This is a genomic window from Arthrobacter sp. 05L421, from assembly GCF_056397785.1.
Genome location: NZ_JBFTOC010000002.1, coordinates 168323 through 399008 on the forward strand (window position 1 = coordinate 168323; position 230686 = coordinate 399008).

The following is a 230686-nucleotide window of genomic DNA, read 5'->3' on the forward strand; positions in this document are numbered from 1 at the left end:
GCCGCGCACGTTGGCACCGGCGTCACGGGGCACACCACCGGCAAGGTCACCTCCCTGCACCGCCTCGTCTACACCGAACTTGCCGGCCGGCACGGACGGGACGTCGCCGGGATGTATGGGCAGGCCAACCAGGCCGCGATCGAGCACATTGCGCGCATCGTGGCGGAGGAGGGCATCGAATGCGACTTCCGCAGGGTGTCCAACTACACCTACGCAGAATCCGACGACGCCGTTGCCCGGGTTCGCGACGAGGCCGCCTTGGCCGCGCGGCTCGGCCTTCCTTCAGTCTTTACCTCAGAGACGCCGCTGCCGTTCGCTGTCCGGGGCGCAGTCCGGTTCGATGGCCAGGCGCAGCTTCACGCGGTGAAGTACCTTCAGGGCCTCGCCCGCGCAGTGGACGGGGGGCGGAAGCCACGTGCTGGAGGACTCGCGTGTCACCTCGGTCCGCGATGGTGTGCCCGGCGTCGTCGAGACCGGGCACGGCATGGTAAGGGCGCGCGAGGTGATCATTGCCACCAACGTGCCTATTGGCGGCGGAAGTCTGTTTGCGGAACGCTGCTACCTGCACCGCTCCTACATCGTTGCGTGCCTGGCGCCGGCAACGCCCCTGGACGGGACCTTTATCAGCGTCGACGAGCCGATGCGCTCAATCCTGGCGATCGACGTCGACGGTTCCCACTACGTTCTCACGGGCGGCGAAGGCCACCGGGCCGCCGAGAGCGCCGATGCCGGCGTCCGGTACCGCCGCCTCGCGGCGTTTTCCCGTGAGCGCCTCGGCACCGGGGAGACGAGCTTCCGCTGGTCCACGCAGGACGCCATGTCCGTCGACGGGTTGCCCTATGCCGGGACTCTGACCCCGACGGCGGCCCACGTTCATGTAATCACCGGGCTGCGCAAGTGGGGCCTTACCAACGGCACCGCCGCGGCGCTGGTCTTAGCCGACACCCTGTCGGGGCGGCACAACCCTTGGGCGGCGGTCTTCGACACCAACCGCTCTACTGCGGACGGCCCGGCCCCTGGGAGCAGTCCAGAGTCGGAACATGGATACCAACCGGACCTGGCATCCCAAGCGGACCAGGCAGCCGATGCCCAGCAGCCGGACCAGGCGACCGTCGCCGGGCTGCGCCCCGGCGACGGGGCCGTAGTGGAGATCGACGGCGAAATGACCGCCGTCTACGCCGATCCCGCTGGGGAGCTCCAAGCCGTTTCGGCCATCTGCACGCATCTGGGCTGCACAGTCGCGTTCAACGCGGACGACTCGACGTGGGACTGCCCTTGCCACGGCTCACGGTTTGCCGCGGACGGGACGGTCATCCAGGGCCCGGCTGCGGCGAACCTGGCGCCGAGACGCGCACCCTCCCGCACGGCCACAGCTGTGGCCGGCCCACCCCGCAGCCCTGCGGAATCTCCGCGCGGCTGACTGCCCGCCTGGCTAAACCGCCCGAGACGGCAGAGGACGCGGCCCCGTCATGCCCCCGCCGGGGTTTCGGCGCATGAGGCGGGGCAACCGGCCACCGGGTCCGGGCTTGCCCGGCGGAGCCGTTCCAGTTCGACGACGTCCCGCCCGAAGGAATAGGCCAACAGACCAAGCGCAGTGCCCAGGACCATGGCTCCCAGCGACGGAGGAACGCCGGGCAACAGGGCGAACAACAGGGCTGCGGGCTGGGCGGCCCCGATGACCCTGCGGACGGTGCTGGACGGCAGCGGGTTATTCAGGGACGGCCGGAACCAGGCAGCTGCGAGGAACGCGTAGTACATCAGGCCGATGCCCAGGGGCCACAGGCCAAATGTTCCCGCCGCCGTGCAGGACAGCACCAGAACAAGCGCGGCGTCAGTATCCGAATCCAGCTGTGCACCCTCGACCGTGGCTGACCCCGTCAACCGGGCCACCCGTCCATCCACGGCATCGAGCAGGAATGCTGCCGTGCCCAGCACAACCACCAGAGAGCTTGTTCCGGTTCCGGCGATCAAGCCGACCACCGTTTCGGCAGCACAGCAGGCCACGATGGTGGCCCTGCCCAGGGTGACCCGGTCCGCGGGCGTGGAAAATTGGGGTTTCCGCCGCAGAACGGAGCCCGCGGCCCGAAGGATCACCGCAGCGCCCGCCGCCAGGGCCAGGAACCAGAGGGGAGGATCGGTGAAGAGCGCCGGGCCGAGCGAGGCCCAGACCACGAGATAGGCAGCTAGGGCGGTCCCCGCATCCGCGGCGGCACGGCGGGCGCCCGCTGATCCCTGGCTTGCTCGCCCTGCTGCCCCGGGCGGCGTGTCTGCGGACACGTCCGAAGTCTGGCCCGTAGGCATGCCTGTGGCAGCCGGGCCTGTAGCTGTCCCGCCCTCTTGTTGCGTGCCCTGTGTTATCGACTTCAGCCTGAACCCCCCCGCCCACATGCTAGCAAGTCCGCTGTTCCGGCCTTTCACTGTCGGGGCATTTTCACTGCGGGGACGGGGCACGGCTCGGAGGCGTTCGGCGCCCGGCCCGGGCGAAGCCTACTGCCGCCAGAACGGCCCCGGCGCCTTCGGCCACTGCGCTAAGGGACTTCTCGAAGAACCAGATGGGCTCGTACATGGCGGGAAATGGCCCGAACGCCGGAATATCCACATAGCGGTACGCCACCACTGCGATGAAGGCACTGAACGCAACAACGAACGCGACGGCGTAGGCGGCCCGGCTTCCGCGCAGCAGGACATACAACCCGGACAGCACGGCCGCGGCCGCTTCCAGCAGGAAAAGATTGCCCTGGCCGATCCCCGCCGGATTCCCCGCCTGATAGCCCGGGGCCAGGTGGATGTGGACCGCGGCGTCTATGAACAAGGCAGCGGCCGTGAGGATGCGCAAGATCATCCCGGTTCCGCGGGCCCGCTGGGACTTTTTGGGGCTTTGGGCGCTCATCTGACGATCGCTCATTTGACGATCAGCGTCCCGTGCATGTTCGGATGGAAGGTGCAATGGTACGGATAGGACCCCGGCGTCGTCGGTGCGGTGAAGGTGGCCGTGCCACCGCCTTTGACCTCCGCATCAAACGCTGCGCCTTCGTCAGCCGTGACTGTATGCGGAGCGGTGTCCATGTTGGTTACTGTAACCGACGCGCCCGGCGTCACGGTCAGCGGGTCGCCGTAGGCGAAGTCCTTGATGGTGATCGTGGCGGCGGCCGTGCCCGCAGTCGGGCCGCCGCCGTAGACGGCGTCCGGTGGTGGCGCCGACGTCGACGCCGGTGTTCCGCTTCCGCCGGCGCACCCGCCGGTCCCCACCAGGATCAGAACCAACCATAGCGACCGCAGCTTCCGGCGAGCATTCATAGCGCACCACCCCGAGCATCTTGTGAAAAAGAGCCGATGAACGTACTAGTCTCATTGTGCTCCTACCCGGCGCGAATGGTGCAAGATCACCTTGAAACCCCGGACGCGGGAGATAGCGTAGTCACTGGCATGCATTCCATAGCCGCGGGAGGAAGATTTGCGTGAAGAGTGAAAGCAAGAAGTCCTGGTCCGCATCGATCACCGTGCTCATTGCCTTTGCGGCGAACGTTTTGGTGGCGGTGGCCAAGACCGGGGCCGCGCTCATCACCGGCTCGGCGTCCATGACTGCCGAGGCTGCCCACTCCTGGGCCGACACCGGCAACCAGGTCTTCCTGCTCATCGCCGAACGGAAGGCCGCGAGGAAACGGGACAAGGCCCACCCCATGGGCTACGGGCGCGAGGCCTACGTGTGGTCCATGATCGCCGCCTTTGGCTTGTTTACAGCCGGGGCGGTGGTGTCGGTGATGCACGGCATCCAGCAACTGCTCACCCCGGAACCCGCGGCAGACTATGCGATCGCCTACGTGGTGCTGACGTTCGCGTTTGTCTTTGAGGGCGTGTCCTTCATCCAGGCGTTCAGGCAGACCCGGAAGGCGGCCCGCGAGCTGGACCGGAAAACCCTCGAACAGGTCCTCAAGAGTTCCGATCCCACGCTGCGCGCAGTCTTTGCCGAGGACGGGGCTGCGCTGATCGGCCTGCTCATCGCGTTCGCCGGGATCTTCCTGCACCAGGTCACGGGGTCATCCGTGCCGGACGCCGTGGGATCTATTCTCGTGGGTATCCTGCTGGCAGCGGTCGCCGTCGTGCTGATCGATCGGAACCGCCGCTTCCTGGTGGGGCAGGCCGTGACCAGCGATATTGAGGGCTCCATGGCCCGCCGATTGCTGGAGCACCCCGAGATAGAGCGCATCACCTACCTGCATCTTGAGTATGTCGGCCCGCGCAAGCTTTACGTCGTGGCGGCAGTGGACATGCTGGGGGATCTTCGTGAACACGACGTCGCCGTGGCCCTGCGCCGGGTAGAACGCGAGCTTGAGGACCACGAAACCGTCGAGGAAGCCGTCCTGACACTCGCCACCGCGGACGAGCCCTCGTTGGTCTTCCCAGCCGCTTCAGGAGACCGCTGACTCAACCGCCGACACCGTTCGCCGGCGCGTCCATTCCGGCCAGTGCCTGCAGCCGCGCCCCCGAGACCAGCAGCGCCTCGAGAACGGGGGACGGGCTGGGACTGGCCAGGAGGAAGCCCTGCCCCATGTCGCAACCGAGGGAGCGCAACAGATCCAACTGTCCGGCGTCCTCGATGCCTTCGGCGATGACAGCCAGGTTCAGCTTCCGGGCCACTTCCAGGATCCCCTCGAGCATCGCTGCGGCCGGGGCGTCGCCAGGCAACCCGGAGAGGAAGGCGCGGTCGATCTTGAGAATGTCCGCAGGCAGCGCCGCGAGCGTGCTGAGCGAAGAGAACCCGGTCCCGAAGTCGTCGATTGCGATCCGGACGCCGAAGCTCTTGAGCCGGTTGAGGGCCGCGACCCCGCCGTCGGCGTTGGTGGCCAGGGCAGATTCGGTGACCTCGAGGATCACCTTGCCCGCCTGCGAAGCGGGGTGGGTCAGAATGCGCTCAAGAGCATCAAGGTTCCGGTCGCTGGATAACTGAAGCGTGGAGAGATTGACCGAGACCCAGAGGTCGGCGGGGGTGCCAGGGGAGCGGCGCCAGCCGGCGACGTGACGGCTTGCCGTCTCCAGCACCCAGCAGCCGATCGGGCCAATCTCGCCGGTTTCCTCGGCAAGGGGGATGAACTCTGCCGGCCCCAGCCTGCCCAGGGTCGGGTGTTCCCACCGGACCAAGGCCTCGACCCCGGCGATCTCACCGGTGCCCAGATTGACCACGGGCTGGTAGTCGAGGCGCAGCTGTCCCGCCTGCACCGCCGTGGCAAGGTCCGCCCGGAGGGCGGCACGGTAGGTCATTTCGTCGTAGCCCCGGGCGTCGAAGAGCTGGTAGCGGCCTTTGCCGCCGTGCTTGGCCATATACATGGCGAAATCGGCCTGCCGCATCAGCTCGGCAGGATCTGCAGTTGCGCCGCTCCGCTGGGCGGCGCCCATGCTGACGGACACCAAGAGCTGGACCTCATCGATGCTGAAAGGCTTGCGTAGCGCGTCCTGGATACGCACAGCGACGTCGTCCGTCGCCGCGCCGCCGTCGTCCATGACGACGATCGCGAATTCGTCCCCTCCCAGCCGGGCAACGAGGTCATGGGAGCGCACGCAGGCCCGCAGGCGTTGGGCCAGCTGCATAAGCAACACGTCCCCGCCTTCATGGCCCAGCGAGTCGTTGACGTCTTTGAAGTCGTCGACGTCGATGATCAACAGGCCTTCGCGCTGGTCGCTGCGCCTGTTGCCAGTAAGTTCCGTGGCTTCCGGCGCAGCAGCTCCGTGGCCAAAGACGGCGGCGAGACATTCGGTGAGGACGGCCCGGTTGGCCAGTCCCGTCAGCGGATCGTGCGTGGCGCGGAAGGTCAGTTCCAGGTGGTTGTCATGCACCGTGGCGGCCATGGAATTGAAGGCCCCGGCCAGTTGGCCCAGTTCGTCGTTGCGGACAACCTTAATCCGGTGGCTGTAGTCACCGGATTGCAGCTTCACGACCCCACGGTGCAGCCCCTCCAAGGGGCGCATCAGGTACTTGGTCATCCGCCGGCGAAATAAGAACACGCCGCCCACGGCCAGCGCAAAGAGGGCTATGCGGCCGGTCGACACCATCTGCTGGAGCTGGGCAGCACGGCTGACGCCGTCGTCGAGCGCATCGAGCGAGGCGCGGCGGACGTCGGCCAGCAACGTGCGGGCCCTCGCGCCGGATGCAGCAAATGCCGGCGCCTCCGCCACGCGGTTGCCATGGAGACTGGCCACCTGGCTTCCCCAAAGTCCGTGCGCGGACAGGCCCTCCTCCTAGGCGGTCCGGGCTTCGAGAACTGTGGCCCGCATGCCGTACTCCTCCGGCAGGATTCCTGCGGCAGCATTGAACTGGGCTGAGACGTCCTCTTGCTGCTGCAAAAAGGACCGCGTCTCGACGGACCCCGCGGACAACAGCTGGAGCCCGGCTTGTTCGTGGGCATCCATGCCGGTCCGCAGCTCGGCGACAGCCTCCGACTCGAGGCGCTGCTGTGCGGCGGCGTGCTGGATCTGATCCGTGACCACACGGACCCCGAAGACTGTTAAGGCGACCCCGGCGATCAGGGCCACGAGTATAAGCACGAAGGCCCTGGACCATTCTCGCTGCAGGCTCCCTGGGCGTGCGGGCCTCCCGGTCCGCGTCCGCCGGCCGGTCGTTCCTTCATCCGGCACTGCCGCCCCGGCGTCAGAACGTCCCGGTGAATTGGCGGCCGACGGCAACGCAGCAACAGGGTCCGCCAACCCGCTGTTGGAGTTACGCGTCATCACAGCCTCCGGCCACGTGCCGGCACTCGCCGCATCGTCCATCAGGAGCGTAGCTGAACCAGCCCCGGTGGGTCATGTCCTGCGGTCCCACGACACTATTGTGAAGCATGTGACAGCAGTGTATTCGGCGGGCGGCCGACACAGTAGCGCAGGGGCCGGGCTCACCCCGGGTTGAGCCTTCTGCAGGGGTTAGCTAAGGCAGTCGGCGCAGTACGCGTGGCCGGCCTTCTCTTTTGCCAGCTGGGACCGGTGCCGCACGAGGAAACAGGAATAGCAGGTGAACTCATCCTCTTTTTGCGGAATGACCGTGACGGTCAGTTCCTCGCCGGAAAGATCTGCTCCCGGAAGTTCTACGCCTTCGGAGGTATCGGCCTCGTCGAGTTCACGGACAACGCTGCGGGCGTCAGGCGCATTCGCTGAACGGAGCGCCTCCAGGGAAGCGTTGCGTGATTCCGCAACGTCGGAGCGTACTTCGTCATAATCGGTTGCCACCTGGTGGTACTCATTTCAGTTGCTGGGCGTGTTATTCAGTGTCAATACCGGATCTCCGGATCTCCGGGATTGAACGGTACAGCATGACGCCGTGTAAATGCTGGGGACCGAGGGAGTCGCGGCAGTGACTCTCGCGACACCCACAGACGGCCGGCCGCGGCACTTCCCTTCCCGCTTCGTTCGCCACTGGTCACCGGGACGACATGTGCCGTTAATTTGCGTGCCCTAGCCTGATTCTTTAGGGACCATCCAATCTGGGCTCCAGCCGCTCCATCCGCACCACCCGTCGGGAGGGATTCACCATGGCCGATATCGCTGCAGTACTGGGACGGCTCACGCAGGACGAACTCAACGAACTGCGGTCCCTTGGCCCCAGCGGGCACCTGACCCGGCGCCTTACCGACGCGATTGACCGAGCGGCCGGCGGCCCTGGGGCCGGCCGCGGCTACTACGTCCCCAACGGGAGCGTCAGTTCCACCGGAGGACCCCACGTAATCCTGCGCAGCGATGTTTCGGGCTGGCTTTTCGGGCCTGCCCAGCCGGCCTAACCGTACGGCGGCGAGCACGGCCCTCGCCCTGTCTACGCCAGGTTCTCCTTCCAGCCCGGCCCGGGAAGGGCCATACTGGCCCAAAGGGAGGGGGCCGGAGTGCGGATTCTGATGGTCGAGGATGAGCATGCCCTGGCGGAAACAGTCCGCCGCGGACTGAAGAACGAGGGCTTCGTGGTCGACGTCGCGCACGACGGCGTGCGCGGCCTCTCGGCGGCGCTGGAGAACGAGTACGATGCCATCCTCCTGGACCTCATGCTGCCCCGGATGAACGGCTACGACGTCTTGAAGGAAATGCGGCAACGCAAAGTCTGGACCCCGGTTCTGATGCTCACGGCCAAGGATGGCGAATACGACCAGACCGATGCCTTCGACCTCGGAGCTGACGACTATCTCACGAAGCCGTTCAGCTTCCTGGTGCTGGTGGCCCGGATCCGGGCGCTGATCCGGCGCGGAGCGCCAGCCCGGCCAGTGATCATGACGCTTGGGACCTTGTCGCTGGACCCCGTCAGCCACAGTGTGCACCGCGGCGACACCCTCATCAGCCTCACGGCCAGGGAGTATGGGCTCCTGCACTACTTGATGCGCCGGCACGACCAAATCGTCTCAAAGGCGGAGATTCTGCAAAACGTCTGGGACCCGGCTTTCGAAGGCGCGAACAACGTTGTGGAGGTCTATATCGGCTACCTTCGGCGGAAAATCGACGTCCCGTTTGGGCTCCACAGCCTGACCACCGTTCGTGGTATGGGCTATTTGCTCAGCGCCGACCCGATTCCTGAACCCCATGCCGCCGGGACTCGCGAGGCGTGAGGTCCGCCGGTTCTGCCGGTTCCGAACGGGGAAAGGCGATCTCAAACCGGCAGTGACCCGCTGGTCCGTCCGTCGGACGGATGCTCCCGTGATGGGCCGCCACAATTCCCGCCGCGATGGCCAGGCCCAGTCCGCTGCCGCCGCCTTCCCGGGAGCGGCTGCCGTCGAGCCGGACAAAGCGTTCGAAGATCCGCTCCCGATCCGCCTCAGGGATGGGGTCGCCGTCGTTGTCGACCGTGATGATGACCCGGTCCCCGACGGTGCGCAGGTCCACCGCGATCCGGGAAAGGGCGTGGCGGTCGGCATTGTCCAGGACATTACGCAGGACCTGGGTGAGCCGGCGAGCGTCGCCGCGGATCCGAGCCGGAACGAGTTCCACCGAAATCTCGTTCCGGCTGGTGGACCGCAGCCGGCGGATCTCCTGGTCCAACACGTCGTCAAGGTCGACGTCCTTCTGCTCCACCTTCAGGCCGCCGTCATTGGCCTTGGCCAGCGTCAGCAGGTCCTCGACGAGGAAGCTCATTCGGGTCGTCTCCTCGGTGAGGACATCCTTCATCTGCAGCCACATCGCCCCGGTTGGGTCCGCAGCCGCGATCTCGATTCCGGCCCGCAGCGTGGCCAGCGGGCTGCGCAGCTCGTGGCTGGCGTCCGAGACGAACCTGCGCTGTTCAGTGTCCGAGGCCTGCAGCCGGTCCAGCATCGTGTTCATGGTTAGCGCCAGGGCTTGGAGTTCATCGTTGGTGGGCGGCACATCGACGCGCCCGTCCAGCCGCTCGGCGTTGATCCGGGCCACCTGGCCACGGATCCGTTCCACCTGGCGCAGGGATCGCCCCACGAGGAGCCACACGGACCCGGCCACGGTAAGCAGCAGCAGCGGCGTGGCTCCCAGCATGAACCACGCAACCGTGGAAATGGTGTCCGCCTGTATCTGAGACGCCTGGGCCACAACCACCGTATAGCTCAGTGTGCCCGTCCGCGCTCCCACGGTGACGATGTGATAGTCGTCGTTGTCGCCGATGCTCGGAAGGCCTGAGACATCCTGCGTCATGGTCTGGCCCGGGCTGGGCCGCTGGGCTGACAGCGGCGTGCTGGCGACCTCGGCATCCGAGGCAGCCAATACGTACCCCCCGGTATCCAATACTTGGACGAACTGGCCCGCATGCGCCGTATCAATGATGTAGGCGCGGGCATCCGCGACGTCCATATCCTCCATTTCGGCGACCACATCGAGGGCCTTCTGCCGGGCTGCGCCGTCGCTGGACCTGGCCAGGGATGCCTGCAGCAGGATCAGGAGGAGCACGCCGCCAAGCAGCAGCGCCACGGCAACGACGCCGACGGCGACCGCCGTTGATTGCTTCCGCACGCCCCAGCGAATCTCGCCGCTGCCGGGACGGCCGGACGTGGCTCGTGTGCCCAGTGCCATGTTCCAAGAATGCGCCCATGCGCGGATCAGGACAACCACCGTGCCAGCATCGCCGCCACCTGGCGCCCGTCCCATAGCCGGAGGCACCCCGGATCGGCCCATCGGCGCACCGTCCACTCGGGGAGAGGCCGCTCTCAGTCTCTTCTCAGCGGTATGCGGGACAGTGGGAACAGGCCGCCGAAGACCGGCCAGCGGAGGCCACGGAGCCGTCCGTACCGAGTTTCCGGCCGCACGCTCTCCTCAACCAGCGTGCGGCCGGATACTACCGCGTCATAGCGGCGCAATTGGCGGCCACCACAGCCACTTTCCGGCCCGTCATGCCCATAAGCCGAGGGCGGACCGCTCATAGCCGGGGCATCACCCGGAGCCAGAGGAACTGCTGGGCGCGCAGGAGGAGTCCCGCGTCCAGGCGCAGGTGGGCGCCGGTCAGGATGTCAACGGCTTCGGCCGCGAAGCCGGAGAGCGTCACCCCTTGCACCTCCTGGGGGCCGTCGCTGAAGTTGGCCAGCACGAGGACCAGCGTTCCATCTCCCGGACGCTGGTACCCCAGAACGCCAGGGTTGTTCGTGGCGAACCCGACCAGCTTGGTGCCGGCTAGCTCCGGCGTCGCGGACCGCACGGAAATCATCCGGCGCAGCCCGGTGTAGACCGCGCCGGCGGGGGTTTCCTGATCCGCGCGTTGGGCATAGCGCGACGCGGGATAGTGGGGCCGGTGCACCCAGCGGCTGTCACTTCCGTGACCGTCCTCAACGGCGTAGTGGTAGTCGTTGGACTGTCCAACTTCGTCGCCAAGATACAGCAGCGGGATGCCCCCGGTGCTGAAGGCCACCGAATGGGCCAGCAGGATGCGGTTCACCGCCGCGGTTGCGCCACTTTCCAGCCCGCACAGCGACGCGGTGGTGCCGGAAATCCGGCAGTCGCCGGTGCGGGGGTTGTCCTGAAAGGGCACGCCACGGGCGAAGCTTCCGGGGAAACGGTTGACGTAGAAGGAGTTGAGGAACCGCCGGTGCTCGAAGGCATCGATGCCAAGCTCGGCGGCATCCTCATCCGCAAAGGTCCAGCCGATGTCGTCGTGGCTGCGGACGTAGTTCACCCAGGACGTGCCCTCCGGGACATTGTGGCGTCGCTCCAGGGCCTGGGTGAGCAGCGAAACGTCGCGGGTGGCCAACGCCTCCCAGATCAGGGCCATCTGCAGGGGGTTGTAGGAGAGCTGGCACTCGGCGGGGTCGATGTACCGGGCCACCTCATCGGGGTGGACGATCGCCTCGGATTTGAACAGCAGCGACGGCGCGGCCAGCCGGCATACGGCATTGAAGGCCTGCAGCAGCGTGTGGGCTTCGGGCAGGTTTTCACAGGGGGTGCCCAGCTCCTTCCAGATGAAGGCGACGGCGTCCATCCGAAGTATGTTCACGCCCTGGTTGGCCAGGAACAGCATCTCAGCGGCCATGGCCCGGAAGACGTCCGGGTTGGAGTAGTTCAGGTCCCATTGGTACGTGTGGAAGGAGGTCCAGACCCACCGTCCGTCGGGTATTTCAATGAAGGAGCCGGGGTGGTCGTCCGGAAAGATTTCGCGCACGGTTTGCTCGAACGCGTCCGGCATCGACCGGTCCGGGAAGATCCAGTAGTAGTCGCTGTACGCCGGGTTGCCCATGGCCGCTTTCCGGGCCCATTCGTGCTCATCGGAGGTGTGGTTGAAGATGAAATCGACGACGAGGCTGATGCCGTTCGCCCGCAGCTCGGCGGCAAGCTCACGCAGCTGCTGCATGGTGCCCAGCTGCGGGTTGACGTCCCGGTAACTGGAGACGGCGTAGCCGCCGTCGGAATGGGGTTCGGGGGCCAGGAACAGCGGCATCAGGTGCAGATAGGTGAGGCCCAGTTCCTTGAAATAGGGGATCCGGGCGTGGACCCCCGCCAGATCTTCGGCATACCGGTCGACATAGCAGACACCGCCGAGCATGGTGTTGGCCTGGAACCAGCCACTGTTGTGTTCCCGGTCGGCGTCGAGGCTCTTGAGCTCGGACGGCCTCTCGGCCCACGAGCGGGCCGACTGCATCACGAGGTCCGTGAGCTGATCCAGCCAATCGTGCCGTGCGCTGTAGAGATCGTGGAACAAACGGAACAAGGCCGGGAAGTGGCGGTCGAAGCGCTCTTCGAAGGCGGCCCGGTCCGGTCCGGCCCACCCGATGCCCGTGCCCGACGCCAGGGCCCGGAGCACATGCCGGCGGGCCTCGTTAGCTACCCCGTCAGTTACAAGGGCGGGTTCAACCATGGAGCGTCTCCTTCGATGAACTTCGGTCCTCGACGGCGCGACGACAGTTCACATCCTTGCAGACGCACGGATGGCTGCCCAGCACGGCCGGTGTGTTTCGGCGCGGAAAAGCAGTCGACAGCGGATGCTGCCGATTTTGTGGGTGGGAAGGTCTATAGGCTGGCGTGATGACCGGTTCCGTTGATCTCCTGCCCACGTTGCTGGGCGTCGGGCTCCTGATGCTGGTCACTGTGGTCCTGCTGGCGGTTTTCCGGATCCCGCACCGGACCGCGGCGGCGCTGGCCATCCTTCGCGGGGCTGCGCAACTGGCCGTCATTAGCCTGGTACTGGGCAGTGTCATCACCAGTCCGGTCTGGGTCAGCGCCGCACTTCTCGTGATGTTCTCGGTGGCAACCGTGACGGCCGCACGACGGCTGGGGTGGACTTGGGCCCGCCTGGCCACGGTGGGTGGCTCCATGGCGGCGGGCATCCTGGTGACCTTGGCGATCGTCTTCGGCACGGGCGCAATCGCGTTCACGCCCCGATACGCGCTGGCCATCGGAGGGATCGTGATCGGCAACGCGATGACCATTGCCACACTGGCCGGCCGGCACTTTGCCGAGTCCGTGAATGAACACTGGGATGAAGTTGAGGCGTGGCTTGCTCTAGGAGCGACGCGGCGCCAATCGACATTGGAGCTGGCACGGCGCGCTGTCTATTCAGCCCTCATCCCCTCGACCGACCAGACCAAGACTACGGGCCTTGTCACCCTTCCCGGCGCGTTCGTGGGTGCGATCTTCGGCGGGCTTTCACCCTTGGAAGCGGGCCGCTTCCAGATCGTCGTGCTCGCCTCGATCATGGCGGCAGGGTCCATCACCGCCGTCGTCCTGATCGAGATCATCGCACCGGTGAGGGTGCGTCCGGCCCGACCCCGCTAGGGTCCGCACCGTGGCCCGTCCTCTCTAGGCGGGCACCCGGATGACGAGGGGGTCCATGGCCTGGCCGTCGGCGTACTGGCCGTCGAACAATTCCGAACCGGCCTGGGATACGGCCACCTCGACGCGCTCCCAGACCAGAAACCCTTCCATGTTGCGGGGCGCGGCAGTACGCAGGGTGCCGACGTCCGAGCGGTCCTTCCCGCCGCCGTCGCCCGTGCTGATCGACAGGACCCCGTGCCCGGCCGTGAACTCGACCCATGGATCCAAGAGTCGGACGAACATCATTCCGTGGTGTCCGGCGACGCGGACGTCGCCGCGGAACCGGAGGACGCCGGTGCCGCTGGCGGGATCGTACTCGGAACCGGCTGGTGCGAAACAGAACTCGCCGGACGCGGTCACCGTGGCGCCGTCGGCCGCGGAAACCGCACCGTCAGGGAGTCCCGAAATGTAATCCATGAAGCTGCGCTTGATGCCCCAGGTCAGGCCCGGCAGGGGGAGCGGAGCGGGGGAAGCGGACGCTGATGTCACGTAGGTTCTCCTGGGCTGTCGGGCGGATCTACGTCCGAGCCTAGTCGGGGATCCGCGCGGGGCTGAACTGTTGCACCGTTGCCGCTTCATCCGGCGTATTTCACTGACGGCGTAGGCACTCCAGGACTACAGCCGGGGCGGCGGTGGTTGACTTGGATGAGTACCGGCAACCAGGAGGTGCACAGTGGCCGCGTCCATCAGTAGGGTATCCGGATCCGATGTGTCCGAAGACCCGCTGGATTCCTATTCCGCAACGGTCATCCGCGTGGCCGAGGCTGTCACACAGCACGTCGCAGCGCTGGAAATGACCGGCAACGGGCGCAACGGCAGGCTCCGGGTCGGCGCGGGTTCGGCCGTACTGTTCACCACCGACGGATATCTGCTCACCAACGCCCACGTGGTGGGCGGCGCCCAGTCCGGCCACGCGGTTTTCGCCGACGGCACCGCCACTGCTGTTGACGTGGTGGGCGCCGACCCGCTGTCCGATCTTGCGGTGGTCCATGGCAGGGCCCCTACGGCTGCACCGGCGGAAATGGGCGACGCCGAGTCCCTTCGGGTCGGCCAGTTGGTCATCGCCGTGGGCAATCCGCTCGGGCTCGCCGGCTCCGTCACCGCCGGGGTGGTAAGCGGGCTGGGCCGTTCCATCCCCGTTTGGTCCGGACGAAGCCGGCGCGTGATCGAGGACGTCATCCAGACCGACGCGGCCCTCAACCCCGGCAGTTCCGGCGGTGCGCTGGCGGACGCCCGCGGGCGGATCGTCGGTATCAACACAGCCGTGGCAGGAGTCGGCCTCGGACTGGCTGTTCCCATCAACGCCACGTCCAGGCGCATCATCGCTTCGCTGCTCAAGGACGGCCGTGTCCGCCGGGCCTACCTGGGTCTGGTGAACACTCCGATCCAGCTGCAGCCAAGCGCCGTCGTCCGGACAGGGCGCAGGGAGGGGCTGCTGGTGGTCGAAGTCCTCCCAGGTTCGCCCGCCGAACGCGCCGGGCTGCGGGCCGGTGACATCCTCCTGAAGGTCGGGCCGATGTACGTGTCCAACGCCGAGAGTCTTCAGAAACTGCTGTTCGCCGAAGCGATCGGGGAGCCTCTGGAGCTTGCCGTGCTCCGTGACGGCTCGGACCTGCGGCTGGTGGCGGTGCCCGCGGAGATGACCGACAACCAGTAGGGAATTCCAGCCCAGACATGGCGATTCCGCCCGCTGAATAACTCCAGCCAGGGCCGAATTCCTGCCCCGCTAAACTACTTGGATCCAAATTGCGGCGGCCTGCGGAATTACTCGTTTGGCGCCTCAAATACCTGCCCGCCGCTCCACGTCCTTACGCAACGGTACTGACCCCTGTACGCGTCTTTCTTTGGGCGAGAGATCGGGTACCGGCACGCCTTGTTGCGCCCAGCGGGGGCGTGCCACGGTGTCATTGGAAGCCGGAGGAAACCGGGTCTCAGTAAGGCCTTGTTTCATTGTTGCTCTGGCTCTTCGCAGACGATTGAGTTCGTTTTACCTGGGGAAATCGGAGAACATCGTGGGTAACCCAACGGAAATTACACCCTCCATTTCGGTCCGCCTATTCGGATCATTCGAAGTACGCCGTGACGGCGCGGCGCTTACCGCCGCTGACATGGGGGGCTGCAAACCCCGGCACATTCTGGAAATTCTGCTGCTGAACCTTGGTACGCCGGTGTCCAAGACCCGCCTCATCGATCTTCTTTGGGGCGCCGGCGCGAGTGACGGCTCCGTGGCGACGCTGGAAAGCTATATCAGCGGTATCCGGCGCGCCATCCAGCCAGGCCAGACCAAGACCGGTCCGCTCCGCACGGCCAATAGTGGCTACGTCCTGGACCCCACCCTCGTGGATCTTGATCTGTTCCGGTTCCGTGGACTGGTCCGCGACGCCAGTGAGCTGCTTCCGGATGAGGCGTATCCTCTGATGCTCGAGGCCCTCGAGATCTCTGCCGAGCCGCTGCTCGGGTTCGAACTTGCCTCTGACTGGGCAGAAGAGGCGCGCGCACGCCATGCCGCGGAGAAGGTGGCGCTGCAGATCCTCGCGGCCGAAACGGCGGCCCTGCTGAACAAACCGGACGAAGCCGTCAATCTGGTTCAGGCCGCCATTCGGGCGGAACCCCTGAACGAGCGGGCCTGGACAGTTCTGGTGACAGCCTATGAACAGGCCGGCCTGCCGGCGGAAGGCCTGGCGGCCTATGACCGGTGCCGCAGGCTCTTTGACCGCGACCTTGGCTGCACCCCCGGCCCGGCCCTGCAAGAGGCACATCTGCGGCTCCTGCGGCAGCGCGCGGAAGGTAACTCCGAACTCTCCGAGGTCTTGGCGGCGTTGCTTTATCTGGGGGAGCGGTTGAACGGTCCAAAGAGCCGACAGCTGCCGGCGGCGGAATCGCGGCGCATGCATGAGAACGCCGGGCGGGTGCTTGATTCCTTCCTCCAGCGCGTCCGGGCCGCGGTTTGACCCCCTGCATCCCGCGCTCCGGCGGGCCGGCCGCTCCAGTTTGAGGACCCGCGCCGCCGGCACCGCCTGAACGAGGAGTTAGCTTCGTCACGTGGCCGTGATTCTAGGGAAATTCCACTGGGTAGGGCCCCATACTGGGAATGACCCTGGCGGGCAGTCCCACCGCCGGACGTGAGGAGGGCCCATGGAAACCTTGAAGAAAGTCGTCACGAACGAGTATTTCCCCGCAGCTGCAGTGCTGTCCGGGGTCATCCTGTTCTGGATCCTAGGCTTCTTCGGCGGGCTGTCCCTCCTAAGCACCCGCCAGTCCCCGGTGACCACCCTGACCTGGATGATGTTCGTCTATGCCGCAGCGGTCCTGTCGCCCCTAGCGGGGCTTGTTGCCGCCATCGACCTCGTTCGTCGGTGGCTGCGGAACCGGCAGGCGAGCACGGCGGAAACCGCCTAGCCTGCCGCGCCTAGATTTCCGCGCTGCCCTGCGCGCCTAGCCGGCACCGGACGCAGCGCGAAGCGGACGCTGGGCCGCTGCCGGGTATCTCCGGCTACTCGAAGCGGGACGGATCGCCCATGCCCCGCCGCACGACTTCCGCGACGCCGCTGGAGAAGTCGATGACCGTGGTTGGCTCAGCACCGCAGTCGCCGGAATCGATCACGGCATCCACGACGTGGTCTAGGCGCTCCTTGATCTCCCAGCCCTGCGTAAGAGGTTCTTCCTCATCCGGAAGCAGCAGTGTGCTGGACAGCAGCGGTTCGCCGAGCTCAGCGAGAAGTGCCTGGACCACATGGTTGTCCGGGATGCGCACGCCGACTGTTTTCTTCTTTGGGTGCAGTAGCCGCTTGGGGACCTCCCGGGTGGCGGGCAGAATAAAGGTGTAGCTGCCCGGCGTGACGGCCTTGATGCTCCGGAAAACGTCGTTGTCGATCTGGACGAGCTGGCCCAACTGAGCGAAGTCCTTGCAGACCAGCGTGAAGTGGTGCTTGCTGTCGAGGTTTCGGATGCTCCTGATTCGGTCCAGTGCCTCCCGGCTTCCCAGCTGCGCGCCGAGCGCATAGCAGGAGTCGGTGGGGTAGGCGATCAGGCCACCTGAGCGAACGATTTCCACCGCCTGGTGGATGGAACGCGCCTGGGGGTTCTCGGGGTGCACATCGAAGTATCTCGCCATGGGTCGAGCTTACGCCCGGGGTGGCCCTCCCGCTGGCGGCCCCGTCCGACTTCACGGCCGCCTGTTCATTTCGGCGCGCTCACAGTTGCTCGTCGTGGTGGATCCGTTCGCCGAGTTGCCGCAGCGGCTCCCCGCTGCCGCTCCACTGCTGGGCGATGAATTCCGCGGCGATGGACACGGCCGTTTCCTCGGGCGTGCGGGCGCCCAAATCAAGGCCCACGGGACTGTGGAGCTTCGACAATTCGGCCTCGCCCAATCCCGCCTCGCGCAGCCGAGCCATCCTGTCCTCGTGCGTGCGCCTGGATCCCATGGCGCCGATGAAGGCTACTGGGCTGCCGCGCAGCGCCACCTCCAGGACGGGGATATCGAACTTCGGATCGTGGGTCAGGACGCACAGCACGGCCCGGGAATCCAGCAGTCCCTGGGCGAACTGGTCGCTCAGATACCGGTGTGGCCACGCGTTGACCACCTCGGCGGCGTCGGGGAACCTCACGGGGGTGGCGAAAACGGACCGCGCATCGCAGACGGTTACCCGGTACCCCAGGAAAGCGCCCAGCCGGGCCAGCGCCGCGGCGAAGTCAATGGCACCGAAGACGATCATGCGTGGCGGGGGCGCGTAGCTCGCGAAGAAGACGCGCATGCCGGTGTCGAGCCGCTCGCCGTCAACGCCGTAGTGCAGGATGCCCGTCCGCCCGGCCGCCAGGAGGCCCTGGGTGTCGTCGCCGACGGCGCGGTTAGTCCGGTCCGAGCCCAGGTCGCCTTCGCAGCCAACAGGTCTGACGATGAGGTGGCGCCCCACGCGGTCGGCATCTGGGTGTTCGATGACCGTGGCGACCCCCACGCGGCGCCCGGCGGCGATGTCCTGCGCGACGGCGGCGAGTTCGGCAAAGCGGCGCTGGGAGACGGGTTCAACGAAGATGTCGATGATTCCGCCGCAGGTCAGGCCCACGGCGTAGGCATCGTCGTCGCTGATCCCGTAGCGCACCAGGGCCGGCTCGCCGTCGTCCTTGACTTGGGTGGCCAGCTCATACACGGCACCTTCGACGCAGCCGCCGGAGACGGAGCCCACGGCCTCGCCGTCGGCCGTCACCAGCATGGCGGCGCCGGGGAGCCGGGGTGCCGACTTGAAAGTACTCACGACCGTGGCCAGGCCTGCGGTGGCACCCCTCCGCCAGTCAGGCAACATGGCCGCCAGGACATCGCGCATAGTCGCTCCTCAGAGCCTGCCGCACAGCCGGAGCATCCGGAACGCTGAACGCCGGCCGGCCCAGTAGGCGATGCACGCCACGACGGCGACGACACCGAGGACTTTCACCGGGCTGGACAGCTGCTCCGCCGCGATTCCCTTGGCCAGGCTCAGCGCATCCAGGCTGCCGCCCGGCGCGGCCGACGCCGGCATTGGCTCCGGGACAGCCGCCGGGACAGACGCCGGCACCGGCTCCGGGACAGCCGCCGGGACCGCTTCGGCTGGTGCTTCCGGGACTGGAGGTGTTCCCTCTGCCAGCATGGCCTGGAGGTTATTCGCGAAGAGGGACATCGTCTGTTCCGTGACGCTCCCGATCACCCCTTTGCCCATGGCCGCGGCCTTCCCGGACAGCGCGAGATCTGCGCTGACGGACCCCCGCGTGGCCGCGCCGTCTTCGGCCAGCGTCAGGGTGACGGTGGCCTCGGCGGTGCCCTGTCCGCGGGTTTCCTGGGCCTTGCCGCCAAGGACGGCGCGGTGTTCCGAGGCGTTTCTTTCAATGACGTTCAGCAGGCCCTTGTATTGCATCGTGACCGGGCCCAGCTTTACCGTCATGCCCACTTGGTAGGCGTCCTCCGAGAGCTTGTTCAGGATCTTGGCCCCGGGGAGGCATCCGGCCACCCTTTCAACGTCCATCAGTGTGTCCCACACCTGGCTTATCGGTGCGACCACCGAGAAGGTGCTGTCAATTTGCATGCGCTGGTTCCTTGCCTCTCGCTCGTCCGTGCCGCTGGCCCGGTTGCTTGCCGTCACCCCGAATTGCGGCTGTCAGCTCGGCCAACGCCTGGTAGCTGTGGCCGCTGACGAATGCGTCGCAGTAGGGCAGTGCTGCTGCCATGCCGCCCACCAAGGGCTGGTACTGCGGGGCCGCCTTCCGCGGATTTACCCAAATGATCCTGTGGGCGAGCCGGCGCAGGCGGGCCATTTGCGCCGCGACTTGTTCCGGATCTTCGGACGCCCAGCCGTCCGAAAACACCACCACCACGGCGCCCCGCGCCAGTCCGCGGCGGCCGTGCTCGTCGACGAAGCGCCGGAGGCATTCGGCGATCCGGGTTCCGCTGGCCCAGTCGGGCGCGGCGACGGCGGCGCGGGCCAGAGCCTGGTCCGCATCGCGCAGGGCCAGTTGCCGCGTAAGCCTGGTCAACCTCGTGGAGAAAACGAAGGCTTCGGCCCCTGCCCCGGTCACAGCGCCCTGCAACAGGGAGATGAAGACGCGCGCGTAGGGCTCCATCGATCCGGAAACATCGCACAGCAGCACCAGTTTGCGGCGTTGCTTGCGCCGGCGGGCGTACAGCAGCAGTGGGGCGTCGGTTCCGGAGCGCCGGGCAGTGCGAACCGTCGCCCGGACGTCCAGGCTCGCTGTGCTGTGTGCCGATGTGCGTGTGCGGCGGCTCAGGCGCAGCGGTGTCGCCAGCTGCAGCGCCGCAGCCAGCCGCCGCACCTCAGCCACTTCATCGGCAGAGAGCTCTGCAAAGGAAGTCACATTAAGGTGTTCGTCCCCGGAAACCATGGCCAGGACGGCATCCCGATCGGCGCGGAGGCCCTGGGCCGAGCTGTCCCGGCCGGGGAAGGCCACGCGCGGATGCCGGCGCGTCCCCTCGGCCGCGCCCCCCTCCCGGGTGCCAGGCGCCGCGGGCCGGGTCTGCGGCTGCGGCTGCGGTGTGGGCGGCGCCGGCAGTGCCGGGCGGGCCACCCGGCCCGGTTGAGCCGCGCTGGCATTTGGGCCGAACACGGCGGCGAAGACGGCATCAAACAAGGGCACCTGTCCGCGCGCGGACACGAGCACCACGCGGCAGGTCCAGTACAGCTGCTCAAGCTGGGCAGGGGGGATCAGGTGGAGCGCCTCGGCCAGCCGTGCGGCCCGGTCCGGCGACGTAGCAAGCCCAGCCCTCCGGATTGCTGTGACGAACGCGGCGGACAAGGCTGCTGCCTCGACTCGCGGCGGCCGATCGGTGGCGCTGCTGGTTTGGGCGGGCCCGTGGTCTTCAGCCATCGTTGCCCTCCACGAGCCAGGCCGCGCCGCGGGAGCCGACGAGTTCGAGGTCATCGCGGTTCTTGACGATGGAGCCCCACGTTTGCTCGGTAATGCCGGGCTCGATCCGTGCCACCCCAAGCACAGCCAGGGCCGAGACCCAGTCGATTGCCTCAGATATGCCCGGGGGCTTGGCGAGGTCCAGTGTGCGCAGCCGGGTGATGACGGACGCGGCCTGGAGCGCCAACGGGCCGCTGCTGGCGGGAACCCGACGGCGCACGATCTCGGCGATCCGTGCCGGTCCGGGGTAGTCGATCCAGTGGTATAGGCAGCGGCGGGTCAGGGCGTCATGAAGGTCCCGCGTCCGGTTGGAAGTGAGGATCACGATGGGCGGATGGGCGGCGCGGATTGTGCCCAGCTCCGGGATGGTGACGGCGGATTCCGCCAGCAGTTCAAACGTGAAGGCCTCGAATTCGGCGTCGGCGCGGTCGATCTCATCCAGGAGCAGCACGGCAGGCCGCGGGCCGGGATGCTCCAGCGCCTGCAGGAGCGGCCGCCGCAAAAGGTACTGGGGAGCGAAGAGGTCAGTTTCCGTGACCTCGGTATCGCGGACTTCGGCCAGCCGGATGCCGAGCAACTGGCGTTGGTGGTTCCATTCATAGAGGGCCTCACCGGCGTCGATTCCCTCGTAGCACTGCAGCCGGTACAGCGGGGTGTCGAGGAGTTCGGCCAGCGCCTTCGCGGCCTCCGTTTTCCCGACTCCCGCCTCGCCCTCGAGCAGGATGGGCTGCGGCAGGCGGACGGCCAGGAACAGGGCCGTTGCCAGCCCGGCATCGGCCAGGTAGTTGGTGCGGTCCAGCGCGGCCATCAGCGACCCCACATCCGGGACCCGGCGCCGGACGTCCTCCTCCGCGCCGGCCCGCGCCGCCGTCGTCATACGGCCCCCTGCAGCCCGTCAAGCAGGCGCCGGTAGTCTTCCTCGGTGTCCACGTCCAAGGGGATGGGACCGGGTGTGCGGACCTCGACGACGTCGTCCGTCCGCTGTTCGAGGAGCTTCCAGACTGCTTTGTCCCCGTGCAGGGCGGCCAGATCCGGCAGCAGGCGCCGGGCAAACGCAAGGGGGTGGCCCACGCCGTCGTCGTAGCGGCACACCGCGATGCCGCCTACGGCAGCAGGAGCGGCGCCGGCCGAAGGGGCGCCGTAACCGGGCTGGAGGGCGCCGAGCACGGCCCGGACACTCGCCGCCCGGACACCGGGCTGATCGCCGAGCAACAGGACCACGGCGTCGGTATCCGGATGCAGGGCCGCGAGCGCCGTCGCGATCGAGGACGCGCACCCGTCGCCGAAGTCCGGGTTGAGCACCACATCGCAGCCCCTGGTGTCGACGGTGCGCCCTACCTCGGCCGCCGCGCCGCCCAGGGCCAGCACCGTCTGGCCGAAGGGGCAGTCCCGGGCAGTCGCCAGGACGGCACCGAGCAGGACCCCCGTGCCGTAGGGCAGGAGCTGCTTGGGCTGGCCCAGGCGCCTGGACGCCCCAGCGGCCAGGATGATTCCCGCAATCCGGGGCTCGGGGCTTCCGGCCGGCCTCAGCGATTCAGGTCGCGAGTGCATAGCGCTCCGGATCCTTGCGGAAGGCGGCCCGGCAGCCGGGGGAGCAGAAGTAGACCGTGACCCCGTGGTGTTCCAGGTGCAGGGACGACTTGAGGGCCGGGACGGACATGCCGCATACCGGGTCGACCGCGCTCGCCGGCCCTGAGTCCGTGGGCCCTGACTCCGTGGGCGCCTCCATGCCTGCGGGCGTGGTGGCAGCGTCCGCCGCTAGGGGCGGGGACGCGCGCCTTGCCTTGGACCGTTCACCAACCAGCTGGGCCAGGATTGAAAGCGCGATCTCCCCGGGAGTCCGGGCACCGAGCTGCAACCCGGCCGGCGTGAAAACCCGCGCCCGCCGGGCGTCGTCGACGTCGAGCGATTCCAGGACGGCGGCGCCGCGGGTTTCGCTGGCCACGAGGGCAACGTAGGGGACACCCGCGCGCAGGGCCGCCTCCAGCGCACCCTCTTCCGCTTTTCCGTGCGAGGCGACGATCAGTGCCGCGTCATCGCCGCGCGGATCGGCGGATTCGCCGTCCGTCAGTTCAACTTCGAGGCCGACGCCGGAACCGAGCGTCGCCAGGGCCTGCGCCACCGGCGTCGTACCCACCACCAGGACCCGGGGCGCCGGAATCCGCGGCTGGAGGAAGATCTCGATCGCCCCGCCGCTGAGGCAGGGGTTGGAGACCTCGACGGCGCCCTCTTCCGCGGTGAGGGACGGTTCCCCGGGCAGCACGCGCAACAGGAGCGGTTCCTGGGAGGCGAGGACCTGCAGGCTGTATTCGCGCACCGATGCCTCGACGCAGTTCCCGCCCACAAAGCCCTGGATCTCCCCGGTGGGCAGCACCAGGGCCGTGTCCCCGGCGTGCGCGCTCGTCGGACGCTGGGCACGGACCACCGTGGCGTGGACAAACGGCTCGCGGCGGCTGGCGAGTTCATCGGCCCTGGCGGCCAGGGTCTCTGCGATGGTGGGCATCAGATCGGCGGCCTGGCCCGGCCCTGCATGGCGGCCCAGACGCGGGCCGGGGTGCAGGGCATGTCCATGTGGGTGACGCCGAACGGCGCCAGGGCATCGACGACGGCGTTGACGATCGCCGGCGGGGAGCCGACGGTGGCGGACTCGCCGATGCCCTTCGCCCCGATCGGGTGATGCGGGGACGGGGTGACCGTGAATCCGGTTTCCCAGTCCGGCACTTCCATGGCCGTGGGGATCAGGTAGTCCATGAAGGACCCGGCGAGGCAGTTGCCGGCCTCGTCGAACTCGATGATCTCCATCAGCGCCATGCCGACGCCGTCCGTCAGACCGCCGTGCACCTGGCCTTCGATGATCATCGGGTTGATCCTCGTGCCACAGTCATCCACCGCCACGAAGCGCCGCACCTTGACCTGACCCGTGCCGGGGTCGACATCTACGACGCAGATGTAGGCGCCGAACGGGAAAGTGAGGTTTGGCGGGTCGTAGGTGACTTCCGCGTCGAGGTTGCCGTCCACACCCTCGGGCAAGGCAACGGTGCCATGGGCGCCCATGGCGATCTCGGCGATGGTCTTGCCGACGCTGGGATCGCCCTTGACGAACCAGCGGCCCTTTTCCCACTCGAGGTCCTCGGGTCGGGTTTCAAGCATGGCCCCGGCGATCAGCTTCGCCTTCTCACGCACCTTCCGCGCGACGAGGGCCACGGCGCCGCCGCTGACCGGCGTCGAGCGGCTTCCGTAGGTGCCCAAGCCGAACGGGGTCTGGTCCGTATCCCCGTGGACCACCTCGATGTCCTCCGGCGGGATGCCGAGTTCCTCAGCCACGATCTGGGCGAAGGTGGTCTCGTGGCCCTGGCCCTGGCTCTGCACCGAGATGCGGACCACGGCCTTCCCGGTGGGGTGCACCCGCAGTTCGGCGCCGTCGGCCATGCCGAGGCCAACAATGTCGAAGTGCTTCCGCGGGCCGGCCCCCACCACTTCCGTGAAGAAGGCCACGCCGATGCCCATGAGTTCCCCGCGTTCGCGTTTTTCGGCCTGCTCGCGGCGGAGGTCCTCGTACCCGGCGAGCTGCATCGAGAGGCGCATGGCGGCCTCGTAGTCGCCTGAGTCGTAGACCCAGCCGGTCTTGTTGGCATAGGGGAACTGCTCCGGCTTGATGAAGTTCTTGAGCCGCAGCTCCGCCGGGTCCATGTCCAGCTTGCGGGCCAGGACGTCCACCATCCGCTCCACCAGGTAGACGGCCTCGGTGACGCGGAACGAGCACGCGTAGGCCACCCCGCCGGGTGCCTTGTTGGTGTAGACGCCGGTGACGGAGCAGTAGGCGGCCTTGAGGTCGTAACTGCCGGTGAAGATGGAGAAGAATCCGGCCGGGTTCTTGGTGGGCTGGGCGGTGGCGTTGAACGCGCCGTGGTCGGCCAGCACATGGGTGCGCAGGGCCAGGATCTTGCCCTCCTTGGTCGCCGCGATTTCGCCCTGCATGATGTAGTCCCGGGCGAACGAGGTCGACATCAGGTTCTCGGAGCGATCCTCCACCCATTTGACCGGACGCCCGGAAACGATCGAGCCGACGACGGCGAGGATGTAGCCGGGATAAATCCCGACCTTGTTGCCGAAACCCCCGCCGATATCGGGGGAGACGATCCGGATTTTGTGCTCGGGGATGCCGGCCACAATCGCGAACAAGGTCCGGTGCGCGTGCGGGGCCTGGGTGGTCTCGTAGAGGGTCAGCTTGCCGTTGACGGCGTCGAAATCCGCGACGGCGCCGCATGTCTCCATCGGTGCGGGGTGGACCCGGGGGTACACCACCTCCTGGCTGACCACGACGTCGGCGGCGGCGAACACCGCATCGGTTTCGGCTTTGTCGCCAATCTCCCAGTCGAAGATCCGGTTGTCCGTTCTGCCGTCGATCTCGTCGCGGATCACCGGCGCGTCCGGGTCAAGGGCCTTGCGGGCGTCCACCAGCGGGGGAAGCACATCGTATTCGACGTCGATCAGCTCCAGCGCGTCCCGGGCGGCGTAGCGGTCCTCGGCCACCACAAACGCTACTTCCTGGCCCTGGAACCGGACTTTGTCGGTGACCAGCACGGCCTGGACGTCCGCGGAGAGCGTCGGTGCCCACGCCAGCTTCAAGCCCAGGAGGTCCTTGCCGGTGATGACTGCCACGACTTTGGGATGCGCCAGGGCGTTAGTGGTGTCGATGGACACAAGCCGGGCGTGCGCCACCGGAGCGCGCAGGATGGCGCCGTGCAGCATCCCCGGCAGCACGATGTCATCCAGGTAGTGGCCCTTGCCGCGCACGAAGCGCGGGTCTTCCTTCCGCTGGATACGGCCGTAGCCGATCGGGCGGTCCTCGTCGCCGGCGGCCGGGTTTGACGGCCGGTCATGGATGACAGTCATGCCTTCACCTCCGTGCCTGTCTCCGCTGTCTCTGCCCCGACATCCGGGACGCCGGTGTCGGTGCCGTCCAGGCCGGTGGCGGCAGAACGGTCGGCGGCGGGTGCGTCGTCCAGGCCGGTGCCGACGGGATGGGCGGCCGCCCACTGCACCGAACGGACAATCGTGGCGTAGCCCGTGCACCGGCAGATCTGCCCGGAAATGGCCCGCCGGATCTCGGCGTCGTCCGGGTGCGGATTCTTATCAAGGAGCGCGCGTGCCGTGAGCATCATCCCCGGGGTGCAGAAGCCGCACTGCAACCCGTGCTCCTCCATGAAGCCCTGCTGGACGGGGTCGAGGGTGCCGCCCGTGGCCAGTCCCTCAACGGTCCGGATGTCGTGCCCCGCGGCCATGGCGGCCAGGACAGTGCAGGACTTCACGGGCTGTCCGTCCATCAGGACCACACACGTCCCGCAGTTGCTCGTGTCGCATCCCCAGTGCGTACCGGTGAGGCCCAGGACCTCGCGGATGTAATGGACCAGGAGCACCCGGGGCTCGATCTCGCTGGTGACGTCGTTGCCGTTGACGGTCATGCTGATCTGCATCGGCTTCAGCCTTCCTGCATCTGGGCGGCGCGGGCACAGGCCCGCCGCAGCACCCTTTGGGTGAGCTCATCGGCGAGGTGCCGCTTGTAGTCGATCGGGCCGCGCTGGTCCGCCACCGGATCGCAGGCCGCCGCGGCCAGCCTGCCGGCCTCTGCGAACAGTTCCTCGTCCGGACGCCTGCCGCGGAGCGCCGCGGCGGCATCGGACACCAGGTGGTCAAGGCCCAGCGCCGTGAGTCCGACGGCGGCGTCGTCGACGGTCCCGTCCGCGGCGAGGGTGACTGCGGCGCCGGCGGCACCGACTGCCCAGTCCCCGACCCGGCGTTCGACCTTTTCATAGGCGCTGCCCGTGCGGGGCCGGATGCCGAACCTGAGTTCGCAGAGCAGCTCATCCTGCCCGACCGCGGTTTCGTAAGGTCCGCGGTGGAACTCGGACATGGGCAGGATGCGCTCGCCGCGTGGCCCGCGGATCACCGCCTGGGCGGCAAGGACATCACAAACGGTGGAGAGGTCCTCGGCGGGGTCGGCCTGGCAGAGCGAGCCGCCTATGGTGCCGCGGTTGCGTACCACGGGGTCGGCGATCACCAGTTCGGCGTCCCGCACAATGGGGAACAGCGCGGCGACCTCCTCCGACTCAAGCAAAGTGGTGTGGCGCGTCAGGGCGCCGACCCGTAGCTTGTTGCCGTCACGGAGGATGAAATCGAGCTCGTAGAGGTCATTGATGTCGATCAGCCATTCGGGCCGGGAGAGGCGAAGCTTCATCATCGGCAGGAGGCTGTGGCCGCCGGCCACCACCCGGGATTCGGGGCCGTACCGGGCGAGAAGTTCCAGCGCGTTGTCCACGCTGGTGGCGCGGACGTAGTCAAATGGAGCCGGAATCTGCATAGTCCCTACCTCACTCCGAACGACCGGCGGCGTGGTGCAGCGGCAGCGTAGCGCCGGATTGAGGTCAGTCTTGCCCCGGCCTGAGTGGGCTGTCAATATCGTCATAAGCGAAAGGTTATGAAGCCGTGGCGATGACATTGGGACAGTTGCGGACGTTCGCCCTGGTGGCCAAGCTGGGCTCTCTCCACGCGGCCGCTGTCCACCTCGGAGTCAGCGAACCGGCCGTTTCGACAGCGCTTGCCGCCCTCAGGCAGGATCTGGGTGATCCGCTCTTCGTGCGCGCCCACGGCGGGATCGCGCTGACTCCCGGGGGCCGGGCCCTCGCCGAACACGCCCAGGACATCGTGGGACTGGCGGACCGGGCCCGGTGGGAGGTGGCCCACGCTCAGACCGAGACCGGTCGCCTGAAAATCGTGGCCACGGCGCCGTTTGCCGAGCACGCGGCTGGCCGCCTGCTGGACCTGTTCACCCGCCGGGTCCCCGGCGCCTCCGTCGATGTTGTGGTGGAGGAGGCCGAGGACATTGCCCCGCTGATGCTGGAACGCGTCTATGACATCGCCTTCGGAGCCAGGCCCCCCGTCCGCAATGGTTCTGCCAACGTCGGCATCGACTCCGTCCCGTTCCTGCGGTACCAGCGGATCGTCGTGGCGGCCGCCGGGCATCCGCTCGCCGCCCTGCACGGACCGGTGGCGCTGGCCGAACTGCTGCGCCGGCCGTGGTTTGCCGGTCCCGCCGGCATCCAGGCGGCCAGCGAGGAGGGCCGCTGGTTGGCGTCCCAGGCAGTGGCGCCGGAGATCGTCCGGCTGAGCAGCGAGACGGAGGCCCTCGCCGCCGTCAGGGCGGGCGAGGGAACCATGCTGGCGCTGGGCCATATTGTCCGGACTGAAATCCGCAGCGGATCCCTGGCCCGTGTCCCGGTGACCGGAACGCCGATTTCCGGGCTCTGGTGGGCCAGTACGCTGGACCGCCGCCGGGCCACCACCATGGCGCGGACCCTGCAGAGGTTTGCCGGCACCGCCGATGCCACCGCGGCCATGGTGGCCCCCGGCGGTTCACGGGGGCTGGAACGGCGGGGGTCCAAGTTCCACGTTGCACTCTGGAGCTGAGGCGCCTCCCGCTGTGTCGCCTGCCGCTGTGTCGCGTTGCGAAACGCCGGGCCGGGTGCTACCCCTTGAGGGTTAGGCGATCCATTCACCCCGCGAGAAGGAGTAGCAATGACGTTGTCCCGAGACGAAGACAGCTCGCTGCGGCATTGGAGCAGCCGTCTGATTCAGGCGCTGCAGATCCTCGACCTGGAAGTCGACCACGAAAAGATCGTCCAGGTCGCCGAAGAATCCGTCAAAGCCGTCGGTCCTCACGCAGACGCCATCAGCGCGTTCATCGTGGGCTACGCGGCGGGCACCGCGTCCACCAACGGCCGCAAGGGCACGCAGGAGGCCGTACACGCCGCGTCCAACAAAGTCATTGAGCTCTGCGAGCACGGCGAGTCCGGCGGCCCGGATGAGGAAGGCTGGGCCAAGAGGGCCCAATAACCAAGAGGGCACAGTAACGCGGCCACGCTGTAGGCCCGCCCCGCCAGCACGGGACATGCTCCACGGTTGGGTTCAGGGATGGACAGATTGGTGTTATGTCCAGTCGCCGGGGCCGGGGTTGGGCATGTCCCGTGGCCCCGCCCCGCGCCGGCGTGTGCCTAGAGTTGTGTGCCTGGTGTTGTGAGCCTAGGGTGAGGCCACCCCGGCGGGGACCGTTGCCGCGCCCTCGGGCGTCTGGTCCAGGCTCGGCTCAAACCGGACGATGACCGCCTTTGAGACCGGTGTGTTGCTGCCCTCGGCCGTATGGTTCAGCGGCACCAGCACGTTGGCCTCAGGGTAATAGGCAGCCGCGCAGCCGCGTGCGGTGGGAAACGACACCACGCGGAACTTGCGCAGCACGCGTTCCTCGCCGTCGTCGTGCACGCCGTGGACGTCCACGTCCTGCCCGTCGGCCAGACCGAGTTCGGCGATGTCGTCCGGGTTCACAAAGACCACATGGCGGCCCTTCTTGATGCCGCGGTAGCGGTCGTTGTGCGAGTAGATAGTGGTGTTGAACTGGTCGTGGGAGCGCATGCTCTGCAGGATCAGGGTTCCCTCCGGCCGTTGAACAAGTTCCAGATCGTTGACAGTCAGCACCGCCTTGCCGGTCGGCGTGGGGAAGGTGCGGGAATCGCGGGGACCATTGGCGAGGATAAACCCGCCTTCCTGCCGGATCCGCTGGTTGTAGTCCTTGCAGCCGCCCACGACCCGCGAAATGTGATCGCGGATGAGGTCGTAGTTCTTCTCATAGCCGTCCCAGTCGGCCTTGATTTTGTCGCCCACCAGGAGTTTGCCCATCCGGCTCACGATGGCGGGCTCCGAGAGCAGATGATGGGAAACGGGCTCAACGCTTCCCCAGGACGGGTGCACGGCGCAGACGGTGTCTTCCACGGAAACGAACTGGGGCCCGGATTCCTGGATGTCGATCTCGGTCCGGCCCATCGTAGGGAGGATTAGCGCCTCGCGGCCCGTCACAGTGTGCGAGAGGTTCAGCTTGGTCGAGATCTGGACTGTCATGTCCGTGTTCTGCATGGCAGCCACGGCGGCATTGGTGTCCGAGATGGCCCCCACCAGGTTGCCGCCCAGGGCGACGAAGACCTTGATCTCGCCCGCGCGCATTTTATTGATGGTCTCGACGGCGTCCGTGCCGTGCTCGCGGGGCGGTTCGAAGTCGAACTCCTTGCCGAGGGCGTCCATGAAGGACTGCGGCATCTGCTCCCAGATGCCCATGGTGCGGTCGCCCTGCACATTGCTGTGCCCGCGGATGGGGGAGGCGCCGGCGCCCGGCTTGCCGATGTTGCCGCGCAGCAGCAGGAGGTTGATGATCTCCTTGATGGTGGCGACACCCTTCTTCTGCTGCGTGATGCCCATGGCCCAGGTGATGATGACTTTCTCGGCCTTGAGGTAGCGGGCGGCGAGCTCATCGATGTCCTCGCTGCGCAGGCCCGTGGCTTCGAGCACCGTGCGCTCATCCAGCTGGGCGAGGTGCTCCTTAAGCTCTTCGAGTCCCTCGCAGTGTTCGGCCAGGAAGGCGTGGTCCAGGACGCTCCCGGGGTTCTTGGCTTCGGCGTCGAGCACCCGCTTGGACACAGCCTGCAGCAGGGCCATGTCGCCGCCGATCCGGATCTGGAGGAACTGGTCCGCGATCTGGGTGCCGTTGCCAATAACGCCCTTGACCTCCTGCGGGTTCTTGTAGCGGCGCAGGCCGGCCTCGGGAAGGGGATTGACGGCCACGATCTCGCCGCCGTTGTTCTTACACGCCTCGAGTTCGGTCATCATCCGGGGGTGGTTGGTGCCCGGGTTCTGGCCCATGACGATGATCAGGTCGGCTTGGGCGTAGTCGTCGAAACTGACTGTGGCCTTGCCGATGCCGATGGTCTGGCCCATTGCCCAGCCCGAGGATTCGTGGCACATGTTGGAGCAGTCCGGCAGGTTATTGGTGCCGTAGCCGCGGACCATCAGCTGGTAGAGGAAGGCGGCCTCGTTCGACGTCCGGCCGCTGGTATAGAACGCCGCCTGATCGGGGGAGTCCAGCCCCTTGAGCTTGTCGGTCACAAGCCGGAGCGCTTCGTCCCAGCTGACCGCCTTGTAGTGGTCCTCGCCGGCGGCTTTGTATACCGGTTCGGTAAGCCGGCCCTGCATTCCAAGCCAGTACTCGGACCGGCTGCGCAGTTCGCTGACGGAATTCTCGGCCCAGAAAGTTCCGGGGACCACCACCGGAGTCGCCTCCCAGGTCACAGCCTTGGCCCCGTTCTCGCAGAACTCGAACGCCTTGCGGTGGTGCGGATCCGGCCACGCGCAGCTCGGGCAGTCGAAGCCGTCCTTCTGGTTCATCGCCATGACGGTCTTGCGGGTCCGGTTCAGGCCCATCTGTTCGATGGCCGGCTTCATGGAGTGGTACACGCCTGGGACACCGGCGGCCCAGCTCTTGGGCCCGTCCGCTACAACGAGGTCTTTCTCGGACGGTTCCTCGATCTGAGGAGTCTTGCGAGTCACGTGAACTTCCCTTCTGCAAGCACCGTCCGGAGGGGACGGCGTGCTGATCTGCTGCCACTATGCACAATACCGTCAGGCCTATCAGCTTGATCGGACCGCCGCAAGCAATTGGCTGGCCCGCTCAGGTACCACGCCCCACCCGTACGCACCCCTCCCGAGTATCGTCCTCGCGCTTTTCAGGTAGCCGTTACTCGTGTTCCCGCTGCTGAAGCCGTGTGTTCTAGGGGTGGAAGGTCTCAGTGGGGAAAACCAAGCGGAGTCAAGGGGCGTTAGCCCTGCGGCATACGGGTTCTTCGTTGCGTTCGGCCGCCTTCAGGCGGAGCCGAAGGGATCCGTCCTGACTTCAATGGGCTCGATCAACAGCTGAAAAATCATGTGAATACTGGGGGAAGCGTCATGAAAAAAATTTGTGCCGACCGACTGCTTGGTAGAGAGTCGATCCACGTTTACGGGGCTGCAGCGAAAGCCTTGTTCCAAGGCCGAACCATCCTGGTCACGGGCGCCGGGGGTTCCATCGGTTCGGAGATTGTCCGTCAGATGCTCATGCTGGAAGTAGCGAAGGTCTACTGCATAGATAACGACGAGTTCGCGCTCTACAACCTGCAAATGGACCTGGAAGGCATGGCATTGCTGGACGATGACGTCTACCGGCTGGCCGACATACGCGATGAGCAGTTGATGCGGCGCATCATGCAGGAGGTCCGTCCAGACGCGGTGTTCCACGCCGCAGCGCACAAGCACCTGCCGCTCTTGGAGCGGGCACCCGAAGCGGCCGTCAAGACAAATGTCTTTGGGACCCAGTCCGTAGTGCGTGCCGCAATAGCCGCAGGCGTGGACAGGGTTGTCAACATAAGCACGGACAAGGCGGCGAATCCGACATCGGCGTTGGGATGGTCCAAGCGTCTCGCGGAGCACGTCGCCGACAAGTACGCCGACACCTCGGCGACCAAAGTGGCAAGTGTCCGCTTTGGAAATGTATTGGGCAGCCGAGGCTCATTTCTGCCCACGCTCATGACGCAAATTGAAACAGGACAGACGATCCGGATCACCGATCCCGCTGTCGCACGCTACTTCATGACCATCCCAGAGGCGGCCGGCCTGGTGATCGAAGCCGCCTGCCTGGCCGCCGGCGGGGAAACGTACGTGTTGGACATGGGTGCGCCGGTGCGGATCGAGTCGCTGCTGCGCCGGTATGTCGAATTGGTTGACTGCCCGATGCCTGAAATTGAGTACACCGGGCTCCGCCCCGGCGAAAAGATGTCCGAGGAACTTTTCGACCAGCGCGAGACCCACCATGCCACGCCTCATCCGCGCATTTTGAAGGTCGACGTCGGAGCGTATCCGATTGACCATGCACTGGCACTCCTTCGCGAGCTCGTCGACCACGGCGCCCACCCTGCACTCGTTCGCGAGGCGCTCGAATTCAATACTGCCGGAAAGGTAAACGATGGACTGGACAGCTTCGCTTCTAGCGCTCTTGGCACTGCCCCTTCTGGCAGTCTTAGTTGACGCTGTCGGAGCGGCCCGCAGCAGCCGCTTCGGAACTGGGCATCGGGAAGCTGGCAGCGCCTCACTTGAGGGTCTGTCCTTCGATGTACTTGTTCCCATTTACGGTGATATCCGGTATTTGACCAACGTCGACTTTCTCGACAGTTACGGGCGTCAAGTCATCCTCTGCACGACCTCCGGCGAAACCGACGATTTCCGGCAATCGCTGGAGGAAATAGCGGCGAACCACGGTTTCCGGGTATTTCACAGCGATTACGTTCCTCCGTCGGCCGGCACCAGGCGCCGGACCGGCGGAACAGTCCGCGACCGCGTCATCAGGGACGCGCTGGGATCTGCCGTGGAAGCTGACTATGTGGTGTGTCTGGATGCGGACTCGACGTCGGTCCGGCCGCTGTCTGAACTGGTGGGTGAGCTTCGAAGGCGCGGCGACGATGTCGCTTCAATTGAGCTGGTGCCGCAGGAGGAGGGCTCCGCCCTGGTCCAGTTGCAGCGGCATGAGTACCGGCTGGCAATGCGCCTCCGGTTCGTCATGCCATGGCTTCTAAGTGGCGCATGCCACGCCGGAACAGCATCTGCGATGCGGGCCATCATGGCGCAGCATTCACTCTTCTTCCAGGGCAATGATGTTGAGACAGGTTTGCTCGGCGAGCGTCTCGGATACCGCATGACCCACATTCCTTTCGCCGTGAACACGGACGTTCCCGCATCGTTGCGGGCCTGGTGGCGGCAACGCCTTGCCTGGGCGGGCGGGGAATTCCGTTTGTATATTGTGAACATCCGTTTCTGCTTCTGGCATCCATTCTTCTGGGCATACGGGAGTGTTGTGCTCTTTGCATTTCTCGTTCTTCGGTGGGAAGCGCTCGTTCATCCCGGGCTGTCGCTGCTGGCCGCGGCCACTCTCTATTTCGGCATGGTCTATGCCATTCATTGGAAAGGGCGCAATCGCTGGCTTTTGCTGATGCCCTTCTACACGCTTGCCACCAGTCTGATCATCCTTCCGCTCGGTGTGGTCTGGTACTTTGCCATGGCAATTCCAGAGAGGAACTTCGGACTCATCAGGTTCCATCGCGGCGCCGTGGGTTCCCATGCGCCAGGTCAGCCCCGCAAAGCCGTGGGCGTGGCCGGCGCATAGCCAGGGCGCCGCTGCCGCGGGCGCTCACAGGAGGTTCGTGGCACAATCCACGAGCCTCCTGTGAGCGTCATCCGGCCAGCGCTTGCACCCGTGCGCACCCCTTATACCAACACCGTCTTGGCGCTCGCTGAGAGCCTGCTGTACTCCGGCTGTAGGTAGCAGGGGTCAAAAATTCGAGTCCTCGAGGGGTAGCGGTTACCCGTCTGTTATCCGCCGCCGGCCCTTGCGGTCAGTACCCCCCGCGCGGGCTGCCTCGCCGCCGTCGGCCGCCGGGCGGGTATCCCAACGCGTCGGAGCGGGTACCCGCAGCGCGTGAGCCAAGTGGTCGGAACCCCCGGAAATCAACGGACCGCGGTCCGGAACGCAAGGTGCCGGCTGCTCCCAGTTTTCTCCAAGGAATCACCAAGCACTGTTGCACCATCACTCACTCTAAGAGGCAGGTGTGCAATGAATTTGTTTGCAAGCAGGAAGGTCGGCGGCCAAAGACGAGTCTTTAGCCGCCCAACCCGCGCAGTAGCCGCAGGAACAGCGATGACGCTGCTCACTTTCGTCGGGCTCACTACAACGGCGCTGGGCGCCAGCGCCGCGCCGGCGCCCGTCGGCGCAGGCTTCACCGTCACCGCAGCCGACTTGGCCTTCATCCTCAAGCAGATCAAGATCGCCGAGGCACACGTCGCGAATACGACGTCGGCCACCGGCCCTTGCGGGGCGCTTATCGGAAGAGGCCCTAACCAGATCCCCGATGCCCTTACCTCGTACGGACTCCGCACGGTTGACGGCTCCTGCAACAACCTGATCAAGGGCCGCGAAACATTCGGGGCCGCCGACCAGCTTTTCCCGCGTCACACGACGCCGTCGTTCAACACAGCGGATGGTGTCCCTGCCGGGTTCGGCCCCGCCGGTACGTCCTCGTACGCCCAGAAGTCGGGCAATGTGTTCGACTCCCAGCCCCGCCAAATCAGTAACCTGATCGTGGACCAGACGTCCACTAATCCGGCCGCCGTGGCCGCTGCCGGGTTCCCGGTCCGGACCCAAGGCAACCCAGGGTTGTTCCCCTGCACCACCGATCCTGACCCCCTGGCGGCTCCGCCGGTCGAGGCTGTGCCGGCCGGCTGCGTCCCCACGGGCCACACACTGTTCATCCCCAACGTCACCACCGACGTTGGACTCTCCCCGCCCTACAACTCCTTGTTCACGCTGTTCGGCCAGTTCTTCGACCACGGTGTGGACCAGACGGTCAAGGGCGGCGGAACGGTGTTCGTTCCGCTCAAGGCCGACGATCCGCTGATTACAGTCGGACCCGACGGCAAGGCCGGAACCGGCGATGAAGTGGCTCCCAACAGCCCGAACGCGTTCATGGTCCTTACCCGGGCCCAGAACCAGCCGGGCGCGGATGGCGTCCTCGGTACCGCAGATGACGTCCAGGAAGCCGCCAACACGGACTCGCCGTACGTGGACCAGTCCCAGACGTACACGTCCCACCCCTCGCACCAGGTGTTCCTGCGGGAATACATCAACAACACCGCCGGCAGGCCGGTCGCAACCGGCAAGCTGCTCGGCGGTCCTGCCGGTCCCACCGCCGGCGGCATGGCCACGTGGGCGGGCGTCAAGGCGCAGGCAGCGATCTTCCTGGGCCTCAAGCTCGAGGACAAGGATGTCACCAACATTCCGATGATCGCCGCGGATCCGTACGGCAAGTTCATCCCGGGCCCCGCGCGCGGTCTGCCGCAGTACGTCACCCTGACCGGCTTGGTTGAGGGCGACACGGCTAACCCCGTTCCGGTACCGGCGAACGTGCGGTACTTCGATACCCCGTTCCTGACCGACATCGCGCACAACGCCGATCCGTCGCCGCAGGACACGGACCACAACCCTGCCACGCCGCCTGTCGCGCCCACTCCGGACGCTGACACCACGGCCTCGGCGGATTTTGCGAACCAGCCCGCCGGGACTTACGACGACGAAATGCTCAATGCGCACTTCTGTGCCGGTGACGGCCGCGTCAACGAGAACATCGGCCTGACCACCATCCACCAGGTGTTCCACTCGGAGCACGACCGCCTGGTGGCGGATATCGAGAACACCCTCACCAACGACACCTCAGCCACCGGCGTTGCCGCGCTTGCGGAGTGGAAGCTGACTGCGGGTGCTAACGGTTGGAACGGCGAACGCCTGTTCCAGGCGGCCCGGTTCGTCACGGAGATGGAATACCAGCACCTGGTCTTCGAGGAGTTCGGCCGCAAGGTCCAACCCGCGATCCAGCCCTTCCACGTCTACCACACGGACATCAACCCGGCCATCAGGGCGGAGTTCGCCCACGCGGTCTACCGCTTCGGCCACTCCATGCTGACCGAGACCATCTCCCGCACCAACGCGGACGGCAGCGACAACTCCATCTCCCTGCTTAAAGGATTCCTGAACCCGCCCGAGTACACCAACGGCGGATCGGCGGGGTCCCTGACCTCGGAAGAAGCCGCGGGCAGCATCGTCATGGGCATGAGCGACCAGGTCGGCAACGAACTCGATGAGTTCGTGACCGGCACGCTGCGCAACAACCTGCTGGGTCTTCCCCTGGACCTGGCGACGATCAACATGACCCGTGCACGTTCCGAAGGCGTCCCGCCGCTCAATGAGCTGCGCCGCCAGATCAACGAGTCCACGGGCGACGCCCAACTGGCTCCCTACACGAGCTGGGCCGACTTCGGGCAGAACCTCAAGCACCCCGAATCGCTGATCAACTTTGTTGCCGCCTACGGCACCTACCCGACCATCACCAGCGAAACCACGCTGGCGGGCAAGCGGGCAGCAGCCAAGGCAATCGTTGATCCCGGCACCTTGGCATCTCCTCCCACGGCTGACATGTCCGACTTCATGAACAGTGCCGGTCCGTGGGCCACCCAGGAGACCGGGCTGAACAAGGTCGACCTCTGGGTCGGCGGGCTGGCGGAGAAGACTAACCTCTTCGGCGGCCTCCTGGGCAGCACTTTCAACTACGTGTTCGAGAACCAGATGACCGACCTGCAGAACGGTGACCGCCTTTACTACCTGGCGCGCACACCCGGCATGAACCTGCGGTCTCAGCTGGAGAGCAACTCCTTCGCGGAGATGATCATGCGCAACACCGACGCGCACTCGCTCAAGGCAGATGCTTTCGGCACAGCCGACTGCAAGTTCCAGCTCGGCAACCTGGCTGGTACGCCGGCGGGGTATACGACATCGGGGGCCACGGTCGCCGATGACCCAGCCAGCGAGTGCAAGGAGAACCTGCTGCTCCTGCGCAAGCCGGACGGCACCATCCAGTACATGGAGAAGAACACGGTAGATCCCAGCGGCATTAACGGCCAGTCCGTATACAACGGCACGGCCAACGCTGACCGGGTCACCGGCGGCAACGACAACGACACGTTCCTCGGCAACGAGGGCAACGACGTCATTGAGGGCAACGGTGGCGACGACATCGCACTCGGCGGCGACGGCAACGACCGGATCACGGATCTGTCCGGCGCCGACGTCCTCAAGGGCGGTCCGGGCAACGACTACCTCAACTCCGGTATCGGTGATGACATCATGATGGGCGGCGACGGCCAGGACTTCACCAACGGCGGCGCCAACGACAACGAAACCTTTGCCGGCGAAGGAAACGACTTCGTGCAGTCCGGTGACGGTGCCGATGCGACGTTCGGTGACGGCGGCGATGACTGGATCCAGGGCGGTTCCGGCCAGGACCTGCTGATCGGCGACCACGGCGCACCGTTCTTCGACGACCCGGCCCAGACGAAGCCCGGAAACGACATCTTCGTCGGACAGGTTGGCGAGAATGACTACGACGCCGAAGGCGGCGACGACATCATGACGTCCAACGCGGCGATCGACCGCTACGCCGGTGCTGCCGGTTTCGACTGGGCCACGCACCAGTACGACACTGTCGCCGCCGACGACGACATGAAGATCAACAACAACCTGGTCGGACTCCCGCTTCCTGTCGTGGTCAACCGCGACCGCTGGCAGGAAGTGGAGGCCAACTCCGGTTCCAAGTTCGACGATGTCATCCGAGGCGACGACGCAGTGCCCAGCACCGTAGGTGGTGCAGGCTTCAGTGGCTGCGACGTCCTCGACCAGACGGGCATCAACCGGATCGCCGGCCTGGGGGCCATTCTCCCCGCGCCGACCACCCCGCTTGCACCCGTGGCTGCACTCTCACCGATGGGCGTCTGCCCGCTAACCGGTCCGGTCTGGGGTGACGGCAACATCATCATCGGCGGCCTTGGCAGCGACAAGCTCGAGGGCCGCGGCGGCAACGACGTGCTCGACGGTGACCGGTACCTGAAGATCCGCATCAGCGTGCGGGACGACGCAGGCACGGAGATCGGTACCACCGACCTCATGGAACGCCCGTACCAGACGGGTAACCCGCAGACCCTGGCGGCTGCAGTAGCAGCCGGCGTCGTCAACCCGGGGAACCTGGTGGCTGTCCGCGAAATCGTGACCCCCACCGCCCTCGAAACCACGGGCAACCGGGACGTCGCGATCTTCTCCGGACCCCGGGCCAACTACACCATCACCACGACTGGCGGCACCGGCACCATTGGTTCGGCTGGCTCGACTACCACGGTGGTGGACAACGTCGGAATTGACGGCACGGACACGATCCGCAACATCGAGTTCCTGCAGTTCTCCGATACCGTTCTGCCCAACGCCCCGGTTATCGGGACGGCAGCCGCCGGCCCCGGGCAGGCAACGGTGCGCTGGACGGCCCCGACCGTCGGCATTGCCGACACCTTCTCCGTGAAGGTGCTCGACGTGACGACAGACCCGGCCGGCGTCCAGGTCGGTGCGCTGCGCACCGCTCCGGCGGGCGCCACCAGCCTGGTGGTGACGGGTCTGACGAACGGATCCCAGTACCGGTTCCAGGTGCTGGCCAGCAACGCCCTCGGTGACAGCCCGTTCTCGGCACTCTCCAACACAGTGAGCCCGACGACGGCGACCGCACCGGGAGCGCCCACCATCGGGACGGCCACGGCCGGGAACGCCTCGGCGACCCTGACCTGGACCGCACCGGCATCCAACGGCGGATCCGCCATCACCGGTTACACCGTGCGGGCCTTCGCCGGGACCGTCCTGGCACGCACGCAGGCGGTCACCGGAAACGTCGGAACCGTCGTCGTGACAGGCCTTACCAACGGGACGGCGTACACGTTCGACGTCGCCGCCATCAACACGGTGGGTACGGGCGGATTCTCGGCCCGCACCGCAGCGGTGACACCACGTACCGAATTCGTGGCTCCCACCCTCACCGCGCGGTCCCCTGCGCCGGGGGCATTGTCGGTCAGCCAGGGCGCCAACGTGACGGCAACGTTTAGTGAACCGGTGACGGGAGTTACGGGAACGAACTTCCAACTGCGGCAGGGCACCACGGCGATCGCCGCCGTCGTCTCCTACGATTCGCTGACCCGCGTCGCGACGCTCAACCCGGTGGCAACGCTGCCGGCAGACCGCGTCTACACCGTGACCGTCTCCGGCGTCCGTGACCTTGCGGGCAACACGATGGCGACGAGCACGTGGACGTTCACGTCGGGGCCTCTTCCTGTCATCACCTCATCGACCCCCGCTGCGGGAGCCACAGGGGTGCTGCGGAACAGCAACACGACGGTGACGTTCAGTGAGTCCATCACCGGGTTCGCCGCTGCAGGCAGTGTCCGGATCGTCCGGGCCTCGACGGGAGTCGACATCGCGGTCGCGGTGACTTACAACGCCACGACCAGGGTGCTGACAATCAACCCGAGTGCCACGCTCCTTGCCGGCACGCAGTACAGGGTCATCATCACCGGTGGCACCACCCGGATCCGCGATCTGGCAGGCAACCCGTTGCCCAGCCGTTCGTGGACGTTCACCACGGGATCAGCACTGTAGCAGCAGTGTGAGAACGCCGGCTGGCGGACCCTCAGCGGCCCGCCAGCCGGCTTCCTCAAGTCTTCGAAATTCATTTTGGACACTGTATTCAGCTCTATTGCCCACTTGGAGGGGCCATGACTACACGACGAGAGATCTTCAAACTGGGCGCTGTCGGCGCCCTCGGCCTTGCCGGCTTCAAAGGCGGCGACGACGACGTCCCGACGACGGGCACTGCCGCGCCGGCCGGGACACCGGTCACGGCCAGCCTTCTTGCACCCCAGAACATGCCTGTTCCCTATGCCGGAGTGTTTCGCCGCCCGCCGGAGCTGGTCCCTTTTCAGACGGGCTTCGACGACGGCGACCCGGCCCGTCCGTTCGCCCGGTATGCCCTCACCCAGAAACTCGGCCAGGCCCAGTTCGTGCCCGGCCTGAACACCACCGTCGCGGGCTACAACGGCATCTTCCCGGGCCCCACCATCCGGGCCACCCAGGGCACCCGGATCGAGGTGCGGATCCGCAACGCGCTGCCGGCCGCAGGGCTCCTGCAACCCGCCCGCTTTGATACCGTCACCCACCTGCACGGCTCGGCGTCGCTGCCGCAGTACGACGGATACGCCAACGACATCACCGTCCCGGGAAACGTCAAGAACTACCATTACCCAAACTTTCAGACGGCACGGACCCTCTGGTACCACGACCATAAGCACCACATCACCGCCCAGAACGTGTATTCGGGGCTCGCGGCCTTCTATCCGCTATCCGACAAATTTGAGCGTGCGCAACTGCCTCAGGGGGAATTCGACGTACCGCTCATGATTTCGGACGCCATGTTTAACGCCGATGGCTCCCTGGCATACAACGACAACGACGTGAAGGGCCTGTGGGGCGATGTCATCATGGTCAACGGCGTGCCGTGGCCCACCATGAAGGTCAAGCCCCGGATCTACCGCTTCCGGGTGCTCGACGCCTCGATTTCGCGGTCCTATCGGCCCACGCTCTCCACCGGAGACCCCGTCTACGTGGTGGGCACCGACGCCGGTATGACGCCCAAAGTGGAAGCCGTGAAATCGTGGCGGCAGGGCACGGCGGAACGCTATGAAGTACTAATCGACTTTCGGAAATACCGGACAGGCCAGCTGATAGAACTGCGCAACCTCAGCAACAAGAACAACATCGACTTCGCCAACACCAACAAAATCATGCGCTTCCAGGTAGTGGCCGATTCCGGGTCCGGGGCCGGCTCCATTTCCAGTATTCCGGCAACTCTGGACGACGGCGGCTCCGTCAACGCGTCCAAGGGCGGCATCCCCACTATGAGCCTCACTCCGGCAATGGCGAAGGCGAAGCGCGAACTGAGATTTTTCCGGGACCACGGACAGTGGACCGTCAACGGCGTCACGTGGGCCGATGTGGAGAAGTCCGGGTTTACCAAGCTGTTTGGCAACCCCCAACCATTCGACATTGAGCAATGGACCATCATCAACGCATCCGGCGGCTGGTTCCATCCGGTGCACATCCACCTCATTGACGCCAAAATTATCGCCAGGAACACCAACGGCGGCCAGCCGTTTGCCTGGGAGAAGGGCCCCAAGGATGTCTTCTACGCTGGCGAGAACGAGTCCGTCACCGCCCTCATGCAGTTCGACACGGGTACCGGCGGGGGTGGTCGCTACATGATCCACTGCCACAACCTGGTCCACGAGGACCACGACATGATGGTGCAGTTCTCCGTCGGCGACCTGCGGACCAACGACCCCATCACTTCGGATCCACCGGTCCTGGACACCGCTGCTCCGGACGCCTTCCCGCCGGTGTACCGGCCCGGGCTGCCGGCGGGGACCTGAGATGGGCCGCGTTGGGACGCTGGGCGCGGCGGCCCTGCTCGTGCTGGCGCTGAGCGCCTGCACGGGCGGAACACCGTCGCCGGCACCGCCCGTGCCTAACGCCGCGGCCGTTCAGAGCGCGGCGCCCGTCTCGCTGGAGACCGGGACAGACGTAGGCAACGGCCGCCCCGCCGTGAGCAACGACGGGCTGATGGTGCGGCGCCGCGCGGTCATTGCCATCCACCCCACCGCGGGCGGAAAGCCGGGCGCACCGCGCGCACGGCTCGAGCAGACCGCGGCTGCCAGCCGCATCGTCCTTTCCGACATCCCCCCGGACGTGCTCGAACCAGCGATCCTGGAGCATCTCGCACCGGAATTGATCCTGGCGCTTCCGGCCGGAAGCACGGGCGAGGACGCGGAGAAGCTGGCCGAGCTCGCCTTCGGCCCGGAGGGCAGCTACCCCGGCGTGGAGCATGTCCACGTCGCGTCAGTCCTGGTCCACGACCTCCAGTTCAGCGTCGCTGCCGCCGATCCGGCAGCCGTGGCCAGGTCCGTTGCCGCGGAGGGCATCCTCTCGGACGCGCTCGGGAACTACGGCACCATCCTGGACAAGGCGGCCTTGAAGGTTACCTATACGGGACCGCTGCTCAGCGACTTGCTGGTGGAATCCGTGCGGATCGGCATGGCCCGCGGCGCCGGCGTCAAGCCAGCGGACGTGACCTTGGCTCCCCGTTCGGCCACGGGCGAGGGAGTGGACATGTCCCTCGAGCCGGAACCGGCACCCGAGCCTGAACCGTCGGCGGAGGATGGCGGAACGCACTCGCACGACGCCGGCAGCGGCAGCGGCGACGCCACAGCAACGACCCCGGGTTCTGCGGAATCCGGGCACTGACCGCACCAGTGGCCGGCCGGAGCAAGGGGAACGCTACCGGCCGGCCACGAGTGTGTCCCGGATCTCGCGGCGCAGAATCTTGCCGATCAGCGAACGCGGCAGCTCGTCCATCACGGCAACGCGGCGCGGCACCTTGTAGGCGGCCAAGCTCTCCCGGGCGAACGCCAGTAGCGCCTCCGGGTCGATGCCGGCACCCGCGGACGCCACGACGGCGGCCACCACGTCTTCGCCGCCGCCGGGGCGGGGCAGACCCACCACGCACACGTCCTTGACGCCGGGGAATTCGGAGAGGACGTCCTCGACTTCCGTGGGGGAGACGTTGAAACCTCCCGTGATGATGAGTTCCTTGAGCCGGTCCCGGACAGTCACAAAACCATCCTTGTCCACCGTGACAATGTCCCCCGTGCGGAACCAGCCGCCTTCCAGCAGCGCTTCCTCTGTCTCCTGCGGCCGGTTCCAGTAACCGGCAAAAACCTGCGGACCCCGGATCAGGAGCTCCCCCTCCGCGCCGGGGGCACAGCCCAGGAGAACGTTCCGCGGGTCCACCACGCGGATGTCGGTCAGGGGAAACGGGACCCCCACAGTTCCCGGTTTCCGGCTGGGCCCGAAGGGGTTGCCCAGGGCGATGGGCGAGGTTTCCGTCAGTCCGTAGCCCTCGATCAGGAAGCCCCCGGTCGCGTTCTCCCACCTCTCCACTGTCGCCGTTGGCAGGTTCATCGCCCCCGAGATGGAAAACCGGATGCTGTCCAGCGCGATACCGCGCTCGGCGGCGGCTGCGGCGATCCGGTCGTAGATCGGCGGCACCGCCGGCAGAAACGTTGCAGGGGACTTCTTGTGCGCCTTCAGTACGAGGTCGACGTCGAACTTGGGGAACAGCACCAGCCTGGCACCAATGCTCAAGGCAAACGTCATGCACAGCGTCAGACCGTACGCGTGGAACATGGGCAGCACCGCGTACACAGTTTCCCGGCCGTCCTTGAGCCCGGGCACCCACGCGCGGCCCTGCGCGGCATTGGCCTGCAGATTGGCATGGGTCAGCATGGCGCCTTTCGGCTGGCCCGTGGTGCCGCTGGTGTATTGGATGACGGCCAGGTCGCCGGCGGCCGGACGCGGATGCCGTTTTTTCAGCGCGCCGGCGGCAAGGAGTTCTTTCCAGGCCAGCACGGTCCGGCGCGCCGGCTGCGCCACGGGCCTCGGCGGGTGCTTGCCGGCTGCCAAGGCGGCCCGGGCGGCGCGGGCTGCCGGCACGGGGAGTCGCAACGCCATCCGTTGCAGAAACGGCATCGCCGGGATCAGCTCAACTGAGACGATGCTGTGCAGCCCGACGTCGGCCGGCAGCTGACGAACCTTGTCAACGGCCTTGTCCCAGACTATGGCGACGGTAGCGCCGTGGTCCTCGAATTGATGGCGTAGTTCACGGTCTGTATATAAGGGATTGTGTTCGACGACGACGGCGCCCAGGCGCAGCGCCGCGTGGAAGGCGATGATGTGCTGCGGGCAGTTCGGCAGGACCAGCGCCACCCGGTCACCGGCCCGGACGCCGAGCGCCTTCAGGCCCGCGGCCGCCCTGCTGATGGCGGTCCCCAGTTCTCGGTAGCTGGTGCACGCGCCGAAGAATTCCAGCGCGGTCTTGTTCCCGTAGCGCCGGACGGACGAGTCCAAGAGGTCGACAAGGGACCCTTCGGGGAGCTTGAGGTCGGCCGGAACTCCGGGGCTGTAGTGGCGGATCCAGGGGCGGCCGGGACGCAGAGGCCCCGCGGATCTGGTGCTCATGGTGTGTCCTTGCCACTGGGCTGGGTTGGGCTGGGCTGGGTGGGCTGGGTTGGGCTGGCTGGGTCCGGCTCCCGGCCCCGGGCCCCGCAGGGCCCGCCAAGAAATCCTACCGGCGAAATCCCACCGGCGCGGCCCCACACGGACGAGCGTCGCCGGCGAGGGCCGCAGTGGTGGCGCGCCGTGAGTACGGGGAGGTGACTTTCGGCCCTTGGCACCCGGCAGGCCCGGGCGGAGGCTGGGGCGTACACCGCGAGCCGCAGGTCCGCACACTTCAGGGCCGCGCTGTTCCACATGCTTGCGCAATTCCACATGCTACGCAATGTAAGAGGTCCTCGGGAGCGCCATGAAGTACCAGCAGCCGACCCTGAAGTTCCGGGGTCCCTCCGACTCCGGGACGATCGACACAGGAAGTATCGACACAGGAAGTATCGACACAGGGGACCTGCGATGAACTCCGACGGCGTCACCCGGACCACCCTGTTGAAGGAGATCCACGATCTGGCCCGGCCGCTGAAAACCGACCGTGATCTTAACGGCCTCGTTCGGCGCGCTGCCGAGTGCCGTTTCGTAGCCATCGGCGAAGCGTCCCACGGCACCCACGAGTTCTACACCTGGCGCGACACCCTCAGCAGGAGGCTGATCGCGGAGGAAGGCTATAACTGGATCGGGGTGGAAGGGGACTGGCCCGACTGCTGGCGCATCAACCGCTGGGTCCGCGGCCAGGAGGGGAAGGACCAGGGCGTCCACGCGCTGCTGGCCGGTTTCGAACGCTGGCCGACCTGGATGTGGGCCAACGAGGAAGTCGCGGCGTTCCTGGACTGGCTGCGCGGCTGGAACGCAGGCCGGCCCCTGGATAAGCGTGTCGGCTTCTACGGACTGGATGTCTACTCGCTCTGGGATTCGCTCCGCGAAATCATCGGCTGGCTGCAGGAGAACGATCCCGACGCCGTGCCCACAGCCGAGCGGGCCTGGCAGTGCTTCCTGCCCCACCACGAGGACCCGCACCAGTACGCCTGGAGCACGCGGCTGGTGCCGCAGTCCTGCGAGCCCGACGTCGTGGCCCTCCTGACCGAGGTCAGGAACCGGGCCTTCAGCCCCGGACCCCATGAGGAGGACGCCTTCGACGCCGTCCAGAACGCCGAAGTGGCGGCCAACGCGGAGCACTACTACCGCATCATGGTCCGGGGTGACCGGCAGTCCTGGAATGTCCGCGACCACCACATGGCGGACACCATCGACCGGGTCAGCAGGCATCTCGGAGCGGCGTCGAAAGGCCTGGTCTGGGAACACAACACGCACATCGGTGATGCCCGGGCCACCGACATGGCGCAGGACGGCCTGGTCAACGTCGGGCAGCTGCTGCGCGAACGCCACGCGGGCGAAGGGGTGCTGCTTGTTGGCTTCGCAGCCCACCGCGGCTCCGTGCTCGCCTCTGACGGGTGGGGCCGCCCGGAGCGCATCCTTACGGTGCCGGCGGCACATCCGGGCAGCCACGAAGACTTCCTGCATCAGGCCCTCGGCGTGCCGTCCGTGCTGGAGTTCGGCGACGACCGGACCGGGCCATGGCTGTCGACATGGCTCGGGCACCGGGCGATCGGCGTCGTCTATCACCCCGAGAGGGAAGCCGGGAACTACGTTCCGACCCGGATGGGGGAGCGCTACGATGCCCTCATCTGGCTTGAACGCACCAATGCACTGCGTCCGGTGCACCACGAGGGGCCGCCCAAGGAACCGGAGTTCGAGACCGAGCCCACCGGATTCTAGTCCGGTGTCGATTCCAAGAAGGCAGGAGCCAGGATGGGCAAGCCAATCGTCGTCGGTTTCAACGGGTCTGCGGGCAGCGAGGCCGCGGTGGCCTGGCACGGACCGACCCCGGACTGGCGGGAAGCCCCTGTCCGCAGAGGGGGCTTTTCCCGGCTGCCCAACGGATGGGAGGATGATGCCGTGGACCCCTTCTTCAATTTCGTCACTCACTTCTGGTGGCTCGTCTTTCCCCTGAGCGGACTGGCCGGCGGATGGGCGCGCTCTTGGTCCAAAGCAGCCGAACGCCGGCACCGGCGCCGTGTGGAGCTCTACACGCTCAAGAACCAAGCGGCGCAGGCCGAGCAGGCAAGCAAGGACGATGTGCTTGCCCTCATGAAGGCGCACGACGCCGTCAACCGGCGTTGGCTGGACTACGAACTCGACGTGGGAAAGCTGATCGACTTTCCGGTCATGACGGATGTCCGGGAGCCCCTCACGGTGGCTTTCCTGCGGGCCAAGCGTGAGGCCGACGGTCTGCGCCCCGCCGCCCCCGGAGAAGTCAGGACCGCCGCAAGGCTCGCGGAGTACCGGGCAGCCGTGACCAGTTTTGAACTGGCATTCGACGTCGCCGAGCGGGAAGCCAAGCGGATCAGGGACAGCAAGTTCACCGGGCCGGAACGCCAGCGGCTGGAGACTGCCCGGAAGCTCCTGCGGATCGCCTCAGACGCGGCCGCGACTCCTGCCGAGCGCCAGACGGCGTACAGGCGCGCCCGCCGGGAACTCGACGGGCTCATCGTGTTGCCGGAGGCCACGCTCGCTGCGCTTGAGGAAAAAATCGCTTCGATGCTCGACGCCGGCCCGGCACCGGAGGTCCGCCGGACCGTCTAGGGCCGCCGTGAGTCGGGGCGAAGCCCGCCACGCCCGCTGTGAAACGCGTCGCACCGCCACCATGAATGTTGCGTGCCGTACCGGGGACCGGAATTTAGGGTCTTCTGGCATGTTTTGCCCTGCCGTCTTTCCCACGTACCATCGATAAGGTTTCAAGCTGCTTAAGTGACCACTGCGAGTCCGGAGAGTCATCGGAGAAACGCGGTGTTCATCCGGCATGGGGGATGTGGAACTGCTGACCATGGACACTGCAGATTGGGCAACAGGTGGAAATCACCGTAATGGTGGCGCTAGTGATATCGCTGGCGCTGTTCTTCGACTTCACGAACGGATTTCATGACACCGCGAACGCCATGGCTACGCCCATCGCGACCGGCGCCATCAAACCGAAAACAGCGGTTGCCCTCGCGGCGGTGCTAAACCTCGTGGGAGCGTTCCTCTCCACGGAAGTCGCCAAGACCGTTTCCGGCGGCATCATCAAGGAAGGCGCGGACGGTGTCCAGATAACCCCGGACATCATCTTCGCCGGCCTGATGGGCGCCATTCTCTGGAACATGGTCACCTGGCTCAAGGGCCTGCCGTCCAGTTCCTCGCACGCGCTCTTCGGCGGCCTGATTGGGGCTGCGATCGCCGGCATTGGCATCCACTCGATCAATTTCGAGTCGCTCATGCAGAAGGTCATTCTTCCCGCGATTTTTGCGCCTGTCATCGCCGGCGCCGTGGCGTACCTGTGCACGAGGCTGGCCTACGCGCTTACCTCCCGGCACGACCCGGAAACCGGGGACAAGCTCACGCAGAAGCGCGGCGGATTCAGGACCGGCCAGATCTTCACGTCCAGCCTCGTTGCACTCGCGCACGGGACCAACGACGCCCAGAAAACCATGGGGATCATCACCCTGGTCCTGATCTCTGCCGGCACCCAGCCCGCCGGCTCCGGACCGCAGTTCTGGGTCATCGCCTGCTGTGCCTTCGCCATCGCGATCGGCACCTACTCCGGCGGCTGGCGGATCATTCGCACCATGGGCTCCGGCCTTACCGAAGTCAAGCCTGCCCAGGGGTTCGCGGCCGAAGCCAGCACCGCCAGTGCCATTCTGGCCTCGTCGCACCTGGGCTTCGCCCTCTCCACCACGCAGGTGGCCTCCGGTTCGGTCATCGGCTCCGGAATGGGACGCCGCGGCACCACCGTGCGGTGGGGCACCGCGGGCAAGATTGCGCTCGGCTGGCTATTCACACTCCCCGCAGCCGGCATCGTGGGTGCACTGACTGCAATGCTCGTTCAGACCGGAGTCATTGGTGTGATCATCGCGGCCGTGGCCGGCACCGCCGCAGTGGCCTATATGTTCGTGCATGCACGCAAATCCCACGTTGGCCACCACAATGCCGTCCAAATCGAGGAAGTCGGCCAGGCCGTGCAGTTCCGTAAGAAGAAGTCCACCGCCAAGGCCATCAAGAATTCCGCCGTCAACGCGATCAAGAACGGGAGCGCCAAGCGATGAAGTGGTTGGAACTGTTCACCGTGGCCGGTGCCACGCTTCTGTCCGCGGTGACCGTCGTCGTCCTCTATGCCCTGGGTGTCCGGCTGACGGCCATCGCGGGCGACATCCGGAACTCTCCGGCGTCGTGGACCCGACCGCTCGCTTACGCCTGCTTCGCCGTGTGTGGGGTTGCCGTCCTCTTCGGGCTCTACTTGATCATTCCTTACTTCCACAAGTAAGCCGCCGCCTGCAGGCCGGTCGGGTCGTCCGCGCTGTTCGGCTGTCCCTTGCAGGGGTGAGGCCGTGCGTCGGGGGATGGGAACCGGGCACGGCATTGGCTAGGCTGGGGCCATGGTGAGCTTCCAGTACTTTGTGGCCTCCTCCCTCGACGGGTATATCGCCACCGATAAGGATGATCTGGCCTGGTTGCTCCAGTTCGACGGATTTGACGGCGGGCAGGAGAGCTACGACGCCTTCATCGCCGACGTCGGCTGTATCGTTATGGGCGGCGAGACCTACGCCTGGCTTCGGGAACACGAACCCGGCACTTGGCCCTATCCGGGCACGCCCTGCTGGGTCTTCACCCACCACGAACACTCAGCCCCCACGGGCGCCAATGTCACGTTCGTGCGCGGGGCCGTCGGCGAGTTCGTGGACGACCTCAAGGGCGACGCCGGCGGCCGAAACATCTGGGTTGTGGGCGGAGGCGCCCTGGCAGCGCAGTTCGCGGACGCCCGGCTGCTGGACGAACTGATTGTCTCGGTCATCCCCGTGGTTTTGGGCAGCGGCAAGCCGTTACTGCCGATGAGAGGGCCGACGCCGCCGCTGGAGCTGACGTCGTCGCGCACCTTGGGCCGGGGCATCGTGGAACTGCGGTACCGCTTCCCGGACCGGACCTAGCCGGGTCCGGAACCCCAAGCCGTGCGAGCCCCTAGGGCGCGATGTCGCGGATAAGGTTCGTGATCCGGGCGGTAGAGAGCCGGCGGCCGTGCTCGTCGGTCATCACGATCTCGTGAGTGGCGAGGGTCCGGCCGAGGTGGATGGCCGTGCAGGTGCCGGTGACGGTGCCCTCGGAGATCGCCCGGTGGTGTGTCGCCCCGACCTCAATCCCCAGAGCCTGCCGGTTGGGACCCGCGTGCATTCCCGCAGCGAAGGAACCCAGGGTTTCGGCGAGGACCACGTGGGCCCCGCCGTGCAGGATGCCGGCCACTTGGGTGTTCCCCTCCACCGGCATGGTGGCCACAGTGCGTTCCGGACTCATTTCAAGGAAGTGGATCCCCATCTTCACCACGAGGGCCCCGACGCCGTATTGGCCCAGCCAATCGTGCATTTCCTCGGGAACCCCGGCCGCCGCGAGCTCGGCCGCGTAAGGGCCGGGCGTGAAATTGTCCATCATGGGAACTAGGCTGGCACCTGTGAGCGAAACTACCAAACCGGCCCTTGCCCCCTTTGCAGCAGCTGCCCCCCTTTCTGCGGACACTGCCGCAGTCCTTCTCCCGGCAACTGAGCCGGAATCAACGCTTGCGGCCAAGCCCGCCCGAAAATCCGGCCGGGCCGCGGCATCGGTTTCCGCCACCGAGGCTCCCGTAATTCCCATCACGAACCAGCCGCGCCTACTCGTGCTGGACGGACATTCCATGGCGTTCCGGGCGTTCTTCGCCCTGCCCGCAGACAAGTTTTCCACCGCCACGGGGCAGCACACGAACGCGATCCACGGCTTCACCTCCATGCTGATCAACCTGATCAAGGAGCAAAAGCCCACCCACGTGGCCGTGGCGTTCGACGTCTCCGACGACACGACCCACCGCAAGGCCGAGTACAGCGAGTACAAGGGCGGCCGCAATGAGACGCCCCGGGAAATGAGCGGCCAGATCGACCTGATCGACAAGGTCATGGGCGCGTGGGGCATCAAGACCATCAAGATGCCCGGCTGGGAAGCTGACGACATCCTGGCTACCCTCGCCGCCATGGGGGAAAAGGCAGGTTACGAGGTGCTGCTGGTCTCCGGTGACCGCGATGCCTTCCAGCTCATTACTGACAACGTTTTTGTGCTGTACCCCAGGAAAGGCGTCAGCGATATTCCCCGGATGGACGCGGACGCCATCCAGGAGAAGTATTTCGTCAGCCCCGCCCAGTACTCGGACCTCGCCGCCCTGGTGGGGGAGTCCGCGGACAACCTCCCCGGCGTGCCCGGCGTCGGTCCCAAGACGGCAGCCAAATGGATCAACCTCTACGGCGGTCTTGAGGGGGTCCTGGAGAACCTCGACGCGATCGGCGGCAAGGTGGGGGACTCCCTCCGCGAATACGTTGAGGACGTCAAGCGCAACCGCCGGCTCAACAGGCTTCACACCGATCTCGACCTGCCCGTCACACTGGACGAGCTCGCGGACCCACGGCCGGACCAGGCCGCCCTTGAGGAGCTGTTCGACACCCTCGAATTCAAGACCATCCGTACCCGGCTCTTTGCCCTCTACGGCAGTGAAGTTACGGAGGCCGAGCGGGAAAGCCTCGACATCCCGGACTTCGTGATCCCGGCGGACGCAGCCGAGCTCGGCGCCTTCCTCGCGGCCGGTGCCGGCCAGCGCTCCGCCGTGGCGGTCGACCTTGTGCCTGGCCGGATCGGCGACGACGCCGCCGCGGTGGCGATCGTCCGCGATCACGCCGGCGTTTACATCGACCTGGCCAGCCAGGACGCCGAAGCCGAAAACGTCCTGGCCGCCTGGCTGCGTGACGCCCAAGCGCCGAAGGTCGTGCACGGGTTCAAGGCTGCCCTGAAGGCACTGACCGCCCGCGGCCTGGAACTGGAGGGCGTGGTGGATGACACCTCCATCTCCGGCTACCTCATCCAGCCCGACCGCCGCAGCTACGAGCTCGCGGAGCTGGCGCAGCATCACCTCAACATCGCCGTTTCCACCGAGGCCGCCAAGGAAGGCCAGCTTGAGCTGGCGTTCGACGGCGACGACGCCGCCGCCGCCGGCGCGCTGGTCCACGTCGCCGCCGTCGTCCAGGCCCTGAGCCGTTACTTCGAAGCAGAACTGAAGGAACGCAAAGCCCAGGACCTGCTGACCACCCTTGAACTTCCCGTCAGCCGGGTGCTGGCCGACATGGAACTCGCGGGAATCGCCATCGACATGCCACGCATGGATGAGCAGCTCTCGGACCTTGCCAAGGTGATCGAGAACGCCCAGGAGCTTGCCTTCGCCGCGATCGGCCACGAGGTCAACCTCGGATCGCCGAAGCAGCTCCAGACCGTGCTGTTCGACGAGCTCCAGTTGCCGAAAACCAAGAAAATCAAGTCCGGCTACACCACCGATGCCGCCTCGCTCAAGAACCTGCTGGAAAAGACCGGGCACGAATTCCTGGTCCAGCTGATGGCACACCGCGAGTCGTCGAAGCTGCGCCAGATGCTGGAGTCGCTGAAGAAGTCCGTCACGGAAGACGGCCGAATCCACACCACCTACGCGCAGAACGTCGCTGCTACCGGCCGGATCTCCTCCAACAACCCCAACCTGCAGAACATCCCCATCCGCAGCGAGGAAGGCCGGCGGGTCCGCGGCATCTTTGTGGTCAGCGAGGGCTACGAGTGCCTGCTTTCCGCGGACTACTCGCAGATCGAAATGCGCATCATGGCCCACCTCTCGGGCGACGCCGGGTTGATCCAGGCCTACAAGGACGGCGAGGACCTGCACCGCTTCGTGGGCTCGAACATCTTCCATGTGCCCACAGACCAGGTGACCAGTGCCATGCGTTCCAAGGTCAAGGCGATGTCCTATGGCCTTGCATACGGCCTGACGTCGTTCGGCTTGTCCAAGCAGCTGGAGATCTCTGTTGACGAGGCACGGAACCTCATGAAGGAGTACTTCGACCGGTTCGGCGCCGTCCGGGACTACCTCCGCGGCGTGGTGGACCAGGCCCGGATCGACGGCTACACCGCCACCATCGAGGGGCGCCGGCGTTACCTCCCGGATCTGACCAGCACCGACCGGCAGCTGCGGGAGAACGCGGAGCGCATTGCGCTGAACTCGCCAATCCAGGGGTCGGCCGCTGACATCATCAAGCGCGCCATGCTGGGAGTGCACGCCGAACTGGCGGCCCGGGGCCTCAAGTCGCGCATGCTGCTGCAGGTCCATGATGAACTCGTCCTCGAAGTCGCCACGGGCGAGCGTGAGGCCGTCGAGAAGCTCGTGACGGAGCAGATGGGCTTGGCCGCGGATCTCAGCGTTCCGCTGGACGTCCAGATCGGCCTCGGCTCAAGCTGGTACGAGGCGGGGCACTAACGTTTACCGGTTCCGGCGCCGCCGGGACCTCAGGATTCGTAGGATTCTCAGGGGGAGAAGCACGTGGCAGAAAAGTACGAGCTCAGGCGGTTCCGCGCGGTCGAAAAAGACTTGGCGGATTACGCGCAGGGCACCGCGTGGCTGCGGGGAGTCGGGATCGGCTTCTATGACGAGCCGCGCAAGGACGACTTCGTGGACAAGATCATGGCCATGTATCTCGTGGACAACCGTGAGATGACCGGCGTCTACCAGGCCGCCGGCGTCGCTGCCCACTCGCTGGCGGCCGAGGTCCCGGTGGCGACTTTCGCCACCCTGCGCAAGGACCTGAACCTCGGCTACGGCCGGCAGTTGGAAGCCCACCTCGTCACGGCCGTCACTGTCCGCGGGACCCACCGCCGCCAGGGGCTGCTCCGGCGGATGATGACCGAGGACCTTGCCGCGGCGAAGGCGGACGGCGTCGCACTTGCGGCACTCACTGCCTCGGAGGCCTCGATCTACGGGCGGTTCGGTTACGGTGTGGCCACCTTCGAGCGCAGCGTGAAAGTTGATACCGGGCCGCGCTTCCGCCTGCGCCATGTGCCGGTCGGTTCCGTGGAGATTGCCGACCGCAAAGTCCTCCTGGAGCTTGCCCCGGAGGTCTTCGGGCGGGCCCACGGTTCTATGCCCGGATCGATCTCGCGGCAGGAAGCGTACCGGCTGCGGTCCTCGGGCATGCTCGGGCGCGACGGCGGGGAGGACGAGGCCATCCGATGCGCCCTGCACTACGACGCGGCGGGCACCGTGGACGGTTACGTCTCCTATAAGTTCGCCGGCTGGGACACCAAGCCGTACACCATGGAGATCGTTGACCTCGTGGCGGCGACCGACGCCGCGTACCTGGAACTGTGGCAGTTCCTCGGCAGCATCGACCTCGTAGATCGGATCAGCTGGCAGGAAGCGCCGGTGGACGACCCCCTGACCTGGGCGCTGGAGGACCCGCGCTGCGTCGAGTCCTCGGACCACCGGGACATGCTGTGGCTGCGCGTCCTGGACGCGGCCCGGGTGCTGGGGGCCCGCCGCTACTCCGCCGACGGGACCGTCGTTCTTGCCGTACGCGACAGCCTCGGCTTCGCGGCCGGCACCTTCGCCCTCACGGTCTCGGGGGGAGAGGCCACTGTGACGCCGGCTCCGGAGGCTGAGCCGGACCTGTCGCTGGACGTTGCGGATCTCGGCTCCATCTACCTGGGCGCCGTCTGTCCCGTGACCCTGGAAGCCGCCGGCCGGATCACCGAGCACACTGCGGGGGCGGCGCTGACAGCGCGGCTCATGTTCGCCGTCGAACGCTCACCGCACTGCCCCACGCACTTCTAGGCCTCCGGCCCGACTCCAACCGGCACCGGCGGCGGCGGTCGGGGCGCCGGTCGGGGCGCGAACTGCCCCGGGCGCTTTGACCGGCCTTCGCGGAAACGACTAGACTAAACGGGCGTGCACTACGTGCGCGCATCTATAATCCACAAAATCAGGATGACCCGGCGGAACACTTGCTGTGACGCCGTGTGCTTGGCCTGCATTCCATAATGCCGGCGAAGCGGTTTGCCTGACCGACTAACTATCCACAACGGAGCCCCTACTACATGACCATCACCTCCACCGAGAAGCCCGGTACCCCCGTAGTCGCCATTAACGACATCGGTACCGCTGAGGACTTCCTCGCAGCTGTCGACGCCACCATCAAGTACTTCAACGACGGAGACCTCGTCGAAGGTACCGTCGTCAAGGTCGACCGCGACGAAGTTCTGCTCGACATCGGTTACAAGACCGAAGGTGTCATTCCCTCCCGCGAGCTTTCCATCAAGCACGACGTTGACCCCGGAGACGTCGTCTCCGTTGGCGATCAGGTCGAAGCCCTGGTGCTCACCAAGGAAGACAAAGAAGGCCGCCTGATCCTCTCCAAGAAGCGTGCTCAGTACGAGCGTGCCTGGGGCGACATCGAGAAGGTCAAGGAAGAAGACGGTGTTGTCACCGGTACCGTCATCGAGGTTGTCAAGGGTGGTCTTATCCTCGACATCGGTCTGCGCGGCTTCCTGCCCGCATCCCTCGTCGAGATGCGCCGTGTGCGCGACCTCGCTCCGTACATCGGTCAGCAGATCGAAGCCAAGATCATCGAGCTGGACAAGAACCGCAACAACGTTGTTCTTTCCCGCCGTGCATGGCTCGAGCAGACCCAGTCCGAGGTCCGCTCCACGTTCCTCAACAAGCTGGAAAAGGGCCAGGTTCGTCCCGGCGTCGTTTCCTCCATCGTCAACTTCGGTGCCTTCGTGGACCTGGGCGGCGTAGACGGCCTGGTTCACGTTTCCGAGCTGTCCTGGAAGCACATCGACCACCCGTCCGAGGTTGTCGAAGTTGGCCAGGAAGTCACCGTCGAGGTTCTCGAGGTCGACCTGGACCGCGAGCGCGTCTCCCTGTCGCTCAAGGCTACGCAGGAAGATCCGTGGCAGACCTTCGCCCGCACCCACGCCCTCGGCCAGGTTGTTCCGGGTAAGGTCACCAAGCTGGTTCCGTTCGGCGCGTTCGTTCGCGTTGAAGACGGCATCGAAGGCCTGGTCCACATCTCCGAGCTCGCCGTGCGCCACGTTGAGCTGGCCGAGCAGGTTGTCTCCGTTGGCGACGAGCTGTTCGTCAAGGTCATCGACATCGACCTCGAGCGCCGCCGCATCTCGCTCTCCCTCAAGCAGGCCAACGAGGGCGTCGACGCCGACAGCACCGAATTCGATCCGGCACTCTACGGCATGGCCGCAGAGTACGACGAAGAGGGCAACTACAAGTACCCGGAGGGCTTCGACCCGGAGTCCAACGAGTGGCTTGAAGGCTACGAGAACCAGCGCTCCGCCTGGGAGCAGCAGTACGCTGACGCCCAGACCCGCTGGGAAGCACACAAGAAGCAGGTTGCCCAGCACGCTGCCGACGACGCTGCAGCTGCAACGTCCGGCGAGAGCGATTCCGGCACCACCAGCTACTCCTCCGAACCGGCTGCAACCGAGACCGGTGCAGGCACGCTTGCTTCGGACGAGGCTCTTGCCGCTCTGCGCGAGAAGCTGACCGGCAACTAATTGCCCAAGTTTCTCACGGAGTCCGCTCCCTGAGGCCAGGCAGTTTGTAGCTTGAAGGTGGCCGTCCCCTCGGGGGCGGCCACCTTTTTTTGTGTGGATCGTGTCTTTGTGGGGATCGGGGTGCGGACATGCGCCGCGGCTGGCCTCACCACCGTACATGCTCATTCTTGAGGCCCACGCCCGGGGGACATACCCATTTTTGGAGCCCGTCCGTGGGCACAGGTGCATTACGCTCAGTCATCGCCCCGGGCGCGGGACATGTCCACTGATCGGCGGCCCGCACTATGCCCTGGCGCAGGACATGCCCCGCAGCCGCCCTGACCTCCGGACATGCGCCGCGGCTGCCCTCACCACCGGACATGCTCATTCTTGAGGCCCCCTCCCGGGGGACATGCCCATTTTTGGAGCCCGCCCGTGGGCATAGTTGGATTGGGCCCGGTACTGGCCCCGGGCGCGGGACATGTCCAGTGCTGGGAGGCCTGCGGCGAGGCGGGGTGCGGGCTCCTTGACGGCAGCCCGGCGTTGAGCGCAAACTCGGGAGGTTGAGATATTCGCCAACGATGATGAGGGGACTTCCATGGCTGATACTTCAGAGGCTGTTGAATCACAAAACACAGTCAGAGCTGCGGGTCCGTGGCCGCGGGGCATCGGTGCCGTCACCTTGTTTGTCGAAGACTTGGCCACCACGAAGGGCTTCTATGAGGCCGTCTTCGGGTTGCCGCTCGTTTTCGAGGACGACGCCTCTGCTGTCTTCAAGTTCGAGAACACGTTGATAAACCTGCTCGACGTCTCCGAAGCTCCCGAGCTCATCCGACCAGCCGCAGTGGCCAGCGCAGATTCCGGTGCCCGAATGCAGTTCACCATCGCAGTGGACGATGTCGACGCCATGTGTGCCGAGTTGGCGCGCCGCGGCGTCGAACTGCTCAACGGCCCAATGGACCGGCCCTGGGGTATCCGCACCGCTTGGTTCCGCGACCCTGCCGGATTCATCTGGGAAATTGCCCACTAGAAGTTGGCCCAGACTGACCGCTTAGGTTCGCGCGACGGGCATGTCCATTGCTGGGTGGCTTGGGACGGACATAAGAGGAATGGGCGCAGTGCGAGCAGCTACCGGTGGCATGTCCAGTCCTCGATCTGAGCCCGGGACTCGCTCTGGGGCTTGGGACTGGGCGCGGGAGGGCATGTCCACTGCTGGGTGCGTGGGATGGGCATAGGGGAAACGGGCGCAGTGCTCGCAGTCACCGGAGGGCATGTCCAGTGGAGAGAGGCGAGTCCGGCCCCCGGATGCCATGCCGTCAGCGCAGCGGGATCGTGCCTTTGACCGGCACCGTATCCGTCTCGGAGGCCGCACCGGTCACTAGTTCGGCGCCTGCGGATTTCAGCAGTGCGAGGGCACCCACATTGCCGGCCGTGGTTTCGGCCACCAGGACGGCTGCCCCTGCGGCCGCGGCCCGATCCTTCACAAGGCGCAGCGACTCGCGGCCCACGCCACGGCCACGGAAGCTCCGCGCGAGCCAGATGCCGGTTTCCAGCGCCCCGCCGCGAGCCCCACCAGCACCAACCCGGGCCCCACCAGCACCAACCCCAGCCCCGCCGCCAGCCCCACCAGCACCAATCCCAGCCACCCCAGCCCCGCCGGCAACCGCCCCTGGTGGCTCCGCGTCCGTCCGCCTCAGCCGGATGGACCCTGCCAGTTGCCCGTCGCAGCTGATGGCCCAGCTCTTCTGACCCGCGGGACCGTCCAGTCCGGCTGCGGCGGCGCGGTGGAATTCGCGGAACCAACTGATCCGGTCGGTGTTCCAGCCGGGGGTCGTACCCAGCGGCGGGGTGACCTCGTCGGCGTCGGCGTCCCGCAGCGCAAGTTCTAGAAGCTGCTCAAGAAGGGCTTCGCTGACGTCAAGCAGGGCGACCGCGGGCACGGGCTCAGCTGATGGGGACATCGATCCACTCCGTTTCTCCGGGCACCAGCGATGCGCTGCCGGCTGACATCGCGGCCACGCGGTCCGCGGCCCGGGCCAGTTCTTCCGGATCATCCGGCAGCGCCAGCCTCAGGACAGTAGTCTGCGCCTCGTAACGGGTTTCGGCCATGACATACCCCGCGGCGCGCAGATCATTCTCCAGCCGCCCGGCCACGGCGTGCTGCACCGGCACCGAACAGATTCGCAGCCGGCGGCGCCGCACGAGAGGCGCGAGCTCCAGCGCCCCAGAAACGGATTCGGAATAAGCGCGCACCAGGCCGCCGGCGCCCAAAAGAATGCCGCCGAAATAGCGCACCACGATCGCGGCGGCGTCGCTGAGGTCGGCGACGCCGGGCGCGGTCTCCCGCTTCAGCAGCGCTTCGAGCATGGGGAGGCCAGCGGTACCGGACGGCTCGCCGTCGTCGTTGGACCGCTGCACGTCCCGGTCGGGACCGAGCACGAAGGCGAAGCAGTGGTGCCGTGCGTCATGGAATTCCCGGCGCAGGCGGGCAAGGGCGGCTCGGGCGGCGTCCTCGTCCGGAGTGCGGGCCAGGACGGTGATGAACCGGGACCGCTTGACCTCGATTTCGTGGCGGAATTCGGACCCCGCGGCGAGGGTGGTGTAAATGGCCGTCCTGCTCTCGGGGGTTTCCGCCGCATCTGCCACCGGTTCAGTTTAGTCTGGTGAGGTGTTGAAGATCGGGTTGACCGGCGGAATCGCCTCGGGGAAGTCCATGGTGGCTTCGCGCCTGAGGGAGCTGGGCGCAGTGCTTGTCGACGCCGACGCACTGGCCCGTGAGGTGGTGGAGCCAGGCACGCCCGGGCTGGCAAGCGTGGCCGCCGCCTTTGGCGCTGCCACACTGACGCCGGACGGCCGGCTCGACCGCCCCCGGCTGGGTGCCCTGGTCTTCGGCGATCCGGAGCGTCTGGCCGTGCTCAATGGGATCATCCACCCCTTGGTGCGGGAGCGCGCCGCAGCGATCGTTGCCGCCGCCCCGGCCGGCGCCGTCGTAGTCCAGGACATCCCGCTGCTGGTCGAAACCGGACAAGGGAGGAACTTCCACCTGGTGGTCGTGGTGGATGCCCCGGACGACGTCCGGATCCAACGCATGGCCGAACACCGCAACATGAGCATCGAGGAGGCGCGCGCCCGGATGAGCGCCCAGGCGGCCCGCGAGGACAGGCTCGCCGCGGCGGACGTCGTGCTGGAGAACTGCGGCACCCCCGAGGAACTCAGGCACGCGGTCGACGCGCTGTGGGGGCAGCGGCTGACGCCGTTCGCGGTGAACCTCAAGGAACTGAGGATTGCCCCGCGGACGGAAGGGCCGGTCCTCGCCCCTGCCGATCCCGCCTGGGCCGCACAGGCCGGCCGGCTGATAGCCCGGCTGCAGACAGTGGTTCCGCGTGATGTCCTGGCCGTGGACCACATCGGGTCCACGGCCGTCCCGGGCCTGGACGCCAAAGATGTGATCGACCTCCAGCTGAGCGTCCGCGACCTCGACGCCGCGGACCGGATCGCGCCGCTGCTGGCCAACGCAGGCTTCCCGCGCTGGCCCGGCATCATCGCCGACAACCCCAAGCCAGCTCACCCGGACCCCGCCGACTGGGGCAAACGGCTGCACGGCAACGCCGATCCCGGCCGGCCCGTGAATCTTCACCTCCGCGCGGCCGGCTCCCCGGGCTGGCGGTACGCCCTGTGCTTCCGCGACTGGCTCCGCGCCGATGCCGCGGCCCGGGCGGACTATGTCGCCGAGAAGAGGCGGGTGGCGGGGCTGCACGAGACGGACAGGTCCACTGCCGGCTACGCGGCCGACAAGGAGGGCTGGTTCACGGGCTACGCCGCGCCCCGGATGGAGGCGTGGGTGCAGCGCACGGGATGGGAGCCGCCGTCGTACCCGGATGATGAGCGGGCGGCCGACGACGAGCGGGCGGACGGCAGCGGTGCCACCGGCGGCGCTGTCAGCCCAGGTACTGCCCAAAGCTGAATCAGGACATCCTGTCGCAGCCCGGCGGTAGATTAGGTACATGAGTCTTGCCCAGGAAATCAACCGTGTCGTGGCGCCCTTTGAGGTCATCAGCGAGTTCCAACCGGCGGGTGACCAGCCGGCCGCCATCGCCGAACTGACCGAGCGCATCAAGAACGGCGAAAAAGACGTCGTGCTGCTCGGCGCCACCGGTACCGGTAAGAGCGCGACGACGGCCTGGCTGATCGAGCAGGTCCAGCGTCCCACCTTGGTGATGGTGCAGAACAAGACGCTCGCCGCGCAGCTGGCCAACGAATTCCGGGAACTGCTGCCGAACAACGCGGTGGAGTACTTCGTCTCCTACTACGACTACTACCAGCCCGAGGCCTACGTCGCCCAGACGGACACCTTCATCGAGAAGGACTCCTCCGTCAACGAGGAAGTCGAACGGCTCCGGCACTCCGCCACCAACGCGCTGCTGACCCGCCGCGACGTGATCGTGGTGGCTACCGTCTCCTGCATCTACGGTCTGGGCACCCCGGAAGAATACATCGCCGGCATGGTGACCCTCCGCAGGGGCGCGGAGATGAACCGCGACGACCTGCTCCGCAAATTCGTCTCCATGCAGTACACCCGCAACGACATGGACTTCCACCGCGGCACGTTCCGGGTGCGCGGCGACACCGTGGAAATCATCCCGATGTATGAAGAACTGGCAATCCGGATCGAGTTCTTCGGGGATGAGATCGAGAACATCCAGACTCTTCACCCATTGACCGGCGAAGTGCTCCGGGACGAGACCGAAATGTACGTCTTCCCCGCCTCCCACTACGTCGCCGGGCCGGAGCGGATGGGCCGGGCCATCAAGAGGATCGAAGACGAACTGGCCGAGCGCCTCGCGGTGCTGGAAAGCCAGAACAAGCTGGTCGAGGCCCAACGGCTCCGGATGCGTACCACCTATGACCTGGAAATGATGCAGCAGATGGGGTTCTGCAACGGCATCGAGAACTATTCCTCGCACATTGACGGCCGCGCCCGCGGGACAGCGCCGCACTGCCTCATCGATTACTTCCCGGACGACTTCCTCCTGGTGATTGACGAATCCCACGTCACCGTCCCGCAGATCGGCGCCATGTACGAGGGCGACATGTCCCGCAAGCGCAACCTCGTGGACCACGGCTTCCGGTTGCCCTCGGCGATGGACAACCGCCCGCTCAAGTGGGACGAGTTCCAGGACCGGGTGGGCCAGACGGTCTACCTCTCAGCCACTCCGGGCAAGTACGAACTCGGCAAGTCCGACGGCTTCGTCCAGCAGATCATTCGCCCCACCGGCCTGATCGACCCCGAGGTCGTCGTGAAGCCCACGAAAGGCCAGATCGATGACCTCTTGGGGGAGATCCGGACCCGCACCGCGAAGAACGAACGAGTCCTGGTCACCACCTTGACCAAGCGGATGGCCGAGGACCTCACGGACTACCTGCTGGGCCATGGCGTGAAGGTGGAGTACCTGCACTCCGACGTCGACACCCTGCGCCGCGTGGAACTCCTGCGCGAACTACGCATGGGCGTCTTCGACGTCCTGGTCGGCATCAACCTGCTCCGTGAAGGCCTCGACCTCCCGGAGGTGTCGCTGGTCAGCATCCTGGACGCGGACAAGGAAGGCTTCCTGCGCTCCTCGACGTCCCTGATCCAGACCATCGGCCGTGCCGCCCGCAACGTGTCCGGCCAGGTGCACATGTACGCGGACCGGATCACCGACTCGATGGCCCATGCCATCGACGAGACGAACCGCCGCCGCGCCATCCAGGTTGCCTACAACACGGAGAAGGGGATCGATCCCCAGCCGCTTCGGAAGAAAATCGCGGACATCACCGACCAGCTGGCCAAGGAAGATGCCGACACCCGCGAGCTGCTGGCCGCGGCCGGCAAGAACCGCGGCAAGGGCAAGGGCGCCGCGCACATCCGCGCGGATGGCCTTGCGGCCGCGCCGGCGGAGGACCTCGTTGGCCTAATCGAGCAGCTGACCGAACAGATGCACGCCGCGGCCGGGGAGCTGCAGTTTGAGCTCGCCGCCCGGCTCCGCGACGAGGTGGGGGAATTGAAGAAGGAACTGCGGCAAATGCAATCCGCTGGGCACGCCTAGGGTAAACTCGGACAAACGTAGGGGAGTATCCCAAGCGCTACGATCGTCAACACGCACGGCTACGATGCCGCGCCGGGCGTAGCGGGCAGCCAGGCGGCGTCATGCGCCAGCGGTCGGAGAGACTTACACCGCTGAGCTGTACCCTACGAAAGGTATTTCCTCGTGCCCGAGCTTCCCCTATGGTTTGAGATCGGCTCGTTTGTCGTCCTCGGCGTCATCCTTGCCATCGACCTGCTGATGGTCCTCAAACGCCCGCATGAGCCCTCCATGAAAGAAGCCGGGTTGTGGGTTGCGTTCTACGTGGCCTTGGCCTTGGTCTTCGCCGGGGCCATGTTCGCCTTTACCGGCCCGGAATTCGGCGGCCAGTTCATCGCCGGCTGGGTGACGGAATACAGCCTGAGCATCGATAACCTGTTCGTCTTCATCATCATCATGGCGCGCTTCTCGGTACCGCGTAAGTACCAGCAGGAGGTGCTCATGGTGGGCATCATCATCGCCCTCATCCTCCGCGGCATATTCATCATGCTCGGCGCCATCGTGATCGAGCAGTTCAGCTGGGTCTTCTACATCTTCGGCGCCTTCCTGCTCTGGACCGCCTGGAAGCAGGCCCAGGACGAGGGCGAGGACGAGGAAGACAAGGAAAACCCGCTGATCGCCCGGATCCGAAGGGTCCTGCCGATGTCCGAGAAGTTCGACGGCGGCAAGCTCCGCACCGTCGTCGACGGCAAGAAGGTCTTCACCCCGATGCTGATCGTCTTCGTGACCATCGGCATGACCGACCTGCTCTTCGCCGTCGATTCCATTCCGGCCATCTTCGGCCTCACCCAGAGCGCCTTCATCGTGTTCACCGCGAACATCTTCGCCCTGATGGGGCTGCGGCAGCTGTACTTCCTGCTCGGCGGCCTCATGAACCGGCTCATCTACCTCAAGCACGCCCTGTCCGTCATCCTGGCGTTCATCGGCGTGAAGCTGGTCCTGCACGCCATGCACGTCAACGAGCTGCCCTTCATCAACGGCGGCCAGCACATTGAATGGGCGCCGGAGATCCCCACATACGTCTCGCTCGGGGTGATCATCGGCACCATCGTCATCGCGGTGGTCGCCAGCCTGATCAGCTCCAAAGCGTCCAAGTCCAAGTTGGACGCCCGGCTGGAAGAAGACTCCCGCAAGAGCCTGAGCGACGTCGACTAGCACCGCCACGTCGATTCTCAGCCGGGGTTCCCGGCAGCGCACAGCAAGCCCCAAACAAGTACGGCGCTGGACCCTCGCGGGTCCAGCGCCGTACTTGTTTGGGCTGGCCGCCCTTAGTTCAGAGGAGTCGTGGCCAGGTCAGCGGCGGGCGGAACGGGCCATGCCCAGCAGCCGCCCGAAGATCGCCTCGCCGTCGTCCGCGATGCCGTCATGGTGGAATTCGCCGGTCTCCCACACGTGCAGGCCCCGGACGGCGGCTGCTGTTTCCAGGGAGAGCTCGCGGTCCACGTAGATGTCGTCCGTATAGACGGCCGCGGCGACGGGAACGGAATTCAGCGCCAGTCGCTCCGGATCGTACAGCGGAGCCCAGTCGTCCTTTTCCGCGAGGAGCCGGGCCACATCCTTTAGCGGGCGCAAGGCGGGGTCCTGCTCGAAGTACCAGGGGTAGACCATTTCCCCGGTCAGGAGCGGCTCAGCGGCGTCGGGATGGAACTCCGGGAACTCCTCCAGCACGCGCCAGGCGGCCCAGTTGGTGGCCTCCGCCTGGCCATAGATGGACTCGTGCATGAGCGCGTACAAGGGGTTCGCGGCCCGGGATGCGAGGCCCCGAACCTGTTCCAGGAAGGCGTCCGAGAGGCGGTCGCCGTCGGGGGTGGCCACGAAGGCGTCTTCGAGCAGGTGGTGCAGCGCGTCCACCCGGGTGTTGCCGCCCAGGAACGAACCCACCATCTGGAACCGTTCCACGGTGAGCCGGCCGCCGTCGGGCAGGAACTCCTCCGTGTCCCGCAGGTGCCTGGCGATCCGGGTAATGGCATCCCGGTCCTCGGGGTACCAGCCAAAATACTCGGCGTTCCTGGCCGCGACACGCCGAAACGTCGCGCGGTACACACGCTCCGCGGCGCCGCCCAGCGGGGCCAGGCCGCCCGTCACGAGCACCTCGCGCAGCCCCTCGGGGGCGAACGACAGGTAGCTGAGCGCGCAGAACCCGCCGTAGCTCTGGCCGTAGATGGTCCAAGGGGCGGACCCCAGGGCGGCCCTGATGGCCTCGGCGTCGGCGACGATCGAGTCGGCGCGGAAGTGCGTCAAGTAGCGGGCCTGGTCCGCGTCGGTGCCGCGCAGGGGCAACGTGTTGCGGTCCACGGCCGAGGACAGGCCGGTGCCGCGCTGGTCCAGCATGAGGATCCTGAAGTCCCTCGCGGCGGCCTTGCTCCAGCCGCCCAGGGACGGGAACCGGTTGCCACGGCCGCCGGGACCACCCTGCAGGAAGAGCAGCCAGGGAAGCTCGGCGGCGTCTTCCTCGCTGTGTTCCGTGGAGACATACTCACGGGCGAACACCGAAATGGTCTCGCCGCGGCGCCCCGCCTCGCTGAAGTGGTCCAAGGGGACCTGGAAGTAGTGTTCAGCGGTCCGCATTCCACGGTAGGTGTGGCGTGCTCGGACGCTGTGACGGGCGCTGCGCGGGGCGTCGGACGCAGCCTCCAGGAGGGAGGCTCCCATGAGCCCTGTCAGCGGAAGATCAGCCACGGTTGGCCGCCTCGCGGGAACCGGCGGGGGAGGCTGTGCCGGAAACTGGGCGGCCGCCGCCGAATGCTGCCAGCGCCGGTCCGGCCAGTCGGAACGTGGACCATTCCTCCATGGGGGCGGCGCCAAGCTTCTTGTAGAACTGGATGGAGGGCTCGTTCCAGTCCAGGACACTCCATTCGACGCGCGCATAACCGCGGTCGACGGCGGTCGCGGCCAGATACTGCAGGAGGGCCTTCCCGTGGCCCTCGCCGCGGGCCTCCGGCCTGACGTAGAGGTCCTCCAGGTAGATCCCGTGGACGCCTTCCCACGTGGAGTAGTTCAGGAACCAGAGAGCGAATCCCCGCACCTCGCCGGCCGCGTTCTCCGCCATGGTGGCGAAGACCCTCGGATTCTCGCCGAAGAGGGCCTCGGTGAGCAGCTCCGGGGTGTTCCGGACGGCCTCCGGTTCCTTCTCGTAGAGGGCGAGGTCGTGGATCATCTGCAAGATGGCAGGGACGTCAAGAGGCGCGGCAGGCCGGATTACACTCATTATTCGAGTTTACTCGCGGCGCGAACCGTCCCCGGGCCGCCACCCCCCGTCTAGAGGCGGTTAACGTCCGTGACGCGGACGACGGCGGTCCCGGACTCGTCCGAGGCTGCCAAGTCCACCTCGGCGGAGATGCCCCAGTCGTGGTTCCGGGCCGGATCGTCAAAGATTTGCCGGACCTTCCACACACCGGGTTCCTCGGTGATGATCAGCAGCCCGGGGCCGCGGGCGTCCGGTCCGGTGCCGATGTCGTTGTGTTCGTCGAAGTAGTCATCCAGGACGTCCTCCCAGCGCTCCGCGTCCCAGCCGGAACCGGCGTCGAGCTCGCCCAGGGCGGTGGCGGCCTCATCGGCGAACAGTTCCACGCGGCGGAACATCTCGTTGCGCACCATCACCCGGAAGGCCCGGATGTTGGAGGTCAGCGACGGCGGCGGGGGCGGGGGAGCGTCGTGCGGTGTGGGCGCCGCGCCGGACGTCAGTTCTTCCCATTCGTCGAGCAGGCTGGAGTCCACCTGGCGGACCAATTCGCCCAGCCAGGCGATAAGGTCCTCGAGGTCCTCCCGGAGGGCGTCCTGCGGGACAGTCTGGCGGAGCGCCTTGAAACCGTCGGCGAGGTAGCGCAGCACGATCCCCTCCGAGCGGGCCAGGCCGTAGAACTGGACGAATTCGCCGAAATTCATGGCGCGCTCGTACATGTCCCGGACCACGGACTTGGGCGCGAGCTCGAAGTCGCCGACCCAAGGCGCGGCCTTGCGGTAGACATCGAAGGCCTCGCCGAGGATCTCCGCGAGCGGCTGCGGGTAGGTGACCTCCTCGAGCATCGCCATCCTCTGGTCGTACTCGATGCCGTCGGCCTTCATCGCCGCGATGGCTTCGCCGCGTGCCTTCTTCTGCTGTGCGGTCAGGATCTGGCGCGGCTTCTCCAGGGTCGCCTCGATCACGGACACAACGTCCAGGGCGTACGACGGCGACTCCGGGTCCAGCAGTTCCAGTGCGGCGAGGGCGAACGGGGACAGGGGCTGGTTGAGGGCAAAGTTGGCCTGCAGGTGGACGGTGAGCCGGACCGTGCGGCCGTCCGGCCCCTGCTCCTGCGGCGGGATTCGCTCCACGACGCCGGCGGCGAGCAGCTCGCGGTAGATGCCCAGGGCCTTCTTCATAAGGCGCAGCTGGGCCGGGCGGGTTTCGTGGTTTTCGGTGAGCAGGCGGCGGGCTGCCTGGAAGGGGTCGCCGGGGCGTTCCATGAGGTTCATGAGCATCGCGTGCGTCACGGTGAAACTCGACGTGAGCGGATCGGGAACAGACTCGACCAGCCGCTTGTAGGTCGGCTCGCCCCAGGACACGAAACCTTCCGGTGGCTTCTTCTTGACCACCTGGCGCAGCTTCTTCTGGTCGTCGCCGAACTTGGCGGTGGCCTTGGCCATCGCCTTTACGTTCTCCGTCACGTGCTCCGGGGCCTGGACCACCACGGTCCCGGAGGTGTCGTAGCCGGCGCGTCCGGCCCGGCCGGCGATCTGGTGGAATTCGCGGGAGTTCAGCAGCCGGGTGCGGACGCCGTCGTACTTGCTCAGGGCCGTGAGCAGCACGGTGCGGATGGGCACGTTGATGCCGACCCCCAGGGTGTCCGTGCCACAGATGACCTTCAGCAGGCCGGCCTGGGCAAGCTGTTCGACCAGCCGGCGGTACTTCGGCAGCATGCCGGCGTGGTGGACGCCGATGCCGTGCCGGACCAGCCGGTTGAGGGTTTTGCCGAAGCCCGCGGCGAAGCGGAACCCGGCGATGAGCTCGGCAATCTTGTCCTTTTCCTCGCGGGTGCAGACGTTGATGCTCATCAGGTTCTGGGCCCGGTCGATCGCTTCGACCTGGCTGAAATGGACCACGTAGACCGGGACCTGCTTGGTGGCGAGCAGTTCCTCAAGGGTCTCGTGGACCGGGGTCTGCTCGTAGTAGTAGTGCAGCGGAATGGGTCGTTCTGCGGAACTGACCGTGGTGGTCGCGCGGCCGGTCAGGTTGCGGAGGCCGTCCTCGAAACGGCTGACATCGCCGAGGGTCGCTGACATCAGCAGGAACTGCGCCTGGGGCAGTTCCAGCAGCGGCACTTGCCACGCCCAGCCGCGCTGCGGGTCCGAGTAGAAGTGGAATTCGTCCATGATGACGGCCCCGAGTTGGGCCGCCGCACCTTCGCGCAGGGCGATGTTGGCAAGGATTTCAGCGGTGCAGCAGATGATCGGGGCGTCCTGGTTGACGCCGGAGTCGCCGGTGATCATGCCGACGTTGTCCGCACCGAAGATCTCGCAGAGGGCGAAGAACTTTTCCGAGACGAGGGCCTTGATCGGGGCGGTGTAGTAACTGCGTTGCCCGCGGGCCATGGCCTGGAAGTGCGCGGCGATGGCCACGAGGGATTTTCCGGATCCGGTCGGCGTGGCCAGGATGACGTTGGAACCGGCGGCCAGCTCCATCACGGCCTCGTCCTGGGCGGTGTAGAGGGCAAGGCCGCGGGTCTCGGTCCACTCGACAAACCGGGTGTAGAGCTCGTCCGGGTCCAGGGCCGTCCTGCCGGGGACTCGGGCGGCCGGGGCGGGGAGCTGATCAACGAGTTTCATTGCTGTCCAGCTTAGTGCCCGCGGTGTGCCCGCGGCACCGGCGGGAGCCTGCGCCACACGCAGCGACTGTAGGCCTCCTTGGCTGGCCTACGGGGCGGGGCTAGGCTTCGGGTAGGACGACTTTGCCCGGAACTGGAGGCGCCATGAAGTGGGATCCCGAGAAATATGTGCAGTTCGGGGATTACCGGGACAGGCCATTTTTTGACCTGACGGGGCGGATTCACGCCGAAGCCCCGCGGCACGTCGTGGACCTCGGCTGCGGTCCCGGCAACCTGACCGCGACGCTCGCGGACCGGTGGCCGGGCGCCCAGGTGGTGGGCCTGGATTCTTCGCCGGAAATGCTGGCCACTTCGAAGGATTACGCCGCCGCGGCGGCCAATCTGTCGTACGAACTGGCCGACATCGCGCACTGGCTGCCGTCCGGAGACACGGACGTGGTGGTCACCAACGCCGCCTTGCAGTGGGTGCCCGGGCACCGGAAGATGTTGCCCGCATGGCTCGATGCCCTCAAGCCGGGCGCCTGGTTCGCACTTCAGGTGCCGGGGAACTTCAACGCCCCGTCCCACACCCTGATGCGGGAACTGGCCGAGTCCCCGGCCTGGGCGGGGCGGCTCGCCGGGGTTCTGCGCCACGAAGACGTGGTGGGGGAAGCGGCGGAATACCTGGAGATCATGCTGGACGCTGGTTGCGCCGCCGACGCCTGGGAGACCACCTACCTGCAGCTGCTCCCGGGCGCCCACCCCGTTTTGGACTGGGTCCGCGGCACTGGACTCAGGCCGGTCCTCGCGGCCCTCCCCGAGGACGAGGCCAGGGAGTTCGAGGCCGAATATTCGGCGCGGCTGGACGAGGCGTATCCAGCGGGCCGGCACGGGACCGTCTTCCCGTTCCGGCGCACGTTCGCGGTGGCGCAAAAAACCGGGTGAGCGGCGTGTCTGTAGCATGACACGAAGCACTCCGGAATGGGGCTTACAATGACGTGGCGGTATGGGGGCAGCCGTTAGGCTGATTCCATTCCGGGCCCTGGGCTAGTTATGGAGGTTCGGTGCTTATAGGCCTGATGTCGCGGCTGCTGTCCGCGCACAAGGGGAGCGTGCTGGCCATCGCTGTGCTGCAGCTCGTCCAAGCCACTGCCAACCTGCTCCTGCCCACCCTGAACGCCGCGATCATCGACGACGGCATCATCGGCGGGGACCACGGGGAAATCCTCCATCTCGGCGGCTGGATGGCCGGAATCGCCGCCGTTCAGGTGATCACGGCCATCGCGGCCGGTTATTTGGGCGCCGTCGTCGCCATGGAGATCGGCGGCCAACTGCGGCAGGAACTTTTCGCGAAGGTGCAGTCCTTCTCCTCCCAGGAGGTCAGCGCCTTCGGTGCGCCCAGCCTCGTCACCCGGGCCACCAACGACGTCGCCCAGATCCAAAACCTGGCCATCTTGGTTTTCATCATGCTGATTGCCGCACCAGCGATCTTCGTCGGCGGCATCGTGCTGGCCGTGCACCAGGATGTTGTGCTGTCCTGGATCGTGGTGGTGGTGATCCCGGTCCTCACGGTGATCATGACAGTGATCGTGCGCCGCCTGATTCCCCTGTACCGGCAAGGCCAGGGGCTCCTTGACCGGATCGGCCGGGTGCTGCGCGAACAGATCATCGGCGCCAATGTCATCCGCGGCTTCGTCCGGCAGGACCACGAAATCCGCCGCTTCGATGAAGCGAACAAGGACCTCACCCGGAACAACCTGAAATCCGCCCTCCTGGTCGCCGCCATGATGCCGATGATCATGTTCGTGGTCAACCTGTCTTCCGTGTTCGTGGTGTGGTTTGGCGGCCACCGGATCGACGCCGGCGAAATGCGGCTCGGGGCGCTCACGGCGTTTATCGCCTACATCCTGCAGATCCTGATTGCCATCATGATGGCGATGTACGTCTTCATGACCGCCCCCCGGGCGGCGGCGTGCGCCGAGCGGATCCGCGAGGTGCTGGACACGCAACCGGCCATCGCGGATCCGGTCGCCCCCGCTGGCAGCGCCCCTGCCGGCCAGATACCTCCTTCCGGCGGCACTGTCGAATTCCGGAACGTGTCCTTCGCCTATCCCGGCGCCGAAGCGCCCGTGCTGGACGGCGTCTCGTTCACCGCCAGGGCCGGGACCACGACGGCGATCATCGGGGCGACCGGCAGCGGCAAGACGACGCTCCTGAACCTGCTTCCCCGCTTCCTTGACGCGACCGCCGGCGGGATCAGCATCGGCGGGCGCAACGTGCGGGCCATGCCGCTGGAGGCCCTGCGGGACCTCATCGCGATGGTCCCGCAGCAGTCCTATCTCTTCACTGGCACGGTCGCGGATAACCTCCGGCTCGGCTCGCCCGCCGCGGACGAGCCCGAATTGTTGCAGGCGCTCGAGGCTGCCCAGGCCGCCGACTTTGTCCGCGCCCTGCCATTAGGTCTCGAAGCGCCCGTGAGCCAGGGCGGCACCAACTTCTCCGGCGGCGAACGGCAACGCCTGTGCATCGCGCGGGCACTGCTCAAGAAGGCCCCCGTCTACCTGTTCGACGACAGCTTCTCAGCCCTGGACTACGGAACCGACGTCAGGCTCCGCGCGGCCATCGAGCCTCTGTTGCGCTCGGCCACCGTGCTGATCGTGGCCGAACGGGTGTCAACCATTGTGGACGCCGGGCTGATCCTCGTTCTGGAGGACGGCCGAGTCGTCGCTCAGGGGACGCACAGCGAGCTCATGGAGTCCTCGCCCAGCTACCAGGAAATTGCCGATTCCCAGCTGGTCCTGGAGGAAACCCCGTGAGCCGCGGCGGGGCACACCGCGCCGGGACCGCTGCTGGGCCCGGCGTCCCGGAACGCATCAAGTGGCCCACCGCCGCACGGCTGCTGCGCCTGCTCCTGCCGCTGAGATGGCGGATGGCCGGTGTCATCGCCGCCACCTGTGCGTTCGTGACACTCAACGTTGCGGCCCCGAAAGTCCTGGGCGACGCCACCGACGTCGTCGTCGCGGGCTTCCTGGGCGGCTCCCTCGACGAGCAAGCCCTGGCCGAGCGTCTACTGGCGGTCTCTGCCATGTACGTTGGGGCGTCGCTGTTCAGCTGGATCCAGGGCAGCCTGACCGCCACGGCGGTGCAGCGCCTCAGCTACGGGCTCCGCGGCTCCGTGGAGCAAAAACTCCACCTGCTGCCGTCCAGCCATTTCGAGGAGCAGCGCCGCGGCGACGTGCTCAGCCGGGCCACGAACGACGTCGACAATATCTCCCAGGCGCTCAACCAGCTCCTGAATCAGCTGATCATGTCCATCCTCATGCTCTCCGCCGCACTCGCCATGATGCTGTGGCTCTCGCCCCTGCTGGCATTGATCGCTGTCCTGTCGGTACCGGTGTCCACGGCCATCACCGTGCTCGTGGCCCGGCACTCCCAGGCCCACTTCAAGGAGCAGTGGAGCAGCACGGGGGCACTGAACGCCCAGCTCGAAGAGTTCTTCACCGGGCACGAAGTGGTCAAGGCGTTCGGCCGGAAGGAGGCCTCGGCGGAGAGCTTCCGGGAGTGCAATGACAAGCTCACGCGATCGAGCACCCGCGCCCAGTACTTGTCCGGCATCGTGCAGCCGCTGTTGATGTTTGTCGCCAACCTCAACTACATTGCGGTGGCCGTTGTGGGGGCGCTCCAGGTCACCGCGGGGGCGATGACCATCGGCGGCATCCAGGCCTTCGTCCAGTTCTCCCGCCTCTTCAGCCAGCCCGTGGGCCAGATCGGCGGAATGCTGAACCTCATGCAATCCTGCCTGGCCTCGGCCGAGCGCGTGTTTGAGCTGCTCGATGCTCCGGAAATCCCGCCGGACAGTGCCGTGCCGGCCGTTTCGGCCAACGGCGCCGGGAAGCTTCACCGCGCCGCCGCCCCGCGAAAACTCCACGTCCCGCGCAAATCCACCAATGGGCGCAAAACCCGTGCCCCGGGCAGGTCCCAAATCCCAACGAACTGGGGCGCTGTGGCGGGCCGGGTCACGTTCGAGCACGTCAGCTTCGGTTACAGCCCCGGCACCCCCGTAGTGAAGGACCTCTCCTTCACAGTGGAGCCGGGACAGACTGTGGCAATCGTGGGACACACCGGGGCCGGCAAAACCACCGTGGTCAACCTCCTGATGCGGTTCTACGAACTCGACTCCGGGCGGATCATGGTGGACTCGACCGACATCGCCACCATCCCGCGGGACGAGCTCCGCAGCGCCTTCGGCACCGTCCTGCAGGATGCCTGGCTGTTCACTGGCAGCATCCGGGAGAACATCGAATACGGCCGGCCCGGTGCCACCGAGGCCGACATCGTGGCGGCGGCCCGCGCCAGCCACGTGGACCAGTTCGTCAGGTCCCTTCCGGCCGGCTACGGCACGATGCTCGGCAACGACGGCGACTCGCTGAGCCGGGGCCAGCGCCAGCTCGTCTCGATCGCGCGGGCGCAGATCGCCGGGCGCAGCATCCTGGTCCTGGACGAGGCGACGAGTTCCGTTGACAGCCGCACCGAGGTGCAGATCCGGCATGCGATGGAGCGGCTGCGGGAAGGTCACACGAGCTTCGTGATCGCGCACCGTTTGTCCACGGTGCGGGACGCTGATCTAATTCTCGTCATGGACCACGGACGAATCGTTGAACACGGGACTCATCAGCAGTTGATGGCCAGGCTCGGACTCTACAAGGATCTGTACGAGGCGCAGTTCGCCGGTCGCGAACAGGTCCCGGCCGTCCAGGAGGCGGAACAGTGAGTCCCGCGGATACCGCGGGGGAGCGTTTTCCCGGTGCCTGGCGGCCCAATCCTGCCAGCTCCGTGCCCCTCTTCGAACAGCTCCGGCTATACGTGATTGAACGCGCCGACAACGGCACCCTCGCGCCGGGCACCAGGCTTCCGGCGGTGCGGAGCCTCGCCGGCGAACTTGGCGTGGCACCCCACACCGTGGCGCGGGCCTACAAGGAGCTCGAGGCCGCCGGCGTCGTGGTGACGCGGGGCCGGAACGGCACAGTTGTGTGTGCCCGCGATGCGGCCTGGAGCTCGCTGTCCGCCGCAGCCGCCGAGTTCGCCGCGGCTGCCAAAGCCCAGGGCGCGAGTTTCGCCGAGGCTGTGCAATTGCTGGCCGCCGCTTACGACCGCCAGTAGCACATCCGGCGCTGCCCCTGACGCGCGGAATAGTTTTTCGAAGAAGTTTTCGATTAGCATTAGATTCGTGCCTAAAGCTGTAGCTGAAGATCCAGCCGTTGAAGTCCATTCCGCCGTCGAGTCGCTGGCAGCCCGGGATGCCGCCCTGTCCCGCCCCGTCGTGAAGCGTCCAGACATGACGCGACTGGTGGTCAAGGGCGCCCGCGAGCACAACCTGCGCAACGTGGACCTGGACCTGCCGCGCGATGCCATGATCGTGTTCACCGGCCTGTCCGGCTCCGGCAAGTCCTCCCTCGCCTTCGACACCATCTTCGCCGAGGGCCAACGCCGCTACGTCGAGTCGCTCTCCGCCTATGCCCGGCAGTTCCTGGGCCAGGTGGACAAGCCCGACGTCGACTTCATCGAGGGCCTTTCGCCGGCGGTCTCCATCGACCAGAAGTCCACGAGCAAGAACCCGCGCTCCACTGTGGGCACCATCACCGAGATCTACGACTACATGCGCCTGCTGTGGGCCCGCGTGGGCCGGCCGTATTGCCCCGTCTGCGGGGAGCTGGTGACCAAGCAGACTCCGCAGCAGATCGTGGACCAGCTGCTCGAACTCCCGGACGGCACACGCTTCCAGGTGCTGGCCCCCGTGGTCCGCGGCCGCAAGGGCGAATTCGTGGACCTCTTCAAGGAACTCACCGCCAAGGGCTACTCGCGGGCCCGTGTGGACGGCGAGCTGGTGCACCTGAGCGATCCGCCGAAGCTGGGCAAGCAGTTCAAGCACACCATCGAAGTGGTGGTAGACCGCCTGGTGGTCAAGGACGGCATCAGCCAGCGCCTGACCGACTCCGTCGAAACCGCCCTCGGCCTGGCGGAGGGCCGCATTTTGGCCGAATTCGTTGACCTCGACGCGGACGACCCCGAGCGGATCCGGGCGTTCTCCGAACACCTCGCCTGCCCCAACGAGCACCCCCTGGCGATCGACGAGATCGAGCCCCGCTCCTTCTCGTTCAACAACCCTTTCGGCGCCTGCAGCGCGTGCAGCGGCATCGGCACCAAGCTGGAAGTCGATGAGGAACTCCTGATCCCCAACCCGGAGCTCTCGCTCTCCGAGGGCGCCATCGCGCCGTGGTCCCTGGGCACCGCCACCACGGAGTACTGGAACCGGCTGCTGGCCGGCCTCGCGGACGAGCTCGGGTTCTCCATGACGACTCCGTGGGAGAAGCTCGACGCCGACGTCCGGCAGACAGTCCTGCACGGCAAGGACCACAAGGTGGTGGTGCAGTACCGCAACCGCTTCGGCCGGGAACGCAAGTACAGCACCGGTTTTGAGGGCGTCGTCCAGTACGTCCACCGCAAGCATGGCGAGACCGATTCGGACTCTGCGCGCGACCGCTACGAGGAGTACATGCGCCAGGTCCCATGCCCGGCCTGCAACGGCGCACGGCTAAACCCGGCCTCCCTCTCGGTGCTGATCAACGGCAAGTCAATCGCCGAGGTCGCCGCGCTGCCGATGCGAGACTGCGCAGACTTCCTCGACAACCTCGTCCTCACCGGCCGCGAAGCCCAGATCGCCCACCAGGTCCTCAAGGAAATCCAGGCCCGGCTGACCTTCCTCCTCGACGTCGGACTTGAATACCTGAACCTGGAACGACCCTCCGGCACCCTGTCCGGCGGCGAGGCCCAGCGCATCCGGCTGGCCACCCAGATCGGCTCCGGCCTCGTGGGCGTGCTCTACGTCCTCGACGAGCCCTCAATCGGCCTGCACCAGCGGGACAACCGCCGCCTGATCGAGACCCTGACCCGGCTCCGGGACCTCGGCAACACCCTGATCGTGGTGGAGCATGACGAGGACACCATCCAGGAGGCCGACTGGGTAGTGGACATCGGGCCGGGCGCCGGCGAGCACGGCGGCATGGTGGTCCATTCCGGCTCCTACCAAGACCTGCTAAAAAATACGGCCTCGCTGACCGGTGACTACCTCTCGGGCCGGAAGAAAATCGAGATCCCCAAAAAGCGGCGCAAGTACGACAAGAAGCGCGAGCTCAAGGTGGTCGGGGCCAAGGAAAACAACCTCCTGAACATCGATGCCAGCTTCCCGCTGGGCCTCTTCACCGCCGTCACCGGCGTCAGCGGCTCAGGCAAGTCCACCCTGGTGAACGAGATCCTGTACAAAGTGCTCGCCAACAAGCTCAACGGCGCCAAGCAGGTGGCCGGCCGGCACAAGTCCGTTCAGGGCCTCGAGCACCTGGACAAGGTGGTGCACGTCGACCAGAGCCCCATCGGACGAACCCCGCGCTCGAACCCGGCCACCTACACCGGCGTGTTCGACCACATCCGGAAGCTCTTCGCCGAGACCACCGAGGCCAAGGTCCGCGGCTACCTGCCGGGCCGGTTCTCCTTCAACGTCAAGGGCGGCCGCTGCGAGGCGTGCTCCGGCGATGGCACGCTGAAGATCGAGATGAACTTCCTGCCGGACGTCTACGTCCCTTGTGAGGTCTGCCACGGCGCCCGGTACAACCGAGAAACCCTGGAGGTGCACTACAAGGGCAAGACCATCGCGGACGTGCTGAACATGCCCATCGAGGAAGGGGCCGAGTTCTTCGCGGCCTTCTCACCGATCGCGCGGCACCTCAACACGCTCGTCGACGTCGGCCTTGGCTACGTCCGGCTGGGCCAGCCCGCCACCACGCTCTCCGGCGGCGAGGCGCAGCGCGTGAAGCTCGCGGCCGAGCTCCAGAAACGCTCCAACGGCCGCAGCGTCTACGTCTTGGATGAGCCCACCACAGGCCTGCACTTCGAAGACATCCGCAAGCTCCTCATGGTGCTGCAGGGCCTCGTGGAGAAGGGCAACACGGTGATCACGATCGAACACAACCTCGATGTCATCAAGAGCGCGGACTGGATCGTGGACCTGGGCCCCGACGGCGGCTCGGGCGGCGGCCGGGTGATCGCCTCCGGAACGCCGGAGCAGGTGGCCAAGTCGAGCGAAAGCTACACGGCAACGTTCCTCGCCGAGCTCCTCGCCTGACCACCCGCCGGGGACCGTGCGGGCGGGAGAGAGAACATGCTTTCGCCCGCACGCGTCCCGCCCGCACGGGAATGCCTTCCCCCGACGAACCCGCCTGATGTATTCCTGAACGAGTATGCGAATTTCTGGCATCTCCACACTCGTGAGAAACTAAGCCGGTGACGCATACAACAGTGCCCGTGATCTTCGACCTTGACGGCACTCTTGTCGATCCCGCCGGGGGGATTACGGGCGGAATCGCCGCGGCCCTCACCGAGCTTGGCCTGCCGGTTCCGGACCCGTCCCGGATGGACGCCATGATCGGGCCCAAGCTCAGCCACTCCCTCACGGAAATCGCCGGCGTCCCGGCCGCACTGCTGGCAGACGCAATCCGGATCTATCGCGCGCACTACGTTTCCACCGGCATCGCGCAGAGCCGGCTGTACCCGGGCATCCGCGACCTCCTCGAGGACCTCGTGGCCGCGGGACGCCCCATTGCCGTTGCCACGCAGAAGCCGGAAGGCCTCGCCCGCACCGTCCTGGCGCACCACGGGATCGCCGGGCTCTTCCACAGCATCCGGGGCTCCGCCGCCGACGAGGCCGGCCCGGGGGCGGGCCCTGCTACCGAAGGCTCTGGCCCCGAAGGCGCTGTACCTGAAGGCAAAGCCGATATCGTCGCTGCCGCCCTTTCTGACCTGGCTTCGGGGAACCCTGAGGCCGCCGGCCGTGCCGTCATGGTGGGGGACCGGGCGCAGGACGTGGCCGGGGCCGCTGCGAACGGACTGGACTGCATCGGCGTAGGCTGGGGTTTTGCGCCCGACGGCGAACTGCACACGGCTGGTGCCATCGAGGTCGTGCACAACACCACGGCGCTTCACGCGACGATCAACAGACTCTCCGAACGCCCGGGGACCCCAGCCCTGAACGAGGTGCACACCGATGGCAATGTTTGACGCAATCCGCTGGACCACGCGCGGGCTCATATCCTCCACGTGCCGTCCCACGGTCATCGGCCTGGAAAACGTGCCCACGGACGGACCGTTCATCGTGGCCCCGAACCATCTCTCCTTCCTGGACAGCGTGATCGTCCAGGCACTCATGCCGCGGCCCGTGGCCTTCTTCGCGAAGGCCGAATACTTCACCACCGGCGGCGTCAAGGGCAAGGCCATGAAGTCCTTCTTCGAGGCCGTGGGTTCCATTCCGGTGGAACGCGGCGAGCAGGCTGCGAGCGTGCAGGCACTGAAGACGCTGCTGGACATCCTTGACTCCGGCAGGGGCGTGGGCATTTATCCCGAGGGTACGCGCTCCCGCGACGGCATCCTGTACCGCGGCCGCACCGGCGTCGGCTGGCTGGCCCTCACCACGGGCGCGCCCGTGATCCCGGTGGGCCTGATCGGCACCGAACACCTGCAGCCTGCGGACAGCAAGTCCGTCAAACCGCAGCACTTCACCATGAAGGTGGGCGAGCCGCTGTATTTCGAGAAGACCGGACCGGACCACTCCCTGCCGGCCCGCCGCCAGGTCACGGACCGCATCATGGACGCGATCGCGGAGCTGAGCGGCCAGGAACGCTCCACGAGCTACAACCAGAGCAAATCGGCCGAATAGCGCACCACTCTGCTCTCCGCAGGGCGGGTGCCACGGCACCTCCGGCGGCTCAGTAGACTTGATGTGTGGCAGATCCAGCGAGTTACCGACCCCAGACGGGTGAAATTCCGACCAATCCGGGCGTGTACCGCTTCCGCGATCCGCACGGCCGGGTCATCTACGTCGGCAAGGCCAAGAACCTCCGTTCCCGGCTGAATACGTACTTCGCCAACCCCGCCGGGCTTCTGCCCAAAACCTACGCGATGGTGCACACGGCCAGCAGCGTCGAATGGACTGTGGTGGGCAGCGAGCTCGAATCGCTGCAGCTGGAATATACCTGGATCAAGGAATTCACGCCCCGCTTCAACGTGATGTTCCGGGACGACAAGACCTACCCGTACCTGGCCGTCACGATGGGGGAGAAGTATCCGCGCGTCCAGGTGCTGCGTGGCGAGCGGCGCAAGGGGACCCGGTATTTCGGCCCGTACACCGCCGGCGCGATCCGGGACACCATGGACACCCTGCTGCGCGTATTCCCGGTGCGCAGCTGCAGCCCCGGGGTGCTGAAGCGCGCCCAAGCCAGCGGCCGGCCCTGCCTGCTCGGCTACATCGACAAATGTTCCGCGCCCTGCGTCGGCCGGATCTCCGCCGAGGACCACCGCGCCCTTGCCGAGGACTTCTGCACCTTCATGGGCGGCGAAGCCAAACCCTTCGTCAACCGGCTGGAACGGGAGATGGCCGCGGCAGTTGCCGAGCTCGACTACGAACGCGCGGCCCGGATTCGGGATGACATCGTGGCGCTGAAGAAAGTCTTCGAACGTAACGCCGTGGTCCTCGCCGAGGGCACGGACGCCGACGTCTTCGCCCTGCACGAAGACGAGCTCGAGGCGGCCGTCCAGGTCTTCCACGTCCGCGGAGGCCGGATCCGCGGCCAGCGCGGCTGGGTGGTGGAAAAAGTCGAGGACTCCACCACCCCGGAACTGGTCGAACATCTGCTCCAGCAGGTCTACGGTGAGGAAGCCGGGCTCCAGGGCAGGCTGCCCCGGGAAGTCCTGGTGCCCACCGAACCCAGCAACGCCCCGGAGCTCGCGCAATGGCTCAGCGGCCTGCGCGGGGCCCGGGTGGACGTCCGGGTACCCCAGCGCGGCGACAAGGCGGCCCTCATGTCCACAGTCCGTGAGAACGCCGAGCACGCGCTCAAGCTCCACAAGTCCCGGCGCGCCGGCGACCTCACCATGCGCTCCCAGGCCCTGCAGGAAATCCAGGAAGCCCTCGAGCTGCCCGTGGCGCTGCTGCGGATCGAGTGCTTCGACATCTCGCACGTCCAAGGCACCAACGTGGTCGGCTCCATGGTGGTGGTGGAGGACGGCCTGCCGAAGAAGTCCGAGTACCGGAAGTTCGCCGTAACCGGAGCCGCCGCCACCGATGACACTGCGGCCATGCATGATGTGCTGACCCGCCGGTTCCGGCACTATCTCCAAGAGAAAGACGAGCAGGCTGCAGCCGCGGCCAAACCGGCACACCAGGCCGCGCTGGACGCGGCAGCCGCCGCGGCGATCGCAGACTCCACCACGCCCGCGCCGCGGAGCAAGTTCGCCTACCCGCCCAACCTCGTCGTCGTCGACGGCGGCAAACCGCAGGTCAATGCGGCGGCCCGGGCGCTGGCAGAGCTCGGCATCGAGGACGTCTATGTGGTCGGCCTGGCCAAACGGCTCGAAGAAGTGTGGCTGCCGGAGAGCGATTTCCCGGTGATCCTGCCGCGCGCCTCCGCCGGCCTGTATCTGCTGCAGCGGATCCGCGACGAGGCCCACCGCTTCGCCATCACCTTCCACCGGCAAAAGCGTGGCAAGGCCATGACGGCCTCGGCGCTGGACAGCGTGCCCGGGCTGGGGGAGTCGAAACGCAAGGCCCTCCTGGCCGAGTTCGGCTCCGTGAAGAGCATCAAGGCTGCCACGGAGGAAGAACTCACCGGCGCCAAGGGGATCGGTCCGTCCCTGGCCGCCGCAATCGTCCGGCACTTCAATGCCGACGACGGCGACGCCGCCACAGTTCCCGCCATCAACATGACCACCGGTGAAATCCTCGACGCTTAGCTAGCGCCGCCAAACTTAGCTAGGGTAAAGACTTGGGAAACGTCCTGGCCGCGGCATCACCGCGGCCCGGGCGCAAACCTGATCGGAACAGCAAATCGCACAGGCAGAGATGGGGCTTCACTGATGGCAGAGTCGACGGCAGGATCCGAGACGGATGCGGACGGCATGACGCCCGTTAAACCCGTCGAGGCGGAACTGCTCGTAGTGACCGGAATGTCGGGAGCCGGCCGGAGCACTGCCTCGGACGCCCTTGAGGACCATGGCTGGTACGTCGTGGAAAACCTGCCGCCGCAGATGCTCGGCACGCTCGCCGAACTCGTCTCGCGGACACCGCACTCGATGTCCAAGCTCGCCGTCGTGATGGACGTCAGGAGCAAGGAACTGTTCGTGGACATGCGCGCGGCCCTCCGCGCCCTGGAAGCCACCGGCGTGACCTTCCGCGTGCTCTTCCTCGACGCTAGCGACGACGTCCTCGTGCGCCGCTTCGAGCAGGGCCGCAGGCCCCACCCGCTGCAGGGCGGCGGCCGGATCCTCGATGGCATCGCGGCGGAACGCGAACTTGTCCGGGAACTGAAGGACACCGCGGACATCGTCCTGGATACCTCCTCCCTCAACGTCCACGGTCTCGCAACCGCGATCACCGAGCTTTTCAGCGAGACCGGGCCGGTGGCGCTGCGGCTGAATGTCATGAGCTTCGGCTTCAAGTACGGGCTGCCGGTGGACGCCAACTTCGTGGCCGATGCACGCTTCATCCCCAACCCGCACTGGGTGCCCCAGCTGCGCCCGCACACCGGGCTGGACAAGGACGTCAGCGACTACGTGCTGGAAGCCGCGGGCGTCAGCGACTTCGTGGAACGCTACGTCCTGGCCCTGGAACCGGTTCTGGACGGGTACCGGCGGGAGAACAAGCACTACGCGACCATCGCCGTCGGCTGCACCGGCGGCAAGCACCGCTCCGTCGCGGTCGCCGTCGAGCTCTCACGGAGGCTGGCGCAATATCCGCGCGTCACCGTGACGACGACGCACCGGGACCTGGGCCGCGAGTAATGGCGCTGCTGACCGGCCCGCTGCCCCTTGTCCCGCCCGCCAGCGCGGCATTCGCCAGCCAGCAGGACAAGGGCCCCTCCGTCGTCGCGCTCGGCGGCGGCCACGGCCTCTCCGCCTCCCTGTCTGCCCTGCGGCTGCTGACTTCCGAGCTCACCGCGATCGTCACGGTCGCGGACGACGGAGGATCCTCCGGCCGGCTCCGTGAAGAGTACGGCGTCCTGCCGCCGGGCGATCTCCGCATGGCCTTGTCCGCGCTGTGCGATGACACCGACTGGGGCCGCACGTGGCGCGACGTCATGCAGCACCGTTTCGCCCCCGGTGCGGGCCGGGGCGGGTCCCTCGATGAGCATGCCATGGGCAACCTCCTGATTGTCACGCTCTGGGAGCTCCTGGGCGACACCGTTGCGGGCCTGAAATGGGCCGGCGCCCTGCTCGGCGCGCGCGGCGAGGTCCTGCCGATGTCCAGCGTGCCGCTGACCATCGAGGGCCAGATCCGGGTTACCGCCCCGGACGGCACCACAGCACTGCAGACGCTCAGCGGCCAGGCCAAGTGCGCGGTGGCAGGGTCCCTGGAACACGTCCGGCTCCTGCCGGAGAACGCTCCGGCATGCACGGAGGCGCTGACGGCGATCGAGCTGGCCGACTGGGTGATCCTCGGGCCGGGTTCCTGGTACACGTCCGTGCTGCCGCACCTGCTGCTGCCCGAAATGCGAGAGGCCCTCTGCCACACAGCCGCCCGCCGCTGCCTGACGATGAACCTCGCCACGGACACCAAAGAGACCGCCGGCATGACCGCCGCCGATCACCTCCGGGTGCTGCGCGAGTACGCGCCGGAGTTCACAATCGACGTCATCCTGGCCGACCCGGCGTCGGTCCAGGACCTGCCCGACTTCAAGGCGGCGGCAGGAATGCTCGGTGCCGAGGTGGTCTTGGGTAAAGTGGGGGCGTCTGGTCGCCGTCCGGTCCACGATCCGTTGCGGCTGGCGACGGCGTACCACGATATTTTCGGGAACAGTTAGGAAAGGTGCCATGGCACTGACAGCATCAGTCAAGGAAGAACTTTCCCGTCTGGATATTAAGAAGTCCTCGGTCCGCAAGGCCGAGGTATCGGCCATGCTCCGCTTCGCCGGCGGGCTGCACATCATCTCGGGCCGGATTGTGATCGAGGCTGAAGTCGACCTCGCCTCGACCGCCCGGCGGCTGCGCGCGGCAATCGCCGAGGTGTACGGCCACCAGAGCGAGATCATCGTCGTCTCCGGCGGCGGCCTGCGCCGCGGCAGCCGCTACGTGGTGCGCGTGGTCCGCGACGGTGAGGCCCTGGCCCGCCAGACCGGACTCCTGGACGCCCGCGGACGTCCCGTGCGGGGCCTTCCGTCAGTAGTGGTGAACGGCTCCGCCTCGGACGCCGAGGCCGTCTGGCGCGGCGCCTTCCTGGCGCACGGCTCGCTCACCGAGCCAGGCCGCTCCTCGGCCATGGAAGTCACGTGCCCCGGCCCCGAATCGGCCCTTGCCCTCGTCGGCGCCGCCCGCCGCCTCGGTATCCAGGCCAAGGCCCGCGAGGTCAGGGGAGTGGACCGTGTGGTGATCCGGGACGGCGACACGATCGCCGCGCTGCTGACCCGGATGGGCGCCCACGACGCGCTCATGGTCTGGGAGGAACGCCGCATGCGCAAGGAAGTCCGCGCCACGGCGAACCGGCTCGCCAACTTCGACGACGCCAACCTGCGCCGTTCCGCGCAGGCCGCCGTCGCCGCCGGTGCCCGCGTGGACCGTGCCTTGGAGATCCTTGGCGACGATGTCCCGGACCACCTCAAGTACGCAGGCGAGCTCCGGGTCGCGCATAAGCAGGCCAGCCTGGACGAACTTGGCCGCCTGGCCGACCCCGTCATGACCAAGGACGCCATCGCCGGCCGGATCCGCAGGCTCCTGGCCATGGCGGACAAGCGGGCCCAGGACCTCGGCATCCCGGGCACGGAAGCCAATGTGACGCCGGAGATGCTCGACGACTAGCCCGCCCCTAGAATCAACCCCGACCCTGAAATCACCACAGATAAATGCCGGGAATGGAAATACCCGGGAGCCGCGGCGGGTTGTTGCCGTTGGATCCCACCGTAAACTTCCGGATGCCCCGCATCCGGATGCACAATCCGAGAGTTACCGAACCGGACAACCCGTCCACGACATTGGAGGATTTTGTGACCGAGTACGTACTGCCACAGCTCGACTATGACTACGCAGCGCTGGAACCGCACATCTCCGCGAAAATCATGGAGCTGCACCACAGCAAGCACCACGCCGCCTATGTGACCGGCGCCAACAACGCCCTCGCCCAGCTGGCCGAGGCGCGCGAAAAGGGCGACTTCGCCAACATCAACCGCCTCTCCAAGGACCTCGCGTTCCACACCGGCGGCCACATCAACCACTCCGTCTTCTGGAAGAACCTCTCGCCGGACGGTGGCGCCAAGCCCGAAGGCGAGCTCGCTGCGGCCATCGACGACGCGTTCGGCTCGTTCGACGCGTTCCGTGCCCAGTTCAGCGCCGCGGCGCTGGGCCTGCAGGGCTCCGGCTGGGGCTTCCTGGCGTACGAGCCCATCGGCGGCAACCTGGTCATCGAGCAGCTCTATGATCAGCAGGGCAACGTCGCACTCGGCACCACCCCGCTGCTGATGCTGGACATGTGGGAGCACGCCTTCTACCTGGACTACGTCAACGTCAAGGCCGACTACGTCAAGGCCTTCTGGAACATCGTGAACTGGGCCGACGTCGCCAAGCGCTTCGACGCCGCCCGCAAGAACGCGACGGGTCTCATTACCCTCTAAGCGGTGACGGAAGCGACTTCCGTTTGTAACAAACCTCACATTACGGGCGCTTTGGCCCGAAATGTGGACGGACTGCCCCTGCACTTGCGGGGGCAGTCCCGGTTAAACGTAAGATGGATCACGGAAGGCGGTTAGCCTTCAGCAATGTGGCTGGTCGCCCTCCGATCTGGTAATTATCTCTGCCCAATGGCGTGCGGGATCTGTTAGTTGGCTTGAACGCCTTCTCAACTAGTCGTGCTCGCAGGAGCACCAAGGAGACTGAAAACGTGACGACCCGTATTGGCATCAACGGCTTTGGCCGTATCGGCCGCAACTACTTCCGCGCCGCCCTCGCACAGGGCGCAGATCTTGAGATCGTTGCGGTCAACGACCTCACCAGCCCTGAAGCCCTCGCTCACCTCCTCAAGTACGACTCCGTGGGCGGCCGCCTGGCCGAAACCATTGAGGTCAAGGACGGCAACATCGTCGTCGACGGCAACATCATCAAGGTCCTCGCCGAGCGCGATCCGGCGAAGCTGCCTTGGGGCGAGCTCGGCGTCGACATCGTCATCGAGTCCACCGGCTTCTTCACGAAGGCCGCCGATGCGCAGAAGCACATCGACGCCGGCGCCAAGAAGGTCCTGATCTCCGCCCCCGCGTCGGATGAGGACATCACGATCGTGATGGGCGTCAACGACGGCCTGTACGACAGCGCGACGCACCACATCATCTCCAACGCCTCCTGCACCACCAACTGCCTCGGCCCGCTGGCCAAGGTCATCAACGAGGCCTTCGGCATCGAGCGTGGCCTGATGACCACTATCCACGCCTACACGGCCGACCAGAACCTGCAGGACGGCCCGCACAAGGATCTCCGCCGCGCCCGCGCCGCCGCCATCAACATGGTGCCCACCTCCACGGGTGCCGCCAAGGCAATCGGCCTGGTCCTGCCGGAGCTCAAGGGCAAGCTCGACGGCTACGCCATCCGCGTGCCCGTGCCCACCGGCTCCGCCACGGACCTGACCGTCACGGTCTCCCGCGAGACTACCGTCGCTGAAGTCAACGCCGCCCTCAAGGCAGCGTCCGAGACCGACGAACTCCGGGGCCTGCTGACCTACACCGACGAGCCGATTGTCTCCTCGGACATCGTCGGCGACCCGGCGTCGTCCATCTTCGATTCGGGCCTGACCAAGGTGATCGGCGACCAGGTCAAGGTTGTGTCCTGGTATGACAATGAATGGGGCTACTCCAACCGCCTCGTGGACCTCACGGAGCTTGTCGCGTCCAAGCTGGGCTAGGGTAAGACTCATGACATTCCACACCCTCAACGAACTGATCGCTGATGGTGTCCGCGGGCGGTACGTTCTGGTCAGAAGCGACCTGAACGTGCCGCTCGACGGCTCTACAGTGACTGACGACGGCCGCATCAAGGCCTCCCTGCCAGTGCTGGCGAAGCTCACGGACGCCGGTGCCCGCGTGCTGGTCACAGCACACCTGGGCCGCCCCAAGGGCGCCCCGGAGGAGAAGTACTCGCTCAAGCCCGCGGCCGCCCGGCTGGCCGAGCTCGCCGGTTTCAAGGTCTCGCTTGCCGGCGACACCGTCGGCGAGTCGGCCAAGGAACTGTCCGCCGCGCTGCAGGACGGCGAAGCGCTGGTCCTGGAGAACGTGCGCTTCGACGCGCGCGAGACCTCCAAGGCCGACGCCGAACGCGGCGCCCTCGCGGACGAGCTCGTCGCCCTCACCGGTGACAACGGCGCCTTCGTCGATGACGCCTTCGGTGCCGTGCACCGCAAGCACGCCAGCGTGTACGACGTCGCGACGCGGCTGCCGTCCTACCAGGGCGACCTGGTCCGCACGGAGGTCGAGGTGCTGCGCAAGCTCACCACCGACACCCAGCGGCCCTACGTCGTGGTCCTCGGCGGTTCCAAGGTCTCCGATAAGCTCGCTGTCATCGATAACCTCCTGGGTAAGGCGGACACGATCCTGGTGGGCGGCGGCATGCTGTTCACGTTCCTCGCCGCCGCGGGCCACAAGGTCGCGGCCAGCCTGCTCGAAGAAGACCAGATCCCGGTGGTCCAGGACTACCTGAAGCGGGCCGCGGACGCCGGTACCGAGTTCGTCGTGCCCACCGACGTTGTGGTGGCGGCCAAGTTCGCGGCCGACGCCGAGCACGAGACCGTCGCAGCTGACGCCATCGAGTCGAGCAGCTTCGGGCCCCAGGGCATCGGGCTGGACATCGGGCCGGTATCGGCAGCGGCTTTCGCGAAACGGATCAAAGGCGCCAAGACGGTGTTCTGGAACGGTCCCATGGGCGTGTTCGAATTCGCGGCCTTCGCCGCTGGTACCCGGGCCATCGCACAGGCGCTGACGGAGACGGACGCGTTCACGGTGGTTGGCGGCGGCGACTCCGCGGCTGCGGTCCGGACCCTCGGCTTCGCCGATGACCAGTTCGGCCACATTTCCACCGGCGGCGGCGCCAGCCTGGAGTACCTTGAAGGCAAGGAACTCCCCGGCCTGAGCGTCCTGGACCGTTAGAAGCACAGGTCGTTAGAAGCGCCGGCCGTTAGAAGCACAGGCAGTTAGCAGCAGCGGCCGCCAGTAGCGGCCGCCAGGCCATCGAGCCGGCAGGGTGCCCTCCGCAAGGAACCGGGTACCCTGCCGGCTGCTCTCATACAACAAGAACTTTTGGAGATCACGTGACCACGTCAACCAACGGTAAATTCGACCGCAAGCCCTTCATCGCCGGGAACTGGAAGATGAACATGGACCACGTCCAGGGCATCACCCTCCTGCAGAAGCTCGCGTGGACCCTGTCCGACGCCAAGCACGACTACAGCCGGGTGGAGGTCGCCGTCTTCCCGCCGTTCACGGGTCTCCGCGGCGTGCAGACTCTGGTCCAGGGCGACGAGCTCGCCGTCGTCTATGGCGGCCAGGACCTCTCCCAGTTCGACTCCGGCGCCTACACGGGCGATATCTCCGGGCAGTTCCTGGCCAAGCTCGGCTGCACTTACGCACTGGTTGGCCACAGCGAACGCCGCACCATCCACAACGAGTCCGACACCGTGCTCAACGCCAAGACCCAAGCCGCCTTCCGGCACGGCCTCACCCCCGTCCTCTGCGTCGGCGAAGGCCTCGAGATCCGGCAGGCCGGCACCCACGTGGACCACACGCTCGCCGAGCTCCGCGCCGGCGTCGAAGGCCTCACCCCGGAGCAGGCTGCCGAGCTCGTTGTCGCCTACGAGCCCGTCTGGGCCATCGGCACCGGCGAAGTTGCCGGCCCGGAAGACGCGCAGGAAATGTGTGCTGCCATCCGTGCGGAACTGTCCACCCTCTTCGGAGCCGACGTCGCTGCCAAGACCCGCCTGCTCTACGGCGGCTCGGTCAAGGCGAACAACGCCGCCTCGATCCTGAAGGAACGCGACGTCGACGGCTTGCTGGTCGGCGGTGCCAGCCTGGACGCTGCCGAGTTTGCTAATATTGTCAGGTTCGAGAGTCACCTGTTGACGGATTAGTCCGGACACAGCCTGACCCCCGTAATCCAATTCTTCTGAAAGGCCGTCGTGGACGTTCTTCATGTCATTCTGCAGGTCCTCCTGGGCATCACCAGCCTCCTGCTGACGTTGCTCATCCTGCTCCATAAGGGACGCGGAGGCGGCCTGTCCGACATGTTCGGCGGCGGCATGAGCTCGGGGCTGAGTTCCTCCGGTGTTGCCGAGCGGAACCTCAACCGGTTCACGGTCATCCTGGGCATCACCTGGGCGGTCGTGATCATCGCCCTCGGCCTGCTCATGCGGTTCAGCACGGGCGCCGATTCGTAGGACGCCCGTCCGAAAAACTCCACAAGGGGTCCTTAAGGCCCTCCCGGCATCGGGAACTCCCAACCTAAACTGGCGTCTTGCACACGTCCGCCAGCCAAGTAGCCAGGAGTTCCCGATGCTGCATTCTGCTTCCGGATTCAAAGGAATCCGTGTGGGCGCCACCGAAGGGGCGACTCCCCGCCATGAGCCACTGAACGGGGCCGGCGTACGCCAGCCCCGTATTCGTGTCTCCTTCCGGTGCGCCAAGGGCCATGAAACCACGCTTGTTTTCGCGCAACTGCCGGAGGAGCAGATCCCGGGAGTCTGGGACTGCCGGCGCTGCGGCGGGACCGCAACCCGCGACGAAACCAAGTTTGCGCTCGAGGATGCGCCGATGGAGGGCTTCAAGACCCACCTGGAATACGTTAAAGAACGGCGCTCCAGCCAGGACGCCGAAGACGTGCTAGCTGGAGCGCTGGAACGGCTACGCGCCCGACGGTCCCTTCCGGACTAGCTGTTCCGGGACCCGTGACGCCGCGTTCTCGTCAATCAGCCACAGGGTTTGCCGGCGGCCGCGCGGGCCAGCCGCGGGAACCTGCACGGGATTGGCGCCGGCCAGCGCCAGCCCCACGGCGCCGGCCTTGTCGTCACCGGCCACCACCATCCACACCTCTAATGCCGTATTGATCGCCGGCAACGTCAGGGACACCCGCGCCGGCGGCGGCTTGGGGGAGTTGTGGACCCCGACGACGGTCAACTCCTTCTCCCGGATACCAGCATGTTCAGGGAACAGCGACGCGACGTGCGCGTCCGGCCCCACGCCGAGGAGGACGATGTCCAGGCGGGGGAGCCGCGCCGGATTTTCCGGCCTGTCATCGGACATGTCCGCGGCGTGTTCGGCGGCCGCAGCCTCAGCGAGGCGGCGCGCATAGTCCGCTGCAGCTTCATCCGGGCTGTCGAAGTCATCGGTGGAACCAGGCACGTGGACGCGCTCCGGATCAACATTGATGTGGGCCAAGAGAGCGTCATGGGCCTGGCGGGCGTTGCGTTCGGCGTCGTCGGACGCTACGAAGCGCTCGTCACCCCACCAGAAGTTCACCTTTGACCAGTCGACGGCCGGCGCCGCCGGCGATTCAGCGACTGCCTTGAGCGAGCCGATGCCCATTGTGCCCCCGGTAAGCACCACCGTGGCCTCGCCGTGCCGGTCCTGGATATCCACAAGCTTGGTGATAAGGCGGGCAGCGATCGCAGCCATCAGGACGGTCGAGTCAGGATGGATGCTTACTCTCGGGTCAGCGCTCACTGGGACGGACACTCCTTAGATTGGTACGTGGGAGTCCCATAGTAATCACTTCGCCGAAGACTTCGTCCGGATCCAGGCGGCGTAGTTCTTCGGCCAGACAGTCCTTGAGGCTGCGACGCGGCAGTGAGATCCGCTGCGCCGGCTGGCCGGGCTGCGTCAGTTCCGCAATGGTGAGCCCGGGCCGGAAGAGCTGGATGTCGCCGCCAGGCCGGGTCAGCCGGACGCGGCGGATCCCGGTTCCGGCCGGATCCGCCACGATCGTGACGGGGACGTCCAGGGCCAGGGTGAGCCAGGCCGCGAGCAGCACCGTGCTGGGGGAGTCCGAGGCACCCTCGACGGCGACGGCCGTCACCGGCGAGTCGTCCACCTGGTCCAGGACCGCGGCCAGCTGGATGCGCCAGTTGGTCAGGCGGGTCCAGGCGAGGTCCGTGTCGCCGGCCTTGTAGGTGCGGCGGATGTTTTCCAGCGCCGCGACCGGGTCTGATTCGTTGGCCGAATCGGTGATCCGGCGGTGCGCGATGCTCCCGACCGAAGTCTGGCACGCATTCCTGGGGGCGCCATGCGGCCACCAGGCCACGATCGGTGCGTCCGGGAGCAGCAGGGCCGCCACAAGGGATTCGCTTTCCTCGGCGAGTTCGCCGTAGCCGCGCAGCAGGATGACCTCGGAAGCCCCGGCGTCGCCGCCGACGCGGATCTGGGCGTCCAGCCGGGTCGGGGCCGAGGCCCCGGCGTCGGCGAGGACGATTATCCGGCACGGGTGTTCCCGGCTGGCCTCGTTGGCGGCCTCAATGGCCTCCTCCTCGAGCCCGGAGCGGGTGACCACCACAAGGGTCAGCACCCGGCCCAGGGCAATCACGCCGCCCTGCTCGCGCAGGGCCATGATCTTCTTGGAAATCTTGGAGGTGGTGGTGTCGGGAAGATCTACGATCATGGCCTTCTCCAGGTTCGTCCGTCGCGGGCAAGGAGCTCGTCGGCGGAGGCGGGGCCCCAGCTGCCGGGAGCATAGGGCTGGGGCTGTTCGTCGAGGCCGGCCCAGTATTCCTCGAACGGGTCCAGGATCTTCCAGGACAGCTCAACTTCCTGGTGCCGGGGGAACAGCGGCGGCTCTCCCAGGAGCACATCCAGGATCAGGCGTTCGTAGGCTTCGGGACTGGACTCGGTGAAGGAGTGGCCGTAGCCGAAGTCCATGGTGACATCGCGGACCTCCATCTGGGTGCCCGGGACCTTGGACCCGAACCGGATCGTGGCGCCTTCATCGGGCTGGACCCGGATTACTACGGCGTTCTGGCCGAAGTCGTCCTCGCCGTGGTCGGTGAAGAGCAGGTTCGGCGCGCGCTTGAACACGACGGCGATCTCCGTCACCCGGCGGCCGAGCCGCTTCCCCGCGCGCAGGTAGAACGGCGCTCCGGACCAGCGCCGGGTGTTGATGTCCACCCGGATCGCGGCGAACGTCTCGGTCTTGGAATCGGCCGGGATGCCCTCTTCCTCCAGGTACCCCAGGACTTTCTCGCCGCCCTGCCAGCCGCCGGTGAACTGCCCGCGGGCGGAGTGGGTGGAGAGGTCATCGGGGAGCCGGACGGCGGCGAGGACCTTTTCCTTCTCGGCCCGCAGGTCGTCGGCGTTGAAGGAGATCGGCTCCTCCATGGCCGTCAGCGCCAGGAGCTGGAGCAGGTGGTTCTGGATGACGTCGCGAGCCGCGCCCACGCCGTCGTAGTAGCCTGCCCGGCCGCCGGTGCCGATGTCCTCGGCCATGGTGATCTGGACGTGGTCCACATAGTTGGCGTTCCAGAGCGGCTCGAAGAGCTGGTTCGCGAAACGCAGTGCCAGGATATTCTGCACCGTCTCCTTGCCCAGATAGTGGTCGATCCGGAAGACAGCGTCCGGCGGGAACACCGATTCGACGATGTCGTTCAGCTGCCGGGCCGACTCGAGGTCGTGCCCGAACGGCTTTTCAATAACGACGCGGCGCCAGTTATCGCCCGATGCCTGGGCCAACCCGTGCTTGGAGAGCTGGCGGCAGACCTGCTCGAACGCCTTCGGGGGAATCGAGAGGTAGAACGCGTGGTTGCCCCGCGTCCCACGGTGTTCGTCGAGCTCATCGATCGTCTCGCCGAGCCGCTTGAACGCGTCGTCGTCGTCGAACTCGCCCTGCACGAAGCGGATGCCCTCGGAGAGCTGCTTCCAGACCGTCTCATCGAACGGCGTGCGCGCGTAGGCCTTGACCGACTTCAGGACCTCCGCGGCGAAGTCCTCGTTCTCCCACTGCCGGCGGGCAAAGCCCACCAGGGCAAAGCTCGGCGGCAACAGCCCGCGGTTGGCGAGGTCGTACACGGCCGGCATCAGCTTCTTGCGGGCGAGGTCACCGGTTACCCCGAACAGGACCAGCGACGACGGCCCGGCAATACGGTTTAGACGGCGGTCACGGGGGTCCCGGAGCGGATTGCGCCTCCGGCCGGCCGTGTTCCTGCCGCCGTTGTTGGTTTCTGGCATGGTTGCGTGGGTGCCTTAGCTTTCAGTGGTGGATGCTGCCTGGCCGGCAAGGGACGTGACGAGCTCCTGGAGCTGCTTCACACCCGCAGGGCGGTCGGTCAGGTGCAACCGGAGGACCGGGCGGCCGTGTTCGGACAGGACCTGGGCGTCGCCTGCGGCCTGCGCCGAGATCAGCTTGCCGAACGTGAAGGGCCGGTCCGGGATGGCGAGGTCCGTCGCGGAGGCGGCCGTGACCTGCAGGAAGACGCCGATTGCGGGGCCACCCTTGTGGAACTGGCCGGTGGAGTGCAGGAACCGGGGACCCCAGCCGAACGTGACCGGGCGCCCGGTGACAGCAGCCAGTTCGTCGCGGACACCTTCGAGGCTGGCGTAGGCGAGCCGGTCGAAATAGGCCTGGACGCTGAGGTAGCTGTCCGGGCCGAGTTCGGCGAGCAGGGCGCTGACGGCTTCTGCCGCCGTGGCGGCGCCGCCGAGCCATTCCCCGCCGCGGACCTCGATGGCGCCGTCGGTGAAGTTCGCCGGCGTCGGCTCGGGCTGAGCGTCCAGTAGGCCGCGTGCGGCGATCTTGGCTGCCTCGACGTCAGGCTGGTCGTACGGGTTGATGCCCAGCAGCCGGCCGGCCACGACGGTGGCGAACTCCCACACCATCATCTGGGTGGCCAGGCCGCCCGCAATGGCGACCTCGTTCTCGCCGAGCTCCACGTCGGCATCTGCCGCGACGAGCCGGACGACGAGGACATCGGGAGCGCCAAGGGTGGCCTCCGGGGAGGCAGGGCCCGCGACGACCGGCAGCACTCCGGTGCCGAGCTTGCCGGTGGATTCGGCGATGAGCTGTTCGGCCCAGTCGGCGAAGCCCACGATCCCGGACCCGTCCTCCGCGATGACGATCTTGTTGCGCAAAGGGTTGGTGCCGCCCAGGGCGGTGCCCAGGGCGAGGCCGATGTTGTCCTGCGAGTCTTCATTGAGGATCTCGGCTGCTTCCTCCGCTTCATCCAGGAACGCCTGGATGTCCACTCCGGCCAGCCCGGAGGGGACCAGACCGAAGGCGGTCAGGGCCGAGAAGCGGCCGCCGACGTTGGGGTCGGCGTTGAAGACGGCGCGGTAGCCGGCTTCCCTGGAGGCCTTGTCCAGCGGGGAACCCGGATCGGTGACGATGATGATGCGGCTCTTCGCGTCGATCCCGGCATCGGTGAATGCCTGCTCGAAGACCCGGCGCTGGGAATCGGTTTCCACGGTGGAGCCGGACTTGGACGAAACGACGATGGCCGTTTCGTCCAGCCGGTCCGCCAGCGCAGCACTGACCTGTTCGGGGTCGGTGCTGTCAAGAACAGTCAGCTCGACGCCAGCGGTGCCCGCGATGACTTCAGGCGCCAGCGAGGAGCCGCCCATGCCGCAAAGGACGATCCGCGTAACACCGTCGGCCTTCAGCGCCTCGCGGAGTGCCAGAATCCCGCTGACCAGCGGCTGGGAGACGGTAGCCGCCTCGACCCAGCCCAGCCGGACGGCGGCTTCCTGCTCTGCGTCCGGACCCCACAGGGTGTGGTCCTTCGCGAAGATCCGGGTGGCAATGCGGTCCTCCAGCAGTGCCGGGAGGTGCTGCTCATGGGCCTGGCGGGCTGCGCCGGTGGCGTCGTAGCTGAGTGTGCTCATGATGTTTTAGGAAGCCTTCCGTGCAGAGGCCAGGGCGCCGTCGACGTCACCCAGCAGTTCCTTCCAGCTGGCCACGAACTTGTCCAGGCCTTCGGATTCGAGCAGTGCAACGACTTCGTTGTAGGAAATCCCGAGGGCATCGAGGGAGTTCAGTGTGGCGTTGGCGTCGTCGTAGCCGCGGGTGACGGTGTCGCCCGTGACGGTGCCGTGGTCAAACGTGGCGTCGAGGGTCTTCTCCGGCATGGTGTTCACGACGCCGGGCGCGACGAGTTCCGTGACGTAGAGGGTGTCCGGGTAGGCCGGGTCCTTAACGCCGGTGGAGGCCCAGAGGGGGCGCTGCGGCAGGGCGCCGGCCTCGGCCAGGAGGGCCCAGCGCTCGGTGGAGAAGAGCTCCTCGTACACCTGGTAGGCCAGGCGGGCGTTGGCCAGGCCGGCCTTGCCCTTCAGTGCCTTGGCCTCGTCGGTGCCGATGGCGTTGAGGCGCTTGTCGATTTCGGCATCGACGCGGGAGACGAAGAAGGACGCGACCGAGTGGATCTTGGACAGGTCGTGGCCGTTGTCCTTGGCCTGTTCGAGGCCGGACTGGAAGGCGTTGATCACGGCGCGGTAGCGTTCCAGCGAGAAGATCAGGGTCACGTTGACGCTGATGCCCTCGGCCAGGGTGGCCGTGATGGCCTCAAGGCCTTCAAGGGTTGCCGGGATCTTGATCAGGACGTTGTCCTTGTTGACCTTCTTGTACAGGTGCTTCGCTTCGGCGATGGTGCCGGCCGTGTCCCAGGCCAGGCGGGGGTCCACCTCGATGGACACGCGGCCGTCGACACCCTTGGTGGCCGCGGCGACGGGAGCGAACAGGTCGCAGGCGTCGGCCACGTCGGTAGTGGTGATTTCGAAGACGGTCTCTTCAACGGTGGCGCCGGCGGCGGCCTGGGCGGCGATGACGGCGTCATAGTCCGTGCCGGCGGTGATGGCGGCGTGGAAGATGGACGGGTTGGTGGTGACGCCAACGACGTTCTTCTCTTCGATGAGCTTGCGCAGGGTGCCTGTGTCCAGGCGGCCGCGGGAGAGGTCATCGAGCCAGATCGAGACGCCGGCGTCGGAGAGCTGCTGTGTGGGGGTAGTCATTTCATAACTCCTGGAAATCATGGTTCCGGGGGCACAATGTCCCCCGGAACCGTGGTGGTGGATCAGTTGGTGAGGCTGGCCAGGGATTCCTTGGCGGCGGCGGCGACTGCTTCTGCGGTGATGCCGAATTCCTGGAAGAGCCGCTTGTAGTCCGCGGACGCGCCGAAGTGTTCCAGGGAGACGGAACGGCCGGCGTCGCCGACGAATTCCTTCCAGCCCAGGGCCAGTCCGGCCTCGACCGAGACGCGCGCCTTCACGGCGGGGGGCAGCACGGCGTCGCGGTAGGCGGCGTCCTGCTTGTTGAACCACTCCACGCAGGGCATCGAGACCACACGGGTGGGGATGCCCTCGGCCTGCAGGGCTTCGCGGGCGTTGACGGCCAGCTGGACCTCGGAGCCGGTGCCGATCAGGATGACCTGCGATTCGACGGTGTTGCCGTCCTTGGATGCCTCGGCCAGGACGTAGCCGCCCTTTTCGACGCCGGCAGTGGAGCCGAAGGTGTCGCCGTCGGCCTGGCCGGTGCCGCGGGCCCAGGTGGGGATGTTCTGCCGGGTCAGGACGATCCCGGCGGGGTTTTCGTGGTTTTCCAGCATGGCCTTCCAGGCCGCAGCGACCTCGTTCGCGTCTCCCGGGCGGACGACGTCCAGACCGGGGATGGCCCGCAGGGATGCGAGCTGCTCGACGGGCTGGTGCGTGGGGCCGTCCTCGCCCAGGCCGATCGAGTCGTGCGTCCAGACGTAGAGCGAGGGCACGCCCATGAGGGCACCGAGCCGGATCGCGGGGCGCTGGTAGTCGGAGAAGATCAGGAACGTGCCGGAGAACGCCCGGGTCCGCCCGTGCAGGGAGATGCCGTTCACGATCGAGGCGGCGGCGTGCTCGCGGATGCCGAAGTGAAGCACCCGGCCGTAGGGGTTGCCCTTCCACGCGGCGGTGGACCGGGATGTGGGGATGAACGAGGGCGAGCCCTCGATCGTGGTGTTGTTCGACTCCGCGAGGTCGGCGGAGCCGCCCCAGAGTTCGGGCATGACCGGGCCGATCGCGTTCAGGACCTTCCCGGACGCGGCCCGGGTGGAGACGTCCTTGCCGGCTTCGAAGACCGGCAGGGCGGCCTCGAACTCGCCCGGGAGTTTCTTGGCCTCGACGCGTTCGAGCAGGGCCGCGGCCTCGGGGTTGGCCCCCTGCCACGCCTCGAACGAGGCCTGCCACTCGGTGCGGGCCGCGGCGCCGCGGTCCTGGACGGCGCGGGCGTGGGCCAGGACGTCCTCATCGACCTGGAAGGCGCGTTCCGGGTCGAAGCCCAGGACCTTCTTCAGCGCGGCGACTTCCTCGGCGCCCAGGGCCGAGCCGTGGATCTTGCCGGTGTTCTGCTTCTTCGGTGCCGGGTACCCGATGATGGTCCGCAGCGAGATGATCGAGGGCTTGCCGGTTTCGGCCTTCGCGGCCAGCAGCGCGGCGTGCAGCTCGGCGACGTCCTCCTTGTATTCGCCGGTCCGGGTCCAGTCGACCCGCTGGGTGTGCCAGCCGTAGGCCCCGTAGCGGGCCAGGACGTCCTCGGTGAACGCCACGTCGGTGTCGTCCTCGATCGAGATGTGGTTCTCGTCGTAAATCACCACGAGGTTGCCCAGCTCCTGGTGCCCGGCGAGGGAAGAGGCCTCGGAGGTCACGCCTTCCTGCAGGTCGCCGTCGGAGGCGATCACCCAGATGGTGTGGTCGAACGGGCTCGTGCCGGCGGGAGCGTCGGCATCGAAAAGACCGCGCATGCGGCGCTGGGAATACGCGAAGCCGACCGCGGACGCCAGGCCCTGGCCCAGCGGGCCGGTGGTGATCTCCACACCCTTGGTGTGCTTGTATTCCGGGTGGCCCGGAGTCAACGAGCCCCAGGTCCGCAGCGCCTCCAGGTCCTTCAGCTCCAGCCCGTAGCCGGAGAGGAACAGCTGGATGTACAGGGTCAGGGACGTGTGCCCGGGGGACAGGACGAACCGGTCACGGCCCAGCCAGTCCGGGTTCGCCGGATCGTGCCGCATCAGCTTCTGGAACAACAGGTACGCGGCCGGAGCCAGACTCATTGCCGTCCCCGGGTGGCCGTTCCCGACCTTCTCCACCGCATCCGCGGCCAGCACCCGGACGGTGTCCACGGCGCGCTGGTCCAAGGTGGTCCATGACAGTTCTTGCTCTTCCAAATGTGGCACGAAAACCGGGCCCCTCTCTGTGCTGACAGCCGGCGGTACGCTCTATTTCCCGCCCCGGGCACAGTTCGGTGCCCGCTGCGGTTCGTACCAGCCGTTCACCATCGAAACGTTGATCTATCATTCAGACGCAGATGCAGAGCCGCCTGTTCCGGCAATTGCCTTATGCGTGCCCGTGTGCGCTGATCTAAGGACAGCCTAGTCCCATTCCACTTTGTGGTCAGCGTATATCTCACCAATTGGACGGGATTTCGCCTATATGAATCACCGTCCGCCGCTGCGCCGGTGAGGACGCGTTTACACGCTGGAATCATGGGCGCGCCCCGGCGGCTCTGTTGCCCGGAGCTCCACGGTATGATTGGTGGTGGCCTTCGACTGGGGCAAAGACACGGGCGCGCGCCGAGCGTGGCTCCCGCTCTGCAGCCAAGCGTGTTGCGAAATCCACCCGGGGCTGCCCAGCCAGACAGAACTGCACAGCCAGACAGAACAGAGTGACTGCCACCGTGAGCACAACTAATACGCCGCTGAACGCCTCCCCGGTCTCGGGAAGAACGGGCTTCGGCCGCAAAGCCAAGGCCTATCTGGCGCTCACGAAACCCCGCGTCATCGAGCTTCTGCTCGTCAGTACGCTGCCCACCATGATCTATGCCGAACGGGGCTTCCCGTCGATCGCCCTGATTCTGGCGACGCTTGTGGGAGGGGCATTCGCGGCAGGCTCCGCTGGGGCCTTCAACTGTTACATCGACCGCGACATCGACAAGCTCATGCACCGCACGGAGAATCGGCCGCTGGTCACCGGAGAGGTCACTCCCCGGGAAGCACTGATCTTCTCCTGGCTGCTGGGCGCTGCGGCGATCGCCATCCTCTGGTTCGGGGCCAACCCGCTCGCCGCGTGGCTGGGACTGGGCGCCATCGTCTTCTACGTGGTCATCTACACCATGATCCTCAAGCGACGCACGGCCCAGAACATTGTCTGGGGCGGTGCCGCCGGGTGTTTCCCGGTACTGATTGCCTGGGCAGCCGTCACCAACACCGTCGAGTGGCCCGCCGTCGTGCTGTTCATGGTGATCTTCCTCTGGACACCGCCGCACTACTGGCCGCTGTCGATGCGCTACGGCGAGGACTACCGCAACGCCAACGTGCCCATGCTGGGCGCAATCGCCGGCGCAAAAGTGGTCTCGGTGCAGGTGGTCCTCTACGCGTGGGCCATGGTGGCGTGTTCGCTGCTGATGATCCCCGCCGGCGGCGCCGGCTGGGTCTACACCGTGACCGCCGTCGCGGCCGGTGCCTGGTTCCTGTACGAATCGCACGCCCTGTACAACCGCGCCCAGGCAGGCGACGTGTCCAACAAGGGAGCCATGAAGGTCTTCCACGGCTCCATCAGCTACCTGACGCTGCTCTTCATTGCCCTGGCCGTCGACCCGTTCGTCGGCTCGGCCATCATGGGCGGCTAAGACGTCCCTATTATCTATCCGACGCTCCCTCACCAGTGGTGGGGGAGCGTCAGCCGTATCAGCGCGATGGTCCGTTCGGCCAGGGGATATCCTGACGAACCGACCTGTCAACACAGGCAACACCGGAACAGGCAACACCGGACCAGCAACATGACCCCAGGGGAGCCAGTGATCAACCGCAGCGATGTACTGAAGGCAGAGAGCCGCATCAGCGGCTACGTGCGGCGCACGCCTTTGCTCCGCGGGGGACGGCTGCAGCCCCTCTCTGGTTAAAATGCGAGTTCCTGCAGCACACCGGTGTTTTCAAGGCCCGCGGCGCGTTCAACCGGCTCCTCGCTGCCCGGGAGCGCGGGGAACTTGACCCCGGGGTCGGGGTGGTGGCGGCGTCGGGCGGCAACGCGGGCCTGGCCAATGCCTATGCCGCGGCGGCGCTCGGCGTTCCGGCAACAGTGTTCGTGCCGGAGAACGCCCCGCGCGTGAAAGTGCAGCGCCTTCTCGGGTACGACGCGACGGTCCGGCAGGTCGGCGCCGAGTACGCGGAGGCTTTCGCCGCGGCCATGGAATATGTGGAAGAAACCGGCGCCCTGTTCTGCCATGCGTACGACCAACTCGAAATCGCGGCCGGCGCGGGCACCGTCGCCGAAGAGATCCTCCAGGACGAGCCCAGCATCGACACGATCGTGGTCGCCGTCGGCGGCGGAGGCCTGTACGCGGGAGTCGCGGCGGCGGCCGAAGGGCGGGCACGCGTCGTCGCGGTTGAACCTTTCAACATCCCCACCCTGCACGCCGCCCTGGCCGCCGGCCACCCCGTCGATGTGGCCGTTTCAGGAGTCGCCGCGGATTCCCTGGGTGCCCGGCGGGTGGGCGAGATCGCCTTCAACATTGCCTCGCTCGTCCCTCCGACCTCCGTCCTGGTGGACGATGCCGCCATCGTCGCCGCCCGGTCGCAGTTGTGGAACGACTACCGGATCCCTGCCGAATACGGCGCGGCGGCGGCGCTTGCCGCTCTCACCTCAGGGGCGTACACGCCCGGCGAAGGGGAACGCGTGGCGGTGATCGTCTGTGGGGCGAACACCGATGTTTGCACGCTGGAGGACCATCCCGACGCCGTCACAGCTGGCGAACCTGCCTAGTCCGCGGACTTCTCCCGGCTCGGCCTCGTTGAAGCCTGCCGGGAAACGGGGCCGCTGCCGGCCTCCCGCTGGTCCCCGCCCTGATGCTCGCGCTGGTCCCGCTGGTCCGCGGCGGAGTAACGCCGGTCGAAGCGTTCCCGCGCGATCCTTCCCAGCCTTTCGACGGTGTGCCAACTGGCCACCGCGATGAGCAGCGTCAACGCGATGGCCGACACCGCGACGAGCGGCGGCAGATCGGCCGTCGAGCCGCCATTGAGCCAGAGAATGATGGGGTAGTTCCACAGGTACGCGGCGTAGGACACGGTGCCCAGCATCTGCGCCGGGCGCGTCCATTTCGGCATCCCTGCTACGCGCGAGGCGGCCAGGGCGACCAAAACGGCTGAGGCAGCCATAGCAAGCGGGCCGCCAATGAGGATGAAGACCGGCGTCTCGTTCGCCTTGGGGAAAAAGATCAGCGAGGCCAGGACGGCGACGGAGCCAAGCAGCGCCGCACACCTGAGACGGCGGCCGGCGAACAAGCTGAACACATGGACCCTGTAAAGCCGCAGGGCCGCTCCGACGATCAGGCCCAGGCCCCACGTCGTAGGCAGTGCGTAGACCAGTGCGTGGAGTTGCGGGGCCAGGGCCGCCATCGCCAGCACGCTTGCGGACATGAGGAAAAGGGCGACGGCGGCAGAGAAGCCAATCAGCCGGCCCTGTCGGTGGCGCCGCAGGGCGAGCACCAGCAGCGCCGGCCAGATCAGGTAGAACTGTTCCTCTACTGCCAGGGTCCAGAGCGGTCCGATGGCCATGCTGACGTCGAAAGGCAGGGGCAGGTCCTTGAGGTAGCCAAGGCCGGCAAGGACGGTGTAGCCAACGATTCCCTTGGTTCGGTCCCCAAGGAAGTCGGTGGCCAATTCGACGATCGCGTACACGCCCAAGAGGGAGACGAGTGCCGGCACCAGCCGGAAGGCCCTGTGGGCATAGAAACGGCCGTAGCGAATTTTTCGGTGCCGTTCAATGTCCCGGACGAGCACATTGGTGATCAAGTACCCGCTCAGCACGAAGAAGGCAATGACGCCAACAATGCCGGCGCCTTGAAATATGGCAGGCCAGGAATGTCCCAGCAGGACGGCGCCTACTGCAGCACCGCGTAGCACGTCCAGGCCGTCAAGCCGTGGGCGCGGTGCAGTTTGTTGGGCCGCCTTGGCGGGCCTTTCGCCGACTAGTATCGCCACTTATCCTCCGGTGCCTCTATCTGGCCAGTTCCGATTCCAGTTGCATTAAGGCAAAACCGAGCCGTCCTACTTTCCATGAATGCGATTGCGGCGCCACTCTTGCGCCGTCTCAAAGTATCCCCGACTGGGCTGGACGAAACCTGACCCCGGCCGCCAAGCGGACCGCCAACCAGACCCGCGGATCCGCGGCCGGCGTACCGGCGATCGGCTGCCCTTCCAGGCAGTAGGGCGAAGGGATACAAGTTCCAGTATTCCCAAAGTTCCCCCCGCCCGACAAGTGACCGGCCAGTAACTATTAGTCGAATAGTGGGAGAAATTGTGCCTTCTGGACTCCGCGGGGGCTTCCTCCGGGCCCGGCAGGGGTGACCCAGGCCGGGCTCGTGTTCCTGCCCTCGGCAGCCTTCAGCGTCATCGGAAACATCGTCAGCGGAACGCTTTCGAAATGCTTCGGGCCACGAGTCCCGGCCGTTCTCGGATTGCTGTCGATGGTTGCCAGTGTGCCGTCCGGGCAGGCGGGCACCGCGAGTGCGGTCTTCAACACCTGCCGCCAGGTCGGCGGGGCTGTGGCCATCGCCGTGTTCGGTGCCCTGATCGCCGATCGGGGCACTTTTGTTCGCGGCATGCAGATCAGCTCCACCATCACGGCCTCACTCCTCTTCCTGGCGGCCATGGCACGCCTGTTCCTCCGCCCGCCGGCAGCTTCTGCCGTGTGATCAGAGGTTGTGGGCCAGCAGCTCGAGGCCGATCACCAGAAGGCTCAGCACAACCTCGGCGAACATGATGGCGGCCTTGTGATGGAGCGGAATTTCGAGGCGCCGGATCGCGAGGAATCCGACGACGCCTAGAGAGACAACGAGCACCACAACCGCCCACCCGAGAGCAGCCGCCGTCGTCACTAGCCCAAAGCCTGCCGCCGCCAGCAGAAGCAGCGGGGTCACTAGAACGCCGAGACCGCCCGCGCTGACCGCCATCATATGGTGCAGTTCTTCACCGGTGGGGAGCTTGGAATGGACAGTCAGGTGGCTCAGGAGGTCGGCGACGAAAATCCCCAGCAGGGACCCGATCACCACGATGCTGAGGGTGGCCGCCGCGGCCGCGGGCGTGGTCTCGTCCGCGTGGCTCCGAAGCGCCAGCACCACTGCCAGGCTCGTGAAGATGATGTAGACGCGCTCTTTGAGGCTCGCCGCGCGTTGGCGGGCTGAGGGTGACGGGGTCACGGTCGGTTCTGTCGCTTGCATCAGGGAAGGCCTTCCGGTCTGCGTCACGGGAACGAACACCAAAAGCCCACCGCCGCGACGATCCATGTCCATGCCATCCCATAGTCCACCCGGAAATCCCGTCAAGGCCAGCCCCCGTGACGTGCTACAGGTACAGACGTTCGTTGCCGCGGCGCCCGGACCCGCGCGCAGACAACAAACGCGGGGTCACTTGCGGCCCATTCCGACGCTCCGGATGGGCGGTAAGTGACCCCGCGTTGTTTTGATCAGCGGTGCTGCGGCGGGCTAGTCCACCGGGCTGTAGCGGGCGAGGTCCGCGGCGTTGGTGGCCGCGCTCATCAGCAGGGCCGCCGCCAGCATGTGCGCGCCGACGAGCAGCGCCGGGATGCCGTTGTAGTACTGCGTGAAGCCGATGACGGCCTGAAGCACTGTGACGCCCAGGAGCATGAACACCGCCGAGCGGAACGGGCCCTGGATCCGGCCGCGGACCACGAGGAATACCGCGAACAGCGCCCCGGCGGTCACCAGGTAGGCGGGCACAGCATGGATGTGCGCGAACAGGTCCCAGTCGAGATCGTTGCGCGGGGCGTTCGCGTCGCCGGCGTGCGGGCCGGCGCCGGTCACCACTACGCCGAGGCAGACGGCGACGGCAGAGAGAAGCGCGACGGCGGTCATCGCCGGACGCGCAGCGCCCGGCAGGGCGGGAAGTTGCACGGTCCTGGCCTTGCCGGTCCGGCCGTAGGCCCGGTTCACCAACAGGGTCGCGAGGACCACGAGCGCCATGGAAACGAGGAAGTGCAGGCCCACAACCCACGGGTTCAGCTGGGTCAGGACCGTGATGCCGCCGATGACGGCCTGGGCCGGGATGCTCGCGAGCAGGCCGAGGGCCAGCAGGAAGAGGTCCCGGCGTTCCTTGCGGAGGTTCCAGAGGTAGACGAGCATCATCACAGCGACGGCTGCCAGCGCGAACGTCAGGAGCCGGTTACCGAATTCAATGATTCCGTGGAACCCCATTTCCGGCGTGGTCGCCAGGGATCCTTCCGTGCAGCGCGGCCAGGTGGGGCAGCCGAGGCCCGAGGCGGTCAGCCGCACGGCGCCGCCGGTCACTACCAGCACGATCTGGCCGATCAGGGACAACACAGCCAGCCGCCTGATCGTCTTGTCTACGCTGACTGGCAGCCGGGAGGTGATTCCGGAGACGATCCGGGGAGTGCGTGACGCCGTGCTCACAGTTTTCTCAATTCCACTTGAACCAACGGGTTGCTGCGCCGCCGGCGATCGCCGTCCAGAGCAGCAGGACAAGCACGGCGGCACCATTGACGCTGCCGTGCAGGAAGGCATCCCTTAGCGCCTGGCCCAGCGCGCCGGAGGGGAGGAAATGCACGATGGCCTGCGCCAGCGCGGGGAGCCGTTCGGCCGGGATGACGATTCCGCCGAGCGCGCCGAGGAGGATCCAGAGCAGGTTGGTGATGGCCAGGGTCGCCTCCGGCCGGACTGTCCCGGCGACCAGGAGCCCGAGTGCGGTGAAGGCTGCGGCCCCGAGCACCAGGATGGCGAGGCCGGGCAGCCAGCCGGCGGGGTTGGGCTGCCAACCCAGCATGAGGGCCGCCGCTGTCACGATGAGCACCTGCAGGAACAGGACGGCCAGGACGGCCAGGACCTTCCCCGCAATCAGTCCGGTGCGGCCCAGGGGAGTGGTGGAAAGAAAGCGCAGGACCCCGTAACGGCGGTCGAAGCCGGTGGCGATGCCCTGCCCGGTGAAAGCGGTGGACATGGCGCACAGGGCCAGGATGCCAGGCACGGCGACGTTGATGCGGCTCGAACCGAGTCCGTCCAGCAGCGGCGTCACGGTCAGGCCGACCATCGCCAGCAGCGGCAGCACGATCGCGAGGATCAGCTGCTCGCCGTTTCTGACCATGGTGACGGTTTCGTACTGCCCCTGCAGCAGGATGCGGCGCAACAAGGAAGCGGGGGCGCTGCCATGCGCGGTACGGGGCGCGCTGGCGCGGTGTGCGCTTTCCAGCGGGGCGCCACCTGTTACGCGGGTCATCGGATCTCCCTTCCGGAGATGTCCAAAAAGACGTCCTCGAGGCTGCGGGCTTCAAGGCTCAGGGAGCTGGGCATGATCCCGCGCGCGGCCCACCATGCGGTGATCGCGGCGAGGTCGGCGGGGGTCAGTGCGCCGGTCGCGGCGTAACTGCCGGCCCGCGCCTCGGTGACGTCGACGCCGTCAGGCAGCACGCCGGTGAAGTCCAGTCCGGGTTCGGTTTCGAACAGAAGGGTGCGGATGTGCTGCGCCGGGTCGCCGGCGGGCAGCTGGTGCCGCAGGAGCTCGGCGACAGTGCCCTCGGCCACGTTACGGCCGGCGTCGATGATGTAGACGTAGTCCGCGAGGCGTTGGGCGTCGTCCATCAGGTGTGTCGTCAGGATGATGCCCATGCCGCTGTTCCGCAGCTCGGAGATGAGGTCGAAGACCATTTGGCGGGACTGCGGGTCCAGGCCGGCGCTCGGCTCGTCAAGGAAAAGCACCTCCGGATTGCCCACCAGCGCCGCGGCAAGGGCGAGGCGCTGTTTCTGGCCGCCGGACAGGCGCCGCACATTGGTGCGGCTGAAGGTGTCGATCCCCAGTCGTCCAATGAGTTCATCTACCGGCCACGGGTCCTGGTACATGCCGGCGATGTGCCGGAGCAGGGGGATGGGCCGGGCCGACGGCGGCAGGCCGCCGTCCTGCAGCATGACCCCCACGCGGGCGCGGAGCCCAGCGCCGGCCGAATCCGGGTCCTGGCCCAGTAGGCTGATGGTGCCGGCAGTGCGCTTCTGGAGCCCCTGGGCGCATTCGATGGTGGTGGTCTTGCCGGCGCCGTTGGCACCGAGCAGGGCCGTGACCTGGCCGCGTTCGGCCATGAGGGAAAGGCCGCTGACCACGCGCAGCATCTTGCCGTCGAGGGTGGGCAGTGGACCAACATCCTTGACAAGCCCGTTGATGGTCAGAACGGGGGATTCGGGAGATCGCACCACAGCATTCTACGCGATGTAGTACGTCGGCTTCCCGGAGGGGGCCCCGCAGGCAAGCCATGCCTTACTGGAATGCCGGAGTAAATTACGACATGATTGTGTTGTGTATTCCATGAGTTCCTCTGCGTCCGCAGCCCCGTCAGCGCGCGGCGCCACGCGCGTCGGGTCCGCCTGGGCGCACGTGGCGGCCGTACCCGACGTCGTTCCCGCGGCCGCCGGCACCCACACCCACGACGCGGAAGAGCGCACGCGTGACCGCGTCCTGAACGCGGTGCTGGAGCATGGACCCATTAGCGCCACCGAACTCGGCGACCTCCTGGGCTTCACCCCCGCTGCCGTGCGCCGCCACCTCGACCACCTCGCGCGCAGCGGAGTGATCGAGGTCAAGCGGGTTGCCCGAGCCGGAGCCGGCGCCGGCCGGCCCGCCCGCCGCTACGTCCTGAGCTCCCAGGGCCAGTCGACCCTGGGCAACGACTACCTCGACATCGCCTCCGTCGCACTACGGCGCCTCAGCGAGGCCGCCGGCCCCGAGGCGGTGCGGGAGTTCGCCGTCGAGCGGTTCGCCGATATGGAGCGCCGCTACGCACCCGAGATCGAGCAGGCCGGACCGGACATCACGGCCCGCGCCCAGGCTCTCTCCGAGGCGCTGAGCCGAGACGGTTTCGTGGCCTCGGCGCAGTCACTTGTGGCCAAAGCGCCGTTGCCGGCCGCGCTCTCCAGCGTCCAGCTCTGCCAAGGGCACTGCCCCATCCAGCACCTGGCTGCCCAGTTCCCCGTGTTCTGCGACGTGGAGACGGAAATGTTTGCCCGGCTGGTCGGCGTCGATGTGCGCCGGCTATCCACCCTGGCGCGCGGCGGCCACGTCTGCACCACCCACATACCTACGGGCCGTCCGGCCGCCGTCGGGACTCCCGGTCCCGCAGCCCCGGTCAACCCGGACGAAGTATCCAACCATCTCCAAGAAAGGCCGTGATGACGGACCAACTATCAGAGAAAAAGGTTGCTGACTCTACTGTGATTTCGGAGATTCTGGAAAAGAATCCCGAGCTCCACGGAATCGGCACGTATGAGTACGGCTGGGCCGACAAGAACGACGTCGGCGCCAACGCCCGCCGCGGCATCAATGAAGACGTTGTTCGCGACATTTCGGCCAAGAAGAGCGAACCGGAATGGATGCTCGACCTCCGCCTCAAGGGCCTGAAGTACTTCGACCGCAAGCCCATGCCCACCTGGGGCGCGGACCTGTCCGGCATCGATTTCGACAACATCAAGTACTTCGTGCGCTCCACCGAGAAACAGGCCGCAACCTGGGAAGACCTCCCCGAGGACATCCGGAACACGTACGAGAAGCTGGGCATCCCGGAAGCCGAGCGCAGCCGCCTCGTCTCCGGCGTCGCCGCCCAGTACGAGTCTGAGGTTGTCTACCACCAGATCCGCGAGGACCTGGAACAGCAGGGCGTCATCTTCCTGGACACGGACACCGCGCTGCGCGAACACCCGGAGATCTTCCAGGAATACTTCGGCACCATCATCCCGGTGGGCGACAACAAATTTGCCTCGCTGAACACGGCTGTCTGGTCCGGCGGTTCGTTCGTGTACGTGCCCAAGGGCGTCCACGTGGACATCCCGCTGCAGGCCTACTTCCGCATCAACACGGAAAACATGGGCCAGTTCGAGCGCACGCTGATCATCGCGGACGAAGACTCCTACGTCCACTACATCGAAGGCTGCACAGCGCCGATCTACACCTCGGACTCGCTGCACTCCGCCGTCGTGGAAATCATCGTGAAGAAGGGCGCCCGCGTCCGCTACACGACCATCCAGAACTGGTCCACGAACGTGTACAACCTGGTCACGAAGCGCGCCATCTGCGAAGAGGGCGCCACGATGGAGTGGATCGATGGCAACATCGGCTCCAAGGTCACCATGAAGTACCCGGCCGTCTACCTCGTGGGCGAAGGCGCCAAGGGCGAGACCCTGTCCATCGCGTTCGCCGGCGAAGGCCAGCACCAGGACACCGGTTCCAAGATGGTCCATATCGCGCCCAACACCAAGAGCTCGATCGTCTCCAAGTCCGTGGCCCGCGGCGGCGGCCGTGCCGCCTACCGCGGCCTGGTCCAGGTCCGCGAAGGCGCCAAGCACTCGGCCAACACGGTCCGCTGTGACGCACTGCTGGTGGACACCATCAGCCGGTCGGACACGTACCCGTACATCGATATCCGCGAGGACGACGTCACCATGGGCCACGAGGCCACGGTCTCGCGCGTCAGTGAAGAGCAGCTGTTCTACCTGATGTCCCGCGGCATGCGCGAAGACGAGGCCATGGCGATGATCGTCCGCGGCTTCATCGAGCCGATTGCCCGCGAACTGCCGATGGAATACGCCCTCGAGCTGAACCGACTGATTGAACTGCAGATGGAAGGATCGGTCGGTTAATGACTGACATCACTACTGAAAAGGCCCGCGTCGGCGCGCCCTCAGCCCAGCCGTTCATCAACGGTTTCACCGAGGAGGGCGAAAGCCTTTCACCGCTGAACGCGGCCGAGTCCAAGTCGCCGCTGGCCGGCGAAGCCGTCAAGCGCCACTCGCACGGCGGCGGCGTCGGTGTTCCGGACAGCTCACGCGCCGGCCGCCTGACCTCCTACAAGCTGGCGGACTTCAAGCCGCTGACCGGCATGGAAGAGGACTGGCGGTTCACCCCGCTCAAGCGCCTCCGCGGCCTGCACACCGAGGTCCTCAACGGTGCCGCGCCGTCCGTGAGCGTCACGGCGCCGGACAGCGTCAGGGTCGAGACGGTCGGCCGCGACGACCGCCGGATCGGTTCCGCCGCCATCCCGGAGGACCGCGTCTCCGCGAACGCCTGGGAGAACTTCGCCGAGGCCACCGTCATCACGGTCCCGTCCGAGGTCCAGGTGGACGGGGAGGTCAGCGTACTGCTGACCGGCCAGGGCACCGAGGCTTCCGCGCAGCACATCGTGATCGTTGCGGAGAAGTTCTCCAAGTCCGTCGTCGTCCTGGACCACCAGGGCACCGCCGTCGTCTCGGAAAACGTCGAAATCCTCGTGGAGGACGGCGCGCAGCTGACCGTCATCTCGCTCCAGGAGTGGAACGACGACGCCGTGCACGCCTCCTCCCAGCAGGTCAAGCTCGGCCGCGACGCCAAGTTCAAGCACATCGTCGTCAGCCTCGGCGGCGACCTTGTGCGCGTCACGCCCTCGGCACGCTTCACTGCACCGGGCGCCGAAGTGGAACTGTTCGGCCTGTACTTCGCCGACGCCGGCCAGCACCTCGAGCAGCGCCTGTTCGTGGACCACGCGGTGGCCAACTGCAAGTCCAACGTCCTGTACAAGGGCGCCCTGCAGGGCCGCAACGCACACACCGTGTGGGTGGGTGACGTTCTGATCCGCAAGGAAGCAGAAGGCACCGACACTTACGAGGCCAACCGCAACCTGGTCCTGACCGACGGTGCCCGCGCCGATTCCGTGCCGAACCTTGAGATCGAGACCGGCCTGATCGCCGGCGCCGGCCACGCCAGCGCCACCGGTCGATTCGATGACCAGCACCTGTTCTACCTGATGGCCCGTGGCATCCCGGAAGACGTGGCCCGCCGCCTGGTGGTCCGCGGATTCCTGAACGAGATCATCCAGAAGATCCACGTGCCGGCCATCGAAGAGCGCCTCACGGAAGCCGTCGAGCGCGAGCTTGCGGCAACGGACAACTAGTGCGCAGCACTAGAGAACACGGAATAGATCAATGACTGAACAGCCAAAGGGCGAGCTAGTCTGCAACGCCAGCGAGATCCAACTCAAGCAGGCGCTGCGGATCCTGATCGACGACTACCCCGTAGCGATCGTGAAGGACTCGATGGGGGAGATCCACGCCATCGGCGACACGTGCTCGCACGCGGACATCTCCCTCTCCGAAGGAGAAGTCGAAGGCTGCAAGATCGAGTGCTGGGGCCACGGTTCCCAGTTCGACCTGCGCAGCGGCGAGCCGCTGCAGCTGCCAGCCTATGATCCTGTTCCAGTGTTTGCCGTGACCGTCCTGGATGACGAGGTCTACGTGGACTTCACCAACGTCCTGAACGGCGCCGAGGCTCCAAACTTCAGCTAGCTGCCTGCAGCCGGCAACTCGCACAAGAAAACTTATCGCCAAGAAACGCACGGTGCCGGAGGGCACGGTGCAGAGGAGAACAAGACATATGTCGACTCTTGAGATCAAGGACCTGCACGTCAGCATTGACACCGAGCAGGGCACGAAGGAAATCCTGAAGGGCGTCAGCCTGACCATCAGGACCGGCGAGACGCACGCCATCATGGGCCCGAACGGTTCCGGCAAGTCCACGCTGGCGTCCACCATCGCCGGGCACCCGCGCTACAACGTCACCTCCGGCACCATCACCCTCGACGGTGAGGACGTCCTCGCGATGAGCGTCGACGAGCGCGCCCGCGCCGGGATGTTCCTTGCCATGCAGTACCCCGTCGAGGTCCCGGGCGTGAGCATGACTAACTTCCTGCGCACCGCCAAGACCGCGATCGACGGCGAAGCGCCGAAGCTGCGGACCTGGACCAAGGACGTCAAGGCGGCCATGGCGCAGCTGCGCATCGACGCCGACTTCACCCAGCGCAACGTCAACGAAGGCTTCTCCGGCGGCGAAAAGAAGCGCGTCGAGATCCTCCAGCTGGAGCTCTTCAAGCCGAAGTTCGCCATCCTCGACGAGACCGACTCCGGCCTCGACGTCGACGCGCTCAAGGTTGTCTCCGAGGGCGTCAACCGCGCGCACGGCGAAGGCAACATGGGCACCCTGCTCATCACGCACTACACCCGGATCCTGCGCTACATCAAGCCGGACTTCGTGCACGTGTTCGTCGATGGCCAGGTTGTGGAAGAGGGCGGCCCGGAGCTCGCCGACCGCCTCGAAGAAGAAGGCTATGACCGCTACGCCACCGGCGCAGGGGCGGCCACGATCGCTGCCGCCTCGGCTGCAGCCCAGGCCTAGTTAGGACTCCGCGATGACCGAACTCAATGTGGCCCGCACGGGCCTCGAGGATGTCGAAGAGGCGCTCAAGGATGTGATCGACCCGGAACTCGGGGTCAACATCGTTGATCTGGGCCTGCTGTACGGTCTGAAGTACTCAGACGACGACGGCGCCCTGCTGATCGATATGACGCTCACCACCGCCGCCTGCCCGCTCACCGATGTCATCGAGGAGCAGGTCGGCAAGGCCCTGGACGGGGTCGTCGATGAATGGCGGCTCAACTGGGTGTGGATGCCGCCGTGGGGTCCGGAACGGATCACCGAGGACGGGCGCGACCAGATGCGCGCCCTGGGCTTCAACATCTAAGCTCCTTACGCATAGCTACGCACCGACGGGCCGGCACGGCCCGGGATGCGAACGACGGCGGCCCCACCTCACCGAGGCGGGGCCGCCGTCGTCTTGCCTTCTGGCGTTCCCTGATGGCGGTTCCCTTAACAGCGTGGCGGTGGTCTGATAAAGACAACAAGTCCACGCGGCCACAAGCAGCAGATCCGGCACACAGTCGAACAGGAGGCGCACCGGAATGGATGCCACTGCAGCCACTGCAGCATCGCGGCCCTCCGGCGCGGGCGGGGACTTCGTGGTTGTTGAGGACAGCGGCGAATTCTCCTACTACCGCTCCAAGGAAGCCCTCCTCGCCGACTTTGAATATGTCGGCGAGGCCCGGTGCATCATTGACCGCAGCGCCACCACGTTCAGGCTCGAGCTGGACGAGCACCGCCACCTGCGGATGGGACCGCCCCTGGGGTCCGTGGAATTCCATTGGCTGCGCCAGGCCCTGGCCGACGCCCGCGACGTGCATCCGGAGGTTCACCGGCTCCAACGCGCCGAATCGGCCGGGCTCGCCGGGCTGGTGGCCGGACTGTTCGAGACCCTGCAGCTGGAACGCGGAACGGATGCTGAGTTGGGGCTATGGAGCCTGGACATCGATGGGCTTGCGACGCGGCGCAATGCACTGGACGACGTCGACCGCCTCCTGGCCGGGAATCACCAACTGGACACGGTCCGGGTGACCGATCCGTTCGGGCACGAGTACCGTCCGGTGTGGCATCCGAAGCACCGGCACCTGGGCCACGCCGGATTCCTGAACTACGTCGAAGTCCCGGTCCAGCGCTGGCCGCGACGCGGATGAGGCCACGCCGTTGACCTATGGCTTCGGGACTACCGGCGTGGGACCCGGGGTTTCGGGTTACTGGTTTGGAGCTACGGCGTTGCCACCGCAAACGTGTCGCACTTGTTGATGTCCCCGGTCTTGTAGCCCTGGTAGAACCACTTCTGCCGCTGGGCACTTGAGCCGTGGGTCCATGCCTCCGGTGAGACGCGGCCCGTGGCAGCCTTCTGGATCCGGTCATCGCCCACGGCCGAAGCGGCCGACAAGGCATCTTGAATGTCCTTGTTTGTGAAGGGCTCGAGGTACGGCTGGCCGGTCTTGGGGTCCGGCTGCGTGGTTGCATAGTGGGCCCACAGCCCTGCGTAGCAGTCGGCCTGGAGCTCAACCCGGACACCGCCCGAGCCTGGCCCCTGCGGATCCTGCTGAGCCCGATCGAGGTCGCCCAGGATGTTCTGGATGTGGTGGCCGAATTCGTGGGCCACCACATATTCCTGTGCCAGCGGGCCGCCGGACGAGCCGAAGCGGTCGACGAGTTCCTGGAAGAAGCCGGGATCGAAGTATGCCGTGGTGTCGACGGGGCAGTAGAACGGTCCCACGTCTGAGGTGGCGGCGCCGCAGCCAGTGTTGGTTGCGCGGGCGAAGATCACGGCATCGGGCCGCGGGTACTTCGTGTTGTACTTCGCCAGGTAGGCCGGCCAGAAGGCGTTCAGGCTGTTGACCGTGCCGGTGATCCTGCAGTCGAGGCGGGCGTCGGCGTCGGCGCCGGTCCGGCAGGCGGGGGCGGAGCCCTGGCTCTGCGACTGGGGGTCCTGGGCGGTGCCGGCCAGGCCTTCGAGAAGCTGGGGGTTGATGCCGAAGAGGGCTGCCAGTAACAGGATGATGCCGCCACCGATCCCGCCGCCGATCATGGGGCCGCGGCCCATCCCGCGGCGGTCCTGGACCTGTGACGGATCCAGCGGGGCGTTGTCGTTAAAGCTCATGGAGTCACAATATCCCGCACAAGCCGCCCGGGCGCCCGGCGGCGGTAAAGTTGGTGCGATGCCCTTTCTCGACAGACTCCAGCGCTGGGCCGATGACCGTCCCGACGACACAGCCGTCGTCGTGGCCGGAGAGCACCTCAGCTGGTCCGGTCTCCGGGACCAGGCAGCGGCGCTGGTGCCCTCGGCGCCTGCCATCACCGTGCTGTCGGAGCAAAATTCAACCCGCTTCGCCGTGGCGTTCGCGGCGGCCGTCGCTGGTGAGCGGCAGTGCGCCGTGCTGGATCCGGCCTGGCCGCAGCAGTTGCAGGACGGCATCACCGCCCGCATCGCCGGGATGCCCGCGACTCCGGCCGATCCTCGCCCGGCGGGGCCGGTAGCGGCGCCTGGATCGCAGGGGACCGGGCTGGCCGCAGCGCTGTGCACTGAGCTGGTTGACGGGCCGCCCGACACCTCCTTCCTGATCGGCCTGACCTCCGGCACCACCTCGGTACCCAAGGCGTTCACCCGCTCGCGGCGGTCGTGGCAGGAATCGTTCGAGGCCTCCATTGAATTCTTCGGCCTGACGCAGGATGACAGATCGCTGGCCCCCGGTCCGCTCGCGGCAAGCCTGAACCTCTACGCCCTCGCCGAATGCCTGTACGCCGGTGCGGAGTTCCACAGCCTGGCTCACTTCGACGTCGGCGCCGCGCACGCGGCGGTCAGCCACGACGGCATCACCCGGCTGGTCCTGGTGCCCACCATGCTCCGGCTGCTCAGTGAGCGCGGCCTGGCGGGCGGGGTGGACGCCTCCGGCATCCGCAGCATCATCTGCGCCGGTTCCAAGCTGGACGCCCGGACGATGGAAGCGGCCCGGCGCTGGGCACCGAATGCCACCATTTTCGAATACTACGGAGCGTCCGAACTCAGCTTCGTCTCGGGCGCCGGGCTGCGTCCGGGTGAACCCGTTGAGCCGGGCGGGACCGGCATCGGAAAGCCGTTTCCCGGCGTCGAAATCCGCATCCTGGACGATCACGGCGCCGAGCTCCCGGACGGCGGCGACGGCAACATCTGCGTCCGCAGCGGCATGGTCAGCAACGGCTACCTGTGGGGCGACGACGGCCAGGCGCTGCGCTGTTTCGACGGCTGGTACACCGTGGGGGACCAGGGGTACCTCTCCGGCGGGACCCTGCACATGCTGGGCCGCCGCTCCGACATGATCATCACCGCCGGCACCAACGTCTACCCGCACGAAGTCGAGATGGCGCTGGCCTCCGTTCCCGGCGTCGCGGCGGCCGTGGCCGCCGGCATGGCCGACGACCTTCGCGGCCAGCGCGTCGTGGCCGGCGTGGTGCCCTCGCACGGGGCGGTCACCGCCACCCAGCTGAGATCCGGGATCGACGATGTGCTGGCCCGAAACAAACGCCCCCTGGAATACTTCGCCCTGACCGAGCTGCCCCTGACGGACCGCGGCAAGATCAGCCGGCAACTGCTCCTCGACTGGGTGGCCCGGAACGATCCCAGGATCCGGCGCCTTGGCTGAGCCGCGCGTGGGCAACGGGTCATCTGACATCGGGCCGTCTTCACCCGGGCTGCCGTTCCCAGGACCGTCACTCCCGGGGATGCTGCCGGAAGACCGGCAGCCGGTAATCATCGCCGCGCGCCGGACGCCGCTCCGCCGGGCCAACGGGGCCCTGAAGAAGTTGCGCGCCCATGAACTCCTGGCCCCGGTGCTTCGCAGCCTGCTCGCCGACGCGGGCGGCGGGCTCGCCCCGGAGTCGGTGACCGACGTCGTGATCGGCAACGCCGTAGGCGGCGGCGGGAACGTGGCCCGGCTCGCCGCGCTGGAGGCTGGCCTGCCCGTCACCGTCCCCGGCGTCACGGTGGACCGGCAGTGCGGCTCCGGCCTGGACGCGATCGTCCTGGCCTCCCGGCTGGTCGCGGCGGGCGGCGGCGGCCTGTACCTGGCCGGTGGCGTGGAGAGCATCAGCACGGCTCCGCTCCGGGCCCGCCGGAACGACGACGGCAGCCCCGAGTACTACACCCGGGCCCAGTTCGCGCCTCTCAGCCTCGGCGATCCCGACATGGGAGTGGCGGCCGAGAACGTTGCAGCCCACTTCGGCATCAGCCGGGAACGCCAGGACGCCTTCGCGCTCCGCAGCCACCAGCGCGCCCTGGCCGCCGCCGCCGCCGGGACGTTCGACGGCGAGATCGTGCCGCTCGCTGCGGGCTCCGGGGCGGCCGCGGCCGCCGATGACGGTCCCAGACCGAGTCTGGGCCCGGCCCTGATGGCCCGGTTCCCGCCCGTGTTCGCCGCCGGGGGCACGGTGACGGCCGGGAACTCGTGCTTCGACGCCGACGGTGGCGCCGCCGTGGTCATCACGTCCGTGGAACATGCCCGCCGGCTGGGCGCCGCGGACGGGTTGCTCGTACTGGGAACCGACACCGCCGGGGTGGCGCCGCAGCTCCTGGGCATCGGCGCGGCCGCGGCCGCAGAACGGCTCCTCGCGGCACACGGGCTGACGGCCGCGGACCTGGGCCTGGTGGAATTCAACGAGGCCTTCGCTGCTCAAACCCTCGCCTGCTTTGACCGGCTGGGGATTGATCCGGAGCAGGCCAACCTCGACGGCGGGGCCCTGGCTCTTGGCCACGCCTATGGAGCCTCGGGCGCGGTGCTGGTTACCCGGCTACTGGCACAGGCGCGCAGGTCCGGGCAGCCCGGCCAGCTTGCCCTGGCGATGATCAGCATTGCGGGCGGCATGGGCACGGCCGCGCTGCTCGGGTACACGCGCTTCACCTGACCCTCCCGGGGGACATGCCCAGTCCTGGCGCCGGGGAGGGACATGTCCATTCTTCGCCGTGTCTGGTGGGCATAGGGGCCACATGTCCATCGGTTGCGGGCAGGGGAGCGCATGCCCCTCTGCCTGGTGCGGACATGCCCCGTCCTGGGACGGCGGATGGGACATGCCCAGTCCTGGCGCCGGGGAGGGACATGTCCATTCTTCGCCGTGTCTGGTGGGCATAGGGGCCACATGTCCATCGGTTGCGGCAGGGGAGCGCATGCCCCTCTGCCTGGCACGGACATGCCCTGCCTTAGTACTGGGAAGGGACATGGCCACTGGCCAACCGGAACCTGGGACGCCTTCATCAGCATCAAGCCGTTCAACATCACCGGGGGAACCGGGTCGCCCGCCAAAGCCACCGCACTGATGTGACCCGGGCGAGGTGCTGAATGACGCCGAACCCCACCCCGTCCGACCGCACCCGTACCACGGCTGGAACGGTGCAGTCAGATTGGACTTGGTGCTACCAGCAGTGGCTGTGCTCTTTTCTCGATAGAAGAGTAGAATAGTAGTTAGCAATGCTAATTAGCGCGGCTAACTATTTCGGCCGGGCCGGCCCTGGAGGCACTATGACCACCACCCACGATTCCCCTCACGCAGGGGATAGCATCCGACCCGACATCTTGGCGATCGAGTTGCGGACAGCCGTCATGCGCACGTCCCGACGGCTCCGCATCGAGGCAAGCGGTGACATTCTTACGCCGGGACAGTACACAGTCCTGGCACATCTTCGAAGCAGCTCCCAAACCCTTCGCGAACTGGCCGAGCTGGAGCATGTCCAGGCGCCGTCGATGACTCGGATAGTCAACGCGCTGACCGACCAAGGGTTCGTGTCGCGGTCAGAGCATCCCGAGGACGGCCGTCAGGTTCTCGTCTGGATTACTCCGGCCGGTGAGTCCGTCCTGAACGAGGCCCGCAGCCAGCGGACAGCATGGCTGGCCCAGCGGGTCGCGCTGCTGAGTGACGAGGACCGTCTGACGCTGAGCCGTGCCGCTCGCATCATGCAGGAGTTGAGCGCCAGATGAGTGTCATGTTCCGGGCGCTGGGGAACCGCAACTACCGGTTGTGGGCCGGCGGGGCCTTGGTGTCCAACATCGGCACCTGGATGCAACGGGTGGCCCAGGACTGGCTGGTGCTGACGGTGTTGACCGACCACTCCGGTACCGCCGTCGGCATCACGACGGGACTACAGTTCCTTCCGATGCTTCTCCTTGGACCGTACGCGGGCGTTCTTGCGGACCGGTACCGCAAACTGGCGATCCTAAAGTGGACGCAGACGGCCATGGGCCTGTGCGGACTGCTGGTGGGGCTCCTGGTCCTAACGGGTTCAGCGCAGTTGTGGCAGGTCTATGTGGCGGCTCTATGCCTTGGGGTGGCCAGCGCTATTGACGGACCAGCGCGCCAGGCCTTTGTCTCCGAACTGGTGGGTCAGGACAACATTTCAAATGCAGTGGCGCTCAACTCCGCTTCCTTTAACACGGCCCGGCTCACCGGGCCCGCCATCGCCGGTGTGCTCATTGCCTGGGTCGGCACGGGACCCGTGTTCCTGCTCAACGCAGCCAGCTTCGCCGCGGTCATCATCTCCCTGTGGCGCATACATGAGTCCGGGCTGTTCCCTACAGTGCCGGCCCGCAACGGCAAACACCCGGTTGCCGAGGGCTTGGCGTACGTAAAACGGCGCCGGGACCTGGTGCTCATCCTTGTCATGGTCGGGATCCTGGGAGCATTCGGCATGAATTTCGCCATTACCAACGCGCTGATGGCCACCGCGGAATTCGGCATGGGGCCGGGGGAGTTCGGGCTTCTGGGCTCCATCATGGCCGTGGGGACTTTGGCCGGTGCGCTGCTGGCCGCCCGCAGGTCCGGTCCGAGGCTGCGCTTCGTGCTCGGCGGTGCCCTGGGCTTGGGATTCTTCACGCTCGTGGGCAGCGTGGCCCCTTCGTTTTGGCTCTACGCAGCCCTCCTGATTCCGGTGGGCCTTGCATCAATGACTTTCCTGAACAGCTGCAATACGAGCATCCAGCTCTCGGTGGAGCCGCAATTCCGGGGGCGGGTGCTGGCGCTGTATCTGGCGGTCCTGCAGGGCGGGACCGCCCTCGGGGCGCCTTTGATGGGTTGGATCGGTACTGAATTCGGCGGGCGCTGGTCGGTAGCCGCCGGGGGCTCCATCGTGCTGCTCACCGGCCTGTGCTCGGCGATCGTGGTCAGCCGGAGCAGCAGCTTGACCCTGCGGGATCAACTTCGGACTGTGGTCGTCAGCAAGCGCTCACGTAACAGGCGGACTCAGGACCGCGAGGCTGCCGGCCAACCTGGAGGCGCCTGACGCCGCCAATTACTGGCACCGGGGACGAACATGTCCAGGCCAGCCTCGGTCGGGCATGTCCATTCTTCGGCGCGGTGGGTGGGCATCAGGGCCATATGTGCACTGGCTGCGGCCACGGGAGGGCATGCCCATTTTTCGAACCTTGGGGGCAGTGCTTCCGCCGGCAACTTGATTGGGACATGTCCACTCTTCGGCGCGGGGAGTGGGCATCAGGGCCATATGTGCACTGGATGCGGCCACAGGAGGGCATGTCCAATGGCCAACCCGGCGCGGTAGCCAGCGGGGGTACGTGGCGGCCACTCTGGCCACCCGAGGGCGCGGCGCTAGTCCTCGGGGTCCTCAGGCTCGCCCAGTCCACGGGCGGCGAGGGCTTCACCGGTCTGCCGGGCGAAGGCCACCGTGCTGATGAACACGGGCAGCACAAGAGCCCGCGGGTTGCGCTCGAGCCCGCGGGCCCGAGCAGAGTCGCGCACGTCCATATACGCCCCGGCCACAAACGGGATGCTGCGGAGCATGATGGCAATGGTCAGGGCGAAGCGTTCGGGATCCGCACCGAAGCGCCGGAACGGCCGGGCCAAAGACACCACGCCGTCGAGCAGGACCTGCACCGGGGTGGTGGCGGTCAGGATTGAGGCCGCCACAACGCAGACCAAGACGTTCAGCACGATCCTGGCGGCCGTGGGTGGCCCCAGCTGCCACCACTGGAAGACACCGATCGCCGAGAGGACCGGCAGGACCGGGCGCACGGCGCGAAACAGCCGGGCCGGACCTGCCCCGCTGAGCAGGAACAGCGCGCAGAGCAGTGCCAATACGGCAGCCGACACGGCCCAATCGGCGATCAGGAACGACGCCATTCCGCAGCCAACGACCAGCAGGAACTTCAGCCACAGCGGCACCCGGTGGATCAGGGACGAGCCCGGCACATACGCTGCCAGGAGGAAGCCGTGGCTGCTCATGACTGCTCCTGGCGGGTCCGCTCAGGTCCGCCGCCATCGAGCCCGCCGCCGGCCAGCCCGCCAGGCCCGTCCAGCCCGCCGCCGGCCAGCCCGCCAGGCCCGTCCAGCCCGCCGCCGGCCAAGCCGCCACCAGATGCAGGCAGACCGGCAGCGCTGAGGGCGCGGTAGTGCGCGACGGCGGCCGCCGGTCCGCCGTCGAACACCACCTTCCCGTCGTCAACCACCAGGACGCGGTCCATATCCAGGGCAAGGTCGAGGTCGTGGGTGGACAGGATGACCTGCTGGCGGAGTCCGGCCAGCGTGCGCCGAAGGAGTTCGCGGTTGCGGAGGTCCAGCAGGGTGGAGGGCTCGTCGAGAACCAGCACGTCCGGATCGACGGCCAGGACCGCGGCCAGCGCCAGGAGTTGGCGCTCACCGCCGGAGAGCTCGTAGATGCTCTGGTCCGCCAGCGGCAGGAGGCCGAAGCGGTCCAGGACTGATTCGGCGCGGGCCCGGCGCTCTGTGCCGTTGCGGATGGAGCGCCGCAAGGACAGTTCCACGTCCTCGCGGCCGGTGGGCATGACGAGCTGGGAGAGCGGATCCGTGAAGACAAACCCCACGCGCCGGCGGACCTCCCGGACCGAGCGGACGGTATCGGCGCCGTCGACCCGCACCGTGCCGTCGCTGGGTGCCACGAGCCCGTTGAGGAGCCGCAAGAGGGTGGACTTCCCCGAGCCGTTGGCCCCGATGACACCGATCCGCCGCTCCGTGAGGTCCAGCGACAGCTCCTGGAGCAGCGTCTTGGGTGCGGGCCGGCCGTCAACCGGCACCCGCACCGTCACGCGGTCCAGGACGATGCCGCTCACGGGCGGGTGTCAGCCGTCCGGACGCGGCGGAGCCGCAGATCCGGGAAGGCCTTGTGCAGGGCCAGGGCGATGCTGACGGCCAGGATGTTCTTGATGATGTCGCCGGGGTAGAACGCGAGATCGGCAAGGAAGGCCTTGGAGAAGTCCAGCTTGGCGTTGACCATCATGCCCAGGATGCCGAGGCCGTGGATGAAGACGATGCTGCTCACCATGGCGGCGGCGAAGAGGAGGATGGGGCGCAGTTTGCCGGTGCGCTTGGCGGTGCGGGCCAGCACGACGGCGGCCAGCCAGCCCACGGCTGTGGCGGCAAACAGGAATCCGATGATGTAGCCGGCGGAGGGGCCGGCGAGAACGCCCAGCCCGCTGCGGCCGCCGCTGAAGATCGGCAGGCCCGCGAAGCCCAGGAGCAGATAGAGGCCGACGGCGGCGAAGGCCCGGGCCGGGCCGAGGGCCAGCCCCGTGAGCATGACGGCAAGGGTCTGCAGCGTGATGGGCACGCCGAGCCCGCCGACCGGAATGGCGGCGATCAGCGCGGATGCGGCCACCAAGGCGGCGAAGACGGCGATGAGCCCAAGGTCGGTGGCATTCCAGCGGCTCCGGCGGCGCGGGGTCCTGGCGGTGGCGGGATGGTCGGTTTGCGTCATGGCGTTCCTGTCGGGTGCTGCTGCGGATATCGGACTAGTGATTCGACTGTACGGCCGCGGCCGGCCGGGTTTTTTGTAGGCGCCCCACTAACCGGTGGCCCGGAAGCTGGAGGGCGCCGCCAATGACGACCGGCCAGGGGATCGCGCCGGCCGCCGGCTGCTGCCATCTGGGCCCGTGTCAGGGAGAAGGGGCGGTGCCGGTAGACTTGTAAAGGCCGTGCTCTCGCACCGCCCTGCCCGGCCCCGCCCAGACTCCACCCGTTGCGCCGCGGCATTCCCTGTTGTGAAAGGCCTTAGCTGCATTGATTACCGTCCAGGATCTCGAACTGCGCGCCGGCGCCCGCCTCCTCATGGACCAGGTGAGCTTCCGGATCGACAAGGGAGACAAGATCGGTCTGGTCGGCCGTAACGGTGCAGGCAAGACAACGCTGACCCGCGTGCTCGCGGGCGAGGGCATGCCTGCCGCGGGCAAGGTAACCCGCACCGGCGAAATCGGCTACCTGCCGCAGGATCCGCGCACCCCGGACATGGAGCAGCTCGCGCGGGACCGGATCCTGTCCGTTCGCGGCCTGGACATCGCCGTCGGCAAGCTCCGCGTGGCCCACGAAGAGATGGCCAGCGAGGACGCCGCGGTCCAGCGCAAGGCGATGAACCGCTATGACCGGCTGGAATCCGAGTTCCTGGCCGCCGGCGGCTATGCGGCCGAAGCCGAGGCGGCAGCGATCTGCTCGAACCTCGCCCTGCCGGACCGCCTGCTGAACCAGCCGCTCAAGACGCTGTCCGGTGGGCAGCGGCGCCGCGTGGAGCTCGCGCGCATCCTGTACTCGGATGCCGAAACCATGCTCCTGGACGAGCCGACTAACCACCTCGACGCCGACTCCATCTCCTGGCTCCGTGAGTTCCTCAAGAACCACCAGGGCGGTCTGATCGTGATCAGCCACGACACCGAACTGCTGGAAGCGACTGTCAACAAGGTCTTCCTCCTCGATCCCAACCGCGCCCAGATCGACTTCTACAACATGGACTGGAAGCGCTACCTCACCCAGCGCGAAACGGACGAGCGCGCCCGCAAGCGTGAGCGCGCCAACGCGGAGAAGAAGGCCCAGGTCCTCTTCGACCAGGCCAACAAGATGCGTGCCAAGGCCACCAAGGCCGTCGCCGCGCAGAACATGGCCAAGCGTGCCGAGCGTCTGCTGGGCGGCCTCGAAGCCGTGCGCGCGACCGACCGCGTGGCAGCCCTCCGCTTCCCGGATCCGTCACCCTGTGGCAAGACCCCGCTCACCGCGGACGGCCTCAGCAAGTCCTACGGCTCGCTGGAGATCTTCACCGACGTCGACCTCGCGATCGACCGCGGCTCCAAGGTGGTCATCCTGGGTCTCAACGGTGCCGGCAAGACCACCCTGCTGCGCATGCTCGCCGGCGTCGACAAGCCGGACACCGGTGAAGTCGTGGCGGGACACGGCCTGAAAGTGGGCTACTACGCCCAGGAGCACGAGACGCTTGACGTGGACCGCACGGTCTTGCAGAACATGCGCTCGTCCGCCCCGGACATGAACGACGCCGAGGTACGCAACATTCTGGGCTCGTTCCTGTTCTCCGGCGACGACGTCGACAAGCCCGCCGGTGTGCTCTCCGGCGGCGAGAAGACCCGACTGGCGCTGGCCACCATCGTGGCCTCGAGCGCGAACGTGCTGCTCCTCGATGAGCCGACGAACAACCTCGACCCTGCCAGCCGGGCCGAAATCCTCGGGGCACTGGCCAACTACACCGGCGCCGTCGTCCTCGTGAGCCACGATGAGGGCGCCGTCGAGGCGCTCAACCCGGAGCGCGTCGTCCTGCTGCCCGACGGCATCGAGGACCACTGGAACGAAGACTACCTGGACCTGATCACGCTGGCGTAAGGCCGCCCAGTTGCGTTAGCGGACCGGCATCTCTTCCGCGCCCGTGATCCTGTGCAGGTCCTCGTAGCTGATGGAGAACATCGAGTTGTGATCGCCTGCCCCTGCCCACAGGACACGGTGGGCGGCCAGGGACTCGTCCAACAGGGTCCGGATCTTCTCCGGGTGGCCGACGGGGGCCACGCCGCCTACTTCCTGGCCGGTGTGTTCCAGGACGAACTCGGGGGAGGCGCGGCGGATTCTGCCCGTGCCCAGCTGCTCGGCGACCTTGCGGACGTCGACTTTAGCTCCGCCGCTGGCGAGTATCAGCAGGGGAGTGCCCTCAAGGTCGAACACCAGGCTGTTGGTGATCGCGGCGACGTCGCAGCCCAGCGTGGCGGCTGCGGCCGCCGCCGTCGGGACTTTTGAATCGAATACGGTCACCGTGTCCTTCGCGCCCAGGGCGGTCAGGGCGCGCTTGACGTTCGCCACCGGTCCGGGAATGGCATCAGGGCTCATCGCTTAGAACCCTTGGGCATCGAGGATGGCGTCTTCCTCTTCTTCCGCCGTCGCGTTCTTGCGCTTACGCGGAGCGGGACGGCGCCGCACGGCCGGACCGCTGGAGTGCAGGAACACGCCCTCGGCTGCCTCGGCCTCGGCGTCCTCCGCGTCAATCGCGGCGTTGCGGGCCTGCTGCCGGGCCGCGTAGCCGAACCCGACGAACATCAGCACGCCGAACGCGAACCACTGCAGGGAGTAGGAAAGGTGCGTGCCTTCATCGGTGGACGGCTTGGGGAACGGGAACGGCATGTCCTGCACCGCGGGCGACTCCGATGCCAGCTGCCCGTAGGCGCCCGTGAGCAGCGGATAGCCCAGCTGCGCGGAATAGGCGGCCAGGTCGATCGAGGCCAGCTGGCCGTCCGGGGCGCCGCGCTGCAGCGCGGGCTCGGCCGGCTTGAGTCGGGCAACCACTGTTGCCGGACCCTGGGGTGGCGCTGGCACTGAGTCGGGCCGGCCCGGGGTGTTGTTGCCGATGGGCAGCCAGCCACGGTCAATCACCACGGTTTCGCCGGACTGGAGCTTGAACGGCACCACCACCTCGTAGCCGGGCTGGCCGTTGAGCGGGCGGTTGCGGACGATGCGCTGGCCGGCGACGTCGTAGCTGCCCTTGAGTTCCACCTGGGTCCACTCCCGCTCCGGGTTCAGCCGGCTGAACTGGTCCCTGACATCAGCGAACGGCACGGGCTCGGCTGAGTAGTTGGAGACCACCCGGTTGATTTCCGCCAGGGTTTCGGCGCGACGGTCCATCTGCCACCGGCCCAGTCCGACGCAGCCCGCAGCGAAGATCGCGGCCAGCAACAAGTACCCCATCCATTTACTGGAGAAGAGAAAGCGGTACATTCAGCCGATCCTGCCTGACGGGTCGAGGGGCGCGGTCTCTGCGGAGAGATCGATGGGCTCGGCGCCGAGGGTCACAGTCTCTTTCCATAGTCCGCGCGTCTGGAGGTAGTCCTCAAGCCAGGCGCGGTGTTCACCGCACGCCAGCCAGATCTTGCGCCGCTCCGGGGTATGGATCTTAGGGTTGTTCCACAGCAGCTGCCACTCCGCTGCCGTGCGGCAGGCCTTCCGGGAGCAGACGGTGCCGGGGGACGCGGCGGGGTCGCCGCCAGTCCCGGCCAGGTCAAAGAGGTTCATGAAGCTGCCCGTCCGTGGTCGTCGTCGTCGTTCTCATTATCGATCAGCTCGCCCTGCAGCAGCGTCCCGGAGCCGTCATCGCCGTCGCCGCCGTCGGCCGGGTACTGCCCGGCCGGGTCCGCGGGTGCGGCGTCCAGCTCTGCGAGCGGAGCATAGTCCAGGAGGGAGTCGCTATGGATTTCCGCCTTGTCGCTGCCGTTGGCGATCACCACCGCAACCCAGGGCAGGAAAACGGCGCCAAGCACCGGGATGAGCTTGAACCAGCCATCCACGACAAAGATCAGGATCAGGCAAACCATGCGGATGCCCATGGCGACGGCGTATTTGATCATCCGTTCGCGTATCTCGTCTGAGTGCGCGGCGGCGGCGTCTGTGATGCTGTGCACCTCGGTACCACCGGACTCGGCGTCCGGCTTCCCGGGCACATGCGCACCGGGTCGGTTTTTGAGTGTCACGGCTGTCAGATCACGCTCCCAAGGCTTACTTCGATTCTCTCACCATCGGCGGAGCCGCCCAAACGGATGCGAACCGGGCGCTAAGATCGGAGGCAGGAAAAATCCAGCCCCCAGCGCGGCCGTCCCTGCCGCAGAACCCGGAGCCCCATATGTCTGACACACCCACCACCGGCCGCAGCGTTCTCATCACCGGCGGAAACCGGGGGATCGGCCTGGCCATCGCCGAGTCGTTCCTGGCCAACGGCGACAAGGTGGCGGTGACCTTCCGCAGCGAATCGTCGCTGCCCGAGGGCATCCTCGGCGTCAAGGCGGACGTCACCGACGAAGCTTCGGTCGACGCTGCGTTCGCGGAAGTCGAGGCCGCCCACGGTCCCGTGGAAGTACTCGTAGCCAACGCCGGCATCACCAAGGACACCCTGCTGATGCGCATGAGCGAGGATGACTTCACCTCGGTGATCGACACGAACCTCACAGGCGCCTTCCGGGTGATCAAGCGCGCGTCCAAGGGCATGATCCGGGCGCGCAAGGGCCGCGTGGTGCTCATTTCCTCCGTCTCCGGCCTGTACGGCGCGCCGGGCCAGATCAACTACTCTGCCTCGAAGGCGGGCCTGGTGGGCATCGCCCGGTCGCTCACCCGCGAGCTCGGCGCGCGCGGGATCACTGCGAACGTAGTCGCACCCGGCTTCATCAACACGGACATGACGGCCGAGCTGCCCGAGGCAACGCAGAAGGACTACCTGACCAAGGTCCCCGCCGGCCGCTTCGCCGAGGCCTCCGAGGTCGCCAACGTTGTCCGCTGGATCGCCAGCGACGAGGCGTCTTACATTTCGGGTGCGGTCATTCCGGTCGACGGCGGACTCGGAATGGGCCACTAGTCCCGCGCGACCCCGCGCGACGCCTGACGCAGACGCTGCGGACGACGGCGGTGTCCGCCGTCGTCCGCAGTCCGCTTGCGGCGGGCCTTTTTGCCCTTGGCACTCGGGCGCCGAAAGCGTGTAATGGGCTCACAGCCCCCGACCATGCCACGGCAGGGGCGTGGACCCAGGAGGAAAATCATGAGTGATCTCAGCAAGTGGACGCCCTCGGACATGCTGGAACCGGTCCGCCGCTTCCTAGATGGTGATCTGTCCATAGCGCCAGGGATCAAGATCGAACAGTTCCAAGAGGGCAGCACCCTGGTGGTTCGGGCGGAAGTGCCCGGGATCGACCCCGACCAAGATGTCGACGTCTCGGTCAGCGAGGGGATGCTCCATATCGCGGTGGAGCGGCAGGAAACGTCCGAGCACAAGAGCAAAGCCGGATACCGCTCGGAGTTTCGCTATGGCCGGTCCGCCCGCAGCATTGCCCTGCCCGCGGGGGCGAAGGAAGAAGATATCACCGCCACGTACAAGGACGGCGTCCTGGAAGTCCGCGCACCGGCTCCCGAGGTAGTGACGGGGGAAACGTCGAAGAAGATCCGCATTGACCGCAGCTGACACAGCCGCGGGCGGGTTCCGGGTGTGACCCGTCGGAACTACGCCGCCGGGGCTTCTTTGTGGATGCTGAACAACTGTAAAGGCACGATCCGCTGGCATGATGGATTGCAGACCCACAGTATTTGGACGTTTGGAACAAAGGAGCTCGTATGGGACTGCTGGACAAAAAGACCGCGATTGTGACCGGTTCGTCGCGCGGAATCGGCGCCGACATCGCCAAGATCCTCGCCGGCGAAGGCGCGGCCGTCGTCGTGAACTACCGCCAGAAGGCGCCGCGCGCCAACAAGGTCGTCGCGGAGATCGAAGCCGACGGCGGCCGTGCGGCTGCCGTCGGGGCGGACCTGACCACCCAGGAAGGCGTCCAGGCCCTCGCCAGCGCCGCCATGGAGAACTTCGGTTCGCTCGACATCCTGGTCCTCAACGCCTCCGGCGGCATGGAGACCGGGATGGAAGAGGGCTACGCGCTGAAGCTGAACCGTGACGCCCAGGTGAACATGCTCAACGCCGCCGTGGCGCTCATGCCCGAAGGCTCCCGCGTGGTCTTCGTGACCAGCCACCAGGCCCACTTCATCGACACGGTGCCCACCATGCCCGACTATGAGCCCGTGGCCCGCAGCAAGCGTGCCGGTGAGGACGCACTCCGCGCCCTCGTCCCGGCCCTGGCTGACAGGGGGATCTCGCTCGTGGTTGTCTCCGGCGACATGATCGAGGGCACCGTCACGGCCACCCTGCTTGACCGGTCCAACCCCGGCGCCATCGAGGCCCGCCGTGCCGAAGCGGGCAAGCTGTACTCGGTCAAGGAGTTTGCCGCGGAGGTCGCCAAGATGGCCACGGCCGACGTCGAGACCGGCCACACCGAATACGTCGGCGGCGCCGACTACTTCTCCAAGACTGCCGACGAGAGCTCCAGCTAGGAGCTCTCGCCACCGGAAACGCCGAGAAGGCACGTCGCAGCAATGTTTTGACTCAACATTGCCGCGACGTGCCTTCTCGCGGTTAACGCATCAGACCCCCGCGATGTACCGCACGGCGTCGAGATAGGGAAGGTTGACGGCGGCGTCCGCGGCAGCCCGGACGGCAGGCTTGGCATTGAAGGCGATGCCGATCCCGGCGGCGCCCAGCATGTCGAGGTCGTTGGCGCCGTCTCCCACGGCGATGGTGTGCTCCATGGGAATGCCCTCGGCTGCGGCCCACTCGCGCAGGTACTTCTCCTTGGCGGCCCTGTCGATGACGTCGCCGAGTACTTTGCCGGTCAGTGCGTCGTCGACGATTTCCAGTTCATTGGCGATCCAGTAGTGCAGCCCCAGGTCTTCGGCGATCGGCTGGAGGATCTGGTTGAACCCGCCGGACACCACGGCCACAGCATGGCCGGCACCCTGGAATGCCGCCACGAGTTCGGCGGCGCCCTCGGTCAGCTTGACCTCGGCCCGGACCCGCTCAACCACGTCCGCCGGCAACCCGGCGAGCACCGCCACCCGGGCGTGCAGGCTCTGGGCGAAATCCAGCTCGCCACGCATGGCGGCCTCGGTCACCGCTGTCACTTCCTCGCGCTTGCCGGCGTAGGCGGCCAGGAGTTCGATCACTTCCTGCTGGATGAGCGTGGAGTCCACGTCCATGATCAGGAACTTTCGCGGCGCGCCGCGCAGCGCTGCGGGAACCAGCGCCGTGTCCACGCCCTCGACGCCGGCGGCCGCCAGCGCGCGGCGCAGCCCGTCCAGCCGGTCGCGAGAAACTTCGGCCAAGCCGCCTTCCGGGGCCCCCAGCGCGCAGTCCGCCGCATACACCTCGAAGCGCCCGTCGCCGGCGCGGGTTTCGGCACCGACGCTGAGCCCCGCGGCCGTCAGGAGCGAACGCAGCCGCTGGATCTCGGGAAGGGACAATTTCAGGCCGTAGCTCACTGCGGTCACGTTCGAACTCATGGCCTCAATCCTAGCGAGCAGGCCTTGGACGGCCCGAATTCGTTGCGCCCGGGCCGGCGCCGCGTGACGCAGCACGGCAGCCCGTGGCGCCGGTTATCAGTCGTCCGCTTTTTTGTCCTAGTGTCTACTCCTATGAGTGATGTTCTTGAAATGGCCGGCGTCAGCGTTGTACGTGGGGCTAAAACCCTCCTGGACAAGGTGGACTGGCAGGTCAAGGAGGGCGAACGCTGGGTGATCCTGGGACCCAACGGTGCCGGCAAGACCACACTCCTCCAGCTGGCCGCGGCCCGGATCCACCCGACGTCCGGTATGGCGGGCATCCTCGAGGAAGTCCTCGGCGCCGTCGACGTCTTTGAGCTCCGGCCCCGGATCGGCCTGTCCTCGGCTGCCCTGGCCAGCCAGATCCCTGAACACGAGAAGGTCCTCAACGTGGTGGTCACCGCCGCCTACGGCGTGACCGGCCGCTGGCGCGAAGGCTACGAGAAGAACGACGAGCGGCGCGCCTTTGGGCTGCTGAACGAGTGGGGGATGGGCCCGCTGCTCAACCGCCCCTTCGCCTCGCTCTCCGAAGGGGAGCGCAAGCGCGTCCAGATCGCCCGCGCCCTCATGACCGATCCCGAGCTCCTGCTCCTGGACGAACCGGCCGCCGGGCTCGACCTCGGCGGGCGCGAGGACCTGGTCCAGCGCCTGAGCGAACTCGCCCGCGACGACACCGCCCCGGCGATCGTCCTGGTCACCCACCACCTCGAAGAAGTGCCGCCGGGCTTCACGCACGCGATGCTCATGCGCGACGGCGGCGTGGTGGCCTCCGGTCCGCTGCCTGAGGTCCTTACCGCCGGAAACCTGAGCGAAACGTTCGGCCTGCCGCTGGACGTCACCGTCAACGCCGGCCGGTACACCGCGACCGCCAGCCACTGACGGGTCCGCTGACCCCGCGTGGAGTTCCTCAATAGCGCCTTCATTTTCTTCGCCGGACTGTGGGCGGGCACCATCAACAGCGTCGTCGGGTCCGGCACCCTGGTCACGTTCCCGGTGCTGATCGCCCTGGGCTACGCCCCGGTCACGGCCTCCATCAGCAACGCCATGGGGCTCGTGGCCGGCAACGCCACCGGCGCCTGGGGCTACCGGAAGGAACTCGAAGGCCGCGGCAAGCAGCTGCTCCGGCTCCTTCCGGCCTCGCTGCTGGGCGCCGTCACCGGCGCGTACCTGCTACTCCACCTGCCCGAACAGGTCTTCTACTACGCCGCCCCCGTCCTGATCGTGCTGGCCCTGCTGATGGTGGTCTTCCAGCCGCGGCTCCAGCGGTGGGTGAAGAACCGCGAGGAAAACCCTGAGCACGCCATCCGGGACCGGCGGCACGGTGTCCTGCTGATGGTGCTTGTGTACCTGGCCGGCGTCTATGGCGGCTACTTCGTCGCGGCCCAGGGCATCCTGTTAGTCGGCATCCTGGGCGTGTTCATGACCGGGACCATCCAGAACGCCAACGCGATGAAGAACTTCCTGGTGCTGGGCGTGAACGTGGTCGCGGCCTGCTCCTACCTCCTGTTCGCCTTCGACCGGATCGACTGGGGCGTGGTCGGACTGATCGCCGTGAGCTCCCTGATCGGCGGTGTGATCGGTTCCAAGGTGGGGCGCCGGCTCTCCCCGGCGGTCCTGCGCGGGGTCATCTTCGCCCTGGGCCTGGTGGCACTGGGATTCATGATCGCCAACCTGTTCAAATAGCCACGTTGATTCAAGAATCCCCGCTGAAATGAACCAACTGAAATGACCTGCCCGTGACCTTTCACTATCTCGAATCCGCCGACGACCCGCGGGTCTCCGATTACACGCAGCTCACCGACGTGCACCTGCGCAAAGTCCGGGAACCCGCCGAGGGCCTCTACATCGCCGAATCCTCCCGGGTCCTGCGCCGGGCGCTGGCCGCGGGCCACCGGCCCCGGTCCTTCTTCCTTGCCGAGAAGTGGGCCGAGGACCTGGCGGATGTCTTTGAGCAGTACCCGAACGTCCCGGCGTATATTGGCTCCGCGGCGCTGCTGGAGGAAATTACCGGCTTTCACCTGCACCGCGGCGCCATGGCCGCCATGCACCGGCCCGGCCCCGTGCCGCTGGCGAAACTGCTCGCCGGGGCCCGTCGGGTTGCCGTACTCGAGGACATCGTGGACCACACGAACGTGGGTGCCATCTTCCGCTCGGCCGCGGCCCTGGGCGTGGACGCCGTTCTGGTCTCGCCGCGCTGCGGGGATCCGCTCTACCGCCGGAGCGTCCGGGTCAGCATGGGGACCGTGTTCCAGGTGCCGTGGGCCCGGTTGGAGGACTGGGCCGGTGGCTTGGCTGCGCTTCAGGAACAGGGCTTCACCGTGGCTGCCATGGAGCTGACGGAAGACGCTGTGGACCTCGACGTGCTCGCGGCCCGGCGCCCGGAGCGGCTGGCCCTGGTGCTGGGCACCGAAGGCGCGGGCATGAGCGCCGGGACCCTGGCCGCCGTCGACCTCGCCGTGAAGATCCCGATGCGCCCGGGCGTGGACTCGCTTAACGTCGCCGCGGCGTCGGCGGTGGCGTTCTGGGAGCTCCGTCCAAAGGACTAGGGCGAACAAGAGCTTCGCCGCGCTGACGTGCGCCAATGGTGTTCGTCAGTGGTCCGGCTATCGGCTATGATTGATAGCTGGCCGTCCGGTGATATCCGCCGGCCATCCCATTCATACCTGGCAACTGGCAAAATCCAGTTGTGCGAACAAAGGTCCAATTATGAAGTCTAATACTCACCCGAAGTACGAAGCTGTTGTTTTCAACGACCTGGCTTCCGGCGTCAAGTTCCTGACCAAGTCCACCGTGTCTTCCAAGAAGACCATCGAGTGGGAAGACGGAAACACCTACCCGGTCATCGACGTCGAAATCTCCTCTGAGTCGCACCCGTTCTACACGGGCAAGCAGCGCATCATGGACTCCGCAGGCCGCGTCGAGCGCTTCAACGCTCGCTTCAAGGGCTTCGGCGGCAAGAAGTAACTTTCTTCCCCAAGGTCTGATGGAAAGCCCGCACCGGCAACGGTGCGGGCTTTTTGCGTCTCTGCTGGCGTTCCGGTTTACCGGGGTGCCGGTTTCTTATGGGGTTGCCGGTTTCGCGGGTTCCCGGATGCATGCGGCAGGATGGATGTCATGACATCCCATCCCGTGGCCACCGCTCCCAGCACTGACGACGACGGCGGCCGTCACCACGGCGAGTACAAGGTTCCGGGCGGCAAACTCGTGGTCGCCGATTTCGACGTCGTGGACGGCTTACTGGCCAACGTCTCGCTGAGCGGGGACTTCTTCCTGGAACCGGACGAGGCGCTGCCGGAGATCAACCGGGCCCTCACAGGGCTGCCCGTCGACACCAGCGCCGCCGACATCGCGGACGCGGTGACAGCGGCCCTGCCCGAAGGCACCGTGCTGTTCGGCTTTTCCGCCGACGCCGTCGCGGTCACCGTCCGCCGCGCCCTCGCGAAGGCGACCGGCTGGGCGGACCACCACTGGAACATCATCGCCCCATCGGTCCTGCCCACCCACGTCAACGTCGCCCTGGATGAGGTCCTGACCGAGGAAGTCGGCGCCGGCCGGCGCAACCCCACCCTGCGGTTCTGGGACTGGGAGGAACCGTCCGTGGTGATCGGCAGCTTCCAGTCCGTCCGCAACGAACTCCACCCCGAGGGCGTGGCCCGGCACGGCATCAGCGTGGTCCGGCGGATCAGCGGCGGGGGAGCGATGTTCATGGAGGCCGGAAACTGCATCACCTACTCGCTCTACCTGCCGCAGACCCTCGTGGACGGCATCAGCTTCGCGGACTCCTACCGCTTCCTGGACGCCTGGGTGATGGCGGCCTTGGAAAAGGTCGGCATCAGCGCCTTCTACGTGCCGCTCAATGACATCGCCACCGAGCACGGAAAGATCGGCGGGGCAGCGCAGAAGCGGCTCGCCAACGGAGGGATGCTCCACCACGTCACCATGAGCTACGACATCGACGCCGAGAAAATGGTCGAGGTGCTGCGCATCGGCAAGGAGAAGCTGTCCGACAAGGGCACCACGAGCGCCAAGAAACGCGTGGATCCGCTCCGCCGCCAGACCGGCATGGCCCGGGCCGAGATCGTCGCAGCCATGATGGACGTCTTCGCCGAACGCTACGACGCGACACCGTCCGTCCTCACCGACGCCGAGCTGGAGGCCGCCCGGCGCCGGGTGGAGACCAAGTTCGGCACCGCCGAGTGGCTGCACCGGGTTCCTTAACTGCCCAATTTCCTTTACAACCCGTGTCCTTTACAACCCGGCCCAGGCGGCCGGCGCCGCGTTCCCGGCGTCGAGCGCCCAGGCCCCTTAGGCGCCGAGGGCCGGCGCCGTCAGCGCCTGCGCCTTCAGGGATCGGTGCAGGTGGCTGCGCTGCTCAATGATGATCCGGCGCAGCGCGCGGGGCGCGTCGGGGTGGTCGGCCAGCCAGTGGTCCGTGCGGGCAATCACGGCGTGGGTCTCGGGGGTACCGCCGTGGCCGTCCAGGTCTTGGCCCGCGGGATAGAAGCCGCGGACAATCCGGCTGGCGATCTCGATGCTCCGGTCCGCCCAGACCTGCTCGAGGGATTCGAAGTACGGGTCGATGAATCCGGCCAGTAGCGAGGCCGCACCGGTGTTGAACCCGGCGATGGTGGCGCTAAGGAGCTGGTTGGACAGCCCCGTGCCGTGGACGGCTGCCTCCCACGCTGCGGCCTTGACGGATGCCTCCGGGCGGGCGGCCAGGGCCGTGGCATGCCCGGATTTGCCGGCCGCCGTGTTGTCCCGGGCGAGCTCCTGGTCCAGCTGCTCCGGTGTGGCCTGGCCGTTGGCTGCCAGGCCGTGCCAGAGATTCCAGCGCAGTTCGGCGTCCACCGCCAGGCCCTCGATCACGGTGCTGCCGTCCAGGATGCCCCGGAGCAGGTCCAGGCGGCCGGCGTCATAGCGGCTGGTGGCGGCCAGTGTTCGGGCCCAGGCCAGCTGCTGGTCGGAGCCCGGCGCGGCGGCCTGCAGCTGTTCGGCGGCCGTGGTCAGGAAGCCGCGGCGCACGGCGTCCCGCTGGCCCCGGGGGACATAGCGTTCGACCGCCGTCGAGGCGTTGCCCAGCACGTTGAGCAGGACGCCGATTCCCGTTTCCGCGGGGCCGAAACGCTGGACGGCGTCGACATAGCGGGAAGCCGGGGCGACGGCGTCGCGGGCCGAATCCCATAGTGCAGTCCAGCACAGCGCCCGCGCCATGGGATCGTTCAGCTTGTCCAGGGATCCGCGCACTGTGGCCTCGGAGTGCGGGTCGAGCCGGACCTTGGCGTAGCTGAGGTCGTCGTCGTTGACCAGCAGCAGGGCGGGCCGTGGTTTGCCGGCCAGGCCGGTCACGTCGGTTCGGGCGCCGCTGACATCGGTCTCGACGCTGTCTGTGCGGACCAGTGCGCCGGCGTCGTCAAAGTCGTAGAGGCCTATCCGGAGCCGGTGCGGCCGGGGCTCCTGCCTGCCGGTGGTGGGATCCACGGCGTCCTGCAGGACAGCGACGGCGCCGAGCGCGTCCCCGTGCCCGGTGATCTCACAGGAGAGGGTAGAGATGCCGGAGGTCTGGAGCCATTGGCGGGCCCATTCGCCGAGGTCGCGGCCGGATGCCGCGCTGAGTGCCGCCAAGAGCTCGGCGAGCGTGGTGTTGCCGTAGGCGTGGTCCCGGAAGTACCGGCGGGAACCGGTAATGAAGGCCTCGAACCCGACGTAGGCCACCAGCTGCTTCAGCACCGAGGCGCCCTTGGCGTAGGTGATGCCGTCAAAGTTCTGCTTCGCGGCTTCCAGGTCCGGGATGTCGGCAACGATGGGGTGCGTGGTGGGCAGCTGGTCCTGGACGTAGGCCCATGCCTTGCGGTTGTTGGCGAAGTTCACCCAAGCCGTGTCCCAGTCCGTGGTCCGGTCCACGCCGAGGGTGCCCATGTAGTCGGCGAAGGATTCCTTGAGCCACAAATCATCCCACCACTTCATGGTGACGAGATCGCCAAACCACATGTGCGCCATCTCGTGCAGGAGCGTGTTGGCCCGGGCCTGGTACTGCGAATCGGCGGCCCGGGAGGTGAAGACGTAGCTTTCGGTGAAGGTCACCAAGCCAGGGTTTTCCATGGCGCCGAGGTTGTACTCAGGCACGAAGGCCTGTTCGTATTTGCCCCACGGGTAGGGGTAATCGAAGAGCTCGTTGAAGTAGGCCAGCCCGTTCTTGGTGAGGCTGAACAGCGCTTCGGCGTCGAAGGACGCGGCCATGGAGGCGCGGCAGTAGAGTGCCAGCGGCACGTCCAGGACCGTGCCGTCGCCCAGTGTGCCGCTCCAGGCGTCCTCGGCCTTGAAGTACGGTCCGGCCAAGACCGTGGTGATGTAGGTGGACATTGCCTTGGTGGGGGCGAAGTCCCAGCGGCTCGTGGCGGGATCGGACGTCAGCTGGGTGCGCAGCACCTCGACGCCGTTGGAGGACACCTGCCAGTCGGAGGGGGCCAAGACGTGGAACGTGAACTCGGCCTTCAGATCGGGTTGCTCAAAGTTCGCGAACACCCGGCGGGCGTCGGCGGGTTCGTACTGCGTGTAAAGGTAGCACTGCCCGTCCGCGGGATCGACGAAACGGTGCATGCCCTCACCGGACGTGCTGTACAGCGCTGTGCCGGTGATGGTGACCTGGTTCTCCGGCTGCAGGTTCTCGAGCCGGATCCGGGAACCGTCCACGACGTCGGCTACCGGGAGGCCCTTGCCGTTGAGGAAGACGCTGTGCACGCTGTCCGCGATGAAATCCACGAAGGTCGATGCCCCGGGTTCGCTGGCCGAGAAGGAGATGACGCTGCGGCTTGTGTAGCCTGCGATGTTCGGGTCGGCGGCCTGCCGGACGTCGAGGGAGACGTCGTAGCTATGTGTGGTGATGAGGGCGGCACGGGCCGCGGCCTCGTCGCGGCGCAGATTCTGGTTTGACACCCAGCTATCTAATCACGGGAGCGTGTGCGCCGGATCACGCGGGCGGGAACATCAGGCAGGCGGCCGCCAGGCCCAACAAGGCGATCAGCAGCCAGGACGCCAGCGCGGCCAGCAGCGCGCGAGCACCGGTGTGCAGCAGCTGTCCCACGCGGACGGCGGAACCCAGGCCGAACAACGCCATGCCCAGCAGCGCGTCCTGGAGGGCGGCGGCCGCGTCCAGGATTGTGGGGGAGAGCCACCCGGTGGTGCGCAGGGCCGCCAGCGCCACGAATCCGATGACGAACAGCGGGATCACCGGCGGGCGTTTGGCGCCGTCGGCTGGGGTCCCCATCCGGTGGTGGAACCCTGCGACGGCGACCATTGGCGCCAGCAGGATCACCCGGGTGAGTTTGACGACGACGGCGATGGCCAGGGCCGCGGCGCCCGCGGTCTGGGCGGTGGCGACCACCTGCCCGACGTCGTGCACCGAGGCCCCGGTCCACGCCCCGAAGAGCTCCGGGCCCAGGCCCAGCGGCCGCGCGAGCAGGGGCAGTACCCCGATCGCCAGCGTTCCGCACAGGGTCACGAGCGCCACCGGCAGCACGGTTTCCTCCTGCCGGATTCTGCGTACGGCGGCCATCGCCCCGATCGCGGAGGCGCCGCAGATGGCGAACCCGGTGGCCACCAGCAGCGCCACGCGGGGAGGCAGCCGGAAGAGCCTGCTGATGCCGTACGTGCCGGCGAAGGCGGCCAGCACCACGGCCGTCACGAGCAGCAGCGCCACCCAGCCCAGGCCCAGCACATCGCCGAGGCTGACCTTTAGGCCCAGCACCACGATCCCAGCCCGCATGAGGTGCTTGCCGGCGAAATCGAGCCCGGGACGCGCCGGCCCCGCGGTCCACCCCGCCACTCCGGGCAGGTTTGCGGCGAGGAGCCCGAGCAGCACGGCCAGGGTCATCGCCGGCAGCGCAGGGAGCAACAGATGGACAGCGACGGCGACGGCAACGGCAACTGCGGCGCCGATCAGGCCGGGTGCGGCCGCGGCCGCGGAATTCTTGGGGGGCACGCCCCTACATTGCCGTACCCGGCCGGAAAACCTTAACCCCGGCCATCCCGGCAGGCGGCCCCGGGCTGCACGCCCCTCCCTGAGCGCCGTGCCGCGGGCTGTCGAAATGATTTCGTAACGAAAAGGTGGTTGGCTAGTGACCATGTCTGACCTATTCCAGGATTACTCCGAGGCCGCCGGCCGAAGCGGCGCCTACGACGAGATGTTTGCCCCCGGCCAGCAGGCCCGGAAGTCCTACGGGCAGGTGGCCTTGGCCCTGCGTGAACTCTCGTTGGCTGACGTCAGTGCCCGCGCCGATTCCATGGCGCGGACCTTCCTGGACCGCGGCGTGACGTTCGACTTCGCCGGCGAGGAGCGGCCCTTCCCCCTCGACATCGTTCCCCGGGTGATCCCCGCCGATGAGTGGAGCGTCCTGGAACGCGGTGTGGCCCAGCGCGTCCGTGCCCTGGAAGCCTTCCTCAACGACGTCTACGACAAGATGACGGTGGTGTCCGACGGCGTCATCCCGCGCCAGCTCGTCACGACCAGCGCGCACTTCCACCGCCAGGTGCACGGTTTTGAGCCGGCCGGCGGGGTCCGCGTCCACATTTCCGGAATCGACGTCGTCCGCGACGCCGCGGGCACGTTCCGCGTCCTGGAGGACAACGTCCGCGTGCCCTCCGGCGTCAGCTACGTCCTCGAAAACCGCCGGGCTATGGCCAAGGGCCTGCCCGAGGCCTTCGGGCAGCAGCTCATCCGCCCGGTCGAGGAGTACCCCCGCCGGCTCTTGTCAGCCTTGCGGAAGACGGCGCCGTCCGGCGTCGACGATCCCACCGTGGTGGTTCTGACCCCCGGCGTGTTCAACAGCGCCTACTTCGAGCACACGCTGCTCGCCGGCCTGATGGGTGTCGAACTCGTGGAGGGCCGCGACCTCATCTGCCGCGGCAACCGGGTCTACATGCGCACCACGGCCGGTGAACAACGCGTGGACGTCATCTACAAACGCATTGACGATGAATTCCTGGACCCGCTGCAGTTCCGCGCCGACTCCATGCTCGGCTGCCCCGGCCTGGTCAACGCTGCCCGCGCCGGCGGCGTCACGATCGCAAACGCCGTGGGCAACGGCGTCGCCGATGACAAGCTGGTCTACAGCTACGTGCCCGACCTCATCCGGTACTACCTGAACGAAGAGCCCATGATCGCCAACGTGGACACGTTCCGGCTCGAAGAGAAGGAAGCCCGTGAATACGTCCTGGACAACCTGGCCGAGCTCGTGGTGAAGCCCGTCGACGGTTCCGGCGGCAAGGGCCTGGTGATCGGCCCGGACGCGTCCAGGGACGAACTTGAGGCGCTGCGCAAGCGCGTCGTCGCCGACCCCCGCGGCTGGATCGCGCAGCCGGTCCTGCAACTGTCCACCGTGCCCACGCTCAGCGGCGACAAGTTCGGCCCCCGGCACGTGGACCTTCGCCCGTTCGCCGTCAACGACGGTGAGGACGTCTGGGTTCTCCCCGGCGGGCTGACCCGCGTGGCGCTCAAGGAGGGCTCGCTGATCGTCAATTCCAGCCAGGGCGGCGGCTCGAAGGACACCTGGGTCCTGGCCGATTCACCGCAGGTTCCCGTCGAAGTGATCCCGCGGCCCACCATCGCAGTCCGTGAGCGGGTTTCGGTCTGGCCGGTGGAGAGCAACTGGCGCGACAGCCAAAAAGAGCAGCAGCAACAGCAGATTTCTGACGCGCAGGAGGTAACCGCGAATGCTTAGCCGTATTGCCGAGTCACTGTTTTGGATCGGCCGCTACGTGGAACGGGCCGACGGCACCGCCCGGATCCTCGACGTCCACCTCGAGCGGCTCAACCATCTGCCCATGGAGGAACAGCGCAGCGTCGCGCAGGAACTCCTCGCCGTCATGGGTGCCCGTGCGCAGAATGAGGATTTCGGCCTGCCCGAACTGCTCAACGCCCTCGCTTACGACAAGCAGAGCGCCACGTCCATTGCCGGTTCCCTCGGCGCGGCCCGAGAAAACGCCCGCCGCGCCCGCGAGACCGTCTCCTCCGGACTCTGGGAGAGCCTGAACACGACCTACTACGGGCTGAACCAGCACCGCAAGGACGTGGTGGGCACCTACCGGTTCTGCAACTGGGTCCTGGAGCGCACCGCCATGGTCAGCGGCCTGGCCGACACCACCGTCAGCCATGATGAGAGCTGGCAGTTCCTCGTCCTGGGCCGGTCCCTGGAGCGGGCCGACATGACCGCGCGCATGCTCTCCACCCGCGATGTCCTCTCGGCCGGCATGTCCTGGGTGAACATGCTCCGCTGCGCCGGCGCGTACGAATCCTTCCTCCGGACCCGGCGGGCGGCGTTCGGGGACCAGCACGCGGCCGAATTCCTGCTCCTGGACCGGCTGTTCCCGCGGTCCATCGTCTACGCCCTGCGCGACGCCGACGAGTGCCTGGCAAAGCTGGACCCCTCGGCCCAGCGCGTCGGCTTCATCAACGACGCCCGCCGGATTGTCGGCCAGGCCCGCACCTTCCTGGAGTTCCACCGCACCGATGACCTCATGTCGGAGCTGCCGGAGCACATGGAGCGTGTGCAAAAGGCGGTATCGCAGGCCTCGGACGCCATTTCCCGTAAGTACTTCAATCAGGCAGACGAGCTGGCCTGGGTGGGAGAAGTTTCATGACCCGGCTAAATATCGTCCACAAGACGGCCTACAAGTACAACAAACGCGTCACCCTGTCCTACAACGAGGCCCGGATGACCCCGCTGACCGACCCGCAGCAGGTAGTCCTGGAGTCCTCCATGAAGGTCTCGCCCTCGCAGGCGGCCATGAGCAGCTATCGCGACTACTGGGGCACGCGCGTAACGGCCTTCGACATGCAGATGCCGCACGACCACCTCGAAGTCCTGTCCACCACCACCGTTGAGGTGCACCGGGTCGAGAAAATCGCGGCCGAAGCAGACATCGTCGGGTGGGACGTCCTGGCGGCCCCGGAGACCCTCAACCAGTTCAGTGACTGGATCCCGCAGTCCCAGCTGACCGGGCCGGGCTCCGAGGTGCTCGCCATCGTTCCCGGGGTAGTGGAAGGAAAAACGCCGCACGAGGCGGCCATGGCAGTGTTTGCCTGGATGCGGGGCGAAATGACCTACATGAGGGGCTCCACCGGCGTCACCACGAACGCCGAGCAAGCCTGGAACCAGCGCCAAGGCGTCTGCCAGGACCTGGCACACCTCGCCATCGGCTCGCTGCGCAGCTGCGGCATCCCGGCCCGCTACGTTTCCGGCTACCTGCACCCCCGTTCGACGGCGGATCTCGGCGAGACAGTTGCCGGCCAATCCCATGCGTGGCTGGAGTGGTGGGACGGCGATTGGCGGAGCTGGGACCCGACAAACCACAAACCGGCGGGGGATTTCCACGTCACTGTGGCCCGGGGCCGCGACTACCGCGACGTGCCGCCGCTCAAGGGCATCCTGTCCGGCGGCGGGGGATCGGCCCTCAGCGTCAGCGTGGAGATCACCCGCCTGGCCTAAACCGCGCCGCGCCCCCAGTTGCCCTGTCAGATCGGGCTGCCCTGAGCCCTTATAGCAGCCCGATCTGGTAGCGCAAGCTGTGTTGTGGGGGTTTGTCTATTCGAGGCCGGAGCGGGTGGAGTCGTCCAGCGGAGTCCACCACGTCTGGGGCGGCACCACTTTGAAACGGCGCCCGGTGACGGTGTCCGGCGTGATCCGGACGAAGTGTTCCTTTTGTCCGGCCTGCCACGGGAACAGCAAGAGGCCCACCGTGTCCATGACTTCCTGCGGGTTCTGCACCGGCGCGGCCTGGCCCTTGACCACGACACTCCAGGCGACTCCAGTGTCCGCGTCCACGCCATCGGCCTCCAGCGCCACCGGCGTGTCGCCGGTTGCCGCCTGCAGCTTGGTGCCCTCGGCGGTCCGGAAGACCAGCGTGCCGTGGTCCACTTTGTAGTTGAGGGGGAAGATGTCGGGGTGATCGTCCACCCAGACCGCCAGCCGGCCGACCGAGACGCTGCGCAATAACTGCCAGCATTCGTGGTGGTCCAGGTTTTCCACCGCGTGGGCCTGGTCCCTTGACTCGTGACTGCCCGGGCTCGAATCAGTACTCATGACGGCGAGGGTACGCCGCCGGGGCTGAGGGCGGCTAGGGCAAATGGTCCCAGCCGCCGGTTTAAAACCCTGAAGCCTAAGGCTTTCCTGAGTGGTTCGCTGTATTCTGGCATAGGACGGTCAGCGTCGACACGGGCCGGAGCGAGTGGGGGCAATGACATGCATTCAACGGGTGAAGGTTCAGGCCATGCCGTATCCGAGCCAAACCCCGTGGTTGAGGAACTGCTGAAGGGGTTCGGCGCCCGGGCAGAAGAGCTGCTCCAATCCAAGGAACGCATGGCGGGCCTGTTGGAAGCGGTCGTGGCCCTGACCGAGGACCTGAGCTTGGATGCCGTCTTGGAACGCGTGGTGGAATCTGCCTGCCGGTTGTTGCGTGCACGGTTTGGTGCCCTGGGTGTCATCGGTGATGACCACGCGCTGAGCCACTTCATCACTGTCGGGATCGACGGCGAACTGGCGCGGAAGATTGGTCCGCTGCCGACAGGCCACGGCGTCCTCGGCCTCCTGATTACAGATCCCCGGCCGCTTCGGCTGCATGATCTGAGCAAGCACGCTGAAGCCTACGGGTTCCCCGCACACCACCCTCCCATGCAGTCCTTCCTGGGGGTCCCGGTCCGGGTCCGGGAGGTGGCGTTCGGGAACCTCTACCTCACGGAAAAAGAAGGCGGGGAAGACTTCACCGCCGAGGACGAGGCCTTGGCCGTCGCGTTGGCGGCCGCCGCCGGTGTTGCCATTGAGAATGCCCGGCTTTATGACGATGCCCGCCGCAGGGCCCGCTGGCTGGAAGCTTGCATGGACGTCTCCGGGCTGATGCTGAGCACGGACCGCGACTACACCTCGGGCGGCCTGGACCCGATTGCCGGCCGGGCGCTCCAGGAGTCCGCGTCCGATCTCGCCCTGCTGGTGGCTCCAGCCGCCAACGGCGTTGCGCACGTCGTTATCGGAGTTGCCGGGGAGCGGGGCACGGCGTTTTCCGGAAGGTCATTGCACCTCGAATCAGGACTCCTTGATAGTGTCCTCGAAGGCGGTGAGCCGGTGCTTTTCGACGATGCGTCGGAAGTGGTCGGGGAGGTCGACGCCGGCGTCACCGGGCCTCTCTTGGCAGTGGCACTGAGCACCCAGGGCGCCCACCACGGCCTCCTGCTGCTGGCACGGAGAAAGGATTCGGTCCGCTACACCCGGACCGACATGGAGATGGGGGCCGTCTTCGGCTCCCACGTGGCCCTCGCCTTGGAACTATCCAGGGTGCACCGCCTCCGCGAGGAGCTCCTGGTCTTCACGGACCGCGACAGGATCGCCCGGGACCTGCACGACCTCGTCATCCAGCGGCTGTTCGCCGCCGGGCTGAGCGTGCAGAGCCTCACCCGGTTCACGAAGGACGACTTGGCGTGGGAGCGCATCCACCTCATCACAGGTGAACTCGACGAGGCGATCCGCAGCCTGCGCGACACCATTTACTCACTGAAGAGCAATATCGCCGATACAGAATTGCTCAGCGGACGGATCCGTCGGGTCACGCGAAGTTCGGCGAAATCCATGCCATTCGCGCCGCGCCTGACCATCACGGGACCCGTGGATGCTGTGACGCCGGACAAGGCCGACAACGTCGTGGCTGTGGTTTCTGAGGGGCTCAGCAACGCCATCCGGCACTCCGGGGCGGATACCATCTCGGTTTCGGTCGCCGTGGTCAAGGGCCGGGTGACGGTGGTGATCAGGGACAACGGCGCCGGATTCGCCCAACCCGGAAAACGCAATGGGCTGAGCAATCTCGAGGACCGGGCACGCATGCTCGACGGCGAATGCATCATCACGAGCGCGCCCGACGCCGGTACCAGCCTGGAATGGTCCGTGCCCATCTAGCCGTGCCCCTCCGGCCGACGCCGTCGGAGGCTATTTGGGCGCGGACGCTACCGGACGCTATGCGGCCGGGTCCCGTCGCCGGCTGTGGCGCCGGAGGCCACGGGAAACGCCGGGCTGGCGATGAAGACAGCAGCCTGGGTGCGTCGTTCGAATCCGAGCTTGGCCAGCAGCGAGGACACATAGTTCTTGACGGTCTTTTCCGCCAGGAACATTTCGGCGGCAATTTGCCGATTGGTCAGTCCGCCGCCCACCAGCTCCAAGACCTTGCGTTCCTGGGGCGTGAGGGATGAGGTGCGCGGGTCAACTTCCTCGGCCTCCACCAGGCTGTCCACGACGCCGGCGGCGACGCCTTCTTCAAAGAGGGTCTCGCCCGCTGCTGCCCGCCGCAGAGCGCCGATCAGGTCCGTGCCGCCGATTTCCTTGAGCACATATCCCCGCGCACCGGCCAGGACAGCGCCGCGCAGGGCCTGCTCGTCGTCGAAGCTCGTCAGGATGATGCAGTTCAAGGACGGGTCCACCGACCGCACGTCCCGGCAGACCTCAATGCCAGTTCCGTCCGGTAGGCGGGCATCCAGCACACAGACATCGGGGTGCAGTGCGGGAATCCGGCGGGTCGCCTCCACCGCGGATCCGGAACTGCCGACCACCACGAAGCCCTCGCCCTCGAGGAGTTCCTGCAGCCCCCGTCTGACAAGTTCGTGGTCATCAAGGATAAAGACGCGGATCACCGCCTGCACGCCATCGGCGGCAGTGAGACCTGCGTCTGCCCAGGCAATCATGGTTCTCCCGTCCGGCCGCTTTTCAGGACCGCTCGAAACTGTGTTCTCTGAATTCTGTGGTTCATTGAACTCTGTGCTTCATTGAATTCTGTGGTTCATTGACTTACCCCAGCCTCTGCCATTCTTGTGCACTGCGGCGCCACGGACAAGGGTCATTATGCCCAGCGGGCCGCCTCCGGCCGCTGCGCTGGGACTTATCGGAACGCGGGCTGGTGTGCTTGCATGACTTTTGGCCCCATGCCGGGCCCGACGGCGGCCCGCTTCAGCCAGGGGTGAGGACGCAGAACTCGTTGCCCTCCGGGTCGGCGAGGCAGACCCACGGAACATCGCCCTGGCCGACGTCGGCGTCAGTGGCGCCCAGAGCCCGCAGCCGGGCAACCTCTGCCGCTTGATCATCACCGGGGTACGGCATCAGGTCGAGATGGACACGACCACATACGGTCTTCAGGGCGGGCATGCGAAGGAACTCCAGATACGGCCCGACGCCCTTGGCCGAACGCAGCCTGGCATGATCGTCGTTCACCTCGTGTAGGGTCCAGTCCGTCGCCTCGGCCCAGAACCGGGCCATGGCCCGCGGATCCTCACAGTTGACCACCACGGCGCCGATCGGCCCAGTGTCCCGGTAGATCGTCCTCGGCTCCAGCACCCGGAACAGGTTGCCCTCCGGGTCGGCCAGAGCCGTCCATGGCACATCACCTTGGCCCACGTCGGCGGGCGTCGCACCGAGCTTCAACAGGTGCGCCACCAGCTCCGCCTGATGGGCCGCAGAATTACTGGCGAGGTCGAGATGCGCGCGGTACCTCACCGTCTCGGGGTCCGGGACAGTGACGACATCGACGCAGACGGCGACGGGGTCCGGCCACGCGAAAACCACGGGCTCAACATTGGTCACGCCGGGTCCCTCGCTGGAAACACCCCAGCCGAGCGCGTCCGCCCAGAACCGGCCGAGCGCTATGTCATCCCGGGCCTTGAAATTCACCTGAACAAGTCGCAGCGCCATACCGCCTGACCCTACCCCAGGTAACACCCGCTATGGGGGCACGCCTATTCAAACGAGGCGCGGCGCTGGTCCGAGGGGCGGGTGGTCCACACATCGGGCCGGTTGACCTTGAAGCGTCGTCCGGTCAGGGCCTTGGGAGCTACACGCACGTAATATGGTTTGTCTCCGGGCTGCCATGGTTCCAAGAGCAGGGCGTCCGCCGCGTCCTTGTCCGCCTGGTTCTCTATCAGTTCGGCTTCGCCGCGGGCCATCACGCTCCAGGCCGACTCGTCGGGGGCGTCGTAGCCGTCGATCTCGAATGCCACCGGCTTGCCCGTGATGGCGCCCCACAGTTTTGTGCCGCCGGCTGTGCGGAAGACAATCGTCCGCCGCTCCAGCACGAAGTTCACCGGGAAGATCTCCGGATGGCTGTCCACGATCAGCGCTACACGTCCCACGATTTGGGCTTCGAGCAGCTCCCAGCATTGGTCGATGGTCAGCGAGTGGTCCGGCGGGGGAGTGATGGTGTCCATGGGGAGCAGGTTACACCTGTCACCAAGGACTGGGCTTGTAGTCCTTCAGGAAGACCCCGTACTGGTCCTCGCCGGACTCGCCCATCACGATGGGGTCATACACGCGGGCAGCGCCGTCAACCAGGTCCAGGGGCGCGTGGAATCCCTCTTCCATAAGCCGGACTTTGGTGTAGTGCGGCCGCTCGTCCGTGATCCAGCCGGTGTCCACGGCCGTCATGAGGATGCCGTCGGCGTCGAGCATTTCCTGGGCGCTGGTCCGGGTCATCATGTTCAGCGCGGCCTTGGCCATGTTCGTGTGCGGGTGCCCCGGGCCCTTGTAGGCGCGGGAGAACTGGCCTTCCATGGCGCTGACATTGACGATGTACTTCCGCCGCGCGGTGGAGCGCTTCATGGCGCCGCGCAGCCGGCTGACCAGCAGGAACGGAGCCGTCACGTTGCACAGCTGCACTTCGAGCATTTCCAACGGATCCACTTCGTCCAGCACCTGGGTCCAGCTGTTGATCGTAGCGAGGTCCGGGACCAGACCGCCGGCGTCGATTGCGGTGCCGGAGGCAATGCGTTCCAGCGACGCGGAACCCGTGGACAGGGCCAGGGACGTGATTGCGTCCCCTGCCAGTACGGGATGGTCCAGCACGCTGCTGGCGAGGGCAAGCGGGTGCTTGTCGTGGGCGTGGCCGAACGTGACGAGCTCCGGGCCGCCGTTGGCAGCCTGGAGGGCGGCCGGCAGCGGCTCGTCCTCGGCGTCGACGAGGGGCTTGTAGGCGTTGCCGGAGCGCCGCACTGTCTGGGCCGCGTTGTTGATGATGATGTCCAGCGGTCCGGCGGCGTCGAGGGAATCCGTCAGGGCCATCACCTGGGACGGGTCGCGGAGGTCGATGCCCACGATCCGGAGCCGGTGCAGCCAGTCGGCGCTGTCCTCCATGGCGGCGAAGCGGCGGGCGGCGTCCTTGGGGAACCGGGTGGTGATGGTGGTGTGGGCGCCGTCCCGGAGGAGCCGGAGCGCGATGTACATGCCGATCTTGGCCCGGCCGCCGGTCAGCAGGGCCCTGCGGCCGGTCAGGTCGGTGCGGGCGTCGCGTTTGCTGTGGCTGAACATGGCGCACTCGGGGCATAGCTGGTGATAGAAGGCGTCAACCTGAGTGTAGTGCTGCTTGCAGATGTAGCACGGCCGGGACCTGAGGAGGTGGCCGGCGATCTCCCCGGTCGCGGAGGTGGCGAGCTTGTTGCCTCGCGTCTCGTCGTCGATCCTGTCGGGGGCCGCCGTCGCCGTCTGGGCGATCACGGCGCGGTCCGCTTCGGCGATCTCATCGCGTTTGCTGACCCGCCGGTGGCGCTTGACGGCTTTGAACATCTTCCCGGTGGCGCGGCGCACGGAAACGTAGTCCGGGTGTTCCTCGTCATAGGCGTGGATAGTGTTCAGGACCTTCAGGCAGGCCTGGATTTCCTCCGAGGTCAGATCGGCAGGGCCGGCCTCGGCGAGACCAGCCTCGGCAGGGGGAAGATCGGAAGACAGATCGGGGGAGCTCATTGCCCTAATTTTACAGGGTGCGGGGAGCCCGGCGTGACGCGGTGCCGGGCCCCCGCCTGCCTATGCCGTGGGCGATTGCTTGGCCGGTGCGTCCGCGCCGACTGCGGCGGCCTGCACGTCCGCGACCTTGTCCACGGACTCCCGCAGTTCGGGCCAGCTTTCCGTGGCAGTGCGGACGGCATCGGGGACCAGGCGCAGGTTGGCCGCGGAGAGCGCCCGTTCCGCATCGCTGGGATCCGGGACAAGCTGCCCCTTGGACAGGACCGTGATCCCGGAGTCGGTGACCTTGAACCCGCGGGCGCGGTCCAGTTCGGGGTCGAGTCCGATCGCGGCCCCGGCCGGAACCTTGACGTTCTTGTCGATGATGGCGCGTTTGATTACTGCGCCTTCGCCGACGTTGACCTTGTCCATCAGGACCGAGTCCAGGACCCGGCTCGAGGTGCTGACATAGACGTCGTTGGAGAGCACGGACCCCTCCACGATGCCGCCGGAGACGACGACGCCGCTGGCCACGATGGAATCCAGTGCCGTGCCCACGGTGTTGGACTTGCCGCGGACAAACTTGGCCGGCGGGGAGATGGTCTGGCGTGTGTAGATCGGCCACTCGGAGTTGTAGAGGTTGAAGACCGGAACGGGGGAGATCAGGTCCATGTGGGCGTCGTAGAACGAATCGATGGTGCCGACGTCGCGCCAGTAGGTGCGGTCCCGTTCGGTGGAGCCGGGGATGTCGTTGAGGGTGAAGTCGTAGACGCCGGCTTCGCCCTGGTTCACGAAGTAGGGAATGATGTCTCCGCCCATGTCGTGCTTGGTGTCGAGTCGCTCGGCGTCGACGTGGAGGGCTTCGATCAGGGCGTCGGCGTCGAACACGTAGTTGCCCATGGAGGCCAGGAACTGGCTGGGGTCGGCCGCGAGGCCGGGCGTCGACGACGGCTTCTCGACAAACGCGGCAATCTTCTCCGGGTTGTCCGCGTCCGTTTCGATCACGCCGAACTGGTCCGCCATGTGCAGCGGCTGGCGGACGGCGGCGACTGTGGCTTTGGCCCCGCTGGCAACGTGCTGCGCCACCATCTGGGAGAAGTCCATCCGGTAGACGTGGTCTGCGCCGACCACGACGACGATGTCGGGATTGGCGTCATGAATGAGGTTCAGTGACTGATAGATGGCGTTGGCGCTGCCGAGGAACCAGCTCTTGCCCACGCGCTGCTGGGCCGGGACCGAGGCCACATAGTTCCCCAGTTGGGTGGACATGCGCCACGTTTCTGAAATGTGCCGGTCAAGGCTGTGGGACTTGTATTGCGTCAACACCACAATTTGCAGATAGCGGGAATTCACAAGATTTGAAAGGGCAAAGTCTATAAGCCGGTAGCTTCCGGCAAACGGGACACCAGGCTTGGCCCGGTCCGCCGTCAACGGCATGAGCCGGTTTCCCTCGCCACCTGCGAGGACAATTGCCAAAACTCTCTTTTGATGCGGCATGGTGATCGCTCCTGAACGCCTTCGTTACTCCCCAATACAGTCCGGTATGCCCGAACGTCTTCACACTAGATCAGTTCCACCGTAACGACTACCTTGGTGCATGTGCGAATAGATATTGTGACCAAAGAATTCCCGCCGGAAATCTACGGCGGCGCCGGGGTCCACGTGGCCGAGCTCAGCAGGGTGCTGGCCCAACGCGTGGACCTTCAGGTGCGTGCCTTCGGCGCGCCCCGCGAGCCCGGGTATCACGGAGCGACCGTCACGTCGTATTCCGTGCCCCAAGACCTGGGCTCAGCAAACGCCGCTATCCAGACCCTCGGGGTGGACCTGAGAATCGTTCCGGATATAGCCGGCGCGGACCTGGTCCACTCCCACACCTGGTATGCCAACATGGCCGGACATATCGCGTCGCTGCTCCACGGCATCCCGCATGTCCTCAGCGCCCACAGCCTGGAGCCGCTGCGCCCGTGGAAGGCCGAGCAGCTCGGTGGCGGATACGCGGTGTCCTCATGGGTGGAAAAGACCGCCTACGAGGCCGCTGCCGCCATCATCGCCGTCTCGGAAGGGATGCGCCAGGACATCCTGCGCAGCTATCCGGACGTTGACCCGGCCAAGGTCAAGGTGGTCCACAACGGCATCGATGTCAGCCAGTGGAACCGGGACGAATCTGATGACATCATCCGTCCGCTCGGGATCGATCCGGAGCGCCCCAGCGTTGTTTTTGTCGGCCGGAACACCAGGCAGAAGGGCGTACCGTACCTGCTGCGGGCCGCCGCCAAGCTCCCGGCCGACGTCCAGCTGGTGCTGTGCCTCGGTGCCGCGGACACTCCGGAGCTGGCGGCCGAGACGGCACGCCTGATCGAGGAACTCCAGAGCCAGCGCAGCGGCGTGATCCTGATCGAGCGGATGCTGCCCCGCAACGAGGTCATCCAGGTGCTCAGCCACGCGACCGCGTTCGCGTGCCCGTCCATCTACGAACCGCTGGGCATCGTCAACCTGGAGGCGATGGCGTGCGGCGCTGCCGTGGTGGCCAGCGCCACCGGCGGTATTCCGGAGGTCGTCGAGCACGGCAAGACCGGACTGCTTGTTCCGATCGAGCAGGTCACGGACGGCACCGGCATCCCGTTGGACCCGGAGAAGTTCGTCACCGACTTCGCCGAGGCCCTCATCGAAGTGGTGTCCGATCCCGCCCGGGCGCGCGCCATGGGCGAAGCCGGCCGGCGCCGGGCCGAGGAGCACTTCTCCTGGGAATCCATCACGGAGACTACGCTCGAGGTTTACCGCTCGGTGCTCAACAAGGACTCCTGACCCGCGTCCAAACGGCAGTACGACGACGGCGCCGCCCCGGCTGAGGGGGCGGCGCCGTCGTCGTATTCGGCTGGGTCAGACGCTGCGGGTATTAGTGCTGCGGGTATTAATGCCAGTGGCTTTTGTGGCGTGGGCCTTTGCGGCCTGAGCCGCGCGGGCGAGAAGGATCTTTTCGTCCAGGGGTGCCTGGCCGCTGGCCCGCTGCTTCCGGAAGTAGTCCCGGGCCTCATCCTGGCGGACCTTCTCCGCGCCGGTGGAGATCTCAGCGCGGAGGTGCTCCGGCCCGTATCCGAAGGCATCCACGAGGTCGAGGGCGTGCGGGCGGATCTTCACGAGCAGGCGGTTGATGTATTCGCCCACGGTGCGTCCGCGCTGCATCGAGAGCCTGCCGTTCATGAGGTACCAGGACAGGTTCTTCTCGATGAGGGACAGGCCGAACAGATCACGCAGCCACGTCAGGACCTTGTGCGTGCCCGGGTCTGTCACTTTCCCGAGCGCCTCCGTAAAGGCTTCCCACTGCAGCAGCTCCGCATGAGCCTGGGCGGCTTCGATGAGTTCGTGCTGATGCGCGTTGAACAAGGCGGCTCCCTGCTGCTGCGGGAGCCTGTTCGCGCCCTTGAGGGCTGCGGCCACCTCCGCGACCATGGTCTGGACGCGGTCCGTCAGCAGAGTCCGCTGGCTCGCTTCGTCCTTGATCGCCAGGGCCGCCTTCTGCACTGATCCGGTGTCCGCCACGAACTGTGCGACGCCGCGCAGTCCGGTGCGGTGGATCGCGACACCGGTGGCCTGGCCCACGACGTAGCGGGCCAGCACGCCGAAGTTCACGGTGCGGAATTCCTTGGCGTAGTCGGCCAGCAGGCGCTTCGCGACCAGCTGCAGCAGGACGGTGTTGTCGCCTTCGAAGGTGGCGTACACGTCGAGGTCGGCGCGAAGCGACGCGAAACGGTTCTCGATCAGGAATCCGGCGCCTCCGCAGGCCTCGCGGCATTCCTGCAAGGTGTCCAATGCGTGCCAGGTGCTGAGTGGCTTGAGTGCCGCGGCCAGGGTCTCGAGGTCCTGGCGGTCCTGGTCTGTGTCGTGGCGGCCGGAGAAGACGTCGTCGAATTTCTGCAGGAGCTGCTCGCTGGCGAAGCTCGCGGCGTACGTCGTGGCCAGGCGGGTGAAGAGCCGGCGCTGGTGCCGCTGGTAGTCCAGCAGCACTTCCTCGTCGGTCTGGGATGAGGCATTGAACTGGCGGCGTTCGGTGGCGTACTGGATGGCAGTTTTCAGCGCCAGTTTCGACGCCGTCACGGCGGCGCCGTCGAGGGAGACCCGGCCCTGGACCAACGTGCCGAGCATGGTGAAGAAGCGGCGGCCCGGGCTGGCGATGGGGGAGGTGTAGTTGCCTTCAGGGTCCACGTTGCAGTAGCGGTTCAAGAGGTTGGTGCGGGGGATCCGGACGTTCGTGAAGTGGAGCCGGCCGTTGTCGATGCCATTCAGTCCGCCTTTTACGCCGTCGTCCTCGCCGCCGATGCCCGGCAGGAATTCCTTGGTCGCGGGGTCCCGGAGGTCCATGTAGAACGCGTGCACGCCATGGTTGACGCCCTTTGTCACCAGCTGGGCGAATACGACGGCGGCTAGGCCGTCGGTGGCGGCGTTGCCGATGTAGTCTTTCCACGCGGCCCGGAACGGCGTGTGGACCACGAATTCCCCGGCGGCGGGGTCGTAGGTGGCGGTGGTGGCAATGCTGGCCACGTCGGAACCGTGGCCGGTCTCGGTCATGGCGAAGCAGCCCGGGATGTCCAGGCTCATGATGCCGGGCAGCCACTTCTCGTGGTGTCCGGCGGTGCCGAGGTGGTTCACTGCGGAGCCGAACAGGCCCCACTGGACTCCGGCTTTGATCTGCAGCGAAGGGTCGGCGATGACCAGCTCCTGGAAACCGGCCACGTTCCCGCCGTGATCATCCGCGCCTCCTACCGACGTGGGGAATGCGCGGTGCACGGCGCCGTTGTCCACCAGGATACTGAGCTGTTCGAACGCGCGTTGGCGATGCTCGGTGTGGGTCAGGCCCTCGATCTTGTGCAGTTCCGGGAGCCCGGCGAGGGCCCTGGACTTCAGCCGGATGTCCGCCCACCTGCCAAGCAGTTGTTCGCCAAGGGCCGCGACGTCGACGGCGGGCGCCTCGGGGGAACCGGGTTGGGCGCCGGAACGGCCGGCTGTTGTCCTCGCTGCCGGCGTCGTGGTGGTGCGAGCCACGTTGCCCGTCGTGCGGTCGGCTGGTTCAGTGCGGTCGGCTAGTTCAGTCATGTCGTTTCCTTCTGTGGTTCTGACAATCTGTAGTGCTGATAATTCAAAATGCTGACGATTCAGTTCGTAGGCGGGGCCGGAGCCGCCGCTACAGCGTGCCCCGGCCGGCCGTGTCCTTGCCGGCCGTGTCCGCCGGTGACTGGTCCGCCGGTGACTGCAGCTCGGGGGCGATGCCGAAACAGAGCCAGTCCGTGATCTGCCGCGCCATGGCTTCCTGGTCCGGCCTCTTGGGCCCCGGCGGGCCGGCGAGCCATTGCTCTCCGGCGTTCCGAACCAGGCCGATCGCGGCATTGGGCCAGTAGCCGATCACGGCTTCTTTGTCCTGGCCGCCGCCTAGATGGCTGCGCATGGGCCGGGCAATCATGTCGCTGATGGCAGCGAAGAAGTGGCTCAATGCGCCGGCTGTGGAAGTGGACGGATCAGCGGTATCCGCTTCGCCGGGGGCGTGGCGCGTGACGAAGGTGTAGACATTCGGGCTGGTCTCGGCCATCTGCAGGTAGGCGGACACCATGGCGAACAGGCCTTCGCGGGGCGTCTCGGCGCCCTGGGCCGCCTCCTGGATGCGCCGCTGCATCTGGCTCAGGACTACTTCGCCCACGGCCTGCTGGAGTCCGGCTTTGTCGCCGAAATACCGGTAGAAAACGGACTTTGAGGTTCCCGCCGCCGCGGCAATGTCCTCCATCGACGCGTCACTGCCAAGGGCGTGCACCGCCCTCCGGGCCGACTTGATGAGCTCCCGCCGCCGCTCCTCGCGGTGGGACTGCCAGCGGGAAGCGCGGCCGTCGACGGCGGCCTGCCCGGCGCGCGGAGTGTCGTTGAGGATGTTCACGATACCAAGCGTATCAGGTACGCTAGGTATCGGTAATCGCTTTGATCGAAGGAGACAGCCCATGTCCGTCAACGGACCGTCAGTGCCACGCCCCCAACCAGCCGCTGCTCCAGGCGCTGGAACCTCCGCCGCGACTTCCGCCGTGGAGGAGGCCACACAGGCCGCAGCAGGGAAGGAGCAGCGCGGCGGCGCGGCTTCGGCGCAGCTCCGCAGGGCCGTGGTGGTGGGTGGCAACCGCATCCCGTTTGCCCGGACCGGCGGCGCGTACACCAAGTCCTCGAACCAGGACATGCTCACCGCCGCTTTGGACGGACTGATCGCCCGCTTCGGACTTCAGGATGAACGGATCGGGGAAGTCGCGGCCGGCGCCGTGCTCAAGCACTCCCGCGACTTCAATCTCACCCGGGAGGCCGTGCTCGGCTCGGCCCTCTCCGCCGAGACCCCGGCATACGACCTCCAGCAGGCCTGCGCGACCGGCCTGGAAACGGTGCTCGGCCTGGCGAACAAGATCAAGCTGGGTCAGATCGATTCGGCGATCGCCGGCGGTGTCGACTCCGCCTCTGATGCCCCCATTGCCGTCAGCGAGGGACTCCGCGAGGTGCTCCTTGACCTCAACCGTGCCAAGACCGTGTCCCGGAAGCTGCAGGTCCTCAGCCGGCTCCGGCCCAAGGACCTGGCTCCCGATGCCCCGAACACGGGGGAGCCGCGAACCGGCCTGTCGATGGGAGAGCACCAGGCGCTGACCACCGCACAGTGGCAGATCACCCGCGAGGCCCAGGATGAGCTCGCCTTCAACAGCCACCGCAATCTTGCCGCGGCCTACGACGCCGGCTTCTTCGATGACCTCCTGACCCCCTACCGGGGACTGAGCCGGGACTCCAACCTGCGCGCCGATACCAGCCTGGAGAAACTGGCCACCCTCAAGCCCGTGTTCGGCAAGAACCTGGGCGCCGCAGCGACAATGACGGCCGGGAACTCCACGCCGCTGACCGATGGCGCCTCCACCGTGCTGCTTGCCTCCGAGGAATGGGCCGACGCCCACGACCTCCCCAAGCTGGCCGCGGTTGTCGACGGCGAGGCAGCGGCGGTCGACTTTGTCCACGGCAAGGACGGGCTGCTCATGGCGCCGGCGTTCGCGGTGCCCCGGCTGCTCGCACGCCACAATCTCACGCTCGCGGACATCGACTTCTTCGAGATCCATGAGGCTTTCGCCGGCACGGTGCTGAGCACTCTTGCCGCTTGGGAGGACGAGGAATTCGGCCGCACCCGTCTTGGCCTGGACGGCGCCTTCGGAAGCATCGACCGGACCAAGCTGAACGTCAACGGCTCGTCGCTGGCCGCCGGACATCCGTTTGCCGCCACCGGCGGCCGGATCGTTGCGTCGCTGGCCAAAATGCTGCACGCCCAAGGCCAGGTCAACGGGCGCCCGGCCCGCGGGCTGGTGTCCATTTGCGCAGCCGGCGGCCAGGGCGTCGTCGCAATCCTCGAAGCACTCTAAGGAGAACCGGATGAGCGACAAGTACACCCGGTTCGTCAGCCACGGACTCGGCAAGGACATCGCCAAGCGACTCGGCCTCCCGCAGCCGGTATCCCTCCGGCGGCACGAGCCCGGCCGCCCCCTCATCGAAGGGCCAGTCCTGGTCCAGGGGTCAACCGGCGGCGCCGACGAGCTCGCCGCCACGCTCCTGGCCTGGAACCTCGACGTCCGCCGCCACGCGATACCCAAGGAGAAGCTCGGCGCCATCATCTTGGTGCTGGACGAACTGGCCCATCCCAGCGACCTCGAGAAACCGGTGCTCACTGCCGCCACCTCACTGCGTGATCTCGCACCGAACGCCCGCGTCATCACGGTGTCCCGCACCGCAGACTCTGCGGAGCCGGCAGCGGCAGCCGCCCGGCAGGGCGTGGACGGCCTCCTGCGGTCTTTGGCGAAGGAACTGCGGGCCGGCGCCACCGGCAACGGCATCGTGCTCGCGGACGCCGCACGGACCACCAGTCCCGCAACGCTCGGGGCGTTGAGGTTCTTCCTGTCGGGCCGCTCGGCGTTTGTGGACGGGCAGTTCCTGACGGTCAGCTCCGGCGCCGGGCAGTTGCCCGACGACGTCGATAAGCCGCTGGCCGGCAAGGTGGCCGTGGTGACTGGCGCCGCCCGGGGAATCGGGGCCGCGATCGCCCGCACGCTGTACCGCGACGGCGCCACCCTCATCCTCGTCGACATCCCGGCTGCCGGGGACCACCTGGCCGAGGTGGCCAACGAGGTCCACGGTACGGCCCTGCAGCTGGACATCAGCCGCAACGACGCCGGCCAACGGATCATCGACCACGCCGCGGCACGGCACGGCCGGTTGGACATCATGATCCACAATGCCGGCATCACCCGGGACAAGCTCCTGGCCAACATGGACGCGGGCCGCTGGAATTCCGTGATCGCCGTCAACGTCGCCGCGCAACTGCGGATCAACGAGGCCCTCCTGGCTTCGGAGCACCTCGGCGACGCGCCCCGGATCGTGTCCGTGGCCTCCACGAGCGGGATCGCCGGAAACCGCGGCCAGACCAACTATGCCGCGTCCAAAGCCGGCGTGATCGGCATGGTGCGCGCCACAGCGGCGCTGATCGGCGAGCGCGGCGGCTCCATCAACGCCGTCGCTCCCGGCTTCATCGAAACGGAGATGACCGCCAGGATCCCCTTCGCCACCCGCGAAGTGGCGCGCCGGCTCAATTCCCTGCAGCAGGGCGGCCAGCCGGGCGACGTCGCCGAGGCCATCGCGTTCCTCGCCAGCGACGCCGCGGGCGGGATTTCCGGCGAGGTGCTGCGCGTCTGCGGGCAGAACCTGGTGGGCGCATGACCGGATCCCAGACCGTCATCCTGGGCGAGATGCCGTCGCTGTCCAAGCTCTACCTCAATGCGGCGGCCGCGGCGGCACGGCGCAGGGTCCTGGGGACGCACGGCGGCACCGAACTGCCGGACTACACCCACGAGGTCCGTGGTGTGAAGGCCGGCGTCGCCAACCTGACGGCCTACCAGCACCTGATCGGTGAGAGCGCGAGCGACGTCCTCCCGGCCGGCTTTATCCATGCCCTCGCGTTTCCGCTGGCCACGAGCGTGATGAACCGGGACGATTTTCCGCTGCCCCTGCTGGGAATGATCCACCTGAGCAACAACGTGGTGCAGTCCGCGCCGGTCCTGTTCACCGAGCCCCTGGATATCCGGGCCCGGGTGGAGAACCTGCGCGGCCACCGGGCCGGCACCCAGTTCGATGCCGTGGCGGAGGTCCGCGCCGCAGGGCAGGACGCAGCCGGGCCGGACGTTGGCGGGCCGGACGTTGGCGGGCAGAGAGAAGTCCGCTGGCGCGGGGTCTCGACCTACCTGGCCAAGGGCGTGTTCCTGCCCGGGATCGACAAGCCCTCGGTGCCCGAGACGCCTGCGCCGTTCTCAGTCCCGGACCCCACGGCCCTGTGGCAACTTGGCGTCGACACCGGGCGGGCCTACGCCGCGGTGTCCGGCGACTTCAACCCCATCCACCTGAGCGTCCTGACTGCCAAGGCCTTAGGGCTGCGCCGCTCCCTTGCCCACGGCATGTACCTGGCATCGCGGGCTCTGGCCGACGTCGGCGCCGTCAGGGGGGACTCGTTCCGCTGGGACGTTGCCTTCGAGGCTCCCGTGTTCCTGCCGGCCCGCGTGGCACTGGACATCAGCACGGCGCAGGCCGACAGCGGCGCCTGGCAGTGTTCCGACTACGTGGCGTGGAACCCGCTGTCCGGGCGCCGGCATTTCAGCGGGTCCGTCGCGGCACTGCCGTAGCCAGGCTCTCCGAGTCCGGTCACTTCGGCGGGAGCCGCCGTCGTCCGTTCCGCAGCGTTGCCTAGCTTGAGGGGGCGGTCGCCGGTTCAGCCTCTGGCCGGCCGGGTGTGGCCACCCGCACCATGCGGTGGAGGCTGAGGAGGATGGACTCCACCGCGCTCGGGGCGTCCTTGCTGTGCTGTTCGGAGGCAATCCGGGCGGTCAGTTCGTTGATTGTCGCGTCGGCGGAGCGGGCCAGCTCGGCCTGGCGTTCGGGCTTTTCCTCCTCCAGCGCACGCAGCACGTCGCCGACGGAGGCCATAGCGTCCCCCAGGGGCGCCGCCAAGTCGTCGGGGACCACGAACGGGGTGTCCTCGGCCCAGATGACATCCGAGAGCACCTGGGTCACGTCCTGGACGTGGAAGGTCAGCCGCTCGAGGTCCCGCAGGTTGCGGTAGTCGAGCTCTATGTCGCGCGGATGCAGGCGGCGGCGGGGATTGGCCTGGCGGCTCGCATCGGCCTTTTCGACGGCGAGGCGCACTGCACGGGCGTGCGCTGCGAGCTCCTCCGAACGGCGGGACCAATCCTGATGTTCCGGCGGCCAGCTTTCCTTGAGTGCCTTGCCCATGTCCCAGAGCTGTTGGGCGAGTGCCTGGCGGAGCTCCGCGATACTCAGGGCCGCAGCCCGGAAGTGCAGTGGCGGGAAGACCAGCAGGTTCACCACGATGCCGACCGTGACGCCGACGGCCATCTGGAAGAGGTACCCGAAGGAGAACGTGTCCGGATTATGGCCGCCGACCAACAGCACCAGGAGCGCCGCCGTCGGGATCCAGTCCCGGCCCGAGCCGATCCGCGGCAGCCCGGCCAGGACTACGCCCAGGCCCATAACCACCGCGACCGTCAGCGGAGTCGGCTGTCCCAGGCTGAACAGCATGAACGCCAGACCGACGCCGATCGCCAGGCCGACGAGGGTCTGCAGGCCCTGGCGCATGGATCCGGCCACGTTCTCGTACATGGCGACGAGGGCGCCAAGCGGGGCGTAGTACGGATACTCGGCGGCGGAGCCCGGCATGTACGGGGCGATCGCGAAGGCGATGCCGGCGGCCAGCGCCGCTTTCAGGGCCAGCTGGAGCCGGGGCCACAGCAGCGTCGCGGAAACAGCCCGGGACACATTCCGGGCCCACGTGCGCGGCAGGGAGGGCGGGCTGTCGGCTGTCTTTTCTGGAGTGAGCATCCCGGCTCACCCTAGGGCCGGGAGGTTGCTGCGACAAGTGGACAAAACCGGCCGCGGCGCCGCACGGCCCGTTCGACGCCGGTCAGGACGCGGCGCGGGCGGCCCGCCGCACCGCCGCGGACAGCCGCTGGGCCCGGCCCCCTGTCCTGCCCTCTTCGCTGCGGCGGGGCACATACCCGAACCCGAGGCCGTAGCCGGGATCCGCAAAGCCAAGGGCCGCGTTGGCGCCCTCGTGTCCGAACGCCAGATGACTGCCGAAGTTCCGTCCCGGCTGGGGTTTCATGAAGACCACGGCGAAGGCATTGTCCGAGCCGGAGCACCGGTCCAGTCCCCAGACCTGTTCCGCGGCCATGAGATCGATGGTGGCCGGGCTCAGGAACGCGGGACGGCCGTCCACCCCCGTTGTGGCGGCGGCATAGAGCCTGGCCAGCCCTTCGGCTGACCCCACGCCACCGGCGCTGCTCATTCCCGAGGCCCGCACAATGCGATGGTTGGGCAGCTCCATGATGGTGCTGACCGGCGCGTTACTGCCCAGGCCGTCGAGGCTGAGCGGATCCACCCACGGCTGGGCCGGGGCCGGATCGTAGAGCACCTCCCGGTATCGCGGTTCCTGGTCCTCGGGCAGGCCCAGGAAGAAGTCGATGCCCCACGGGTGGCGGATCCGCTGGTCGTAGAGTCCCTGGAGCGGCACCCCTGAGGTGCGCCGGCAAAGCTCCTCCATCAGGATCCCCATGGTCAGGGCGTGGTAGCCGAAGGCAGTGCCCGGGCGCCACAGCGGCGCCGAGGCCGCCAGCCGCCGAGCCGCGGCAGCCGTGGTGAACTCCGCCAGGGGAAAACCGCCGGCGACGCCGGGCAGCCCCGCCTGATGCGACAGGGCCTGCCGCACGGTGAGCCGGTCCTTGCCCTGGACGCCGAACTCCGGCCAATAGGACGCGACGGTCCGGTCCAGGTCGAGCCGGCCGTCCTGGACGAGGAGGGCGATGACAAACGCGGCGACTCCCTTGGAACAGGAATAGGTGCCCGTGATGTCGCCTGGCACCAAACCCGGGCCGCCGCACAGGTCCACCACCTTGGTGCCGCGGCAGTAGACGGACAGTTGCGCGCTGTAGCCCGGGTCATCGGACAGGAAAGAGTCGAAAAGCTCACGCACTTCAGCGAATTCGGGAGTGGCAAGACCAGCCGAGACGGACGGTGCTGAGGTGCCCACGGCTCCGGTGTCCGCGGAGCCGGTTGCCGTTCCCCACCCCGGCGCCGCGCCGGCCGCCGCCGGCATCAGGCTGCGCCGTGTCCCACGGCAACCTCTTCGCCGGCGCGGACCGGTCCGGGAGGCGTGCCGTCGCCGAACGGCCTGCCGCCCAACGCTTCGCGGCCGTGTTCCGAGAGCCAATTGCCCAGTTCAGGTCCGCGCGGGACCACGCCGGTGGGATTGATGTCCTCATGAACGATGTAGTAGTGCTCCTTGATCTGCACAAAGTCGGTGGTGTCACCGAACCCGGGCGTCTGGAACAAGTCGCGCGCGTAAGCCCACAGGACGGGCATCTCACTGAGTTTTTGCCGGTTGCACTTGAAGTGGCCGTGGTAGACGGCGTCGAAGCGGGCCAGCGTGGTGAACAGCCGGACGTCGGCCTCCGTGATGGTGTCGCCCACCAGGTAGCGTTGCCCGGCCAAGCGGTCTTCCAGCCAGTCCAGCGCCGTCCAGAGCCGATCATAGGCGGCGTTGTAGGCCTTCTGTGAACCGGCGAAGCCGCACCGGTAGACGCCGTTGTTCACCTCAGTGAAGACGCGCTTGTTGACGGCGTCGATCTCTTCCCGCAGGTGCTCCGGGTACAGCTCCGGTGCGCCGGCCCGATGATACTGCGCCCACTCGGTGGAAAAGTCGAGCGTGATTTGGGCGAAGTCGTTGGTGACTACCTGCCCGCTCGGGACGTCAACAATCGCCGGGACGGTAATCCCGCGGGGGTAGCCGGGGAAACGGCGGAAGTAGGCGTCCTGGATGCGCTCAATCCCGAGGATGGGGTCCCTGCCGTCGGGGTCGAGGTCGAAGGTCCAGGACCGGGCGTCGTGGGTGGGACCGGGCTGGCCGAGGGAGATGACCTCTTCCAGGCCGAGCAGCCGGCGCACGATCACCGTGCGGTTGGCCCACGGGCAGGCACGCGCCGCGATGAGGCGGTAACGGCCAGGTTCCACCGGCCAGCCGGTCTCGCCGTTGCTGCCGGGGCCGCCTCCGCGGGTGATCCGGTCCTCAATGTAGTTGGTGTCACGGGAAAATTCCTCGCCGCCGGTCACGTAGGCGCCCTTGGTGCTGAATCCCGGATCGTCGGTGTGGGTACTCTGGCTCATGCTCCCAGCCTAAGGCCGGGCAGTGAACGATCCCAGCAAGGCCGTGAACACCGGCGCCATGGGCTGCCAGGCAAACCACCAGGCACCGGCAACCACCGCGGCGAACAGCACAATCCACACCGCGGCCGGGACGGAGGTGGCCCGGGCCAGCAGGTAGGCGTCCGACGTCGGGAGCCTGTCGTGGTGCCGCAGATGGACGTTGCCCAGTTTGCCGAGGTCCCTGACGGCCGCGACCAGGAGCGCCAGGCCCAGAACGATCATCACGTGCCCGTTGAATACCGGCGGGACAAAGAGCACCAAGAGCGCCGAGGCCAGCACGGCGGCGGCGGTGATGAGGAGGCCGACGCCGTTGCGGAGGAACAGGAATGACGCCAGCAGGATCAGCGTGCCCACCGACATTGCGGCCGGGCCCCAGCCGTTGAAGCCGCACCAGACCATCGCTGCCCCAACGACGGCGGGCACGGGGTAACCCCAGAAGGTCGACCAGGCGGCGGAGAGCCGGCTCCTGCTGTAGGTCGTGGTGGTGCCGGAGTGGTCCAGGCCCAGCCGGATGCCGCCGAGCCGTTGGCCGGTGGTGAGGGCGGCAAAGGCGTGGCCGAGTTCGTGGGTCACGGTGGCGAGCAGACCAAAGTAGCGCCAAGTCAGGCGCGGCAGGGACACCGCGACTGCCAGCAGGATCACCGCAACGAGCTCGGTGCTGGTTACGTGCGGGCTGGGGGCGTGGGTGAATCCGGCAAGGATCCGCTCCCACCAGGTCACGGCGAGGTTCGGATCCACCTGCAGGCCGGGCCGGGTCATGCCCGGCCCGAGGCATGGTCGATGCAGTACGCGGTCCAGGGCCTGGCCTCCAGCCGGCCCTCGGGGATCGCGGCGCCGCACACGGCGCAGATCCCATAGGTCCCCTCTTCCATCCGGGCAAGGGCCGCATCGATTTGCACCAGGGAAGCCCTGCTCTGTTCCAGGAGCGCGGATGCCTGGGAGAGTTCGAAGGCGATCGTGCTGCCCTCGGGGTCGTGTTCATCGTCGACATTGGAGTCCCGGCGGGCGGCATTGACCGAGGTGATGTCTTCGCGGAGGGCGGGGAGGAGGGCAAGCTTCTGGCGACGTTCCTCGTGCAGCAGGATCCGGAACCGTTCGACGTCAACCATAGAGTGCAAGGCTAGCGCGGACGCTGTGGAGGCGCCTAAACGGGCCGAAAGAGCCGTCCGCCCCGGAAACACGCCCGCGTTCCTTTTGGGGGGCCCGGACCTGTCGCGTGCGGCCGCCGTGGAGGGACTCAAAGAACCAGTAGGTGCATCCCACATCCAAGGATGGGCGCCGGCGCGGAGGCAGCGTCTAGAGTGGGCGCATGGCGGACCAGACGCACCTCGAGAACACTGCAAACCCCGCACACCCCGAAAATCCTGAGAACCCTGGAAACACAGGGACACCTGGAAGTCCCGGGCACGCCGGGGACACCGACACCGACGCACTGTTGCGCGAACTCGCAGCGGCCCATGGCGTCGACACGAGCTACTGGGGCTGGGACGGGGTGGAGCGCTCCGTGGCCGCCGGAACACTCCGGGATGTGCTGGCGGCCCTCGGTGTCCCCGCCGACGGGCCAGAGGAGCAGCGACGCTCCCTGGCGGAGACACGCCTGGCACCGTGGCGGCGCATCCTGCCCCCGGTTCTTGTGGTGAGGGAGGGGCGGGAAACCAATGTGGATGTCCACGTTCCGCACGGAAGCAGCGTCCGCGTCTGGATCGACGCTGAGGACGGCAGCAGGCACGAGGTCACGCAGCGGGAGAACTGGGACGCGCCGGTTGGCGTCGACGGCGTCCTCACCGGGCGTGCGACGTTCACCGTTCCCGGCGACCTCGGCCTCGGCTGGCATACCCTGACCGCCGACGCCGAAGGCACCCTGGCGCAGTGTCCGCTGGTCGTAACGCCCGGTCAGCTCCGGGCCCCTGCCGCGCTCGCGGAACGCCGCACCTGGGGGCTGACCGCCCAGCTGTACTCCGTGCGGTCCTCCCGGTCGTGGGGGATTGGCGACTTTGCAGATCTCAGTGACCTCGCCGCGGTTGCCGGTGAGCAGGGGGCCGGCTTTGTGTTGGTCAATCCGCTGCATGCCGCCGAACCAGCGCCGCCGGTTGAAGACTCCCCGTACCTGCCGGCCACGCGGCGTTTTTTCCACCCGCTCTACCTGCGGGTGGAGGAAATCCCGGAATACGGCTATCTGGACGCTGCCGGCCGGACCGAGGTGGCACGCCTGGCTGAAGGCCTGCAGGCAGCCAACCGGTCCCGTGACCTCTTGGACCGCAACGCCAGCTACGCGGCAAAGCTCACGGCCTTGGAACTGGTGTTTGCCGTCCGCCGCGGTCCTGCCCGCACCCGGCAGTTCGCGGACTTCTGCGCCGAGCAGGGGCGGGGACTCCAGGACTTTGCGCTGTGGTGTGCGCTCGCCGAACAGCTCCCGCCGTCGGCGCCGGAATGGACCGGGGCGGCGGCATCCCCGGCGTCGCCGTACTGTGACGAGCAGCGTCCCAGGCTCGCAGCCAGAATCGAATTCCACTGCTGGCTCCAGTGGCTCTGCGACCAGCAGCTTGAGGCGGCCCAGCGCTCAGCGAGCGAGGCGGGTATGGGGATCGGGGTGGTCCATGACCTCGCCGTTGGCGTGAAACCTGGCGGTGCCGACGCCTGGACACTGTCCGGTGTTCTTGCCCGGGGCGTTTCGGTGGGTGCGCCTCCGGACATGTTCAACCAGCTGGGCCAGAACTGGTCCCAGCCGCCGTGGCATCCCGGCCGGCTCGCCGAAACGGGTTATGCCGCCTACCGCGACATGCTCCGGACCGTCCTGCGGCACGCCGGCGGGATTCGCGTGGACCATATCCTCGGCCTGTTCCGGTTGTGGTGGATCCCCGAGGGCGCCGGCCCGGAGAGCGGGACATACGTGCACTACGACTACGAGGCGCTCATCGGCATCCTGGCCCTCGAGGCGCAACGGGCCGGGGCGATCGTGATCGGCGAAGACCTGGGCGTGTTCGAGCCGTGGGTCCGCGGCTACCTGACGGAGCGGGGGATTTTCGGGACGTCCATCCTCTGGTTCGAGCACGACGCCGACGGCCCGATCCCGCCGGAACACTACCGCCAGCAGTGCCTGACCAGCGTCAACACCCACGATCTGCCCCCTACGGCGGGCTACCTTGCCGGTGAACACGTCACTTTGCGGGAGTCGCTCGGGCTGTTGCGGCGGCCCGTTGATGAGGAACGCGCCGAGGCCGCGGCCGAGCAGGATGCTGTGCTGGCCCAAGTCCGGGCTCGCGGCCTGCTGACGGAGACCGCCACTGATGTCCGGACTACGGTGGAGGCGCTGTACGCCTACACAGCACTTGCCCCCTCTGCGCTGCTGGGTGTGGCGCTCGTCGACGCCGTGGGGGAGACCCGGACCCAGAACCAGCCGGGCACCAGCACCCAATACCCAAACTGGCGCATCCCGCTGGCCGCTCCCGAGGGCGTGGTGCTGATCGATGACCTGCCGGGTCACGAACGGTTCCTGTCTCTGCTGGGCACCGTACGGTCGGCGCTCCATCCCGGGTCCTGAATGGGAGCCTGAGCTGGGGCCCAAAAACAGACCTGAGCCGGACCTGAGGCGGGGACCCGCGGACAGCGTTGGTCGTGCCGCCACTGGCCGCTAGCATGGTCCGATGACGCGGATCTGCCGGGGCTCGCTGGCCGGCGTTTGGGCGCTGGCGATGTTGTTGGTGGGGTGCACTCCGGTGCAACCCTTTCAGGCCGGCCCGCCCGCGGCCTCCCGATCCGCCCCTGCCGAGTCGGCTCCCGCCGAATCCACGCCACGGCCCTCCAGCAAGGACACGCCTCCCGCCGCGACCCCGCCGCCGTCGCCGTATTTCGCACAGCCGGCGCCGCACCCGGCCCCGGGGCAGCAAGGCAACGGCGGAATCCAGCACATTGTGGTCATGGTCCTGGAAAACAAGGCGGCCTCGGAGATCATGGGCGCCAGCGAAGCGGGCTACTTCAACAGACTGGCGGCGGAATTCTCAACGGCCGCCAACTACCGGGCGATCATGCACCCGAGCCTGCCGAACTACATTGCCCTGACGAGCGGAACAAACGCCGGGATTACCAGCGACTGCAAACCGAAGTCCTGCACGGCGGATGTGCGGTCCATCGCCGATGAAATCACACAGTCCGGGCGGACCTGGAAAATGTACGCCGAGGGCATGCCCGCGCCCTGTGCTTCGCGGGATTCCGGGGACTACGCGGTGAAGCACAATCCGTTCCTGTACTACCCAACGATTACCAACGACAAGGGCTCGTGCGCGGACCATGTTGTGCCGTACGACCGGCTGGACCAGGATCTGCAGTCGGCGTCGGCCCTGCCGGACTTCTCCTTCATCAGCCCGGACATGTGCAACGACACCCACGACTGTCCCATCAGCACCGGAGACCACTGGCTCTCCCCCGAGGTGCCCAGGATCCTCGGGTCGCCGGCCTTCACGACGCAGAACTCCCTGCTGGTGCTCACGTGGGATGAGGGCAGCGAAGAAGACAACCGGGTGGCGACGGTATTTGCCGGCCCGGCCGCGCGCAAAGGCTTCACGTCCCATGCCGCCTACTCGCACTACTCCTTGCTGCACACCATCGAGGACGTGTGGGGGCTGGCACCCCTGACCGACCACGTCCGCAATGCGCCCCTCATGAGCGAATTGCTCAACCACTAACGGCTGGCGGCGTTTCCCGGCCAATACACAGGAAGCACTGGCCATAATGGTCCCGAAGCTCCGGTCAACCGCTATTTGACCGGAGCTTCGCCACGTGCGCCCTGGCCAGCGCAGGCGCCGTGAAGGGGTTCCATTTGATAGGGGGCTTTGGGCACGGGCGGGCAGGCGTGCCGATTCCTAGAATGGAGTATGGCCGGCTCCGAAGTCATTGAGGTGGAACACAAGTACAGCCCTTCGGAAACCGACGCCCTCCCGCGACTGGGATCAATCCACGGGGTGGATCGCGTCGGGCAGCCCGGAAACGAACAGCTGGACGCCGTCTACTTTGACACCGAGGCACTGGCGCTGGCCGCGCAGCGGATCACACTGCGCCGCCGGTCCGGCGGTCCGGACGCGGGCTGGCACCTCAAACTCCCCGTCACCGCGGGGGAGCGGCGAGAAATAGGGGAGCCACTGGGCGGCGACAAGGATGCCGTGCCGGAGCTTTTGCGCCAGCTAGTGCTCGTTCACACCCGCAGCCACATGCTGGTGCCTGTGGCACGCATCAAGACCAACCGAACGTCCACCCCCTTGTACGCCGCCGACGGCGCGGTCCTGGCCCAGTTCAGCGACGACCACGTCGAGGCGCAATCCCTGCGAACCCTGGCGGAACCGTCGCGGTGGCGGGAGTGGGAAATTGAACTCGCCGACGGTCCCCGACAGCTGCTCCAGGACGCCGACACATTTCTCGCAGCAGGGGGAGTGCCCCTATCCTCCCTGCCGTCCAAGCTGGCCAAGGCGCTCGGATCCAGCTATCCGGGTGACACCGTTTCGGCTCCAACGCCGAGCCGGGACGGACCGGCCTCCGACGTCGCGCTGTCCTACATCTTCCAACAGGTACGCGCCCTGAAAATGCATGACCCTGGAGTCAGGGTCGACGCCCCGGACGCCGTGCATCAACTCCGGGTGGCCGCGCGCCGGTTACGGTCAGCGTTGGCGACCTTCCGGAAGCTCACAGACACGACGTCGGCCAAGGCGCTGCGCGCTGAACTGCAGTGGCTCGCCGGCGCCGTGGGACAGGCCCGGGACACTGAAGTCATCCGCGCCCGGCTGAAGGACATGATCAACGACGAACCGACGGAACTGTTGCTCGGTCCAGTTGCGCAGGAAATCGATGAACACCTCGGGACCGTCCAGCAACAGGGCCGTGCGGCAGGCTTGGCGGCGCTGGACAGCGACCGATACTTCGGCCTCCTCGATTCCCTCGACGCGTTCCTTGCGGCACCCCCGCTCAGCGCATCAGCACAAGAAGAAGCGCCGCAGACGGTTGGCCGGCTCGTCGCGGCCGAGCGAAAGCGCCTAAAGAACGCAGTCCGCGCCGTCGATAGTGCCACCGGACGGGGACCGCAGGATGTCGCACTTCATGAAGTTCGAAAGAACGCCAAGCGGCTGCGCTATGCCGCCGAGGCGGCGTCCCCGATTTTCGGTAAACAAGCAACTGCCCTGGCCCGGGCGGCCGAAACCATCCAGGAAGTACTTGGTGACTTCCAGGACAGCGTGGTCACCCGGGAAACACTGCTCGCACTCGCGGCGCAGTCTGCCGCCGGCGAAGGCAACGGATTCAGCTACGGACGCCTGCATGCGTTGGAGCAGCTGCGCGGCGATCAGGCCCGCGCGCGGTTCTACGCTGTGTGGCGAAAGTCCAGGCCGAAACCCCTGAACTGGCAATAGCGGCGACATCCCAGCGCGGCGAAGGAGAGAACCGCCCATGACGGAGCCCCGCACCAGCATTGCGGCCATATGGTCGGACGGACTCGGCCGCGCCAGCATCCGTTCCGTGCAGGCCCTCACGGTGGGCGCGCTCGCCTGGGCGATCATCTGGGCAGCGACCCGGATTCCGTTCGTCATCATCCCCGTCTTGATTGCCGTGATCCTGGCCGCCGCAATCTCCCCGCTGGTCCGCTGGCTCACAGGGCGCTCGTGGCCGCGTGCCCTCGCCGTCGTTGCCTCCTTTGTGGCCATCCTCGCCGTGGTCGGCGGCGTCATCACCGGCATCGTGATCCTTGTCTCCCGCCAGTGGGCCGAGCTCTCAGCGCGTGCCGCAGCCGGTGTTGACCAGCTGCACTCCTTCCTCAACACCGGACCTTTTCCCGTCAGCGACCAACAGATCACCGCAGCCATCGGCTCGGTGCGGGAGTTCTTCACCTCAAGCACTTTCGGTGCAGAAGCCCTCACGGGCGCACGCACCCTGGGGGAAATCTTCGCCGGCGCGGTGTTGATGGCTGTGACGCTCTTCTTCTTCCTCAAGGACGGGCCTGAGATCCGGACCTTTCTTATCGACTTCCTGCCCGGTGACCAACGCGCTAAGGCACGCCTTGCCGCGGACCGCAGCACCGTCGTCCTGGGCGGCTACGTCCGCGGCACCGCCATCGTCGCCGCGATCGACGGTCTCGTCGTCGGGCTCACCCTGGCCATCATGGGGGTACCTTTGGCCCTCCCGCTGGGCGTGTTCATCTTCATGGGTGGATTCATCCCGATCGTCGGCGCAACCGTCGCAGGCACCCTCGCCATCGCCGTCGCCCTAATCTCCAACGGCCCCATCCAGGCGCTGATCGTCCTCGCCGTCGTCATCGGCGTGAACCAGCTGGAACACCACTTCCTCCAGCCGGTCCTCATGGGCAAAGTGCTCAGCATCCACGGGCTGGCCATCTTGCTGGTCCTGGCCGCCGGCACCGTGCTGGCAGGCATCGTCGGAGCGCTGCTGGCCGTGCCGATCACCGCCGTGTCATGGACCATCCTCAAGACCTGGTCCGGCCGCGATCCGCTGGCCGAACCCGAAGAGCCGGCGGGGGAGGGGCAGCAATAGCGGGTGCCGGCCGTTGGTCCAGACTTCCAAGGCGGGCGCCGGTGCCCGGGGAGCCTGGACCAATGGACCGTCAGCCGTGGGCGAGGACCGTGTTGATCAGCTTGGTCAGTTCGGCTGACGCTTGCTGGGTGACTGCTGGCCCTGTTTTTACGGCAGTCGCGGCAAGGTTGCCTTTGATGCCGGTAACGGTCAGAGCAGTTTGGGCCTGGCCTGTGACCAGGTGCTGCTTGGTGAGTGCCGCAAACGAGACATCCCCGTTGGTCTCGGCAGCAACAGGCGTGGTTTCTGTGGTGATTTTCTGGCCGGCCGCTTCGATCGTGAAAGTCTTGCACTTCGCTGCCGAGGCTTGGGATGCGTTCAGTTGTTCGGTCATGGTTTGGGCGTCCTTGAGGGCAATGACCGTAACCACAGTTGCCGTTTTATCGGTTGCCGAGATCGAAGTGGCGCCCGCGTAGGTGCTGCCGTCCGGAATCTGGGCGTTGCTGTCAGCGAAGGACTTGCAGGCCACTGGAGTGAATACGGCTGTCTTGAGCACTTCCTTGGCTTTGAGGATGCCCTGGTCGATTTGTGCTGACGGGACCACGGTCAGCGGCTTGCCCTGGGCATCCCTCAGCGTCGTCAGCAGACCGCTCAGGTCCGCATTGCTGAACGTCTTCATCGGAGTCGCCGTGGGAGTGGCCGTCTGAGCTGCCGCCGCCGTCACGGCGGACGTTGCCGTCGTGGTGCCAGTGCCGGAGCCGGCCCCGCAGCCGGTAAGGGCAATGAATGCGACCAGGATGACGGCCGGCGGTGTGATTCTTCGCTGCATGGGTGTCCACCTTCTCGGTTTACCGGTCCGCCTCCCGGTCTTGGGCGGCGCGCTCCGGTACCGACCAGCCAGGGTGCCCCTGTAAGGACCCGGCCGATGCGGCCTGTAGCTACTCGCCGGATAGGGGCGCGAGGGGTGGTGTCTGTCGGCAGCCCGTGGTGACGGCACGCCGGTGCAACGTTCCCCCTCGCGCACCGCTCCCAGACGCGATGGGGTCAGGCTACAGCCCGGGTCGGCCGCACAACAGAGAGTAAGCTACCTGTTTTCTTGATACCGCAGCGGGACTGTTTCCGGGCATAAGAGACCGCGCCGGCATTCACGGACCCGGTTCTGCGTGCACTGGCGACGCTACCGGGGGCGCCGAGTCTGGGGCGTCGGCGGTAACTTCTCATTCCTGGCCGTTTCACCCTCCGCGTGGGTGAAGCCGGAGCGAGGTTGGGTGAGGACAGAAAAAAACCCCTGGAATCCTTGGATTCCAGGGGTTTTCCCTTGTGCGCGGAGGGGGACTTGAACCCCCACCCCCTTTCGAGGACTAGCACCTCAAGCTAGCGCGTCTGCCATTCCGCCACCCGCGCAGGTGGTAATTCCGGGAACTTTTCGCCTCTCAGCGTTTTGCTTTTCTCGGAAGCAGCGAGAAAGACTCTAGCACGACTTTTCCGGAAACAAATAATCGGGGCTTTGCCGGGGGGTGTGGGTAGGCTGAAGCCAGCAATTGAGCCACCCGCCAAGAGGAGCCGCAATGACTGACAACCGGACCGAACCCAGGCCCGAGGACGAAGTCGTCAGGATCTGCCAAGAGCTGATCCGCATCGACACATCCAACTACGGTGACGGCTCCGGCCCCGGTGAACGCGCGGCCGCCGAATACACCGCCGGGCTCATGGCGGAAGTCGGGCTGGAGGCCGAAATCTTTGAGGCCGCCCCCGGCCGCGCCAGCGTGGTGACCCGGCTGGCAGGGGAGGACCCCTCGGCCAGCGCCCTGGTGGTCCACGGCCACTTGGACGTCGTCCCGGCCCTCCGCGAGCAGTGGTCGGTCGACCCCTTCGGCGCCGAGCTGAAAGACGGCCTGATCTGGGGACGGGGCGCCGTGGACATGAAGGACATGGACGCCATGATCCTGTCCGTGCTGCGCAACTTCGCCCGCACGGGACGCAAACCCAAGCGGGACCTCATCTTCGCGTTCTTCGCCGACGAGGAAGCCGGCGGCACTTACGGCGCCCGCTACGCCGTCGACAAGCGGCCCGAACTCTTTGAGGGAGCCACCGAAGCGATCTCCGAGGTCGGCGGCTTTTCCGCCACGATCGGCGGGCAGCGCACCTATCTGCTCCAAACCGCCGAAAAGGGCCTCTCCTGGCTCCGCCTTGTCGCCCACGGCCGCGCGGGCCACGGCTCCCAGATCAACACCGACAACGCGGTGACCAGGCTTGCCGGTGCGGTCTCCCGGATTGGCGCCTACAACTGGCCGATTGAGCTCACGCCGACCACCCGGCAGTTCCTCGACGGTGTCACCGAACTGACCGGGGTCGAATTCGATCCCGACGATCCGGACAAGATCCTGAAGGAACTCGGCACCGTGGCCCGCTTTGTCGGCGCCACACTGCAGAACACCACCAACCCCACCCTGCTCAAGGGCGGCTACAAGCACAACGTCATTCCGGAATCGGCCGAGGCACTCATCGACTGCCGGACCCTGCCGGGGCAGGAGGAGCAGGTCCTGGAGATCGTCCGGGAGCTCGCGGGCACCGGGGTGGACATCAGCTACGTGCACAATGATGTCTCCCTGGAGGTGCCCTTCGCCGGCAACCTCGTCGATTCGATGATCGATGCCCTGCATTCCGAGGACCCGGGCGCCAAGGTGTTGCCGTACACGCTGTCCGGTGGGACCGACAACAAGTCCCTCAGCCGGCTGGGCATCACCGGCTATGGCTTCGCCCCATTGATGCTTCCGGACGAACTCGACTTCACCGGCATGTTCCACGGCGTCGACGAACGCGTCCCGGCGGATTCCCTGAAATTCGGCGCGCGGGTGCTGGACACCCTGCTCACCAACTACTGAGCGGACACCCGGCCATGACGCCCGAAGACATTCTCACCGGGCCGCTGCTGGAACGGATCCGGGGCCGCGCCGCCGGGTACGACCGCGACAACGCCTTCTTCCATGAGGACCTTGCGGACCTTCAGGCGGCCGGCTACCTGAAGATCTTTGTCCCCGCGGTCGACGGCGGCCTCGGACTCGGGCTGACGGAGGCGGCACAGCTGCAGACCCTGCTGGCAACGGCGGCGCCAGCCACCGCACTGGCGGTCAACATGCACCTGGTGTGGACCGGCGTCGCGCACGTGCTGGCCGCCCGGGGTGACTCCTCTCTCGATTTCATCCTCCAGGAAGCCGCCCGGGGAGAGGTCTTTGCCTTCGGCAATTCGGAAGCCGGCAACGACTCCGTGCTGTTCGACTCACGCACTGAGGCCGTCCCGCTGCCCGACGGCAGCTACAGCTTCACCGGGCGCAAGATCTTCACAAGCCTGTCACCGGCATGGACCCGGCTGGGGATCTTCGGGAAGGACTCCTCGGCCCATGACGGCGCCGGGGAACTGGTCCACGGATTCATCACCCGGGCAACGCCCGGGTACACGATCCTGCCGGACTGGGACACGCTCGGCATGCGGGCCAGCCAGTCCAACACGACCCTCCTGGACGGCGCCGTCGTGCCGGCGGAACGGATCTTCCGGAAACTGCCGGTGGGCCCGAACGCCGACCCCCTGATCTTCGCGATCTTCGCCTGCTTCGAAACCCTGTTAGCAGCCGTGTATACGGGCATCGGCGAACGGGCCCTCGTGCTCGGGGTGGAGGCGGTGAAGCGCCGGACATCGTTCAAGAACGGCGGCCGCAGCTACGCCCAGGACCCTGACACCCGCTGGAAGGTGGCAGAGGCGGCGATGGCCATGGATGCGCTCTACCCGCAGCTGTCCCGCCTGGCGGCCGACGTCGACGAGCTCGTGGACCACGGCAGCCAATGGTTCCCCCGGCTCGCGGGCCTCAAGGTCCGGGCTACGGAAACGGCGCGCGCCGTGGTGGATCTCGCGATCCGGGTATCCGGAGGATCCAGCTACTTCCGTGGCTCTGAGCTGGAGCGGTTGTACCGGGATGTGCTGGCCGGCATATTTCACCCGTCAGATGACGAGTCGGCGCACAATACCGTGGCGAACGCCTGGCTGGGCCCGCTGGACACGCCCTAGCCGGCACCGGACGCCGCGGCGAATGGTGCCCCTTCCGGCCGATGCCCGTGGCAACGTTGCGGGGGAGTCCTAGACGGTGCGCTGGACCTGGATGACTTTCCGGCGCAACCAGAAGCGCCGCCCGCCGCCCACGTAGAGGCGGCTGCGTTCCAGTTCCCACTTGCCGTACTCGGAATGCTCCACGAGCCGGCGGCGGGCCTCGGGCAGGGAATCCTCAGGGCCGACCGTCAGAACGAGGTACTCGTACTGCTTGACATAGTCCCGTTCCCGCCGGACCGAGCTGCTCAGAAAATGTTCTTTCATTGCTCTCCATTTTCGTCCTTTTCCGACTAACGTGAAGTCATGAGCATCGATCCGCGTGTCGCGCTTCAGTCACTGACCTCTGCGTTGGAAGAACACCTGGCGGCGGCCTCCGCCCGCAGAAGTGACGGGGATCCCGCGGTCGAAGCGGCGTTCTTCGCCGTTGCTGACGCCTTTGAAGTCTACGACGACGCCCTGTACGAGGCGTATGGGGAAGTGACGCCCCTCCAAGTCATCGATGAGGACGACGACGACGACGATGACGATATCGACGACGAAGAGGACCTTGAAATCCTGCAGAACTCAGAGAGCTGACCACGGCTCTGGGAACTGACTGATCCCGGAAGTCCGGGGGCTCCGCAACCCCCCTTGCCCGGCCCCAGGCCGGCTATGGCCCCCTGCAGACCGACGAGTGACCTTACGTTGCGTTGCCCCTTCCTGCGCAGATATTTGAAGGCCTCCGGCAGACCGACTTCACCGGAACTCCCCAGCTTTCGGGAGTATTCTGTCGGCGTTGGTCCCCGGGGACGCCGAACGATCCCGGTCGGCTTCGGAGCGGTTGACAGTCGATCCATGTCCCGGGTTTGTCCGATGTCGGAGGTTTGTCGTTGCCTGCACCATGGCGCACTGTGAACCTGCCCGGGACCCGTGTTAGCGACGTCCCCTCGGTAAACCTCGCCGTTGCCTTGGTCCCCACGGACGGATCCTCTGCGGCCGGGAACCGTGTCCGGCGGAGACGGCCTGTCCGGTTCTTGGGGCGGCTGGCGCGGAGCATCATCAGGATCCCGCTGGCTCTGTCCCTTGCCGTCGTGATGTGGACGGTTGGAGTCGTTACCGGCTCCGTGATTTCAGGACCTCCTCCCGGGCTCGGGTCAGCCCTGTCTGTAAGCCCAGATCTGCTGTTGCGCGGCCAGTGGGGGCCGCTGTTGACCTCCTTGCTATTCCCCGGACCGCTCGCCTCCTACGTCCTGGCAACCGCCGTGATCCTGGGGTGCGTCGGCCTGGCGGAAGTCACCATGGGATGGGGTCGGACCGCCGTCGCGTTCGTGGGCGGGCACTTCGGCGCACTGCTCCTGTATTTTGCAGTGGTCTGGACCGGTGCGGCCATGGGCAGCGAATGGCTGGCCACGCTGCGTCACCCGGCGCCGCTGGGGCCCTACGCTGCGTCTCTGGCCGCTGTCATGGCAGCAAGCCCGCGGATCAGCGCTCTCTGGCGCCGGAGGATCCGGTCCGTGAGCATCTCCGTGACGGTGATGCTGCTGTTGTATATCGGGCATCCGCAGAACCTTGACAGCCTGCTCGGAGTCGCGTGCGGACTCGGCATCGGCGCCGTGATGGGCGGCCGGCACGGAGGCCGCCACTTTGTCCATTCCACAAGCCGGGAAGTCAGGGCGCTCCTGTCAATGGTGGTGGCGGTTTTTGCCGCAGGCCCGGTCCTGGCCAGCCTGGCGAAGGTGCCCACCGGGCCGCTGGCGGTCCTCAGGAACTTGGTTGTCAACCCCATCCCCACGATCAACGATTTGCAGGCGAACTGCTCAGCAGCCGTCGACCTTTCCTGCCTTCAGATCATTCAGAGCCCGGGATTACGCGGGCCTGGCGGCGAAGCCCTCTCGCTGGTTCCCCTGGTCCTGCTTCTGGTCTGCGCGGAAGGGCTCCGCCGGGGAAACCGGGCTGCCCTGTGGGTGGCCATGTCGGTCCAGCTGGTGATCGGTGTTCTCTCCGCAATTTACTTGCAGCTCTTCGCCCAGTTCGGGACCTCTCTGCGGAGTGGGTCACGGGTACTCTCCGTGGACTCGGGCATCGCGGAAGTTCTTCCGGTGGTTTTGGTGCCCCTGCTCATCGCGGCTGCCCTGTTTGGGGCCCGCAGACACTTCAACGTCGACGCCGATCCGGTTCTGGGCCGCCGCTCACTGCTCCTGCTGGCCAGTGTCTTCGCGGTGTTTGTCACTGGGTACGTGGTGGCATGGTTCGCCGAGGACAACTACTACCACCGGGCCGGCCTGCTTGCCCTCTTGGCCACCCTGCCGAAGATGTTCCTGCCGTACCCGTTTTCCTTCCGGTACTCGGTGTCGGTATACCCGCATGGCGTGTGGTCGCCCCTGATCTTCAGCTACGGTGGCGCCGCGTTCTGGCTGATCTGCCTCATCAGCATCCTCGCCATGTTCGTCAGCCGCCACCTCCGGGACCTCCGGGCAGACAGCGGCATCTCCCTGGCCCGACGGCTGGTACGGCAGGGCGGCGGCTCGCTGTCCTGGATGGCCCTTTGGCCCAACAACCGGTACTGGTTCAACAGCGCGGAGACCGTGGGCATCGGCTACCAGATCCACTACAATGTGGCCCTGACGGTTGGCGGACCCTTCGGCGAACCCGAAGATTTCGAGAAGGCCATTGAGGAGTTCACCGCCTTCTGCGCCGAGCAGTCGCTCTCCCCGTGCTGGTACTCCGTCACCGATGAGCACTGGACCCTGTTGCGGGACCTTGGATTTAACCGCGTGAGGGTGGCCGAGGAGACCCTGCTACCGCTAGGCAACGTCGAATTCAAGGGCAAGGAATGGCAGGGAGTCCGCACGGCCCTCAACAAGGCCCGAAAACTGTCCGTGGAGGCCCAGTGGTCCACCTACGCCGAGCTCACGGGAACGTTGCGAACCCAGGTCCACGAAATCTCCGAAGAGTGGGTCTCGGAAAAGACCTTGCCGGAGTTGGGATTCACCCTGGGCGGCATCGAGGAACTCAAGGATGAGAACGTGCTGCTGTGCCTGGCCGTGGATTCGGCGGGAAAGGTTCACGGCGTGACCAGTTGGCTCCCGGTGTTCAAGAATGGTGACGTCACAGGGCGCACGCTCGATTTCATGCGGCGAAGCCCGGACGGCTTCAAAGGCGTGATGGAATTCCTTATTGCCTCCGCGGTTCTCCACTTAAACGGCACCATGGAGGAAATTTCCCTGTCCGGGTCTCCGCTGGCGCCGGTCCGTGACGGCGAGGCGGCGAGCGGACCGTCAGACGGCGCAGCGGTCGGCCGGTTCCTGGACTGGCTGGGCGCGGCCTTGGAACCCGTTTATGGATTCCGGTCCCTGGCCGCCTTCAAGCAGCGCTTCAACCCGCGCCGCCGGACGCTGTACATGGTGTACCACGACCCCTTGGCGCTACCGGTCATCGGACGTGCGCTCACCGAGGCCTACATGCCCACCATGTCCATCCGGCACACGGCCCGGCTGCTGCGCGGAGTCATCGGCTGAGCAAATGAAACCAGTGGCGTGAATCGAGGCGACGATAGGCGTGAACGGCTACCTCCCTGACCGCAGAGCCGTGATCCGTGCTGGGATCGCCGGACTGGCTTGGGTCGCCGCAGAGGCCGCATCGAGTGAGCGTTGGCTTCGCATACCCTTAGGCCCAGCACCCGCGGCATCGGCCCCGCGGGGCACGCCCGAACCGGAGGCTGGGTTTAACACGGCCGGGGAGAACCGGCTGCCCGGCACCCCGTGGAGGGATGTCGAATCGAATTGGTCGGCCACCCCCACGCTGGAAGGGTTCCTGGGGCAGCATGCATCCACCGCGCGACGGCGCATCGTGGACGTCTATGTCAACTCCACCCTGCGCAGTATCCGGATCAAGGCCTATCGGATCGGGCACTATGCCGGGGCGGGCCAGCGCCTGGTGTGGACGTCCGCATCAGTGCCGGTCTGGCGGCAGCAGCCCTCCACCTTTGACTGGGTGACAGGGATGGTTTCCTGCGATTGGCGCGTAACGACGTCGATCAACACGACCGGATGGCCCGAGGGGTTGTACTACCTGGTGCTGACCGGCGGTTCCGGGCGGGACCACATGATCCCGCTCGTCGTTGAGTCGACGTCCGTGGTGGGTAAGTCTGTGCTGGTTTTTAACGACTGCACCATGCAGGCGTACAACAAATGGGGCGGGTATTCGCTCTACACAGGACCGAATCATGGATCGGCTGACCGGTCCTACAAAGTCTCCTTTGACCGGCCGTATCTGAACTTCCAAGAGGTTGGGCGTCATGATGCTCCGCTGATCCGGGCCGCGGAGGCCATCGAAGATACCGAGCTCAACTTCGCGTACACCACCGAGGCGAGGATCAGCGCAAACCCGGGCCTCGTGCGCGGCGCCGCAGCCGTGATTTTCTCAGCCCATTCGGAATATTGGTCGCCGGAACTCCGCCGTAACGTCGAGGGCGCCAGGGACACGGGCAGCAACATTGTCTTTTTCGGCGCGAACAACGTCTATTGGCGTACTCGGCTCGAGGCTTCCTACACAGGGGAGGACCGCGTCCTGGTCTGCTACCGCAAGGCTCGGCTGGATCCTGACCGCCTGAGCCACCCCGATGCCACGACCACGCAGTGGCGCCAGGAGCCCGACCCCGACCCGGAATCGACACTGACGGGCTCGGTTTACGGCAACCTCGACGTCACGGGAATGTTCACCGTGACAGATCCCGGCTTCTTCGCCTTCGCTGGCACCGGTGCTGCCCGGGGCGACACCTACGCAGGTCTTACTGGCGGTGAAATTGACCGGCTTTACCCGACGGCAAAGCAGCCTGCATTTGCCCACGCCAGAAACCTCCTGATCTTTGCCCATTCCCCGGCAGTCGGGGCGCATGCCTCCCACGACTGGTCAGATTCGACCTTCTATACGGCCCGGTCCGGCGCGGGTGTGCTGGACATGGGCACCCTTAACTGGCTCCAGGCCCAGACTGATGAAGCTGTCCCGGCCCGCTCCCGGACCTTCGCCTTCCAAGTCACACAGAATATTATCCGCGCAGCGGCGCGCGGGCCTCTCGGCCACCGTCTCATGGCCATCTCGGGGTCCGCACGCAGGCTCAGCCGGTGACAGCGGCCGACGATACCAGGGGATACGCGGCTTGGCTGGCGACGCCGAGGCGGGTCATGAGCCAGTCCATGTTGTTCTCCACGCCGTATCTCCAGGCCGGCCACGCGTGCCCGCCGGGTGCATCCTGGAGTTGGACGTTGATACCTGCCTGCTTCATGCCCTGGTAGACCTGGTTTCCCTGGGGGCGGTAGAACTGATCGTCGGTGCCGACGGTGATGATGCCGGCGGTGAACGGATATTTCCGGGACTTGATGACATCGAGGGCGTTCTGCTTCTGGAACTCAGCGGCGCTGCCACCGAAGTACTGCTGCAGGAGAACCTGGTGGCCCTGCCTGATGGTCGGCTGGCTTTCGCCCGAGCTGTCGATGAAAGTGGGGTAGGCCCGGGGGTAATTCATGGCCAGCTGCATGGCGCACGTCCCGCCGTAGGAGAAGCCTCCGACGGCCCACTGGCTGCTGGAGTGGGTGCCTGCCCCGAAGGTCGCTTTGACCCAGTTGGGGACGTCCTGGCTCAGGTATGTTCCGGCCTGCCCCTGCCTGGTGTTCATGCAGAGAGGCGGGTAACTGGCCCACTTCCCGCCGGCGTCGGGCATCACAACCACCGGCGCCAGGCCCTTGTGTGAGGCTGCATAGTCGTCCATGAACTGCCCGATCCGGCCGTTGCGGATCCAGTCGCTGGTCCCGCCCGGGACGCCGTGAATGAGCACCAGGACCGGAAGATTGGCCCGCGGCGTGGCGAGGTATGCCGGGGGCAGGTACACGAAGGCGGCCGAGGAGGCCTGATGGGAGATGGGCGCCGGGATGAACGCACTGACCACCATCCCCTGGTTCGGCATGCCCTCCGGCGGGGTCCAGTTCGCGAGAGTGGTGGGGGAGTCGCTCCGCTTTGTCTTTGGTACAGGGTCGCGGCCTTCCTGGCTTTTGAACTGCTCCAGGCTTTCCATTTTGACGCCGGTGTCCCCAAAGACTGAGCCCAGGGTGGGGTAGTAGTCGAAGTTCTGGTTGATCAGCGACCCCGAGGCCAGGACGACGACGAGAGCGGCAGGCACCACGGCGATGCGCGCCGGCACCGGGCGCAGATCTAGGATCTTGGGCACGACCAGGAGCAGGGCCAGGATGCCGACGCCGGCATAGGCGTAGACGCGTTTCGGCAGCGGGGAACCCCATAGGTTCCACACCTGCTCCGAAAACAGCCACACCAGGATGCACAGAAGGCCGGCGACCACTGCCGCGGCCGGAACCCAGCGGGACAGATGCCGGCGGCGCCCCCAAACGAGCCAGGCGAGGGCCGCCGCCGCCAAGATATAGAGAACCCCAGGCACGACGCCGGTGGTAATCGCGAGGTTCTGAAGGTTCATGGGCCAAGAATAAGGGAGCAAGCCGTGAATAAGCCCGGAAAAGCCCGAACGCTACCCCGGCCTCAGGCCGGGTCGGACACGTCTTCGAGCGCCTGCGCGATCTCCGGCGGGAGCGGCGCGAGGGCCGAATCCAGGATCTCCTTGAGCTGAACCGGTGTCCGGGGCCCGACCACCGCGGTTGCCACCCCCTGCTGGGACAGGAGCCAGCTCAGCGACACATCCAGGGGCGTCCGGCCGAGCCCCTTCGCCGCCATGGCGACGGCCTCCACCACGCTTGACGCCGGCCCCTCAAGATACGGTTCCACGTACGTGGCGAGCCGCTGGTTGGCGGCGCGGGAATCCCCAGGGATGTGCCCGCGGTATTTTCCGCTCAGGACACCGCGGCCGATCGGACCCCAGGCCATCAGGCCCAGGCCCGCGTCCTCGATGGCCGGAATCAGCTCAATCTCCGCGCTGCGCTGCAGGAGCGAGTATTCGGACTGGTTGGCCACGAGGGGAAAGCCCGCTATGGCCGCGGCTTTGGCTGTCTGCCAGCCGTTGAAATTGGAGACACCGGCGTAACGCGCCCGGCCGGACCGCACGGCGTGGTCCAGCGCAGACAGGGTCTCCTCCAGCGGCACATTCGCATCCCAGGCGTGGGCGAACCAGAGATCCACGTAGTCGGTTCCCAGGCGGGCAAGGCTCGCGTCAAGCCCGGAGAGCATGCCATTGCGCGACGTGTCGACGCTGCGCCGCCCGTCCGCCGTCGTCAGTCCGGCCTTAGTGGAAATCACCACTTCGGAACGGGCCACGACGTCGCCCAGCATTCCGCCGAGCATCGCCTCGGCCTGACCGTCGGCGTAGGACGCCGCAGTGTCGATCAGGGTTCCGCCGGCATCGACGAAGGACCGCACGAGGGCGGCGGCATCCTGTTCCTCGGTTTCCCGGGCCCAGGACATGGTGCCAAGGGATAGGGCGGACACGCGCAACCCACTGTTGCCGACATAACGCTGCTGCATGCCAGCAAGCTTACGGGAGTCGCCGTGCTTCATAACGTAGGGTCTATAAACGTGAACTGGATACAAGCGGCTCTGCTGGGCCTAGTACAAGGGCTGACCGAGTTCCTCCCGATTTCCTCGAGCGCCCATCTGCGGATTGTCGGCTCCTTCCTGCCGGAGGCGTCAGACCCCGGTGCGGCTTTTACGGCTATCACCCAACTGGGCACCGAGACGGCCGTGATTGTCTACTTCTGGCGCGACATCCTGCGGATCATCCGCGCGTGGTCCGGTTCGCTGACCGGCAAAGTGTCCCGGCAGGACCCGGATGCGCGCATGGGTTGGTTGGTGATCCTGGGCAGCGTTCCGATCATCGTCCTTGGCCTGCTGTTCCAGGACCAGATCGAGTCCGTGCTCCGTAGCCTGTGGGGTGTCGCGACCATGCTGATCGTGTTCGGTATGGTCCTCGCGGTGGCAGACACCGTCGGCCGGCAGGACCGGGAACTGACGCAGCTGACCTACAAGCACGGCCTTTACTACGGACTCGCGCAGGCCCTGGCCCTCTTCCCCGGGGTGTCCCGCTCCGGCGGCACCATCAGCGCCGGACTCCTGATGGGCTACACCCGTGAGGCGGCTGCCCGCTACTCGTTCCTGCTGGCCATCCCTGCCGTGTTCGGCAGTGGCCTGTACCAGCTGTACAAAGTGGTCTCCAAGGAAGGCATCACCGGCCCCTACGGGCTCCCGGAAACGGCCCTGGCCACTGTGATCGCCTTCATTGTGGGCTATGTCATCATCGGCTGGTTCCTGAGGTACGTCTCTACCCGCGGCTACCGGCTCTTTGTCTGGTACCGGATCCTCCTGGGAATGTCCCTGTTCCTGCTGCTCGGTTTCAATGTCATCAGCGCCTAGCACTAGGCTTGGACTGTGAAATCCTGGATCTCCCGTCCCGTTGCCCAGCTCCCCGGCAGCATGCCCGCCCTGCGCCTTTTCGACACCGCCGAGGGCGGCATCGTCACCCTTGAGGCCACGGGCGAGCAGTCCATGTATGTCTGTGGCATCACCCCCTATGACGCCACGCATATGGGCCACGCGGCCAGCTATGTCGCCTTCGACCTCCTGAACCGCGCGTGGCGGGACGGCCGCCAGCAAGTCGCCTACGTCCAAAACGTGACCGACGTCGACGATCCCCTCCTGGAGCGCGCAACGGCCACCGGCGTCGACTGGCGCGAACTCGCGGCGAGCCAGATCGAGCTCTTCCAGACCGATATGGAGGCCCTGAACGTCCTCGCCCCGGATCATTACATCGGTGCCGTCGAGGCAGTCCCCCTGATCGTTCCAGCCATCGAGCGCCTCCTGCACAACGGACTCGCGTACCGCGTCCGCGGCACCGGCGGCGAGCCCGACGGCGACGTCTACTACGACGTCGAGGCGGCCGGCAAGCACTCGACGGACGCCGTCGACGCCTGGACCCTCGGGTCCATTTCCGGACTCTCCGACGCCGAAATGCTGGAACTCTTCGCCGAACGCGGCGGCGATCCCGGCCGTGCCGGGAAGCGACAGGCCCTCGATCCGTTGCTCTGGCGGGTTGCCCGCGAGGGCGAGCCCCGTTGGCCCGGCGGCGAACTGGGGGAGGGACGGCCCGGCTGGCACATCGAATGCACCGTGATCGCCCAGGAGTACCTGCCCAAACCGTTCACCGTCCAAGGCGGCGGCTCGGACCTCATCTTCCCGCACCACGAAATGGGCGCTGGCCACGCGTACTCACTGGCCGGCGTGCCGCTGGCCCGCCACTTCGCGCACGCCGGGATGGTGGGCCTCGACGGGGAAAAGATGAGCAAGTCCAAGGGCAACCTGGTCCTGGTCTCCAAGCTCCGCGCCGACGGCGAAGAGCCGGCCGCGATCCGCCTGGCGATCCTGGCCCACCACTACCGCACGGACTGGTCCTGGACCGCCGAAGGGTTCACCGAAGCCAAAGACCGGCTCCGCACATGGCGCGAAGCCCTCACCGCAGCTCCCGACGGGTCCGCAGCGGCCCTGATCGGCCAGATGCGGACTGAGCTCGCCAATGACCTCAACGCGCCCGGCGCCCTTGCCGCCGTGGACGCCTGGGCCAAGTCCGCCCTGGGAATCGCACTGGAAACCCCTGGGACCGCCTCGGCCACGGACGCCGCGCTGGTCAGCGACGCCGTCAACGCCCTGCTGGGCGTCGAACTCTAGCCGTCCACGCGCAGCAAAACCTGCTGCTAGGGCTTGTCCTTGCCCCGGCGCTTGAGGTAGCGCTCGAATTCGCGGGCGATCGATTCTCCGCTGGCCTCAGGGAGGTCCGCGGTGTCCTTGGCCTCTTCCAGCTGGCGGACATACGCCGCTATTTCGGGGTCCTCGGTGGCGAGCTCGTCCACGCCGCGCTCCCACGCGTCGGCCTCCTCCACCAGTTCCGTGGTGTCCAGGGGGACTTGCAGCAACTCCTCGATCCGGTGCAGCAGGGCCAGCTGCGCCTTCGGTGAAGGGGCCTGGGCGACATAATGCGGCACGGCCGCCCAGAGCGAGATCGTCGGGAGGCCCGCCAGCAATGCCACCTCGCCGAGCACGCCCACAATCCCCACCGGACCCTCGTACTGCGAGGCCTCCAGGTCCATCCGTTCACGCAGTGCGGCGTCGTCCGTGGACGTGCTGACCGGAATCGGCCGGCTGTGCGGCACGTCGGCCAGCAGGGCACCGACCAGTATGACGTAGTCAACATGCAGGGCTTCGGCGTGCACCAGCAACTCCGCCGTGTAGGCACGCCACTTGTAGGACGGCTCGGTGCCCTGGACGAAGATGACGTCCACGTTCGACTCGGGGACGCTGGCCTTGAAGATCCGCGTAGAGGGCCACTTGATCTTCCGCTCACCGGCTGCAGTCCGCCGGATGGTGGGCCGGGTGAACTGGAAGTCGTAGTACTCGTCGGCGTCGATTGCCGCTACCTTCTTGCCGCCCCAGAGCTTGTTCAGATAGCGCAGGGCATCGCTGGCGGCCTCCCCGGCGTCGTTCCAGCCTTCAAAGGCCGCCAGCATGACGGTGATACTCCGGCCCTTGGGGACGGGTTGCAGCAGCCGCTCCGGCTCGGAGACGGCGCCTGGTTCGGTGGGGTCTGCCTCGAAGCTGTTCATGCCATCACCCTACGTCCAAGACCCCGCCCGGCGCAGGCAATCGGGCGCTGCGCGTTCCCCATTTCCGCCCAACTTCCGCAAGGAATCCCACGGCCGGGCGGGCCGAATTCGCCGTAGGCGTAGCGCGGGCGCCCCGCCGCGGGCTTCCCCGTAGACTGGAAGGCATGCGATCCTCAGCTTCCCGGCCCCTCCTTAAAGCAGCGCTCTGGGACATGGATGGCACCATTGTCGACACCGAGCCCTACTGGATCGAAGCCGAGCGCGCCCTCGTAGAAGCCCACGGCGGACAATGGTCCCAGGCCCAGGCGTTGCAGTTGGTGGGACAGGCCCTGACGTTTTCCGCGGGCATCCTGCAGGAAGCCGGCGTGGCGATGGAACGGCGCGACATCATCGACACCCTCACTGCCCATGTGATCAGCCAGGTCCGGAACTCCGTTCCTTGGCGCCCCGGTGCCCGCGAACTGCTCGATGAGCTATACAAGGCCGGTGTTCGCTGCGCCCTTGTCACCATGTCCGAGGCCCCGCTGGCGCGGGAGATCGTTGCGAGCCTGCCGGAGCCCTACTTCGAATTCCTCGTCACAGGGGACACCGTCACGCAAGGGAAGCCGCACCCGGAGGCCTACCTGACGGCCGTTGAGCTCCTGCAACAGCAGGACCCGGAACTTGGCCTGCACCACTGCGTGGCCTTGGAAGATTCCGTGCCGGGGGTCGCCGCCGCGATCGCCTCCGGCGTCGTCACGGTCGCCATCCCGCACATCCTGCCCCTCCCGCACGATCCCCGCCGCGCCACCTGGGACACCCTCGAAGGCCGCACAGTTGCGGACCTGGAAGATCTCGTGGCCCTGCGGCATGAATTCCCGGACGCCACGTTCGGGCGCGCGGCGGAGCCAACCGCCCTCTCGGCCGGGAGTCTTCCCCGTGGCTGACACCGGCAGCCAGGACCAGCCCGGCAAGAGTTCGGCCAGCCGCCGGGAGGGGATCCCGCTGGGCCGCATTGCCGGCATCCCGGTCTTTCTGGCGTACTCCTGGTTCATCATCGCGGCCTTCACTGTGATCGCGTACGGCCCGGTCCTGCAGAGCAACAACCCGCGCCTCGGCGTCACCGCCTTCTTCGTCGCCTTCGCCTACGCGCTGCTGCTCCTGATTTCCGTGCTGGCACATGAACTCGCGCACGCGCTGACCGCCAAGCTGTTCCACTGGCCCACAGAGAAAATTGTCCTCAACCTCTGGGGCGGCCACACCCAGTTTGAGAGTTTCACTGCCTCACCTGGCCGCTCCGTCCTGGTAGCAATGGCAGGCCCGGCGGCGAACTTCATCCTGGCCGGCGCAGGCTGGCTCCTGCTCGCGTACGGGGACCTGAGCGGCGTGGCCGATATCCTGGCCAACATCTTTGTCTGGGCCAACCTGCTGATCGGAATCTTCAACGTGCTTCCCGGCCTCCCGCTGGACGGCGGCCGACTGGTCGAGTCCGCCGTCTGGAAAGTAACCGGCAGCCAGGAAAAGGGCACCATCGCCGCCGGCTGGGCGGGCCGGATCATCGTGATCGGCCTGGCTCTGTGGTTCATTGTCCTGCCCCTGATCAGCGGCGCACGACCGGATATTTCCTTCACCCTCATCACCGCCCTCGTGGGCAGTTTCCTGTGGATGGGCGCATCGGCGTCGATCCAGCAGGCCCGCCTGCGGGGCCGGCTGCACCTTGTCGACGCCGCGGCCCTCGCCGAACCCGCCGTTGGACTTCCGGAAACCGCTACTGTCGCCGACCTCCAGGACCTGGCGCCGGCAGGAAGGCCCACCGTGGTGCTGTGCGACCGGGATGGCCGGCCCGTGGGCATCGTCGACGCCGCAGCCGCGGCCACCGTGCCCGCCGCCCTGGCCGCAGCGACCACCCTGACCGCGGTCTCGTACCCCCTTGGCGCCGGCGCCTATGTCCCCGAATGGTCCAAGGGCCAGGAGCTGGTCCAGTACTTGGCCCAGCTCGAAGGCAAGGAGTACGCGGTGGTGGACCGCGAGGGCGCGGTCACCGGTCTGTTGCGCCAGTCCGCGGTCCTGCGTGCCATTACAGGCAAGTACCGGAACGAACGCCAGAACCAGGGACAGAACCGGTAGAGTTACTGGGCGGTCGTGATTTTCCGGCCCCCCACGCGCAAGGACCGGTGCCCGCCGGCATGTCCGCGGCCACACAGCTTTACAGGAGCGAGGAACATCTTCATGAGCAGCGACACCGCCGCAGACACTAACACCGCCACCACCCCCGCAGGCAACAAAACTGCCGCGGGCGCCACCGCCGCGACCACCCCGACCGGCGCGGCGCGCCGCCGCGGACCGTTCCGCCAGGGCGAGCGGGTCCAGCTCACGGACGAACGCGGCCGCATGAACACGATCACGCTCGAAGTCGGCGGAGCCTTCCACACCCACCGCGGGTTCCTGAACCACGACGAGATCATCGGCAAGCCCGACGGCTCCGTGGTGGTCAACAACGTCGGCCAGCAGTACCAGACCCTGCGCCCGCTGCTCTCGGACTTCGTACTCTCGATGCCGCGTGGCGCGGCCGTGGTCTACCCCAAGGACGCCGGCCAGATCGTGACCATGGCGGACATCTTCCCCGGCGCGCGCGTTGTTGAAGCCGGCGTCGGCTCGGGCGCCCTGTCCATCTCCCTGCTGCGCGCGGTGGGGGACAACGGCTACCTGCATTCCTTTGAGCGCCGCGAGGAGTTCGCGGACATCGCCCGCGGCAACGTCGAGACCATCTTCGGCGGCCCGCACCCGGCCTGGAAGATCTCGCTCGGCGACTTCCAGGAGGAAGTGGTGCGCACGGAGGAGCCCGGTTCCGTGGACCGCGTGGTCCTGGACATGCTTGCCCCGTGGGAATGCCTCGACGCCGTCGCCACGGTCCTGGCACCCGGCGGAGTCTGGATCAATTATGTCGCGACTGTGACGCAGCTTTCGCGGACAGCCGAAGCCATCCGGGCAGACGGACGTTTCACCGAACCCGACGCGTGGGAATCCATGGTCCGCGGCTGGCACCTCGAGGGCCTGGCCGTGCGCCCGGACCACCGCATGGTCGCGCACACCGGTTTCCTGCTGGTAACCCGCCGCCTCGCCGACGGCGTCACCGGAATTTCGGTGAAACGGCGCCCCTCCAAGACCGACTTTAACGAAGAAGACGTCAATGCCTGGACCCCGGGCGCCGTCGGCGAACGCGCGGTCTCGGACAAGAAGCTGCGGCGCGCCGCCCGGGACGCAATCGCCGGAACAAACGTCGTCGACGCCCCGGAGATAACAAACTAGGCAGCATATTTCGGATGTCTCCAGCGGCACCCGCCTTCTTAGGGCTATGGTCTTAACAGAAGAGCAGGAAGGGGCTGATGCACGATGGAGACTCCGAATACTGACCCGGGCCGCACACCGGCCGAGGACGCAGCGGATGCTGTCGCACGCACGGGCGCGGGCCGCGCCGCAGCGGGCGAGGGCGACCGGTATGCCACCAGTGAGCTGTCCGTCGCAGAGCGGCAGGTCAACATCCTCCGGGACAAGCTCCGCCACATCGACCGCCAGCTTGCCGCTGCGACCCAGAACAACTCCAAGCTGGTCAGCATGCTGGAAACGGCCAAGGCAGAGATCCTGCGGCTGAAAAACGCCCTCGACCAGGAGGGACAGCCGCCATACAGCTTCGGCACAATCCTCCAGCTCAACCCGAAGCGGCAGCCGACGGCCGGAAACAGCGGACAGGCAGCCACGGAAGAATCCGTGGATATTTTCAACGCCGGCCGCAAGATGCGCGTGGGGATCAGCCCGCTGGTCAACATCAGCCAGCTGGCCGTCGGGCAGGAGGTCCTGCTTAACGAGGCCCTGATGGTGGTCGCCGGACTCGGCTACGAACGGGCCGGCGACCTCGTCACGCTGAAGGAGATGCTGGGGCCGGACCGCGCCTTGGTAGTGGGCCGCGCCGACGAGGAGCGGGTCATCCGGCTTTCCGGCGCCCTGCTCGCCCAGCGGCTCCGGGTCGGCGACGCACTGTCGATCGATTCACGCACCGGCTACGCGCTGGAAAAAGTCCCGCGCTCCGAGGTGGAGAACCTCGTGCTCGAGGAAGTTCCGGACATCACCTACCAGGACATCGGCGGCCTGGGCCCGCAGATCGAGCAGATCCGTGACGCCGTCGAACTGCCGTTCCTGCACCCGGACCTGTACCGGGAGCACGGGCTGAAGGCGCCCAAAGGCATCCTGCTGTACGGCCCGCCCGGCTGCGGCAAGACGCTGATCGCCAAAGCCGTCGCCAACTCGCTGGCCGCGCGGGCCGCCGAGCGCGCCGGCAAGACGGACATGAAGAGCTATTTCCTGAACATCAAGGGACCAGAGCTGCTCGACAAGTACGTCGGCGAGACCGAACGGCACATCCGGCTGATCTTCGCGCGCGCCCGGGAGAAGGCGTCCGAGGGCAGCCCCGTGGTGGTGTTCTTCGACGAGATGGATTCCCTGTTCCGCACCCGCGGCACGGGCATTTCGTCCGACGTCGAAACAACTATTGTCCCGCAGCTCCTCAGTGAGATCGACGGCGTCGAACGGCTGGACAACGTGATCGTGATCGGCGCCTCCAACCGGGAGGACATGATCGATCCGGCGATCCTGCGCCCGGGCCGCCTGGACGTCAAGGTCAAGATCCAGCGGCCCGACGCCGAGGCCGCGGCCGACATCTTCAACAAATACATCACCACGGACCTGCCTTTCCACGAGACCGACCTCGCCGAGCACAGCGGCGACGTGCAGGCGACGGTGGACGCCATGGTCCAGCGGACCGTCGAGGCGATGTATTCCACCGAGAAGTCCAACGAATATCTCGAGGTGACCTACGCCAACGGCGACACGGAAATGCTCTACTTCAAGGACTTCAATTCCGGCGCCGTGGTGCAGAACGTCGTAGACCGGGCCAAGAAGTACGCCATCAAGGACCTGTTGACTATCGGGCAGAAGGGCCTGCGGATCGACCACCTGCTCCGGGCGGTCGTGGACGAATTCCGTGAACATGAGGACATGCCCAACACCACCAACCCGGACGACTGGGCCCGGATCTCCGGCAAGAAGGGCGAACGCATCACGTACATCCGCACCATCGTCCAGGGCAAGGCCGGCCAGGAGCCCGGGAAGTCCATCGAGACGATGCCGAGCACAGGGCAGTACCTATGACGGCTGTCGTCCCCGGCAAGCCCGTCGACACTTCCGGCGGCCTGCCGGTCGGCGGGGCCATGCGGGTGATGGGCTCGGAGACCGAATACGGCATCCACGCGCCCTCGGCCCCCGGAGCCAACGCCACGATGATGTCCGCCCGGGTCATTCAGGCGTACGCCCAGGTGACCCGGCAACGCGCCGCCGGCGGCGCCGAAACGCGGTGGGACTACACCGACGAAGAGCCGCTGCACGATGCCCGCGGGTGGACCCTGGAGCGCAGCAGCGCCGACCCGGAACAACTCACCGACCAGCCTCCCGTCCTCGACGCCGAGGCGATTGCCCTCGCTTACGGGCGGCAGGAACTTGAGGCCGACGGCGAGGACGAGTCCGGCACGCTGCTCATGAATATGGTGCTGGGCAACGGCGCACGGCTGTACGTGGACCACGCCCATCCGGAGTATTCCAGCCCTGAGGTGACCAACCCCCGGGCCGCCGTCACCTGGGACGCCGCCGGTGACCTGGTGGCTTTGGCCGCCGTCCGGCGCCTGGCCGCCGATCCGGACCTGCCGCCGGTCAACCTCTACAAGAACAACACGGATAACAAGTCGGTCTCCTACGGCTCGCACGAGAACTACCTGATGCCCCGCGCGGTGCCGTTCGGCGAGATCGTCCGCGGCCTCACGCCGTTTTTCGTCACCCGGCAGATCATTTGCGGTGCCGGGCGGGTGGGACTCGGACAGGACAGCGCCCGGGCCGGTTACCAGATCAGCCAGCGCGCTGACTTCTTCGAAACCGAAGTGGGCCTGGAAACCACCATCCGCCGCCCCATCATCAACACCCGGGACGAACCCCACGCCACCGCGGACAAATACCGCAGGCTGCACGTCATCATCGGCGACGCCAACCTCAGCCAAGCGTCCAACTTCCTCAAGTTCGGCACCACCGCCATGGTGTTGAGCCTGATCGAGGCAGGGCTGGCGCCCCGGATTGAAATCCACGAGCCGGTCGCTGCGCTGCAGGCCGTCAGCCACGACACCTCGCTGACCGCGCTGCTGCGCCTGGGCGACGGCCGGCGGATCACGGCCCTGGACCTGCAATGGATCTATTTGGAGGCCGCCTCGAAGCATGCGCAGGACACCGGCGTCGCGGACGCGGTGGACGGTGACGGCCACACCCATGAGGTCCTGGAACGGTGGGCGGCCACGTTGAGCGAACTCGGCAGTGACCGGGCGGCGGCCGCCTCCTCGGTGGAGTGGCTCGCCAAGCTGTCCCTGCTGGAGGGCTACCGGCAACGCGACGGCCTGGGCTGGGACAACGCGCGGCTGGGCCTCGTGGACCTGCAGTGGGCTGACATCCGCCCCGAAAAGGGGCTCTACTACCGGCTGCTGGCCCGCGACCGGATGCAGCGAATCGTGGACGACGCCGCGATCGCCCGTGCGGTGACCGAACCGCCGTCGGACACGCGGGCGTACTTCCGCGGACGGTGCGTCAGCCGGTTCGGCGCGGACCTCGCGGGGGCCAGCTGGGACTCGGTGATCTTCGATCTCCCCGGCCGCGGCAGGCTCCAGCGGGTCCCTACCCGCGAGCCGCTGCGCGGAACTGAAGCCCTGACAGGCGCCCTGTTTGCCCGGCACCGGGAGGCGGGGACGTTCCTGGCCGAACTGCTGGGGCTCAGCCCCGGTTCGTAGGAATAAAGCCCCCCGCGGGCGCCCCGAGCGTGGCACTATTGCTACAGGATGTCCCTTAGGAGAAAAGGGACGGACATGAAGGAGAAAACAATGGCAGGCCAGGAGCAGCAGCAGCCGCAGTCGCGGGACACCGAGGTTGACGAGGACGTCCCCGCCGCGCCGCCGGCCCCAGGGGACGCCCAGGCGTCAGCAGCCACCCAGGGCGTGGACGATCTCCTCGACGAGATCGACGGCGTGCTGGAGTCCAACGCCGAGGAATTCGTCCGCGCATTCGTCCAAAAGGGCGGCCAGTAGGAGCGCCGCCGGCCGCCGGATGAGGGCGGCGGGAGGGGCTACGGGCCGGAAGTGTCGTTGATCCACCACGTTGAGGGAGAGCGTTAGTGCAGGAAACAACAGCCAACCGAGTAGCAGCCAACGCGACGTCCTCATTCACCGAGCATCTGCAGCGCGAACGGCCCGACTTAATGCCCTTCGGCCAAGTGCCTTTCAACCAGTTGCCCGGCACCGGGTACGCCGCCCAGCCGGGAGCGCCGCTCCAGGTCCCGCACGGGACCACGATCGTGGCGATGACATACGCCGGGGGAGTGCTGATGGCCGGGGACCGCCGCGCCACCATGGGCAACGTGATCGCGAGCCGGCACATCGAGAAAGTCTTCCCCGCCGATCAGTACTCCGTGCTGGGCATTGCCGGAACCGCCGGGATCGCCCTGGACATCACCCGGCTGTTCCAGGTTGAACTGGAACACTACGAGAAAATCGAGGGCACGCTGCTCAGCCTGGACGGCAAGGCGAACAGGCTCGGCGCCATGGTCCGCGGCAACCTGCCAATGGCCATGCAGGGCCTCGCCGTGGTGCCCCTGTTCGCGGGATTCGACCGGCCTGCAGGCTTCGGCCGGCTCTTCTCGTACGACGTCACGGGCGGACGCTACGAGGAGCAGGAGCACCATGCCGTGGGATCCGGCTCGATGTTCGCCCGCGGCGCACTGAAAAAACTCTGGCGCCCCGGCCTCTCGGAGCAGGACGCCGTGGCGGTCGCCGTCGAGGCACTGTACGACGCCGCCGACGACGACTCGGCCACGGGCGGCCCGGACCCGGTCCGGCAACTCTGGCCGGTGGTGTACATCGTGAACCGAACGGGCGCGTTCCGGGTCCCGGACCGCGATCTCGCCGCGGTGGCCGGCCGCGTCATAGAATCCCGGGCCGTCGCCCAGCGGGAGGCCTGAGATGACGCAGCAGTTCTATGTATCCCCCGAACAACTGATGAAGGACCGTGCGGATTTCGCACGGAAGGGCATCGCCCGCGGACGCTCGGTGGTGGTGATCAGTTGCCGGGACGGGATTGCACTCGTGGCGGAGAACCCGTCCCCGTCGCTGCACAAGATCGGCGAGATCTACGACAAAATCGCGTTCGCGGCGGTCGGAAAGTACAACGAATTTGAGAGCCTGCGGCAAGCCGGGGTGCGGTACGCGGATGTCCGGGGCTATTCCTACGACCGCGAGGACGTCACGGCCCGCGGCCTCGCGAGCGTGTATGCGCAGAGCCTCGGCGCGGTGTTTACGGCCGAACAGAAGCCCTTCGAGGTGGAACTGGCCGTGGCCGAAGTCGGCCAGACCCAGGAAGCGGATCATCTGTACCGGCTGACCTTTGACGGGTCCATTGCCGATGAGCACGGCTTTATCGTAATGGGCGGCCAGGCGGACAAGGTTTCCGAGGCTGTCGCGGCGGGCTGGCAGGGTGAACTCGACTTCGCGGGCGCCATCCGGCTGGCCCTCGCCGGGCTCGTCGCAGACAAGGAAAACACCACCCTGCCCGTATCCGCACTGGAAGTAGCGGTACTGGACCGGGGATCTGAAAGCGGCCGCGGCACCCGCCGGGCGTTCCGCCGGCTCGAGGATCCGGACATCGTGGCATTGCTGGCTGAGGAGAAGTGAGATGGACAAGCGCATATTCGGCATCGAAACCGAATTCGGAATTTCCTATTCAAGTCCGGAGTCCCGGCCGCTGGCGCCTGAGGAAGTGGCCCGCTACCTCTTCCGCAAGGTGGTCAGCTGGGGACGGTCCTCCAACGTCTTCCTGACCAACGGCTCACGCCTCTACCTGGACGTCGGATCCCACCCGGAATACGCCACTGCCGAGTGCGACGACCTCGCCCAGCTGATCGCGCATGACCGCGCCGGGGAACTGATCCTCTGCGACCTCGTGGACGAAGCCCAGGAACGGCTGGCGGCGGAGGGTTTCAACGGGACCGTGTACCTGTTCAAGAACAATACGGACTCGGCCGGGAACTCCTATGGCAGCCACGAAAACTACCTCATCCCGCGCCGCGGGGAATTTTCCCGGCTCGCGGAGATCCTCATCCCGTTCCTCGTCACCCGCCAGCTGATCGCCGGCGCCGGCAAGATCCTCAAGACCCCGCACGGTGCCACCTTCGCCTTCTCCCAGCGGGCCGACCACATCTGGGAGGGAGTCTCCTCCGCCACCACCCGCTCCCGGCCCATCATCAACACCCGGGACGAGCCGCATGCCGACGCCGAGTTCTACCGGCGCCTGCACGTGATCGTGGGCGACTCCAACATGTCCGAAACGACCGCCCTGCTCAAGATCGGCACGGTGGACCTGATCCTGCGGATGATCGAGGCCGGGGTGATCATGCGCGACATGCGGATGGAGAACCCGATCCGCAGCATCCGGGAAATCTCCCACGACCTCAGCGGCCGGGCGCTGGTGCGGCTCGCCAACGGCCGGCAGCTTACGGCCCTGGAAATCCAGCGCGAGTACCTGGGCAAGGTGACGGCATTCGTCGCCGAACACGGCGCGCACAACCCGCACGTGCCGATGATCCTGGACCTCTGGGAGCGCACCCTCGACGCCATCGAAAGCGGCGACACGAGCACGATCGATACCGAAGTGGACTGGGCCATCAAGAAGAAGCTCATGGACAACTACCGGGAACGGCACGGGCTGGGCCTTGACGCGCCCCGGATTGCGCAGCTGGACCTGACTTACCATGACATTTCCCGTGGCCGCGGGCTCTTCTACCTGCTCCAAGCCCGCGGGGCGGTGCGCCGGGTAGTGGACGACACCGCGGTCAAGGATGCTGTGGACGCCCCGCCGCAGACCACGCGTGCCAAACTCCGCGGCGACTTCGTCCGGCGTGCCCAGGAGCTCGGCCGCGACTACACCGTGGACTGGGTCCATCTGAAGCTGAACGACCGCGCCCACCAGACGATCCTGTGCAAAGATCCGTTCCGGAGCGTGGACGACCGGGTGGATGCGCTGCTGGACTCGATGGGCTGATACCCAGCTTGGCACGTTATTCTGGGGTAGGGCCGCCTTGCGGTCGCTGCTTTCTTTGCCACGGGAAACCGAACGGCACTGAGTCCACCCTGCCTCGACGAAAGTTTCCAAGTGCGCCGACTACTAGCAATTCTCCTTCCCGGACTGCTGCTGCTGACCGCCTGCGGCGGCAGCGAAGCGCCCCCGGCTCCGGAACCCACCAGCCAGTCCGCGGGTGAGACCGCCAAGCTGGACTCGGTCAAACTGACCGAGAAGGGTGACAAGAAGGCCCCCGGTGTCGAGTTCACCAAACCTCTCGACGTCAAGGAACCCACTGTCAAGGTGGTCACCGAGGGCAGCGGGGAGCGGGTCAAGGCCAACCAGATTGCCAACATTTCGATCGTTGCCTTCAACGGCAAGGACGGCTCCACCCTCGAAGACACCTTCCCGAAAGATCCCGAGCCGCTGGAGCTGAACGACGAGCTCAAGACCAGCAGCCCCGTGATCTACAACGCGTTCGTGGGCGCCAAGATTGGCTCCCATATCGCCCTGGCCGTCCCCGGCCAGGCCGCCGCCGGGGGTACCGCGGCCAAGCCGACGCAACTCCTGGTCGTCAAAGTGCTCTCCGCCAAGGACGCTCCTCCGGTTCTGGACAAGCCTGCGGGCGACGCCGTCACCCCGCCGGCCGGCCTGCCGACCGTCAAGGACAACGACAAGGGCGTCCCGCAGATCTCGGTCGCCGGCGTCAAGGCGCCCACCAAGCTGATCTCCCAGGACCTCATCACCGGCAAGGGCCAGGCCCTCAAGGAGACCGACACCATCACCGTGAACTACGTCGGCGTGGCCCTGGCCACCGGCAAGGTCTTCGATTCCAGCTTTGAAAGTGGCAAGAAGGCCACCTTCCCGCTGACCGGTGTCATCAAGGGCTGGACCCAGGGCCTGACCGGCAAGACGGTCGGCTCCCGCGTCCTTTTGGTGGTCCCGAAGGCCCTCGCCTACGGTGATCAGGGCCAGGGCGACGCGAAGGGCGACCTCGTCTTCGTGGTCGACATCCTCGGCGTCAAGTAACCCAGCCCAACAACCGCAACCACCACACGTCACCTCAAAGGAGTAACCATGTCATTTGGACAGCGCGACCTCGACCGCGAGAAGCCGGAAATTGACTTCCCCCAAGGAGACGTTCCCACCGAACTGGTCATCACCGACCTGATCGAGGGGGACGGCGCCGAGGCCAAGCCAGGCGATACCGTTTCCACGCACTATGTGGGCGTCGCCTGGTCCACCGGTGAGGAATTCGACGCCTCCTGGGGCCGCGGCGCGCCGCTGGACTTCCGGGTCGGCGTCGGCCAGGTCATCCAGGGCTGGGACCAGGGCCTGCTGGGCATGAAGGTCGGCGGCCGCCGCCGTCTCGAAATCCCCTCTGAGCTTGCCTACGGAGCCCGTGGCGCCGGCGGAGCGATCGGCCCGAACGAGGCCCTGATCTTCGTCGTGGACCTCGTCGCCGTCCGCTAAGGCACAGCACGCTGCAGCATCGGCTGAGTTAGCCGGCTGATTTGGCCGGCTGAATATGCCCGCTGATTTTGCCCCTGGGGCCGAGGCGCGGTAACAATCGGAAAAGTTCTTCCGGCTGTTGCCGCGCTTTCGTCATTTTCCGGGATCGGCTTTAGTACCCTTGCGGGGTGTCCGCCTCACGTACAGAACGCCTCCTGAACCTGCTCATCGCCCTGCTCAACACCAAGTACGGCCTGCGCCGCGGTGAGCTGCGCGAAAAGGTCTACCACGACACCACGAGCAGTGACGTCGCCTTCGGCCGCATGTTCGAACGTGACAAAGGCGAGTTGCGCCAGTTTGGCTTTGACGTCGAAACCGTGACAGACACCGGCTGGGGGTCCGATGACCCGGCAACCACCCGCTACAGGATCGGCAAGGAATCGAACCGGCTGCCCGACGTCAGCCTCACCCCCGAAGAGTGCACCGTCCTCATCCTCGCGGCGCAGCTCTGGGAGCAGGCCGCCCTCGGCTCAGCCGCCGTGGACGCGGTCCGTAAGCTGCAGGCCGCCGGCGGCCTCGTCGACGCCGAACTCCCCACCGGCGTCCAGCCGCGTATCCGGCCCGCAGGCCAGGCCTTCGAAGACTTGGTGGCCGCGATGCACGCCCAGCACCCGGTCAGGTTCAGCTACCTCGCCAGCAGCACGGGCCAGGAGCAGGAACGGCTGGTGGAGCCCTGGGGCCTGGGCAGCCGCTTCGGCCAGTGGTACCTCGTGGGCCACGACCGTGGCCGGGGAGACAAGCGCTTCTTCCGGCTCTCCCGCCTGACGTCCGCCGTGACCGTGCTGGAGAAGGAAAGCTTCACGCCTCCCGCCGGGTTCAATGTCCGCGCCGAGCTGGCGGCCCTGGCCGAGCTGCCGGTGCAGCACGCCGTCGTCGACGTCGAGCAGGGACGGCTCCTGGGGCTGCGCAAACGGGCGCAAGCGGTTCCGGACTCAGGTCAGGAACCAAGAACTCTGGAACCCGGGCTGCAACGGCCCGCGGGCGGGACGGACCGGCTCACGGTGCCCTTCCGCGATGCCGAGACGCTGGGCGAGGAGCTGGCCTCCTACGGTCCCCGGGCCACCGTGATTTCACCTCCCGAGCTGGAGGGCGCCGTCCGGCGCCGCCTCACCGCCGCCGCAGCCTTCGCCGCCGGGCCCGTTCCGGATGTGGCCTTCCCGGCGGCAGGACCCGCCAGCCGCACCCGCAAACGCACCTCGGAGGACCAGCTCAAGCGGATGCTGCAGCTCGTGCCCTTCCTGGTCCATAACCAGGGACTCCACATCAGCGAGGTCGCCGCCAGGTTTGGGATCACCCGCAAGGCGCTCGAGGAGGACCTGCGCATCCTGATCTGCTCGGGCCTGCCGGAAGGCTATCCCGACGATCTGCTGGACATCCAGTGGGACGATGACCACGTTTTCATCACCCAGGCACTGGACTTGACCCGTCCCGTACGGTTCACCGTGGACGAGGCCTGCGCCCTCCTGACCGGCCTGGAGACCCTCAACGGCCTCCCTGAGCTCGCCGAAGGCGGCGCACTCGAATCGGTGACGCTCAAACTCATGGCCGCGGCGGGGGAGGAGGGGCTGAAGGCGGCCGCGCTTTCAGGACCGGAGGTGGCTCCCGGTAACGCCGCCATCCTCGAAACCGCCCGTGCGGCCATCGGGTCCGGAACGCAGCTGCGCCTGTTGTACTTCTCGCCGCAGCGGGACGCCGTGTCCGAACGCGATGTGGACCCCTTGCGGCTTTACTCGCTGGACAACACCTGGTATCTCGAGGCGTACTGCCACTCTGCCCAGGGCCTGCGCAACTTCCGGCTGGACAGGATCGAAGCGCTCGAACCCAACGGCCTGCCGGCGGCCGCCGCGGCGAAACCGGCGGAAAGCTTTCCGGTGAAACTGTTCACCCCGAACGACGACGACACGGTGGTGGTGGTGGAACTTGCGCCCCGCGGCACCGGCCTCGCTGACGACTACTACGCCGAGCGCACAGCGGCCCTGCCCGGCGGCGGCATGCTCGCCGAAATCCGGTTCGGCAGCACGGACTGGCTGCCGATGTTCGTAGCCCAGCACGGCGGGATGGTGCGGATCCTGCAGCCAGGCGCCCTCGCGGTCGCGTCGCGGGAATGGATCGCCGCGGCCCTGACGCAATACAAAGCCTTCTCCGATCGCCCGATAGACTGATCGGCATGCCTTGGTGGTCCTGGATCGTTATTTGGATAGCGCTCATCGCGTTGTCGCTGCTGTTCTTCGGCGTGCTCGGCCTGCGGCTCTACCGGCAAGCCATGACCACGCTTGAGGAATTGGGGGAAGCCGCCGAACGGTTCTCCCGCCTGCCCTCGCCTTCGAGCCCCGCAGCGGGGCCCGCAACGGCCGACGCCGACGGAGACGGTGTCACCCCGGACGGCACGGATGCAGACCCTCGGCCGGTTCCCGGCGACGCCGTTTTTGCCTCACCTGCCCGGATGCGACATGATTACCACGCATCCAAGTTCGCCCGGCAGAACGCCCGCCGGCTTCGCCGCATCCAGCGCAAGAAGGACCGCGGGCAACCCCAGGCTCTGCGCGACATCGAAACGCGTTAGACATACGATGTATTTAAACGAAAGGACCTCCCCCCATGAGGCTTGAAGGCTGGCATCTCATCATCATCATCATTCTGGCATTGGTGCTGTTCGCTGCGCCAAAGCTGCCGGGCATGGCCCGCAGCTTGGGCCAGTCGATGCGCATTTTCAAGTCGGAAGTCCGGGAAATGAAGAAGGACGGCACCACTGACGCCAAGGATGGCTCCGAGCCTGTCGAAGGCCGGGTCATCAACCACCCGCAGGCCGGCGCACCGGAAAGCCGCACGGGCGACGGAACCGACGTTCCGCCGTCGACCCGCGCCTAAGACCGCATGGCACTAACCGTGAGCCGTCGATCGAACCCCGAGGGGAGGATGGCGCTCCTCGACCACCTGAAAGAGCTGCGCAACCGGCTCTTCAAGGCGGCAATCGCCGTTGTCATTGGGACAGTGGTGGGCTTCCTCGTCTACCAGCCGTTTCTGGCTGCGCTGACCAAGCCAATCCGCGACCTGAACGAACAGCAGGGCCGGCAGGCCACCCTGAACTTTGACGGCGTCGCGAGTTCGTTCGACCTCATGATCCAGGTATCCGTGTTCCTGGGCCTGATCATTGCCAGCCCCGTCTGGCTCTACCAGCTGTGGGCCTTCATTGTCCCCGGGCTGCACAAGAAGGAACGGCGCATGGCCCTGTCCTTCGTCGCCGCGGCCGTGCCATTGTTCCTGGGCGGCGTCCTGCTGGCCTGGATGGTGCTGCCGAACGCTGTGCGGGTGCTGACCGAGTTCACGCCGTCGGGCGGCTCCAACTTCATTAGCGCCCAGGTGTACCTGACCTTCGTCCTGCGGCTGCTGCTCGCCTTCGGCGTCGCCTTCCTCCTGCCGGTGGTCCTCGTGGGGCTGAATCTGGCCGGCCTCGTCAAGGGCCAGCAGCTGTTCAAGAGCTGGCGCATCACAGTGTTCCTGGTGTGCCTCTTCGCCGCGATGGCCGCCCCCGGCGCCGACGCCACCAGCATGTTCTACCTCGCGGTCCCCATGCTGGCGCTGTTCTTCGCCGCGATCGGGCTCTGCCTGCTCAACGACCGCCGGCGCGAGCGGCGCGAGGTCAAACGCGTGGCCGAGACCGAAGCCACAGCCGACCAGGCCACCCCCAGCTCCGAGCTGGAGAACCTCTAGCCTTTCGCGCATTAGGCTGGAAGCATGTCGTCACACCCCGGGCCGGAATCGCCGTCCGAACGTTACCGCGCCAGCGTCGAGCGGGCAGCCGAAGCCAAAACCTATCTTGGCGGGTTCATCCGCTCGCTCGAATTCGAACTCGATGACTTCCAGCGCGAAGCATGCCTATCCCTGCAGGCCGGGCGGGGCGTGCTGGTGGCCGCTCCCACCGGCGCCGGGAAAACAATCGTGGGGGAATTTGCCATCTATCTGGCCCTCCAGCGCGGACTCAAGGCGTTCTACACCACGCCCATCAAAGCCCTGAGCAACCAGAAGTACGCCGAGCTCGCCGCCAAGTACGGCGCCGCCCAGGTGGGCCTGCTGACCGGCGATACGAGCATCAACGGCGACGCTCCCGTGGTGGTGATGACCACTGAGGTGCTCCGCAACATGCTCTACGCGGACTCGGACACCCTGGATGACCTCGGCTTCGTGGTCATGGACGAGGTCCACTACCTCGCTGACCGCTTCCGCGGCGCGGTGTGGGAGGAAGTCATCATCCACCTGCCCAGCGAGGTCCAGGTGGCATCGCTAAGCGCCACGGTGTCCAACGCCGAGGAGTTCGGTGCGTGGCTCGACACCGTCCGCGGGCAGACAGACGTGATCGTCTCCGAACACCGCCCGGTGCCCCTGTGGCAGCACGTCATGGTGGGCCGGAAGATCGTGGACCTGTTTGCCGGCGACACCAGTTTTGACGAGATCGCGCTGCCGGGTGAGGCAACTGCAGGTGAGGCAATTGCAGGGCAGGCAACTGCGGGCGAGGCCGCCGGCCGGGCGGCGGCAGGCCGGACCGGAGCAGGCAAGGCAGTTGCCGCCGGAGCCCCCGTGGCCGTCACCGCAGAACTGTCCGGTCGGCCCGGCTTCGAGGTCAATCCGGAACTGCTTTCCATGGCGCGCGCCGAGAGCCAGATGAATTTCCGTGGCCGCTTCGGCCATGGCGGCCGGAGCCAGCGCCGCAACCAACGCAGTCAGCGGGACGAGCCGCAAAGCGCCCAGCGCAGCCCGGTGCGGAAGGCCAGCCGGCCGCAGGTTATCGCCAGCCTGGACCGGCAGGACCTCCTGCCGGCCATCACGTTCATCTTCTCGCGGGCCGGCTGCGATGCCGCCGTGGCCCAGTGCGTGGCGGCCGGCCTCTGGCTGACCACCGAGCGCGAACAACAGATCATCGCCCAGCGCGTCGACGAGGCCGCCCAGGACATCCCCTCCGACGACCTCGATGTGCTCGGCTTCTGGAGCTGGCGGGACGGCCTGCTGCGCGGACTCGCCGCGCATCACGCCGGCATGCTGCCGACCTTCAAAGAGGTCGTGGAAAAGCTGTTCGTCGACGGACTGGTCAAGGCCGTCTTCGCCACCGAAACGCTCGCCCTCGGCGTCAATATGCCGGCCCGCTGCGTCGTTCTGGAAAAGCTGGACAAGTTCAACGGCGAAGCGCATGTCAACATCACGGCGGGGGAGTACACCCAGCTGACGGGCCGCGCCGGACGCCGTGGCATCGACGTCGAGGGCCACGCCGTGGTCCTGTGGCAACCCGGCACGGATCCCGCGGCCGTCGCGGGCCTGGCCTCACGGCGGACCTACCCGCTGAACTCCAGTTTCCGCCCCACGTACAACATGTCGATCAACCTCCTGGCGCAATTCGGCCGGCCCCGCGCCCGGGAGATCCTCGAATCGTCCTTTGCCCAGTTCCAGGCAGACCGTTCCGTGGTTGGGCTGGCCAGGCAAGTCAGGAGCCGGGAGGAATCCATCGCCGGGTTCAGCAAGGCCATGACCTGCCATCTGGGGGATTTCACCGAATACGCGCGGTTGCGGCGGGCCTTGGGCGATGCCGAGGCCACCGCCTCCAGGGGCAGTTCCCGGGCGAAAAAGTCCCTCACGGAGGACTCCCTGAGCCGGCTGCTGCCAGGCGACGTGGTGGATGTCCCCGCCGGCAAGTCACCCGGGCTGGCGGTGGTGCTCAGCTCCGACCACGAATCCCGGGAGCCCCGGCCCGCAGTCATGACGCTGGACAACCAGCTCCGCCGGATCGGACTGCACGACGTCGAAGGTCCGCTGTCGCCGATCACGCGGATCAGGATTCCCAAGTCCTTCAACGCCAAGGTCCCCAAGTCCCGCCGCGATCTGGCGTCCTCGGTGCGCAACGCCATCCGCGAGCACCGGCCGCCCGCGCCCCCGCGCCGCGACGAAGACTTTGGCCGGGCCTCCGCTGCGCCCAACCAGGAGAAACGGATCAACGACTTGCGCCGCGAGCTCCGCGCCCACCCGTGCCACGGCTGCAGCGAACGCGAGGACCATGCCCGCTGGTCCGAACGTTGGTGGAAGCTCCGCCAGGAAACGGACGGCCTCATCCGGCAGATTCAAGGCCGGACCAACACCATCGCCAAGACCTTCGACCGCGTATGCGGCGTCCTGACCGGTTACGGCTACCTGGAGACCTCGGACACCGGCGTGCTGTCCATTAGCCCGGACGGGCAACGCCTGCGGCGGATCTACGGCGAAAAGGACCTGCTGATTTCGCAGTCCCTGCGGATGGGGGCGTTCAGCGACCTCGACGCCGCCGAGATCGCCGCCCTGGCCAGCGTGCTGGTCTACCAGGCCAAACGCGAGGACCGCGGCCTGCGGCCCAAGATGCCGAGTGTGTCCCTGGAGTCCGCGGTGGACATCGTGGTCCGCGAATGGTCCGCACTGGAGGACGTGGAGGAGGCCAACAAGCTGCCGCTCACCGGCGAGCCTGAACTCGGCCTCGTCTGGCCGATCTTCAAATGGGCCAAGGGCCGGCACCTCCAAGAGGTGCTGAGCGGCACCGACCTGGCTGCGGGCGACTTTGTCCGCTGGGTCAAACAGGTGATTGACCTCCTGGACCAGCTGGCCGACATCCCGAACCTCGACCCCCGGATTGCGCGGCTGTGCGAGCAGGCCATCAAACTCATCAAACGCGGCGTCGTCGCCTATTCCTCCGTGGCGTAGGGCTGCGGGCCGTGCGCCCGCCTCCCCTTGCCCCCACACGCTGGCCCGCTCGCTTGCCCGCTACTGAGACTTCCACGACCTTTGAACCCGCCGGCGCTGGGCCGGCCACCAGCTACAAGGAGTTCCCGTCCCATGACCGATTCGCCAGCCACCCCCGCCTCCCGCAAAGTCACGCTGTACCGCAACGGCTCCGTCTACACTGCGGCCGATCCCTTTGCCACCGCGATGCTGGTCGACGGCGACACTGTCGCCTGGGTCGGTTCCGAGCAGGCCGCCACTTCCATCGCGGACTCCTCCATGGAAGTGATCGACCTGCAGGGCGCGCTCCTGGCCCCCGGCTTCGTCGACTCCCACATCCACGTGACGGAAACCGGAATCGCGCTGGAGGGGCTCCAGCTGGCCGGCGTGCGCTCGGCCACTGAACTGCTCGACGCCGTAGCGGCCTCTCCTGCCAACGGCACCGTCCTGGGCCACGGCTGGGACGAAAGTACCTGGGTCGATCCCACCCTGCCCAGCCGGGACGAAATCGAACGCGCGGCCGGCGGCCGCCAGGTCTATCTGTCCCGCGTAGACGTCCACTCGGCCCTGGTTTCAAGCTCCCTGGCGGCGTCGGCCGGAGTGGACGGGCTCGATGGCGACGCCGGCGGCAGCCAGGTCAAACGCGGGGCACACACCGCGGCCCGCCGCACGGCCCGCCAGCTGCCGGCCGACGCCCTGCGCACCTACCAGCGGCGAGCCCTCGCTGAGGCGGCCGCCAACGGCTACGTGGCCCTCGCCGAGATGGCCGCCCCCCACATCGGGAGTGTCGAGGACCTGCAGCTCGCGGCGGCCTGGAATGACGGCCGGGACGCTGTCCCGGAGATCCTGCCGTACTGGGGCGAACTGGCCACATCGCAGGAGCATGGCCAGTCCATCCTTGAGGGCCTGGGCGTGTCCGTCCTCGGCCTGGCCGGGGACCTGAACATTGACGGCTCGATCGGTTCACGGACCGCCTCCCTCCGTGAGGACTACGCCGACGCGCCGGGGGAGCGCGGGAATCTGTACCTCTCCGTGGCCGAGGCAGCCGCCCACCTTGCGGCGTGCTCGCTCCTGGGGATCCAGGCAGGCTTTCACGTGATCGGCGACGCCGGCCTGGACGCGGCCCTCGATGCTCTCGACCTCGCCGCGGCCGAGGTGGGGGAGCAGCGCGTCCGCGCCGCGGGCCACCGATTCGAGCATGTTGAACTAGCGGATGCAGCAGCCATCAGCCGGCTGGCGCGCTATTCGGTCACCGTCAGCGCGCAGCCGGTCTTCGACGCCCTGTGGGGTGGCGGGGACAGCCTGTACCAGCAGCGGCTTGGTTCCCGCCGGCTGGGAATGAACCCCTTTGCACGCTTCTACGCGGCCGGTGTGCCGATCTGCTTCGGCAGCGACAGCCCGGTGACGCCGCTCCGTCCGTGGTCCAGCGTGCGGGCGTGCCTGCAGCACACCAACCCTGCGGAACAGATTTCCGCCCGGGCGGCGTTCCTTGGCCACACGCGGGCCGGCTGGCGGGCCGCCCGCTACCCCAACCCCATGGCCGGGCAGCTGGTGCCGGGGGCCCCGGCCAGCTTCGCGGTCTGGGAGGTCGACGAACTCATGGTCCAGGTTGCCGACGGCCGGGTGCAGTCCTGGAGCACCGATCCGCGTGCCCGCACACCACTTCTGCCGGCGCTGGACACGGGGAGCGATCCGGCCTGCCTGCTGACGGTACGGGACGGCCAGGAACTCTATGCCAGCGGCGCCCTCGGCGCATAACTTTCGGCGCGTAACTTTCGGCGCCTGAACCCTCGGCGCCCTGAACCTTGGCGCCTCAGGCTGGGTTCGTCATCCGCCCGGCGAAGCCGAAACATTCGCGGCGGCAACCATGCCCTGAACTGGAGCGATGCACATAACGGCAGGTCACCGCTCGGTTGACAGATCGGTCCGCCCCCGTAGCATTGAGGGGCAACGGAGGCTTGCGCTCGGCGCAGGCTCCGGCAGTCCCCGGTCCATCCCAGGTTCCCGCACCCGCGGGAGCTTCCTGGTCATGACCACGGGCACCCCCAGGGGGCGGGTCCACTTTGCAGCAGAAAACGGTTCCGGCGTCGCAATTCGAGGCCTGCCGGAACTGGCCCGTAGCGGGTGGACCTGCCCGGGGGGTCATTCGGCCCCTTCAGGCGCGCGTAACTCCCTATAATGGGAAGTTGCGCCTGAATATCCAGAACGACTGACGTTCGGCGCCCCGACCGCTCCCTTCAAGGAAAGGCCTCGCTGTGCGTGTCCTCACCATCATCCCGACCTATAACGAGCTGGAATCGTTGCCCAAGACCCTCGGTCGCCTGCGGACAGCCGTGCCCGCGTCCGACGTGCTGGTTGTCGACGACAACAGCCCCGACGGTACGGGGCAGCTGGCGGACCGTCTGGCCGCCGAAGACGGCCAGGTCCACGTCCTGCACCGCGCCGGAAAGGCGGGCCTCGGCGCGGCGTACATCGCCGGTTTCAAGTGGGGCCTCGACGCCGGCTACGACATCCTCGTGGAGATGGACGCCGACGGCTCGCACCAGCCCGAGCAGCTGCCCCAGCTCCTCGAGGCCGTGGAACAGGGCGCGGACCTCGCCATGGGCTCACGCTGGGTTCCTGGCGGCCGTGTGGTCAACTGGCCGATCTACCGCCAGGCCATCAGCCGGGTCGGCAGCACCTATGCCCGGATCATGCTGGGCGTGAAGATCAAGGACGTTACCGGCGGCTTCCGCGCCTTCCGCCGGACCACGCTCGAGAAGTTGAACCTGGATACCGTGGACTCGGTCGGCTACGGCTTCCAAGTGGATCTGGCCTGGCGCGTGGCCAAGCTCGGCCTGACGATCGTGGAACGTCCCATCACCTTCGTTGAGCGGGAGCTCGGCGCTTCGAAGATGAGCGGCAACATCGTCGTCGAAGCCATGATCAACGTCACCAAATGGGGGCTCACGGCCCGCTGGAACAAGCTCCGGGGCAAGCAGGACACCAGGCAGGCCGCCTAGCAGCGCGGACGGCTCCCGTCCCCGGATGGCAATCCGGACCAAAAAGGGCCGGGCCCGCATCAACAGAAATGATGCAGGCCCGGCCCTTGCCGTAGCCGGTGTTCTTTGGGCTAGGCCGAGCGGCGTTCGCCGCGGCGTTCGCGCAGGATCGTGAGGCGGTCTTCGAGGATCTGCTCAAGCTCGGGAAGCGAGCGGCGCTCCAGCAACATGTCCCAGTGCGTGCGCACTGCCTTTTCGTTGCTGTTGACCGGGCGTTCGCCGTCCACCAGCAAGGCCTCCTTGCCCGTCTTCGACACCCAGACCGGAGGAATTTCGGCTTCCGAGGAGAACGTCACGAACACCTGTTCGCCGTCCTCGCAACGGTATTCAACCCGCTGGCGCGGAGCCGGTTCGACGCCGGATTCGGTCTCCATGCTCTGTGCGCCAAGGCGCATACCCCGCAGGCTGCGATCGCTCATCTTTTCTCCCTCTATTCGGTTCGCAAGGTCCAGCCCTGCGTTGTCCGGGGGCCGTCAGGCGCCGGACATCTGGTTCCACCGCGCTGTACCGTGCCTGGCCCGTAGAGCCCGGCCAGAAGACAGTCAGCAGTGGACAAAAACTGTTTGGAACACTATTGGATTCAACGCTGTGCGGAGCGTTTTTGTTCCGGACGGCTGAACCGACCGGACAAATAACCAAGTATACGGGAGTGGTGCCTGCGAGGTAAAGCGAGTGGTCCCGCGGGTGGGACTGCGTAGGCTGTACCCGTCTGGCCCGGCTTAAGCTGGCCGGCCCCCGCAGCCGGGCCGAGACGGCCAGGCTGCGGGGGCCAGCAGGGACCACTCGGGCCGTGCAGTTACGCGGGCGGCGTCCACATGAACCGGGGCGGGCGCAGGCTCAGGGCAGGTGCCCTTGGCCGTCCGCACCGACGGGCGCTGACGGCGGAGCAACGTCCGACGTCGGGGACACCTGCTCTTGGACCGCGTTGGCACCCAGTACGTTGCCGATCCCCTTGAGGGCCTCGCCAATTTCGCTGGGAATGATCCACAGCTTGTTCGAGCTTCCCTCGGCAATCTTCGGGAGGGTCTGGAGGTACTGGTAGGCGAGCAGTTTCTGATCCGGGTTGCCCTTGTGGATCGCGTCGAAGACCTTCTGGATGGCCTGAGCCTCGCCGTCGGCCCGCAGGATCGCGGCCTTGGCGTCGCCTTCGGCCTTCAGGATGGAGGACTGACGCTGGCCCTCGGCAGTCAGGATTGCGGACTGCTTGGTGCCTTCGGCCGTCAGAATTGCAGCGCGGCGGTCACGTTCGGCCCGCATCTGCTTTTCCATCGAATCCTGGATCGAGTGGGGCGGATCGATCGCCTTGAGCTCCACCCGGGAGACCCGGATGCCCCAGCGACCGGTGGCCTCGTCCAGGACTCCGCGGAGCTGGCCGTTGATCTGGTCGCGCGACGTCAGCGCTTCCTCAAGGTTGAGGCCGCCCACCACGTTGCGCAGGGTGGTGGTGGTGAGCTGTTCCACGGCCTGGATGTAGTTGGCGATCTCGTAGGTGGCGGCCCGTGCGTCAGTGACTTGGAAGTAGACGACGGTGTCGATCGAAACCACGAGGTTGTCTTCAGTAATGACGGGCTGCGGCGGGAAGGAAACCACCTGCTCGCGCAGGTCGAGCAACGGCAGCAACCGGTCCACAAACGGGATCAGCAGGGTAAGTCCGGGGTTCAGCGTGCGTTGGTATTTGCCCAGCCGTTCAACAACGCCGGCCCGGGCCTGTGGAATGATCCGAACCGACCGGACCAGCACAATAATTACGAACGCAATTAGTACCAGCAGCACAATTGCGACTGCGATATCCATACATCACCTATTCCCCAGTTGTTTGGTTTGTTCTCGCTCAGGCAGTTCAGCGGGCTGCCGGACAGCTGTGGCCGCAGAACTGCTTGCGGTTATTGGATTGCCGATTCCGGCTGCGGGGCCACGATCGCTGTGGCACCGTCGATGGCACTGACAACAGCCTGCTGCCCGGGCACCAGCACTCCCGATTGGGACCGTGCACTCCAGACGTCCCCGCCAATCTTGACGAGGCCCCCACTTTCGTTCACTGCCTCCATGACGACGGCGGACTCGCCGATGAGGCGTTCGATGTTCGTGCGCTGATCCGCAGGGCCCCGGTGCAGATGTTTCAAGGCCACCGGCCGGACGAAGCCGATCATGAGCAGGGATACCACGCAGAAGGCGATGATCTGCAGCCACGGATCTGCGCCGGCGAAGTCCGCCACGAGCCCGGCGAGGGCGCCGCCGCCGAGCATGATGAAGAACAGGTCCAGAGTGATCATCTCGACCACGGCAAACAGGAGAAAGAGCGTGAGCCACAGGGCCCACCAATTCTCGATCAACCATTCAGACATCTATTCCCCCTTGAGTTCCGGGAGCTGCGGGCACAGTTCCCCAGTAACTGTCTTTCCATCCTATGCGGAAGGGCAATAGCTGGAACAGGGAGTTGGGAATTGATGGACAAAGTGGCCAAGTCGTTATTCACGGGTCGGCTCCTGCCCCGGTTTCCCCGCCCCAATTCGCCTCAGGCAGCTGTTCGGGGTGTCCTGAATGCGTGCCCAGACGCGGCGCCGCGGCGTCGCGCCAGGATTGGTCAGGGGGTGGGCTCAAAAACGCTGATCCGGAAACGGGCCGAGACAGCGGTGCGCGCCGGAAGCGCGGCCGCGAGGGCTGCGAGTGCGGCACGGTCCAGGTGGTGGCCGGCGGGTCCCATGTAGGCGAGGTTGGCGACGTCGCGCGGACTCAGGGTCAATGCCAGGTCCAGATCCCGTGTTTCGACGGGCGCGAAATGCTGGCCCAGGGATGCCGCGAGCCGTTCATCCTTGGCCGGTTCGATCCCCAGCATCCCGGTGAGGCCGGCAACCTCCTCCAGGTGCCCGGGCCGTGGCGTGACAACAACCAGGCGGCCGCCTGGGCGGAGCACCCTGGTGAACTCGGGTGCGTTGCGCGGGGCAAAGACCACGGTGACGACGTCGACGGCGTTCTCCGCGACCGGCAAAGGCTGCCACACGTCACCGACCACGTTCAAGGCTTCCGGGTTCATCCTGGCGGCGCGGCGCAGTGCGAACTTGGAAATGTCCAGGCCGATTGCCGCGGCCCAAACGCTGTCCGCCGGAACACTCTCCGCCGGCGGCTCGCCCGGCAATGCAAAATCCGATGCTGCACCATCGTGGGCGGCCAGGTCCCGGACGACACGATCCAGCACGGCCCTGAGGTAGTGGCCCGTTCCCGTTCCGGCGTCCAGCACCACGCCCCGGCGGCCCGGGGTGGCCACTAGCGCCGGCGCTGCCAGCTCGGCAATGGCATCGGCCAGCGGCTGGTAGTGCCCCGCCGACAGGAAATCGAAGCGGGCCGCCACCATGTCCGCACTGTCGGCTTCAAAAACAGTCCCCTTGCCGACCAGGAAGTTGAAGTATCCCTGCTTGGCAGCATCAAAGCTGTGGCCAGCGCCGCACACCAGGGTGCGGGCACCGCCGGCACCGAACCGCAGAGCGTCCCGGCACACCGGGCACAGGAGGGGAAATTCGGTGGCGGGAGGCATGGTTTCATCCTAAGCGCGGATCCCCGGCCCTCCTCGCGGACAGGGCATGCTGGAGGCGGCACGGAACGCGGCACGCTGGGGCAATTGGCGGCAGGGGCGCCGCGTGGGGAATGGGAAGCCGACAGGGAACGCGGCGCACCCACAGGACGTGAGGTATTTCACAGCTCGCGCACCACGGGCTAGGCTCGCAATCGTGAAATCTGAACATCTACCGCTGCTCAATTCCGTCTCAGCCCCCACCGTGCACCCTGACGGGTCCCGCGCCGTGGTGTCCGTGATCCGCCCGGACTTCGATGCCGACGCCTACGTGGGCCAACTGTGGACCGTGCCCTTGGACCCTGAGCAGAAGAATCCAAACTCGGACAACCCAAACCCCACCAACCCGGACCACCGGCCGCGCCGGCTAACCCGCGGCTTCCGCGACACCGCACCCGACTTTTCACCAGATGGCCGGGCCCTCGCGTTCCTGCGTGCGGCCGCCGGCGGTAAGCCGCAGCTTCACGTGGTGGAAGCCGCCGGCGGCGAACCCCAACTGCTAACGGCCGCCCCACTGGGGGTCAGCTCCTTTGCCTGGTCACCGGATTCCCGCAGCATTGTCTTCGGTGCCAGGACTCCTGACGAGGGCCGGTACGGCAGCATCGACGGCGTGGGCGCAGGCAGCGAGGACGCCCGGCTGATCACCGATTTCCAGTACCGGATGAACGGGCTTGGCTACACGGCCGACAAGCCCCTGCAGCTATTCCTCATCGAGGTGCCGCAGCTTGACGCCGAACCGAAGGTGGCCCCGGCCGGACGCGCCCTCAAGGCCCTCGGCGCCGCGGCCGACCCCGCAGAGACCCGCGCCAGCCTGCTGCCGGACGCCAAGCAACTCACCACCGGGGCAGCAGACCACAACGACGCCAGCTTCAGCGCCGACGGCGGTACCATTTACTTCACCGCGGCCTTGCACGAGGACCGGGACACCGACCTGGTCAGCAGCATCTACGCCGTTCCCGCCGCCGGAGGGCAACCGCAGGCCGTCACTCCGGGCAATACCGGACGGCAGACCATCAGTGCCGTACGCCAGTCCGCGGACGGGGAATGGCTGTTCTTCCTCGCCCAGGACTTGGGCGCGTCCGGCCGGGACTTCGTGGCCAGGAACACCGCCCTGTATGCCACGCCTTCCGCCGGCGGAGACGCGACAGCGCTCAGCGACGCCGAGACCCTGGACCTCTCCGGCGGGAGCCGGATCGAGCTGCGCGGCGCCGCGAGCGCCCTGGTGCTGAACAATGCTCGGGGAACCGTGGAACTGCACGAATTCGACGCGACGGGAGCCCACACCGTCGTCCTGGAAGGGAACCGGGTGGTGACCGGGGCCGCGGTTGGCGGGGGGACGGTCGTGGTGAGTTTCAGCGATTTGACCACGGCAGGGGACTTGGCCGTGGTCGATGGCGGGCAGGTCCGCCGCTTGACGGACTTCTCCGCGCCGCTTCGGAGCGTTGCGGGCATCAGCGAGCCGCAGGAACTGACGTTGCCCTCGGTCGACGGGTACCCGGTCCATGGCTGGCTCGTGAAGCCGGCAGGGCCAGGGCCGCACCCGGTGCTACTGAACATCCACGGTGGCCCTTTTGCCCAGTTCGGCGTGGCCTTGTTCGACGAAGCCCAGGTCTATGCAGGGGCCGGGTATGCCGTGCTCATGTGCAATCCGCGGGGCTCGGCCGGCTACGGCCAGGACCACGGACGGTCCATCAAGGAGCGGATGGGAACCGTGGACATGCAGGACGTCCTCGCCTTCCTGGACGGGGCCGTGGAGAAGTTTGAGGACCTGGACGGCGCCAATGTCGGCATCATGGGCGGATCGTACGGCGGCTACCTGACAGCGTGGACCATCAGCCATGACCACCGTTTCCGGGCGGCCATCGTTGAGCGCGGTTTCCTGGATCCTGTGAGCTTCACGGGTTCTTCTGATATCGGCTGGTTCTTCGGCGGGGAATACACAGGCCCTTCGGCGGAGCAAATGGCGTCGCAGAGTCCCATGGCCCGCGTGGAGAATGTGCGGACGCCGTCGCTGGTGATCCACAGCGAGGAGGACCTCCGGTGCCCCGTGGAGCAGGGGCAGCGGTACTTCACCGCCCTTAAGCAGCAGGGCGTCGAGACCGGATTCCTGGTCTTCCCTGGCGAGAACCACGAGCTGTCCCGGTCCGGTACTCCGCACCACCGGAAGCAGCGGTTCGATGAAATCCTGAAGTGGTGGGCCCGCTACCTGCCATCCGCCGGGAATCCGGCACCGCAGCCGTAGTCCTCCGCAGGGTCCGGCAGGAACCCGAGTTCCTGCCGGGCGCGGTTGATGTCCGGCTGGGCCCAGCGGGCGGAGTATTCGGCATTATTGCTGAGGGAGCGCAGCTCGGCCCGGTCAAGAAACAGGACTCCGTGCAGGTGGTCGGTCTCATGCTGGACAATCCGGGCCTGCCAGCCGGTGAAGGTCCGCTCCAGGGGCGTGCCGTCCGGGGCCGTGAAGTCGAGCTGGACGGATTCCGGCCGCATCACGGCCGCCTGCAGGCCGCCAATGGAGAGGCAGCCTTCGTAGAACGCCACGGACTTCTCGCCCAGGGGCCGATAGCTCGGGTTCAGCATGGCAAAGAACGGCAGCGGCTCCCTCCCGCGGACGGCAGCGACGTCGGGATCGACCGCGAACTGGTCCTCCAGTACGGCAAGCTGCAACGGAATCCCCAGCTGCGGTGCCGCCAGGCCGACGCCCGGGGCCTTGTGCATCACGCTGCGCATGAGGTCGATGAGGTGGCCCAGTTCGGCGTCACTCAGCTGACCGTCGAACGGTGCCGCCACGTGCCGGAGCACCGGATGCCCTGCCTGGACAATCGGGGGCAGGATACCCACGCCCAGGATCTCCTGGACGGCCTCGCTAATCCGGGCGGCGCTGTAGTCGGTGGGCCTGGCGTCAAAGGACATGCCCCCAGACTACTGGCGGCCGCACGCCTTCGTCACAAAGTCGTAGATCCGGCCGCGAAGTCGGCTGCCGGCGTCGATCTTCAGGACGCCCTCCCGGCCCGCCACCCTGACCCGCAGCGGAAGGAGCGTGCCCACCTTGTCTTCGGCCACGGCGTGGGGATCGCAGCGGGCGGGCCGGATGCCAAGGCGCACTTCCGCCGGCGGGCCGCCGGCCCGAAGCGTCAGCGAATGCGGCCATGGCGCTTGCGGGGCCTCCGCCAGGAGTGTGGTTTCCTCCACCCGGTCAATCACCAGCTCACCGGCGCTTCCAGCTCCTGAACCGCCGGCGGCGCGCGGTTGGATCAGCAGGCGCACGACGCCGGTCCGCCCGTCCGCGGCGACCTCAAGGTCCGGAGCCAGTGCGACGGCGGCCAGGGCAGAGGCGGCCCGGGTCAGGCACATCTCGGATTTGTTCCGCGCCAGGACGCCGAACGGATCCGTGGCGGGTGCGGTGGCGTCGGCTGGAGGCGGCACGGCTGCCTGTTGCGCAGTTCCTTGTTGCGCAGTTCCTTGTTGCGCAGGCCCGTTGCTCCCGGCGCCCTGCGGCACGGCCAGCCGGAGGGCGACAAATGCGGTGCCCGCGTCGGCGCCGGATGCAGTTCCCGGTCCACTTGGACCAGGGGGATTGGGGCCGCACTCCGGTGCGGGCAGCGGCGCCGGCAGGCTCTTCGTCTGTCCCGGCGGAAGCTCTATCCCGCCGGTGCGCGGCGGCCACGTGATCGGCGCCGCAAACAGCGGGCTGGTCAGTTCCGCACCGAGGACGGTCAGGGGAGCGCCGGTGGTGTTGGTGAGCTGGATTTCGATGATTTGTTTGCTGTAGTTGTCGCGGAACTGGCTGATTTCCGCGGTCACAGGGCCGGTGGGGGCCAGTGTCGTCGCCGTCGCCGTCGCGGTTGCAGTGGTTGCGGTGCTGCCGGTCCCGCGGACCGTGCCGGCACTGCAGGACGCCGCAACGCCCAGCACGGCAGCGGCAGCCGCAACCCGCAGCAGGAGGCGGCGCCGGCGCGTCACAAGAAGGCCGTCCATGCGCACAGTCTAATCCGGGGCTTCGTCCACCCTTACTGCATAGTGAAGCGGCGGGCGATCAGTGCGTTCACGGCCGGAACTGCGGCGACGCCTCCGATGGCCCGGTTCCGCGCCGTCAAAAGGCCCTCCTGGAGGGGCCGGCCCAGGGCCATGTTGATTTCGGCCTGGCGTGTGGCCCTCGCCGCCGCCCGCAGCCGGGTGCGTTCAAAGGTTCGTAGGTCGCCTTCTACCCCCTGGCCGCTCATGGCAGCCGACACGATAGGGGCCAGGGCCGCTGCGTCCAGCCAGCCCAGGTTCATGCCCTGCCCGCCGATGGGGCTGACTTCATGGGCCGCATCGCCGATCATCACTACGCGTCCGGTCACCATCCGGCGGGCCAGGCGTGTGCGGACGCCGAAGCGGCTGAGCATGCTGTTGGTCCCGGCGTCGATGTCGAGTCCCGTCCGCTCGCGCACGCAGTGCATGAGCCACTGTGCGTCGCCGCCCTGGCCGCCCGCAGTTATGTCGCCGGCAGTCATGTCGCCATCAGTGAGGCTTTCAGCAGTGAGGTCGCCGGCGCCCAGCCGGACCACCCAGCGGCGGCGCTGACCGGGCAAGGGGAAAGACTCCACGATGCCGGCCCCGGCCAGGAAAAGCGCGGCGTCCGGGCCGAAGCCGGTGTTGTCCGCGAAGTCCCCCATGAGGTAGCTGTCCGGGTAATCCTTCACGCGCAAGGCGACGCCCCGCAGCGCCCGCACGGTGGAGCGCACGCCGTCGGCGGCAATGACCAGCGGCGCCGTATAGCGCAGGGGGCCGCTCCCGGATTCGGCTTCCACGGTGACCCGGGCGCCGTCGTCGGACAGCCGGGTGAGCCGGACGCCGCGGTGCAGGGCACCGTCGTCGAGCTCATGGACGCGCCGTTCCAGCAGCGCCTCCGTACGGCCCTGGGGCAAGGACAGGATGAAGGGAAAACGGTCCGAGACGCCGGCAAAGGACATCTGGGCGAGGCATTTCCCGCCCGCCAGGGCCACTCCGCGGCGGATCGGGACGCCTTCGGCAACCAGCGCCCCGGCAACTCCGGTTCCGGCGAGCGCGGCCAGCGCCGGCGGATGGATGCCGATGGCCCGCGAATGCGGTTCCGGTGCGCTCCGCTGTTCCAGGATCTGCACCTCCATGCCGTCCTGCAGCAGCAGCGCGGCCATGAACAGTCCCACCGGGCCGGCGCCGATGATCAGCACGTCAGCCACGGGCAGCGGGCCTCTCCGGATAGTCGCCGTCGGGGGTATCCAGCAGCAACAGGTTCCGGAACGGGACGTGGCGGGCAACTGTCCAGCCGGGGGGAGCGGCGGCGGCCAGTTCCGCGGCGGTATAGCTTCGCCGGATCGAGGTCAGCCCGTCCTGCCGAATGTAGGAGCCAGTGAGCACCCAGGAGCCGGCAAGGAAGAGCGCGTACGCGGCGGGGCTCCGGCGGATGTCGTTGTGGACCGCGGTGCCACGGGACAACATGGCCGACTCGGCAAGGAACGCTCCCAGCCCGTCGAGGTGGTGCAGCACATGGTTGGACACCACGACGTCGTACCGGTGGCCCTCTTCGAGCAGCTCGGCAGAGCCCACTTGGCGAAACGTCACGTCCGCCGCCGCGTGGCGGGAATGGGCGAACAGGATTGCCCGCGGATCCGGGTCAATGGCGGTGACCTCAAGCCGCAGTCCGTCCCGGGCGGCCCATCGGGCAAGCAGCACCGAGAGGTCGCCCCCGCCGCACCCGATGTCCAGCAGGGAGGTGGGGGAGTCCGCGGACAGCCGCGGCCGGATCCGGGTCCGATAGATGCCCCGCCAACCGGCCACCACACGGTTGACGAGTGCGAACTGGGCATAGGTGCGCTCCAGGCGGCCCGGATCGCAGCCGGGCAGGTCCATTTCCTCGACGGCGTCTGACGCGCGGTCCCGCAGGAGGGCCGCCCGGAGGCGTTCCCTGCCCTGCTTCGCGCTCAACGGTTTCAGCGTGGCCGCTTTCAGACCCGCACCGCCACTGGGTCCGCCGGTTCCGCCGCGGACTCCTGCCGCGCGGCCGCCGCGGGCGGCGGGGCGGCCAGCCTGGTGAAGAGCGCCGTTTCCACGGTCAGGCCCGGGCCGAAGGCCATCGAGCAGATCCGTTCCGCGCCGGGGCCATCAGAGCCTCCTGGGCTGGTCCCGGCGTCGTCCGCGGCCACGTCACTGGCGGGCAGTTCCAGGATGTGTTTGAGAACGAACAGGACGGTGGCGCTGCTCATGTTCCCGAAGTTCCGGAGGGTTTCGCGGGCGGGGACCAGCTGTTCGTCGCTGAGGTCCAGCCGGGACTGGACCTTGTCCAGGATGCTCCGGCCGCCCGGGTGGATGCCCCAGTGCTGGATGTCCCGGTAGCGGAGTCCCTGCAGCGAGCTGTCGCGGGACAGGAGGGGTTCGAGGGCGCCGATGATGTGGTCGTCGATGATGTGCGGGACATAGTTGCCCAGCACCATCTCGAAGCCTTCGTCGCCGATGTTCCAGGCCATCGAGTCCTCCCCGACGGGCGTCAGAACGGTTTCGAAGTGGTCCAGCCGCAAAAGGGGAGGTTCGTTCGGAATGTCCCGCGCGGTGATGATGGCCGCAGCGGCGCCGTCGGCGAACAAGGCCGATCCCATGATGGTGTCCGGATCATTGGAGGTCCGGACGTGGAGGGAGCAGAGTTCGGCACAGACCACGAGCACCGTGGCATCAGGGTCCGCCTCGCAAAAGGACTTCGCGGCCCGCAGTGCCGGGAAGGCGGCGTAGCAGCCCATGAAACCGAGGTGGTACCGCTGGACGGCCGGGTCCAGGCCGAGGGCCCGGACAATCTTGTAATCCGGGCCCGGATTGAAGAAACCGGTACACGAGACGGTTATCAGATGGGTGATGTCCGGCGCCCCGATTCCCGGACAGGCATCCAGGGCTTTTTGGGCGGCCTCAATGAAGAGTTTGGTCGCTTCTGTGGCGAATATACCGTTGCGGACCTTGGTGCTGGGGCTGAGCACCAAGCCGGTTGCCGGGTCGAAGAACTGGGGGTCTTCCGCCCGGCTGTCTGTGGTGAGCTCCTCGACTGCCGTGTGCCGGGTGTCGATGGCTGCGGAGTCAAAGCACGTGTTGACCAGCCGGGATCCGAGCCGCGTGAGGCCCGGCTGGGCGGCGAACACGGCCCTGGCCTCGGGCTGGACCAGGATGGTTGGCGGGACTGCAGTTTCTAAGGACCTCAGGTAGACCGTCATGGTTCATTCTCAGTGAGCCCGCCGCCAAAGACAATGGACGGATCCGGGATTTGGCACGGCGGCCGGACTGGACAACTTCGGCGCGAAGTAGCACGATCTCACATGTGACCAGCAAACCCGACCGGGCGCAGCACTTGCGTGACCTCGCCCTGCTGCGCCGCGTCCGTGACCGGATGGACCGGGAGTATGCGCAACCGCTCGACGTCGAGGCCCTCGCCCGCGGTGTGCACCTGTCGGCTGGACACCTCAGCCGCGAGTTCCGCCTCGCGTACGGCGAGTCGCCGTACAGCTACCTGATGACGCGGCGCATCGAGCGCGCGATGGCGTTGCTGCGCCGCGGCGATCTCAGCGTCACCGAGGTCTGCTTCACAGTCGGATGCTCGTCCCTGGGCACCTTCAGCACCCGCTTCACCGAGCTGGTCGGCGTACCGCCCAGCGTCTACCGGCGCGAGGCTGCCCGTACGACCGCGGGGATGCCGTCCTGCGTGGCGAAACAGGTCACCAGACCGGTCAGGAATCGAGAAGTGCCGGCCCCGGCACCGCAGTTAGCATGAATTCCATGGACATCAATATTCACGCGAGTTTCCTCCCACACAACGATCCCGACGCCGCCGTCGCCTTCTATCGCGACACGCTCGGCTTCGAGGTCCGCAACGACGTCGGCTACGGCGGGATGCGCTGGATCACGGTCGGCCCGCCTGACCAGCCGGGCACGTCGATCGTCCTGGAGCCGCCTGCCGCCGACCCCGGTGTCACCGACGACGAGCGCCGCACCATCGACGAGATGATGGCCAAGGGCACCTATGCCCGCATCCTCCTCGCCAGCAAGGACGTCGACGCCACCTTTGAGCGACTGCAGGCCTGCGGTGCCGAGGTGGTCCAGGAGCCGACAGAGCAGCCCTACGGAGTCCGCGACTGTGCCTTCCGCGACCCCGCGGGCAACCTGATCCGCATCCAGCAGCCGCTCTGAACTGTCCCGCGGGCGCAGGACAGGCGGATGCAGGGCCCGGAGGCCGAGCCGGAAGCTGGTTAGATAGAGCAAAGCGACGCTGAGGGAGCCCGCGCAGGCGGCCCCGCAAACAGATGGAGGCACCATGAGCATGGCCACGAGGGCGGACTCGCAGTCGGCTGCGGAGCATGTTGCGGACACCCACGATTTGATCCGTGTGCAAGGCGCACGCGAAAACAACCTCAAGGACGTCAGCATCGAGATCCCGAAGCGCCGGCTGACGGTGTTCACCGGCGTCTCCGGCTCAGGCAAGAGCTCCCTGGTGTTCGCGACCATTGCCGCGGAGTCGCAGCGGATGATCAACGAGACCTACAGCGCCTTCGTGCAGGGCTTCATGCCGTCGCTGGCGCGGCCGGAGGTGGACCACCTCGAGGGGTTGACCACGGCGATCATCGTCGACCAGGAGCGGATGGGCGCCAACCCCCGGTCCACCGTCGGCACCGTCACCGACGCCAACGCGATGCTGCGCATCCTCTTCAGCCGGCTGGGGTCCCCGCATGTGGGGCCTCCGACGGCGTTCTCCTTCAACGTCCCGACCCGGAAGGCGAGCGGGGTGATGAGCACCGAGAAGGGCGGCCGGGTGGAGAAGAGTGTGGTGCACGATGCCGTCTACCTGGGCGGCATGTGTCCGCGCTGCGAGGGCATGGGCTCGGTCTCCGACTTCGACCTCACCGCGCTCTACGACGACTCCAAGTCGCTCGGCGGCGGCGCCCTGACAATCCCCGGCTACAGCATGGACGGCTGGTACGGCCGCATCTTCAGCGGTGCCGGCTTCGACATGGACAAGCCGATCGCGAAGTTCACCAAAAGGGAAATGCACGACCTCCTCTACAAGGAACCGACCAAGATCAAGGTCGAGGGCATCAACCTGACGTATGAGGGACTGATCCCCAAGATCCAGAAATCGATGCTCTCCAAGGACGTCGAGGCGATGCAGCCGCACGTCCGCGCTTTCGTGGAGCGCGCCATCACGTTTCAGGCCTGCCCGGAGTGCGAGGGCACGCGGCTCAGCCGGGAGGCCAGGTCCTCGAAGATCCAGGGCAAGAACATCGCCGACCTCTGCGTCATGCAGATCAGCGACCTGGCCGTGTGGGTCCGCGAACTCAACGAACCTTCGGTCGCTCCGCTCCTGAAAGGTTTGCGGCACCTGCTCGACTCGTTCGCCGAAATCGGGCTGGGTTACCTCTCCCTGGACCGGCCGGCGGGCACGCTGTCCGGGGGAGAGGCCCAGCGCACCAAGATGATCCGGCACCTGGGCTCGTCCCTGACGGACATCACCTACGTCTTTGACGAGCCGACGATCGGCCTGCACCCGCACGACATCGAGCGGATGAACCAGCTGCTGCTGCAGCTGCGCGACAAGGGCAACACCGTGCTCGTCGTCGAGCACAAGCCGGAGACCATCGCGATTGCCGACCACATCGTTGACCTCGGTCCCGGCGCAGGCACCGCGGGCGGCAGCGTCTGCTTCGAGGGAAGCGTGGAGGGGCTCCGGGGGAGCGATACTATCACCGGCCGCCACCTCGACGACCGGGCCGCGGTGAAGGAATCGGTACGCCCGTCCTCGGGCGCACTGGAGGTCCGTGGCGCGTCCACGAACAATCTTCAGGGCGTGGATGTCGACATCCCGCTCGGCGTGCTGTGCGTGGTCACCGGCGTCGCCGGCTCAGGGAAGAGTTCGCTGATCCACGGTTCGGTGGACGGCCGCGACGGTGTGGTGGTGATCGACCAGGGTGCCATCAAGGGGTCGCGCCGCAGCAACCCCGCGACGTACACGGGCCTGCTCGAGCCGATCCGCAAGGCGTTCGCGAAGGCCAACGGCGTGAAGCCGGCGCTGTTCAGCTCAAACTCGGAAGGCGCCTGCCCCACCTGCAACGGGGCCGGAGTGATCTTCACCGAACTCGGTGTCATGGCCACTGTCGAGTCCACCTGCGAGGACTGCGAGGGCAAGCGATTCCAGGCCTCGGTGCTGGAGTACAAGCTGGGCGGCCGCAACATCGCCGAGGTGCTGGCGATGTCGATGACCGAGGCCGAGGAGTTCTTTGGCGACGGGGAAGCCCGCACGCCGGCCGCCCACAAGATCCTCGACCGGCTCGTGGACGTCGGTCTCGGCTACCTCACCCTCGGCCAGCCGCTCACCACGCTGTCCGGCGGCGAGCGGCAGCGCGTCAAACTCGCCACCCAGATGGCAGAGAAGGGCGACGTCTACGTCCTCGACGAGCCCACCACCGGCCTGCACCTCGCCGACGTCCGGAACCTGCTGGGCCTCCTGGACCGGCTCGTCGACTCCGGCAAGTCGGTGATCGTCATCGAGCACCACCAGGCGGTCATGGCACACGCCGACTGGATCATCGACCTCGGCCCCGGCGCCGGCCACGCCGGCGGCAGGCTCGTCTTCGAGGGCACGCCCGCCGACCTCGTGGCCGCCCGCTCCACGCTCACCGGCCAGCACCTCGCGGCTTACGTCGGCGCCTCCTAAACCGCTCCGGGCCCGGCGGATTCCACCAGCGGGTCCGCCTGGTCTGCGGCCGCCTTTCGCGTGGTGAACGGCAGCACCAGCCGGGAGCGGTGGGCGGCGTCGCGGTAGATCTTGTGCGTGACGGGACGGCCCACCGGCAGGTGGAAGGCATCCGGGGGCAGCAGCGCGTTATGCTCGTCGGCCAGCGGCTCGCCGTTCGACAGTTCCACGCTCAGGGTGTGACCGGGTTTGAAAGTGTTCGCGAACGGGTAGAGGCGCAACACGTACTCCTCGATCGTGCCGGGTTCCACCGGAACCGATCGGGTGTGCGGGTGTACCGGGCTGCCTTCGGCGCTCCGCTCGTCGAGCTCGCGGTGCGAGGCCTTGAGGTAGCCGCTGGTGATGAGCTGGCGCTTGCCATTGGGAGCGTAGTCCCAAAGGCGCAGGATGAAGTTGGTGTCCGGTTGGTCGATCTCGGCGAAGATGTGCGCCGCGCCGGTTCCGATCAGTTCGGTGTCCTCCTCGAAGGGCGGGGTGGACCAGCTGATGATTTCCACCTTGTCGGTCACCGTCAGCGGGGCCTGGTAGAAGCCGTCCGGGGCGGCGAACTCGGCACCCATGAGCTCGGGTTCGGTGGACAGCTTGTGCCGCGGGCGCAGATAGAGCGCCTTGTGTTCCACGTCCTTGGGCGGCCACGCCTCGGCGGTCACGAGCTCGCGGGAGCCCTCCACGAAGACGCTCACGGCCGGCTCGTCCATGACGCCGTTGTCGATGCCCTTGATCCAGTAGTCGTACCACCGGAACATCTTGTCGTGCTCTTCGATGAAGGGACGCGACTGCATTGGTGGGTAGGGGCCGATGTCCAGCTTCTTCGGGCCCTTGAGCTTGTTGAACAGCTCGATTGTGCCATCCATGGTCCATCCGCGGCCCTGGTCGATCTGCAGCCACACCGGGATGTCGATGTTCGGGGCCAGCGTGATGGGGTTGCGCTCCTCGTACCAGTCCCCGTCGAGCTCGTTCATCACGATGTCGAACCAGGCTTCGTGGTTCTTCGGGTAGTTCAGGACATGGACCAGGTTCGGCCACGCGGCGACGTCTGGATCCTCCAGGCGCTTGGCGACGAGCTGCTTGAGTTCCTCGGGGGAGTATTTCTCGATCATGCGCGACTTGACGTTGTCGGTGAAGGCCCAGCCGGAGTCGCCGCCGCGGCCCTCGCGGGCTGCCCGCGGCATGAACCACATAACGCCGCCGTGGTAGGTGGTCTCGTAGAAGTCGTAGTGCCCGCCGGAGACGAAGATCGCCTTCAGGTGCGGCGGGCGCTCGGCCGCGGCCAGCACCTGCATGGACCCGAAGTAGGAGATGCCGACCATGCCGACGTTGCCGTCGCACCAGGGCTGGCCGGCGACCCACTCGATGAAGTCGTACGCGTCCTGGCCAAGTGAGACACCGCCGGCGTTGTAATTGCCGATGTGCTCGCCGCCGGAGTGCCCGGACCCGCGCAGGTCGCCGATGACGTGGGCGTAGTCCTCTTTGACGATGCGGGCGATGTCGCCGGCCTCAATGCAGCCGTCCCACATCGGGCTCGGCCGCCGCTGCGGCGGGGTGGTCAATGCCAGGGCCTGCAGTTCCTTGCCGTAGGGGCTCAGGGCCACCAGTGCGGGCCGCGGCTTGTCCTCGGCGCCGTGGTAGACGTCCGCGGCGAGTTCAATGCCGTCCCGCATGGGGACCCGGAGGTCCTTGCGAACGGCAATCTTCTCTCCGCCGGTATTCAGCAGCTGGAAGTCATCCAAGGGTGTTGATCTCCTCATCTTCGGGCATGTGGTCGAATGTGGTGCGGTAGCCGTTGAGCGTTGTGAAGAACGGGGACGGCTCCAAGGCGGGGTCGCCCGCGTAGCCAAGTTCCTCGGCTACGCGGGCGAAGGGCGAGTACGGTGATTCTGATTCCTGCAGCCCGGCAGCCAAGCAGTCGTGGGCCGCCGTATTGACGCGGGCTTCGATCTCCAGGCTCCCCGTCAGCGCTTCCTTGGCCTGACCGGCGTCGAGCTCCACGCCGTAGGGCGTGCCGTCCGCGCGGCGGTACGGGTGGCCCAGGTAGAGGTGCCGCGGTCGGATCTGGTCGCGCAGGTACTGCAGGCTTGCGCGGTAGCCGGCCGGGTCCACGAATCCTGGGAAGCCGTTGGCCGCACCGTGGACCTGCACGGCATCGCCTACGAAGACGTCGTTTTGCCCGTTGATGACGTACGCCACGGATCCGCGGGTGTGGCCCGGAATCGAGTGCGCGGTGACGGTGACGTTGCCGCCGAGGGAGATGGTCTCGCCGCCCCGCACCAGCAGCGTAGGCTCCATCTCGCCCGAGATGACGGCTTTTGTGGCCTCGGCCAGCTTCGCCTCGCCGTCGGGGTCATCCAGGTACTGGGCGCGTCCGGCAAGGTATTCGTCCACGTGCGCCCGGCGGGAGCGCAACATCGGTGCGTCGGCCTCATGGATGACCACCTGCGCGCGCCGTCCGGTGAGCTCCCACAAGGCGTAAGCGCCGCCGATGTGGTCGATATGTCCATGGGTCAGCAGGATCCAGCGGACGTCCTCGATCCTGCGGCCCATCGCCTCCAGTGCCGGCACCATGCCTTCGGCGGGAGAGGACGCGATTCCCGTGTCGACGATCGCGGGTTCCGGAGCGTCGATGAAGAAGCTGTAGAGACCGAACCTCCCCCACGGGGAAACCATCGGGTGAACGGCGACAGACTCAGTCATTGCGCTGTGCTCCCTTTGAGCCCTGTGCTCCCGTGAAGCCCAGTGTTTCCGCCCAGGAACGCAGCGGTCTCTTCGAACGGCCCGTAGAACTCCGGAATCCAGGAGAAGTACTGGACGAAGCCGTGGTTGGCCCCCTCGTAGCGGCTGACTGACGCGTCGACGCCGGCCTCCCTGAGGCGCAGGCCGTAGAGCTCGCCCTCGTCCCGCAGGGGGTCGTGCTCGGCGGTGATGACCAGGGCCGGCGGAAGGCCGGCGAGGTCCTGGCGCTTGATGGGGGAGACGAGCGGATCCGTCGGGTCCGCCCCGCTCTGGAAGTAGAAGGAATTGAACGGCAACAAACCCGCCGTCTCCAGTCCGTACCCTTCGGCGTTCTCCCGCAGCGACGCGTAGCGGTCGACGTCGAAGTCAAGGTCCAGTGATGGGTAGAACAGGATCTGGTGCGTGATCGCAGAGAACCCGTCATCGTGGGCCCTCGCGGTGACGGCGGCAACGAAGTTGCCGCCCGAGCTGTCTCCTGCGACAGCGAGGTTCTTTCCGTCCCAGCCCAGGTTGCCGCCCTGCTCGGCGGCCCAGCGGACCACGCCGTAGCAGTCGTCAAGGCCGGCCGGGAACGATGCCTCGGGGGCCAGCCGGTACCCGACCGCGATGACCTTATGGCCGGTTTCCTTGGCCAGGGATCGCGCGATGTGGTCGTGCGTGTCCAGGCTGCCCAGGAAGAACGCGCCGCCGTGGAAATACACCAGCAGGCCGTAAGCGTCGGCGTCGGCCGGCGTGTAGATGCGCACGGGCACCTCGCCCGATGGCGTCACTGCCGTGGCATCCTGGACAGAGTGCAGCGGGAGGCGCACTTCCGGCGGGGCAACCTGGGCGGCCTCGCCTGCACGCATGGCTGCGGGGTTCAGGGGAGAACCATCGGGTGCCGGCAAAGTTGCGAGGATTTTGGCAATTTCAGGGTGGATGGTCATGGGGTCAGCCCTTCGCCTGTGCTGGCGCGTTGACGCCGCCGGCCTTCTGGGAGATAGCTTTCTGGGACGTGGGCTTCTGACCAGGGAAAACGTCGTCGACCTCTTCCTCGGACCACCCTTGCCGCGAGATGCGCTGCAGTTCGTCCGTCACGGGCTTGCGGGTCGCCTGGAACAGGGCCAGAGCCTCCTTGACCGAGCCCGCCTGGGCCAGAGCGTCGGCCAGGGCTCCCGCGTCCTCAATGGCAGAGTTCGCGCCCTGTCCCTGGTGGTGCAGCATCGAGTGGGCCGCGTCTCCCATGAGGACCACGGAGTCCGTGTGCCATGTAGCGACGGGGTCGATGTCGTAGACGGCACGGATGTTCACCGTGTCCATGTCGAGGCCGCGGGCGATGCTCACCAGTCGCTCGTCGAAGCCGTCCACGGTGGCCAGGAGGTCCTCCTTGGTTACCTCGGGTGCCCACGTGCCGTCCGGGTTCAGGGCGGTGATGTCGAAGGAGACCTGGTTGCGGTGGCGCAGCGGCAGCAAGTAGACCTTGGTGCCCTTTCCGATGTACATCCGGAGGTTGTCGTCGACCACGAGGCCGTGGGCGTCGTCGGCGGAAATCACTGCACGGTAGGCATGTTCACCCGAGAACACCGGGCCCGTGTCGCTGAAGAGCTGCTCGCGCACCACGGACTTGATGCCGTCGGCACCGACCACCAGGTCGGCCTCGACCGTCGTGCCGTTGGTGAAGGTCAGGACGGAGCGGCCACCCTTGTCGTCGATGGTTTCCAGCTTGTGGCCGAGATGCACCATGCCCTCGGGGAGAACGCCGAGGAGAGCCTCGATGAAGTCGCCGCGGTGGATGAGGTAGGTCTGGGTCTGCTCGCCGAACTCCGGCCAGGTGTCCTTCATGATCGGAACACTTTCGGCGGTGAGGATTTCGAAGTAGTCGCTCGGCGAACTGACCTTCGCGATCGCGCCGAAGATGCCCCACTGGCTGAACCGGTCCATAGTGGCCGGACGCAGGCCGATGCCGGCGCCGACCTCCCGCATCTGGGACGCCTGCTCGTACACGTTGACGTTCGCGCCGAGCAAGCTCAAGGCCTTGGCCGCCGCTGCGCCGCCGTACCCCGCGCCGACGATGGCGATGTTGAGGTTCCTGATTTCCGAAGCCTTCATGGTTTCATCTCTTTCTTGACTGTTCTTGGCCCGGACCGTTTCTGGGGGACGGGCAGGTTGTGGTGGCCTGTCCGCAGGTCAGCCGTGCAGCGACAGGAACTCGGCCGGGTTGTCCTCGAGCAGGAGTTTGAGGGTGGCGTCGTCGATGCCAGCCGCGCGCATGTCGGGGATCATGTCCTCGAAGATGTAGTTGATGGTGTGGCCCTTAACGCCCGGCCAGCCCAGGGGGCTGCAGTTCGCGTCGGCCGAGACGAGGAGCTTGTCCGCGTAGCCCTTGTTCACGAGGTTGACGAAGTGCTCCATGCGTTCGGCACGCTTGCGGCCCCAGAACGGCGGATCCGGCAGTTCGAGGTCGTAGCCGAAGGTGTCGAACCCGATGCGGCCGCCCTGATCGTAGATCCAGTCGTGCGGGGTGATCGGAGAGTTCAGGCCGTCGTCGGCGTGGCCGAACAGCACGCGGTCCAGCGGGAGGCCCTCTTCGTTGAAGATATTCACTGCGGGTTCGGGGTCGATGGCCAGGTGGGTCAGGACCGGGGCGCCGGTGACGACGGCGGCGCGCGCCGCGGCCCGGTAGATGCGTTTGTCCAGGTCCGTCATTCGTCCGCCGCGGCTCACGCCGACCTTGATGACGCCGGCTTTGGCGCCCGTGTTGCCGATGCCTACGGTGATCTCGTGGATGAACACCTTCGCGAGGTAGTCCACGGTTGCGCGGGAGAAGTGGGGAAGGGCGGTGTCGCCGCCGACGAAGCCGGTGCAGGCCACGATGTGTACGCCCGTCTTCTGGGACAGGGACTTGTAGTAGTCGACGTCGCGGCCGTTGCAGATGCCCGTGGCGTCCACGAAGGTACCGCCGCCGTATTCGCGGAATTTCCGCAGCTTCGGCACGGTCTCCTCGTAGGCCTGTTCCGGCGACTTCCACCACCTGGTGTCCAGTTCGGACCCGGGCATTCCGTAGCCGATGTGTTCGTGGACCGCCACGATTTCCAGTTCTTCGGCCGGGATGGTTCCCAGCACTGTGTTGACCTTGGTCATTTCGTTCACCTCAGGGGTTCGAAAGATTGTTGTGTGTGGGCGGACGTGTGCTTAGCGCACGGTCAGCAGGTTGCGCGGGTTGTCCACGAGGATGCGCAGAGAGTCTTCATCGCTCAGGCCCCTGGCCTTGAGAAACGGCACAAACGTGGTCAGGACGTGGCTGTAAGGCAGGTTGTACTCCGGCTGGCCCTTGGCCACGCCGATCGAATTGCCCGACAGGATGATCTTGTCGGCATGGCCGGCCTTGACGAGCTCGAGCACCAGTTCGGCGCGGTCGTGGTCGGTGAGGTAGTCCGCGTGGTCGTTCAGGCCCACGTGGTCGATCCCGACGAAGGCTCCGCGGCACGCCACTTCGACGGCGGAGCCGGCGGCATCCTTGCGGTCCAGGTCGCCGACGAGCACCCGGTCGGCCTCGAGCTGCTCGTCCAGAACAATGTCCAGATCGTGCAGGGCATCCTCGCCGAAGCGGATGGAGACAGGGACGCCGGTGTTCTTGGCGGCGCGGGCGGAGCCGCGGAACAGGCTTTCCTCGGTCGGGGTCATGCCGGCGCGGTCGGCGATGGTGGCGACGATCCCAGCGGCGGCGCGGCGCTCCACCCGGGGAACCACCATCCCCTCAGTGACTTCCTTGCCGAAGAGATCGCCGAACTTTTCGGCCGGCCAAGGGATGGGCGGGTTGGTCTGCGGCGTCAAGAAGTATCCGCCGAGTTCTTCCTCCGGACCCAGACCCGTGGAGGCAACGATGTGGACACCTGTGGAGCGGGAGAGCGCCTCGTAGAGCTTGAGGTCGCGCCCGTGGAACATGCCTGTGCTGTCGACGATCGTCTGGCCGCCGTGCGCGCGGAAGTCCGCAAGCTTCGCGGCCAGGGCCTCGAAGATCTCCGCCCGGTCCATGGAGATGTCCGGGGCGTACTGGGCACCTGGGAGCACCGACAACAAGGCTTCATGGACCGCGACAACCCCTAGTTCGGAAGCAGGGACCGGGCCCAGGACCGTATTGACGGTTTGCCCGGCCGGGGCGTGGACTGTGTCGCCGGTCTCGGCGGGTGTGGGGTGACTCACGTGGGTTCTCCCTTGAAGTTCGGGTTCTGAGTGCAGGGGCGCCGCGGAGCCCGGCCATGCCGTCGCTGCGTTGCGGTGTAGCCAGCATCACATATTTCTTTACATAGTGTCAAAGAAATAGTCAGAGTGATGTTTTTTAAGTGTTCATGAAGTCAACGTGGCGTAAAGACACTTGACAGTGTGTAAACCTTGATATCAAACTGTGGGGAACGCCACATCTACCTCCGGCCTACCTGCTCTTGCCCGGAAGGGCACCAGTACTGGCGCGTCACCGGAGAGTCCACCGGAAACAAAGGAGTTTCATCGATGAGTCAAACCAACACTGCGCAGACGAGCACAGCGTCGAACCGCGGCTCTGTGCGAGCCACCTTCGTTGCCGCGTACAGCGCGGTCACACTGGCCCAAATCACCAATGCACTGCCAGGGGCCCTCAGCGGCACCTTCGCCGCGGAATTCCAAACCTCGGGCGCGGGCCTGACCTGGATCGCGGGCATGTTCCTGATGGGCATCGTGGTGTTCGAGCTCAGCTGGGGGCTCCTCGGCGACCTGTTCGGCCGCAAGAAGCTGCTCTACGCCGGCGCGGCGCTAAGCGTCGTCGGCTCCGTCCTGGCTGCGCTGGCGCCGACGACCGAGATGATGATCTTCGCGCAGGCGGTCGGCGGCATCGCGGCGGGCATCCTGTTCCCCATCTCGCTGTCCATGATCGCGGCGATCACGCCGGACCACCGCGCACGGGCGAAGGTCATCGCCACGTGGGCAGGGTTCCTGTCCCTCGGCGCGGTGATCTCCCCAGTGCTCGCCGGTTTCACAGCGCAGTTCTTCACCGTGCCGGGTGTTGCTCCGGGCGCACCGAACGCGTTCAGCGGCTGGCGGGCGGCCTACCTGGTCGCGGCCGCCATTGCCGTGCTCGTTCTCATCGTCGCGCTCCGGGCGAAGGACTCGGCGTCGGCGGAGGGGCGCAAGCTGGACCTGCCCGGCCAGATTACGCTCGCGCTGGGCCTGATCGCCGTCCTCTACGCCACCGTGACAGCGGTGGATGCCGGGTTCGGCAGCGCCCAGGTGATTGCAAGCTACGTCGTGGGCGGAATCCTCCTGGTCGCCTTCGTCGTCATCGAATCACGCACAGCGCAGCCGCTGATCCACCTGTCGCTGTTCAAGAACAGTGCCTATTCGATCACCGGCATAGTGGCTGTCACGGGCATGTTCGCCTTCCTCGCGATCTGCTTCAGCACGAGCGTCGCCGTCAGCGGGCTCGCCCTTGCCGAGACCTGGAAGGTCGGGGTGCTCTTCGTCTTCATCCAGGGTCCCGCATTCGCCTTCATCCCGGTTGTGGGATGGCTCATTCACCACGTGGCCCCGCGCTGGGTCCTCACCGCGGGCTTCGCACTCATGGCCGTCTCCGGGTTCTGGCTCTCGACATTCGCCCTCGGCACTCCGGAGGCCTTCGGCGGCACCCCGTGGACGGCCTTTATCCCGCCGCTTCTCGTGCTGGGCATCGGATTCGCCCTCACCGTCGGCTCCGTCACCGCTGTTGCCATCAACACCGTCCCGCCCCAGCAGATCGGCATGGCTTCGGCCACGACGAACCTCCTTCGCGACCTCGGCTTCGCCCTCGGCCCCGTGGTCGGCTCAGCCATCGCCTTCGGCATCGGTGCGACGGCCTTCGCCGGTCCCCTTGCCGGGATCCTCGGCGGGGCGGGATTGCCCGCCGAGGCCGTCAGCGGGCTGGCGAACGTGCCGCCACTGGGCTTCCTCGCCGGCTGGGACGGCGTCATCGCCCAGTTCACTGGTCAGGCAGTGGCCGGCGGCGCACCCGCCCCTGCCGTCGACGGCATGGTCCAAGCCCTCAACGCCGCACAGCCGCAGATCCAGGGCGTGGCAGAGACCTCGCTGGGCCAGGGGTTCCAGGCTGTGTACCTCACCGCGGGCATCGCGGCGATCCTCTCCGCCATTCTCACCCTCTTCATCTCCGCACGGTCCTCGGCGCCCACCTCCGATGCCATCGCGGAGACCACCGAAGCAAACGCCGAGGCCACCGTCTAAGACGGACGGCCGGACCCGACCGGCCAGGCCAACCCCCTACCCCCACAAGGAGAACACAGTGACTGTACCCATCGAATCAGACATCGACATCTGGGATGACGACATCCTTGTCGATCCTTACGCCACCTATGCCGCGCTCCGTGAGCAGGCCGCAGTGGTCCACCTGCCCAAGAACCACCTGTACGTCTTGACGCGCTACGATGCCATCCGCGACGCCCTCGGTGATCCGGAAACCTTCTCGTCCACCAGCATCGGGTTCAACCCCATGGTGAACGAGGCGCTGCAGGGCACCTCGCTGGCCTCTGACCCGCCCGTTCACACCCAGCTCCGCGCCACCCTGTCCCAGAACCTCACGCCCCGAGCACTCCGCGGCCTGAAAGTGGTCATCGACGAAAAGGCTGACAAGCTCGTCGCCGAACTCGCCGCCAGTGGCAGCTTCGAGGCCGTCGATTCGCTGGCCCGCGCCTTCCCGATCGAAATCGTTGCCGACCTCATCGGCTTCAGCGGCCACGTCAGGGACAACATGCTGCGCTGGGGCCAAGCCGCGATGCAGGTCCTTGGCCCGCTGAACCGGCGCACCCAGGAGAACTTCCCGATTGCCGGCGAGCTGTACGGCTGGTGCTCGTCGGTCACCGCCGAGGACCTCACGCCCGGCTCCATCGGACGCGGCATCTTTGACGCCGAGACGCGGGGGGAGATTCCCCAGGGAACTGCCGGGCACATCATCCACCAGTATCTGGGGGCGGGTGTCGACACGACCATCGCCTCCATCGGGAACATCATCGCCCTGTTCGGCCATCACCCCGAGCAGTTCAAGCTGGTCCGGGAGAACCCGGAACTCGTCCCCGCAGCTTTCGCCGAGGTGCTGCGCTATTGGGCACCGATCCACGTCTGGGGCCGCAGAGCAACGCGTGATGTGCAAATCGACGGCGTCACCATTCCTGCAGGCGCGCAGGTGGGCATCCTCTTTGGCGCCGGCAACCGTGACCCGCGGCACTACGAGAACCCCGACACCTTTGATGTGCTCCGCAACCCGGTGGACCACCTCGCCTTCGGCTATGGACCGCACGGCTGCGCCGGCCAGGGTCTGGCAAAGCTTGAAGCGCATGCGATCATCGAGGCGCTGGCCCGCCGGGTGGAATCCTTGACCATCTCCGACGAGGTCCGGCTGCCGAGCAACATGACCCGGAGCTTCGAGAAGCTCCAGGTCACCAAGGTGGTGGCAGCATGAGAATCGAGCTGGACCGGCCGCGCTGTGAGGGACACGGCCTGTGCGAGGAAGCCGCGCCCAAGCTGATGCATCTGGATGACGACGGCGAACTGGTCATCGATGTGCCCGAGGTGGACGGGGCCGCCCTTAATGCCGCGAAGGCGGCGGTCAGGATCTGCCCGGTCGCCGCGCTCCGACTGGCGGCATGACGATGCGCAGGATCGTGGTGGTAGGCAACGGCATCGCCGGCCTCACAGCTTGCGACTCGCTCCGAACGGCGGGCTTCGACGGTGAGCTGACGGTTGTGGGCGCCGAGAGCCACCATCCCTACAGCCGTCCCGCCCTGTCCAAGGCGCTGCTGCATGGCGACGATGCCCTCCGAGCGCACGAGCTCCCCGAGCCGACGCACGACGCAACGGAGCTGCTCGGCGTCAGCGCCACGGGTCTTGACGTCGACCGGCGATTGGTCCGCCTGGACGGGGGCAGTGAGCTGCCGTATGACGGCCTCGTCATCGCCCCCGGTTCCAGGGCGAAGCGTCTCACCCCCGGGCAAGGAGCAGCAGAACCGCAACAGGACGGTTCCCTCCGGGAATTCACCCTGCGCACCATCGAGGATGCGATCCTTCTCAAGGAGCGCGTTGCGTCGCGGCCCTCGGTCATCGTGGTCGGCGGGGGACCGCTCGGCATGGAGGTCGCGTCCGGGTGCCTGCACGTGGGCTGCGACGTCACGCTCGTCTCCGACGTCACGCCACTGTCGCGTCAGCTTGGCGACCATCTGGCCGGCCTCTTCACTTCCGCCGCCATCCGGCGCGGACTGCGGGTGGTCAGCGGCGGGAAGGCCCGTCTGACTGGTCACGGTACCGGGGCCAAAGTTGTCCTGGCCGACGGCACCGAACTCGAGGCGGATCTCGTGGTCACCGCCGTCGGCGATGAGCCGAACATTGACTGGCTGACCGGCTCAGACCTGCTCACCAATGGGTCGCTGCGCGTCGATTCGCGCGGCAGGATCCGGCCGGACATCGTGGCGGCCGGCGACGTGGCGTTCTTCCCGACCCGACGCGGCGTGCAGCGGATTCCCCTGTGGACGAGCGCCATCGACCAGGCCAGGGTCGCGGCCATCGGCCTGCTTGAGGGCGATGCCGCACCCGAGTTCAACTTCCAGCCCTATTTTTGGACGGAGGGCTTCGGGCTGTCGCTCAAGGCGGTTGGTTTCACTCCGGTGGCGGGTACGCCCGACTATTGCGAGCCGGGCCGGGAGAGCGGGTCAGTACTCCTGCGCTGGGACAACCCGGACGGTTCCGGGACCGCCGCCGCGGTCAACTACCGGATCCCAATCCCCAAACTCCGCCGGCTGGCCGACGCCGGTCCGGCCGCGCTGCGTCCGAACGCGCCCGCCCGGGTTTGACGCCACGCCACCGCTAGGATTGTTCTATGTCGTCGTTGCGAGAAGCCCAGAAGAAACTCACCCGCGACATGATTGTGGAGCGCGCGCTTGAGCTCTTTACCGAGAAGGGCTATGCCCCGACCACCATCGACGAAATCGCCGCGGCGGCCGGCACCACCAGGGCCACCTTCTACGCCTACTACCCCTCACGGGTTGACCTGATGAGGGACTTCATGGCTCGGGTCAACGCGGTGCTGGATCGTGCCGACGCACCGGGGAGCGGCTCCACCGCGCCGGACCTCGTGGACGTGGTGCGCGCGGGCGAGCTGCCGGGCATCCTGGCCTGGCTGGAGTCACGGGCGGCGCTCTGGCCGGTCTTCCGTCCCTACCTCGACGTGCTCGACGAGGCCGCCGCCGTCGACCGTGAGGTGCGCGCCATGGTCGACGGATGGCATGAGGAGGTCATTTCCGACCTGGTCCGCGGGATGACGCTGGCCGGGCGCTTCTCGGAGGAGACCCGCCACATCCGCGGAACCCTCGCCTTCACCTCACTGGACTACGTAGCCACGCTCTGGACACGCCGCAAGTTTGAACCAAACCGCGAACACGCCCTCGAGGTGCTTGCCGACAACTGGTACCACCTGCTGTGCGCTGAAGGCTAAGCCGGCCGTCACGTAACGGGGAAGCCTTTGCTTATGCCGGGCGCAGCCGGGGCCTCCGACCCACCCGGCCATCACGTATTCAGTACAGGAAGATCGGCAGCCAGTCGCGGTTGTGGGCGTGGACCAGAGCGAGGAACAGCACGAAGTCGAAGATCAGGTGCACGGTCACGACGTAGGTGAGGGACTTCGTCAGCTTGAAGGTGTAGCCCTGCAGCAACGCGAACGGAAACGTGAGAAGCGGCCCCCACGCCTGGTAGCCGATCTCCCAAAGAAAGGACGAGAAGATCACGGCTTGAAGGATGTTGGCCAGCCAGTCTGGAAAATGCCGCCGCAGCAGCGCGAACGCGGTGCAGATGAAGAACAGCTCGTCCCAGATACCAACGGCGTTCACTCCGAGGAAGAGCCGCCCGAAGGTCGATGGGTCAGATGGGTTCGGCCAGTTTTGGTACACGCCAGTGCTGATCAGGTAGACGGGCAGGATGAAGTATCCGAGCAGGACGACGCCGATCAGGTACACCCTCGCGATCAACGGCCACTTACGGCCGGTTTTCACCGGAAATTTGATGATCTTCTCGCGGTAGACGAACCGCGACACGATCCACGGAACCAGCACGGCCAAGGCAAGGGCACTGCCCATGAGTATCATGTGTTGGATGCTCAGGTCAGCGTTCAGTGCCACCATGCTGATGATGACCATTCCCGCCGCGATCAGCGCGAGGTGCCGCGTCAACTCACGGTCGATGAAGGCCGCTGTGGCCAGGCCCAGGGCAAGGCCGCCGTAGCCAAGCGGGTTGTTCCCGACGCCGAATAGCGCCACTCCGGACAGCGAGACCAGCACCGCCGGCAGCAGCTTCCAACTGAGCGCGGTACATTGGCTTTCCGCCGAGACCGATGTCACCCCACAAGCATGCCAGTGCCCTCCCTGGCGCGAAACGGTTTAGAGGCAGTCACCTTTGGGGCGCTGGCAGAGCTAAGGTGGAGATTCACAAGATACACAAGATACACAAGGATTCACAGGAGCTGGCGTGGAGAACCCTTTTCGACCGACCGCGGGAGCAACTCCACCTGACCTCATCGGCCGCGGGGGAGTTCTGGATGAATTCGCCTATGGACTGCGCATCGGGTCAGGAGCGCCCGGCCTGCTGACCATTTTCACCGGAGCCCGGGGCATTGGCAAGACCGTGATGCTCGGTGCCGCTGAAGATCTGGCGCTCCGCAACGGCTGGGCGGTCATCTCCGAAACGGCCACCACCGGCTTTGTCGGGCGAATCGGGGAATCCATGCGCCGGCTGACGGACGACCTTGGAGACGGGCCCACTGGGCGGCGGATCACGGCAGTGTCCTTGGCAGGGTTCTCCGTCACCACCCAGCTCGGTCCTGAAGAACAGGTGGACTGGCGTGCCCGTGGGGTGACCCTCCTGCGGCTCCTGGCCGCTAAGGGCACGGGGCTGATCATCACGGTCGACGAGATCCACGCCGCCGACAGGCCGGACCTCTCACGCCTCGCCGCCGACGTCCAGCACTTCATCCGCGAGGGCCTCCCCATCGGACTCGTCTTTGCCGGCCTTCCCGCCGCCGTATCTGATCTGCTCAACGAGGGCGTGGCCACCTTCCTTCGACGGGCAGACCGCATCGATCTCCACGCCGCATCAATCGCCGAAGTCGAACGCTCCTTCTCCGAGACCTTCGCCAGTGCCGGCATTGGGTTGTCCCCGCACCTGGCCAAGGCTGCTGCCGAGGCCACCGGAGGCTACCCCTTCCTCATCCAGCTCGTCGGCTATCACCTTTGGCAGGAAGCCGAAAAGGCGGGCTACAGTCTCGACGCCGCCGCCGTTGACCGCGCAGTGACCGCGGCCCGGCGGCGCAACGAACGCATGGTCATCGAGGCCGCCCTGTCCACCACCTCCGCCAGAGACCGCGACTTCCTCCAGGCCATGGCGGAAGACTCCGGCCCCTCGGCAACCCTGGATATCGGCAACCGCACCGGCCTGCGACCCAACGCCGTCGGCAACTACCGGACCCGCCTCATCGACGCCGGACTCATCGAAGCATCCGGGCACGGGCGCGTGAGCTATGCCATCCCGGGCCTCCGCGAATACCTCTCCGCCCACCCGAGCCGGAATTAGTCGTCGCCGTGCCGTCCCTGCGAGTCCCCGGAGAGGCATTCAGGTGGTGACGACTGGGATGATTGCGGCGTGCCGGGCAATGATCCGGACTATCGTGGGAGCACGAGCTTGCGATCAAAGGATTTGCCGTGGACACTCAAGTTCCCCAGTTCGATGGCGTGCACCACCTCAAACTCCCGGTCAGTGATCTCGACCGCAGTCGCGAGTGGTACCAGAGCCGGCTGGGCTATGCCGTTGCGATGGAGTTCCGCGAAGATGGCAAAGTCATGGGCCTTGCCCTTGATCACCCGGATGGCGGGCCAAGACTGGCGCTGCGGCTGGATCCTGGCAAAGCCGCGTCCTCCGCTGGATTCGATTACTTCTCCATCGGCGTTCCGACCAAGGCCGCAATGGACGCGCTATCCACGCGGCTGACGCAGTTGGGCGACGCCCACGCTGGCGTCCACGTCGCCTCTCTCGGGTGGATCCTGCCCGGTCTCTCAGACCCGGACGGGCACGAGATCCGTTTCTACACTACGGAGTCTCACAAGTCGGCGCCCGAAGGACAGGTGTATGTTGTTGAAAATGCCCGGAGGACAGCCCCACCACGAAACCAGGAACCGTTGCCCCGGCAATGATCGTGAACCATCATTGACTCCGCACGCGCGCGAGCCATTCGACAATCAGGGCCTGCGTCAGTGTGGGTTGCTCGTGCAAAAGCGCGTGGCCGGCGCGATCGAGTACAGCAAAGGTGGCCCGGGGGTAGTGCTCCACCAGCTCCCACGGGTCCGTAAACCCGGCCGTCGCATCCTGCCGTCCAGCAAGGATTAGCACGGGATGAGAATAGGTAGCCGCAGCCTCCGGGCGATCCCGAAGCTCCCAATTCGAAAAGATCCGCATCACGCCCGGCTCGTCAACCAGGGAAACTGCGGGTGCCACCAACTCCTGGAACCGGCTCAGCGTTTCATCCGTCTGCACCACGAAGTAGCTGCGGTAGGAGGCCTCGAGTTCCGGGCTCAGTTTGCCGGCAAGGTCGGCCGACGAAACGAGAATCTCGTGCGCGGGCACGTTGCGGGTCTGCGCGCCAACCGGGCAAATTAGCGCCAGCCCGGCCACCTGGTCAGGTCTCCGATTGGCCACGGCGCGGGCCAAGTACCCGCCGTAGGACTGGCCCATGACCAGCAACGGTTCATCACCGATGATGCTGTCGATCAGGCCAAGCAGAAGGTCCAGGACGTCATCGTTGCTGTTGATCGTCCCGGGCGCCGGCGTTAGGCCCATCCCCGGCAGATCCGGATACAGCCGCCGGAAGCCGGGAACGCTGCGGAATATCGGCTCCAGGGCGCCGGCGATCTCGCGATGATCCACGCCGGCACCGTGCAGAGCGAGGACCGGCCTGCCGCTGCCGTGCTCGGCGTAGTGCACAGACACCCCGCTGACCGTCGCCTTCATCCAGACAGTGTAGATCGCGCCGCGGCTTCAAGGCGGGGGTTGTTGGTGCGGTTCC

The 230686-nt window shown here is 66.8% G+C and carries 198 protein-coding genes, 1 tRNA gene and 2 pseudogenes (1 of these 201 only partly in view); 116 read left to right on the forward strand and 85 right to left on the reverse strand.

What is annotated here, in order from left to right:
* Window positions 1-336: pseudogene (locus tag AC1DKQ_RS03760) on the forward strand (NAD(P)/FAD-dependent oxidoreductase); its annotated part reaches 252 nt to the left of the window's first position; the annotation flags it as partial.
* Between the two features lie 79 nt (window positions 337-415).
* On the forward strand, window positions 416-1420 hold the full coding sequence (locus AC1DKQ_RS03765) for an FAD-dependent oxidoreductase (RefSeq protein WP_476918252.1): 1005 nt from the start codon (window positions 416-418) through the stop codon (window positions 1418-1420).
* A gap of 47 nt (window positions 1421-1467) precedes the next feature.
* Here AC1DKQ_RS03765 and AC1DKQ_RS03770 read toward each other — a convergent pair whose 3' ends face one another.
* The 3 genes from AC1DKQ_RS03770 to AC1DKQ_RS03780 all read right to left on the reverse strand — a co-directional run bounded on the left by AC1DKQ_RS03770 (window position 1468) and on the right by AC1DKQ_RS03780 (window position 3297).
* Window positions 1468-2277, reverse strand: a complete 810-nt coding sequence (locus AC1DKQ_RS03770; RefSeq protein ID WP_476918253.1) for a CDP-alcohol phosphatidyltransferase family protein — start codon at window positions 2275-2277, stop codon at window positions 1468-1470.
* A gap of 154 nt (window positions 2278-2431) precedes the next feature.
* On the reverse strand, window positions 2432-2905 hold the full coding sequence (locus tag AC1DKQ_RS03775; protein WP_476918254.1) for a hypothetical protein: 474 nt from the start codon (window positions 2903-2905) through the stop codon (window positions 2432-2434).
* Window positions 2902-3297 (reverse strand): cupredoxin domain-containing protein, encoded by a 396-nt coding sequence (locus tag AC1DKQ_RS03780; RefSeq protein WP_476918255.1) that lies wholly within the window; start codon window positions 3295-3297, stop codon window positions 2902-2904. The genes AC1DKQ_RS03775 and AC1DKQ_RS03780 overlap by 4 nt, the downstream gene beginning before the upstream one ends.
* Before the next feature lie 161 nt (window positions 3298-3458).
* Between AC1DKQ_RS03780 and AC1DKQ_RS03785 the strand changes: the two genes are divergently transcribed.
* The gene (locus AC1DKQ_RS03785; RefSeq protein ID WP_476883247.1) at window positions 3459-4424 is read left to right on the forward strand and encodes a cation diffusion facilitator family transporter; all 966 of its coding nucleotides are present in this window, start codon (window positions 3459-3461) and stop codon (window positions 4422-4424) included.
* A 1-nt stretch (window position 4425) separates the two neighbouring features.
* On the opposite strand, the gene AC1DKQ_RS03790 is transcribed toward AC1DKQ_RS03785, so the two are convergent.
* From AC1DKQ_RS03790 to AC1DKQ_RS03800, 3 genes are all read right to left on the reverse strand, one after another.
* A complete protein-coding gene (locus AC1DKQ_RS03790; RefSeq protein WP_476883248.1) occupies window positions 4426-6195 on the reverse strand; it encodes a putative bifunctional diguanylate cyclase/phosphodiesterase in 1770 nt (589 codons plus the stop codon).
* 39 nt (window positions 6196-6234) lie between these two features.
* Entirely contained in the window at window positions 6235-6540 is a 306-nt protein-coding gene (locus AC1DKQ_RS03795) for a hypothetical protein (protein ID WP_476883249.1), read from the reverse strand.
* A 372-nt stretch (window positions 6541-6912) separates the two neighbouring features.
* On the reverse strand, window positions 6913-7215 hold the full coding sequence (locus tag AC1DKQ_RS03800; protein ID WP_028276793.1) for a DUF4193 domain-containing protein: 303 nt from the start codon (window positions 7213-7215) through the stop codon (window positions 6913-6915).
* Between the two features lie 302 nt (window positions 7216-7517).
* Between AC1DKQ_RS03800 and AC1DKQ_RS03805 the strand changes: the two genes are divergently transcribed.
* Window positions 7518-7763, forward strand: a complete 246-nt coding sequence (locus AC1DKQ_RS03805) for a hypothetical protein (RefSeq protein WP_277523824.1) — start codon at window positions 7518-7520, stop codon at window positions 7761-7763.
* A 99-nt stretch (window positions 7764-7862) separates the two neighbouring features.
* A complete protein-coding gene (locus AC1DKQ_RS03810; RefSeq protein WP_476883250.1) occupies window positions 7863-8573 on the forward strand; it encodes a response regulator transcription factor in 711 nt (236 codons plus the stop codon).
* Here the strand turns inward: AC1DKQ_RS03810 and AC1DKQ_RS03815 are convergent.
* A complete protein-coding gene (locus AC1DKQ_RS03815; RefSeq protein ID WP_476883251.1) occupies window positions 8521-9996 on the reverse strand; it encodes a sensor histidine kinase in 1476 nt (491 codons plus the stop codon). The two genes, AC1DKQ_RS03810 and AC1DKQ_RS03815, sit on opposite strands and share 53 nt — an antisense overlap.
* Window positions 9997-10339: 343 nt before the next feature.
* Complete coding sequence (locus tag AC1DKQ_RS03820; protein ID WP_476883252.1) at window positions 10340-12265, reverse strand: amylosucrase; 1926 nt, start codon at window positions 12263-12265, stop codon at window positions 10340-10342.
* A 167-nt stretch (window positions 12266-12432) separates the two neighbouring features.
* Here AC1DKQ_RS03820 and AC1DKQ_RS03825 point away from each other — a divergent pair, with 167 nt between their 5' ends.
* The gene (locus tag AC1DKQ_RS03825) at window positions 12433-13182 is read left to right on the forward strand and encodes an ABC transporter permease (protein WP_476883253.1); all 750 of its coding nucleotides are present in this window, start codon (window positions 12433-12435) and stop codon (window positions 13180-13182) included.
* Window positions 13183-13206: 24 nt separating this feature from the next.
* Here the strand turns inward: AC1DKQ_RS03825 and AC1DKQ_RS03830 are convergent, their stop codons facing one another.
* A complete protein-coding gene (locus AC1DKQ_RS03830; protein WP_476883254.1) occupies window positions 13207-13710 on the reverse strand; it encodes an HtaA domain-containing protein in 504 nt (167 codons plus the stop codon).
* A gap of 220 nt (window positions 13711-13930) precedes the next feature.
* Here AC1DKQ_RS03830 and AC1DKQ_RS03835 point away from each other — a divergent pair, with 220 nt between their 5' ends.
* The 3 genes from AC1DKQ_RS03835 to AC1DKQ_RS03845 all read left to right on the forward strand — a co-directional run bounded on the left by AC1DKQ_RS03835 (window position 13931) and on the right by AC1DKQ_RS03845 (window position 16620).
* Window positions 13931-14878 (forward strand): S1C family serine protease, encoded by a 948-nt coding sequence (locus AC1DKQ_RS03835; protein ID WP_476918256.1) that lies wholly within the window; start codon window positions 13931-13933, stop codon window positions 14876-14878.
* Window positions 14879-15233: 355 nt separating this feature from the next.
* On the forward strand, window positions 15234-16172 hold the full coding sequence (locus tag AC1DKQ_RS03840) for an AfsR/SARP family transcriptional regulator (protein ID WP_476883256.1): 939 nt from the start codon (window positions 15234-15236) through the stop codon (window positions 16170-16172).
* Window positions 16173-16356: 184 nt separating this feature from the next.
* On the forward strand, window positions 16357-16620 hold the full coding sequence (locus AC1DKQ_RS03845; RefSeq protein ID WP_277523809.1) for a hypothetical protein: 264 nt from the start codon (window positions 16357-16359) through the stop codon (window positions 16618-16620).
* 94 nt (window positions 16621-16714) lie between these two features.
* On the opposite strand, the gene AC1DKQ_RS03850 is transcribed toward AC1DKQ_RS03845, so the two are convergent.
* The 10 genes from AC1DKQ_RS03850 to AC1DKQ_RS03895 all read right to left on the reverse strand — a co-directional run bounded on the left by AC1DKQ_RS03850 (window position 16715) and on the right by AC1DKQ_RS03895 (window position 26971).
* Window positions 16715-17335, reverse strand: a complete 621-nt coding sequence (locus AC1DKQ_RS03850; protein ID WP_476883257.1) for an L-threonylcarbamoyladenylate synthase — start codon at window positions 17333-17335, stop codon at window positions 16715-16717.
* Window positions 17336-17414: 79 nt separating this feature from the next.
* Window positions 17415-18542 carry an XdhC family protein gene (locus AC1DKQ_RS03855; RefSeq protein ID WP_476883258.1) on the reverse strand — a complete coding sequence of 376 codons (1128 nt, stop codon included), beginning with the start codon at window positions 18540-18542 and terminating at the stop codon, window positions 17415-17417.
* Between the two features lie 9 nt (window positions 18543-18551).
* A complete protein-coding gene (locus tag AC1DKQ_RS03860; RefSeq protein ID WP_476883259.1) occupies window positions 18552-19274 on the reverse strand; it encodes an SRPBCC family protein in 723 nt (240 codons plus the stop codon).
* Entirely contained in the window at window positions 19264-20571 is a 1308-nt protein-coding gene (locus tag AC1DKQ_RS03865) for a vWA domain-containing protein (RefSeq protein WP_476918257.1), read from the reverse strand. Before AC1DKQ_RS03865 ends, AC1DKQ_RS03860 begins: the two co-directional genes overlap by 11 nt.
* Complete coding sequence (locus AC1DKQ_RS03870) at window positions 20564-21487, reverse strand: AAA family ATPase (RefSeq protein ID WP_476918258.1); 924 nt, start codon at window positions 21485-21487, stop codon at window positions 20564-20566. The genes AC1DKQ_RS03865 and AC1DKQ_RS03870 overlap by 8 nt, the downstream gene beginning before the upstream one ends.
* Complete coding sequence (locus tag AC1DKQ_RS03875; RefSeq protein WP_476918259.1) at window positions 21484-22161, reverse strand: nucleotidyltransferase family protein; 678 nt, start codon at window positions 22159-22161, stop codon at window positions 21484-21486. The genes AC1DKQ_RS03870 and AC1DKQ_RS03875 overlap by 4 nt, the downstream gene beginning before the upstream one ends.
* Complete coding sequence (locus tag AC1DKQ_RS03880; RefSeq protein ID WP_476918260.1) at window positions 22145-23113, reverse strand: XdhC family protein; 969 nt, start codon at window positions 23111-23113, stop codon at window positions 22145-22147. Before AC1DKQ_RS03880 ends, AC1DKQ_RS03875 begins: the two co-directional genes overlap by 17 nt.
* Entirely contained in the window at window positions 23113-25506 is a 2394-nt protein-coding gene (locus AC1DKQ_RS03885) for an aerobic carbon-monoxide dehydrogenase large subunit (protein ID WP_476918261.1), read from the reverse strand. Before AC1DKQ_RS03885 ends, AC1DKQ_RS03880 begins: the two co-directional genes overlap by 1 nt.
* Window positions 25503-26087 (reverse strand): (2Fe-2S)-binding protein, encoded by a 585-nt coding sequence (locus tag AC1DKQ_RS03890; protein ID WP_476918262.1) that lies wholly within the window; start codon window positions 26085-26087, stop codon window positions 25503-25505. The genes AC1DKQ_RS03885 and AC1DKQ_RS03890 overlap by 4 nt, the downstream gene beginning before the upstream one ends.
* 5 nt (window positions 26088-26092) lie before the next feature.
* Window positions 26093-26971 carry an FAD binding domain-containing protein gene (locus tag AC1DKQ_RS03895; protein WP_476918263.1) on the reverse strand — a complete coding sequence of 293 codons (879 nt, stop codon included), beginning with the start codon at window positions 26969-26971 and terminating at the stop codon, window positions 26093-26095.
* Window positions 26972-27102: 131 nt separating this feature from the next.
* Here AC1DKQ_RS03895 and AC1DKQ_RS03900 point away from each other — a divergent pair, with 131 nt between their 5' ends.
* Both AC1DKQ_RS03900 and AC1DKQ_RS03905 read left to right on the forward strand, forming a co-directional pair.
* Window positions 27103-28077, forward strand: a complete 975-nt coding sequence (locus tag AC1DKQ_RS03900; protein WP_476918366.1) for a LysR family transcriptional regulator — start codon at window positions 27103-27105, stop codon at window positions 28075-28077.
* Between the two features lie 108 nt (window positions 28078-28185).
* Complete coding sequence (locus AC1DKQ_RS03905) at window positions 28186-28503, forward strand: DUF6457 domain-containing protein (protein ID WP_476883267.1); 318 nt, start codon at window positions 28186-28188, stop codon at window positions 28501-28503.
* A gap of 186 nt (window positions 28504-28689) precedes the next feature.
* Here AC1DKQ_RS03905 and AC1DKQ_RS03910 read toward each other — a convergent pair whose 3' ends face one another.
* Window positions 28690-31038 (reverse strand): FdhF/YdeP family oxidoreductase, encoded by a 2349-nt coding sequence (locus AC1DKQ_RS03910; RefSeq protein WP_476883268.1) that lies wholly within the window; start codon window positions 31036-31038, stop codon window positions 28690-28692.
* Between the two features lie 396 nt (window positions 31039-31434).
* Here AC1DKQ_RS03910 and AC1DKQ_RS03915 point away from each other — a divergent pair, with 396 nt between their 5' ends.
* The 5 genes from AC1DKQ_RS03915 (at window position 31435) to AC1DKQ_RS03935 (ending at window position 42286) form a co-directional block, all read left to right on the forward strand.
* Window positions 31435-32547: an SDR family NAD(P)-dependent oxidoreductase gene (locus tag AC1DKQ_RS03915; RefSeq protein ID WP_476883269.1), complete on the forward strand. Its 1113-nt coding sequence runs from the start codon at window positions 31435-31437 to the stop codon at window positions 32545-32547.
* A 118-nt stretch (window positions 32548-32665) separates the two neighbouring features.
* Window positions 32666-33679, forward strand: a complete 1014-nt coding sequence (locus tag AC1DKQ_RS03920) for a glycosyltransferase family 2 protein (protein WP_476883270.1) — start codon at window positions 32666-32668, stop codon at window positions 33677-33679.
* A gap of 531 nt (window positions 33680-34210) precedes the next feature.
* A complete protein-coding gene (locus AC1DKQ_RS03925) occupies window positions 34211-39589 on the forward strand; it encodes a peroxidase family protein (RefSeq protein ID WP_476883271.1) in 5379 nt (1792 codons plus the stop codon).
* A gap of 116 nt (window positions 39590-39705) precedes the next feature.
* Complete coding sequence (locus AC1DKQ_RS03930; RefSeq protein WP_476883272.1) at window positions 39706-41415, forward strand: multicopper oxidase family protein; 1710 nt, start codon at window positions 39706-39708, stop codon at window positions 41413-41415.
* A gap of 1 nt (window position 41416) precedes the next feature.
* Window positions 41417-42286: a hypothetical protein gene (locus AC1DKQ_RS03935; protein WP_476918264.1), complete on the forward strand. Its 870-nt coding sequence runs from the start codon at window positions 41417-41419 to the stop codon at window positions 42284-42286.
* A gap of 33 nt (window positions 42287-42319) precedes the next feature.
* Here AC1DKQ_RS03935 and AC1DKQ_RS03940 read toward each other — a convergent pair whose 3' ends face one another.
* Window positions 42320-44059, reverse strand: a complete 1740-nt coding sequence (locus AC1DKQ_RS03940; protein ID WP_476918265.1) for a long-chain-fatty-acid--CoA ligase — start codon at window positions 44057-44059, stop codon at window positions 42320-42322.
* A 447-nt stretch (window positions 44060-44506) separates the two neighbouring features.
* Here AC1DKQ_RS03940 and AC1DKQ_RS03945 point away from each other — a divergent pair, with 447 nt between their 5' ends.
* From AC1DKQ_RS03945 to AC1DKQ_RS03965, 5 genes are all read left to right on the forward strand, one after another.
* The gene (locus tag AC1DKQ_RS03945) at window positions 44507-45823 is read left to right on the forward strand and encodes an erythromycin esterase family protein (protein WP_476918266.1); all 1317 of its coding nucleotides are present in this window, start codon (window positions 44507-44509) and stop codon (window positions 45821-45823) included.
* Between the two features lie 180 nt (window positions 45824-46003).
* A complete protein-coding gene (locus AC1DKQ_RS03950; protein WP_476918367.1) occupies window positions 46004-46690 on the forward strand; it encodes a hypothetical protein in 687 nt (228 codons plus the stop codon).
* Between the two features lie 266 nt (window positions 46691-46956).
* A complete protein-coding gene (locus AC1DKQ_RS03955) occupies window positions 46957-48186 on the forward strand; it encodes an inorganic phosphate transporter (protein WP_476883277.1) in 1230 nt (409 codons plus the stop codon).
* Window positions 48183-48404 (forward strand): hypothetical protein, encoded by a 222-nt coding sequence (locus AC1DKQ_RS03960; protein ID WP_277523773.1) that lies wholly within the window; start codon window positions 48183-48185, stop codon window positions 48402-48404. The genes AC1DKQ_RS03955 and AC1DKQ_RS03960 overlap by 4 nt, the downstream gene beginning before the upstream one ends.
* Before the next feature lie 112 nt (window positions 48405-48516).
* Complete coding sequence (locus AC1DKQ_RS03965) at window positions 48517-49065, forward strand: dihydrofolate reductase family protein (protein ID WP_476918267.1); 549 nt, start codon at window positions 48517-48519, stop codon at window positions 49063-49065.
* 31 nt (window positions 49066-49096) lie between these two features.
* On the opposite strand, the gene AC1DKQ_RS03970 is transcribed toward AC1DKQ_RS03965, so the two are convergent.
* A complete protein-coding gene (locus AC1DKQ_RS03970) occupies window positions 49097-49561 on the reverse strand; it encodes a hotdog fold thioesterase (RefSeq protein ID WP_476918268.1) in 465 nt (154 codons plus the stop codon).
* Window positions 49562-49580: 19 nt separating this feature from the next.
* Between AC1DKQ_RS03970 and polA the strand changes: the two genes are divergently transcribed.
* The 4 genes from polA to AC1DKQ_RS03990 all read left to right on the forward strand — a co-directional run bounded on the left by polA (window position 49581) and on the right by AC1DKQ_RS03990 (window position 56540).
* Window positions 49581-52442 (forward strand): DNA polymerase I, encoded by a 2862-nt coding sequence (polA, locus tag AC1DKQ_RS03975; RefSeq protein WP_476918269.1) that lies wholly within the window; start codon window positions 49581-49583, stop codon window positions 52440-52442.
* A 63-nt stretch (window positions 52443-52505) separates the two neighbouring features.
* The gene (locus AC1DKQ_RS03980) at window positions 52506-53792 is read left to right on the forward strand and encodes a GNAT family N-acetyltransferase (RefSeq protein ID WP_476918270.1); all 1287 of its coding nucleotides are present in this window, start codon (window positions 52506-52508) and stop codon (window positions 53790-53792) included.
* 263 nt (window positions 53793-54055) lie between these two features.
* The gene (gene rpsA, locus AC1DKQ_RS03985) at window positions 54056-55531 is read left to right on the forward strand and encodes a 30S ribosomal protein S1 (RefSeq protein WP_476883282.1); all 1476 of its coding nucleotides are present in this window, start codon (window positions 54056-54058) and stop codon (window positions 55529-55531) included.
* A 577-nt stretch (window positions 55532-56108) separates the two neighbouring features.
* The gene (locus AC1DKQ_RS03990) at window positions 56109-56540 is read left to right on the forward strand and encodes a VOC family protein (protein WP_476918271.1); all 432 of its coding nucleotides are present in this window, start codon (window positions 56109-56111) and stop codon (window positions 56538-56540) included.
* A 286-nt stretch (window positions 56541-56826) separates the two neighbouring features.
* Here the strand turns inward: AC1DKQ_RS03990 and AC1DKQ_RS03995 are convergent, their stop codons facing one another.
* Together AC1DKQ_RS03995 and AC1DKQ_RS04000 are read right to left on the reverse strand one after the other, a co-directional pair.
* Window positions 56827-57471, reverse strand: a complete 645-nt coding sequence (locus AC1DKQ_RS03995) for a GNAT family N-acetyltransferase (RefSeq protein ID WP_476918272.1) — start codon at window positions 57469-57471, stop codon at window positions 56827-56829.
* The gene (locus AC1DKQ_RS04000; protein ID WP_476918273.1) at window positions 57455-58156 is read right to left on the reverse strand and encodes an IMPACT family protein; all 702 of its coding nucleotides are present in this window, start codon (window positions 58154-58156) and stop codon (window positions 57455-57457) included. The genes AC1DKQ_RS03995 and AC1DKQ_RS04000 overlap by 17 nt, the downstream gene beginning before the upstream one ends.
* Before the next feature lie 22 nt (window positions 58157-58178).
* Here AC1DKQ_RS04000 and coaE point away from each other — a divergent pair, with 22 nt between their 5' ends.
* The 3 genes from coaE to AC1DKQ_RS04015 all read left to right on the forward strand — a co-directional run bounded on the left by coaE (window position 58179) and on the right by AC1DKQ_RS04015 (window position 62787).
* On the forward strand, window positions 58179-59474 hold the full coding sequence (gene coaE / locus AC1DKQ_RS04005) for a dephospho-CoA kinase (protein WP_476918274.1): 1296 nt from the start codon (window positions 58179-58181) through the stop codon (window positions 59472-59474).
* Between the two features lie 40 nt (window positions 59475-59514).
* Window positions 59515-61596 (forward strand): excinuclease ABC subunit UvrB, encoded by a 2082-nt coding sequence (gene uvrB, locus AC1DKQ_RS04010; protein WP_476883287.1) that lies wholly within the window; start codon window positions 59515-59517, stop codon window positions 61594-61596.
* A gap of 162 nt (window positions 61597-61758) precedes the next feature.
* A complete protein-coding gene (locus AC1DKQ_RS04015) occupies window positions 61759-62787 on the forward strand; it encodes a TerC family protein (RefSeq protein WP_277523753.1) in 1029 nt (342 codons plus the stop codon).
* 138 nt (window positions 62788-62925) lie between these two features.
* Here AC1DKQ_RS04015 and AC1DKQ_RS04020 read toward each other — a convergent pair whose 3' ends face one another.
* The 3 genes from AC1DKQ_RS04020 to AC1DKQ_RS04030 are packed head-to-tail and all read right to left on the reverse strand — an operon-like array spanning window position 62926 to window position 67437.
* Window positions 62926-64284 carry an alpha/beta fold hydrolase gene (locus AC1DKQ_RS04020; RefSeq protein ID WP_476918368.1) on the reverse strand — a complete coding sequence of 453 codons (1359 nt, stop codon included), beginning with the start codon at window positions 64282-64284 and terminating at the stop codon, window positions 62926-62928.
* Window positions 64285-64303: 19 nt separating this feature from the next.
* A complete protein-coding gene (locus tag AC1DKQ_RS04025) occupies window positions 64304-64840 on the reverse strand; it encodes an N-acetyltransferase family protein (RefSeq protein ID WP_476918275.1) in 537 nt (178 codons plus the stop codon).
* A gap of 50 nt (window positions 64841-64890) precedes the next feature.
* A complete protein-coding gene (locus AC1DKQ_RS04030; protein ID WP_476918276.1) occupies window positions 64891-67437 on the reverse strand; it encodes a DEAD/DEAH box helicase in 2547 nt (848 codons plus the stop codon).
* Window positions 67438-67580: 143 nt separating this feature from the next.
* Between AC1DKQ_RS04030 and AC1DKQ_RS04035 the strand changes: the two genes are divergently transcribed.
* From AC1DKQ_RS04035 to AC1DKQ_RS04115, 17 genes are all read left to right on the forward strand, one after another.
* The gene (locus AC1DKQ_RS04035) at window positions 67581-68360 is read left to right on the forward strand and encodes a trans-aconitate 2-methyltransferase (protein ID WP_476883290.1); all 780 of its coding nucleotides are present in this window, start codon (window positions 67581-67583) and stop codon (window positions 68358-68360) included.
* A gap of 134 nt (window positions 68361-68494) precedes the next feature.
* Entirely contained in the window at window positions 68495-70231 is a 1737-nt protein-coding gene (locus tag AC1DKQ_RS04040) for an ABC transporter ATP-binding protein (protein WP_476918369.1), read from the forward strand.
* Window positions 70232-70344: 113 nt separating this feature from the next.
* Window positions 70345-72186: an ABC transporter ATP-binding protein gene (locus AC1DKQ_RS04045; RefSeq protein WP_476918370.1), complete on the forward strand. Its 1842-nt coding sequence runs from the start codon at window positions 70345-70347 to the stop codon at window positions 72184-72186.
* The gene (locus AC1DKQ_RS04050; RefSeq protein WP_476918277.1) at window positions 72183-72575 is read left to right on the forward strand and encodes a GntR family transcriptional regulator; all 393 of its coding nucleotides are present in this window, start codon (window positions 72183-72185) and stop codon (window positions 72573-72575) included. The genes AC1DKQ_RS04045 and AC1DKQ_RS04050 overlap by 4 nt, the downstream gene beginning before the upstream one ends.
* 67 nt (window positions 72576-72642) lie before the next feature.
* A complete protein-coding gene (uvrA, locus tag AC1DKQ_RS04055; protein WP_476918278.1) occupies window positions 72643-75591 on the forward strand; it encodes an excinuclease ABC subunit UvrA in 2949 nt (982 codons plus the stop codon).
* A gap of 158 nt (window positions 75592-75749) precedes the next feature.
* Window positions 75750-76523, forward strand: a complete 774-nt coding sequence (locus AC1DKQ_RS04060; RefSeq protein ID WP_476918279.1) for an HAD hydrolase-like protein — start codon at window positions 75750-75752, stop codon at window positions 76521-76523.
* On the forward strand, window positions 76510-77178 hold the full coding sequence (locus tag AC1DKQ_RS04065; protein WP_377986804.1) for a lysophospholipid acyltransferase family protein: 669 nt from the start codon (window positions 76510-76512) through the stop codon (window positions 77176-77178). The genes AC1DKQ_RS04060 and AC1DKQ_RS04065 overlap by 14 nt, the downstream gene beginning before the upstream one ends.
* A gap of 65 nt (window positions 77179-77243) precedes the next feature.
* Window positions 77244-79250: an excinuclease ABC subunit UvrC gene (gene uvrC / locus AC1DKQ_RS04070; RefSeq protein ID WP_476918280.1), complete on the forward strand. Its 2007-nt coding sequence runs from the start codon at window positions 77244-77246 to the stop codon at window positions 79248-79250.
* Between the two features lie 123 nt (window positions 79251-79373).
* The gene (rapZ, locus tag AC1DKQ_RS04075) at window positions 79374-80297 is read left to right on the forward strand and encodes an RNase adapter RapZ (RefSeq protein ID WP_476883295.1); all 924 of its coding nucleotides are present in this window, start codon (window positions 79374-79376) and stop codon (window positions 80295-80297) included.
* Window positions 80297-81316 (forward strand): gluconeogenesis factor YvcK family protein, encoded by a 1020-nt coding sequence (locus tag AC1DKQ_RS04080; RefSeq protein ID WP_476918281.1) that lies wholly within the window; start codon window positions 80297-80299, stop codon window positions 81314-81316. Before rapZ ends, AC1DKQ_RS04080 begins: the two co-directional genes overlap by 1 nt.
* 10 nt (window positions 81317-81326) lie before the next feature.
* Window positions 81327-82307, forward strand: a complete 981-nt coding sequence (gene whiA, locus AC1DKQ_RS04085) for a DNA-binding protein WhiA (protein ID WP_377986807.1) — start codon at window positions 81327-81329, stop codon at window positions 82305-82307.
* Window positions 82308-82492: 185 nt separating this feature from the next.
* Entirely contained in the window at window positions 82493-83116 is a 624-nt protein-coding gene (locus tag AC1DKQ_RS04090; RefSeq protein WP_476918282.1) for a superoxide dismutase, read from the forward strand.
* Window positions 83117-83382: 266 nt separating this feature from the next.
* Window positions 83383-84393 (forward strand): type I glyceraldehyde-3-phosphate dehydrogenase, encoded by a 1011-nt coding sequence (gap, locus tag AC1DKQ_RS04095; protein WP_476883297.1) that lies wholly within the window; start codon window positions 83383-83385, stop codon window positions 84391-84393.
* Between the two features lie 10 nt (window positions 84394-84403).
* Window positions 84404-85630, forward strand: a complete 1227-nt coding sequence (locus AC1DKQ_RS04100; protein ID WP_476918283.1) for a phosphoglycerate kinase — start codon at window positions 84404-84406, stop codon at window positions 85628-85630.
* Window positions 85631-85791: 161 nt separating this feature from the next.
* Window positions 85792-86607 (forward strand): triose-phosphate isomerase, encoded by an 816-nt coding sequence (gene tpiA, locus AC1DKQ_RS04105; RefSeq protein WP_476918284.1) that lies wholly within the window; start codon window positions 85792-85794, stop codon window positions 86605-86607.
* Between the two features lie 48 nt (window positions 86608-86655).
* Window positions 86656-86913 (forward strand): preprotein translocase subunit SecG, encoded by a 258-nt coding sequence (gene secG / locus AC1DKQ_RS04110; protein ID WP_377986810.1) that lies wholly within the window; start codon window positions 86656-86658, stop codon window positions 86911-86913.
* Between the two features lie 151 nt (window positions 86914-87064).
* On the forward strand, window positions 87065-87406 hold the full coding sequence (locus tag AC1DKQ_RS04115) for an RNA polymerase-binding protein RbpA (protein ID WP_476883300.1): 342 nt from the start codon (window positions 87065-87067) through the stop codon (window positions 87404-87406).
* Here the strand turns inward: AC1DKQ_RS04115 and pgl are convergent.
* From pgl to tkt, 6 genes are all read right to left on the reverse strand, one after another.
* A complete protein-coding gene (gene pgl, locus AC1DKQ_RS04120; protein WP_476918285.1) occupies window positions 87377-88195 on the reverse strand; it encodes a 6-phosphogluconolactonase in 819 nt (272 codons plus the stop codon). The genes AC1DKQ_RS04115 and pgl overlap by 30 nt on opposite strands.
* On the reverse strand, window positions 88185-89126 hold the full coding sequence (locus tag AC1DKQ_RS04125) for a glucose-6-phosphate dehydrogenase assembly protein OpcA (protein ID WP_476883302.1): 942 nt from the start codon (window positions 89124-89126) through the stop codon (window positions 88185-88187). The genes pgl and AC1DKQ_RS04125 overlap by 11 nt, the downstream gene beginning before the upstream one ends.
* Window positions 89123-90685, reverse strand: a complete 1563-nt coding sequence (gene zwf, locus AC1DKQ_RS04130) for a glucose-6-phosphate dehydrogenase (RefSeq protein ID WP_476883303.1) — start codon at window positions 90683-90685, stop codon at window positions 89123-89125. The genes AC1DKQ_RS04125 and zwf overlap by 4 nt, the downstream gene beginning before the upstream one ends.
* Before the next feature lie 15 nt (window positions 90686-90700).
* Entirely contained in the window at window positions 90701-92335 is a 1635-nt protein-coding gene (locus AC1DKQ_RS04135) for a glucose-6-phosphate isomerase (protein ID WP_476883304.1), read from the reverse strand.
* A 6-nt stretch (window positions 92336-92341) separates the two neighbouring features.
* Window positions 92342-93457: a transaldolase gene (gene tal, locus AC1DKQ_RS04140; RefSeq protein WP_476883305.1), complete on the reverse strand. Its 1116-nt coding sequence runs from the start codon at window positions 93455-93457 to the stop codon at window positions 92342-92344.
* A 62-nt stretch (window positions 93458-93519) separates the two neighbouring features.
* Complete coding sequence (gene tkt / locus AC1DKQ_RS04145) at window positions 93520-95637, reverse strand: transketolase (RefSeq protein ID WP_476918286.1); 2118 nt, start codon at window positions 95635-95637, stop codon at window positions 93520-93522.
* Between the two features lie 497 nt (window positions 95638-96134).
* Here tkt and AC1DKQ_RS04150 point away from each other — a divergent pair, with 497 nt between their 5' ends.
* A complete protein-coding gene (locus AC1DKQ_RS04150; protein ID WP_476918287.1) occupies window positions 96135-97097 on the forward strand; it encodes a heme o synthase in 963 nt (320 codons plus the stop codon).
* A 168-nt stretch (window positions 97098-97265) separates the two neighbouring features.
* Window positions 97266-98230: pseudogene (locus AC1DKQ_RS04155) on the forward strand (threonine/serine dehydratase).
* Here the strand turns inward: AC1DKQ_RS04155 and AC1DKQ_RS04160 are convergent.
* Window positions 98227-99447: an acyltransferase family protein gene (locus AC1DKQ_RS04160; RefSeq protein WP_476918288.1), complete on the reverse strand. Its 1221-nt coding sequence runs from the start codon at window positions 99445-99447 to the stop codon at window positions 98227-98229. The pseudogene AC1DKQ_RS04155 and the gene AC1DKQ_RS04160 overlap by 4 nt on opposite strands.
* A 362-nt stretch (window positions 99448-99809) precedes the next feature.
* Between AC1DKQ_RS04160 and AC1DKQ_RS04165 the strand changes: the two genes are divergently transcribed.
* Complete coding sequence (locus AC1DKQ_RS04165; RefSeq protein WP_476918289.1) at window positions 99810-100160, forward strand: hypothetical protein; 351 nt, start codon at window positions 99810-99812, stop codon at window positions 100158-100160.
* Here AC1DKQ_RS04165 and AC1DKQ_RS04170 read toward each other — a convergent pair whose 3' ends face one another.
* From AC1DKQ_RS04170 to AC1DKQ_RS04185, 4 genes are all read right to left on the reverse strand, one after another.
* Complete coding sequence (locus tag AC1DKQ_RS04170; RefSeq protein WP_476918290.1) at window positions 100161-100685, reverse strand: hypothetical protein; 525 nt, start codon at window positions 100683-100685, stop codon at window positions 100161-100163.
* Between the two features lie 264 nt (window positions 100686-100949).
* Window positions 100950-101894: a COX15/CtaA family protein gene (locus AC1DKQ_RS04175; protein ID WP_476918291.1), complete on the reverse strand. Its 945-nt coding sequence runs from the start codon at window positions 101892-101894 to the stop codon at window positions 100950-100952.
* A gap of 7 nt (window positions 101895-101901) precedes the next feature.
* Window positions 101902-102714 carry an ABC transporter permease gene (locus AC1DKQ_RS04180; RefSeq protein ID WP_476918292.1) on the reverse strand — a complete coding sequence of 271 codons (813 nt, stop codon included), beginning with the start codon at window positions 102712-102714 and terminating at the stop codon, window positions 101902-101904.
* Complete coding sequence (locus tag AC1DKQ_RS04185; RefSeq protein ID WP_476883313.1) at window positions 102711-103679, reverse strand: ABC transporter ATP-binding protein; 969 nt, start codon at window positions 103677-103679, stop codon at window positions 102711-102713. Before AC1DKQ_RS04185 ends, AC1DKQ_RS04180 begins: the two co-directional genes overlap by 4 nt.
* 112 nt (window positions 103680-103791) lie before the next feature.
* Between AC1DKQ_RS04185 and AC1DKQ_RS04190 the strand changes: the two genes are divergently transcribed.
* The 7 genes from AC1DKQ_RS04190 to AC1DKQ_RS04220 all read left to right on the forward strand — a co-directional run bounded on the left by AC1DKQ_RS04190 (window position 103792) and on the right by AC1DKQ_RS04220 (window position 109850).
* On the forward strand, window positions 103792-104652 hold the full coding sequence (locus tag AC1DKQ_RS04190) for a helix-turn-helix transcriptional regulator (RefSeq protein ID WP_476883314.1): 861 nt from the start codon (window positions 103792-103794) through the stop codon (window positions 104650-104652).
* Entirely contained in the window at window positions 104652-106115 is a 1464-nt protein-coding gene (gene sufB, locus AC1DKQ_RS04195; RefSeq protein WP_476883315.1) for a Fe-S cluster assembly protein SufB, read from the forward strand. Before AC1DKQ_RS04190 ends, sufB begins: the two co-directional genes overlap by 1 nt.
* Window positions 106115-107401 carry a Fe-S cluster assembly protein SufD gene (gene sufD, locus AC1DKQ_RS04200; protein WP_476883316.1) on the forward strand — a complete coding sequence of 429 codons (1287 nt, stop codon included), beginning with the start codon at window positions 106115-106117 and terminating at the stop codon, window positions 107399-107401. Before sufB ends, sufD begins: the two co-directional genes overlap by 1 nt.
* A 31-nt stretch (window positions 107402-107432) precedes the next feature.
* On the forward strand, window positions 107433-107792 hold the full coding sequence (locus tag AC1DKQ_RS04205) for a non-heme iron oxygenase ferredoxin subunit (RefSeq protein ID WP_223917407.1): 360 nt from the start codon (window positions 107433-107435) through the stop codon (window positions 107790-107792).
* 88 nt (window positions 107793-107880) lie between these two features.
* Window positions 107881-108678: a Fe-S cluster assembly ATPase SufC gene (gene sufC, locus AC1DKQ_RS04210; RefSeq protein ID WP_476883317.1), complete on the forward strand. Its 798-nt coding sequence runs from the start codon at window positions 107881-107883 to the stop codon at window positions 108676-108678.
* Between the two features lie 13 nt (window positions 108679-108691).
* Window positions 108692-109024 (forward strand): metal-sulfur cluster assembly factor, encoded by a 333-nt coding sequence (locus AC1DKQ_RS04215; RefSeq protein ID WP_056434018.1) that lies wholly within the window; start codon window positions 108692-108694, stop codon window positions 109022-109024.
* A 217-nt stretch (window positions 109025-109241) separates the two neighbouring features.
* Entirely contained in the window at window positions 109242-109850 is a 609-nt protein-coding gene (locus AC1DKQ_RS04220; RefSeq protein ID WP_476918293.1) for a hypothetical protein, read from the forward strand.
* 71 nt (window positions 109851-109921) lie between these two features.
* Here the strand turns inward: AC1DKQ_RS04220 and ypfJ are convergent, their stop codons facing one another.
* Complete coding sequence (gene ypfJ / locus AC1DKQ_RS04225; protein WP_476918294.1) at window positions 109922-110809, reverse strand: KPN_02809 family neutral zinc metallopeptidase; 888 nt, start codon at window positions 110807-110809, stop codon at window positions 109922-109924.
* Window positions 110810-110867: 58 nt separating this feature from the next.
* Between ypfJ and AC1DKQ_RS04230 the strand changes: the two genes are divergently transcribed.
* The 4 genes from AC1DKQ_RS04230 (at window position 110868) to AC1DKQ_RS04245 (ending at window position 115951) form a co-directional block, all read left to right on the forward strand.
* Entirely contained in the window at window positions 110868-112328 is a 1461-nt protein-coding gene (locus tag AC1DKQ_RS04230) for a class I adenylate-forming enzyme family protein (protein WP_476918295.1), read from the forward strand.
* A gap of 79 nt (window positions 112329-112407) precedes the next feature.
* Complete coding sequence (locus AC1DKQ_RS04235; RefSeq protein WP_476918371.1) at window positions 112408-113586, forward strand: thiolase family protein; 1179 nt, start codon at window positions 112408-112410, stop codon at window positions 113584-113586.
* A gap of 611 nt (window positions 113587-114197) precedes the next feature.
* Complete coding sequence (locus AC1DKQ_RS04240) at window positions 114198-114653, forward strand: MarR family winged helix-turn-helix transcriptional regulator (protein ID WP_476883321.1); 456 nt, start codon at window positions 114198-114200, stop codon at window positions 114651-114653.
* Window positions 114650-115951 (forward strand): MFS transporter, encoded by a 1302-nt coding sequence (locus AC1DKQ_RS04245; protein WP_476883322.1) that lies wholly within the window; start codon window positions 114650-114652, stop codon window positions 115949-115951. The genes AC1DKQ_RS04240 and AC1DKQ_RS04245 overlap by 4 nt, the downstream gene beginning before the upstream one ends.
* Before the next feature lie 323 nt (window positions 115952-116274).
* On the opposite strand, the gene AC1DKQ_RS04250 is transcribed toward AC1DKQ_RS04245, so the two are convergent.
* Genes AC1DKQ_RS04250 through AC1DKQ_RS04260 form a run of 3 tightly spaced genes read right to left on the reverse strand, consistent with a single transcriptional unit; the run spans window position 116275 to window position 118396 of the window.
* A complete protein-coding gene (locus AC1DKQ_RS04250) occupies window positions 116275-116907 on the reverse strand; it encodes an energy-coupling factor transporter transmembrane component T family protein (protein WP_476883323.1) in 633 nt (210 codons plus the stop codon).
* A complete protein-coding gene (locus AC1DKQ_RS04255; RefSeq protein ID WP_476918296.1) occupies window positions 116904-117752 on the reverse strand; it encodes an energy-coupling factor ABC transporter ATP-binding protein in 849 nt (282 codons plus the stop codon). The genes AC1DKQ_RS04250 and AC1DKQ_RS04255 overlap by 4 nt, the downstream gene beginning before the upstream one ends.
* Window positions 117749-118396 carry a biotin transporter BioY gene (locus AC1DKQ_RS04260; RefSeq protein WP_476918297.1) on the reverse strand — a complete coding sequence of 216 codons (648 nt, stop codon included), beginning with the start codon at window positions 118394-118396 and terminating at the stop codon, window positions 117749-117751. The genes AC1DKQ_RS04255 and AC1DKQ_RS04260 overlap by 4 nt, the downstream gene beginning before the upstream one ends.
* A gap of 302 nt (window positions 118397-118698) precedes the next feature.
* Here AC1DKQ_RS04260 and AC1DKQ_RS04265 point away from each other — a divergent pair, with 302 nt between their 5' ends.
* Window positions 118699-120297, forward strand: coding sequence for an ABC-F family ATP-binding cassette domain-containing protein (locus AC1DKQ_RS04265; RefSeq protein ID WP_476883326.1), 1599 nt, complete (start codon window positions 118699-118701; stop codon window positions 120295-120297).
* A gap of 15 nt (window positions 120298-120312) precedes the next feature.
* Here AC1DKQ_RS04265 and AC1DKQ_RS04270 read toward each other — a convergent pair whose 3' ends face one another.
* Genes AC1DKQ_RS04270 through AC1DKQ_RS04285 form a run of 4 tightly spaced genes read right to left on the reverse strand, consistent with a single transcriptional unit; the run spans window position 120313 to window position 122423 of the window.
* On the reverse strand, window positions 120313-120792 hold the full coding sequence (locus tag AC1DKQ_RS04270; protein ID WP_476918298.1) for a YbaK/EbsC family protein: 480 nt from the start codon (window positions 120790-120792) through the stop codon (window positions 120313-120315).
* A 3-nt stretch (window positions 120793-120795) separates the two neighbouring features.
* Window positions 120796-121674, reverse strand: coding sequence for an SURF1 family cytochrome oxidase biogenesis protein (locus tag AC1DKQ_RS04275; protein WP_476918299.1), 879 nt, complete (start codon window positions 121672-121674; stop codon window positions 120796-120798).
* Window positions 121675-121968 carry a hypothetical protein gene (locus AC1DKQ_RS04280; RefSeq protein WP_476918300.1) on the reverse strand — a complete coding sequence of 98 codons (294 nt, stop codon included), beginning with the start codon at window positions 121966-121968 and terminating at the stop codon, window positions 121675-121677.
* Window positions 121965-122423 (reverse strand): DUF3099 domain-containing protein, encoded by a 459-nt coding sequence (locus tag AC1DKQ_RS04285; protein ID WP_476883329.1) that lies wholly within the window; start codon window positions 122421-122423, stop codon window positions 121965-121967. Before AC1DKQ_RS04285 ends, AC1DKQ_RS04280 begins: the two co-directional genes overlap by 4 nt.
* 149 nt (window positions 122424-122572) lie before the next feature.
* Between AC1DKQ_RS04285 and AC1DKQ_RS04290 the strand changes: the two genes are divergently transcribed.
* From AC1DKQ_RS04290 to AC1DKQ_RS04300, 3 genes are all read left to right on the forward strand, one after another.
* The gene (locus tag AC1DKQ_RS04290; protein WP_277523649.1) at window positions 122573-123298 is read left to right on the forward strand and encodes a beta-ketoacyl-ACP reductase; all 726 of its coding nucleotides are present in this window, start codon (window positions 122573-122575) and stop codon (window positions 123296-123298) included.
* 180 nt (window positions 123299-123478) lie between these two features.
* Window positions 123479-123898 carry an Hsp20/alpha crystallin family protein gene (locus tag AC1DKQ_RS04295; RefSeq protein WP_476883330.1) on the forward strand — a complete coding sequence of 140 codons (420 nt, stop codon included), beginning with the start codon at window positions 123479-123481 and terminating at the stop codon, window positions 123896-123898.
* Window positions 123899-124047: 149 nt separating this feature from the next.
* The gene (locus AC1DKQ_RS04300) at window positions 124048-124812 is read left to right on the forward strand and encodes an SDR family oxidoreductase (RefSeq protein ID WP_476918301.1); all 765 of its coding nucleotides are present in this window, start codon (window positions 124048-124050) and stop codon (window positions 124810-124812) included.
* 90 nt (window positions 124813-124902) lie between these two features.
* On the opposite strand, the gene serB is transcribed toward AC1DKQ_RS04300, so the two are convergent.
* Complete coding sequence (gene serB, locus AC1DKQ_RS04305) at window positions 124903-125817, reverse strand: phosphoserine phosphatase SerB (RefSeq protein ID WP_476918302.1); 915 nt, start codon at window positions 125815-125817, stop codon at window positions 124903-124905.
* A gap of 132 nt (window positions 125818-125949) precedes the next feature.
* Between serB and AC1DKQ_RS04310 the strand changes: the two genes are divergently transcribed.
* The 5 genes from AC1DKQ_RS04310 (at window position 125950) to AC1DKQ_RS04330 (ending at window position 130074) form a co-directional block, all read left to right on the forward strand.
* Window positions 125950-126735, forward strand: a complete 786-nt coding sequence (locus AC1DKQ_RS04310) for an ABC transporter ATP-binding protein (RefSeq protein ID WP_476883333.1) — start codon at window positions 125950-125952, stop codon at window positions 126733-126735.
* Window positions 126736-126753: 18 nt separating this feature from the next.
* A complete protein-coding gene (locus tag AC1DKQ_RS04315) occupies window positions 126754-127539 on the forward strand; it encodes a sulfite exporter TauE/SafE family protein (RefSeq protein ID WP_476918303.1) in 786 nt (261 codons plus the stop codon).
* Window positions 127540-127592: 53 nt separating this feature from the next.
* Window positions 127593-128402, forward strand: coding sequence for a TrmH family RNA methyltransferase (locus AC1DKQ_RS04320; RefSeq protein ID WP_476918304.1), 810 nt, complete (start codon window positions 127593-127595; stop codon window positions 128400-128402).
* A gap of 160 nt (window positions 128403-128562) precedes the next feature.
* Complete coding sequence (locus AC1DKQ_RS04325) at window positions 128563-128820, forward strand: type B 50S ribosomal protein L31 (RefSeq protein ID WP_011691973.1); 258 nt, start codon at window positions 128563-128565, stop codon at window positions 128818-128820.
* Between the two features lie 150 nt (window positions 128821-128970).
* Window positions 128971-130074 (forward strand): lipoate--protein ligase family protein, encoded by a 1104-nt coding sequence (locus AC1DKQ_RS04330; RefSeq protein WP_476918305.1) that lies wholly within the window; start codon window positions 128971-128973, stop codon window positions 130072-130074.
* 87 nt (window positions 130075-130161) lie between these two features.
* Here the strand turns inward: AC1DKQ_RS04330 and pepN are convergent, their stop codons facing one another.
* Both pepN and AC1DKQ_RS04340 read right to left on the reverse strand, forming a co-directional pair.
* Window positions 130162-132789 (reverse strand): aminopeptidase N, encoded by a 2628-nt coding sequence (pepN, locus tag AC1DKQ_RS04335; protein ID WP_476918306.1) that lies wholly within the window; start codon window positions 132787-132789, stop codon window positions 130162-130164.
* 34 nt (window positions 132790-132823) lie between these two features.
* Window positions 132824-133834, reverse strand: a complete 1011-nt coding sequence (locus tag AC1DKQ_RS04340) for a YeiH family protein (protein WP_476918307.1) — start codon at window positions 133832-133834, stop codon at window positions 132824-132826.
* Window positions 133835-133976: 142 nt separating this feature from the next.
* On the opposite strand from AC1DKQ_RS04340, the gene AC1DKQ_RS04345 reads away from it, so the two are divergent.
* From AC1DKQ_RS04345 to AC1DKQ_RS04355, 3 genes are read left to right on the forward strand one after another with little or no spacing between them, the layout of a single operon-like run.
* Window positions 133977-135572 (forward strand): circularly permuted type 2 ATP-grasp protein, encoded by a 1596-nt coding sequence (locus tag AC1DKQ_RS04345; protein ID WP_476883339.1) that lies wholly within the window; start codon window positions 133977-133979, stop codon window positions 135570-135572.
* Window positions 135565-136491 carry an alpha-E domain-containing protein gene (locus AC1DKQ_RS04350; RefSeq protein ID WP_090577845.1) on the forward strand — a complete coding sequence of 309 codons (927 nt, stop codon included), beginning with the start codon at window positions 135565-135567 and terminating at the stop codon, window positions 136489-136491. Before AC1DKQ_RS04345 ends, AC1DKQ_RS04350 begins: the two co-directional genes overlap by 8 nt.
* Window positions 136488-137339 (forward strand): transglutaminase family protein, encoded by an 852-nt coding sequence (locus tag AC1DKQ_RS04355; protein ID WP_476918308.1) that lies wholly within the window; start codon window positions 136488-136490, stop codon window positions 137337-137339. Before AC1DKQ_RS04350 ends, AC1DKQ_RS04355 begins: the two co-directional genes overlap by 4 nt.
* A gap of 96 nt (window positions 137340-137435) precedes the next feature.
* On the opposite strand, the gene AC1DKQ_RS04360 is transcribed toward AC1DKQ_RS04355, so the two are convergent.
* Window positions 137436-137933, reverse strand: coding sequence for a pyridoxamine 5'-phosphate oxidase family protein (locus AC1DKQ_RS04360; RefSeq protein WP_476918309.1), 498 nt, complete (start codon window positions 137931-137933; stop codon window positions 137436-137438).
* Window positions 137934-138092: 159 nt separating this feature from the next.
* On the opposite strand from AC1DKQ_RS04360, the gene AC1DKQ_RS04365 reads away from it, so the two are divergent.
* Window positions 138093-139793 carry a GAF domain-containing sensor histidine kinase gene (locus AC1DKQ_RS04365; RefSeq protein ID WP_476883342.1) on the forward strand — a complete coding sequence of 567 codons (1701 nt, stop codon included), beginning with the start codon at window positions 138093-138095 and terminating at the stop codon, window positions 139791-139793.
* A gap of 47 nt (window positions 139794-139840) precedes the next feature.
* On the opposite strand, the gene AC1DKQ_RS04370 is transcribed toward AC1DKQ_RS04365, so the two are convergent.
* The 5 genes from AC1DKQ_RS04370 to glgC form a co-directional block, all read right to left on the reverse strand.
* Complete coding sequence (locus tag AC1DKQ_RS04370) at window positions 139841-140572, reverse strand: response regulator (protein ID WP_476883343.1); 732 nt, start codon at window positions 140570-140572, stop codon at window positions 139841-139843.
* A 262-nt stretch (window positions 140573-140834) separates the two neighbouring features.
* On the reverse strand, window positions 140835-141572 hold the full coding sequence (locus AC1DKQ_RS04375; protein WP_476883344.1) for a VOC family protein: 738 nt from the start codon (window positions 141570-141572) through the stop codon (window positions 140835-140837).
* 44 nt (window positions 141573-141616) lie between these two features.
* Window positions 141617-142084 (reverse strand): pyridoxamine 5'-phosphate oxidase family protein, encoded by a 468-nt coding sequence (locus AC1DKQ_RS04380; RefSeq protein WP_476918310.1) that lies wholly within the window; start codon window positions 142082-142084, stop codon window positions 141617-141619.
* 19 nt (window positions 142085-142103) lie between these two features.
* Window positions 142104-143612: an SDR family NAD(P)-dependent oxidoreductase gene (locus AC1DKQ_RS04385; protein ID WP_476918311.1), complete on the reverse strand. Its 1509-nt coding sequence runs from the start codon at window positions 143610-143612 to the stop codon at window positions 142104-142106.
* Window positions 143613-143672: 60 nt separating this feature from the next.
* Window positions 143673-145088: a glucose-1-phosphate adenylyltransferase gene (gene glgC / locus AC1DKQ_RS04390; RefSeq protein WP_476883347.1), complete on the reverse strand. Its 1416-nt coding sequence runs from the start codon at window positions 145086-145088 to the stop codon at window positions 143673-143675.
* Window positions 145089-145190: 102 nt separating this feature from the next.
* Here glgC and glgA point away from each other — a divergent pair, with 102 nt between their 5' ends.
* Window positions 145191-146396: a glycogen synthase gene (gene glgA, locus AC1DKQ_RS04395; protein ID WP_476918312.1), complete on the forward strand. Its 1206-nt coding sequence runs from the start codon at window positions 145191-145193 to the stop codon at window positions 146394-146396.
* 75 nt (window positions 146397-146471) lie between these two features.
* Here the strand turns inward: glgA and AC1DKQ_RS04400 are convergent, their stop codons facing one another.
* Together AC1DKQ_RS04400 and AC1DKQ_RS04405 are read right to left on the reverse strand one after the other, a co-directional pair.
* Window positions 146472-148682 (reverse strand): acyl-CoA dehydrogenase family protein, encoded by a 2211-nt coding sequence (locus AC1DKQ_RS04400; RefSeq protein WP_476918313.1) that lies wholly within the window; start codon window positions 148680-148682, stop codon window positions 146472-146474.
* Window positions 148683-148770: 88 nt separating this feature from the next.
* Window positions 148771-149511 carry a TetR family transcriptional regulator gene (locus AC1DKQ_RS04405; RefSeq protein ID WP_476918314.1) on the reverse strand — a complete coding sequence of 247 codons (741 nt, stop codon included), beginning with the start codon at window positions 149509-149511 and terminating at the stop codon, window positions 148771-148773.
* A 61-nt stretch (window positions 149512-149572) separates the two neighbouring features.
* Between AC1DKQ_RS04405 and AC1DKQ_RS04410 the strand changes: the two genes are divergently transcribed.
* Genes AC1DKQ_RS04410 through AC1DKQ_RS04420 form a run of 3 tightly spaced genes read left to right on the forward strand, consistent with a single transcriptional unit; the run spans window position 149573 to window position 153313 of the window.
* On the forward strand, window positions 149573-151009 hold the full coding sequence (locus AC1DKQ_RS04410; protein ID WP_476918315.1) for an acetyl-CoA C-acetyltransferase: 1437 nt from the start codon (window positions 149573-149575) through the stop codon (window positions 151007-151009).
* Between the two features lie 10 nt (window positions 151010-151019).
* A complete protein-coding gene (locus tag AC1DKQ_RS04415; protein ID WP_476918316.1) occupies window positions 151020-152357 on the forward strand; it encodes a 3-oxoacyl-ACP reductase in 1338 nt (445 codons plus the stop codon).
* Window positions 152354-153313 (forward strand): MaoC family dehydratase, encoded by a 960-nt coding sequence (locus AC1DKQ_RS04420; protein ID WP_476918317.1) that lies wholly within the window; start codon window positions 152354-152356, stop codon window positions 153311-153313. Before AC1DKQ_RS04415 ends, AC1DKQ_RS04420 begins: the two co-directional genes overlap by 4 nt.
* Window positions 153314-153374: 61 nt before the next feature.
* On the opposite strand, the gene AC1DKQ_RS04425 is transcribed toward AC1DKQ_RS04420, so the two are convergent.
* The 5 genes from AC1DKQ_RS04425 to AC1DKQ_RS04445 form a co-directional block, all read right to left on the reverse strand.
* Window positions 153375-154526 (reverse strand): FUSC family protein, encoded by a 1152-nt coding sequence (locus AC1DKQ_RS04425; protein WP_476883354.1) that lies wholly within the window; start codon window positions 154524-154526, stop codon window positions 153375-153377.
* Between the two features lie 82 nt (window positions 154527-154608).
* Window positions 154609-155733: a serine hydrolase domain-containing protein gene (locus AC1DKQ_RS04430; protein WP_476918318.1), complete on the reverse strand. Its 1125-nt coding sequence runs from the start codon at window positions 155731-155733 to the stop codon at window positions 154609-154611.
* A gap of 65 nt (window positions 155734-155798) precedes the next feature.
* On the reverse strand, window positions 155799-156866 hold the full coding sequence (locus tag AC1DKQ_RS04435; RefSeq protein WP_476918319.1) for a glutathione S-transferase family protein: 1068 nt from the start codon (window positions 156864-156866) through the stop codon (window positions 155799-155801).
* A gap of 9 nt (window positions 156867-156875) precedes the next feature.
* Window positions 156876-157664 carry a M50 family metallopeptidase gene (locus AC1DKQ_RS04440; RefSeq protein WP_476883357.1) on the reverse strand — a complete coding sequence of 263 codons (789 nt, stop codon included), beginning with the start codon at window positions 157662-157664 and terminating at the stop codon, window positions 156876-156878.
* Window positions 157661-158014 (reverse strand): TraR/DksA family transcriptional regulator, encoded by a 354-nt coding sequence (locus AC1DKQ_RS04445; RefSeq protein WP_476883358.1) that lies wholly within the window; start codon window positions 158012-158014, stop codon window positions 157661-157663. The genes AC1DKQ_RS04440 and AC1DKQ_RS04445 overlap by 4 nt, the downstream gene beginning before the upstream one ends.
* A 200-nt stretch (window positions 158015-158214) precedes the next feature.
* Between AC1DKQ_RS04445 and malQ the strand changes: the two genes are divergently transcribed.
* The 4 genes from malQ to AC1DKQ_RS04465 all read left to right on the forward strand — a co-directional run bounded on the left by malQ (window position 158215) and on the right by AC1DKQ_RS04465 (window position 164432).
* A complete protein-coding gene (malQ, locus tag AC1DKQ_RS04450; RefSeq protein ID WP_476918320.1) occupies window positions 158215-160446 on the forward strand; it encodes a 4-alpha-glucanotransferase in 2232 nt (743 codons plus the stop codon).
* Window positions 160447-160549: 103 nt separating this feature from the next.
* On the forward strand, window positions 160550-161587 hold the full coding sequence (locus tag AC1DKQ_RS04455; protein WP_476918321.1) for an alkaline phosphatase family protein: 1038 nt from the start codon (window positions 160550-160552) through the stop codon (window positions 161585-161587).
* A gap of 189 nt (window positions 161588-161776) precedes the next feature.
* Window positions 161777-163297, forward strand: a complete 1521-nt coding sequence (locus AC1DKQ_RS04460) for a CYTH and CHAD domain-containing protein (RefSeq protein ID WP_476918322.1) — start codon at window positions 161777-161779, stop codon at window positions 163295-163297.
* A 37-nt stretch (window positions 163298-163334) separates the two neighbouring features.
* Entirely contained in the window at window positions 163335-164432 is a 1098-nt protein-coding gene (locus tag AC1DKQ_RS04465; protein WP_476918323.1) for an AI-2E family transporter, read from the forward strand.
* 70 nt (window positions 164433-164502) lie between these two features.
* On the opposite strand, the gene AC1DKQ_RS04470 is transcribed toward AC1DKQ_RS04465, so the two are convergent.
* Both AC1DKQ_RS04470 and AC1DKQ_RS04475 read right to left on the reverse strand, forming a co-directional pair.
* Window positions 164503-165240, reverse strand: a complete 738-nt coding sequence (locus tag AC1DKQ_RS04470; protein ID WP_476918324.1) for a hypothetical protein — start codon at window positions 165238-165240, stop codon at window positions 164503-164505.
* A gap of 492 nt (window positions 165241-165732) precedes the next feature.
* Window positions 165733-165815, reverse strand: a tRNA-Leu gene (locus AC1DKQ_RS04475).
* 164 nt (window positions 165816-165979) lie between these two features.
* On the opposite strand from AC1DKQ_RS04475, the gene AC1DKQ_RS04480 reads away from it, so the two are divergent.
* On the forward strand, window positions 165980-167296 hold the full coding sequence (locus AC1DKQ_RS04480; RefSeq protein WP_441408647.1) for a M20/M25/M40 family metallo-hydrolase: 1317 nt from the start codon (window positions 165980-165982) through the stop codon (window positions 167294-167296).
* Window positions 167297-167310: 14 nt separating this feature from the next.
* Window positions 167311-168474, forward strand: a complete 1164-nt coding sequence (locus tag AC1DKQ_RS04485; RefSeq protein WP_476918325.1) for an acyl-CoA dehydrogenase family protein — start codon at window positions 167311-167313, stop codon at window positions 168472-168474.
* Window positions 168475-168543: 69 nt separating this feature from the next.
* Here the strand turns inward: AC1DKQ_RS04485 and AC1DKQ_RS04490 are convergent, their stop codons facing one another.
* The gene (locus AC1DKQ_RS04490) at window positions 168544-168777 is read right to left on the reverse strand and encodes a DUF5703 family protein (protein WP_018772920.1); all 234 of its coding nucleotides are present in this window, start codon (window positions 168775-168777) and stop codon (window positions 168544-168546) included.
* A 39-nt stretch (window positions 168778-168816) separates the two neighbouring features.
* On the opposite strand from AC1DKQ_RS04490, the gene AC1DKQ_RS04495 reads away from it, so the two are divergent.
* The 3 genes from AC1DKQ_RS04495 (at window position 168817) to AC1DKQ_RS04505 (ending at window position 173619) form a co-directional block, all read left to right on the forward strand.
* Complete coding sequence (locus AC1DKQ_RS04495) at window positions 168817-169089, forward strand: hypothetical protein (RefSeq protein ID WP_476883365.1); 273 nt, start codon at window positions 168817-168819, stop codon at window positions 169087-169089.
* Window positions 169090-169700: 611 nt separating this feature from the next.
* Window positions 169701-172010 carry a bifunctional lysylphosphatidylglycerol flippase/synthetase MprF gene (locus AC1DKQ_RS04500; protein ID WP_476918326.1) on the forward strand — a complete coding sequence of 770 codons (2310 nt, stop codon included), beginning with the start codon at window positions 169701-169703 and terminating at the stop codon, window positions 172008-172010.
* Window positions 172011-172341: 331 nt separating this feature from the next.
* Window positions 172342-173619, forward strand: coding sequence for a N,N-dimethylformamidase beta subunit family domain-containing protein (locus AC1DKQ_RS04505; RefSeq protein ID WP_476918327.1), 1278 nt, complete (start codon window positions 172342-172344; stop codon window positions 173617-173619).
* On the opposite strand, the gene AC1DKQ_RS04510 is transcribed toward AC1DKQ_RS04505, so the two are convergent.
* Both AC1DKQ_RS04510 and AC1DKQ_RS04515 read right to left on the reverse strand, forming a co-directional pair.
* Window positions 173609-174976 (reverse strand): alpha/beta hydrolase, encoded by a 1368-nt coding sequence (locus AC1DKQ_RS04510; RefSeq protein ID WP_476918328.1) that lies wholly within the window; start codon window positions 174974-174976, stop codon window positions 173609-173611. The genes AC1DKQ_RS04505 and AC1DKQ_RS04510 overlap by 11 nt on opposite strands.
* A 62-nt stretch (window positions 174977-175038) precedes the next feature.
* Window positions 175039-175974 carry an aldo/keto reductase gene (locus AC1DKQ_RS04515; protein WP_277526973.1) on the reverse strand — a complete coding sequence of 312 codons (936 nt, stop codon included), beginning with the start codon at window positions 175972-175974 and terminating at the stop codon, window positions 175039-175041.
* 51 nt (window positions 175975-176025) lie between these two features.
* Here AC1DKQ_RS04515 and AC1DKQ_RS04520 point away from each other — a divergent pair, with 51 nt between their 5' ends.
* Together AC1DKQ_RS04520 and mshC are read left to right on the forward strand one after the other, a co-directional pair.
* On the forward strand, window positions 176026-176859 hold the full coding sequence (locus AC1DKQ_RS04520; protein WP_476918329.1) for an undecaprenyl-diphosphate phosphatase: 834 nt from the start codon (window positions 176026-176028) through the stop codon (window positions 176857-176859).
* Between the two features lie 15 nt (window positions 176860-176874).
* Window positions 176875-178167, forward strand: a complete 1293-nt coding sequence (gene mshC / locus AC1DKQ_RS04525) for a cysteine--1-D-myo-inosityl 2-amino-2-deoxy-alpha-D-glucopyranoside ligase (RefSeq protein WP_476918330.1) — start codon at window positions 176875-176877, stop codon at window positions 178165-178167.
* Between the two features lie 26 nt (window positions 178168-178193).
* On the opposite strand, the gene AC1DKQ_RS04530 is transcribed toward mshC, so the two are convergent.
* Window positions 178194-179099 (reverse strand): PAC2 family protein, encoded by a 906-nt coding sequence (locus AC1DKQ_RS04530; protein ID WP_476918331.1) that lies wholly within the window; start codon window positions 179097-179099, stop codon window positions 178194-178196.
* Window positions 179100-179263: 164 nt separating this feature from the next.
* On the opposite strand from AC1DKQ_RS04530, the gene AC1DKQ_RS04535 reads away from it, so the two are divergent.
* The 18 genes from AC1DKQ_RS04535 (at window position 179264) to AC1DKQ_RS04620 (ending at window position 200515) form a co-directional block, all read left to right on the forward strand.
* Window positions 179264-180025 (forward strand): HAD family hydrolase, encoded by a 762-nt coding sequence (locus AC1DKQ_RS04535; RefSeq protein WP_476918332.1) that lies wholly within the window; start codon window positions 179264-179266, stop codon window positions 180023-180025.
* Window positions 180018-181205, forward strand: a complete 1188-nt coding sequence (locus AC1DKQ_RS04540) for a site-2 protease family protein (protein ID WP_476918333.1) — start codon at window positions 180018-180020, stop codon at window positions 181203-181205. The genes AC1DKQ_RS04535 and AC1DKQ_RS04540 overlap by 8 nt, the downstream gene beginning before the upstream one ends.
* A 102-nt stretch (window positions 181206-181307) precedes the next feature.
* Window positions 181308-182387 carry a tRNA (adenine-N1)-methyltransferase gene (locus AC1DKQ_RS04545; protein ID WP_476918334.1) on the forward strand — a complete coding sequence of 360 codons (1080 nt, stop codon included), beginning with the start codon at window positions 181308-181310 and terminating at the stop codon, window positions 182385-182387.
* A gap of 84 nt (window positions 182388-182471) precedes the next feature.
* Window positions 182472-184283: a proteasome ATPase gene (arc, locus tag AC1DKQ_RS04550; protein ID WP_476918335.1), complete on the forward strand. Its 1812-nt coding sequence runs from the start codon at window positions 182472-182474 to the stop codon at window positions 184281-184283.
* Window positions 184280-185953: a depupylase/deamidase Dop gene (dop, locus tag AC1DKQ_RS04555; protein ID WP_476918336.1), complete on the forward strand. Its 1674-nt coding sequence runs from the start codon at window positions 184280-184282 to the stop codon at window positions 185951-185953. The genes arc and dop overlap by 4 nt, the downstream gene beginning before the upstream one ends.
* Window positions 185954-186043: 90 nt before the next feature.
* The gene (locus AC1DKQ_RS04560) at window positions 186044-186247 is read left to right on the forward strand and encodes a ubiquitin-like protein Pup (protein WP_090581157.1); all 204 of its coding nucleotides are present in this window, start codon (window positions 186044-186046) and stop codon (window positions 186245-186247) included.
* 86 nt (window positions 186248-186333) lie between these two features.
* Entirely contained in the window at window positions 186334-187176 is an 843-nt protein-coding gene (gene prcB, locus AC1DKQ_RS04565; protein WP_476883377.1) for a proteasome subunit beta, read from the forward strand.
* A 1-nt stretch (window position 187177) separates the two neighbouring features.
* Entirely contained in the window at window positions 187178-187885 is a 708-nt protein-coding gene (gene prcA, locus AC1DKQ_RS04570; protein WP_476883378.1) for a proteasome subunit alpha, read from the forward strand.
* 1 nt (window position 187886) lies between these two features.
* Entirely contained in the window at window positions 187887-189251 is a 1365-nt protein-coding gene (pafA, locus tag AC1DKQ_RS04575) for a Pup--protein ligase (protein ID WP_277526983.1), read from the forward strand.
* 111 nt (window positions 189252-189362) lie between these two features.
* Entirely contained in the window at window positions 189363-190298 is a 936-nt protein-coding gene (locus tag AC1DKQ_RS04580; RefSeq protein WP_476883379.1) for an FKBP-type peptidyl-prolyl cis-trans isomerase, read from the forward strand.
* Window positions 190299-190346: 48 nt separating this feature from the next.
* Window positions 190347-190742 carry an FKBP-type peptidyl-prolyl cis-trans isomerase gene (locus AC1DKQ_RS04585; protein ID WP_476883380.1) on the forward strand — a complete coding sequence of 132 codons (396 nt, stop codon included), beginning with the start codon at window positions 190347-190349 and terminating at the stop codon, window positions 190740-190742.
* Window positions 190743-190909: 167 nt separating this feature from the next.
* Window positions 190910-192943 carry a helix-turn-helix transcriptional regulator gene (locus AC1DKQ_RS04590; RefSeq protein WP_476883381.1) on the forward strand — a complete coding sequence of 678 codons (2034 nt, stop codon included), beginning with the start codon at window positions 190910-190912 and terminating at the stop codon, window positions 192941-192943.
* A 5-nt stretch (window positions 192944-192948) separates the two neighbouring features.
* Window positions 192949-193344, forward strand: a complete 396-nt coding sequence (locus tag AC1DKQ_RS04595; RefSeq protein WP_476883382.1) for a hypothetical protein — start codon at window positions 192949-192951, stop codon at window positions 193342-193344.
* Between the two features lie 35 nt (window positions 193345-193379).
* Window positions 193380-193649 carry a Sec-independent protein translocase subunit TatA gene (tatA, locus tag AC1DKQ_RS04600; protein WP_476883383.1) on the forward strand — a complete coding sequence of 90 codons (270 nt, stop codon included), beginning with the start codon at window positions 193380-193382 and terminating at the stop codon, window positions 193647-193649.
* A 48-nt stretch (window positions 193650-193697) separates the two neighbouring features.
* Complete coding sequence (gene tatC / locus AC1DKQ_RS04605; RefSeq protein ID WP_476883437.1) at window positions 193698-194492, forward strand: twin-arginine translocase subunit TatC; 795 nt, start codon at window positions 193698-193700, stop codon at window positions 194490-194492.
* A gap of 24 nt (window positions 194493-194516) precedes the next feature.
* On the forward strand, window positions 194517-197495 hold the full coding sequence (locus AC1DKQ_RS04610) for a DEAD/DEAH box helicase (RefSeq protein ID WP_476883384.1): 2979 nt from the start codon (window positions 194517-194519) through the stop codon (window positions 197493-197495).
* Window positions 197496-197627: 132 nt separating this feature from the next.
* The gene (locus AC1DKQ_RS04615; RefSeq protein ID WP_476883385.1) at window positions 197628-199271 is read left to right on the forward strand and encodes an amidohydrolase; all 1644 of its coding nucleotides are present in this window, start codon (window positions 197628-197630) and stop codon (window positions 199269-199271) included.
* A gap of 497 nt (window positions 199272-199768) precedes the next feature.
* Window positions 199769-200515, forward strand: coding sequence for a polyprenol monophosphomannose synthase (locus AC1DKQ_RS04620; RefSeq protein WP_476883386.1), 747 nt, complete (start codon window positions 199769-199771; stop codon window positions 200513-200515).
* A 110-nt stretch (window positions 200516-200625) separates the two neighbouring features.
* Here AC1DKQ_RS04620 and AC1DKQ_RS04625 read toward each other — a convergent pair whose 3' ends face one another.
* The 4 genes from AC1DKQ_RS04625 to AC1DKQ_RS04640 all read right to left on the reverse strand — a co-directional run bounded on the left by AC1DKQ_RS04625 (window position 200626) and on the right by AC1DKQ_RS04640 (window position 204086).
* Window positions 200626-200973, reverse strand: coding sequence for an RNA polymerase-binding protein RbpA (locus tag AC1DKQ_RS04625; protein WP_026266329.1), 348 nt, complete (start codon window positions 200971-200973; stop codon window positions 200626-200628).
* Window positions 200974-201391: 418 nt separating this feature from the next.
* Entirely contained in the window at window positions 201392-202348 is a 957-nt protein-coding gene (locus tag AC1DKQ_RS04630) for an SPFH domain-containing protein (protein WP_476883387.1), read from the reverse strand.
* Window positions 202349-202437: 89 nt separating this feature from the next.
* On the reverse strand, window positions 202438-202899 hold the full coding sequence (locus AC1DKQ_RS04635; protein ID WP_377986340.1) for an NfeD family protein: 462 nt from the start codon (window positions 202897-202899) through the stop codon (window positions 202438-202440).
* 239 nt (window positions 202900-203138) lie between these two features.
* Complete coding sequence (locus AC1DKQ_RS04640) at window positions 203139-204086, reverse strand: putative RNA methyltransferase (protein ID WP_476883388.1); 948 nt, start codon at window positions 204084-204086, stop codon at window positions 203139-203141.
* A gap of 193 nt (window positions 204087-204279) precedes the next feature.
* On the opposite strand from AC1DKQ_RS04640, the gene AC1DKQ_RS04645 reads away from it, so the two are divergent.
* Window positions 204280-206364, forward strand: coding sequence for a S9 family peptidase (locus AC1DKQ_RS04645; protein WP_476918337.1), 2085 nt, complete (start codon window positions 204280-204282; stop codon window positions 206362-206364).
* Here AC1DKQ_RS04645 and AC1DKQ_RS04650 read toward each other — a convergent pair.
* The 5 genes from AC1DKQ_RS04650 to AC1DKQ_RS04670 are packed head-to-tail and all read right to left on the reverse strand — an operon-like array spanning window position 206325 to window position 211336.
* A complete protein-coding gene (locus AC1DKQ_RS04650; protein ID WP_476918338.1) occupies window positions 206325-207032 on the reverse strand; it encodes a peptide deformylase in 708 nt (235 codons plus the stop codon). The genes AC1DKQ_RS04645 and AC1DKQ_RS04650 overlap by 40 nt on opposite strands.
* A gap of 9 nt (window positions 207033-207041) precedes the next feature.
* Window positions 207042-208097 carry a hypothetical protein gene (locus tag AC1DKQ_RS04655; protein ID WP_476918339.1) on the reverse strand — a complete coding sequence of 352 codons (1056 nt, stop codon included), beginning with the start codon at window positions 208095-208097 and terminating at the stop codon, window positions 207042-207044.
* Window positions 208098-208129: 32 nt separating this feature from the next.
* Complete coding sequence (locus tag AC1DKQ_RS04660; protein WP_476918340.1) at window positions 208130-209323, reverse strand: FAD-dependent oxidoreductase; 1194 nt, start codon at window positions 209321-209323, stop codon at window positions 208130-208132.
* Window positions 209316-210068, reverse strand: a complete 753-nt coding sequence (locus tag AC1DKQ_RS04665) for a class I SAM-dependent methyltransferase (protein ID WP_476918341.1) — start codon at window positions 210066-210068, stop codon at window positions 209316-209318. The genes AC1DKQ_RS04660 and AC1DKQ_RS04665 overlap by 8 nt, the downstream gene beginning before the upstream one ends.
* Before the next feature lie 20 nt (window positions 210069-210088).
* Complete coding sequence (locus tag AC1DKQ_RS04670; RefSeq protein ID WP_476918342.1) at window positions 210089-211336, reverse strand: type III polyketide synthase; 1248 nt, start codon at window positions 211334-211336, stop codon at window positions 210089-210091.
* A gap of 104 nt (window positions 211337-211440) precedes the next feature.
* On the opposite strand from AC1DKQ_RS04670, the gene AC1DKQ_RS04675 reads away from it, so the two are divergent.
* From AC1DKQ_RS04675 to AC1DKQ_RS04685, 3 genes are all read left to right on the forward strand, one after another.
* Entirely contained in the window at window positions 211441-211890 is a 450-nt protein-coding gene (locus AC1DKQ_RS04675) for a helix-turn-helix transcriptional regulator (protein ID WP_476883395.1), read from the forward strand.
* Window positions 211887-212306 (forward strand): VOC family protein, encoded by a 420-nt coding sequence (locus tag AC1DKQ_RS04680; protein ID WP_476918343.1) that lies wholly within the window; start codon window positions 211887-211889, stop codon window positions 212304-212306. Before AC1DKQ_RS04675 ends, AC1DKQ_RS04680 begins: the two co-directional genes overlap by 4 nt.
* Window positions 212307-212430: 124 nt before the next feature.
* Entirely contained in the window at window positions 212431-214824 is a 2394-nt protein-coding gene (locus tag AC1DKQ_RS04685) for an ATP-binding cassette domain-containing protein (protein ID WP_476918344.1), read from the forward strand.
* On the opposite strand, the gene AC1DKQ_RS04690 is transcribed toward AC1DKQ_RS04685, so the two are convergent.
* The 6 genes from AC1DKQ_RS04690 to AC1DKQ_RS04715 all read right to left on the reverse strand — a co-directional run bounded on the left by AC1DKQ_RS04690 (window position 214821) and on the right by AC1DKQ_RS04715 (window position 221775).
* Window positions 214821-216593 carry a CocE/NonD family hydrolase gene (locus tag AC1DKQ_RS04690; protein WP_476918345.1) on the reverse strand — a complete coding sequence of 591 codons (1773 nt, stop codon included), beginning with the start codon at window positions 216591-216593 and terminating at the stop codon, window positions 214821-214823. The two genes, AC1DKQ_RS04685 and AC1DKQ_RS04690, sit on opposite strands and share 4 nt — an antisense overlap.
* Window positions 216586-217554, reverse strand: coding sequence for an MBL fold metallo-hydrolase (locus AC1DKQ_RS04695; protein WP_476918346.1), 969 nt, complete (start codon window positions 217552-217554; stop codon window positions 216586-216588). The genes AC1DKQ_RS04690 and AC1DKQ_RS04695 overlap by 8 nt, the downstream gene beginning before the upstream one ends.
* Window positions 217551-218519, reverse strand: a complete 969-nt coding sequence (locus AC1DKQ_RS04700) for an alpha/beta hydrolase (protein WP_476918347.1) — start codon at window positions 218517-218519, stop codon at window positions 217551-217553. Before AC1DKQ_RS04700 ends, AC1DKQ_RS04695 begins: the two co-directional genes overlap by 4 nt.
* A 4-nt stretch (window positions 218520-218523) precedes the next feature.
* Window positions 218524-219681, reverse strand: coding sequence for an FAD-dependent monooxygenase (locus AC1DKQ_RS04705; protein ID WP_476918348.1), 1158 nt, complete (start codon window positions 219679-219681; stop codon window positions 218524-218526).
* A gap of 78 nt (window positions 219682-219759) precedes the next feature.
* Window positions 219760-220713, reverse strand: a complete 954-nt coding sequence (locus AC1DKQ_RS04710; protein WP_476918349.1) for a phosphotriesterase family protein — start codon at window positions 220711-220713, stop codon at window positions 219760-219762.
* A gap of 51 nt (window positions 220714-220764) precedes the next feature.
* Window positions 220765-221775 (reverse strand): phosphotriesterase family protein, encoded by a 1011-nt coding sequence (locus tag AC1DKQ_RS04715; RefSeq protein ID WP_476918350.1) that lies wholly within the window; start codon window positions 221773-221775, stop codon window positions 220765-220767.
* Window positions 221776-222081: 306 nt separating this feature from the next.
* Between AC1DKQ_RS04715 and AC1DKQ_RS04720 the strand changes: the two genes are divergently transcribed.
* Genes AC1DKQ_RS04720 through AC1DKQ_RS04740 form a run of 5 tightly spaced genes read left to right on the forward strand, consistent with a single transcriptional unit; the run spans window position 222082 to window position 227074 of the window.
* Window positions 222082-223818, forward strand: coding sequence for an MFS transporter (locus tag AC1DKQ_RS04720; protein WP_476918351.1), 1737 nt, complete (start codon window positions 222082-222084; stop codon window positions 223816-223818).
* Window positions 223819-223876: 58 nt separating this feature from the next.
* Window positions 223877-225049, forward strand: a complete 1173-nt coding sequence (locus AC1DKQ_RS04725; protein WP_476918352.1) for a cytochrome P450 — start codon at window positions 223877-223879, stop codon at window positions 225047-225049.
* Window positions 225046-225237 carry a ferredoxin gene (locus AC1DKQ_RS04730; RefSeq protein ID WP_476918353.1) on the forward strand — a complete coding sequence of 64 codons (192 nt, stop codon included), beginning with the start codon at window positions 225046-225048 and terminating at the stop codon, window positions 225235-225237. The genes AC1DKQ_RS04725 and AC1DKQ_RS04730 overlap by 4 nt, the downstream gene beginning before the upstream one ends.
* Window positions 225234-226433, forward strand: coding sequence for an NAD(P)/FAD-dependent oxidoreductase (locus tag AC1DKQ_RS04735; protein ID WP_476918354.1), 1200 nt, complete (start codon window positions 225234-225236; stop codon window positions 226431-226433). The genes AC1DKQ_RS04730 and AC1DKQ_RS04735 overlap by 4 nt, the downstream gene beginning before the upstream one ends.
* A gap of 26 nt (window positions 226434-226459) precedes the next feature.
* Complete coding sequence (locus tag AC1DKQ_RS04740; RefSeq protein WP_476918355.1) at window positions 226460-227074, forward strand: TetR/AcrR family transcriptional regulator; 615 nt, start codon at window positions 226460-226462, stop codon at window positions 227072-227074.
* A 79-nt stretch (window positions 227075-227153) separates the two neighbouring features.
* Here AC1DKQ_RS04740 and AC1DKQ_RS04745 read toward each other — a convergent pair whose 3' ends face one another.
* Window positions 227154-227972: a CPBP family glutamic-type intramembrane protease gene (locus AC1DKQ_RS04745; RefSeq protein WP_476918356.1), complete on the reverse strand. Its 819-nt coding sequence runs from the start codon at window positions 227970-227972 to the stop codon at window positions 227154-227156.
* A gap of 127 nt (window positions 227973-228099) precedes the next feature.
* Between AC1DKQ_RS04745 and AC1DKQ_RS04750 the strand changes: the two genes are divergently transcribed.
* Window positions 228100-229200 (forward strand): AAA family ATPase, encoded by a 1101-nt coding sequence (locus AC1DKQ_RS04750; protein WP_476883410.1) that lies wholly within the window; start codon window positions 228100-228102, stop codon window positions 229198-229200.
* A gap of 128 nt (window positions 229201-229328) precedes the next feature.
* Window positions 229329-229817, forward strand: a complete 489-nt coding sequence (locus AC1DKQ_RS04755) for a VOC family protein (RefSeq protein WP_476883411.1) — start codon at window positions 229329-229331, stop codon at window positions 229815-229817.
* Between the two features lie 10 nt (window positions 229818-229827).
* On the opposite strand, the gene AC1DKQ_RS04760 is transcribed toward AC1DKQ_RS04755, so the two are convergent.
* The gene (locus tag AC1DKQ_RS04760) at window positions 229828-230631 is read right to left on the reverse strand and encodes an alpha/beta fold hydrolase (protein ID WP_476883412.1); all 804 of its coding nucleotides are present in this window, start codon (window positions 230629-230631) and stop codon (window positions 229828-229830) included.
* Between the last annotated feature and the right edge of the window lie 55 nt (window positions 230632-230686).

What these genes read in the sequence shown, in the direction of transcription:
- AC1DKQ_RS04245 (WP_476883322.1), top strand. Translation starts at nt 114,650, where the DNA reads ATGAGTGTCATGTTCCGGGCGCTGGGGAACCGCAACTACCGGTTGTGG.
- AC1DKQ_RS04275 (WP_476918299.1), bottom strand. Translation starts at nt 121,674, where the DNA reads ATGTACCGCTTTCTCTTCTCCAGTAAATGGATGGGGTACTTGTTGCTG.
- AC1DKQ_RS04280 (WP_476918300.1), bottom strand. Translation starts at nt 121,968, where the DNA reads ATGAACCTCTTTGACCTGGCCGGGACTGGCGGCGACCCCGCCGCGTCC.
- AC1DKQ_RS03820 (WP_476883252.1), bottom strand. Translation starts at nt 12,265, where the DNA reads ATGGTTGAACCCGCCCTTGTAACTGACGGGGTAGCTAACGAGGCCCGC.
- AC1DKQ_RS04440 (WP_476883357.1), bottom strand. Translation starts at nt 157,664, where the DNA reads ATGACCCGGCCCGGCCTGCAGGTGGATCCGAACCTCGCCGTGACCTGG.
- AC1DKQ_RS04065 (WP_377986804.1), top strand. Translation starts at nt 76,510, where the DNA reads ATGGCAATGTTTGACGCAATCCGCTGGACCACGCGCGGGCTCATATCC.
- AC1DKQ_RS04710 (WP_476918349.1), bottom strand. Translation starts at nt 220,713, where the DNA reads ATGACCAAGGTCAACACAGTGCTGGGAACCATCCCGGCCGAAGAACTG.
- AC1DKQ_RS03905 (WP_476883267.1), top strand. Translation starts at nt 28,186, where the DNA reads ATGACGTTGTCCCGAGACGAAGACAGCTCGCTGCGGCATTGGAGCAGC.
- AC1DKQ_RS04595 (WP_476883382.1), top strand. Translation starts at nt 192,949, where the DNA reads ATGCCTTGGTGGTCCTGGATCGTTATTTGGATAGCGCTCATCGCGTTG.
- AC1DKQ_RS03825 (WP_476883253.1), top strand. Translation starts at nt 12,433, where the DNA reads ATGACCGGTTCCGTTGATCTCCTGCCCACGTTGCTGGGCGTCGGGCTC.
- AC1DKQ_RS03870 (WP_476918258.1), bottom strand. Translation starts at nt 21,487, where the DNA reads ATGACGACGGCGGCGCGGGCCGGCGCGGAGGAGGACGTCCGGCGCCGG.
- AC1DKQ_RS04740 (WP_476918355.1), top strand. Translation starts at nt 226,460, where the DNA reads ATGTCGTCGTTGCGAGAAGCCCAGAAGAAACTCACCCGCGACATGATT.
- AC1DKQ_RS04295 (WP_476883330.1), top strand. Translation starts at nt 123,479, where the DNA reads ATGAGTGATCTCAGCAAGTGGACGCCCTCGGACATGCTGGAACCGGTC.
- AC1DKQ_RS04345 (WP_476883339.1), top strand. Translation starts at nt 133,977, where the DNA reads ATGTCTGACCTATTCCAGGATTACTCCGAGGCCGCCGGCCGAAGCGGC.
- AC1DKQ_RS04485 (WP_476918325.1), top strand. Translation starts at nt 167,311, where the DNA reads ATGACGCCCGAAGACATTCTCACCGGGCCGCTGCTGGAACGGATCCGG.
- AC1DKQ_RS03895 (WP_476918263.1), bottom strand. Translation starts at nt 26,971, where the DNA reads ATGCAGATTCCGGCTCCATTTGACTACGTCCGCGCCACCAGCGTGGAC.
- AC1DKQ_RS04270 (WP_476918298.1), bottom strand. Translation starts at nt 120,792, where the DNA reads ATGAGCCCTGATGCCATTCCCGGACCGGTGGCGAACGTCAAGCGCGCC.
- AC1DKQ_RS04730 (WP_476918353.1), top strand. Translation starts at nt 225,046, where the DNA reads ATGAGAATCGAGCTGGACCGGCCGCGCTGTGAGGGACACGGCCTGTGC.
- AC1DKQ_RS04125 (WP_476883302.1), bottom strand. Translation starts at nt 89,126, where the DNA reads ATGATCGTAGATCTTCCCGACACCACCACCTCCAAGATTTCCAAGAAG.
- AC1DKQ_RS04020 (WP_476918368.1), bottom strand. Translation starts at nt 64,284, where the DNA reads ATGGGAGCCTCCCTCCTGGAGGCTGCGTCCGACGCCCCGCGCAGCGCC.
- pafA (WP_277526983.1), top strand. Translation starts at nt 187,887, where the DNA reads ATGGACAAGCGCATATTCGGCATCGAAACCGAATTCGGAATTTCCTAT.
- AC1DKQ_RS03995 (WP_476918272.1), bottom strand. Translation starts at nt 57,471, where the DNA reads ATGTCCCCATCAGCTGAGCCCGTGCCCGCGGTCGCCCTGCTTGACGTC.
- AC1DKQ_RS03855 (WP_476883258.1), bottom strand. Translation starts at nt 18,542, where the DNA reads ATGCGCGATGTCCTGGCGGCCATGTTGCCTGACTGGCGGAGGGGTGCC.
- AC1DKQ_RS04670 (WP_476918342.1), bottom strand. Translation starts at nt 211,336, where the DNA reads ATGACGGTCTACCTGAGGTCCTTAGAAACTGCAGTCCCGCCAACCATC.
- AC1DKQ_RS04455 (WP_476918321.1), top strand. Translation starts at nt 160,550, where the DNA reads ATGACGCGGATCTGCCGGGGCTCGCTGGCCGGCGTTTGGGCGCTGGCG.
- AC1DKQ_RS04650 (WP_476918338.1), bottom strand. Translation starts at nt 207,032, where the DNA reads ATGTCCTTTGACGCCAGGCCCACCGACTACAGCGCCGCCCGGATTAGC.
- AC1DKQ_RS04170 (WP_476918290.1), bottom strand. Translation starts at nt 100,685, where the DNA reads ATGCAAGCGACAGAACCGACCGTGACCCCGTCACCCTCAGCCCGCCAA.
- AC1DKQ_RS03970 (WP_476918268.1), bottom strand. Translation starts at nt 49,561, where the DNA reads ATGATGGACAATTTCACGCCCGGCCCTTACGCGGCCGAGCTCGCGGCG.
- AC1DKQ_RS04585 (WP_476883380.1), top strand. Translation starts at nt 190,347, where the DNA reads ATGTCATTTGGACAGCGCGACCTCGACCGCGAGAAGCCGGAAATTGAC.
- AC1DKQ_RS04310 (WP_476883333.1), top strand. Translation starts at nt 125,950, where the DNA reads ATGAGTGATGTTCTTGAAATGGCCGGCGTCAGCGTTGTACGTGGGGCT.
- AC1DKQ_RS04080 (WP_476918281.1), top strand. Translation starts at nt 80,297, where the DNA reads ATGGCGCTGCTGACCGGCCCGCTGCCCCTTGTCCCGCCCGCCAGCGCG.
- AC1DKQ_RS03775 (WP_476918254.1), bottom strand. Translation starts at nt 2,905, where the DNA reads ATGAGCGATCGTCAGATGAGCGCCCAAAGCCCCAAAAAGTCCCAGCGG.
- AC1DKQ_RS04760 (WP_476883412.1), bottom strand. Translation starts at nt 230,631, where the DNA reads ATGAAGGCGACGGTCAGCGGGGTGTCTGTGCACTACGCCGAGCACGGC.
- AC1DKQ_RS03930 (WP_476883272.1), top strand. Translation starts at nt 39,706, where the DNA reads ATGACTACACGACGAGAGATCTTCAAACTGGGCGCTGTCGGCGCCCTC.
- AC1DKQ_RS04470 (WP_476918324.1), bottom strand. Translation starts at nt 165,240, where the DNA reads ATGCAGCGAAGAATCACACCGCCGGCCGTCATCCTGGTCGCATTCATT.
- AC1DKQ_RS04615 (WP_476883385.1), top strand. Translation starts at nt 197,628, where the DNA reads ATGACCGATTCGCCAGCCACCCCCGCCTCCCGCAAAGTCACGCTGTAC.
- AC1DKQ_RS04040 (WP_476918369.1), top strand. Translation starts at nt 68,495, where the DNA reads ATGTCGCGGCTGCTGTCCGCGCACAAGGGGAGCGTGCTGGCCATCGCT.
- AC1DKQ_RS04610 (WP_476883384.1), top strand. Translation starts at nt 194,517, where the DNA reads ATGTCGTCACACCCCGGGCCGGAATCGCCGTCCGAACGTTACCGCGCC.
- AC1DKQ_RS04530 (WP_476918331.1), bottom strand. Translation starts at nt 179,099, where the DNA reads ATGAACAGCTTCGAGGCAGACCCCACCGAACCAGGCGCCGTCTCCGAG.
- prcA (WP_476883378.1), top strand. Translation starts at nt 187,178, where the DNA reads ATGACGCAGCAGTTCTATGTATCCCCCGAACAACTGATGAAGGACCGT.
- malQ (WP_476918320.1), top strand. Translation starts at nt 158,215, where the DNA reads ATGGCGGACCAGACGCACCTCGAGAACACTGCAAACCCCGCACACCCC.
- AC1DKQ_RS04230 (WP_476918295.1), top strand. Translation starts at nt 110,868, where the DNA reads ATGCCCTTTCTCGACAGACTCCAGCGCTGGGCCGATGACCGTCCCGAC.
- AC1DKQ_RS04300 (WP_476918301.1), top strand. Translation starts at nt 124,048, where the DNA reads ATGGGACTGCTGGACAAAAAGACCGCGATTGTGACCGGTTCGTCGCGC.
- AC1DKQ_RS03845 (WP_277523809.1), top strand. Translation starts at nt 16,357, where the DNA reads ATGGAAACCTTGAAGAAAGTCGTCACGAACGAGTATTTCCCCGCAGCT.
- AC1DKQ_RS04290 (WP_277523649.1), top strand. Translation starts at nt 122,573, where the DNA reads ATGTCTGACACACCCACCACCGGCCGCAGCGTTCTCATCACCGGCGGA.
- AC1DKQ_RS03880 (WP_476918260.1), bottom strand. Translation starts at nt 23,113, where the DNA reads ATGCCCACCATCGCAGAGACCCTGGCCGCCAGGGCCGATGAACTCGCC.
- zwf (WP_476883303.1), bottom strand. Translation starts at nt 90,685, where the DNA reads ATGCCAGAAACCAACAACGGCGGCAGGAACACGGCCGGCCGGAGGCGC.
- AC1DKQ_RS03915 (WP_476883269.1), top strand. Translation starts at nt 31,435, where the DNA reads ATGAAAAAAATTTGTGCCGACCGACTGCTTGGTAGAGAGTCGATCCAC.
- AC1DKQ_RS03885 (WP_476918261.1), bottom strand. Translation starts at nt 25,506, where the DNA reads ATGACTGTCATCCATGACCGGCCGTCAAACCCGGCCGCCGGCGACGAG.
- AC1DKQ_RS04480 (WP_441408647.1), top strand. Translation starts at nt 165,980, where the DNA reads ATGACTGACAACCGGACCGAACCCAGGCCCGAGGACGAAGTCGTCAGG.
- AC1DKQ_RS04420 (WP_476918317.1), top strand. Translation starts at nt 152,354, where the DNA reads ATGACCGGATCCCAGACCGTCATCCTGGGCGAGATGCCGTCGCTGTCC.
- AC1DKQ_RS03850 (WP_476883257.1), bottom strand. Translation starts at nt 17,335, where the DNA reads ATGGCGAGATACTTCGATGTGCACCCCGAGAACCCCCAGGCGCGTTCC.
- AC1DKQ_RS04235 (WP_476918371.1), top strand. Translation starts at nt 112,408, where the DNA reads ATGCTGCCGGAAGACCGGCAGCCGGTAATCATCGCCGCGCGCCGGACG.
- sufB (WP_476883315.1), top strand. Translation starts at nt 104,652, where the DNA reads ATGACGGACCAACTATCAGAGAAAAAGGTTGCTGACTCTACTGTGATT.
- AC1DKQ_RS04630 (WP_476883387.1), bottom strand. Translation starts at nt 202,348, where the DNA reads ATGGATATCGCAGTCGCAATTGTGCTGCTGGTACTAATTGCGTTCGTA.
- AC1DKQ_RS04400 (WP_476918313.1), bottom strand. Translation starts at nt 148,682, where the DNA reads ATGACTGAACTAGCCGACCGCACTGAACCAGCCGACCGCACGACGGGC.
- AC1DKQ_RS03990 (WP_476918271.1), top strand. Translation starts at nt 56,109, where the DNA reads ATGGCTGATACTTCAGAGGCTGTTGAATCACAAAACACAGTCAGAGCT.
- AC1DKQ_RS04490 (WP_018772920.1), bottom strand. Translation starts at nt 168,777, where the DNA reads ATGAAAGAACATTTTCTGAGCAGCTCGGTCCGGCGGGAACGGGACTAT.
- AC1DKQ_RS04425 (WP_476883354.1), bottom strand. Translation starts at nt 154,526, where the DNA reads ATGCTCACTCCAGAAAAGACAGCCGACAGCCCGCCCTCCCTGCCGCGC.
- arc (WP_476918335.1), top strand. Translation starts at nt 182,472, where the DNA reads ATGGAGACTCCGAATACTGACCCGGGCCGCACACCGGCCGAGGACGCA.
- AC1DKQ_RS04250 (WP_476883323.1), bottom strand. Translation starts at nt 116,907, where the DNA reads ATGAGCAGCCACGGCTTCCTCCTGGCAGCGTATGTGCCGGGCTCGTCC.
- tal (WP_476883305.1), bottom strand. Translation starts at nt 93,457, where the DNA reads ATGACTACCCCCACACAGCAGCTCTCCGACGCCGGCGTCTCGATCTGG.
- AC1DKQ_RS04415 (WP_476918316.1), top strand. Translation starts at nt 151,020, where the DNA reads ATGAGCGACAAGTACACCCGGTTCGTCAGCCACGGACTCGGCAAGGAC.
- AC1DKQ_RS04545 (WP_476918334.1), top strand. Translation starts at nt 181,308, where the DNA reads ATGAGCAGCGACACCGCCGCAGACACTAACACCGCCACCACCCCCGCA.
- AC1DKQ_RS04560 (WP_090581157.1), top strand. Translation starts at nt 186,044, where the DNA reads ATGGCAGGCCAGGAGCAGCAGCAGCCGCAGTCGCGGGACACCGAGGTT.
- AC1DKQ_RS04625 (WP_026266329.1), bottom strand. Translation starts at nt 200,973, where the DNA reads ATGAGCGATCGCAGCCTGCGGGGTATGCGCCTTGGCGCACAGAGCATG.
- AC1DKQ_RS04655 (WP_476918339.1), bottom strand. Translation starts at nt 208,097, where the DNA reads ATGGACGGCCTTCTTGTGACGCGCCGGCGCCGCCTCCTGCTGCGGGTT.
- AC1DKQ_RS04370 (WP_476883343.1), bottom strand. Translation starts at nt 140,572, where the DNA reads ATGATTGCCTGGGCAGACGCAGGTCTCACTGCCGCCGATGGCGTGCAG.
- AC1DKQ_RS03815 (WP_476883251.1), bottom strand. Translation starts at nt 9,996, where the DNA reads ATGGCACTGGGCACACGAGCCACGTCCGGCCGTCCCGGCAGCGGCGAG.
- AC1DKQ_RS04045 (WP_476918370.1), top strand. Translation starts at nt 70,345, where the DNA reads ATGGCCGGTGTCATCGCCGCCACCTGTGCGTTCGTGACACTCAACGTT.
- AC1DKQ_RS04025 (WP_476918275.1), bottom strand. Translation starts at nt 64,840, where the DNA reads ATGAGTGTAATCCGGCCTGCCGCGCCTCTTGACGTCCCTGCCATCTTG.
- AC1DKQ_RS04705 (WP_476918348.1), bottom strand. Translation starts at nt 219,681, where the DNA reads ATGAAGGCTTCGGAAATCAGGAACCTCAACATCGCCATCGTCGGCGCG.
- AC1DKQ_RS04695 (WP_476918346.1), bottom strand. Translation starts at nt 217,554, where the DNA reads ATGACTGAGTCTGTCGCCGTTCACCCGATGGTTTCCCCGTGGGGGAGG.
- uvrB (WP_476883287.1), top strand. Translation starts at nt 59,515, where the DNA reads ATGAGTCTTGCCCAGGAAATCAACCGTGTCGTGGCGCCCTTTGAGGTC.
- AC1DKQ_RS04435 (WP_476918319.1), bottom strand. Translation starts at nt 156,866, where the DNA reads ATGAGCCAGAGTACCCACACCGACGATCCGGGATTCAGCACCAAGGGC.
- AC1DKQ_RS04215 (WP_056434018.1), top strand. Translation starts at nt 108,692, where the DNA reads ATGACCGAACTCAATGTGGCCCGCACGGGCCTCGAGGATGTCGAAGAG.
- AC1DKQ_RS04240 (WP_476883321.1), top strand. Translation starts at nt 114,198, where the DNA reads ATGACCACCACCCACGATTCCCCTCACGCAGGGGATAGCATCCGACCC.
- AC1DKQ_RS04030 (WP_476918276.1), bottom strand. Translation starts at nt 67,437, where the DNA reads ATGAAACTCGTTGATCAGCTCCCCGCCCCGGCCGCCCGAGTCCCCGGC.
- AC1DKQ_RS03945 (WP_476918266.1), top strand. Translation starts at nt 44,507, where the DNA reads ATGAACTCCGACGGCGTCACCCGGACCACCCTGTTGAAGGAGATCCAC.
- AC1DKQ_RS03960 (WP_277523773.1), top strand. Translation starts at nt 48,183, where the DNA reads ATGAAGTGGTTGGAACTGTTCACCGTGGCCGGTGCCACGCTTCTGTCC.
- AC1DKQ_RS04360 (WP_476918309.1), bottom strand. Translation starts at nt 137,933, where the DNA reads ATGAGTACTGATTCGAGCCCGGGCAGTCACGAGTCAAGGGACCAGGCC.
- AC1DKQ_RS04385 (WP_476918311.1), bottom strand. Translation starts at nt 143,612, where the DNA reads ATGAGCTCCCCCGATCTGTCTTCCGATCTTCCCCCTGCCGAGGCTGGT.
- AC1DKQ_RS04465 (WP_476918323.1), top strand. Translation starts at nt 163,335, where the DNA reads ATGACGGAGCCCCGCACCAGCATTGCGGCCATATGGTCGGACGGACTC.
- AC1DKQ_RS04685 (WP_476918344.1), top strand. Translation starts at nt 212,431, where the DNA reads ATGAGCATGGCCACGAGGGCGGACTCGCAGTCGGCTGCGGAGCATGTT.
- AC1DKQ_RS03875 (WP_476918259.1), bottom strand. Translation starts at nt 22,161, where the DNA reads ATGCACTCGCGACCTGAATCGCTGAGGCCGGCCGGAAGCCCCGAGCCC.
- rpsA (WP_476883282.1), top strand. Translation starts at nt 54,056, where the DNA reads ATGACCATCACCTCCACCGAGAAGCCCGGTACCCCCGTAGTCGCCATT.
- AC1DKQ_RS04380 (WP_476918310.1), bottom strand. Translation starts at nt 142,084, where the DNA reads ATGGACACCATCACTCCCCCGCCGGACCACTCGCTGACCATCGACCAA.
- AC1DKQ_RS04350 (WP_090577845.1), top strand. Translation starts at nt 135,565, where the DNA reads ATGCTTAGCCGTATTGCCGAGTCACTGTTTTGGATCGGCCGCTACGTG.
- tatA (WP_476883383.1), top strand. Translation starts at nt 193,380, where the DNA reads ATGAGGCTTGAAGGCTGGCATCTCATCATCATCATCATTCTGGCATTG.
- AC1DKQ_RS04510 (WP_476918328.1), bottom strand. Translation starts at nt 174,976, where the DNA reads ATGAACCTTCAGAACCTCGCGATTACCACCGGCGTCGTGCCTGGGGTT.
- AC1DKQ_RS04460 (WP_476918322.1), top strand. Translation starts at nt 161,777, where the DNA reads ATGGCCGGCTCCGAAGTCATTGAGGTGGAACACAAGTACAGCCCTTCG.
- AC1DKQ_RS04445 (WP_476883358.1), bottom strand. Translation starts at nt 158,014, where the DNA reads ATGGTTGACGTCGAACGGTTCCGGATCCTGCTGCACGAGGAACGTCGC.
- AC1DKQ_RS03925 (WP_476883271.1), top strand. Translation starts at nt 34,211, where the DNA reads ATGACGCTGCTCACTTTCGTCGGGCTCACTACAACGGCGCTGGGCGCC.
- AC1DKQ_RS04355 (WP_476918308.1), top strand. Translation starts at nt 136,488, where the DNA reads ATGACCCGGCTAAATATCGTCCACAAGACGGCCTACAAGTACAACAAA.
- AC1DKQ_RS04100 (WP_476918283.1), top strand. Translation starts at nt 84,404, where the DNA reads ATGACATTCCACACCCTCAACGAACTGATCGCTGATGGTGTCCGCGGG.
- AC1DKQ_RS04700 (WP_476918347.1), bottom strand. Translation starts at nt 218,519, where the DNA reads ATGACCATCCACCCTGAAATTGCCAAAATCCTCGCAACTTTGCCGGCA.
- glgC (WP_476883347.1), bottom strand. Translation starts at nt 145,088, where the DNA reads ATGCCGCATCAAAAGAGAGTTTTGGCAATTGTCCTCGCAGGTGGCGAG.
- AC1DKQ_RS04515 (WP_277526973.1), bottom strand. Translation starts at nt 175,974, where the DNA reads ATGCAGCAGCGTTATGTCGGCAACAGTGGGTTGCGCGTGTCCGCCCTA.
- AC1DKQ_RS04410 (WP_476918315.1), top strand. Translation starts at nt 149,573, where the DNA reads ATGTCCGTCAACGGACCGTCAGTGCCACGCCCCCAACCAGCCGCTGCT.
- whiA (WP_377986807.1), top strand. Translation starts at nt 81,327, where the DNA reads ATGGCACTGACAGCATCAGTCAAGGAAGAACTTTCCCGTCTGGATATT.
- AC1DKQ_RS04535 (WP_476918332.1), top strand. Translation starts at nt 179,264, where the DNA reads ATGCGATCCTCAGCTTCCCGGCCCCTCCTTAAAGCAGCGCTCTGGGAC.
- AC1DKQ_RS04205 (WP_223917407.1), top strand. Translation starts at nt 107,433, where the DNA reads ATGACTGAACAGCCAAAGGGCGAGCTAGTCTGCAACGCCAGCGAGATC.
- AC1DKQ_RS03900 (WP_476918366.1), top strand. Translation starts at nt 27,103, where the DNA reads ATGACATTGGGACAGTTGCGGACGTTCGCCCTGGTGGCCAAGCTGGGC.
- sufC (WP_476883317.1), top strand. Translation starts at nt 107,881, where the DNA reads ATGTCGACTCTTGAGATCAAGGACCTGCACGTCAGCATTGACACCGAG.
- ypfJ (WP_476918294.1), bottom strand. Translation starts at nt 110,809, where the DNA reads ATGAGCTTTAACGACAACGCCCCGCTGGATCCGTCACAGGTCCAGGAC.
- AC1DKQ_RS03965 (WP_476918267.1), top strand. Translation starts at nt 48,517, where the DNA reads ATGGTGAGCTTCCAGTACTTTGTGGCCTCCTCCCTCGACGGGTATATC.
- AC1DKQ_RS04635 (WP_377986340.1), bottom strand. Translation starts at nt 202,899, where the DNA reads ATGTCTGAATGGTTGATCGAGAATTGGTGGGCCCTGTGGCTCACGCTC.
- AC1DKQ_RS04135 (WP_476883304.1), bottom strand. Translation starts at nt 92,335, where the DNA reads ATGAGCACACTCAGCTACGACGCCACCGGCGCAGCCCGCCAGGCCCAT.
- AC1DKQ_RS04365 (WP_476883342.1), top strand. Translation starts at nt 138,093, where the DNA reads ATGCATTCAACGGGTGAAGGTTCAGGCCATGCCGTATCCGAGCCAAAC.
- AC1DKQ_RS04640 (WP_476883388.1), bottom strand. Translation starts at nt 204,086, where the DNA reads ATGCCTCCCGCCACCGAATTTCCCCTCCTGTGCCCGGTGTGCCGGGAC.
- AC1DKQ_RS04260 (WP_476918297.1), bottom strand. Translation starts at nt 118,396, where the DNA reads ATGACGCAAACCGACCATCCCGCCACCGCCAGGACCCCGCGCCGCCGG.
- AC1DKQ_RS04035 (WP_476883290.1), top strand. Translation starts at nt 67,581, where the DNA reads ATGAAGTGGGATCCCGAGAAATATGTGCAGTTCGGGGATTACCGGGAC.
- AC1DKQ_RS04375 (WP_476883344.1), bottom strand. Translation starts at nt 141,572, where the DNA reads ATGGCGCTGCGACTTGTTCAGGTGAATTTCAAGGCCCGGGATGACATA.
- AC1DKQ_RS03935 (WP_476918264.1), top strand. Translation starts at nt 41,417, where the DNA reads ATGGGCCGCGTTGGGACGCTGGGCGCGGCGGCCCTGCTCGTGCTGGCG.
- AC1DKQ_RS03860 (WP_476883259.1), bottom strand. Translation starts at nt 19,274, where the DNA reads ATGCAAATTGACAGCACCTTCTCGGTGGTCGCACCGATAAGCCAGGTG.
- tatC (WP_476883437.1), top strand. Translation starts at nt 193,698, where the DNA reads ATGGCGCTCCTCGACCACCTGAAAGAGCTGCGCAACCGGCTCTTCAAG.
- AC1DKQ_RS04220 (WP_476918293.1), top strand. Translation starts at nt 109,242, where the DNA reads ATGGATGCCACTGCAGCCACTGCAGCATCGCGGCCCTCCGGCGCGGGC.
- dop (WP_476918336.1), top strand. Translation starts at nt 184,280, where the DNA reads ATGACGGCTGTCGTCCCCGGCAAGCCCGTCGACACTTCCGGCGGCCTG.
- AC1DKQ_RS03865 (WP_476918257.1), bottom strand. Translation starts at nt 20,571, where the DNA reads ATGGCTGAAGACCACGGGCCCGCCCAAACCAGCAGCGCCACCGATCGG.
- AC1DKQ_RS03805 (WP_277523824.1), top strand. Translation starts at nt 7,518, where the DNA reads ATGGCCGATATCGCTGCAGTACTGGGACGGCTCACGCAGGACGAACTC.
- AC1DKQ_RS04735 (WP_476918354.1), top strand. Translation starts at nt 225,234, where the DNA reads ATGACGATGCGCAGGATCGTGGTGGTAGGCAACGGCATCGCCGGCCTC.
- AC1DKQ_RS03780 (WP_476918255.1), bottom strand. Translation starts at nt 3,297, where the DNA reads ATGAATGCTCGCCGGAAGCTGCGGTCGCTATGGTTGGTTCTGATCCTG.
- sufD (WP_476883316.1), top strand. Translation starts at nt 106,115, where the DNA reads ATGACTGACATCACTACTGAAAAGGCCCGCGTCGGCGCGCCCTCAGCC.
- AC1DKQ_RS04330 (WP_476918305.1), top strand. Translation starts at nt 128,971, where the DNA reads ATGACATCCCATCCCGTGGCCACCGCTCCCAGCACTGACGACGACGGC.
- AC1DKQ_RS04720 (WP_476918351.1), top strand. Translation starts at nt 222,082, where the DNA reads ATGAGTCAAACCAACACTGCGCAGACGAGCACAGCGTCGAACCGCGGC.
- serB (WP_476918302.1), bottom strand. Translation starts at nt 125,817, where the DNA reads ATGAGTTCGAACGTGACCGCAGTGAGCTACGGCCTGAAATTGTCCCTT.
- AC1DKQ_RS04680 (WP_476918343.1), top strand. Translation starts at nt 211,887, where the DNA reads ATGAATTCCATGGACATCAATATTCACGCGAGTTTCCTCCCACACAAC.
- AC1DKQ_RS04180 (WP_476918292.1), bottom strand. Translation starts at nt 102,714, where the DNA reads ATGACCCGCGTAACAGGTGGCGCCCCGCTGGAAAGCGCACACCGCGCC.
- AC1DKQ_RS04495 (WP_476883365.1), top strand. Translation starts at nt 168,817, where the DNA reads ATGAGCATCGATCCGCGTGTCGCGCTTCAGTCACTGACCTCTGCGTTG.
- AC1DKQ_RS03940 (WP_476918265.1), bottom strand. Translation starts at nt 44,059, where the DNA reads ATGAGCACCAGATCCGCGGGGCCTCTGCGTCCCGGCCGCCCCTGGATC.
- rapZ (WP_476883295.1), top strand. Translation starts at nt 79,374, where the DNA reads ATGGCAGAGTCGACGGCAGGATCCGAGACGGATGCGGACGGCATGACG.
- AC1DKQ_RS04190 (WP_476883314.1), top strand. Translation starts at nt 103,792, where the DNA reads ATGAGTTCCTCTGCGTCCGCAGCCCCGTCAGCGCGCGGCGCCACGCGC.
- AC1DKQ_RS03890 (WP_476918262.1), bottom strand. Translation starts at nt 26,087, where the DNA reads ATGCAGATCAGCATGACCGTCAACGGCAACGACGTCACCAGCGAGATC.
- AC1DKQ_RS04325 (WP_011691973.1), top strand. Translation starts at nt 128,563, where the DNA reads ATGAAGTCTAATACTCACCCGAAGTACGAAGCTGTTGTTTTCAACGAC.